Here is a 227,061-nt window from a genome sequence, read left to right on the forward strand (position 1 = left end):
GCGCTGCGGCGCGTTCGTGTCGACGGTGATTCCGTTGATCGTGATCTTCGGCATGGCTCGTCCTCGCGCTCTCGGTCACGGGACCGGGCCAAGGACGGGCGGCGATCCCGACGGCACCTGAAGTTCGGCGGCGCCACTCTAACGCCGCGGGGTGGGGGCGGCAATGCACGGGCGGGCGGATGCCGGCGGCCATTCGGGCACGTGTCGACGCCCGTCGGGGAGGCACGATCGTCAGGGGGTCGGCCTAGCCTCGACGCATGAGCATCCAGCGCATGGACAACGTCGCCATCGTCGTCGACGACCTCGATGCGGCGATCGCCTTCTACCGCGAACTGGGCATGGAGCTCGAGGGCCGGGCGGCCATCGAGGGAGACTTCGCCGACCAGGCGGTCGGCCTCGACGGCATCCGCAGCGAGATCGCGATGATGCGCACGCCCGACGGCCACGGCCGCCTCGAGCTCACGACGTACCTGCACCCCGAGGCATCCGCCCCGTCACCGGCGGCGCCGCCGCCCAACACGCTCGGGCTGCACCGCGTGATGTTCGCCGTCGACGACCTCGACGACACGATCGCGCGCCTGCGCGCGCACGGCGCCGAGCTACTGCGCGAGGTCGCGAACTACCAGGACGAGTATCGGCTCTGCTACCTGCGCGGCCCGGCGGGCATCATCGTCGCACTGGCCGAGCAGGTCGGCTGACGCGCGGCATCCGTCACCCGTCTCGCAGCGCCGCCGCGATCGCCCCGCCGAGCACCTCTGCGCGGCGAGCGCGACGACGGTGAGCCAGTGCGGGACTCGCGCGACCACACCGTGCTGCGCCGGCAGCGGACGCGATGCGCGCCCGGTTCGGGTGGCGTCGGGCGAGGTCATGTCCGCCATCCCATCACGATCGCCCGCGCGGTAGCGTGACAACATGGAATTCCTCCGCCACCTCGTCGTGCTCATCCACCTCGTCGGCTTCGCCGTGCTCTTCGGCGCCTGGGTCGTCGAGCTGTTCAACGGCAAGCGGGGCGTCACCCGCCTCATGAACTGGGGCCTCGCCATCGCGGCCGTCGCCGGGCTCGCGCTCGCGGCCCCGTGGGGCATCGAGTACGACCTGAACTACGCCAAGATCGGCACGAAGCTCGTGATCCTGATCGTCATCGGCGCGCTGCTCGGCATCGGCATGGGTCGCCAGCGGAAGACCGGCTCGGTGCCGCCGGCGATCTTCTGGTCGATCGGCATCCTGACGTTCGCGAACGCCGCGATCGCCGTGCTCTGGCGCTGATCGCACGCTGAGCCGACCCGGGCGCGGCGGGCGCGGCGCCCAGGAGCGGGCGCTACGCCCACCCGAGCTCGCGCAGCTTCGCGTCGTCGAGCCCGAAGTAGTGCCCGATCTCGTGCACGAGCGTGATCCGCACCCGCGCACGCAGCGCGTCGAGGTCGGCGCTGTGCTCCTCGAGGTTGTTCTTGTAGAGCGTGATGCGGTCGGGCAGTTCACCGAACCCGTAGACCCCTCGCGTGGTCAGCGGGTGGCCGCGGTACTGCCCGAAGAGACGCGGCCGTTGCGCGAGCGGCTGGTCCTCGAACGAGATCGCGACGTTCTCGATGCCGCGCACCATGTCGTCGGGGAGCGCGTCGAAGACCTCGTCGAGGAGGCGCTCGAAGTCGTCATCCGAGAGGTGCACCGTTCACCCATCCGTCACGCCCGCCGCGCGGGCTCGAAGCGCTCATCCTGCTGCTCCCCCGCCCTCGACCGCGACGATCCGGTGGTCCTCGGCGTGCGTGAGCTCGGTGCGCAGGAACAGCTCGTCCGTCGGCAGTCGCAGGTCGAAACGGGCGAAGGCCGCCACGCGCAACTCGCCCTCCGCGACGGCGAGGTCGAGCACGTGCCCGCCGAGGCTGCGGTCGTCGCTCAGGAAGTGCAGGTGCAGGCCCGCGACGGCGATCCCCTGGTAGATCGCGGGCGTCCAGAACCCCACGAGCGTGCCGCGGATGCCGCGAGCCACCGTCTCGACCTGGTGCTCGGTGACCTCGGCGAGCGGCGGGAGCGGATGGCGCTGGCGCGGCGTCACGCGCACGCGGACCTCTGCGAGCAGCCCGTCGAACCGGACGGCGTGGAACAGGTTCCGGCTCGTGAGCGCCGCGTCGGCGGATGCCGCGAAGCCGGCGAGGTCGCAATCGCCCACGTCGATCGCCGCGACGTCCGGGAACCGGCACACGATCGCGAACGGGAGGGTCTCGTCCATGCGCATGACCGCCGGCGGGCCGTCGAGCGTGCACTCGATCGCGGCCGCGTCGAGGATCACGACCTCGCCGCCGAGCTGCTCGACGCAGCCGAGCCCGAAGTCGCCGAGCGCGCACGCCTCGCCCACCCGGATGCCCGACTCGTACGCTCCGGCGAGCAGCGCGTCGAGGACCGCGAACTGCGTCACGGCCGCACCAGGCACGGGCGTCGGGGGCACGTTCGGAGCGTACCCCCGGAGACCGGCCGGACGCTCGCCGGAACGCTGCGGCGGGTCTATGCTGACGGCGTCGAAGGGGGTCGGCAATGGTCGACATCGAGGTCGTGCCGCTGGAGAAGCCCGATGACGTCAACGTCATCGTCGGTCAGTCGCATTTCATCAAGACCGTCGAAGACCTGCACGAGGCGCTCGTCGGCGTCGGCGGCACCCTGAGGTTCGGGGTTGCCTTCTGCGAGGCCTCGGGCGCGCGGCTCGTGCGGCACACCGGCAACGACGACGCCCTGGTCGGCCTCGCCGTCGCGGCGGCGAACGCGATCGGCGCCGGCCACTGCTTCGTCATCATGCTGCGCGACGGGTTCCCCGTGAACGTGCTCAACCAGGTGAAGGCCGTGCCGGAGGTGTGCTCGATCTTCTGCGCCACGGCGAACCCGCTCCAGGTGCTCGTGGCCGTCACCGCCGCGGGCCGCGGCGTGACCGGGGTGATCGACGGCGAGCCGCCCGTCGGCGTCGAGACCGAGCAGGACATCGCCGAACGCCGCGACCTCCTGCGCGCGATCGGCTACAAGCTGTGAAGGGGCGGACGGCCTTCATCGTCTCGGGCGCGGTCGTCAGCCTGATCGGGCTGATCTGGACCCTCCAGGGGTTCGGCGTCCTCGGCGGGTCGGTGATGAGCGGCTCGTCGCTGTGGGCGACGATCGGCCCCATCGTCATCGTCGTCGGGCTGGTGCTCATCGGCGTCGGCGTCGCGCGACGGCGACGGCGCTGAGCGCCGTCGCACGGGAATCCGCTCCAGTTCGTCCAGCAGTGGCGACGCCGCGACGTCCCGCATGATCGCGCGCCCGAGCCCGCCGGACGACTCGCGATAGCTCGCATCGCCGAGCACCTCGGCGACGGCCCGCGCGATGCGCACGCTCGACGCGGTGCGCGGAACGGCGACCCCGGCATGGCGTTCCGTCACGCGCACCGCGTTGTCGGCCTGGTCGCGGCCGTGGTGCAGGATCACGAGCGGCAGCCCGGCGGCGAGCGCCTTGACGACCGTGCCGTGTCCGCCGTGCGTGACCACGAGATCGGCGAGCGGCAGCACCTCGCGATGCGGCGCGGATGCCACGACCGCGACGTTCGCCGGCGCGCGGATCGCACCCGGCTCGACGGCGGGGCCGGTCGTCATGAGACCGCGCACGCGCAGTTCGCCGAGCGCGTCGGCGATGCGCTGCAGGCACCCGACGTGATCCTGGAACGTCGAGGACATCGCGACGAGCACGAGCGGCGCGTCGCCCTCGGGCGGCGTCCAGCGCGCGGCATCCGCCCAATCGGGATCGTCGAGGATCGGCCCGACGTACCGCGCGTTCGGCGGCAACGTCGCCGGGAAGTCGAAGGCCGCCGACGTGAGCACGAGTTGCATGCGGGCGTGCTGCATCTGCGCCCAGAGCGTGGGGATCGGATCGAGGTCGTGCCGCGCGCGCAGCCCGTTGAGCTCGCGCAGCGTGTAGCGGTCGATGAGCCGAGCGGATGCCGCCCGCATCGCGCGGTCGCGGGTGCGGCCGGCCAGCCCGCGCGCGGGCGCGAGGCCGGCACCGAACGGCGGCATGCCGTCGGCCGGGAGCACGTAGACGTTCGGCATGAGCAGGTCGAACGGAATGCCGCGCGACTCGGCCGCGATCATCGCGCCAAGCGCGAAGCCCGAGGTCACCACGAGGTCGGGGCGGATCTCATCGATCGCAGCTCCGGTGTCATCCGCCATCCCCGGTGCCGGGCCGATGAGCATGTGCTCGGCCATGCCGCGCGCCTGCGCCATCGGAGTCCGGAGCTCCCAGTCGCGGAACTCCGCGAAGGGTCGCCGCCAGATCCGCACCGCCGCTCCGGCGCGTTCGACCTTGGCCGCCATCGTCTCGTCGGCGAGCGCCGTCACTCGGTGCCCGCGGTCGACGACCCGCCGCACGACCCCGACCTCCGGCGGCACGGTGCCGCCCGCGTCGGTCAGCGCGAAGAGGTACGTGCGTGCATCGGGGTGCTGGGTCATCCGCGATCACCGTCCCGGTCGGCTCGAGGCTCGGATGCGGCGAGCGTACCGCCGGGGCGGGCACGGCGGTATCCGGAGTGGCCCTGTTCCCGGGAACCTGTCCCGGGCGCAGGCGTGAAGGACCCGCAGACCTCGCCGAATCGGCAGGGGCGCCAGACTCGACCCATGGCGTCCGACGGAGTCGTCTGCATCCCTGCGAACGAGGCACCGTGGGCCGACCTCGAGGCCGTGCTCGGCAGCGTGGGCGCGTCGCGCCGGTGCTGGTGCCAGCGATACAAGCTGCACCCCGGCGAGGCGTTCGCGAAGTTCCCCGCCGAGGAGCGTGCCGAGCGCCTGCGCGAGCGGACGCACGCCGGCGAACCCGATGCGCCCGAGACGTCCGGCCTGGTCGCCTACCTCGACGGCGAACCCGTCGGATGGTGCGCCGTCGAGCCGCGACCCGGCTACCACGGCATGGTGCGCAATCAGAAGGTGCCGTGGGAGGGGCGCGACGAGGACCCGACGGATCCCTCGGTGTGGGCGGTCACCTGCTTCGTGACGCGTCGCGGCCACCGGCGCCAGGGCATCGCGACCGCGCTCGCGCGGGCGGCCGTCGACTTCGCCCGCGATCGCGGGGCGCGGGCGCTCGAGGCGTACCCGATCGATCCGGCGAACACGATCTCCGATGAGCTGCACGTCGGCACGGCGGAGATGTTCCTCGGCGCGGGGCTCGTCGAGGTACTCCGGCCGACGACGCGACGCTCGGTCATGCGGATCGAGTTCGACGGGGCATGAGGCGCACCGCCGGGCGCGGATTCAGCTCGATGCCACGAGCGCCGCATACTCCGGGTTGTGCTCGATGAACTTCGAGACGACGGGGCATCGCACCACCAGGCGATCGCCCCGATCGCGGAGATCATCGAGCACGTCCGCGATCAGGTCGGTGGCGATCCCGCGGCCGCGGAACTCGGGCTCGACCGACGTGGAGACCAGCACCGTGCCTTCGTCGTCGACCCTGAACCGGACCCTCGCCAGTTCGACGCCCTCGAGGGTCGCGGCGTACACGCCCCGTTCGTCCAGGCGGTGGACCTCGATCTCGTCCTCTGAGTCCGCCGAAGGCCGATCGACCTGGCGCAGCGCGTCGGCCGTCACCTCCTCGACCAGCACCCGGTTGTCGTCGTCGGATGGGCCGGCAGCATCCGAGAACGCGCGGTAGTCGACCGCGGTTCCCGCGCCGCCGGTGCTCGCGCCGCCGTCGGCGCCGACCGCCCCGCCGCTGCCCTCGTCGAGGGTTCCGCCGCCGTCGGGGTACCCCGCGGCATCCGGGTACTCGAACTTCTCGTCATCGCCTGAGCGCATGCCGCCCTCCATCCCCTCCGCGGCCGCGCAGCCGCTCTCCGACGCGGGACGCCCGCGGGCATCCCGACGCTCACCAGGAGAGACCGGCTGCGCCCGACCGTTGTGACCGAGGGTACGACCGACGCCCGCCGGCCGCGACCGTCAGGCCGGTCGCACGCGATCGTGTGCTCGAGCGGACACCACCTCGCCGGAGGCGCCGCTCGCCGCGCCACGCACCTCGCGCGGCCGAAGCGACGAGCGGTTCGTCGTCGAGCAGCACGACGTCGCTCTCGGTCCTCTGTGAGCGACCGGGATCCGATTCGCGGAAGAAGCGCCGCCCGCGCCGCGTTGTCGCTTTGCATGAGAGCGATCGCGTACTCCGAGACCGGCCCATCGAACGTCCTGCACCTCGTCGAGCGCGACATCCCGCAACCGGGGCCTGGCGAGGTGCGCGTACGCATGGTCGTCTCGGGCGTGAACCCGACCGACTGGAAGGCGCGCGCCGGCGCCGCGCCCGGACGGGCCACGGCGTTCCCCGAGGTCGTGCCGAACCAGGACGGCGCGGGCGTCGTCGATGCGATCGGCGACGGCGTGACCGGGTTCGCGATCGGCGACCGGGTCTGGGTGTTCCTCGCCGCGCACGAGCGCCCGACCGGGACCGCGCAGGAGTTCGCGGTCCTGCCCGCGAGCCGGGTCGTGCACCTTCCCGATGGCGCGGGCTTCGACCCGGGGGCGTCGCTCGGCGTGCCCGCGATGACCGCGCATCGCGCGCTCGCCCTGCACGAGGGCGGGCCGGCCCGGCTCGGGCCGGGCGCACTCGAGGGCCGTACCGTGCTCGTCGCCGGCGGCGCCGGGGCGGTCGGGCACGCCGCGATCCAGCTCGCCCGGTGGGCGGGCGCCCGCGTCATCACGACGATCAGCTCACCCGAGAAGGGGGCGCTGGCGACCGCGGCGGGTGCACACCACGTCGTGGACTACCGGGCGGATGACGCGGCTCGCGCCATCCGTGCCATCGCCCCGGACGGCGTCGACCAGGTCGTCGAGGTCTCACCGGCTCGCAACGCCGCACTCAACGCGAGTGTCATCGCGAACCACGGCTCGATCTCGGTCTACGCGACGGACGGCGGACCGGAGATGACGCTCGACGTGCGGCACCACTTCTCGCTCAACGTGCGCTACCAGTTCATCCTGCTCTACACGGTCGGCGACGAGGCGCTCGCGGCCGCGGCCGCGGACCTCACCCGGGCGCTCGGGGACGGCGCGCTGCCCGTCGGCGAGGCGGCGGGGCTGCCGCTCACGCGATTCCCGCTCGAGCGCACCGCCGACGCGCACGACGCCGTCGAGGCGGGGACGGTCGGGAAGGTGCTGATCGACGTCACGGAGGCCTGACCGTCGCACCGACGGGGAAGACCCCGTCACGCCGACCGGACCGGCTGCCGCAGCACCGTCCGCAGCTTCTCCGGCGCCGTGCGCCGCGGGTCGCTCAGGTAGACCTCGTGGTGCGGCCCGTTGAACGTGAGCCCGTGCTCCGGCATCCACTCGTGATGCAGGCGGGCGAGCGTCGGCGCCTCGTCGGCGAAGGGGCCGAGATGCAGGATCTGCGCCGACTCGCCCTCGTCGAGGTGCACGAGCCGGAGCGCGTCGAGCGACGCCGATCCGCGACCCTTCGCCCTGGTCGCCTCGACACCGGCCGCGACGGCCGCCTCGTCGATCCAGTCGGGTTGGGCGATGAGCATCGTCCAGTTCCAGGCGGCGCGGTCGTTCGCCGTGAACGCGCCGGGGTCGTCCGCCCACCACAGGCCCTCGAGCGGTGCCACAGTGAAATCGCGACCGAGCCGCTTCTTGCTCGCGAACTTCACCGCGTACGCGACGCCGAACAGCGCCTCGACCGCCTCGGCGTAGGCGGGCGTCGTGTTCGGGTCGCCGTGCCCGTCGACCGCGAGGTACCGCATCGGCGGAACGTCGACGAGCGCGAAGTCAGTCGCCGACGGCGCGTACAGCTCGCGGTGCGCGCGCTTGACGTCGTACTTCTCGGGCGCGGTGCCATCCGGTGCCATGCGTGCAGGGTACGCCCGGCCGCGACGACGTGTCGCGGGGGCCTCAGGTCCCGGCGCGGCACAGCCGCTCGCGCACCCACCCCGCGGCATCGGCCTGCGCGAGTTCCCCGGTCCTGACGAGCCGCGCGAACTCGATCGCCTCGTCGCTCAGCCTCCCGTCGGGCGTCGTCGGCGGATCGCGCAGCACCACGGTGGTGAGCCACCGCGTGAGCGGGCCGCCGATGCGTGCCGCGACCGCGACCGTGCCGGCGAAGTGCCGCGCCTGCCCGTCGGTCCGGTCGTCGACGTGGCGGCGGAATCCGCGCCCGCGCAGGCGATTGCGACCACCGGATGCCGCGTCGAGCGCCCAGAACGGACCGCGACGCACCCCGGCCGCGCGTCCGAGCTCCCGCAGGAACCGCCGGTTCGCGTAGCCGCGCTCGGCGAGCCGGTCGATCGAGTCGGCGAGGGCGGTGCACGCATCCATCCGGACAGGGTACGGGCCGTGCGGGCCCTCGCGACCCCCGTCGCGTCGCGCCGGGCGCATGCGCTACGGTGGCGCAATGCAATGCCGGTGAGCCGCCTCCGCTCGTCCCCGATTCCTGCGCGCCGCGCGCCATCACGCGCCGGTGCCGTCGAAAGGCTCACCCATGCATGCATCCCTTCCCCTCGCCGGCCGCACCGCCCTCGTCACCGGCGTCTCCCGTCGACGCGGAATCGGCTTCGCCGTCGCGACCCGGCTCGCCGAGCTCGGCGCGAGCATCGTCGCCCACCACCACCGCCCGCACGACCTCGAGCAGCCGTGGGGCGGCGACGACCTCGACGCGGTGCGCCGCGGCATCCGCTCGGCCCTGACGCCCGGCGCCGAGCTGCGCGACCTCGGCGCCGACCTCGCCGACCCCGCGCAGGCCGAGTCGCTGATCGATGCCGCACGCGGCCTCACCGGCGAGCTCGACCTGCTCGTCTGCAACCACGCGAAGAGCGGCGACGACGGCGGCATCCTCGACATGACGCCCGAACGCTTCGACGCGTTCTGGAGCGTGAACACCCGCTCGACCCTGCTGCTGACGGCCGCGTTCGCGCGCACGAGGCGACCGCGGTCCGGGGCGGATGCCGCACCGCTCCGACCCGGCGAACGACTGCGTCGCGCCGAGCCCTTCACCGAACCGCAGGGTCGCGTGATCTGGATGACCTCCGGGCAGGTGCACGGCCCGATGCGCGGGGAGGTCGCCTACGCGACGAGCAAGGCCGCGCTCGCGGGCATCACCCCGACGGTCGCCGCCGAGCTGCTCGAACTCGGGATCCTCCTGAACACCGTCGATCCCGGCCCGGTGAACACCGGGTACCTCGACCCGGAGACGACCGACCGACCGCTCGACGAGCTCGAGGCGTACCTCGCGACGACGCCGTTCGGCCGGGTCGGCCGACCGGAGGATGTCGCGAACCTCATCGGATGGCTCGCGACCCCGGCCTCCGCCTGGGTCACCGGCCAGGTGCTGACGAGCGACGGCGGCTTCAGCCTGGGGTGACGCGCTGATCGGCCGGGCGTGCGGGCCGCACGCTACCCGACGAGGTGCGTCACCTGCTCGACGACCAGCACCCCCGCCAGCACGATCATCGCCGCGCCGGACACGCGCGACACGACTCGCATCGCCGACGGGCGGAGTCGCAGCACGCGTCGCGCCCCGTACCCGACGATCGAGTAGACGGCCGCGCACGCCCCCACGAAGATGAGGCCGAGCACCGCGAGCTGCACGGGGATCGGCCAGCTGCCGGCGGCATCCGTGAACTGGGGCAGCAGTACGACGAGCACCAGCAGGCCCTTCGGGTTCAGCCCCGAGACGCCGGCGCCCTGCAGCAGGCGAACCCAGGGGCGAGCGGATGCCGCCGCGGGTGCGCCCGCGCCGACGAGCGTGCCGTCGGCGGTCGCCGCACCGCCCCCGGCCACCGCCGCGACGACGGGCGGCTCGCGCAGCACGCGGACGCCGAGGTAGGTCAGGTACGCCGCCGCCGCGAGGGTCAGCACCACGATGAACCACGGCAGCGCGGCCACGGCGGCGCCGACGCCGACCGCCACCGCGGCGACGACGGCGAGGTAGCCGACGAGGATGCCCGCGAGCGACGGCAGGATGGTGCGCTCGCGTGTGCCGGCTGCGATGAGGTACGCCCAGTCGGGTCCGGGCAGGAGCACCATCAGGGTCATCATCACCGAGCACGCGATGAGCAGCTGGACGTCCACGGCGGTCCCCTTCGTTCGATACGACGACGGTACGGAACCCGTCGTGGAAGTCGCTGCCCGATTCCACCCCGCCGCACCGCTCGCGTGGAAGAATCCACCACATGGACGCCATCGACCGGAGAATCCTTGCCGAGCTGCAGCGCGACGGCCGACAGAGCCTCACCGAGCTCGCCGAGCGCGTGCAGCTCAGCATGTCGCCGACGCACCGCCGGCTGCGTGCGCTCGAGGCATCCGGCGCCATCAGCGGCTACCGCGCGATCATCGACCCGGAGGTCGTCGGCATGGGCTTCGGCGCCCTCGTGTTCGTCACCATGGAGCAGGCGAACCGCACGACGGTGCCGGCGTTCGACGAGGCGGTCGCCGAGATCCCCGAGGTGATCCAGGCGCTCCGGCTCTTCGGCGACCCCGACTACCTGCTCCGCGTCGCCGTGCCGGACCTGCCCGCCTACCAGCGCCTCTGGGACGAGAAGCTCTCGGCGCTGCCGGGCGTGCGCCGCGTCGAGTCGACGCTCGTGATGAAGACCATCGTCGACGACCGGCCGCTACCGCTCTGACCTGTGGCCGCGGGGCCCCATGATTGGGGCTGGACCCGCACCCTCCCGGTGTGGAAGCATCCGCTACGGAGAGCCGGCACGACGGCGTGACCGGCGGGAAGGCCGGCATGCAGCACAGGAACAGGCGGATCTGGGGCGTCGCCACCATCGCGGCGCTCGCGGCGGCGACGATCGCCGCGGCACCCGCGTACGCGGCACCGAACCCCAACTCGGTCAAGAAGCTCACGAACGCCGTGACGGCCGAGGCGGTGCTCGAGCACCTCGACGCACTGCAGGACGTCGCCGACGCGAACGGCGGTGACCGTGCGGCAGGGCGCAACGGCTATGCGGCATCCGTCGACTACGTCGTCGGCGAACTCGAGGCAGCCGGCTACACCCCGGAGGTGCAGGAGTTCGAATTCCAGTACGCCGAGGAGAACAGCGAGCTCGCCCGCATCTCCCCGCTGCCGACGACCTACGTGGAGGGCGACGACTTCCTCCGCAACGCCTTCGACACCGGCACGCCGAAGGGCACCGCGACCGGCGCACTCGTGCCCGTCGACGTCAACATCCCCGCCGGTGCGCTCCCGCCGAACAGCAACTCGAGCGGCTGCGAACCGGCCGACTTCGCCGGCTTCCCGGTCGGTGCGATCGCGCTCATGCAGCGCGGCACGTGCGGCTTCGCGGTCAAGGCGCTGAACGCACAGGCGGCAGGCGCGAGCGGCGCCGTGATCATGAACGAGGGCCAGCCCGGGCGCACCGGACTGCTCAACATGATCGGCGACGCGACGGGCCTCGCGATCCCGGTGGTGTTCGCGACCTCGGCCGTCGGCGAGGACCTGTACTCGACGACGCCCGGCACGATCGTCACGGTGACCGTCGACTACGAGGCCGAGACGCGCAGCGCCTACAACGTCATCGCGCAGACCTCAGTCGGCGACACGTCGAACGTCGTCATGGCGGGCGCCCACCTCGACAGCGTCCAGGACGGCGCGGGCATCAACGACAACGGCTCGGGCAGCGCGGCGCTGCTCGAGACCGCCATCCAGATGCAGAAGGCGAAGCCGAACAACGCGGTGCGCTTCGCCTGGTGGGGCGCCGAGGAGGAGGGCCTGCTCGGGTCGGAGTACTACGTCGAGCAGCTCACCGAGGAGGAGGCCGCGGACATCGCGCTCTACCTCAACTTCGACATGATCGCCTCGCCGAACTACATGTTCGGCGTGTACGACGGCGACAACTCCGGTGCGACGGCGCCGGACGGATTCATCCCCGAGGGATCCGCCGAGATCGAGGACGTCTTCGAGGCGTTCTACGACAGCCGCGGCCTGCCGTATCAGGACAGCGAGTTCTCCGGCCGCAGCGACTACGGCCCGTTCATCGCGATCGGCATCCCGGCGGGCGGCCTGTTCACCGGCGCCGAGGGCGTGAAGACCGCTGATGAGGCAGCCCTCTACGGTGGCGTCGCGGGCGCCTCGTACGACCCGTGCTACCACGAGCCGTGCGACAACCTGCGAGGTGACGGCCAGGATGCGGCGCTCTACGACGCGCTGCGCGCGGACTACGAGCTCGTCGGCAACGTCAACGTGTTCGCGCTCGACGTGAACGCCGACGCGGTCGCGGCCGCCGTCGCGACCTTCGCGTTCGACACGTCGACGGTCAACGACGTGCGGGTTCCCGGCAAGTCGCACGGAGCCGGCAAGAGCGCCGACGCATTCGCGAACCGCTTCGACGGCTGAGCGCACCGGCATCGCGGCGGGTGCCCACGCGGGCACCCGCCGCGATGTCGCCTGCGGTCAGCCGACCCGCACGACCACGCTCCCGCGCTTGCGGCCGGTGTCGACGTAGCGGTGCGCCTCGACGATGTCGTCGAGGTCGTAGGCGCGGTCGATCACGGGCCGCAGGTCGCCGACCTCGGCGAGCGCGGCGAGCCGCGCCATCCCCTCGCTGCCCATGGGGCCGCCGGCCTGGTTCACGAGGATGCCGCGGCGACGCGGCCGCAGTGCGGCGCCGACCATGCCGGCCAGGTCGGAGATGACGAGGAGCAGCGCTCCGCCCGGGCGGATCAGGTGCCCGACGCGGGCGAACGGTGCGTTGCCGACGCACTCGACGATCACGTCGTAGCGGGCCTCGGCGCCCGAAGCGCCTGACGCGGGCGCGGCGAAGTCCTCGCGCGTGTGGTCGATGACGTGGGCCGCGCCGAGCGAACGGACGAGTTCCGCGTTGCGCCCGCTCGTGACCGCCGTGACGCGCGCGCCGCGGCGCGCGGCGAGTTGGACGACGGCGGTGCCGACCGCGCCCGAGGCGCCGTTCACGAGCACCTCGCTGCCGGGGCCGATCTCGACGAGGTCGAGGTACCGCAGCGCGGTGTGGCCGCCGAAGACGACGGCCGCGGCCTCCTCGAACGAGAGGTTCGCGGGCTTGCGGGCGACCTCGCCGTCCTCCGGCACGGTCACGAGTTCGGCGTGGCAGCCGAAGCGCGCACCGCGCATGAGGATCACCTCGTCGCCGGGTGCGAAGCGCGTGACGGCCGGACCGACGGCCTCGACCACGCCCGCCGCCTCCATGCCGAGCACCGGGTGCTTCGGCCTGCGGAACCCGATCGCCGGGCCGACGATGAGCCCGAGCCCGCGCGGCACCTCGCGCGTGCGCAGGCGATGGTCGGCGATGCTCACGGTCGAGGCGTGCACGCGCACGAGCAACTCGCCGTCGGCGGGCTCGGGACGCGGGCGGTCCACGACGGCCACGACCTCGGGTCCGCCGAATCGATCGACGACGGCCGCGCGCATGGTCCTGGTGTCGGTGATGGTCATGATCGCTCCCTTACCTTGTAAGTCTTACGACGTAAGATACGCGCTCGGCCCCGTCCTGTCCATACCTCCGAGCACGAAACCTCACGTTGTAAGGTGAACAGATGGGACCCAGGGCAGCCGACGCGCGCACGCGCACACCGCTCACGCGCGAGCGCGTGCTGCAGGCCGCCTCCGATCTCGCCGACCGCGACGGGCTCGAGGCCCTCACCATGCGCGCTCTCGCCGACATGCTCGGCGTCGAGGCGATGTCGATCTACCACCACCTGCCCAACAAGGACGCGATCCTCGACGGCGTCGTCGAACTGACCTTCGCCCAGGTCGCGGCCGAGGCGGGGGGTGAGGGTACGGGCCCGGCGCAGACGGATGCCGCGGGCTGGGCCCCCGCGGTCCGCGACCGCATCCTCGGTGCGCGCCGCGTACTGCTGCGGCATCCGTGGGCCCCCGTCGTCATCGACCGGCGGAAGTCGTTCTCGCCCGCGATGGTCGCGCACGTCGACGGCATCGTGGGCATCATGCGCGCCGCCGGGATGTCGCACGACCTCATCCACCACTCGCTGCACGCGATCGGCAACCGCATCTACGGCTACGTGCAGGAGCTCTCGGACGACGGCCAGGCGCCGCCGCCCGGGCAGCTCGAGCAGATGCGGTCGTTCGCGCCGCACCTCGCGGCGATGCTCGCCGAGGTCGCCCACGTCGACCCCGAGTCGACGCTCGGCTGGTGCGACGACCAGACCGAATTCGAGTTCGGCCTCGACCTCCTCCTCGAGGGGATCGAGCGGCGGCGGCTCGCGGAGGCCGCCGGCGCGGCCTGAGCGACCCGACCGCCTCAGCGCGCGAGCGGCGCCTCCTCGTCGAGCCGCGCGAGCTTGTCGGGGTTCGCGACCGAGAAGATCCGGGTCACGAGGCCGTCCTCGATCGCCACGCTCACCGTGCCGGCGAGCTCGCCGTCGACCTCGAGCCGCAGCGCGGGCGCACCGTTGATCCAGACCATGGATGCCACGGGGTGCAGGTTCCACTTCTCCATCGCGCCCATGAGGAACGACACGATCCTCTGCGCACCGCGGATCGGTCGCCGCGCGGCCCCGCGCGCCTTGCCGCCGCCATCGCCGATCGCGACGACGTCGGGCGCGAGCACATCCATGAGCCCCTGCACGTCGCCGGTGTTGAACGTCACCATGAGCCGCTCGACGACCTGCTCCTGCTCGGTGCGCTCGACCTGCACGCGCGGGCGCCGCGCCGCGACGTGCTCCTTCGCCCGGTGCGCGATCTGCCGCACGGCCGCGGGCGACTTGCCGACGGCGTCGGCGATCTCGTCGTAGCCGAGGTCGAACACCTCGTGCAGCACGAAGACCGCCCGCTCCGCCGGGCCGAGCGTCTCGAGCACGGTGAGCGTCGCCATCGACAGCGACTCCGCGAGCTCGACGTCGTCGGCGACATCCGGACTGGTGAGCACCGGCTCGGGCAGCCACTCCCCCACGTAGTCCTCGCGGCGACGCGAGAGCGTGCGGAGGTGGTTCAGCGACTGCCGCGTCACGACCCGGACGAGGTAGGCGCGTGGATCGCGCACCTCGCTGCGGTCGACGGCCGCCCAGCGAAGCCACGACTCCTGGAGCACGTCCTCGGCGTCGGCGGCCGAACCGAGCAGCTCGTAGGCGACGGTGAACAGCAGCCCGCGGTGCACGACGAACGAGTCGGCGGCGCCACCGCCCGCGCCGGCGCCGGCCGCACGCTCGTCCTCGCCCATGCGCAGCACCCTACGCCGCCCCGCCGACCGGCGAGCAGCTCCGCGAGCGGCCATCGTCATGGTGTCCTCCCGAGTCCGGTTCCGGTCCGGATGCGTTCGACATGGAGACACCGGCGACGGCGCGGGTGTGACATCCGGCCCGGTGTCGCGACATCCGCTCTGCGAATGAGACCGGCCGGACCCGCCGGCGCAAGGGCTGGTCGACCCCGCACCCCCGGGCGTACGTTGAAGGCAGAACGAGGAGGTCCGCGTGAACGCCACCCGAGAGTCCGCCGTCGCCCCCGTTTCCCCCGCGCATGCCGCCGCATCCGCGCCGCCCGCCGCCGAGGTCGGCGAGCAGGAGTCCCGTGCCGTCGCCGAGGCCGCGCGCGAACAGGAGTGGCGGAAGCCGAGCTTCGCCAAGGGCCTGTACCTGGGGCGGTTCGACCTGTCGCTCATCAGCCCGCACCCGCGACCGGCCGCCGAACGCCGCGAGCGCGGCGAGGCGTTCCTCGCCGACCTCGAGGCGTTCCTCCGCACGGTCGACGTCGCGGCGATCGAGCGCGACGCCCGCATCCCCGACGACGTCTTCCAGGGCCTCGCCGAGCTCGGCGCGTTCGGGATGAAGATCCCCGTCGAGTACGGCGGGCTCGGCCTCGGCCAGTTCTTCTACAACCGCGCGCTCGTGATGGTCGGCTCCGTGAACGCGAGCATCGGCGCGCTGCTCTCCGCACACCAGTCGGTCGGCGTGCCCGAGCCGCTCATGCTCGCCGGGACCGAGGAGCAGAAGCGGCGATGGCTGCCGCGGTGCGCGGCCGGCGCGGTCAGCGCCTTCCTCCTCACCGAACCCGAGGTCGGCTCCGATCCGGCCCGACTGCAGGCCACGGCCGTCCCCAGTGAGGACGGCTCGGAGTACGTCCTCGACGGCACCAAGCTGTGGACGACCAACGGCGTCGTCGCCGAGCTCCTCGTGGTCATGGCCCGAGTGCCGAAGTCGGACGGGCATCGCGGCGGCATCAGCGCCTTCATCGTCGAAGCGGATGCCCCGGGCATCACCGTGCACCGGCGGAACGCGTTCATGGGCCTCCACGGCCTCGAGAACGGGCTCACCTCGCTGAAGGGGGTGCGTGTTCCGGCCGCGAACCTCGTCGGCCAGGAGGGCCAGGGGCTGAAGATCGCGCTGACGACCCTCAACGCGGGCCGGCTCGCCATCCCCGCGATCTGCGCAGGTGCCGGCAAGTGGAGCCTGAAGATCGCGCGCGAGTGGTCGAACGCGCGCGTGCAGTGGGGGCGCCCGGTCGGCGAGCACGCCGCGGTCGCCCACAAGGTCGCGTTCATCGCCGCGACGACCTTCGCTCTCGAGGCCGTCGTCGACCTCTCGGGCGTGCTCGCCGACGAGGACCGCAAGGACATCCGGATCGAGGCCGCGCTCGCGAAGCTGTGGGCGTCGGAGATGGGATGGCGCATCGCCGACGAGCTCGTGCAGATCCGCGGCGGCCGTGGCTTCGAGACGGCGGCGTCGCTGCAGGCGCGTGGGGAGCGCGCCGTCGGCGCCGAGCAGCTCCTCCGCGACCTGCGCATCAACCGGATCTTCGAGGGCTCGACCGAGATCATGCGCCTGCTCATCGCGCGCGAGGCCGTCGACGCGCACCTCACCGCGGCGGGCGACCTCATCGACCCGAAGCTCGAGCTCGCGGGCAAGCTGAAGGCCGCGGCCTCGGCCAGCGGGTTCTACGCACGGTGGCTGCCGAAGCTGGTCGCGGGCGCCGGCGACCTGCCCACCGCCTACGACGAGTTCGGCGCGCTCGCGCCGCACCTTCGGTACGTCGAGCGCACGAGTCGCAAGCTCGCCCGGGCCACCTTCTACGGCATGGCCCGATGGCAGGGCGGGCTCGAGCGCAAGCAGGGCTTCCTCGGACGGGTCGTCGACATCGGCGCCGAGCTGTTCGCCGTGTCGGCGTCGTGCGTGCGTGCGGCCGGGATCGCCGCGGACGACCCGGCGCACGCCAGGTCCGCGTTCCAGCTCGCCCACACCTTCGCCGAGCAGTCCCGTCACCGCACCGAGCGCCTCCTCGACGAGCTCTGGAAGAACACGGATGCCACGGACGAGCGCCTCGCCTCCCGCGTGCTCGGCGGTGACTACGCGTGGCTCGAGGACGGCATCCTCGACCCGAGCGAGGGCACGGGCCCGTGGATCGCCGAGCAGGTTCCGGCCGACGCCGCCGAGGACGTGCACCGATCGGTCGTTCGTCCGCCGACCGAGCCGTAACGCGTGTCGAGTCACGGCGCCTTCCGAGCCATCGTCGGTACGCTCGAACTCGTCACCCGAGTCCTGGAGGCGTCGAGCACCTGTGGCCCATCCCATCGACGGTCCGCACCGCGTCGCGTCGTGCTCGCCTGAGGTGCCCTCGTGATCGGGGCGCTGCTGCTGCTCCTCGTGGGGATCGTCCTGACCTCCGCGATCATCGCCGCCAACGGCTACTTCGTCGCGCAGGAGTTCGCGTACATGTCGGTCGACCGTGCGCGGCTGCGGGCCCGAGCCGAACAGGGAGACGCGGCGGCCGAACGCGCCCTGGCCGTCACCCGTCGCACCTCGTTCATGCTGTCCGGCGCGCAACTCGGGATCACCGTGACGGGCCTGCTGGCCGGGTACGTCGCCGAGCCGTTCATCGGCGAGTCGCTCGGCGCGCTGCTCGGCGGGGTCGGCGTACCGCAGTCCGTCGGCGTGGCCGTCGGAACCGTGCTCGCCCTCGCACTCGCGACCATCGCCCAGATGATCTTCGGGGAACTCTTCCCGAAGAACCTGGCGATCGCCGACCCGGAGCCGCTCGCCCGCAGGCTCGCGCGGTCGACGCAGGTGTACCTCGGCGCCTTCGGATGGCTCATCCGGGTGTTCGACGCGGCATCCAACGGGGTGCTCCGCCTCATCCGCGTCGAACCGGTGCACGACGTCGACTCGAGCGCCACCGCGGAGGACCTGGAGCACATCATCGACGACTCCCGCGCCAGCGGCGACCTCCCGGAGGAGCTGTCGATCCTGCTCGACCGGATCCTCGACTTCCCGGGCCGCGACGTCGAGCACGCGATGGTGCCGCGGGTGCGCGTCGACGTCGTCGAGCCCGAGACCACGATCGCGGAGCTGCGGACGATCATGGCGGAGGGTCACACGCGCTACCCCGTCATCGGCGAGCGCGAGGAACCCATCGGCGTAGTCCACCTGGCCGACGTCATGAGGGCCGAGCCCGACGACGCCCGACCGGTCCGCGAGATCATGCGGCCTCCGCTCGTGGTACCCACCCTGATGCCGCTGCCCGATGCACTCGAGCAGCTCACCGGCACGCGCAACGAGCTCGCGTGCGTCATCGACGAGTACGGCGGGTTCAGCGGCGTCGTCACGATCGAGGACCTCGCCGAGGAACTCGTCGGCGAGATCGCCGACGAGCACGATGCCGCGCCCGTCGCCGCCGCCGAGCTCGACGCCGACGGCGTGTGGGTGATGGACGGCGACGTGCACCTCGACGAGGTCGCGCGGATCATCGGCCGGGACCTGCCGCGCGGTGACTACGAGACCATCGCCGGCCTCGTGATCGCCGAGGTGCGCGGGCTGCCCCGTCCGGGCGAGTCCGTCGAGATCGAGCTGCCCGTCAGCGGCGCCGACCTCGCCGAGGGCGACGCCGAGGCCGCGCGGCTCCGCGTCGAGGTCGCCGAGATCGCCCGGCACGTGCCATCCGTCGTCAGGGTGGCCGTGATCGAGACGGAGGCCGACCGATGAACCCGTGGGTGGTCGTTCCCGTCACGATCGGGTTGATCGCGCTGAGCGCGTTCTTCGTCGTCATCGAGTTCGCGCTCATCGGCGCCCGCCGCCACCGCCTCGAGCAGGACGCCGCGGGCAGCGCGTCGGCGCGGGCGGCGCTGCGCGGCATGAACGAACTGACGATCATGCTCGCCGGCGCACAGCTCGGCATCACGGCGTCGACGTTCGCGCTCGGCGCGGTCACCAAGCCCGCGGTCGACGAATGGCTCGGCCCGGTGCTCGCCTCATGGGGCCTGCCCGACTGGCTCGCGGGCGGCACGGCGTTCGCGCTGGCGCTGCTGATCGTCACGTTCCTCCACCTCGTGATCGGCGAGATGGCGCCGAAGTCCTGGGCCATCGCGCACCCGGAGGCCGCGGCGAAGCTCATCGGCCTACCATCACGCGGGTTCGTCCGGATCTTCCGGCCGCTGCTGCTCTGGGTGAACCGGATCGCGAACGTGCTGGTCGCGAAGACCGGCGTGGATCCGGTCGACCGGGCGGCCGTCGGCGGCCGCGACGCCGACACCATCCGCAACCTCGTCGAGTACTCGACGCAGGTCGGGGTATTGGAACCCGAGTTGCGCACCCAGATCACCGAGGTCATCGCGCTGCAGGAGCTGACCGTCGAGGCGATCACGACCCCGAACGCGACGCCGACGTCGGTCGGGGCGGATGCCACGGTCGCCGACGTGCGCGCGGCCGCGCTCGAGTCCGGGCACCTCCGGATCCTGCTCGAGGAGCCGGACGGGCGCATGACGCGCGTCGTGCACGCCCGCGACACGCTGCTGGCCGGCGGTGCCGAGCGCGCCGATGCGTTCGCGCGGCCCGCGTTCCGCGTCGATGGCGCGACCCGCGCCTACGAGCTCCTCCGGCGCATGCGCGAGGAGCAGGTCCAACTCGCCGTCGTCGAGCACGACGACGAGCTGCTCGGCATCGTCACCCTCACCGACGTCGTGAAGCGCGTGCTCCCGGTCGCGGGCGAGCTGCCGGAGAACCGCTGACGCGAGCGAAGTGCTTCGACGCGCGTCACTTCACGTCGACCACGTCGCATCCGATGAACGCGACCGTACCGCCCGAGCCGTCGGCGGACCGTCCGAACACGCAGGCCTCGACATCACTCGGATCCAGCGCATCCCGCCGCGGAGCGAAGTGCAGCACCGCATCGATGTCGCCGTCGCCCTTCTTCGGCTCGGCGACATCCGACGGATGGACCTGGCCATGCGATTCGGCCACGCCGACGCCGCCGAGGAGCGATGTCTCGGAACCGAAGCGCACCGTGGTCGCATCGATCGTGGTCGCATCGAACGCGTAGGGCAGGCCGTATTCGCCGGCTGCGGTGGTGAGGACCGCCACCGGCACGTCGCCCCCGTTGAGCTTCACGGGGTTGCGAGACGATCCCGGCTGGACGTCGATCTTCACGGGGATCGCGCAATCGACGGAGAACGTCTCCTCCATCGCGTCGTTCGCCGTCTCGGCGTCGACCACGGTCGCGAGTTCGGGCGCGATCTCGGTTCGGAACGTCACGTCGTGCGTGCCCGGCTCGGTGCACTCGATCTCGTAGTCCGCGGCCAGTTCGCCCGGCGTCCCCACGGCGAGCGCGGCGACATCGGTCACCGTCGGGTCGGACGGCACGACGCTCAGCCCGGATCCGGCTGCCACCGAACGGGTCACCTCCGCGGCGACCGGCGAGTCGGGGCCGAGGTTCTCCACCGTGCTGATGACGGAGACCGACGCCGTCTCGCCGACGACGGTGAACAGCGGACCGGTCGGATCGACCGATGTGACCGCGAGGTCCGCCTCGAGGCAGTCGGGATCGTCGGGGTTGGCCACGCAGAAATCGTGGATGGCTCCGGTGAGGTCGACATCCAGGACCTCCTGATCCATCGCGACGTCGATGACGCGCATGCTCGCGAGTTCGGGCACGAACGGCACGATGAAGCTGCCCGACCCGCTCTCCTGCACCTCGAGACGCTCGGTGTCGCCGTAGGTGAATACCCAGAGCGGGCTCCACGCGTTCAGGGTGTCGATCACGCCGCCGTCGCCGTCCTCCAGCACGAGGTGCATGATCGGCGGATCACCGACATGGGAATGCGCGCGTTCGATCGACACCGCAGTATCCGTCGCGGTCGCATTCGTGCGCGACGCGAAGTCCGCACGGACCACGACCGACTTGGCCGGATCGGCCGCGCCGTCGACGAAGGTCGGGAGCGGCGCAGTCGCCGGGTCGTCGCCGGGCGCGGATTGGGCGGCGAACGGGATCGCCAACGCGGCCAGGACCACCGAGCCCACCGCGAGACCGGTCAGGGTGACGGTCATCGATCGCATCGTCATCGCCTCCTCAGCATCCGGCCGCTCGGCATTGGCCGAAGATGTAGTCGAACCTGCGGAGATCGGCGCCCTGGGCCGCCGCGTTGTCGACCATGATGTCGTTCGACACCGGATCGGAGATGGTCCAGTCGGTGTCGAAGAACCAGAACCCGTCCTCCTCGAACTCCTGGCAGGATGCCGCCGTGCGCCCGTCGGTGAACGCCCCGATGTCGTCGGTGCAGTCCTCCGGTTCCTCGTACACGTTGGGCGCAACGTCCTGCTGGAAGTACCCGCCGTCGCACGTGGAGCTCATCGAGCCCGGGCGCTGGTCGCAGTACTCGTCGGCGAGCCCGAAGGGCTGGTGCCCGGTCTCGTGGGTGACGACCTGGAAGGCATCGCCGCGGTAGGTGGTGTCGAGGGTGCTCGAGAAGATCCGATCGCCGCGCAGGGCGCAGTCGCGTTGCGACTTGCGATGCAGGATGGCACCGGAATCCACCCAGCCGAAGCTGTCGTCCCACCGTGCGGGAAGGCTGTGGTCGCAGTCGCCGTCGTTCGCGTCGTCGGCTTTCGCCTGGTTCAGGACGATCCAGAAGTTGAAGCCGTCCTGGTTCTCGAGGAACGGGTCGAAGCCGTAGTAGGAGGTCGCGATCACCGAGGCGACGTCCGCGATGAAGGCGGCATTCTCGGGCGCCGAGCCCGAGAACGGATAAGTGTCGCTGTCGGCGATGAACATGATGTCGAGCCGGCTCGAGCTCGGACCCGTGTAGACGACCGGGAAGTCGACGGTGCCCGGGTCGCCCTCAGTCGCGAGACGCCAGCCGCTGAAGATCTCCGTGCCGGTCTTCGTCAGCCCGCACCCGTAGCCGAACCGGTTGTCGTCCGACGCATCTCCCGTCGCGACGAAGGTGGTCGTGGCGGTCGTGACGCTCGACGTGTCGACGACGCGCGTGCGCGTTCCGACGTCGGTGGTGTCCTGCTGCACCCAGATCTCGAGGTCGTCGGCGAAGAGCGGAGCCAACGACCCGTCGAGCGCCTCGGCCCTGATGGTCACCGTGTCTCCCGGCTGCGGCCAGGCGGGTGTGTGCGTGCAGCGGATGCGGAGGCCCGGCGCACTGGGCGGAGGCTGGACTTCGACCTTCATGGTCAGTTCGACTCGGTCGGCGTCGGTTCCCGAGAACACGCCGCTCGCGCCGCACGCGATGGTCTGGCCGTCGAGCTGCGCCTCGCACGGCGCGATCGTGGCGAACCCGGCGACGGCCGCCCCCGGGGACTGCGACGCATCGAACAGGTCGTCGTCGAAGCAGAATCCGCCGTCCTCCTCCCAGACCTCGACGCTGATCGGGATCTGTCCCGCGGGCGAGAGCGTCGCAGCATCGACCGTCCGCGAGAACTCCCAGTCGGGTGTGATCTCAGCGTTGCCCTCCCAGTCGTCCTGCGACGGCGTGTCCTCGTTGTTGTACGCCTGCCCGGCGATGTCGAGCTTGACGTACCAGTCCGGATCACCGCATCCGTCGTCTCCGCCGAGCAGCTTGATCCGTTCGATCGTCACCGCCACTTGGACGTCCGGTGCGGCGTAGGCCGGTGCCGCCGAGGTGACGGCGAGCACCGGGGCGGCCAGGACGACCACTGCGACCGGCGCGATGAGTGCGCGTACTCCCTGCATGGTGCTCCCCCAAGGACGATGCCGATGCCGATCATCGGCGCGACCTCTTCCACCCACAGGCGTACTCCGGGACGGTTCGCGAGACGACCCCCGAACGGGTGGTTTTGGGTCGTCCGGGTACACACGCGCGACGCCGGCAGGACCGCGACGCAACAGTTCACCGTCAGGTGAACCGGGCGGGCGCGAGCGTCAGAGCAGCCGCCCGATCATCGCCGCCGCGCGCGCCGCGCCATCCGTCTCGACGTCGCGGTAGTCGACGACGCGGCCGAGTTCCTCGGCCATGGCCGCGGCGAGTGCCTCGGGCTCGAGGTCGTCGTACTCCATGAACCGGCCGGCGCGGTAGCGGTCGAGCCGGGCGCGCACGTGGAAGCGCTGCTCGAAGTGCTGCTGCAGCGGCACGTAGATGAAGGGCACCTTGGCGGCGGTGAGCTCCATCGTGGTCGTGAGCCCGCCCTGCACGATCGCGAGGTCGCAGGCGGCGAGGTGCTCGTGCAGGTTCGGCACGTACGCGCGGTACTCGACGCCCGGCACCCGCGGGAGGCTCGCCGGGTCGATGCGCGGGCCGGTCACCACGATCATCCGCAGGCCGGGGATGGCGCGGTGCGCCGCCTCGGCGGCCGCGACGACGCGGCGGAGCAGCGAGACTCCGACGCCGGACCCCCCGACTGCCGCGATGACGACGCGTTCCTCGGGGCGGTACCCGAGGCGCTCCCGCAGTTCCGCCTTCTCGCCGAGCGCGGCGGGGTCGAAACCGGTGATGTACCCGGAGAAGTCGAAGTGCTCCTCGGTCCAGTCGCGGATCCTCGGCAGGCCCGGGCCGAACGTGTCGGGCACGATGTCGTCGGCGGAGCCGACGAACACCGCGGCGTCGCGGATGCGGCCGAAGCGGTCGACGTGCTCGATCATCTCGAGGTTGTAGTCGGCGGCCACCGCCGCCTCGCGCGGGCCGCGCGACGGCATCGGCAGGTAGCCGACGAAGTCGGTCATCCAGGCGAACGCCCCGCGCTTGAGGTTGGGATTCTCGAACAGGTAGTGGTCGACGTCCCACGCCTCGTCGGCGATCACCAGGTCGTACTCACCCGACGCGACGACCTCTTCGAACACCATGAAGTTGTGCAGGAGGATCTCGTCCATGTCGCGGATGGACTGGAACACCGCGAGGTCGTGGTCGCCGCTGTCGTGCTCGATGTGGGTGGACTCGCTGGCGAGGGCGGCGGATGCCGGGTGGAGGCGCTCGTCCGCGACCGCGAGCACGCGCGTCACCGGGTCCTGCGCGAGCCAGTCGATGCGCGTGTTCGGGTGGAGCGCCCGGAGCTCCTGCGCGATCGCGAGGTCGCGCCGAGCGTGACCGAGCCCGATCGGCGACGACAGGTAGAGCACCGACTGCTCGCGGCCGGGACCCACCCACCAGGTCGCGTCGAGCCGAGTGGTGCCGAAGACGCGATCGCCGAAGGCGCGGATGGCGTGGTTCACGCGGACCGGGAACCGCACGTGGGGCGCGTGGCCGGCGTGCTCGATCTCGAGCAGCTCGGCGCCCGGGATGATCTGCTGCATGACACGCGAGGACTCGAAGGACGTGATGCGGTCGTCGGTGCCGTGGATGAGCAGCGTCGGGATCGTGAGTCCCTCCAGGCGACGTCGGAGTTCCTCGACCGTGAGCTCGTCGTAGTCGTCGGTGATCGACCAGGCCAGGACGTCGGGTCGCTGGTCGAGCCCCCACTCGACGAGGTCGTCCCACGCCTTCGTCGAGTGCGGGTCGGACGCGACCTGCGACATGAAGAACTCGACGAAGTCGGGCCAGTCGCGCTGCCAGTAGTCGAGGTCGAACTTCGCCCATCCCTCGGGCTCGGGGTTTGCCTCGGGGTCGTAGGGCACGTCGGGCGTTCGTTCGGAGAGCGGGACGACCCACGGATGGTGCCCCCCGATCGAGACGATCCCGTCGACCCGGTTCGGATGCATCGCGGCGAGGTTGATCGCGATCTCGCCGCCCATCGAGAACCCGACCGCGACCACGGCATTCGTGCCCGTCGCATCGAGCACGGCGATCGCGTCGGCCACGCGATGTCCGAAGCTGTAGCGGCCAGGCTCGAGGGGTCGCGACGAGCGCCCGGCGCCGACGGCGTCGTAGATCACGACGCGGAAGTGGCGAGCGAGGTAGGGCAGCTGCATCTTCCAGACGCGCTCGTGGACCAGTTCCCAGGTCGGCAGGAGGAGGATCGTCGGGCCGGTCGCGCCGTAGACCTCGTAGTGGATGGTCGCCCCGGCGCGCTCGACCTCGCCCTCGGCGGTGGGGGTGGCGACCTCCATCAGGCGACCTCCCGCTCCATCGCGCGCTCGCCGGCCTCGATGAGCGTGCCGATCGCCCGCAGCGACTCCCGCAACGGCAGTTCGTCCTCGTGCCGGGAGAGGATGAGGAGCTCGGCGCCGATGAATGCGGCGGAGGTGAGGGCGACGACCTGTTCGATGGTGAGCGGTCCGAACGAGAAGCCGCGCTCGGCGTGGCGACGTGCGGCGGTCGTGAGCACCTCGGACCAGCCGTGGATGATGTCGTGCACCCGCTCGCCGATGAGCTCGTTCGACAGGCCGGCGGCCATCATCTCGAGCAGCACGCGGACATAGCCCGAGGCGAGGTCGTCGTCGAGGTAGTCGCACGCGGTCGCCCACTGGGCCGAGAGCGGCTCGTCTTCGGCGTACATCGCGCCCTGCCGCTTGAGCAGCTGCGCGTTCTCAGCGTCGAGCATGCTCAGCACGAGCAGTTCCTTCGAGCCGAAGTGGTAGTGGATCTGCGAGAGCGGCACGCCCGCGAGGTCGGCGACCTTCCGGGTCGACAGTGCGGCGTAGCCCTGCTCGACGACCAGGCGACGTGTGGCGTCGAGGATGCGGGCGACGGTGGTGTTGGTCGGCATGATGCCTTCCTTCGATTCGTTCGGTCGATCGACCGATTTCGCGAGCGAGGCTACTCCGCGCCCAGCCGTGCGTCAAGGCGACCGGGCGAGGTCGCCTCCTCGGGTCAGCCCCTCGCGGTCAGCCGCGCGCGTCCTCCAGGTGCGGCGCGCCACGGCTCAGCACCTTCACGACGAGGTTGTGGCGGCGCAGGGTCCGGATGGTGCGGGCCACCTCCTCCGGCGAGCGTCCGAGCGCCTGCTCGTTGACGACGACGAGCACGTCGCCCGCCTGCAGGGTCGCGAAGAGCCGGCCGAGCCGCTGCTCCCAGGTCTCGGGCATGTCGGGCGTCGGGTACCGGAAGTCCAGGATCTGCACACCGAACCGCGTCAGTGCGGTGCGCTGCTCGAGGATCGGCGGCATGTCGTCGCGGGGCACGACGAGGCCGACGAGCCGGGAGCCCTCGGGCCGCGCCTTCCACCAGTCGTGATTCTGCTGCAGCTCGACGAAGCACTCCGGGCAGCCGATCGCGTGATGGCCGGGCACGTGGTGGCCGGCGGCGGCGGGGTCGCCCGCGGCATCCGTCGTCGTACCGGTCTGCTGTTCGTCCATGTCGGTCACCCTCGTCGCCGCCCTCCGCGTCCTCTCCATTCTCGCCGACCCCGGCCCATCGGCGTACGCTGACCCCGATCGCGCAGCGCGCGCACCCGGACGAGGAGGGACCAATGGCCGAGCTCACACCGATCCAGCCCTGCCTGTGGTTCGACGACCAAGCGCGCGAGGCGATGGCGTACTACACCGAGGTCTTCCCGAACTCCTCCATCGACCGCATCGACGAGTACCCCGACGAGTCGCTCGACGAGCACTTCCGGGGCATGGCGGGCAAGGTGCTGAACGGGCAGTTCCGGCTGAACGGCGTGCCGTTCACGTGCCTCGATGGCGGACCGCTCTTCACGTTCAACGAGTCGATCTCGTTCATCATCGCGTGCGCCGACCAGGCCGAGATCGACCACTACTGGGAGAAGCTCTCGCACGTGCCCGACGCCGAGGCGTGCGGCTGGTGCAAGGACCGATTCGGCGTGAGCTGGCAGGTCATCCCCGCGAACATGGGCGAGCTCACGCGCCGGCCCGAGCAGATCCGCGTGATGATGCAGCAGAAGAAGATCGTCATCGCCGAGCTCGAGAACGCGTGAACGGCGGATGGCGCGGAACTACCCCGACATCCCGCACGAGTTCGATGTCGTCACGCTCGTCGTGCTGCGGCGCCCCGCCCGTGCGCCCGAGCTGACCGAGGCGGAGCTCGACGACCTCCAGGCGCGGCACCTGGCATACCGGGCCGCGCTGCGGCGCGACGGCGTGATCGTCGCGAACGGCCCCTTCGACGCGCAGAGCGACCCGTCGTTCCGCGGCATGTCGATCTTCGCGTGCGACCCCGCCGAGGCGGCGCGCCTCACCGACGGCGACCCGTCCGTGATCGCCGGGCGGCTCACGTACGACGTGATGGAGTGGTGGGTTGCGGCCGGCACGCTCGGGTTCCCGCTCGCGACCGGACCGGTCGGCGAGCGACGGGTCATGCCGGACTGAGGGTCGAGCCCTCGTCCGCCACGACTACGCGCCGCACGTGGTTCGGCACCGCCTCGCCACAGACGATGGTTGATCCCGACGGCCGTGCCCGTCCGGGCCGATCCCGCCGTCCCCGAATCCGAGGAAGGTCCACCTTGCACGCCACGAACCCCCGCCGCCGGCGCCGTCCGGTCCGCGTCGCGATCGCCGCGGCAGCGGCCGCCGTCGCCGTCACCGCGGCCTCGGTCGCGATCCCGGCGGCCGCGGACGCCGCCCGCGCACCCTGCGAGCCGAAGCCCACGATCGTGCTCGTCCACGGCGCGTTCGCCGACTCGTCCGGCTGGAACGACGTCACCGAACGCCTGCAGAAGCGCGGGTACACCGTGCTCGCGGCATCCAACCCGCTGCGCGGCCTGCACACCGACGCGGCATACGTCCGCTCCATCCTCGAGACCATCGAGGGCCCGATCGTCCTCGTCGGTCACTCGTACGGCGGAGCGGTCATCACGAACGCTGCGACGGGTCTGGAGAACGTGCAGGCGCTCGTCTACGTGGCCGCCTACGCGCTCGACGAGGGCGAGAGCCTCGTCCAGGCGAACGCGCTCGGCGGCGGGCACACCGACCTCGCCGATCACCTCGTCATCCGCCCCTACCCCGGCGCACCCGAGGGCGACGCCGACGGCTACATCGACCCGGCGTACTTCCACGAGCTCTTCGCCGCCGACCTGCCGAAGAAGCAGACCGCGGTGATGGCCGCCTCGCAGCGGCCGGCCGCCGTGCAGGCGCTGTTCACCCCGTCGGGCGAGCCCGCCTGGGCGAGCATCCCCAGCTGGTACATCATCGCCGCGGAGGACCACACCATCCCGCCCGAGGCCGAGCGCGCCATGGCCGAGCGCGCCGGTTCGACGACGATCGAGCTCGACAGCTCGCACGTCGCCATGATGAGCCATCCGGGCGCGGTCGTCGACGTCATCCTCGACGCCGCCGGGTGAACGCGCAGCACCGCTGACACGCGCCGCGGCATCCGCTCCGCATCGGGGCGGATGCCGCGGCTCGTCACATCCCCTCCCGGAACCCGGTCCTCGTTGGTGACCCGACCACCACGCCAGGAAGGACCGGAACCATGACCGATCACGTGCTCGAACCCGCCGCCCAGGACGTCGCGGACGCGACATCCCACCCGCCGTTCCTCTACGAGCTCGGCACCGACGGCGCCCGAAAGGTGCTCGATGACATCCAGGCCGCGCCGATCGGGAAGGCCGACGTCGACGAGACGTGGATCACCGTGCCGGCCGAGGTCGGCGACGTGCGCGTGCGCATCGTGCGGCCCGTCGGCGCCGGGGGGTCGCTGCCCGTGGTGCTCTACATGCACGGCGGCGGCTGGGTGCTCGGCAACGCCGGCACGCACGACCGGCTCGTCCGCGAGCTCGCGACGGGCGCCGGCGCCGCGGTCGTGTTCGTCGAGTACGACCGTTCGCCCGAGGCCCGGTACCCGGTCGCGATCGAGCAGGGCTACGCGACCGCGCAGTGGATCACCGCGAGCGGCGCCGAGCACGGCCTCGACGCGTCGCGGCTCGTCGTCGCGGGCGACTCCGTCGGCGGCAACATGGCCGCCGCGCTCGCCATCATGGCCAAGCAACGCGGCGACGTCGCGTTCCGGCACCAGTCGCTCTACTACCCGGTGACGGATGCCGCGCAGGACACCGACAGCTACCGGGAGTTCGCCGACGGACCGTTCCTGCTCGCGAAGAGCATGGCCTGGTTCTGGGACGCGTACCTGCCCGACGCCGACCGCCGAGGCGAGATCACCGCATCGCCGCTGCGGGCGAGCCTCGACGACCTGGCGGGCCTCCCCGAGGCGTTCGTCGTCGTCGACGAGAACGACGTGCTGCGCGACGAGGGCGAGGCATACGCCCGCAAGCTCACGGCGGCGGGCGTCCGGACGACGAGCGTGCGGTACAACGCCGCCATCCACGACTTCATGATGCTGAACCCCGTGCGCGGCACCGCCGCGTCGACCGCCGCCGTCGAGCAGGCGATCCACGTGCTGCGCACGGCGCTCGGGACGGGCGAGTACGGGGCCCGGCCATGACCGCCCCGCTCCCCCGCCTCGAACCGCTGCGCCACGTGACGGCCGGAGTGCTGAACGTCACGTACCACGAGGCCGGCCCAGCGGACGGGACGCCCGTTCTCCTGCTGCACGGGTTCCCGTACGACATCCACAGCTACGTCGAGGTCGCACCGCGACTGGCGGAGGCGGGCTTCCGCGTGATCGTCCCGTATCTCCGCGGGCACGGCGGCACGCGCTTCCGCGAGCGCGTCACCCCGCGGAGCGGGCAGCAGGCCGCGCTCGGGCAGGACGTGATCGACCTGATGGATGCGCTCGGCATCGAGCGCGCCGTGCTCGCCGGGTACGACTGGGGCGGTCGCGCCGCGTGCGTCGCGGCCGCCCTGCATCCCGAACGCGTGATCGGACTCGTCTCGGTCAACGGGTACCTGATCCAGGACCTCCAAGCCGCGATGCATCCGCTGCCGCCGGAGCTCGAGGCCGGATTCTGGTACTTCTTCTACTTCCTCACCGAGCGCGGCCGACGGGGCCTCGCCGACGACCGGCGCGGCGTCGCCGAGGTCATCTGGCGACGCAACTCGCCCGAGTGGGCGTTCGGCGACGCCGAGCTCGATCGCACGGCGGCCGCGTTCGAGAACCCCGACTTCGTCGACGTCGTGATCCACTCGTACCGGCATCGATTGGACCACGTCGAGGGCGCGCCACAGTACCGGCAGGACGAGGCCCGCCTGGCGACCCAGCCGCCGATCACCGTGCCCGCGGTCACGCTCGACGGGCTGGCCGACGGCAACTTCCCGGCGACGGATGCCGCGGCATCCGCTCGGCACTTCACCGGGCGCCGGGTGCACCGGCACGTGCCGCACGCCGGGCACAACCTGCCGCGGGAGGCGCCGGAGGCGTTCGCGGCGGCCGTCGCCGAGGTGCTCGGGCTCGCCGAAGGGCGGCCGCCCGTCGGGGCGGCCGCCTGAGTCGGCAAGGCGTCGGCGGAGGCGTCGGCCCGCGATCACGCAGTCTCGGCCGCGACGCGCGGCCGGCGCCATCCGGTGACCAGCAGCCACGCGGTGAACGAGAGCTCGGCGACGACCGACGGGATCAGGACGACCATGAGCATGACGTCGGCGATCGCGGCGTAGTCGGCGACCAGGGTCACGGCCATCGTGTCGAGCCCGTAGGCGACACCGGCGACGATGAGCGTCCAGCCGAGCCAGACGGGCGCGATGCGCGAGGCGACGATCATCCGGCCGAGGAGCACGAGGTGCACGCCGAACGCGAAGAGGCCCACGAGCCACGCGTAGTCGAACGCCTCGAACATGAGCAGGCCCGCCTCGGGGCCCATCGTGCCGGTGCCGGGGCCCCCGGTGACCAGCTGCAGGCCGAGGAACATGAAGACCGCGGCGACGCCGAGCATCACGGTGTACACGAGACGGAACCAGGCCGCCAGCAGCGAGCGGTCGCGCCCAGCGGGCCGGAACAGCACGTACAGCGCCCACGCGATCGGCACGTCGATGAGGAACACGACGACGAACGCGGCGAGGCCGCCGCGGAAGAGCGACTCGGATGCCGCGACATCCGCCGCCGTCGCCGCGGCGTCGCCGGGATGGACGAGCGATTCGCGCACGACGAAGTTGGCGAAGATCGCGAGCACGAAGATGGCGACGTAGCCGAGGCCCGCGATGCGGGCGGCGCGCCGGCGAGCCTGTACGTCGTCGATCTCGGCCACGCCGGGCCGGGTGAGTTCGGTGGTGGGCATGGAGTCCTCCAGGTGGGATCGGATGGGTCGGATGGTCGGTCGGGTCGGCGGCTCGAGCACTCAGCGACCGACGCGGATGACGGCCTTGCCGGCGATGCTCCCGGCCACGAGGTCGCGCATCGCGCCGCGCACGTCGGCGAGCGGGTAGGTGCGGCCCACGGTCGCGGTGAGGTCGCCTTCGGCGAGCAGGTCGGCGAGCCGCCCGATGGCGTCCTGTTCGTGGCTCGAGATGAAGAAGGTGAGGCGCTTGCGGGTGAACAGCGAGCGCAGCGGGGCGCCGAGCTGACGCTGCAGGCCGCCCGTGAGTCGACCGCCGCCCTCGCCGCCGACGATGACGAGCGTGCCGGTCGGGGTGAGGATGCGCTGCAGGCGGCGAACGGGGAGCCGGCCGTTGATGTCGACGATGAGGTCGTAGCGCTCCGACCCCCTCGAGACGTCGGTCGTGCGGTAGTCGATGACGCGGACGGCGCCGAGCGAGCGGACGTGCTCGGCCTTGGCGGCGCTCGCGACGCCGGTCACCTCGGCACCCGCACGCGTCGCGAGCTGCACGGCGTACCCGCCGACACCGCCGGAGGCGCCGATCACGAGCACGCGCTGCCCGGCGGCGACCCGACCGCTGCCGTGGACCGCCTGGTGGGCCGTGAGCCCCGAGACCGGGACCACGGCGGCCTCGTCGAACGAGACCGACCGCGGCTTGCGGGCGAGGGTGGATGCCTCGGCGACCGCGTACTCGGCGAAGCTGCCGTCGGCGATGCCGAACACCTCGTCGCCGACCGCGAACCGGTCGACGCCCTCGCCGACGGCGACGACGACGCCCGCGACGTCGAACCCGGGCACGGGCTGCGTGGGCCGGCGAAGGCCGAACATGAGGCGCGTGAGGTAGGGCAGCCCGGTCATGAGGTGCCACGTGCCGCGGTCGAGACCCGCGGCGCGGACCTCGAGGAGCACCTGGCCGGCGGCGGGGCGCGGCACATCGATGCGATCGAGGTCGAGCACCTCGACGTCGCCGTACGCGCGCTGGACGACGGCGGTCATCGTCGCGGGTGCGACGTGGTCGGCCCCGGTGGCGTCGGTGCGCGTCGTCGTGGTCGTGGTCGCGGTCTGAGCCTGCATGTCCTTCTCCTCGATTGCTGATTCGTACTTAGTACGACAGGATGTGCGACACGGTACTCGTACTTAGTACGATGAGTCAATACCGAATGATGGAATGGATGCCATGACCGACCCCACGACGGCCGAACGAACCCACGTCCGCGGCTCGCTGAGCCGCGAGCGGGTGCTGCACGGCGCCCTCGAGTTCGCCGACCGCGAGGGCATCGAGCCGCTCACCATCCGACGGCTCGCCGACCACCTCGGCGTCAAGCCGATGACGATCTACCACTACGTCGCCAACAAGGAGGCGATCATCGACGGCATGATCGACCTGGTGTTCGACGAGATCGAACGGCCGTCGGCCGACGATCCCTGGCGCGAGGGCATCCGTCGACGCTCGGCGTCGCTGCGCACCGTCCTCCGGCGGCATCCGTGGGCGACGCCGCTCATGGAATCGCGGACGAGCCCCGGGGCGGGCACGCTCGGACACCACGACGCGGTGCTCGCGTGCTGGTACCGGTCCGGACTCCCGCCGGAGCTGATCGCCCACGGTCTCGCCGTCGTCGATGCGTTCGTCTACGGGTTCGCCCTCCAGGAGGCGGCGCTGCCGTTCGGCGACCATCAGGGCGACCTCACGGACGCCGCCGAGCAGATCATCGTCCCCATCCCGGCCGGCGACCACCCGCACCTCGTCCGCTTCACCCAGGAGTACGTGCTGCAGCCCGGCTACGACTTCGGCCGATCCTTCGACTTCGGTCTCGACCTCATCCTCGACGGGATCGAGACGACGGCGGAGCGGGCAGGGGACGCATCGACCGCGGGCGGGACTCCCGGCTGACCATCGCTGCGTCCGGCAGGGCGCCGTCCGCTCTGCGCCTCCGCATCAGGCGTTCGCGGGCAGCACTCCGCCGAGCTTGCCGGGATTCACCATCCAGAACAGGCGGTCGACGCCGTCGACGGTCGCGTCGACGGCGAACATCGCGAAGGGCGATCCGTTCGCCACGAGCAGCAGGGCGGGCTCGCCGTTGGCCTCGATGCGCCGGATGTCGATCCCGGTCCAGAACCACTCCGATACGGCGCGAACGAACTTCGCCACGCGTTCGCGCCCGACGAGCGGGAATCGCGCGGCCTGCGCGAGACCGCCCCCGTCGGAGTAGCTCACGATGTCGTCGGTGAACAGCGACTCGAGCCGCGACAGGTCCCCCGACTGGGCGGCATGCAGGAATTCGTCGAGCAGTCGTCGTCGATCGGGCGCTGCGACCGGCGCGTGGCGGCCGTCGACGAGGTGCTTGCGCGCGCGACTCACGAGCTGGCGCGCCGAGGCCTCGCTGGAATGGATGACCTCGGCGATCTGCCGGTACGGGTACGCGAACGCCTCGCGCAGCACGTACGCCGCCCGCTCGGTCGGCGTCAGCCGCTCGAGGAGCACGAGCACCGCGAAGCCGAGCGACTCGTCCTGCTCGACCACGAGCTCGGGGTTCGCGCCCGTGTCGATCGGCTCGGGCAGCCACGGGCCGACGTACGCCTCGCGGCGCACGCGCGCGGACTGCAGCGCGTTGATCGCGAGACGCGTGATCGTCGTCGCGAGGAATGCCGCCGGCTCGCGCACCGCGCCCCGGTCGGTCTGCTGCCACCGCAGCCAGGTCTCCTGCACGAGGTCCTCGGCGTCGGCGACCGAGCCCATCATGCGATAGGCGATGCCGAAGAGTCGCGGCCTCAGCTCGCCGAAGGTGGCGACCGCCTCGTCGAGGTCGGGCACAGCGCGCCACTCTCCCCTCGGCCGGCGGACTTCCGAGAGATCGACCTTCGTCGTCGCGTGTGTGCGCATGACTCCCCCATCATCACGCGCGCACGAGTCGTCGTCGAGTGCGAATCGCGACTCGAGCGCGTCGCCATCTGCGACCGGACGGCGCGCGCGGATGTGACGGGGATCGGGACATCCGGCTCGGTCGACGGCGACGCGTCACAGCCGACCGGTCCGCCCGGTCCGAGCTTGCGACACCCGGCGCCCTGCCGTGCGGGTGCCGTCGCATCCACCACCGAAGGGAACCCACCATGTCGAACCAGAAGCCGACCGTCGTGCTCGTGCACGGCGCCTTCGCCGAATCCGCCAGCTGGAACGGCGTCATCGAGCGCCTCCACGCCGAGGGCATCACCTCGGTCGCCGCCGCCAATCCGCTCCGCAGCCTCGCGGGCGACGCCGCGGCCGTGCGAGACGTCATCGCCTCGATCGACGGGCCCGTCGTGCTCGTCGGCCACTCCTACGGCGGGCTCGTGATCAGCGAGGCATCCGCGGCCAACGAGCAGGTCGCCGCGCTCGTCTACGTGTGCGCATTCGTCCCCGAGACCGGTGACAGCGCCTTCGCCCTCTCCACGAGCGAGCCGGGCAGCACCCTCGGCGAGGCGCTCGACGCCCACCCGATCTCGACGGGCGGGATCGAGTTCACGATCCGTCGCGACGTCTTCCGGGAGCAGTTCGCCGCCGACGTCGACCCGACGACCGCCGGGCTCATGGGCGCGACCCAGCGGCCCGTGACCCAGGCCGCCCTGCAGGAGCCGGTCGCCGCCGCCGTTCCCGGCTGGAAGGACCGACCCTCCTGGCACGTGTTCTCGAGCGAGGACCGCAACATCCCGGTCGCCGTGCACCGGGCGGGGGCCGAGCGCGCGGGCTCGCGCGGCACCCGCGAGATCGAAGGCGCGTCGCACGCGCTCAGCGTGTCGCAGCCCGGTGCCGTCGCGGAGATCGTGCTCGAGGCCGTGCGTGCGGTGAGCGACGCTCGCGCGGCAGCCTGACGGGCGGTCGCGGCATCCGCTCTACTTCGTGGGGGCGGATGCCGCGGCTCGCCGCGAGAGATCGGACGGGCCGTCGGTGTCACATCCCGGCGGCCCGTCCGGTCGTAGCTGGGAGGACCACCCGTCCCGGGCCCCGGTTCGGACCCGTCCGCCGCGCGAGAGGATCACCGTATGCACGACGACTCGATCGAGGGAGCGCTCACCGCGTTCGGCGCCGTGCGCGGACGCCTCTTCGGCATCGCGTACCGGATGCTCGGCAGCGCGTCGGAGGCGGAGGACATCGTGCAGGAGGCGTGGCTGCGATGGCAGGGCACCGACCGGTCGGTCGTCGACGACCCGCCCGCGTTCCTCGCGACGACGACGACGCGCCTCGCGATCAACGCGCTGCAGTCGGCGCGCGCGCGCCGCGAGACCTACGTCGGCCCGTGGCTGCCGGAACCCGTCGACACGAGCGCCGATCCGACGCTCGGCGCCGAGCGCGCCGAGGCACTCGGGTTCGCGGTGCTCGTCATGCTCGAACGCCTGACGCCGACCGAGCGCGCCGCGTACGTGCTGCGCGAGGCATTCGCCTACTCGTACCAGCAGATCTGCGCGATCGTCCAGGTCTCCGAGGCCGGCGCCCGCCAGCTCGTGAGCCGCGCGCGCAAGCACCTCGTCGGCGCGCGCCGGCGCGACGTGACGGCCGCCGAGCAGCGGCGCCTGCTGACCGCCTTCGTCAGTGCGGCACGGACGGGCGACCTCGACGGGCTGGAACGCCTGTTCGCCGAGGACGTCGTGTCGTACTCGGACGGCGGCGGGGTCGTGCGCGCCTCGAGGATCCCGGTGCGCAGCCGGGAGACGGTCGCGAAGTACGTGCGAGCGTTCCACACGCACTTCTGGGAGGGCGTCGAGACCATCCAGGCCGACGTGAACGGCGAGCCGTCGGTCCTGCTCCGGAGGGACGGCGAGACGTTCGCCGTGCTCACGGTCGTCGCCTCGGCGGGCGCGATCGACCAGATCCTCTGGATGATGAACCCGCACAAGCTCGGCGCAGTGACCTCCCGTGCAGCGTGACGAGATCTCCTCGGCCCTGGTCGCAGCGCTCCGCGCCGGGGACGATGTCGCACTCGCGCGCCTGCTCGACGTCGAGGCGAGGCTGACCGTCGACACCGGGGACCGTGGCGGCGGGTCCGTGCGGGGCCGCGCCCGAGTCATCCGCACCCTCGAACGACTGCTCGTCGATCGCGACGACGCCGCACTCGAGGCGGCGCAGGTGAACGGATGTCCCGGCCTCGCGCTGCGACGCGACGACGGCACCGTGATCAGCGTGCTCGCACTGGAGGTCGACGCCCTCGGAGCGGTCGCGGAGCTGTGGCTCCAGGCGGCGCCGACGAAGCTCGCGAACTGGAACCGGCGCTGCGGCCCCTAGTCCGCGTCGGCCACGTCGGCCGCGTCGGCCACGTCGGCCGCGTCGGCCGCGTCGGCCGCGTCGGCCGCGTCGGCCGCGCTCGCATCGCCATGTCACAGATCGCGTGCCCGCTCGGTCGGAGTTCATGACGGCAGCGGATCCCCCGCGGCCCCGACGGAAGGCACCCCACCCATGAAGATCGTCGTCATCGGAGGCACCGGCCTCATCGGATCCCGAGTCGTCTCGGCGCTCGCCGAGCACGGCCATGAGGCGGTCGCCGCCTCGCCGAACTCGGGCGTGAACACGCTCACCGGCGAGGGCGTCGCCGACGCACTCGCGGGTGCCGACGTCGTGGTCGACGTCTCGAACTCGCCGTCGTTCGCCGACGACGACGTGATGGCGTTCTTCACGACCTCGACCCGGACCCTGCTCGACACGGAGCGCGCCGCCGGCGTCGGCCACCACGTCGCCCTCTCGATCGTGGGCGCCGAGCTGCTGCCCGACAGCGGGTACCTGCGCGCGAAGGTCGCGCAGGAGCGGCTCATCGCCGACTCCGGGCAGCCGTACACGATCGTGCGTGCGACGCAGTTCTACGAGTTCGCCGTCCGGATCGCCGACGAGGCGACCGCCGACGGCGTCGCGCGGGTGTCGACGGGCTTCATGCAGCCGATCGCGGCAGCGGATGTCTCGGCCGCCGTCGCCCGCGCCGCCGCGTCCGCACCGCGGAACGGCACGCTCGAGATCGGCGGACCGGAGAAGCTGCCGATGGCCGAGTTCATCCGGCGCGGCCTGGCAGCCCACGGGGACTCGCGCGAGGTCGTCGCCTCGCCGGACTCCCCGTACTTCGGGACCCTGCTGCACGGCGACGAGCTCACGCCCGGGCCCGGCGCCGAGCTCTCGACGACGTCGTTCGACGAGTGGGCTGCGGCGCAGCCCGCCGTGCCGGCGAGGTAGGGGCCGACATGCGCGTCGCGGTCATCGGCGGGACCGGACTCATCGGCACCCGCCTCGTCGGCCGACTCGTCGACGCCGGCCACTCGGTCGTCGCCGCGTCGCGCGCGACCGGCGTCGACTCGTACACCGGCGAGGGCCTGGAGCGCGCCCTCGCCGGAGCGGACGCGCTCGTCGACGTCTCGAACTCCGGGTACGTCGACGAGCGCGGGGCGAACGAGTTCTTCTACGCCAGCACGCTGAACCTGCTGACGTACGGCGCCGCGGCGGGTGTGCGTCATCACGTCGCGCTGTCGGTCGTCGGCACCGATCGCCTCGCCCGCACGGAGGGCGGCTACTTCGCGGCGAAGGCCGCGCAGGAGCAGCTGATCCGTCGCTCGGGCAGGCCGTACACGATCGTGCACTCCACGCAGTTCTTCGAGTTCCTCGCGACCATCGCCGACTCCGCCACGCGCGGCGGCGCGGTCCGGCTCGCCGACGCGAGCGTGCAACCGATCGCGGCGGACGACGTGGCCGAGGTGCTGGCGGCGACCGCCACCGGGGCTCCGATGCTCGGGACGATCGAGGTCGCGGGGCCCGAGCGATTCCACCTCGGCGAGCTCGTGCGGCGTCACCTGATGCGACGGGGTGATCCCCGTCGTGTGGTCGACGACCCGCTCGCCCGGTACTTCGGTACCGAGCTCGACGAGGACGAGCTCCTTCCCGGGCCCGACGCGCAGATCGCCGGCACCCGGTACGAGGACTGGCTCGCTCGACCCGCCGTCCGCGTCGCCTGACGCCACCCCGCACGGCGGCCTCGGCGATCACAACCCCTCGGCGATCACAGCCCCTCGGCGATCTCCTTGATCGCGGCGAGCCGGCGGTCCCACTCGGCGCCGATGGCCTCGAGCCGGCGGGCGGTCTCGCCGAGTTGGGCGCCGAGCACCCGGAAGCGCACCTCGCGCCCGACGCGGATCGGCTCGACGAGGCCGACCTCCTGGAGCACCGAGAGGTGCTTGGCGATCGCCTGGCGGGTCACGGGCAGGCGCCCGGCGAGGGCCGACGCGGATGCGTCGTCCTCGCCGAGTGCCGCCAGGATGCTCCACCGGGTCTCGTCGCCGAGTGCGGCGAACACCGGGACCAGCGCCGTCGTCGTCACGCGGCGCCCTCGCGGGCGCTGCCGAGCGCGTCGCCGTCGAACAGCGCGACGAGCTTGTCGAGCTCGGACACCCAGCCCTCGCCGTGCGCCCGCAGGTTCGCGGCCGGGTCGGACGTCAACTCGAACCCGGTTTCGACGACGGTGAGCTCGGTGGCGCCCTCCGCCCCGTCGGCGACCGTGCCGGCGGCCACCGGCACCAGCGTGAAGGTGAACACCGTGGAGGTCGCCTCGTCGACCCGGTCGGGCAGGTGCCCGAGGGCGTCGTCGTTGCCCCAGCGGTACGTGATCGAGCGCGGGGCGTCCATCGCCTCGACGCGGATGGGCACGTCGCCGTACCCTTCGAACGTCATCGTGCCCTCGGCGCCGACGCCGGTGCCCTCGAGCACGGTGCGGCCGAACCAGCGGGAGATGTGCTCGGGTTCGGTGACGGCGGCCCACACCTTCTCGATGGATGCGGCGATGCGGATGGTGCGTCGAACGGTGAACGTGCCCTCGTCGACGACGGAGGGCGGGTTGTCGGTCATGTTCCCCATGATGGTTCCTTTCGAATCGACATGCAACTCTAGAGTTGCATACCCGTGGAGCTTGCGCAACCACACGGTTGCAATTCGGTCCGACTCTCGCACGAACTCAGTGCTGCGCACGGATGCCGCCGCGCCCTCGCCGGGCGTACCTTCGCGTCATGAACGCAACAGCACCGCACTCGGAAGCACCCGACGCTCTCCCGTCGAGCGCCGACGCACCACCGGCGCAGGCCGCCCCGCGAATCGGATGGTTCGGCAGGGCCCCGCTGTGGGCTCGGATCGCCGTGCCCACAGCGATCGTCGTCGGCGGCGCGGCGATCGTGGCCGGCGCCGTCGCCGCCGGCACATCGGGACCCGCCGACGCCGACGACCTGTGCCGAGACGCCGCGACGAGCCGACTCGAGCAGCGCGGTCACACCGACGTCGAGCTCGCGAGGTCGCTCCAGCAGGTCGAGGCGGATGGGGCGCAGCGCGTGTCGGGCACCGTGACGTTCGTCGACGGGGCCGGCGCGACGCACCACGCGGAGCTTCGCTGCGTCATCCGCGTCGACGGCGATCGGTCGACCGTCACGAGCGTGCGCTTCTTCGACTGACGCGCACTCCGGATCCGGACCCATCCGGAACCATGTCCGCTCCGAACCCCGTGCACCGGCGCCGACCCGACGCCCCACGGTACGAGGGAGTACGACATGAGGAACGCACCACGCATCATCGCGGCCACGGCGGCGAGCTTCGCCCTGGCGCTCGGCGGCGCGACCGCCGCCTGGGCCGGGCACGACGGCAACCCGTCCGACCGGGTCGCGAGCTACAGCTACCGCCTCGACTCGGTCCAACCTTCCGCCGTCCCGGCCAGCCGGGCGAGCGGCACCACCCGGGTGAAGGCCCTGCCGAACGGCAAGCTCCAGGTCACCGTCGAAGCCTGGGGGCTCTCGCCGAACCTGCCGCACGCCATGCACCTGCACGGCGTGCCGGGTGACGCAAGCGACATGGCCTGCCCCGGTCCCGCCGCAGCCGGAGCCGACGGCGTCGTCACGGTCCTCGACGGCGCCCCGTTCTACGGCGGCATCCTGACCTCGCTGACCTCGACGGGCGACGTCTCGCCCGCGAGCGCGCTCGCGCTCGACCGGTTCGCGATGGCCGACGCGAACGGCTACCTGTACTACCAGCGCACGTTCGCCGACGTGCCCGGGTACACCGACGCCGGGACCGTGCAGGTCGTCGTGCACGGCATCGACTTCGACGGCAACGGCATGTACGCCTTCAACGAGGCCGATCCCTTCTCGAGCCGCTCGTCGTCGCTCGGCGCGGGCATCCCGCTCGAGGCGACGGTGCCGGTGCTCTGCGGCGGCATCGCGAACTGAGTCGCGTCGCCGCACGCGCGGATTCAAGACCACGGATGCCGCGGGGAGGGGGATCCCCGCGGCATCCGTCTGCGCAACCCGGCCGCAGCCGGTCGTCGGTACGACCGGACCGTCGGATCGACCGCAAGGCCCTATCGGTCCGACGGCATCCTTGCCAGACTGCACGCGAGCCCACCAGGCAGGGAGGCCGCCGATGCCGCGACGCGTCACCACCCGGAACTTCACGCGGGCCGAGTCGGCTCACCGGTTCGCCGCGCAGGCGCGTCGGACGCCGGTGAACCGCTTCCACCACGAGCGCGAACCGCTCGGGAACCGGTCGGCGATCCGCCCGGACCCCGATGTGCTCCATTCGCACGCCGTCGTGGACGTGAGCGAACGCGCGACGGTGTCGCTCGCGCCCTCCGACGAGTACCAGGCCGACGTGCTCGTCGACGAGGCGCATCGCGTCCTCGCCGTCGTCGGACCCGGCGACTCCGTGACCGTCGCGAACCGCGATCTCACCCGCGGTACGCATCTGTACGTGCTGGGGCGCACGGGCGTCGAGGGCGGCCTCGACCGGGCCCGCGAGCTGCAGGACCTCAGGCGGATCAGCGCGTCCACGTCGCATCCGTACCGCGGGAGGGTGTACGACGAGTCGTCGCGCCGCTCGGTCGCCGCGAGCCTCGCCCGTCGGGTCGAGGACGTCGACCTGACGCGCGCGTTCGGCGCGAAGCGCGAGACGGACCGGGATGCCCACCTGGTCGGCACGGCGATCGGCTGGGGCAGCCTGCCGGCCGAGCACGGGGTCTACTTCGAGGCGTCGGCGACGAGCAGCGGGTGCGAGATCTGGACGTTCGAGCCTCCGCCAGTCGATCCCGCCGGCGGCTCCTATTCGGTGCTGAAGTTCGACGACGCGGGTCACCTCGATCCGATCGTCGGCGGATACCCCGGCAGCGAGCTGGTCCGGAACGGCGACGGCAGCATCAGCATCCGGTTCGGCGGTCCGTCGTGTGCGGCGCAGCCCAACGTGATCCCGGCCGCCCCGGGCGAGCGCTTCCGCTACGCCATGCGGATCCGGCGACCGCTGAGCGTCGACCGGGCCCGCGCCTACGTCGCGGCGCTGCGCGCGCAACGGCTGGAGACCGTGCCGGGCTGACGGCGGAATCAGTTCACGCGGCCGCCAGCGCGCCGTGCAGCCATGGCGGCTCGGCGTCGTCGTCGCCATCGGCGAGGCTGCACGGTGGTCCGGCGGACTCAGGCGGCGGTGCGGCACGTTCGGATCGGTCGCGCACCCCCGCGACGGGCAGCGCACCTGCCCGCGAACTTCGCGGGACCGGATCGAACGGCACTTCGGGATAGGTGCGAAGCACGTGCCCGCCGGGTGAGGTCCAGCAGATGACGCCTCGGGGCTCGTGGGCCATGCGCCATCCGCTCTCGTGCTTGAGGCGGTGGTGCCCCCGGCAGAGGTGGGCGAGGTTGTCGGCATCGGTGCCGCCGCCATGCGCCCACGCGGTCGTGTGGTCGATATCGGAACGGACGGCACGGCGCGAGCACCCGGGGAAGCGGCACCGTCCGTCGCGCACGCGCAGGTACCCGGCGAGATCGGCGCCGACGCGGTACGACGTGCGGCCGTACGACAACGCGGCGCGGGTCTCGGGATCGACCAGCAGGCGGCGCACACTCGGCGCGGGCGGCGACGATGCGCGCGGTGTCGGCGTCGATCGGCCCGTACCCGTCGAGCTCGGCCGGCTCGTCGGTCACGCCCAGCAGGCTGAGGACGGGCACGGTCACCGTCACGCGCTGCGCGATGCGGCGCGTCGCAGGTGCCGCATCGCCCTCGTCGAGGATGCCCGACATGAGCAGGTCGGCGGCGAGGTCGACGCAGCGTTGAGGGGGCGTGCGCGTGTCGTGACATGCACCCTCGCGCGGATCGGCCTGCGACGCGCGAGCGCGGGCGACGGATGCCGCCGCGAGCGAGTCGAGCCGGTCGACGATCGCGACCGCGCGTTCGGCCTCCATGAAGAGGCTGAGCCAGGCCATGCCGTCGGTCGCCGGATCGAGGTGGATGCGCCGCTCGTCGGCCGCGCGACGACGACGCGTCGCGAGCGACTCCGGATGCAGCCGCTCGCGCAGCCGGCGAACCCGCTGCCGGAAGGCACCGCTCGTCCGGTGCCCGGCGTCGTCGAGCGCACGCTGCTCGAGCTCATCAGCCGAGGCGACCGGCAGGTCGCTCGTCAGTTCGAGCATCGACCGCACATGCGGCACGCCGACCGACCCCGCGGCGAGCGCGGCGAGCGTGGCGGATCGGGGCCCGGCGAGCCGGCCGGCATCCGCCGCGAGTCGACCGGCGGTCGAACCGGGTGCCACGAGCACGGCCGCGAGCTCGGCGACGAACGACCGCGTCGCCATCTCGCGTTCGGCCGACCCGCTCGAGTCGGTCACGCCCTCGACCTCGGCGTGAAGCCGCCGGGCCACCTCGACCGCGCGATACTGCTGCGCCTGCGCCCACCGGATCATGCGCTCGAGCGCGGCGATGTCGGCGAGCGCGTCGGCGATCGGGTCGGCGACGAGTGCGCCATCGGCGGCCGCGATGCCCTCGAGCGCGGCGGTCGGATGCGGCGTCATGCGATCAGTCAACCAGCACCCACCGACATCCGAGTTCGTGGAGAATACCCGACCGGAGCCGATTTCCGAACAGTGTCACGAGTGGATTCGGTGACGCTCCGGCGAACCGTCGACGGATGCCGCGTGCACGGCACTCCCGGACTGAGGACGTAGTCTCATCTCACCGTCCCTTCCTCGAGAGGAGCCGCCCTGCCATGAGCAGCGCCACCGCCCTGGATGTCTTCGACCGTCACGAGTCCGAGGTGCGCGGCTACGTCCGCGCCTTCCCGACCGTGTTCGACCGGGCCGCGGGCTCGACGCTCGTCGACGCCGACGGCCGCGAGTACCTCGACTTCTTCGCCGGCGCGGGCGTCCTGAACTACGGGCACAACAACCCGGCGTTCACGAGCGCGCTCATCGAGTACCTCGAGCGCGGCGGCATCATCCACGGCCTCGACATGGCGACCTCGGCGAAGAAGGCGTTCATCGAGACGTTCGAGCGCCTCGTGCTCGCCCCCCGCAGTCTCGACCACAAGCTCCAGTTCACCGGACCGACCGGCGCCAACGCCGTCGAGGCGGCACTCAAGGTCGCCCGCCAGGCGACCGGCCGCTCGAACGTCGTCGCGTTCACGAACGCGTTCCACGGCCTGAGCCTCGGCGGGCTCGCGGTCACCGGCAACAGCCACTACCGCGCGGCCGCGGGCGTCGGCCTCGACGACGTCGCACGCCTGCCCTACGACGGGTACCTCGGCCCCGATGTCGACACGCTCGACCTGTTCGAGAAGATGCTCGACGACCCGGGCTCGGGCCTCGACCTGCCCGCGGCGGTCATCGTCGAAGCGGTCCAGGGCGAGGGCGGCATCAACGTCGCGAGCCCCGCCTGGCTGCAGCGGCTCCGCGCGATCACCGAGGCCCGCGGCATCCTGCTCATCCTCGACGAGATCCAGGCCGGTGTCGGCCGCACGGGCGCGTTCTTCGCGTTCGAGGAATCGGGCATCGTGCCCGACATCGTGACCGTGTCGAAGTCCATCTCCGGCTCGGGCCTGCCGATGTCACTCGTCCTGCTCCGACCCGAGGTCGACGTCTGGAAGCCCGGCCAGCACACCGGCACGTTCCGCGGCAACAACCTGGCCTTCATCTCGGCGCGTGTCGCCCTCGAGACCTACTGGGCCGACGGCGCGTTCATGGAGGGCGTCGCCGCGAAGTCGGCCCTCCTCCGCGCCGAGCTCGACGCGATCGCCGCCGAGCACCCGGAGCAGCGTTTCGTCGTGCGCGGCCGCGGCGTCTTCTACGGCATCGCGTGCGACACCGACCGCACGCTCGCCGGTCGCATCTCGAAGGCCGCGTTCGAGCGCGGCCTCGTGATCGAGACGTCGGGCGCCCACGACGAGGTGCTGAAGTTCCTCCCGGCGCTCACGATCACCGAGGACGAGCTGCGGCGCGGCCTCGCGATCGTGCGCGAGAGTCTCGCGGCAGTGCTCGCGCGCTGAGGCGGCGGCACGCTAGCTCGCGGTGACCGCCGACGATCGAGCGTGCGCGAGCGCCCACTCGAGTGCGTGATCGGCGACCTCCTCCCAGCCGGGCTCGGCGCAGATCCAGTGCGAGCGGCCGGGGAACTCGACGTACTCGGTGACGGCGGGCGACTTCGCGTAGTGCTTCGCGTTCGACCGGTTCACCGACGGCGGCATGATGTGATCCTGCTCGCCGCCGATGAAGAGCAGCGGCGCGCGGTCCTTCCCGTAGTCGACCCAGGTCTCCTGGTGGCCGGGCTTGTAGTTCGCGATGAGCCCGTACGCCCAGACCCAGCTCCCCGGCGCGGCGATGGCGTACTTCTCCCACACCACGTCGGAATCCTCCCGCGAGAGCGTGTTGGCGAACGCGTAGTGGAACTCCTCGGGCGTGAAGCCGACCGCCTTGTGCCGGTTCGCCGGGTTCTTCAGCGCCGGGAACAGCGACTTCGCCTGCGAGAGCGGCGTCACGCGCACGCCCTCCGTGGGCGCCGAGTCGACGACGACGGCGGCCGCCCCGAGCCCGCGGGCGAGCAGGAGCTGCGTGAGCGTGCCGCCGAACGAGTGACCGATGATGATCGGCGGCGTCGGCAGCGCCTCGATGACGCCGGCCAGGTGGTCGACGGTCTCGGGGACGGTGAGGTTCGCGATGACGTCGGGGTTCTCGCGCAGCGCCTCGACCTCGATCTCGAAGCCCGGGTAGGCGGGGGTGAGCACGGTGAAGCCCTTGGCCTCGAAGTGGGTCTTCCAGCCCTCCCAGCTGCGCGGCGTCATCCAGAGGCCGTGCACGAGCACGATGGTGTCGGGAGCGGCAGGTGCGGGGGCATTGCGGTCGGTCATGGTCGGTGTCCTTTCGATGCGGTCGTCGGGTCGTCGGGTCGTCGATGGCACGGATGCCGCGGCATCCGTGCTCAGGAATCGATGAATGCGAGCAGGTCGGCGTGCAGCCGATCGCGCTCGGTGTCGGGCAGGCCGTGCGCGCCCTCCTCGTAGACGAGGAGCGTCGCGCCGTCGACCATCGCGGCCGAGCGCTTCCCGCCGACCTCGAACGGCACGATCTGGTCGTCGTCGCCGTGGATCACGAGCGTGGGCACGTCGACCTTCGCGAGGTCGTCGCGGAAGTCGGTCGCCGAGAACGCTGCGATGCACTCGTACGCGGCGCGGTGGCCGCACGCCATCGACTGCAGCCAGAACGCATCGCGCGTGCCCTGCGAGACGTCGTTGTTGCGGTTGTGGCCGAAGAACGGCCCGTCTGCGAGGTCGCGGTAGAGCTGCGAGCGATCGGATGCCTCGCCCGCGCGGATGCCGTCGAACACGTCGATCGGGAGCCCCTCGGGGTTGTCGTCGGTCCGGAGCATGAGCGGCGGCACGGCCGAGACCAGCACGAGCTTCGCGACGCGCGCGCTTCCGTGCCGGCCGAGGTAGTGCACGATCTCGCCGCCGCCCGTGGAGTGGCCGACGAGCGTCAGCTCGGCCAGGTCGAGGTGGTCGATGAGGCACGCGAGGTCGTCGGCGTACGTGTCCATCTCGTTGCCGTGCCAGGTGCGGGTCGAGCGGCCGTGCCCGCGGCGATCGTGCGCGATGGCGCGGTGGCCGTGCTCGGCGAGGAATCGCGCGGCGGCGGCCCAGGCATCCGAGTTCAGCGGCCAGCCGTGGCTGAGCAGCACCGGCGTACCCTCCGAACCCCAGTCGGTGTAGAAGATCTCGGCGCCGTCGTCGGCGGTGACGTAGGGCATTGCGGCCTCCCGGTGGGTTCGAGACGAGCGGATGTCCCATGCTCGCGCCGCGACCGTCCCGGCCGAACCACGTGGAGCGCGTAGTCGTGACGCGGTGGCCCGCGCGCGGCGAGCCGCGCGGGCCGGCTCAGACCGTCGGCAGCCGCTCGGCGAGCTGCTTGCGCGAGGTCACCCCGAGCTTCCGGAACACCTTCCGCAGGTGGTAGTCGACCGTGTTCGCGCTGATGAACAGCGTGCCGCCGATCTCGGCGTTCGTGTGGCCCTGTGCGGCCATGCGCGCGACGGCGTCCTCCTGCGGGGTCAACGCGTCGACCTCCGGCGCCCCGACCTCGTGGCGGAGCACGTGCTCGCCCGTCGCCGCGAGCTCGCGGGCCGCCCTCGCGGCGAACGCCGGTGCCTCGATCTGCGTGAAGACGGCGATCGCCGCGCGGAGCTGCTCGCGCGCCTCGCTTCGGCGCTTCATCCGACGCAGCCATTCGCCGTAGAGGAGGTGGGCCCGTCCGAGGTCGGCTCGCACGGTCGCCAGCGTGAGGTGCTCGATCGATGCGACGTAGTGCGGCTCCGCGTCGGCGTCGTCGGAGAGCAGCGCGGTGCAGCGCTCGGCGACGCCCCGGATCCACGGGGTGCCGCTCTCCGCCGCGAAGAACCGCAGGCGCGCGGCCGCATCGTGCACCCGATCCGGGTGCCCGCTGCGCACACCGGCCTCGACGTACTCGGGCAACTGCTGGTACGTCACCTGCAGGAAGTCGCGGGCGATCATCGGCTCGAATCGGTGGAAGGCGTCGCGATACCGGCCGTCGGCGATCTCCCGGATTCCGAGCCCCGTCATCGCGAGCGTCCACACGCCTCCGAACCCCAACGCGAGCGACTGCTCGGCGATCGCCTCGACCACCTCGGCCGGGGCGCCGGACCAGGCGAGATAGGACGCGTTGACGACCTGTTCGGCGTCGTACCCCATGGCGTGCCTGAGCTCGCGCACCTGCGCGATGTACCTCCCGGACGCGAACGGGCCGCCGTGCAGCAGTTCGAGCAGGCTCAGCAGCCAGAGCGTCGTGTCGAGCACCCGGAGCGCGCCGGCCCGGCCCGCTGCGGCCGCGGTGCGCTCGAGGAGCTCGACGCAGGTGCGCTCGTCCCAGAGCCCCATCGTGAGCGCGACGCCGAAATTACCGAACTCGAGCAGGTCGGCGTCGTCCGCGGACACGAGCATGTCGACGGCCTCGCGCATGATCGGCACGGCCTCGTCGTACGGCAGCAGGATGTGCGCGCCCAGCGCGCGCAGCGCGACCGCCCGTGGCCCGTCCGCGACGAGCGCACCCTCGCTGAGTCGGCGCCCGAGTTCGGGCAGGGTCACGTCCCGCGCCGCCCACTCCGCGGTGAGCAGCACCTCGAACGCGCCGATGAGGGCGCGCTGCTCCAGCTCGGGAACGATGCCGTGGAACAGTTCGGCGGCTCGCAACGAGGTCGCAGAGGCGGTCAGGATCCCCTCGGCATCGGCGACGAAGAGCGCCAGCCCCACACCCAGCATGAGCGCACGGCCCCGGCCGACCGGATCCAGACGCGACGGGTCGGCGGAGGCGAGGAGTTCGCCGGCGAGCTGGACGGCGCCCGCTCCGGCCGCAGCCTCGGCCGCGGACAGCAGCCTCGCGTCGCGTGCGGCCCCCGGCGGCGTCAGTTCGGCCGCACGCGCGAGCAATCGCGCCCTGGAGACCATGCCGCCGCGCTCACCGGCGACATCGGCCGCGCGTTCCATGCGCTCGGCGACCGCGGGATCCGGGCCCGGGGTCGCCTCCGCGGCATGCCAGGCGGCGAGGTCGTGACGACCGCGTTCGAGCATGAGTTCGCCGAGCGCCTCATGGACGCGGCGCCGGTCCGCCGTCGGCATCCCGTGATAGGCGGCGATGCGCACGAGCGGATGCCGGAACGTGATCGTGTCGCGGACGGCGACGAGGCCGGCGCGCTCGGCGGGCGATGCGGCATCCGCCGGGAGCCCCATCCCGCGCGCGGCGGCGTCGATGACCCCGGCGTCCCCCGTCGACTCGGCGGCGGCGACGAGCAGCCAGGTCCGGGTCCGGCTCGGCAGTTCCCGGAGGCGGTCGAGGTAGTGCGCCTCGAGCCGGTGCCCGATCGGGGACGGCGACTCGGCGAGGGACGACGCGGTCAACTCGTCCGCGGTGAAGTCGTGCGCGAGATCGAGGAGGGCGAGCGGGTTTCCCCCCGTCTCCTCGGCGATGCGCATCGCGAGGTAGGGGTCGATCGGCTCGTCCGATGACCGGTTCAGCAGCCGGACGGCATCGATGGGCTCCAGTCCGCCGAGCTCGAGCGTGGCCACACCGGCGACGGCAGCGGGATCCAGCACGTCCGCGCGGGCGGCGAGGAGCAGCACGACGCGCTCGGCCTGGAGCCGGCGGGCGAGGAACGCGAGCACCTCGAGCGACTCGGCGTCCAGGTGATGGGCGTCGTCGACGACCAACGCGACCGGCTCGACCTCACCGGCGGCGGCGACCAGCGACAGCATGCCGAGCCCGACCAGGTACCGATCCGGCGGATCGCCGCGGTCGAGACCGGCCGCGATGCGCAGCGCCGCGGACTGGCGCGGCGGCAGGTCGCCCACATGCCGCGCGAACGGCGTCCCGAGCCGCTGGAGCGCGGCGTACGGCATCGCCGACTCCGCCTCGAAACCGTCGGCGCGCACGACGCGCAGGCCGTGGGCCGTCCGGACGGCCTCCTCGAGGATCGTGCTCTTGCCGATCCCCGGTTCGCCGCGGATGAGGAGGGCCCCACCCCGTCCGTTCCGGGCGCCGCCGAGCAGCGCACCGAGGCGTTCGAGCTCGGGAGCGCGTCCGAGGATGGGCGGGGAGTCGACGGCGATGGGGACACCGTATCCGTGCGCCGCGCCGCCGTCCATGGGAATCCGTGCGGCCGATCGCCGCGGACCGCCGCGGATCGCCGCGGGTCGCCGCGGGTCGCCGCGGGTCGCCGCGGGCGGCCGCTCAGATCGCCGCGCCGACGAGCGCCTCGCCGAGCGGGGTGCGCCGGTGGAGCATGCGCGAGCCGTCGCGAGTGCTCGCCACGAGGCCCGCGTCGCGGAGCACGCGCAGATGGTGCGACGCCGTCGAGATCGCGAGTCCCGAGTCCGCAGCGACCTGCGAGGTGGTGCGGGCGTCGTGCGCGGCGAGCAGGATGCCGGCCCTCGCGGAGCCGAGGAGCGCCGCGAGCGCCTCGGCGAGCGCCGCGGCATCCGTCGCCCAGTTCTCGGTCACGCCCTGGGCCGGGTAGAAGAGCGTCGGCTGCGCGGGCGGCTCGGTGAGCACGCTGCAGCGGCCGCCGCCGAGCACCGACGGCACGAGCACGATCCCCGAGCCGCGGCAGTCGAGCACCTCGGAGTGCTGCGTGAGCTCCACGCGGAGGGCTCCCTCGTGCCACTCGACCGTGTGATGCAGGCCCGTCGCCATCGAGGCGATGCCGTCGGTCGCGATGCGCCGAGCGCGCACCGCGATGTCGGCGCGCAGGATGCGCTCGAGCTGCGGCCACACCGGCTCGACGAGCGCCGCCCACAGCTCGAGCCAGGCGTCGGCGATCATCGCCCGCGCGCGCGGCAGGTCGTCGAGCATGCGCAGCACGGCCCGCTGCCGGGCACCCGTCGATCGGACGACGACCTTGCCGAGGTCGACCCGTATGAGCTCGTCGGGCACCTCGCGCAGCCGCGCGGCCTCGTCGGCGGGCTCGAGATCCCAGGTCGGGGTGGTCGTGAGGAAGTCGGGGAAGTACCCGGATTCGCGCACGAGCACCGCGAACAGCTCGAACGCCTCGCGCGGCACGCGGTCGCGCACGCCCCGCAGCCAGCCCCACTGCATCGGATGTTCCGCCGGACGCTGCAGCACCCGGACCGCGTGGCACACCTCGTGCCCCGGCGACACCCCGAAGCGGATCGCCGACACGTCGCCCGGCGCCAGCCGGAAGTCCACGTACCGGTGCTCCCCGTTCCCCACGCGACCAGCATTCCACGATCGACCGGGATGTTTCGATCCTGATCGAAACAGTTCCCGAGCGGGTGCCGCGGCGGGAGCCTTGCACCAGGCGATGCGGCACCCGCCCGACGGGCGCGAGCCGCAGCATCCGTCACCACCACCGACCACGAAACGAGGCGCCATGAACCCCGCAGAGATCACCCTCGCCCCGACCACGTCGGCGCCGACCGGCGATGTCGTCGTCACGGCCGAGTCGCTCCGAATCGGCACCGGTCGCACGCGCCGGTTCGTCGGCCTCGACCACGGCGCCGGCATCTCGTACTTCTTCGTCGACAACGAGCCCGGAGAGGGGCCCGGGCTGCACTGGCATCCGTACACCGAGACCTGGGTCGTGCTCGACGGTACGGCCGAGATCACGATGGGCGAGCGCCGGATCATCGCCACGGCCGGCGACACCGCCACGGTGCCCGCAGGCGTCTGGCACCGATTCGAGAACGTCGGCGAGGGCCGCCTGCAGGTGCTGTGCATCCACGCATCCGCCGTCATCGTGCAGACCTGGGCCGACGAGGATTGACGCCGCCACCGATCACCCACCACCCACCACCCAGCACCCCGCGAAGAAGGAGCACCGCCATGTCGTTCCAGGCCTACCTCGACAACATCGAGGCCAAGACCGGGCTCACGCCCCGCCAGTTCGTCGCCCTCGCCGAGGAGAAGGGCTTCGGCCCCGGCACGAAGGCGACACCCATCGTGCAGTGGCTGGCCGAGGACTACGACCTCGGCCGCGGCCACGCGATGGCACTCGTGCACGTCATCACGAAGGGGCCGCAGATCAGTGCGAAGCACGTCGACAGCGGCGGCACGCACAGCGACCCGACCGATGAGCTCTGGCTCGACGGGGCGGCGACGAACCCGCATCGCTGAGTCGTGCGCTGCGCGCGAGCCCGTATTCGGGTCGTCCCGCTACGCTGGCGACGCACCCGCACGGACCGTCCGGGCGGGCTCGCGCAGGAGTCGACCCTATGACCCAGACCGACCCGAACACGCAGACCGACCCGGACAACCGGGCCGACCCGAACACGCAGGCCGACGCGCCCACGCAGGCCGACGAGAACACGCGGGCCGACGAGGCCCGGGCCGCGGAGCAGCTCCCCCCGACCGCCGCCGCGCCCGGCGGCGAGCCGATCGAGTTCCCCACCTCGCTCGGCGCCTTCCCCGCACTGCGGGGCGACGGCGTGGTGCGCGTGCGCAACGTCCGGTACGCGACGGCGGGTCGGTTCGAGGCGCCGGTCCCGGCCGCGATCCGGCCCGACGAGGCATCCGCTCGCCGGACCCAGCGGATCGCGTGCCCGCAGCCGCCGAGCCCCAGCGACGAACTGCTCGGCCGGCCGCTCCGCGGCGTCGAGTCCGACGAGGACTGCCTGCGGCTCTCGATCACCCTCCCTGACGACGCGCCCGACGAGCCGATGCCGGTGCTCGTCTGGGTGCACGGCGGCTCCCACGTGTCGGGCGCCGGCGACCTCGCCGGGTACGACCCCGCGGCGATCGTCCGCGAGCAGGGCGTCGTCGTCGTCGCGGTGACCTCGCGCCTGGGGCTCCTGGGGTACCCGACGGACGACGCGCACCCGGCGAACCTGGGACTGCTCGATCTCATCGCCGCCTTCCGGTGGGTGGGCGAGCACATCGCCGCGTTCGGCGGCGACCCCGCGCGCATCACGGCCGTCGGGCAGTCCTCCGGCGGCGACGCACTCGCGCACCTCATCGCCGCCGACGGCGCGCGCGGACTCTTCCACCGGGTCATCCTGCAGAGCGCGCCGTTCGGCATCCGAACCGGGCGCGCCGAGATGCAGCGACGGATGGCCGAGGCCGCCGGTCCGCTCGACCCGGGCGCATCGCTCGACGACCTCTTCGAGGCCCAGGCGCGCGCGAAGGCCGCGGCGGCCGGATCGGGCCTGCGCTCGGCGATGCCGTTCGGTCCTCGCGCGGGTGCTGCGCCGTTGCCCGCAGAGGACCGCATCGAGGCCGCGTGGCGCGAGCACGCGGCCGATCTCGAGGTGCTCGTCACCTGGAACCGCGACGAGACCGCGTTCTTCTTCGAGATCGACCCGAAGCTCGCGGCGCTGGCCGCGAAGCCGGTCGTCGGCCCGATCCTCCGCCGGCTGCTCGTGACGCGCACGACGAACGCCGTCTACCGCACGGGCGCACGACGATTCGCCCGCATCGTCGCCGACGGCGGCGCCGAGGTGCGGACCGCCGAGTTCGACGGGCACCCCGACGGCAGCCGCATCGGATCGGCGCACGCGATCGAGGTCGCGCTGCTGTTCCCGGCCGTCGAGGCCTGGGAGGGCGCACCGCTCGTCGCGCCGGACGGCGCCCGGAACCTCGTCGCGGCGGGCGCCGCGCTGCGCGCGGCCTGGGCCGAGTTCGCGCGGACCGGGGCGTTCCCGGCCGGGTACGTCCCCACCGGTCACGGCTGGGCGGGCAGCCTGCTGGCGAGGCGAGTGTGAACGCCGAGAACGCCCCCGTCGACGAGGCCGCCGCGGCAGCGCTCTGGGACGAGTACCGAGCTGCTCGCCCCGATCGCGCGCTCGACACGGAACCCCCGAGCGTCGAGGTGTTCGGCGACCACCCGGCGCTCACCGACGAGTTGCTCGGGCTCGTGCTCGACGGCACGAAGCGGGCGACCGCCTCGCTCGTGGCGGAGTTCCGACACGAGCAGCAGCCGCTCCCCCGGGTCGGCAGCCACTGGATCGCCTGCGACTCGGCCGGCCGGCCGCGTGCGATCCTCCGCAGCACCGAGCTCCGGATCGGTCCGTTCTCGAGCGTCGACGCCGCGTTCGCGTACGACGAGGGCGAGGACGACCGCACGCGCGAATCGTGGGTCGACCACCATCGCCGGTACTGGCAGCGGGTCTGCCCCGGCATCGGCGTCGAGTGGCACGACGGCCTCGACGTGGTGTTCGAACGGTTCGAGGTCGCCTGGCCGCCGGAGGTCGCCGACCGCTGAAGCCCCGATGCCGGGCACTGCCGGTCGATGTCGGTGGCACGGGCGAGCATGGTCGCATGCGCGACGATGTCATCACCTGGCTCCTCGACGGCGACCCGAGCGTGCGGTGGCAGGTCCTGCGCGACCTGCAGGGGGCTCCCGACGACGCCGTCGCCACCGAACGCGCCCGCGTCGCGACCGAGGGGTGGGGCGCCGAGCTCCTGTCGGTCCAGGCCGACGACGGCTACTGGGGCGGCCACGTCTACGGCCCGGATCGCGAGCGCGACTCGGTCATGTGGACCCTGCAGGTCCTGCGCAACCTCGGAGTTCCGCCCGACGCGGCGCCCGTGCGCACGGCGGTCGACCGGGTCGTAGGGGGCGTGGTGTGGGCCGAGTTCGACGACCTGCCGTACTTCAGCGGCGAGGTCGAGGAGTGCGTGAACGGCGGCGTCCTGGCCAACGCCGCGTACTTCGGCGTGCTCGGCGATGGGAGCGACCGCATCGTCGCACGCCTGCTCGACGAGGTGCTTCCGGACGGCGGGTGGAACTGCGAGCCGGCCGACGAGTCGCAGCGCTCGTCGTTCGATTCGACGTTGTGCGTGATCGAGGGGCTGCTCGCCTACGAGCGGGCGACCGGGTCGGTCGATGCGGCGGTGACCGACGCCCGTCGCGGCGGCGAGGAGTACCTGCTCGAGCGCAGCCTCTTCCGCCGCAAGTCGACCGGAGAACTCGTCACGCCGCGATACACGAACTTCACGTTCCCGACGTACTGGTTCTACGACGTGCTGCGCGCGCTCGACCACTTCCGCGACGCGGGCGGCCCTGCCGACGCCCGGTTGCAGGCCGCGCTCGACCTCGTCCTCGAGCAGCGCGCCCCCGACGGCCGCTGGCCCGCCGGCACGCCCTGGCCGGGCAAGCACCGGTACGAGATCGATGCGCCGGAGGGCGAGCCGAGCCCGTGGAACACGCTGCGCGCGATGCGCGTGCTGCGCTGGGCCGACCCCGGTTCGCTCGACTGACCATGGGGATCGAGGTACGGGCGGCGTCCGTCTTCGACGACGTCGCCGCCGTCGTCGGGCCGAAGCGGCCCGACGCGAGCGTGTGCTGGTGCCTGAGCTACCGGCTGACGTCGTCGACGGAGAACCGGGCGCTCACCGGCCCGGAGCGAGGCGACCGCGTACGCGAGCTCTGCGCGGAGGTTCCCGCGCCGGGCGTGATCGCGTACGACGGCGACGAGCCGGTCGGCTGGGCGGCGGTGCACCCGCGCGCCGACACGAGCTTCGCCACGAACCGGCGCATCCCCCACGTCGACGACCTCGACGTGTGGTCGCTGTGGTGCGTCCGCGTCCGCCCAGGGCACCGCAAGCAGGGCATCTCGCACCACCTCATCGAGGGCGCCGTCGCGTTCGCGCGCGAGCACGGCGCTCCGATGGTCGAGGCGTACCCGGTCGACAACCGCGGCGAGAAGGTCGACCTCACGATGGCCTACGTCGGCACACGCGCCGCGTTCGAGCGCGCCGGCTTCGTGAAGGCCGCCGACACGACGAGCGTCCTGAACGGGTTCCCGCGCGTGCTCATGCGCCTCGATCTGCGCTGAGTGCGCACGCCCCTCGTTCCACGGCATGATCGATGCATGCCTCCCGCGTCGCCGGCGTCCGCCGTCGCCCTCGCCGTCGACATCGGCGGCACCAAGGTCGATGCGGCCCTCGTCGACGCCGGGGGCCGCATCGTGGAGGGCAGCCGCCACCGCGCGCCCACGGGGTCGGGGCAGACCCCGGAGACGTTCGCGGCCGCGATCGCCTCGGTCTGCGAACGGGCGACGGATGCAGCGGGGCCGGAGCACCGGCTCCTCGGCGTCGGCGTCGGCACGGCCGGCCCGCTGCTCGGCGACGGCACGCACGTCTCACCGCTGAACATGCCCGGCATCCGCGACCTGCCGCTCGTGCCCACGGTCGAGCGCTTCGCGGGCGGGGCTCCGGTGCGGGTCGCGCTCGACGGCACCTGCATCGCGCTCGCCGAAGTGCGGTTCGGCGCCCTCCGCGGGGTGCGGAACGGCATCGCGATGGTCGTGTCGACCGGGATCGGCGGCGGCATCGTGGTCGACGGGCGCGTGATCCGAGGTGACACGGGCAACGCCGGGCACGTCGGGCAGGCCTGGGTGCGTCGTCCCTCCCCTGACGACCCGGTGGCGGCGACCGTCGAAGCGGTCGCCTCGGGTCCGGCGACGGTCCGGTGGGCGAACGCGCACGGCTGGGAGGGCGCCGACGGGCTCGCGCTCGCCGCCGACCATCGCGCGGGGCACCCCGTCGCCGTGCAGGCGGTGCACCGGTCGGCGCGGGCCGTCGGCGAGGCGATCGCATCGTTCGGCGCGCTGCTCGACGTCACGACCGTCGCGATCGGCGGCGGCTTCTCCCGGGTCGCCGACGACTACCTCGCGCTCGTCGAGGCGGCGGCGCACCGGTGCGCCGTGCTGCCCGCCGCACGCGAGGTGCGGGTCGTGCCCGCCGAGCTCGGGGACGACGCACCGCTCGTCGGCGCCGCACTGCTCGCGTTCGCGGACTGAGCGCTCGCAGTTCGCAGGACGAGACGCGCCTCGGGGGCGCCCACGACGGTATCGGAGCGCTGGTCCTGCGAATTCGCGCGACCGGCCGCCACGAGGCATCCGTTCGTCGCACGTGGACCGCCGTTCGTCGCAGGGGGCTACCGCTCGACGAGCCGGGTGCGCTATGGTCGGTTTTCCAACCGAACGATCGGTCGGGAAACCCCGCACCGGCGCACCACCCCCGCGCCGACCCCCGTTCCAACCCTGCACAGAACAACGGAGTTCGCATGACTGCAACCGCCCAGGAAACGACGCGCACCGGGAGGATGTCCCGCGAGGAGCGCAAGGTCCTCGCCGGAACCCTCGTGGGTACGTCCATCGAGTGGTACGACTTCTTCATCTACGCCCAGGCGGCCGGCCTCGTGCTCGCGCCGCTCTTCCTCGCCCCGCTCGCCGAGTCGAACCCGACGCTCGCGCAGGTGCTCGCCTTCGCGACGATCGGCATCTCGTTCCTCTTCCGCCCGCTCGGCGCGGTCGTCGCCGGCTGGCTCGGCGACAAGCTCGGGCGCAAGAAGATGCTCGTCTTCACGCTCATCCTCATGGGCCTGTCGACCTCGCTCATCGGCTTCCTGCCGACCTACGCCGCCATCGGCATCGCGGCGCCGATCCTGCTGATCACGCTGCGCATCCTGCAGGGTTTCTCCGCGGGCGGCGAGTGGGGCGGCGCGGCGCTCATGTCGGTCGAGCACGCCCCCACGGGCAAGCGCGGCTTCTTCGGCGCCTTCCCGCAGATCGGCGTCCCCGTCGGCATGATCCTCGCGACCTTCACGCTCTGGATCATCACCTCGACCATGTCGCCCGAGGCGTTCATGGAGTGGGGCTGGCGCATCCCGTTCATGCTCTCGATCGTGCTCATCGTCGTCGGCTACCTGATCCGCCGCGCGGTCGAGGAGAGCCCGGTCTTCAAGGAGCTCCAGGAGCGCAAGCAGGAGTCCTCGGCCCCGCTCAAGGAGCTCTTCCGCAGCAACACGAAGAACGTGATCCTCACCGCCGTCATCTTCATCGCGAACAACGCGGCCGGCTACCTGCTCATCGCGTACTTCGCCACGTACGCCGTCACCGCGCTCGGCATGGACCGCCCGTCGGTGCTGCTCGCCACGACGTTCGCCTCGTTCGGCTGGCTGATCTTCACGCTGTGGGGCGGACGCCTCTCCGACCGGCTGGGCCGCATCCGCACCTTCCAGATCGGGTACGTGTTCCTCGCGCTCTGGGCGATCCCGATGTGGTTCCTCATCGACACCGGCAACATCGTCTGGTACTTCGTGGCGCTGTTCCTGATGACCTTCGGCCTCGGCCTCTCGTACGGCCCCCAGGCCGCGCTCTACGCCGAGATGTTCCCGGCGAAGGTGCGCTACTCGGGCGTCTCGATCGGCTACGCACTGGGTGCCATCCTCGGCGGCGCGTTCGCCCCGATGATCGCCGCGGCCCTGCTCGGCGAGACGGGTCAGTCGTGGACGATCGGCCTCTACATCGCTATCGCCGCGGTCATCTCGCTGATCGGCGTCTCGATGGTCAAGGAGACCAAGGACGTCGACCTGAGCGCGTGATCTCCTGAACGACGGCGAGAGGCGGATGCCGCGTGGCATCCGCCTCTCGTCGTGTCGCGCCCGGCACTCGCCGCCGGAGCGTCAGTGCCCGGCGCCGAGCCGTCCGGCGAGTCGGGCATGCATCGCGGAGCTCGCCTCGTTCAACCCCTCGATGTCGACCCGGGTGCCGTGGCGCTCGTACTTCGTGGTGATCGCGTCGAGCGCCGCGACCGTCGAGGCGTCCCAGATGTGCGACGCCGACAGGTCGATCACGACGCGTTCCGGGTCGTCGGCGTACTCGAACTGCGTGGTGAGGTCGTTCGACGACGCGAAGAAGAGCTCGCCGTCGACCCGGTAGTACGCGGTCGGCACGGCCTCGTCGAGCTCGAGCCGACGGGTCACGGTCGCGACGTGCGCGACGCGACGGGCGAAGGCGACCATCGCCACGAGCACGCCGACGATCACGCCGATCGCGAGGTTGTGCGTCGCGACCACCACGACGACGGTCGCGACCATGACGGTCGTCTCCGACTTCGGCATGCGCCGCAGGGTCGACCAGCGCACCGAGTGCCAGTCGAAGGTCGCGACCGAGACCATGACCATGACGGCGACGAGCGCGGCCATCGGGATGATCGCGACGAGGTCGCCGAGCCCGACGACGAGGATCAGCAGGAACACGCCGGCGAGGAACGTCGAGATGCGCGTCCGCGCTCCCGAGACCTTCACGTTGATCATCGTCTGGCCGATCATCGCGCACCCGCCCATGCCGCCGAAGAGGCCCGAGAGCATGTTGGCGACGCCCTGGCCGAGCGCCTCGCGCGTCTTGCCCGACCCCGTGTCGGTGAGATCGTCGACGAGCTTCGCCGTCATCAGCGACTCGAGGAGGCCGACGAGGGCCATCGCGAGCGCGAACGGCGCGATCGTCGCGAACGTGTCCCACGTGAGCGGGACGTCGGGGATGAACAGCTCGGGCAGGCTCTCGGGGAGCGCGCCCTCGTCGCCGACGGTCGGCACCTGCCACCCGGCGGCGACGACGACGACCGTGAGCACGACGATCGCGATGAGCGGCGCGGGCACGGCCTTCGTGAGGCGCGGGACCCCGACCATGATCACGAGCCCTGCGGCGACCAGCGGGTACACGAGCCACGGCACGCCGACCAGGTGCGGGAGTTGGGCGGCGAAGATGAGGATGGCGAGCGAGTTGACGAAGCCGACCATGACGCTGCGCGGGATGAAGCGCATGAGCTTCGCGACCCCGAGCGCACCGAGCACGAGCTGGAACACGCCGGCGAGGATCACCGTCGCGATGAAGTAGTCCATGCCGTGGTCGCGCGCGACGGGCGCGATGACGAGCGCCACGGCGCCCGTGGCCGCGCTGATCATCGCCGGGCGCCCGCCGAGGACCGCGATCGACACCGCCATCACGAACGACGAGAAGAGGCCGACGCGCGGGTCGACGCCCGCGATGATCGAGAACGAGATCGCCTCGGGGATCAGCGCGAGGGCGACGACCAGGCCGGCGAGCACTTCGCGCGTGAGCAGGCGGGGTGTGCGCAGCGCGGTCAGTACGGTCGGCTGGTCGCGGGTGCGGGTGCGGCCCGGTGCGGGCGTGGTGGTGTCGTCGGTGCGCACGGGCGCGGACATGGGGATCTCCGATCGGCGGGCTCGGCTGGAGCCGGTGGATGTCGAGTGGCGCCCCGTCGCGCGCGGCCCGTGCGGGCCCGGGCCGGCCCCGGGCGGATGCCGCAGGCCGACCTGCCACTGTACCCGCTCGTCGCGGGGCCGCCGACTCGAGCGCCGTCACAGGTCGTTGCGGACGGTCGGCGCGCGCCGATACGTTGAGGTTTCGTCAGAACTCCGCTTCGGGGGGAGTGTGAGACATGTCCTCGGCACTGCACGCGCTCGGGCGCTGGGCCTACCGTGCCCGGCTGCTCGTCGTGCTGCTCTGGGTCGGGATCCTCGCCGTGCTGTTCGGCCTCGCGGGCCTGCTCGGCACGGGCACGAACAACACGTACGCGTTCCCCGGCACCCAGTCGCAGGACGCGCTCGACTCGCTCGCGCGGACGTTCCCCCAGTTCTCGGGAACGTCGGCGCAGCTCATCGCGGTCGCACCGGACGACGGCGACGTCACGGATCCCGACTTCGAGTCCGCGGTCGAGGATGCGATCACGGCGCTCGGCGAGATCCCGCAGGTCTCAGGCGTCAGCTCGCCGTACGACGATTCGTCGTCGGCCGACATCTCCTCGGACTCCTCGGCCGTCCTGGTGACGATCCAGCTCACGGTGCAGACGGTCGACGTCCTCCCGGCGACCTCCGATGCCCTGCAGGCGGAAGGACGCACGCTGCAGGGGAACCTGCCCGACGGCTCGCAGGTGAGCGTCGGCGGCGCGCTGTACTCGCAGGTGAACCCGGGGATCGGGCTCAGCGAGCTGACCAGCGTGTTCATCGCCCTCGGCGTGCTGGTCATCACGTTCGGGTCGCTCGTCGCCGCCGGAATGCCGATCACGACCGCGCTCGTCGGCGTCGGCGCGGCGGTCGCCGTCGTGCTCACGGGGACGCGCTGGCTCACGGTGACCTCGACCGCACCGCTGCTGGCGGTCATGCTGGGCCTCGCCGTCGGCGTCGACTACTCGCTCTTCATCGTGTCGCGCCACCAGGACCAGGTGAAGCGCGGCATGCCGCCGGAGGAGTCCGCTCCGCGCGCCGTGGCCACGGCCGGGTCCGCCGTGATGTTCGCGGCCACGACCGTGATCATCGCGCTCCTCGGCCTGAGCGTCGCCCGCATCCCGTTCCTCACCATCACGGGCGTCAGCGCCGCGCTCGCCGTGGCGACCGCGGCACTCGTCGCGCTCACCCTCACGCCCGCGCTCCTCGCCTTCGCCCGCTGGCACGTCGTGCCGAAGCGCTTCCGTCCGGGGCACGAGGCGTCGGCAGAGCGGGCCGACGAGGACGGCGAACCCGAGGCAGCGGATGTCGGCGAGCCCACGGATGCGGTCGAGTCCACGGATGGCGCCGATGCCGCCGAGGTGGCCGACCCCGCCCGCGGCGACGAGCCGGCCGCCGCGAGGACCCCGCCCCGACCCGGCGGCGTCTTCGGCCACTGGGTGCGAGGCGCCATCCGCTGGCCCCCGGTCACCGTCGTGCTCATCACCGCGGTGCTCGCGCTCGCCGCCCTGCCGGCCGCGCACCTGCGACTCGCACTGCCCGACTCCGGGTCGCTGCCCGAAGGCGCGCCGGGCCGGGTCACGTACGACCTCATCGCCGAGCACTTCGGTGCGGGCGCCAACGGTCCGCTGATCCTCACGGGCTCGGTCATCCAGAGCACGGATCCGGTGACCCTCGTCGACGAGATCGCGGCCGACGTCGCCGACGTGCAGGGCGTCGCCGCGGTGCCGCTCGCGACGCCGAACGAGACCGGCGACACGGCGGTGATCCAGGTGATCCCCGACGGCGCGCCGGACTCCGAGGAGACGGAGCAACTCGTGCACCGGCTGCGCGCGATGCACGACGTCTTCCTCGAGGACTACGCCGTCGACCTCGCCGTGACCGGCTACACCGCGCTCGGCATCGACATCTCCGAACGGCTCGGCAGCGCGCTCCTGCCGTTCGGCCTGCTCGTCGTCGGACTCTCACTGGTGCTGCTGGCGATGGTGTTCCGCTCGATCGTGGTCCCGATCACCGCAGCGCTCGGCTACGTGCTCTCGATCGGCGCGGCCTTCGGCCTCACGAGCCTCGTGTTCGTCGACGGATTCCTCGCGGGTCCGCTGAACGTCGAGTCGGCCGGCGCGGTCACGAGCTTCATGCCGATCATCGTGATGGGCGTGCTGTTCGGGCTCGCGATGGACTACGAGGTGTTCCTCGTCAGCCGCATGCGCGAGGAGTACCTGAAGGGCGGCGAGCCGCGGCCGTCGATCGAGCGCGGATTCGTCGCCTCGGCTCGCGTGGTCACGGCCGCGGGCATCATCATGTTCACCGTCTTCGGCGGCTTCATCCTGAACGGCGAGGCCTCGATGCAGCCCATCGCGTTCGGCCTGGCGACCGGCGTCGCGATCGACGCGTTCATCGTGCGGATGACGCTGACGCCGGCGGTGCTCGCCTGGTTCGGGCGGCACGCCTGGTGGTTCCCGGCCGGGCTCGACCGAGTGCTCCCCCACTTCGACGTCGAGGGCGAGGGGCTCGCCCGCGAGGACGAGCTCGCCGACTGGCCGGAGCCGGGCGACGCGCACGCGATCGTCGGCGAGGGGGTCGCCGTGCGCCGCGAGCCGCGCCTCGTCGGCATCGACGTGCGCGTGCCGGCCGGCGGCGCGCTCGTGGTCGCGGGTGCGACGCCGGAGGAGCGCCGCGCGCTGCTGCTCGCCCTCACGGGCCGCCGCCCCGTCGTCGACGGCCGGCTCAAGTGCCTCGGGCTCGTGCTGCCGGTTCGGGCGCGCAGCGTCCGCGCCGACAGCGCGGTCGTCGAGATCGCGGGGCTCCGCGATCCAATCGCCGCCGTGGTGGATGCCGCGGCCGACGGCCCCCGGCTGCTCGCGATCGACGGGGTCGACCTCCTCGCCGACCCGACGGCCCGCGACGAGCTCCGCGAGGTGCTCACGGGCGCCGCAGGCGGCGCGGAACGTCGGACGGGACATCCGCTGACCCTGCTCGTCTCGTGCGAGCGCGCGGAAGCGGCGGAGGCCGTGCTGCCGACGGACATGGGCCGAACGGTGCTCGAGCCCGCGGCATCCGCCCGCACCGCGACGGAGGCCGCGGGAACGGGGGCGGTCACATGAGCGAGCCCACGTTCTCGTCGAACGAGGGTGCCGAACGACTCGGCGTCCTCGGGATCGTCGGCGTCCTGCTCCTGCCGCTCGCGATCGCGGGGCTGCTCGCATGGGGGCTCGCGGCGCCGGTCAGCGACTTCGACCGGGTCACGGCCGCGATCGTCAACGACGACGAGCCCGTGCAGCTGAACGGCCAGACCGTGCCCCTCGGCCGGGAGTTCGCGGCGGGCCTCATCGGCGGGATCGCCGGCGAGGGCGCGCCCGACGACCCCGGGCCCGACGCGACGGCGACGCCCGCACCGAGCGGACCCAACTTCACGTGGATCCTGACCAACGACGCCGACGCCGCGACCGGGCTGCGCGACGGGCGGTACGCGGCGGTGCTGACCATCCCGCCGTCGTTCTCGGCCGACGCGACCTCGATCTCCGGGCCGGCCGCGGATGCCGTGCACGCGACGCTGCACGTGCAGACGACACCCTCGTCGGCCTACCTCGACCCCGCGCTCACCGAGGTCATCACGCAGGCGGCCGTGGCGACCTTCAACGCCCAGCTCACCGAGCGCTACCTGGGGAACGTCTACCAGGGGTTCAACACGATCAACGAGCAGATCGGCCAGGCCGCCGACGGCGCCGCCGAACTCGCATCGGGCGCGTCGTCGCTCGCGAGCGGTGCGGGCTCGCTCGCGGCGGGCACGTCGCAGCTCGCGACCGGGCTCGACTCGCTCGACGCCGGAGCCGCCTCGCTCGCCGCCGGCCTCGCACAGCTCGACGCCTCGGTGCAGGCGCTGCCCTCGGACACCGCCCAGCTCGCGACGGGCTCGGCCCAGGTGGCCGGGGCGCTCGACGCGATCGCCGCAGCGCTGGACGGCGCGACCGCCGACGTCGCCCGGGTCGTCGACGACCTGTGCGCCGCCCGGCCCGGCGCGGTCTGCGATCGTGCGCGGACTGTGCTCGCACGCGTGCAGGCGGTCGACGGCGACATCGACGTGCTCGCCTCCGGGGCCGACCAGGTCGCCGCGGGCAACGCCGGGCTCGCCGCCGGGATGCCGGGTCTGGTGGCGGGCGCGGATGCGTCGGCGGCGGGCGCGAACGAGGTGGCGGCCGGTGCGGCGGAGAGCGCGGCGGGCGGCGGACAGGTGAACGCGGGCGCGCAGGAGGTGGCGTCGGGCGCCGACGAGACCGCGTCGGGCGCCGCGCAGCTCTCCGACGGGCTCGCCGAGGCGGTCGAGCAGATCCCCACGTACTCGGACTCCGACATCTCGACGCTCTCGTCGGTCGTCGCGCAACCGACCCGGACCGAAGTCGCGGTGCCCGCGAGCGGAACCCAGTCGGTACCGCTCTTCGCGACGTTCGCACTCTGGGTGGGCGCGATCGTGCTGGCGCTCGCCCGGCGCGCGGTGCCGCAGCGCCGGCTACTCACCTCCGCATCGACGGTCGCGATCACCGGGCGCTCGATCTGGCCCGGTGCGGCGCTCGGCGCGGGCCAGGGGCTCCTCGTCGGCCTCGCCCTGCAACCCGCCCTCGACGCCGATGTCGCCGCGCGAGTCGGCTTCGCCGCGGCCGCGGTCTTCATCGGCACGGTGTTCGCGCTCGTCAACCACGGACTCGCGGCGGGCTTCGGCGGCCCCGGCCGGACCGCGGCCGCGATCGCCGCGGTGATCGGCCTGGCCGCAGGGGTCTCCTCGACCGTGCCCGCCGTGATCGCGAGCACCGCCGACCTCGTCCCGACCGGTCCCGGCCACAGCCTCCTCCTCGCGGGCCTCGGCGTCGGATCGGGCTGGGGCGACCTCGTCGCGCTCGTCGTGTACGCCGCGATCGGCGCCGCGCTCGTGGTCCTGGGCGTCTCCCGGCACCGCACCGCTGCCGGCTGAGCCGGCGGTCGGCGTCCGGCGCCCGGCCGCGTCGCGCCGGCGGCCCGACGGCCCGGTCGGTCAGCGTTCGTCGGCGGTCTGGGGCGGCGGTGCCTCGACCGACGCCTCGAGCGAGCGGATGAGACTGCGCGAGTCCCACGGCCCGATGTGCCGTCGGCCGTTGACGAAGAACGTCGGCGTGGAGTGCAGGTCCATGAGCTCGGCGTCGATCTGGTCGTCCTCGACGCGACGCACGACCGCCGGCGATCGCAGGTCCTCGACGAACCTCGGGACGTCGAGGCCGAGCTCCTCCGCATACCGGCAGAGGTCGTCGGCCTCGAGCGCGTCCTGGTGCTGGAAGAGCGTGCGCGACATGTCGAGGAAGCGGCCCTGGAGCGCCGCGGCCTCGTAGGCCTGGGCGGCGAGCTTGGCATGCGGGTGCACGCCCTCGAGCGGCAGGTGCCGCCAGACCCAGCACACCTCGTCGCCGAACCGGCGGATCACCTGGTCGATGGAACCCGTCGCGCGGGAGCAGAACGGGCACTCGAAGTCACCGTATTCGACGATCTGGTACGGCGCGTCTGGGCGGCCTCGGTAGTGGTCGCGTTCGGGATCGAACGGCCTCGCGAGCACCTTGCCCACCGCCTGCGGGGGGCTCATCCGATCGGCGATCGCGAAGATCGCCCAGCCGAGCCCGAACGCGACGAGGGAGGCCGTGAGCACGCCCACCCGGCCGTGGTCCTGCGCCTCCCCGTCGGCGAGCGCGATGCCCACGATGAAGAGCGAGATCGTGAAGCCGATGCCCGAGAGCGCCGCGCCGCCCGCGACGCGCGGCATGCCCAGTCCGGGTGCGAGCTTGCCCAGCCCGGTGGCGCGGACGATCGCGGTCGCAGCGGTGATGCCCACGAACTTGCCCACGACGAGGCCGGCGATGATCGCCCACGTGAGCGGCGACGTGAACGCGGACGCGAGGGTCTCGGCGTCGAGGTGCACCCCGGCGTTCGCGAGCGCGAAGATCGGCAGCACGAGGAAGGCGATGTAGGGGCCCCACTCGGCCTGCAGCCGGTCGTTGATCGACAGCGATTCGCGGAGGCTGCGGTTCACGGCGGCCGCGTACTGGGCGCTGGGCGACTCTCGGAACGCGCGAGTGAGTTCCTCGGTGCGCTCGACCTCGCTGCGACGCGGCGGGAAGACGGGGATGAGGAGCGCCACCGCCACCCCGGCGAGCGTCGGATGGATGCCGGCCATGGCGATCGCGATCCAGAGCCCGACGCCGAGCACCCCGTAGGCGAGGCCGCGGCCCGCGCGAAGGTACCTGACGAGCGCGATGGCGACCATGAGCACGACGGCGACGGCGAGCGGCACGAGGTCGAGCCCCGTGTTGTAGAAGATGCCGATCGCGAGCAGCGCGCCGACGTCGTCGACGACGGCGAGCGTCAGGAGGAACGTTCGGAGCCGCGCCGGGAAGGGCGGACCGATGATGGCGAGGGCACCGAGCAGGAACGCCGTGTCGGTCGAGATCACGACGCCCCAAGCGCCGAGCTCGCCGGACGGGATCGCGATGACGACGAAGAGCAGCGCGGGGATCACGAGTCCGGCGATCGCTGCGACGATCGGGACGATGGCGCGCGATCGATCGGTGAGCTCGCCGATCGTGAACTCGCGCTTGACCTCGAGCCCCACGACGAAGAAGAACAGGGTCATGAGCCCGTCGTTCACCACGTCGTGCAGCGTTGCGTGCAGCTGCCACCCGCCGAGCCCGACCTCGAGCTCCGTCTCCCAGAACGCCTCGTAGGTCGAGCCCCACGGCGAGTTCGCCCAGAGGATGGCGAGCACCGTGCCCGTGAGCAGCAGTGCGGCCGCCGATCGGTCGCTCGATCCGCGGCGCAGGCGCACCTTCCGACGGGCGGCGCTCGTCGTGGTGTCGGGTGCGGAGGCTGGCGCACTCATGCGCCAATGCTAGGGGCGGATGGCCCGAACACGGGAGCACCCGGGGAACGCTCTCCGGACCCCGTTCGGGGGTGCCGGGTCCGCGACCGGTGGCGTCTCAGATGAAGAGCGTCGTCCCGGACTTCTCCGCCTCGCCGAGGAAGGTCGCGACGCCGCCGAACTCGATCCCGTCCATGAGGTCGGTCTCGGCGATGCCGAGGAGGTCCATCGTCATGGTGCAGGCGATGAGCCGGGCCCCGCCCGCGCGGGCTGCGGACATCAGCTCGGGCACCGACTGCACGTCGTGCTCCTTCATGACGTGCTTGATCATCGCGGGCCCGGCACCGGCCATGTTCATCTGCGAGAGCGGCAGCCGGTCGGGGCCGGAGGGCATCATCATGCCCATCATCCGCTCGAGTGCGCTGTGATCGCGCTTCGGCGCGTGGTCCCGCCGAAGCGCGTTGAGGCCCCAGAACGTGAAGAACATCGACACCTGCTGGCCCATCGCGAGGGCGCCGTTGGCGATGATGAACGCCGCGAGCATCTTGTCGAGATCGCCCGAGAACACGACGAACGAGGTCTGGTTCCTCCGCTCGGCGACGACGGTGGTTCCGGATGCCGCGGTGCCGCCCTTGCGGAAGGCCGCCACGAAGCCCGGTCCGTCGGGCGTCATCGACAGCACCTCGTGCCCGTGGCTCGCCGCCCAGGCGGGCCCGTCGCTGACGAAGCCCGGGTCGGAGACGCGCACGACGACCTCGTCGCCGGCGGCGAGCTCGCCCATGGTCGCCGAGAGGCGCATGATCGGGCCGGGACACGCGAGCCCCGTGCAGTCGAGGTCGACCGACCGCCCCGTGCCCTTGGTCGCGGCGATCAGGTCGACCGCCTCGGCGTAGGCGATCTCGGGCGGCGGGGCGACGGTCGACGCCGGCTCCACCTCGTGCCGGAAGCGGAACGTGTTCGACCCGCCCGACAGCGTCGCGACATCCGCGAAACCGCGCTGCACGAGCAGCCGGTGGGCGAGGTAGCTGCGGAACCCGACCGCGCAGTACAGGCGGACCGGGACCGACCGGTCCCAGTCCTCGCTCGCGGCGCGCAGCGTCGCGAGCGGCACGTTCTCGGCACCGGGGATGTGCCAGATGCCGAACTCCTCAGGTGTGCGCACGTCGACGAGCCGCGCGCCCTCGATCGCGGCCGGCCAGTCGCTCGCGTACCAGAGCACGAGGTCGCCCAGCAGCACGTTGCTCGCGACGAACCCCGCCATGTTGACGGGGTCCTTCGCCGAGCCGAACGGCGGTGCGTACGCGAGTTCGAGCTCCTCGAGATCGTGCACGGAGCCGCCGAGGCGGATGACCGTCGCCAGCACGTCGAGCCGCTTGTCGACGCCGTCGAATCCGGCGACCTGCGCGCCGAGGATCCGTCCGTCGCCCGGGGCGAACAGCAGCTTGAGGTGCATCTGCGCCGTGCCCGGGTAGTAGCCGGCGTGCCCGGAGGGGTGGATGTGGACCGCGCGGTACTCGATGCCCTCGGCCGCGAGCTGGCGTTCGGTGGCGCCGGTGCCGCCCGCGACCATGTCGAACACCTTCACGATCGAGGTGCCCTGGGTCGAGCGGTACTCGGTGTCGCGGCCGCAGATGTTCTCGGCGGCGACACGGGCCTCGCGGTTCGCGGGCCCGGCGAGCGGGGTGATCCACGACCCCGGGAGCACGGTGTGCGGGGTCTCGACGGCGTCGCCCGCCGCCCAGATCGACGGGTCCGACGTGCGCATGTGCGTGTCGACGCGGATGCCGCCGCGCGGGCCGAGCTCGAGTCCGGCATCCGCCGCGAGGCCCGCGTTCGGCCGGACGCCGGCTGACAGGATCACGAGGTCGGCGTCGACGAACCGGGTGTTCGTGAGCTCCACGGTGAGTCCGCCGCCGGTGCGTTCGGAGAACGCCGCCGCCCCGGTGGAGAGGAACAGTTCCACGCCGCGGCTGCGCAGGTGCTGCTCGACGGGCACCGAGACCTCCTTGTCGAGCGGCGGCAGGATCTGGTCGGCGAGCTCGACGATCGTCACCGACGCACCGCGGTGCCGGAGGTTCTCGGCCATCTCGACGCCGATGTACCCGGCGCCGATGACGACGGCCTTCACCGCCGCGCCCGTCCGGCCGGGGGCGGATGCCGCGGCCGCGAGCGCCTCGTCGAGCTGAGCCTTGATCTCGTCCATGTCGGTGACGTTCCGCAGCACGTGCACGCCGGGCAGGTCGATGCCGGGGAGCGGCGGCCGCAGCGGGTCGGCGCCCGGGCAGAGCGCGAGCCGGTCGTACGACTCGACGTACTCGCGTCCGGTCGCGGTCTCGCGAACGGTGACCGTCTTCGCGCCTCGATCGAGGGAGACGACCTCTGCGCCCACGCGCACGTCGATGGCGAGCGACTCGTGCAGGCTCTCGGGCGTCTGCAGCAGGAGGCGGCTGCGATCGGTGATGACCTCGCCGATGTGGTACGGCAGGCCGCAGTTCGCGAACGAGACGTAGTCGCCGCGCTCGAGCACCACGATCTCGGCGAACTCGTCGAGGCGGCGTGCACGTGCAGCGACCGAGGCTCCGCCCGCGACCCCTCCGACGACGACGATCTTCATGCTGGGCCCTTCCGTTCGTTCGGTGCCGGCGGCCCCGGTCGGCCGTCGCGCCCGATGCTAGGCGGCGTCGCGAGCGGGAGACGGGCCATCGGTCCCTCGACCCCGTTCGGGGGCCGCATGCGCGCGGCGCCCGGGCGTACCCTGCAACGGATGGACGCGCACGGAGTCGATGACGAACGCCGGGCCGCCGAAGCCGAGCGGGTCCGCCTGGCGGTGTACCGGGGCTTCGCGGCAGACGGCGGGGCGCCCTCGCGGGACGAGCTCGCGGCGATGGCGCAGACGGATGCCGCGGGCGTCGACCGTGCGCTCGCCACGCTCGCCGCGCAGCGCCACGTCGTGCTCGACGACCTCGGCCGGATCGTGATGGCGCACCCGTTCGCGAGCATCAACCTCGGGTTCTCGGTCATGGGCGACCGCACGCTCTGGTGGGGCGGCTGCGCGTGGGACTCGTTCGCGATCCCGAACCTCCTGCCCGACGTCGACGAGGTGCTCGTCGCGACCACGTGTCCGGCCTGCGGCACGGCGCACGCCTGGGTCGTCGACGCCGACGGCCCGCCGGCCGGCGACCAGGTCGCGCACTTCCTCGTGCCGACGGCGCACATCTGGGACGACGTGGTGCACACGTGCGGGCACCAGCGGATCTTCTGCGACGAGCGGTGCGTCGCCGAATGGCTCCGGGAGACCGGGAACGCGCGCGGATCCGTGTTCGACCTCGCCACCCTCTGGCGCCTGTCCGCGCACTGGTACGACGGCCGCCTCGGCTCCCCGTACGTGCGACGCGAGCCCTCCGAAGCGCGCGCGTACTTCGCGGAGGTCGGCCTCTCGGGCGCGTTCTGGGGACTCGGCGACGACGGGTCATCCGCCCGGCGCGTCACGGCGTGAGGACGCGCCCGCCGCGCCCTTCCGTGGGAGGCGCGCGCGGGAGTACCGTGACGATCGGGCGCAGCGGCGGGGGCCGGTCGTCCGGGGGGACGCGATCATGGCGCGGAATCTGGTGCTCTGCCTGGACGGGACGGCCGGCCAGGTGCGGGGCGACGCCGACTCGAACTGCGTGCGGCTCTACGAACTGCTCGATCTCACCGACGAGACGGTTCAGGTCGCGTACTACGACCCCGGCGTCGGCACGTTCGCCTCGCCGGGCGCGTGGACGCCCGTCGCCCGCGGGCTGTCGCGTCTCGGCGGGCTGATCTACGGGGCGGGCATGCGCGAGAACCTCGGCGAGGCGTACGCCTGGCTCATGCACAACTGGCGACCGAACGACCGGATCTTCGTGTTCGGGTTCAGCCGCGGCGCGTTCACGGCGCGCGCGCTGACCGGGATGCTCCGGCTCATCGGGCTCATGCGGCCGGGGTCGGAGAACCAGCTCCAGTACGCGGTCGCGAAGTACGCCCGCCGCGGCGGCGAGGCCAGGATCCCCTGGGACGAGATCCACCGCTTCTCGCGGCTGTTCGCCCAGCAGGTCGAGGGTCGCAGCACGATCCCGATCGAGTACCTCGGGCTGTGGGACACCGTGAAGGCCCTCGGCGTCGTCCGCGTCGCGCCCGACTGGCCCTACACGCGGCAGCTGCCGAACGCCCGGCACATCCGCCACGCGATCTCGATCGACGAGCGGCGGCGCCCGTTCCGGGAGTACGAGGTGCGCACGAAGGCTCCCGAGACGCTCGAGGAGGTCTGGTTCGCGGGCATCCACTCGGATGTCGGCGGCACCTTCGCCGACGACCCGAAGCTCTCGACCATCGCGCTGAAGTGGGTGCTCGAGGGGGCGATCGACCACGGCCTGAAGGTCGACGCGAAGCGCACGGCGACGGCCTTCGAGGGGTTCTCCCCCGCCCACGCCGCGGGAGCCGCGCACCGCAACGGGGCGGCCTGGAGCCTGCTCGTCCCGCGCCGCCGGCCGATCCCTCCCGGAGTCAGGGTGCACGCGAGCGTGCGCGACCGGATGTCGGCGACCGACTACCGACCGCGGCTGCCCGCCGATGCCACGTGGGTCGACCACGACTGGGCGACGCTCGGGCCGGGCCGGCTGCAGCCGGACGCGTAGTCGCAACGCCCTCCGCCCTCGCCTGCGGCTCAGGGGACGCGGAAGCGCACCTCGCTCCAGAGCCCGTCCGGACCGACCTCGACGTCGATTTCGCCGTCGGCCGCGGCGGCACCGGCCGCCGGGTCGTCCGCGCGGATCACGTGCGCGCCGCTCTCGTGCAGCGCCTCGAGGATCTCCGACTTCGGGATGCTGTCCTGCCAGGCCTTCACCGTGCCGACCGGCACCATCGCCACGCCGCCGGCGTGGACGAGCTCGTGCGCCACGGGCTTCGGCGTCGCGTTGTGGGAGCCGTGGTGGCCGACCTTGTAGAACGCCGCGCCGGTCACGAGCGCCCGCGACTCGGGATCGCCCAGCACGTGCTCCCACGCGCCCTGCTGGGAGTCGCCGACGAAGACGAACCGAGTCCCGCGGACGTCGAGCACGAAGAAGAGGCTCGTGTTGTTGACGGAGCGTTCGAGGACGGATGCCGCGCGCAGCAGGGCTTCCTCGTCGAGTGCGAGCCCGCCGAGGCGCATCGCGTCCCGCGCGCGCACGAGCTGGATCGGGATCCGAGCCGACACCTCATCGCGCGGCACCTCGTACATGCGGTCGAAGAGGTCGAACTCGTCGTCGCGCCCGCTCTCGGCGGCCGCCTCCTCCAGCCAGTGCACGGCCGCGGGCGGGTCCATGCGCTTCAGGTCCTCCGGATCGCGACTCGGACCGAGCACGTGCACGACCGCTCCCTCGACGGGGAGCGCGACGCGGTTCTCGGCCGCATCGCGCCGCGGAAGGAACCGCACGTCGTGGTGCTCGACGCCGCCCTTGAACCCGCCGTCGACGAGCCGCGTCGCCGCCGCGAGGTTCGGGCCGGAGTTCACGGCGAAGTCCATCGCGAGCGCCATCGACCGACCGAGCGATTCGACCGGGCGCCCGCCCGCCGCCTGCTCGACGAGCCCCTGCAGCGCGGTGGCGGCGGCCGTGAGCCCGTCGCGCAGGCCCATCGCGTCGGGATCGCGTTCGTCCTCGACGAAGGGCACCCACACCTGCCCCACCTCGACGGCGGCCCAGGCGTCGTCGGCGAACCCGGAGACGTGGTCGGAGTGCCGGTGGGTCGCGGCGACGACGTCGAGCCTCGGGACCCCGTCGGCGCTCTCGGCGGTCAGCTGCGCGATGACGGCGTCGACGACGTCGCCGATCTTCCGCGGCACGTCGTCGACCCGGGCCCGGCCGTGGCTGTGCACGCCGCAGTCGACGAGCATGCGCCAGGCCGCCCCGTCGTCGGCCACGGTGACCAGGAAGCAGTCGCCGAAGCCCGGGTTGTACATCCGGATCGTGACGGTCGCCTCGGACATGGCTCAGCCCTCCTCCGGTCCGTGCAGGCTCGCGAACGTCAGCCGCCCGACGGCGGGCTCGTCGAGCCAGATCGCGAGCGGGTCGCCGTCCTCGACCTCGCCGAACCACTCGCGGATCTCCGCGAACCGCGCGACGCCGGCCGCGTGCTGCTCGCGACCCTGCGTCCGGAGCGGCTCCGGCAGCTTCGCGATCGCCTCGGGTCGCGTGAACGGCAGCGGCTTCGGCACGAGCCACGCGACCCGTCCGTCGACGTTCGCGATCACGGTGCAGGCCGCGTGGATCCGCGTCCGCGTGTCGCGGTCGGGACCGGACTCGAGGTCTTCGCGGCGCTGCACGATCTGGATGAAGATCCTCGGGTGCGGCTGCCCGTCGGCCGCGATCTGGAATCCGACGTGCATGCCGAGCACCCGGATCCGCCCGGCGTCGGGGTCGAGGCCGAGTTCGACGGCGTGTGCCTTCGCCCAGTTCACGGTCTGCGCGTACACCGCCCGCGAGCGCTCACGCGCGGCGTTGCCGGCGGCGGTGACCGAGGAGGCAGAGGGGTCGAGCTTGATCGTCGAGTCGAGGATCAGCTGCCCGAGGTCGACCGTCGCCTCGCCGCTCGTGAGGCTGAGCGGCGCGGTCGGCGCCCGCCAGAGCAGCGCCTGGTCGGCGAGCGACACGACGCCGGGCGGGAAGATCCCGCGACGCCGCAGCGCCTCGACGAGGTGACCGCGGAGGTGGATGCTGTCGTCGGGGAAGAGGTCGCGGTCGGCGGTGATCACGGCCCGCACGACGTCGCCGAACGTCACGTCGACGGCGGGCAGGTAGTCGAAGCCGCGGACGACCATGCCGAGGATCCGGTCGGCGTTCTTGACGGCCTCCGCCGCGATGCGGTGCACGAGGTCGGGCGAGAGCTCGCCGTCGGCGAGGACGCCGGAGCCCCCGGTGGCGAGCCTGCGGAGGTCGGCGATCCGCGAGCGGTAGGTCGCGAGGTAGGCGTCGAACACCGCCGCCACGAAGATCGCCCCGCGCCGGTGCGGCTCGCGTGCGGCCCGGAAGTCGGCCGGGTCGGGCGCGGATCCGACCGCGGAGCGCAGGGGGCCGCCCCGCCCGGTCGAGCGCCCGAACTCGTCGGCGAGCGAGAGCAGCGCCGCGGCATCCGCCAGCTCGCTCCGCGAGCCGGCCACGAAGTCCTCGACGATGTCGGTGAACAGGAAGTGGTGGAACAGCGCGACCAGGTCGGCGAACGCCTCGTGGAACGCGAACACGTCGGAGTTCGTCGCGATCGTGAACATCGGGCGCATCCGGTGGACGATCGCGTGCGTGACCTCGTGGGCGATGATGTCGACCGACAGGCACGTGAACATGAGCTGGTGGGGCAGGCTCGCCTGCGTGTCGGAGTCGTCGGCCCGGTAGTACCCGAACAGCACCGCGCGACGCTCGGGGTCGAAGTACGCGTTGCGGCCGTAGAACGCGTGGGGCACGAGGCGGAGGCGGTCGTCGCCGCGCCAGCGGAAGCGCCGCCCGGTGAAGCGTTCGAAGCGCTCGATGACGCTCATGGTGATCGCGTAGACGATCTGCTGGTGCGATCGCGGATCGCTCTCCGACGGCCGCAGCCCGTCCTGCGCGAGGACGGGCGGATCGTCGAGGTCCACCGGGTGGTACCAGCGGCGCCGGGTGGCGTCGTAGTCGACGACCTGGACGAGTTCGCCGTCCGGGCCGGGCCGGAGGCCGGTCTCGAACGGGATGTCGACCGTGAGGAACTGGCCGCTGAGCCGTGAACTCATCGGATCGAACGCGAACGCGCGCAGGAGGCGGCGATCGGGTGCCTGGACGGCGGGCACGTTGTGGGTGGAGAGCATCGCGGGCCTCCTCGAGCGGCTGGAACGCATGCTGCTGCCGTGCAAGGCCGAAACTAGCGATCCGCGACCGCCCCGGCAACAGTGCGGACCCTGAGGTCTAGCATCGACCTGTCATGACGAATCCAGCACCGGCGTCCACGCCGCTGATGTCGCACAGGCAGATCCTCTTCGTGATCTTCGGCCTGATGGCGGGCATGTTCCTCTCGGCCCTCGACCAGACGGTCGTCGGCACCGCGATCCGCACCATCGGCGACGACCTCAACGGCCTCAGCCAGCAGGCGTGGGTGACCACGGCGTACCTGATCCTCTCGACGATCTCGACGCCGATCTACGGCAAGCTGTCCGACATCTTCGGGCGGCGTCCGCTCTTCATCGCCGCGATCGTGATCTTCATGGTCGGCTCGCTCCTCGCGACGTTCTCGACCTCGATGCTCGAACTGGCGGCGTTCCGCGCCATCCAGGGCCTCGGCGCGGGCGGGCTCATGTCGATGCCGCTCGCGATCATGGGCGACATGCTCGCCCCGCGCGAGCGCGCGCGATACCAGGGCTACTTCCTCGCCGTGTTCGGGATCTCGAGCCTCATCGGCCCGCTCGTCGGCGGCCTGTTCGCCGGTGCGGAGGAGATCCTGGGCATCGCCGGATGGCGCTGGGTGTTCCTCGTCAACGTGCCGATCGGCATCGTGGCGCTCGCCATCGTGCTGCGCTTCCTGCACCTGCCGACGCACGCACGCTCGGGCGTCCGGATCGACTGGTGGGGCGCGGCAACGATCATCGTCGGGCTGGTGCCGCTGCTCCTCGTCGCGGAGGAGGGCCGCGAGTGGGGCTGGACCAGCCCGCTCGCGCTCGCCTGCTACACCGTCGGCGTGGCCGGACTCGTCGCGTTCGTGTTCGTCGAGCGCGCCATGGGCGACGACGCGCTCATCCCGCTGAAGCTCTTCCGCTCGAGCACGTTCTCGATGGCCACCGTCATCGGCGTGTTCGTCGGCTTCGGCATGTTCGGTGCGATGCTCACGATCCCGCTCTACCTTCAGCTCGTGTTCGGCTCGACGCCGACCGAGAGCGGCTTCCAGATGCTCCCGATGATCCTCGGCCTCATGACCGCCTCGATCCTCAGCGGCCAGATCATCGCGCGCACCGGCCACTATCGGATCTTCCCGATCCTCGGCACGGCGATGCTCGCGGCCGGCTTCCTCGACCTCATGACGCTCGAGTACGACTCGTCGTACTGGGTCATGGCCGGCGCGATGGTGCTCATCGGCCTCGGCCTCGGCCAGCTCATGCAGACGCTCACCATCGCGAGCCAGAACTCGGTGGGCCTCCGCGACATGGGCGTCGCGACGAGCGCGTCGACGTTCTTCCGCCAGATCGGCGGCACCGCGGGCACGGCCGTGCTGCTCTCGCTGCTCTTCACCCTCATGCCATCGAACGTCACGGGCTCGTTCGCCGACGAGGGCACCCTCTCCGACGCGCTCGACGCCGCCCTCGATCCGACGGTCGCCGAGGCGCCCGCGAACGAGGAGATCATGGCGACGATCTACACGCCGATCGTGGAGCCGATCATCGCGAACCTGCCGCCGCAGGTCGACCTCACCGACGACGCGGCGCGCCAGCAGGTCGTCGAGCAGGCGCTCCCCGCCGTGCAGCAGGCCTTCGACGAGGCGCAGGCCGGCGAGGGCGAGGATGCCTCGGTCGGCGCGAGCGCCCTCGACGACACGTCGTTCCTCACCGGCGCCGACCCGCGGCTGACCAAGCCCTTCCTCGTGGCGTTCAACGAGTCCGCCGTGCAGGTGTACTCGGTCGCGCTGGTCGTCGTGCTCATCGCGTTCGTGCTGTCGCTGTTCTTCCGCACGCCGCCGCTCCGCGCGAAGTCGGCGCTCCAGGAGGCGGCGGACGAACGGGCGACGGCGGCGGCCTCGAGCGAGACCGACGAGCGCGCGGACACGGGCGTCATCGCCACGCTCGCAGCGCAGGAGGCGGGAGCGCTGGTCGAACCGGGTGGTGATCCGAGCCGCCACGAGCGGAGCACCTGACGGGTGGACCACCCGGCGGGTGGACCATCCGTCAGGTGCACCACGTGGCGTCGGCTACGCGGACGGCGCCGACTCGGCCGCGCCCGCGAGCCGTGCCAGGCGCGCCCGCGCGTTCTGCTCGCTCGGCGACATCCGACCGAACCTCCGCACCCCGATCGCGAGCACGATCCGCGTGAGCGTGATCGCCGGCCACCACGGTCGCCGCAGGCCGAGCAGGGCGCGCTCCCGCGGACCCAGCGACGCGACCGCACCGCCGAAGAGGATCGGGTAGATCCGGCCCACGACGCCCGGCAGGCCCGGCCGGCGGATGAAGCGCACCGCCTCGGCGACGCGTTCGTCGGGTCGGGCGTCGGCGAGGAAGCCGTCGAGTTCCGCGCGGAGCCCGGCGAGCGAGGTCGGCGGCTCGCGCACGCCCATGAGGCGCCCGACCTCGGCCCACTCGCGCACGTACGCGTCGGCGCCGCCCGGGATCGGTCCGCCCCAGCGCTCGTGTGCGCCGATGAACGCCTCGGTGAACGCGTCGTGCACCCAGCGCAGCAGGTCCTCGTCGTTGGCGGCGTACGGGCGCACCTCGCCACGGGCATCGACGTACGTCCCGGTCACGCGTTCGTGCAGGCGGGACACCGCGGCGCACGCACCCGCCGCGGCCGCCCGGTCGCCGAACGTCGTCGTCGCGACCCAGCGCACCGTGCCGTCGAGCCGGCCGAGCGGGTCCTCGCGGTAGCGGGAGTGGTCGTGCACGCCCGCCATGGCACCCGGATGGAGCGTCTGCAGCAGGAGCGCGCGGACGCCCGCCACGAGCGTCGGCAGGGCGCCGTTCACCGCCCACACGGCGCTGCCAGGGCCGAAGAGGCCCGCGTCGTCGCCCTCGGCGAGCGCGCGGGTCCACGCGGGCGGCTCATCGTCGCGACGCCGCAGCGGGCTCCACCGGGGACGGCCCGCGCCGTCCCCGGCGCCGTCGCGTCCTGCCCCGGCCATGCTTCCGACGGTAGGCGGTCGCGCCGCCCGCGCACCTGCGGATTCGCTGCGAATGGCCCTACTGTCGAACGACGGATCGACGACCGGCGCGGCGGAGGGAGCGGGATGTCCGGAGGCTGGCTGCTCGTCGTGGGCCTCGTCGCGCTCGTCGGCGGGGCAGAACTCCTCGTCCGCGGCGGCACGCGTCTCGCCGCCCGGCTCGGCGTCTCGCCGATGGTCATCGGCGTGACGATCGTCTCGCTCGGCACGAGCGCGCCGGAGCTCGCGATCGGCATCGACGCCGCGCTCCAGGGCACCGGCTCCCTCGCGCTCGGCAACATCGTCGGCACGAACACGTTGAACGTGCTGCTCATCCTCGGCATCGCCGCGCTCATCCGCCCCCTCACGCTGCGCTCGCACGCGATCCGGCTCGACCTTCCGGCGATGGTCGTCGCCGCGGTGACGCTGCTCCTGCTCTGCGCCGACGGCGTCGTCACGCGCTTCGACGGCGCGCTGCTCATCGTGCTCGGCGCCGCCTACACGGCCCTCATCGTCCGCGCCGCGCACCGCGAGGGCCTCGCGGCCCGTGCCGAGTTCGCGCGCGAGTTCGGCGAGCCGCGTGCCCGCGTCGCCGCGGCCCGCCGCCACGCCGCGCGCGATGCCGTGCAACTGGTGGCCGGCATCGGCATCGTGGTCGTCGGTGCCGACTGGCTCGTCGACGGCGCGGTCGCGCTCGCGGAGGGGTTCGGCATCCCGGTGTCGGTGATCGGTCTCACGATCGTCGCGATCGGCACGTCGTCGCCCGAGCTCGTCACGGCGATCGTCGCGACCATCCGCCGGGAGCGCGACATCGCCGTCGGAAACCTGCTCGGCAGCAGCGTCTTCAACATCCTGTTCATCTTCGGCATCACGAGCCTCATCCCCGCCGACGGCATCCCGGTCGACCAGGGCATCCTGACCGTGGACCTGCCGGTCATGGTCGCGGCGACGCTCGCGTGCATCCCGGTCTTCCTCACCGGACGGCGGATGCAGCGCGTCGAGGGCGCCGCGTTCGTCGTCGCCTACCTCGCGTACCTCACGAGCCTGCTCGTGCTGCGCGCGTGAGCGGGCGGGCCGCGCGCGGTGTACGCGCGGCGACGTCGGTCACGGTGCGGTCACGACCTCCTGCGAGTCAGCCGAGCGGATGACGCGGTCCCCGTGCTTCGCGTCTAGCGTGCGGTGCATGGCACGAGGCACGGGTCGGGCACCCGCACCGGGTGGGGTCGTCGCAGGTGCGCCCGGCCCGGGGGCGTCCGGCGACGGCGCCACTTGGGCCGGTGCGACGCCCCCCGATCCGCACGCCGCGGCGGCAGCTCCCGCCTCCCTCCGTGCGCCGCGGCACCCGTGGTTCTCGGCCGCGGGTCGGATCCTGCTCGTCGCCGCCATCGCGTTCGTGCTCGGCGGACTCACCTCGTGGGGCCAGCTGCTGCTCCCGCCCGAGACGGCGTCGCTGGCGAACTCGGCAGGCGGGTGGACGATCCCGACCGCCATCCTCGTGCTCCTGCTCGCGCGCGGGTATCCCGAGGCCGCGATCGCGGGCGGCGCGGGCTTCGTCGCGCTGACGCTCGGCTACGCCGTGGCATCCGGATGGCGCGGCATCGCGTTCGACCCGACGACCTGGGTGATCATCGGCGCGATCACCGGGCCGGTCATCGGATGCGCGGCGCACGCGCTCCGACGCCGGGGGATGCAGCTCGCGCTCGGCACCTCGGTGCTCGCCGGGGTGCTCATCGGAGAGGGCGTGTACGGGCTCACGGTCGTCGCCGACACGACGAGCGCCGTCTGGTGGTGGTTCCAGATCGCGGCGGGTTCGGTCCTGCTCGTCGTCGGGGCGCTGCGCGTGCGCCCGTGGGGCCTGGCACTCGTCGCGCTCACGGGCACGGTGCTCGTCGCCGGCCTGTTCTGGTCGGCGTTCGTGCTGCTGCCGATCCTGGTGTTCCGCGGCTGAGCCCGTGCCGTTCCGGCGATGCGCCGTCGGCGATGATGGAGGCATGACGCACGAGTCCCCGTCCGCACGGCCGCGCGTGCTCGGCGCGGTCGTCGACGACGAGACGCGCTGCGTGCACTACCGCACCGAGGTCGACATCGTCGCCATCCGCTTCGCCTGCTGCGGCGAGTACTACCCCTGCCACCGCTGCCACGAGGAGGCCGCCGGGCACCCGGCTCGGCAGTGGCCGATCGCCGAGCGCGACGCCCGCGCCGTCCTGTGCGGCGCCTGCGGTGCCGAGCTCCCGATCGCGACCTACGTCGACGTCGACGCGTGCCCCGAGTGCGGCGCCGCGTTCAACCCACGGTGCCGCCTGCACGCGCACCTGTATTTCGAGCCGGCCTGACGCCGGTCGACTCAGCCGGCCGACCGGGCTCGGTCCGAGAGGAACGTGATCGCCGTCGTCCGGAACTCCCGTGAACCCGGCGCGTTGAAGTGATGCCGGCCTGGGATCTCGGCGAACGACCCACTCGGCGTCGCCGCGGCGAGCGCGCGCGACTGCTCGATGATCGCGTCCTCGGTGCCGGTCGCGAACAGGATCGGCTGGGGCGGCGGGTTCGACGGGTCCGGGTCGGCGTCGCCCGCGCGCATCCCCTCGGCGAGCGCGACGAGCGCGAGCAGGTCGTTGCCGTCGACCCGCTCGGCGAGCGTCACGTAGTTGCGCGTGACCGGGTCGTCGACCGGTGTGCCGTGCTCGGCGTAGGCACGCGCCTGCTCGATCTGCATGCGGGCGAGGGGCCGCCCGTCGGGGATGCCGCCGAGCACCGCGCGCTCGATGCGCTGCGGCACCTGCACGGCGGCCTGCCAGCCGACCCGGGCGCCGAGCGAGTACCCGACGTAGCGCACGGTGTCGACGAGGTAGGTGTCGAGCACCGTCACGAGATCGTCGACGAACGCGTCCATGCCGTAGGCGGATGCCTCGTGCGGCGTGTCGCTCGCCCCGTGGCCGCGCTGGTCGAGGCCGAGCACCCGGTACCCGGCGCGCAGCAGGTCGCGCACCCATCCGGTGCTCACCCAGTTGTCGCGGCAGCTCGACGCGAAGCCGTGCACGCACAGCACGGTCGGCGCATCCTCCTCGCCCCACGAGTACGTCGCGATGCGGCGCCCCTCCCCCGACATGACGAACTGCGGCGCGGGCATGTCGGTCAGGGCGGGGAACGCGGCATCCATGTCGGCCATTCTGCCGCGCAGGGACGTCGTGCCGCGAAGGTTGGGATGTCAGCGCGTCAGCGCGTCATCGACGGTCGGCTGCTGGCGGTGCTGCCGCGCGTACTCGCGCAGGACCGCGACGGTGTCGTCGGCGGATCGCATGAATCGCTCACGGAGCACGCTCGCGAAATCGTCGATCGCCTCCTCGAGCATCTGGCCGCTGTTCCGGACGGTCCGGTCCGACGAGCGCCGGGCGAGCCTGGCCAGGTGCAGCGCAGAGGGCAGTTGCGCGGCGAGTGAGGCGGTCGGCTCCGCCTCGGTGAAGTAGTACGACTCCGAGTTCTGCCACACGTCGACGCGGCACTGCGCGAGATCGGCGGTCAGGGAGTCGAGCAGGCCGCTCGAGGTGGCCGACTCCATGTTCAGCAGGTGCCCCGCCGTGTCGGCTCGCTGGATGAGCGCGATGCGGAGCGCGAGGGTCCGGCGACGACCGAGGTCGGGGTACAGCTGCAGGAACCAGGCGACCGCGGCGGTGAGCAGGGCGAAGCCGATCAGTCCCTGCAGCGGCGCGAACACGCGAAGCCACGGGTCGGTCGGGTACACGTCGCCCAGGCCGACCGTCGACATGTTCACGACGGAGAAGTACAGCGCCTCGACGATGAGCGGGTACGACTCGGGGTCGATGCCCTCGTTGTAGGCGAAGCCGTCGGGCACGAACGGGAAGTAGACGAGCGCCCAACCGGCGATCTGCAGCACCGCCCAGACCGTGACGACCGCCACGGCGGCCACCGGGCCGGCGATCGTGCGCCCTCGTCGCCCGAACCGCGAGGTCAGGCCCCACGTGGAACTCGCCGCGAGGTGCGAGAGCCGCCCGCGCCCGGTCGGATGCAGCACCGTGTGGAAGACCTCGTCGAGGCCCATGACGATCAGGACGACCCCGGCGACGACCCACAGCACGCTCACCCGCCCATGCTACGAGGGCACCTCGACGCTGCGGCGTCAGTCGGCTCGCAGGTCGCGGCTCGATCCGGTCGAGGGCGCGTCGGCGGACGGCTCGCCCGCCACGTCGTCCGTCGCCGGCGCGGCCGCGCCATCCCCCGCCCTACCGCGGATCAGGAAGCCGAAGCCGAGCGCGACGAAGAACATGAGCACCCCGTACACGGCGGCCGGCAGGCTCATCTCGACGCTGCCGATGACGGTCTGCGCGATCACGATCGCGAGCGTGGCGTTGTGGATGCCGATCTCGAACGAGCTCGCGACGGACTGGCGGCGGTCGATTCTGAGCAGGCGCGGCACCAGGTAGCCGATGCCGAGGCTCAGCACGCAGAAGAGGACCGTGATCCCGGCGAGGCGACCGAAGTTGTCGACGAGCAGTTCGAGGTTCGAGGCGATCGCGCCGGCGATCACGACGACGAGGATCACGATCGAGGCGATCCGGACCGGCCGATCCATCCGGTCCGCGAACGCGGGCTTCCAGCGACGCACCAGCATGCCCGCGACCACCGGGAGCAGCACGATCGCGAACACCTCGATCGTCTTCGCGAGCTGGAGGCCGAGGCCGTCGTCACCGGGAAGGAAGTAGGCGATCGAGAGGTTCGCGATGAGCGGCAGCGTGAACACCGCGATCACGGAGTTGAGCGCCGTCAGCGAGATGTTCAGTGCGACGTCGCCGCGGAACAGGTGCGAGTACAGGTTCGCGGTCGTGCCGCCGGGCGAGGCGGCGAGCAGCATCATGCCGACCGCGAGCACCGGCGGCAGGTCGAAGAGGAGCACGAGCCCGAAGCAGACGGCCGGCAGGAGGAGCAGTTGGCACGCGAGGGCGACGATCACCGCCTTCGGCTGCGTCGCGACGCGCGCGAAGTCGCGCGGGGTGAGGCTCAGGCCGAGGCCGAACATGATGACGCCCAAGGCGACCGGCAAGCCGATCGTCGTCAGTGGACCCATTGATCACTCCTTCGTGAAGACGGTGCTCCACAGTCTGGAGTGCGACGGCCGTTCGTGTCACGCACGAGCGCGGGATCAGCCCTGGAAGTCCTCCGGGTCGACGTCCTCGAGGAACTTCTTGAACTCCTCGAGCTTCTCCTCGTCCTCGCTGTCGTGGTGCTCGACCATCTCGGCGGGGATGCCCGCGTCATCCATCACGGCCTCGGCGACGAACAACGGCGCATCCACGCGCACGGCCATGCCGATCGCATCCGACGGCCGCGAATCGATCACGAGCGGACCCGTCGGCGTGACGAGCGTCAGCTCGGCGTAGAACGTCCCCTCCTCGATGCGGGTCACGTCGATGCGCTCGATGTTGCCACCCACGGCCTCGATGAGGGTGACCATCAGGTCGTGCGTGAGCGGGCGCGGGGCGTGGTCACCGCCGAGCGCGATCAGGATGGACGTGGCCTCCTGCTCGCCGATCCAGATCGGCAGCACGCGCCCCTCGGCCGATTCCTCGCCCAGCGGCTTCAGCAGCACGATGTGCTGCCGGGCCGCGTCGAGCGCGATCCCGAGGACGCGGACCTGGACCATGGCGACTCCCGTCTGCGGGTCGGGGCGTGGTCCTGCCATGGTACGTCCGGTGGCGTCCGGCCACCGGCGGAAGGTCCCGTCAGGACGCTCGGCCGCCGAGGTCGCCGAACAGGAAGTCGCCGCCGTCCGCCTCGCTGCGGCGGGCGACCTCCATCGGGTCGGCCTCGGCTCCGCCCGTGCGGCGCACCTGGTCGGCGGCCGCGAGCTCCGCGGCATCCGGGTCGACACGCACGATCGGCGCCTCGGTCGCGAGGCGCTGGCGCGCCGCGCGCTCGACGAGCACGGGAACGAAGTCGCGGACCGGTCGACCGTCGAACCGGTGATGCTCCTCGTCGACGATCGCATGGATGTGATCTTCGGCGAGGGAGGGGAAGCGCTCCAGCAGGCGGGTCACGACGTGCTCGACGGCCTGCTGCTCATCGGCCTCAGTGGTCATGGTTGCAGTGTGCGCCGTCGCGTGTCCCTGTGCAAGCCTCGGCCGGCGGCGACGGGGGCGGACTACGCGATGAGGAACCGTGCGATGAGCCCGTCGCGCAGGTCGAACGTGAACGTGCCCGGGCCGTTGTAGCCCTCGCCTGACACGGTCACGTTGAGCAGGTACTGCTCCGGCATCCGCCCGGCCCTGATGCCGTGCACCTCGAAGTGGGCCTGCCGGCCGATGTTGTCGGTCTCGTTCCAGCTCGCGACGCCGTCGCGACCGTGGAACTCGCGCCCCCAGTCGTTGAGGTACGCGTCCTCGGTGAAGGCGGCGACGAACCCCTCGGAGTCACCGGCGTTGGTGGTGTCGACGAACGCCCGGATGGCGTCGGGCATGGCGGTGTCGGACATGGCGACACCCTACGCCGACGACCGCGGCCGCGGCATCCGTTCGGACGCCGCGGCCGCAGCCGGTTCGGGTCTGACAGGGCGGATCAGCTCGGCGCGTTCACCGTGGTCGTGCTGAAGTTCGTCCCGCTGCCGTCGGGCTTGTAGTTCTTCTCGACGTTGCCCGCCGAGTCGACCGAGAACCAGTTGATCCGCGTGCCCGCCGGCACCGTGATCGTCTCGGCGCCCTCCCGGATGCCGGCCGAGGCGTACAGCGTCGACGCGTAGGTCGGCTTCGAGCCGTCCACCGTGTAGAACACCGCCGCCGACTCCGAGGTGTCGAACATCACGTCGACCATGCCCGGCTCGGCGCTCGCCGAGACGACGACCTTGCTCGTCGGACGCTTCGAGTCGGTCTCGAAGTCGCGCGCGACGCGCATGAGCTCGACGAGGCCGTTCGCGAACTCCTGCGACTCGGCGTGCGCCGATGCGCCGTTCGGGTCCTCGTTCTCGAACGGGGGCTGGAACTGGGTTCCGACCTCGAAATTCCACGCGTAGATCCCGTGCTTGTACCAGAGCATGTCGCCGGAGTTCCCGGCCGCCGAGTACAGCACGTCCGAGATCGGGCCGGTGCGCGCGGGCGTCACCGACATCCCGCGGTACCGCTTGATCTCGGTGAGGATCCGTGACGAGGCGCCCCAGAAGTACGACTCCTCCTCGAGCGTCGGACGCGGCGCCGAGATGCGGCCGGGTGTGATGTACGCGCCCGGCGACCACATGAAGTAGTTGCCCGAGCTGTGCAGGTTCATCGCGAACCGGATGTTGTCGTTCTCCGACGCGATCCAGTCGATGTTGGCGCTCTCCGGCTCGCTGAGCTCGCTCGGACCGGCGTAGGTGCTGCTCGTGCACGAGGTCGAGGCACCGTTGTACCCGTCGAACAGGCTGTAGGTGTCGTAGTTCCGGTTGTTGTCGACACCCCAGCTGTTCCTGGCGTTGAAGTCGGCGCTGCCCGTCAGCTCGCAGTGGTTGAACATGTTCTTCCGCTGCGAGTTGAAGTCGTAGAACGAGTAGTGGCCGCCGTCGGGGTTGACCGACGGGACGATCCAGATGTCGAGCGCGTTCACGAGCTTCTTCGTCTCGGCGTCCTGCGCGTAGTTGCGCAGCAGCCGCTCGGCGGTCTCGACGGCGACGAGGGGCGGCACCCACTCGCGCGCATGCTCCTGGGCGTATGCGAGCACGCCCGGCTTCGACCCGTCACGGGTCTTGCCGATGCGGATCGCGTAGACCGGGTGCGGGTCGCGCGAGACGCTCTCGGGTGCCGAGAGCCCGTCGGTGAGGTCGGCCGAGCCTGCCGAGACGACGCCGCCACCGGCGTTGCCGCGGTAGGTGTAGGCGACGACGAGGGCGGATGCCGCGGGCGAGGCGTTGATCGCCGCGACGACCTCCGCCGCCGTGCTCGTGATCGCGCCGGACGACCCGGTCGCGAGCGACACCGTGATGTCGTCACCGGAGACGGATACGGACAGCGGCGAATGGGCGGCACCGGGATCGACGAACGCGACGCTCAGGTCGTTGCCGCCCTCGTGCCCCCAGGCGAGCGAGTCGATGCCGACCCGGTTGGAGCTCGTCGAGCCGAGGAGCGCCTGCGCGAGACGACGGTAGCCGTTCGTCTCGTAGGGCAGCTCGACGATCTCGGCGATCTGCGGGAACTCCGCGGCCAGGGTCTTCACCCGGTCGTAGAGCTCGGTCGGCGTGAGGTACGACGTGATGAAGTCCGTCTGGTAGTTCGGACCGTACGCGCCGTCGCCCTCGATCGGGAGCCAGTCGGTGACCGTCGCGGTCGCGACATCCCCGCTCGGGCTGGTGATGCGGACGGTGTCGGGGCGGCTCTCGACGTCGGCGGCGCCACGGTGGTACAGGTACACGCCGGCGTCGACGAACCGGTTGATGTTCTGCGTGCCGCCCGAGCCGACCTCGGTGCCCGGCCCGCTGTCGCGCTCGACGGTGAGCTGCGACGAACTGGTCTGACCGTCGGCCCACTTGGCCTCGACGGAGAGGTAGCCGACGCCGAACGACGTGTAGTAGTCGGCGCGGATGATCCTGACGTCGGAGACGTCGGCCGCCTCAGCGGCCTCGGCGAACTCCTCGTTCGCGGCCACCGCCTCGGCGATGGTCGCGTCGCGTTCGGCGAGCACGGCCTCGGTGTCGTCCTCGTCGTGCAAAGACTTCCCGACCGCGAACCCGCGGGCGCGGAGCGCCTCGGCCTCGCCGTCGCTCACGACCGCGTGCGCCGTGATGGTGCCGTCGGGGTTCGCGTGGGCGGCGTGGTCGAGGTCGACGCCGGTGTCGACCAGGCGGTCGAGCTCGCCGGCATCGGCGACGACGACCTCGACGACGGCGACCTCGTCGCCGGCGTCGCGGACGAGCTCCGGCAGCGGCTCGGTGCCGCTCGCCGGACTGATGGGCGTCATGCTGGTCAGGACGAGCCCGGCGAGCGCGGCGAACGCCGCCGACCCCCCGAGCACCCTGCGTCTCATCGTGGACACTGTCTTCCCCCTCGTTGCGGTGATCCTGAGATGGAGCCTGCGCGTTCGGGGATCCCGCGGAATGCCGTCGACCCCCGACTCCGGCCGTCCTCCCCGGCCTGCGGAACCGCTGGGTCGAACGTGGGCTCTGTCTATCGGTTCGACAACTTTCGCGTCAACGATGGCAAAAGCAGTCGGGACGAATTGCCCGCAGGGCGGATGCCGCGGCGGACGATCGGCGCGGCCACCGGAAGTCCGCTCGTCGGCCGAACTGAGCCGAACCCACGTCGGTGGTCCCTGCCAGACTCGGGGCATGACCGGCACGATCGGCACACCCGGGGGCACGCCCGAGCGGCCGGCGCTCTTCTTCTCGGGCCCCGAGGAGTTCCGCGCGTGGCTCGAGGCCAACCACGAGACCGAAACCGAACTCTGGATGGGCCTCTACAAGAAGGGCGCGCCCGAGCGCGGGCTCACGTGGGAGGAGGCGGTGCCCGAGGCCCTGTGCTTCGGCTGGATCGACTCGGTGTCGCAGCGGATCGACGACATCGCGAGGCGACAACGCTGGACCCCTCGGAAGCCGACGAGCAACTGGTCGGCCGTGAACATCGCGCACGTCGAGCGCCTGACGGCCGAGGGTCGCATGCGGCCGGCCGGCATCGCCGCATTCGAGCGACGTCGCGACGACCGCTCGGCGATCTACTCGTTCGAGAACCTCGAACAGACCCTCCCGCCCGAGTTCGGAGCCGTGCTCGAGGCGGATGCCGCGGCATCCGCCTTCTGGGAGGCGGCCACGCCGAGCTACCGCAAGCTCGTCGTGCACTGGGTGGTGTCGGCGAAGCAGGCCGCCACGCGCGAACGGCGGATGTCGCAGCTCGTCGAACACAGTGCGGCCGGGCAGCTCGTGCCCTTCCAGCGGTACGGCGACGTGCCGAAGTGGGTCGAGCGGGCCGCGGCGGCGGCACGTGCGGCGGGTGGGGATGGCGCGCCGGATTCGGGCCCCGGTTCGGCCTGAGGGCGGAACCGGAGCCTGACCCGCGCCTGCGTCAGTTCGTCGGACCCTGTCCGATGCTCAGCCAGCCGTTGCCGCCATCGTCGACGCGCCCGGCGCCGGCGCCGGCATCCGTCTCGCCCGCCGAGCCCTTCATCGACTGCAGCTGGCGGTCGATCTCGGCCTGCGCGGAGATCGCGGCGAGCTGCCGCTCGATGTCGGCATCAGGGGCGGCGGTGAGGTCCTTGAGCACCCCGCTCGAGAGCAGTTCGTCGGTCGCCGCCGCGCGGGCCTGCATCTGCGCGACCCGGTCGCGCGCTCGGTCGAGGCTCGTGCCGATGTCGTCGATGTTCCGGCTGAGCCCGGCGACCGCCTCGTTCGCCCGCACCTGCGCGGCCGACGCGGTGTAGGTCGCCTTGATGGTCTCCTTCTCGACGCGGAACGCGGCGATCTGGTCGGTGAGACGGCGCTCGCGCTCCTGGAGCTGCGTGGCCTGCTTCTCGAGCGACGTGTACTGCGTCTGGAGCTTCGACACCTCGCCCTCGAGCATGGCGCGGCGCTCGAGCGCGGCGCGCGCCAGGTCCTCGTGGCCCTGCGTCAGCGCATCGCGGGCCTGCGCGCCGAGACGCTGGTAGCGACCGCCCATCTCCTGCCCCTGCAGTTCGATGCGCTTCTTCGCGGTCGCCACCTCGGCGACCGCGCGGCGCACCTCGTGCAGCAGCTTCACCTGCTGGTCGTAGCTGTCGTCGAGGGTGTCGCGCGGGTCCTCGATCTTGTCGAGGGCCTTCGTGGTCTTGCTCCGGAAGATGGTCCGCATCCGGGAGGTGTTGTCGCTCATGGTCGGTTCCCCTTGTCTCGAACGGGTGAGCTGTCGTGCACGGTCGCGGGGTCGCGGACCGTGGTGGTGGGCCGCCCGATCGGCTCGGGCGCGACGTCGCGCAGGCTGAGCGCGTGGAGTTCCTCGACTCCGGCGTTCAGCGCGGCGACCTCTCGGTCGACGTCGGCGCGCAGCCCGGTGAGGCCGTCGTCGCTCGCCCCCGCGAGCGCGGATGCCACGACGGAGCGGATGCGACGGACGAGCGCCTCGACCTGGCCGACACGTTCCTCGGCGGCCGGGAGTTCGGCGGTGAGGACGGACCGGTCGATCTCGCTCTCCATCAGACGGAGTTGCGCGTCCAGTGATGCGCCCGCCTCGCGGATGCGCCGGAAGATGCCCGGAAGCTCGCCGCGCGGACCGCCGCCCTGCCCGGCGAGATCGATCGCGGCCTGTCCGCTCGCGAGCGCGTCGTCGAGCCGCACCCGCAGGTCGAGGATCGTCCGCTGCGGACCTCGACTCACCTTGGCCCGACCGCGCATGAGTGCGCCGTCGACGCGGCGGCTGTGACGGATGCGTCGGTAGACGTGCCGAACGACGAGCACGAGCGTGACGAAGCTCGCGATGCCGAGGAGCACGATGACGCCGAGCGCCGCGAGCACGACCTCGAGGCCGCTCATCTCCGACTCCCCCGTCGGCTCGCTCCCGACCTGCTGCGGTCATCCCGGTCCATGCGCCCGCCCCTCCCCGTCGCCTCGTCGCTGCGCACCCGCGTCGACGACGACGCGATATAGCGCGAGTCGACGCGATATATCGCAATCTACGCCACGTCGGCCGGAAACGTTAGTGGCGGACGGGAATTCGCAGGTTCCCGGGGGGACTCGCCCTCGGTGCGGCGAACGGGGCGTTCCGGCATGCCGGAACGCCCCGCCGAATCGATCGCGAGCGAGTCGGGCTAGCCGTTGTGACCCGGAACGACCACGCCGTCGCGGTTGGTCACGACGACCGACGTCTCGACGAAGTCGACCGTCTCGCCGCCCACCGTGATGCCGTTCACCGTGCCCACGCCGTAGGCACCGCTGCCCAGGCTGAAGCCCACGGCCTGGACGCGGGCGTCCGGGAAGGCGGACGTCCACTCCTCGAACGTGGCCCAGTCGACGCCGCCGCCGCCGACCGCCGAGACGGGGGCCTCGGCCAGGTCGATGTCGCCGCTCCAGTTCGCGCTGAGCCAGATGCCGCCGTCGTAGACGTCCTCGATGACGAGGTAGCCGGTCGGAGTGCCGTCGCCGTCGAGGTCGACGAGGAGCTGTCCGCCCGGCAGCGAGCCGGCCTCGGCGGTGTAGTCGAGGTCGAAGTCCGTGGCGCTCGCGAGGGCGAGGTCGACGAGCTGGTAGAGCGCGACCTTGTCGGTCGAGGTCGTGCCCTCGGTCCAGATGTCCAGTCCATCGGCCGTCGCCGCATAGTGCCCGGTGGCCCGCGACTCGTCGTAGTCGAACACGGGCGTGTGCTGCGTGGTGTAGGTGAGCCCGGGACGCTCCTCCGGGGGCGCGGCGATCGCGGGGGCGGCGACGCCGGCCAGGGTGAGTCCGAGGGCGCCCGCGGCCGCGGCGGCGCAGGCGAGGGTCTTCTTCAGGTGCATGTGGTGTCTCTCCTTCGGGTTGGCGAGCGACGAGTCGTCGTCCTCGACGACCGTCGCAATCGAGCCTGCCCGTTCTCGCTCGGATGGGCGAGGGAAAACGTTCCCCCAGAACTGGGGTTGCGCGCGACGCGCGGTCGCGTCCATCCCGCTGGCGGCTACGGCTCGCCGGTGCCACGATGGCCGTCATGGCCGCGCAGACCGTCGACGAGTACATCGCCGCATTCCCCGATGACGTCGCAGACCGCCTGCGGCGGGTACGGGCGGCGATCGTCGCCGAGGTGCCGGAGCCCGAGGAGAAGGTGCGCTACGGCATCGCCGCCGTCATGCTCGGCGGGCGCTATGCGCTGCACTTCGCGGGCTGGAAGCAGCACATCGGGATCTACCCGGTGCCCACCCTGCCCGAACCGCTCGAGTCGGAGGTCGCACCGTACCGATCGGGCGCGGACTCGGTGACGTTCAGGCACCGCGACGAGCTGCCGGTCGAGCTCATCGGGCGCATCGCGGCGGCCATCGTCGCGCAGCGCGCGGCGGCCGACGGCTGAGCGCGCCGGGAGGTGCGCGAGGCCGCCGGTCATCGCGCTCGTCAGCGCCGCGGCGTCCAGCCCGGCGGCAGCGGCCCGTCGACCGCCGCGCGCTCGGCGTCGGCCTGCGCGGACCAGCCCTGCGCGGCATCCGTCGCATCGAACCCGCCGCGGGCGACGCGGAACCCGACGTCCTCGTGGTGCATGCGCGGTGCTCCCCCGCGGCGCACCGAGGCGCGCACGCTCCACGCGTCGTCGGCGAACCCGCCGCCGCGGAAGACGCGGTAGTCGTCGTACCGTGCCGGGTCGAGCAGGTCCCAGCACCACTCCCAGACGTTGCCGAGGGTGTCGAAGAGGCCGTTGAGGTTCGGATGCTTCCCGCCGACGTCCTGCGGCGCCGTCACGCCGTCGGCGCTCGTCCACGCGATCTCGTCGAGCGGCCCGTAGTGCGGAGCGGTCGAGCCGGCGCGGCAGGCGAACTCCCACTCCGCCTCGGTCGGCAGGCGGAACCCGTCGGCGTCGACGTGCCAGGTGACCTGCTCGCCGTCGAAGCCGTAGGCCGGGTCGAGCCCCTCCCACTCCGACGCGGCGTTGCAGAACCGGATGGCGCGCAGCCAGCTCACGCGCGTGGCGGGCCGGCGGGGATGCGTCGCGGTCTCGCCGAGGAGCTCGCCGAGCTGCTCCTGCGTGACCGGGTAGACGCCGATCTCGAACGGCTCGAGATCGACGCTCCACCGGAGCTTCCGGCGCGCGTCGTGCAGCGCGACGGTGCCGGCGTCGATGCGTGCGAGCTCGATGTCGGCCGTCATCGCGGCAGTCTCTCACGGACCGCCCGGGTGGGGTCCCCGCGTGCTCAGCCGCGCGGCGCCATCGCGCTGATCAGCTCGTACGCGACGTGACTCGCCGCGACGGCCGTGAGCTGCGCGTGGTCGTACGCGGGCGCGACCTCGACGACGTCGGCGCCGACGATGCGCTTGTCGGCGAGCGCCCGCAGGATGCGCAGCAGCTCGCGACTCGTCAGGCCGCCGGCCTCGGGCGTGCCCGTGCCGGGCGCGTGCGCGGGGTCGAGCACGTCGATGTCGATCGAGATGTAGAGCGGCGCGTCGCCGATGCGCGCGCGGATGCGCTCGATCACGGCGGCGACGCCGTGCTCCTCGATGTCCTCGCTCGTCGCGATCGCGAAGCCGAGCCGCTCGTCGTCGGCGAGGTCCTCGACGCCGTAGAGCGGGCCGCGCGTGCCGACGTGCATGCTCGCGGTGAGGTCGATGAGCCCCTCCTCGGAGGCGCGACGGAACGGGGTGCCGTGCGTCACGGGGGCGCCGAAGTAGGTGTCCCACGTGTCGAGGTGCGCGTCGAAGTGGAGCACGGCGACCGGGCCGTGCTTCGCGTGCACCGCCCGCAGCAGCGGGAGCGCGATCGTGTGGTCGCCGCCGATGACGACCAATCGGTCGGCACGGTCGTCGAGCGCACGGGCGCCCGCCTCGACATCGGCGACGGCCTCGTCGATGTCGAACGGGTTGACGGCGAGGTCGCCGGCATCGGCGACCTGCTGGGTCGCGAACGGCGAGACGTCCTGCGCGGGGTTGTAGGGCCGCAGCAGGCGGGAGGCCTCGCGCACGTGCGCGGGGCCGAAGCGCGCGCCCGGGCGGTAGCTCACGCCGCTGTCGAAGGGCACGCCGACCACCGCGATGTCGGCCCGCGGCACGTCCTCCAGGCGCGGCAGGCGGGCGAAGGTGGCGATGCCCGCGAAGCGCGGGACGCGGCTGGCGTCGACGGGGCCGACCGGCGCAGCGACGGGTGACGCGGTCGGGGCGGATGCCGCGGCATCCGGGGGAACGGGGTTCGAGGTGTGCATCTCGAGTCCTTTCGGAGTGCGGGAGTCGTTGGACGGGCGAGCGCGCTCAGTCGCGCGGCTGCCGGATGTGCACGAGCCGGACGCCGCCCGCGTGGATCGCATCGCGGATCGCGTCGCCGAGATCCTCCGCGTCGTCGACGCGCACGCCGGTCGCTCCGAACGCGGTCGCGAGTGCGGGCCAATCGGGCTGCGCCAGGTCGACGCCGATCGGGCGGATGCCGCGGTCGAGCTCGTTCTGCTTGATCTCGGCGTAGCCGCCGTTGTCGACGCAGACGACTGTGAGGTCGAGTCGCTGCTCGACCGCGGTCATCAGCTCGTTGACGGCGAACATGAGCGCGCCGTCGCCGAGCACGGCGACCACCGGACGATGCGGCGAAGCGACGCGCGCGCCGATCGCGGCGGGCAGGCCGTAGCCGAGGGTGGCGTAGGTCGGCGTGTACAGCAGCGAGTGCGGGCGCGACCGGCGCAGCACGTTCGCGAGCGCGAGGTAGACGATCTGCGACGAGTCGCCCGCGACGATCGCGTCGTCGGGCAGCGCCTCGGCGATGCGCTCGGCGAGGGCGACGTCATCCGGCGCGGCGGCACGGATCTCGTCGGCGATCGCCGTCCGCGCAGGCGCCAGGTCGCGCGTGGGTCGTTCGCCGTCGGGCAGCGCCGCGAGCAGCTCGCCGACGACCGCGGCGCAATCGCCGACGATGCCCACGTTCGCCTCGAGGTTCCTGTGCACCTGGGCCGTCGAGCGGTCGACGCGGATGACGCGTCCGCGCGCCGCGAGTCGCGGCGCCCACAGCTCGGCCTCGCCGAGCTTGGAGCCGAGCACGACAAGGACGTCCGCCGACTCGGCGACCTCGCGCGCGGCCGCGAGCCGGAGGTTCGAGCCGAGGGAGAGCGGATGGCGCTCATCGAGCGTGCCCTTGCCGTTCAGCGTGGTCAGCACCGGGGCGCCGAGTCGTTCGGCGAGCGCGGCGACCTCGCGGACGGCGCGCGTGGCACCGCCGCCGGCGATGATGACGGGCGACTCGGCCGCGGCGAGCAGCTCGGCGGCGGCGCGGATCGCCGCGGCCTCGCCGCGCTCCGGCGCGGGCACCGGGCGGGCCGCCCGCGCGGCGGCGGGCACGTCAGCCGGAGCCTCGAGGACGTCGAGCGGGATCTCGATGTGCACCGGGCGCGGTCGACCGGTGCGGAACAGCTCGAACGCGTCGTGCACCGCGCCGACGGCCTCGGCGGCGCTCGTCACGCGGCGCGACCACTCGGCGATGGCGCCGACCATGGCCGACGCGTCCTTCGTCTCGTGGAGCGTGCCGACGTCGCGGAACTCGTCGCCGAGCGGCACGCCCGGCGAGAGCACGATGAGCGGGCGAGACTCGCAGAATGCGGTGCCGATGGCGCTCATCGCGTTCTGCAGGCCCGGCCCCGACGTCGTGATGACGACGCCGGGCAGCCCGGCCTGCTGCGCCCACCCGTCCGCGCCGTACCCCGAGCCCTGCTCGTGCCGGTTGGTGACGGCGTGGATGCCGAGCTCGGCGAGCGGGCGGTAGAACTCGAGGTTGTGCGTGCCCGGGATGCCGAAGATCGTCGTCACGCCGTACGCGCGGATGGTCTCGAGGACCGCGCGACCGGCGGTGTCGGCGTACCGCTCGGCCGTCTCGTCACGTGCATCGTCCATGATCACCATCGTCTCGTTCATGCCGGGACCGCCTCGGTCGGCGCCGTGGTCGGGACGTCGTCCAGCACGTACCGCGGTTCGCCACCCACCCAGGTCTGGAGCACGGCGATCCCGGCGATCCGCTCGGGCTCGACCGCGAGCGGATCCTCGGCGAGGACCGCGAAGTCCGCGTACTTGCCGACCTCCAGCGAGCCGAGGTCGTCCTCGCGCCCGAGCGAGACCGCTCCCTCGTACGTGTGCGCGCGCAGCGCGGCGAGCGCGGAGATCCGCAGGTCGCCGGGGCCGAGCGAGTTGCCGCGGCGGGTCACCCGCGTCACGGCGGCCTGCACCGCCTCGAGCGGGATCGGGTCGGCGACCGGCGCGTCCGACGAGATCGTCATCGGCACGCCCGCGCGCTCGAACTCGCCGAGCGGGTTGAACCGCTCGCCCGGGGTGCCGATCGCGTCCTCGACGCCCTCGCCCCAGTTGTAGTAATGCTGCGGCTGGTTCACCGGGCGGATGCCGGCAGCCGCCATCCGCTCGATCTGCTCGCCCGTCGGCAGGCCGCAGTGCTCGATGCGATGCCGCGCGTCGTCGTCGGGCCGCTCCGCGAGCGCGGCCTCGATCGCCGAGACGACCATCTCGATCGCGGTCGGCGACTGCGCGTGCGTCGCGGTCTGCAGGCCGGCGGCGTGTGCCTTCCGGATGAGCTCGGCGTAGGCGGCGGGCTCGTGGTACAGCTGGCCGGTGCGGCACGGGTCGCCGACGTAGCCGTCGGGGAAGTAGGCGGTCCAGCCGCCGAGCGTGCCGTCGGCGTAGAACTTGATGCCCGCGAAGCTGAGGTGCGCGTTGCCGAACTGGCCGACGAGCCCCATCTCGAGGGCGTCGTCGAGCAGGTGCGAGAGCAGGTACATCGACACGCGCAGCTCGAGCCGGCCGGCCTCGGCGAGCCGGAGGTACATGTCGAACTCGCGACGCGACACCTGGGCGTCGCCGATGGTCGTGACACCGCCCGCGAGGAAGCGCTGCGTGGCGACGTCGAGCTGGCGGAGGTGCTCCTCGGGCTCGTCGGCGAGGTGGAAGTTCGGCCCGTGGTGGCCGACATCCACGCCGTGCACGCCCGTGAGGATGTTGCATGCGGCATCCGACAGCTCGCCCGTGAGCTCGCCGTCGGCGTCGCGGAAGAACTCGCCGCCCGCCGGGTTCGGCGTCTCACGGTCGACGCCGTTGACCTCGAACGTGAACGAGTTCACGACGCCGCCGTGGCCGGAGGCGTTCATGAGGTACACCTCGCGGTCGGTCGCGACCTCGTCGAGCTCGAACCGGGTGGGGTGCCGCTGCTCGAGGAGGTTGCGGTGCTCGTAGCCGTAGCCGCGCACCGGGCGTCCGGCCGGCAGGCGGGAGGCGGCATCCTTCAGCAGTGCCACGATCTCGGGGATGCTCGCCGCCTTCGCCGGCCCGCAGTCGACCCAGGTCATCATCTGCCCGTACATGAGCGGATGCGCGTGGGCGTCGACGAACCCGGGGACCACGACCGCGTCGCCGAGGTCGACGCGCTCCGGCGCGAACCCCGCAGCGGCGGCGGCCGCCTCGCAGTCGGCCGTCGAGCCGATCGCGAGGATGCGTCCGCGGTCCAGCAGCATCGCGGTGGCCGTGGTCGTGGCCTCGTCGACGGTGTGGATGGCGCGGGCCGTGATGATCCGGGGTCCGGCCTGGTCGGGCCGGTCGAAGGCGGCGAGTTTCCTCATGGCTGGCGGATCCCCGTGGTGTCGGTGCGAGCGGTGAACGACGCCGTGGCGGGCGCCTCGTCGGAGTGCTGCGGCGCGAGCCTCGTGCAGATCGCGGCGAGCACGGCCATGCCGATGAACATCGCGATGACCGACCAGATGTTCCCCGTCCAGGCGATGAGCTGCGTCGCGAACCAGGGCGAGAAGCCGGCCCAGATCGCCGCGCCGACGCCGTACGAGAGCGCGATCGAGGTGTAGCGCGCCTGCGGCCGGAACATCTGGGCCAGGATCGCGGCGATCGGCGCGTAGGTGGCGCTCATCGCGATGCGCACGAGCGAGGCGAACAGGAAGATGAGCGGTTCGACCCGGCCGGGCAGGATCAGCATGAACGGCGCGAACGTGAGCACCGAGGTCAGGAGGCCGAGGTACATGACGTTCTTGCGGCCCCACTTGTCGCCGAGCCACGCGACGGGCAGCGTGACGACGAACTCGATGAACGAGGCGATCGTCATCGCGTCGAGGATCACCTGGGCGTTGATCGAGATCGGCTCACCCGTGGCGTAGGCCGTGGCGAACGTCGTGGCGAGGTAGTAGCCGCCGGTCGAGATGGGCAGCAGGCCGATGCCGAGGAGGATCGGCTTCCAGTTGTTCCGCAGGGCGAACGCGAGCGGCATGGACTGCTTCCGGCCCTCGATCTTCTGCTCGAAGACGGGCGACTCCTCGACCCGGTACCGGACCCAGAGCCCGACGCCGATGAGGACGATGGAGAGCAGGAACGGGATGCGCCATCCGCCGTTGATGATGAAGTCGTCGCCGAAGCGCGTCATGATCGCGAACACGCCGGAGGCGAGCAGCGCGCCGGCGGGGTTGCCGAGCTGGGTGAAGCCGCCGTAGAAGGTCTTGGACTTCTCGGGCGCGTGCTCGACGCTCATGAGCACCGCGCCGCCCCACTCGCCGCCGACGGCGAGGCCCTGGAGCGCGCGCAGCAGGATGAGCAGGATCGGCGCCATGATGCCGATCGTCTCGTAGGTCGGCAGGCAGCCGACGAGCACGGTCGCGACGCCCATGAGGAGGAGGGTGATCACGAGCGAGACGCGACGGCCGAGCTTGTCGCCGATGTGACCGAACAGGATGCCGCCGAACGGCCGGACGAGGAAGGCGATGGCGAACGTGGCGAACGCAGCGGCCGTCTCGGCGAGCGGATCCTCGCTCGGGAAGAACAGGGGGCCGAAGACGAGCGCCGCGGCGGTGGCGTAGACGTAGAAGTCGTACCACTCGATCGTGGTGCCGACGAATGCCGCGAGGCCGGCGCGCCTGGCCCTGCTGTGCGTTGTGGTCATGACCGCTCCTTTGCGGGTGGGTGGGATGCCGTTCGGGCGATGCCGATCCGGCGGGGCGACGCGTTGGATGCTACGAGCGGATGCCGAGCGCGGCAAGCGCGGAACTCCAGCGGACTGTTCCATCCGCTGGAGTTCTGTTCCTGAATGCGCGCAATCATGGCTTCGCGTCCTCTCATCGAGCGTCTACGCTGGCGATATGTCGAACTCTGAGAGCGTTCTGAGGAATCTCGGCGATTCGAGCGCGAGATGGTGAACTTCGACGCCGAGCTCGTGCGCGCCCTGCAGGATGACGGTCGCGCGAGCATCCACGACCTGGCCGGCGCGCTCGGGCAGTCGCGCGCCGCGGTCTCCGCGCGGCTGCGCGCGATGCTCGCCGACGGCACCGTGCGCGTCGTCGCCGCGGTCGATCCCGAGTTCCTCGGCCAGAACGTGCTCGCGCACGTGTCGATCCGAACCGACGGCACCACCGAACCCGTGGCCGAGCACCTGCGCGGCCTGGCCGAGACCGTGCTCGTCTCGGCGGTCGGCGGCGTGCACGACCTCGTCACCGAGATCCGCCTCGGCTCGATGCCCGCGCTCCACCACCTGCTCGCGCAGATCCGCGCACTGCCGGGCGTCGTCGACATCAACACCCTCATCTACTCGACCGTGATCAAGGGGTTCTTCGTCTCGGAGTACCGCGGCGGGGTCCGCATCGACGCCACCGACGCGGCACTCATCGAGCAACTCCAGCGCAACGGCCGCGCGAGCTTCCGCGCGCTCGGCGAGACCGTGCGGCTGTCGCCGTCGGCGGTGGCGACCCGGGTCGAACGGCTCATCTCGGCCGGCGTCATCAAGATCAGTGCGGTCGAGGCGCGCGGCCTCGTCCACCGCCAGCTCTCGCTCGGCGTGGGGCTCAACCTCTCGGGCGATGACGAGGCGATCATCGCGGCGATCCGCACCTGGCGGGGCGTCGACTTCGCCGCCCGCACGCTCGGCCGATTCGACCTCATCATGACCCTCGTCGAGCCGTCGGCGGGCGCCCTCTACGCGAGCCTCGAACGGATCCGCGCCCTTCCGGGGGTCAGCCACACCGAGGCGTGGTTCCACCTCGCGGTGCTGAAGGAGGACTACGCGCGGACCCTGCGAGCGGCCGACGTCGTCGCGGCCGGCGGGCGCTGAGTCGCGCGGCGCGGGGTCAGCCGAGCGCGTCCGCGTAGCCGTTCGCGATGCCCGCGACCTTGTCGACGTAGGACTCGAGGTGGTTGTACGAGAAGACGGCCCCGCGCCATCCCTCCGGACTGGTCATCGGGCCCGAGGCGCACAGGTACCGGGCGGCGGCGTAGGCGGCATCGTCGATCTGGCTCGGGTCGGCGACACCGTCGCCGTTGGCGTCGGCACCCCACTGCTCCCAGGTCGACGGGATGAACTGCATCGGCCCGACGGCGCGATCCCATGTGGCATCGCCGTCGAGCGCACCGCCGTCGGTGTCGTGGATGGCGGCCACGCCGTCGCCGTCGAGCGCCGGGCCGAGGATCTTCGGCCGGACCAGCCCGCTTGCCTCGAGCACCGAGTCGCCGTGGCTGCCGTGACCGGACTCGACGGCGCCGATGGCCGCGATCGTCGTCCAGTCGACGCCGCACTGCGGCTCCTCGGCGGCGATGGCCACGTGCGCGAGCGCGTACGCCGCGAGTGCCCGGGCGGGGATGCCGGTGGCGTCCGACACCGTCGAGAGCCAGTCGCCCTCGACCACGGGGGCGGACTCGGCCTCGGGTTCCGGCTCGACGAGGGGGGCGACCTCGGAGCCGGTCACGGCGTTCGGGTCGTCGGCCCCCTCGGCTCGGGCGGACGCCTCGGCGCCGTCGTCGGTCGATGACGCGCTCACGGGCGGAAGCGGCGCCCCACGACCGGAGGCGGACGGCGCCGCGAATCCGCCGGGCTTCGATGCGACGCCCCAGACGGTGACCGCGACGACGGCGCCGACGACGAGCACGACGACAGCGGTGACGAGCCCCAGGTACCCCGCGACCTGGAGGAGGATCTCGCGCCCGGACGGCCTCGACCTCGATCCGCGCCGGTCGTCGCCGGTCGCGTCGTCGTCCCAGGTCATCGGTCTGCAGCTCCGTTCGGGCGGTGGCTCGTGATTCGTGCCCGTCGGGTCGGCCTCGTCGTCGTGTGCCGGAGCATCGCGTCGCGACCCGCGCGTTCAGACTACTCGCGCACCGCGCGACCGCGCCTGAGAAGGTGCCGGACGTCCGGCCCCGCGGCATCCGTCGCCCGATTCGGTATTCAGTGTTGCTATCTACCGGTACTCATGCTTACTATGTACCAGTACTCAGCAACACTGATTAGTCGAGGAGCGGCGATGGGCAAGCAGGCGACCGAGATGCTGAAGGGCACGCTCGAGGGCATCGTCCTGGCGATCCTGTCCGGCAGGCCGGCGTACGGCTACGAGATCACCTCGTGGCTGCGCGAGCAGGGCTTCAGCGACATCGCCGAGGGCACCATCTACGCGCTGCTCGTCCGCATCGAGCAACGCGGACTCGTCGACATCGAGAAGGTGCCCTCCGAGAAGGGGCCGCCGCGCAAGGTGTACTCCCTCAACGCCCGGGGTCGCGCGCACCTCGACGAGTTCTGGAGCACCTGGAAGTTCCTCGCCGAACGAATCGAACGGCTTCACGCCGGCAATGACCACGACAACGAAAGGGAGCAGTGACGATGGCTGCCAAGTGGATCGAAGTGCTCACGGGCTCGCTCGAGAGCAAGAAGCAGTACCGGCAGTACAAGGCCCGCATCGAGGCGCTGCCGGAGCCGTACCGCACGGCCGCGAAGGCCTTCGAACGGTACTTCATGTACAACGGCGGCATCACCGACGGCGACACCACCGTGATGATGACGATGCTCGGCGACTTCGCCGACCTGTGGGAGCGCGCCGCCGCCGACGAGACGCCCGTGAGCGACATCGTCGGCGACGATCCGGTCGCCTTCGCCGAGGCCTTCACCGAGGCCTACGTCGGCAAGCGCTGGATCGACAAGGAGCGCAACCGACTGACCAGGACGATCGAGGACCTCGAGGGGAAGGACGAGCGATGACCCCCACCACCCGGCCCGCGCCGACCGCGCCGTCTGCGGTCCGCGTGAACGGCATCGAGAAGTCGTTCGGAGACGTCCACGTCCTTCGCGGAGTCGACCTCGACGTGGCCGCGGGCAGCATCTTCGCGCTGCTCGGCTCGAACGGCGCGGGCAAGACGACGCTCGTGAACATCCTGTCGACGCTGCTGCCGGCCGACGCCGGCACCGCGACGGTGCAGGGATTCGACGTGACCGGCTCCCCCGGCGACGTGCGCCGCTCGATCAGCCTCACCGGGCAGTTCGCGGCGGTCGACGAGGTGCTCACCGGCCGCGAGAACCTCAAGCTCGTCGCGAGACTCCGGCACCTGAAGGACCCGGGCCGGATCGCCGACGACCTGCTCGCCCGCTTCTCGCTCGCAGACGCCGGCGATCGCCGGGCGGCGACCTACTCGGGCGGCATGCGGCGCCGCCTCGACATCGCGATGAGCCTGATCGGCGACCCGCCCGTCGTCTTCCTCGACGAGCCGACCACGGGGCTCGACCCGCAGGCGCGCATCGAGGTCTGGGAGACCATCCGCGGCCTCGCGAACAGCGGCACGACCGTGCTGCTGACCACCCAGTACCTCGACGAGGCCGAGCAGCTCGCCGACCGGATCGCGATCCTCCATGAGGGCGTGATCATCCGGAACGGCACGCTCGCCGAGCTCAAGCGGCTGCTCCCGGCAGCGAAGGTCGAGTACGTCGAGAAGCAGCCGAGCCTCGAAGAGGTGTTCCTCGCACTCGTCGGCGCGCCGACCCGCAGCGAATCCACCCCGAAGGAGTCACGATGACCAGCCACGTCCTGAGCGACACCCGAGTCCTCACCGCTCGCTCGCTGACCCACATCGTCCGCAGCCCGGACACGATCATCACCACCGCGGTCACTCCGATCGCGCTGATGCTGCTGTTCGTCTACGTCTTCGGCGGGGCGATCGAGACCGGCAGCACGGAGTCGTACATCGACTACATGCTGCCCGGCATCCTGCTCATCACGATCGCCTCGGGCGTCGCCTACACGGCGTACCGCCTGTTCCTCGACCTGCAGGGCGGCATCTTCCAGCGCTTCCAGTCCATGCCGATCGCGAGGTCGAGCGTGCTCTGGGGCCACGTGCTCACCTCGCTCGTCGCCAACCTGGTGTCGATCGCGATCGTCGTGGGCGTCGCCTTCATCATGGGGTTCCGCACGGGGGCCTCCGTCGGCGCGTGGCTGGCCGTGATCGGCATCCTGGTCCTCTTCACGCTCGCGCTGACCTGGATCGCCGTGATCGCCGGGCTCTCGGCGAAGACCGTCGACGGCGCGAGCGCGTTCAGCTACCCGCTGATCTTCCTGCCGTTCATCAGCTCGGCCTTCGTGCCGACCGACTCGATGCCGGGCCCGGTCGCCTGGTTCGCCGAGAACCAGCCCGTCACTGCGATCGTCGACACGACGCGCGCGCTGTTCGCGGGCCAGCCCGTCGGCAGCGACATCTGGGTCGCGCTCGCCTGGCTCGTCGGCATCATGGCGGTCGCGTTCGCGTTCGCCATGCGCATCTACCGCCGCAAGGCCGCGTAGCACCGGTCGAGCTGGATTCGCATGAAGAGCCGGTCGGTGGGGCCCATCCGGGCACCATCGACCGGCTCGTCATGCGAATTCGATGCGAAGGGCCGTCGCGACCACCGGCAGCGGATGGCGAGCGGATGCCTCGGGGCGAGGGCTCCGAGGCATCCGCTCGCCTCTGCCCGGCGCCCGACGCGGCCCGTGGCTCAGTCGAACGCGGTCGCGGTGTCGCGCGGGTACGCGCCGCCGGCGAGCTTCACGAGCCGCGCGTGCGCGTACTCGCAGACGAGCGCGTGCCGGTAGACCATGCGCGGCACGTCGACGTTGGAGTCCATCCAGAGGCTCATGCCGGCGAGTTTCCAGTGGCGGAACGTGTCGTCGTCGGTGATGAGGGCGAGGATCTCGAGGAACGAGTCGTCGAAGCGGATGGAGTGCACCGCCCGGCGGTACTCCTCGACGGTGAGCGCCATCGAGAACGGGATGTTCATGAAGCAGAGCGCGGTCTGGATGTCGAGGCGCAGCAGTCGGCGACGCCCGCGCTCAGCGTCGAGCGGAGGGACGTCGAGCTGCGAGAAGTCGAGCGTGTCGGGCTTCGCCAGCGGCACGTCGTCGAGCGCGATGAGCACGTCGTAGACGTTCACGTCGTGCTCGACGACCGCCTGGTCGCCGAGGCCCGAGAGCTTCTCCGGGCGCAACGTCACGGGGTCCATGTCGACGGGCGTGTTGCGGATGATGAAGTTGACCAGGTTCGTCTCGACCACGAAGTGCCGGATCAGCAGATCGACGGCGTCGGGCGAGACGAACCGCCGCAGGAACCACACGCACAGGACGTCCATGGTGTGCAGCGGCATCCATCGGAACGGCAGCACGCGCTTGACGATCGAGATGAGCGCGACGAGCACGCGCGAGACGACCCGCGCGATCGGGTACAGCCAGCGCCGCGACAGGCGGCGCTGGTCGTTGATGATCTGGCGCACGAGCGCGCGGTCGAGCGGCACCGACGGATCGGCGTACACCGCCTGCCACATGCTGGGGTCGGAGCGGACGTACTCGGGGACCCTCGGCACCTGCACCTTCGGCATGGTCGGCACGTCAGCGGTCCAGCTCTTCGAGTTGCAGCGCGTAGAGTCGCGCGACGACCTGCGCGCACCGCACGATCTCGTCGGCGGCGGCGTCGTCGATGATCCCGGAGTCGAGGATCGCCTGCAGGTCGCCCGTGTGCGCGCCGTCCGCCTCCTGGTGGTACGTCATGAAATGCACCTGGTTGTCGGCGAGCCCGAGCACCTCCTGGAAGCGGGCCGCCCAACCGGCGGCCCGGTTCGCGCCGAGTCCCTCGATGATGAACATCGCGCCGAGCAGCCCGACCGGGTTCGGCCGGTCGGCGTACGTGAACATGTAGCCCGACAGCGCCTCGGAGCCGAGGTTCTTCCGGCCCGCGCGCAGCTCGTCGAGCGAGCCGCCGATGGCGACGTAGTCGCGCTCCAGCATGAGGTAGTCGCGGTGCTCCTCCTCGGCGTGCTTGATCGCGGCCGCGCGCAGCGTGAAGTGGTCGATGTCGAAGTTGGATGCCGCGCGGCTGATCCAGGGCGAGCCGTCGACGACCTGCTGGCGCAGGTTGAACAGCAACCGCCGGTAGTCGTCGATCGTCACGGTGCCCTCGGCGAGCGCGCGCAGGATCGGCACCCGGTCGAGGCGCTCCTCGAGCTCGATCCACACGTCGGCGAGACGGTCGGAGAGCGGTGCACGGCTTCCGGTGTCGGGCGCGGTCGAGGCGGCATCCGTCGTCGCGGGCGCAGTCGTCGTGTCGGTCATCAGGGTGCTCCTTGTCGATCGGGCGGGGCGACCACGGTCAGGTGGGCGAAGGCGAACGAGAACCGGCCCGACTCGGGCACGGCCAGCAGGATCGTCTCGCCCGGGGCGAAGCGACCGGTGCGCCACGCCTCCTCGAGGGCGATGAAGATGCTCGCCGCGCCCGTGTTGCCGCAGGTCTCGAGGTTCGAGAACCAGCGGTCGGTGTCGAGCGTCGGGATGCGCTTGCGGAGCCCGTCGAAGGCGCGGTCGCGGAACGCGTTGGTGCTGTAGTGGCAGATCACGTGGTCGAGGTGGCTCACGTCGACGAGGCCGATGTCGACGAGTTCCTCGAACTGCCGAAGCCCGGCGCCGGCGAGGTCGTCGAGCACGCTCACGTCCTGCCTGAGCACGAACATGCCGGATGCCTCGGCCTCGCCGATGCCCGCGTCCTGCCACGTGCGGCCGACCTCGGGTTCGGTCCCGTCCATCCCCGCACGCATGCAGACCTCGTGCTCGTGGGCGAGCGAGACGTGGCGCACCCAGTCGACGCGGAGCGAGGGCCGGTCGGGGTGCGGCTGGAACTCGACGACCACGGCGCCCGCGCCGTCGGAGAGCATCCAGCGGAGGAAGTGGGAGTCCATACCGGCGCGGATGCCGTCGAACCGACGCTGCCGGAGGCTGCGGCTCGCGAGCTCGGAGCCGACGACCGCGACGCGCGGGTGGTCGCCGAGCTTCACCTTGCTCACCGCGGCATCCAATGCCTGCAGGCTCGACGCGCACACTCCCGACGCCGAGAGCAGCTGCATCGGGCCGCCGCCGAGGCGGCCGTGGACCATCGAGGCGAAGCCGGGCACGAGGACGTCGCCGATGGTCGTCGCGGTCGCGAGCATGCGCAGGTCGTCGGGGCGGATGCCGCGGTCGTCGAGGGCGGCGGTGAGCGCCTTCACCGCGAGCTCCTCGTTCAGTTCGGTGGGCTCGCCGTGCTCGTCGAGCGCGTAGTGCCGCTGCCTGATGCCGTTCTGGTCGAGGATCATGCCCCGGATGCGTGCAGTGACCGCATCCTCTCCCCCGAGGCGCGCCACGATGCCGTCGTTGTCGACCGGATCCCCGGGGAGGTACCGGCCGAAACCGGTGAGGTACGCAGACGCCGTCGTGCCCATGGGATGACAGTAGGGCACGGGGGTGTCATGGTCGTGGCACCCGTCCACGGGACATCCGGCGCGGTGCACGACCGCGCTCGTGCCGACCGACGCCTCGGCGATCCGACCGCTGCGGCCGAGGGGGATCCGATCGGTGCTGCGGCATCGAGGGCACCGGAGTACCGTCGACCCCGATGGCGTGCGTCGAGGCTCGTCACGAGATCGGCGCCGCCTCCTGAGGAACGGGGAAGATGAGATGGCGAAGTACCTCGTGCTGTACCGGGCCGACGTCAGCGCGGAACAGCAGATGCAGCAGTCGCCCGAAGCGGGCCAGGCCGAGATGCAGGAGTGGATGGCCTGGTCCGGCAGGGTCGGCGATGCCCTCGCCGACTTCGGCTCGCCGGTCGGCAACGGCCGCGCGGTGAGTTCGGCGGGAGCGTCCGCCTCGTCATCGGATGTCGCGGGCTACTCGATCGTCGAGGCCGCCGACGCCGACGCGGCCGCCGCCCTCATGGACGGCCACCCGCACCTGAAGATCGGCACCATCGAGGTCCTGGAGGCACTCGAGATCCCCGGCATGTGATCGCGGTCGAGCGGTCACGGCCTACGCGACGCGCATCGTCTCCCCGGCCCGTGCCGCGAACGCCGACGCCTCGGCGGCGATCGTGCGGCGCATGACCTCCACCGCCGCCGGCGCTGCGACGTCCGCGGGCATCGCGAGGCTGATCGTGCGGTCGAGTGCGCGCTCGGCGAGCCGCACCGCGCGCAGCCCTGGCCGGTCGATGAGCACGAGCGCGGGCACGATCGCGACACCGAGGCCGCGTTCGACGAATCGCAGCACGGCGTCCATCTCAGCGCCCTCGAGCACGACCTCGGGCTCGAGCGACGCCGCGCGGAACGCGGCATCCGTCGCGGCCCGCAGGTCGTAGGTCGAACTGAAGACGATCTGCGGCAGTCGCGCGACCTCGGCGAGCGAGATCGTGTCGCGGTCGGTCACCGGCGGTGCGGCGGCGGATGACACGACGACGAGCTCCTCGACGAGCAGCGGCGTCACGGTGACGCGACCCGGTGCCGAGGCATCCGTCGTCGTGACGAGCGCGAGGTCGAGTTCGCCGCCGACGAGTTCGTCGAGGAGCCCGCGCGAGCCCTGCTCCGAGAGGTGCAGCTCGATGGCCGGATGCTCGGCGTGGAACGTACTGAGCACCTCGGCGACGAGGCTGATGCAGAGTGTCGGCGTTGCGCCGAGGCGCACGCGGCCCCGTTCGAGCCCGGCGAGTTCGGCGAGCTCGCGGCGCACCGATTCGGCGTCGGCGAGCATGCGACGGGCGAGCGGCAGCAGCGACTCCCCCGCGACCGTGAGCGTCGAGCCGCCGCGGGCGCGGTGGAACAGGTCGGCGCCGAGATCGTGTTCGAGCGCCGCGATCTGGCGGCTCAGCGAGGGCTGGGCGAGGTAGAGCTCTTCGGCCGCACGCGTGAAGTTGCCGAACCGCGCGACCTCGACGAACGAGCGAAGCTGTTCGAGGTTCATGTCGATAGCCTATGCGCATCATGCCGACGCTGAAGATGCATTGGACGGATGTAACCCCCGAACCTAGCGTGGATGCCATGCCTGCACTCACCCCAGCACCGGAGCGTCAGCTCTCCACCACGGTCCTCGTCATCGGCACCGGCGGATCGGGCCTCCGCGCCGCCATCGAACTCGCCGAGGCCGGCGTCGACGTGCTCGCCCTCGGCAAGCGCCCGAAGTCCGACGCGCACACCTCGCTCGCGGCCGGCGGCATCAACGCCGCCCTCTCGACCATGGACCCGGACGACTCCTGGCAGCAGCACGCCGCGGACACCCTGCAGGAGAGCTACCTGCTCGCCGACCCGCGCACCGTCGAGACGGTGACGAAGAACGCGGCACGCGGCATCGAGGACCTCGAACGCTACGGCATGCCCTTCGCACGCGAGGAGGACGGCCGCATCTCGCAGCGCTTCTTCGGCGCGCACACCTTCCGCCGCACCGCCTTCGCCGGCGACTACACGGGCCTCGAGATCCAGCGCACCCTCGTCAACCGGGCCGCGCAACTCGGCGTGCCGATCCTCGACACCGCCTACGTCACGCGCATCCTCGTGAACGACGACGGCGCGGTCTTCGGCGCCTACGGCTTCGACCTCGAGGACGGCACGCGCTACCTCATCCACGCCGACGCCGTGATCCTCGCCGCCGGCGGCCACAACCGCATCTGGCGCCGCACCTCGTCGCGGCGCGACGAGAACACCGGCGACTCGTGGCGGCTCGCCGTCGAGGCCGGCGGCCGCGTGCGCGACCCCGAGCTCGTGCAGTTCCACCCGTCGGGCATCCTCGAGCCCGAGAACGCCGCCGGCACCCTCATCAGCGAGGCGGCCCGCGGCGAGGGCGGTATCCTCACCAACGCCCTCGGCGAGCGCTTCATGGCGAAGTACGACCCCGAGCGCATGGAGCTCTCGACGCGCGACCGGGTCGCGCTCGCGGCGTACACCGAGATCAAGGAGGGCCGCGGCACCCCGAACGGCGGGGTCTGGCTGGATGTCTCGCACCTGCCGCGCGAGACGATCATGCGCCGCCTCCCCCGCGTCTACCAGACCATGCTCGAACTGCAGATGCTCGACATCACGACGGCCCCGATCGAGATCGCGCCCACCGCGCACTACTCGATGGGCGGCGTCTGGGTGCGTCCGGACGACCACGGCACGGATGTCCCCGGGCTCTACGCGATCGGCGAAGCCTCGTCGGGTCTGCACGGCGCGAACCGCCTCGGCGGCAACTCGCTCATCGAGCTGCTGGTGTTCGGCCGGATCGTCGGCCAGGCGGCGGCGGACTACTCGCGCGGCCTCGCCGCGCAGCGTCGTTCGGCGACCGCGGTCGAGGCGGCGCGCGCCGAGATCGCCGACCTGCTCGCCGCGGACGGCGCGGAGAACGTGCGCGCCCTGCAGCGCGCCATCCGGAACACCATGACCGAGCACGCGGGCGTCGTGCGCGACGAGCAGGGCCTCATCACCGGCCTCGCCGAACTCGACGCGATCGAGGCGCGCATGGCCGACATCGGCGTGCACCCCGACCTCGCCGGCTACCAGGACCTCGCCCACGCGTTCGACCTGAAGTCGGCGGCGCTCGCCGCCCGCGCGACCCTCGAGGCCGCGCTCGAGCGTCGCGAGACCCGCGGCTGCCACAACCGCTCCGACTACCCCGAGACGGATGCCGCGCTGCAGGTCAACCTCGTCTGGTCGCCCTCGACGGGCGTCACGCGCGAGGCCATCCCGCCGATCCCGGACGAGATCGCCGCGCTCATGCGCGACGTCTCGACGGTGGGCAAGCTCGTCGAGTAGCGATGGCCCGGGGCGCACCCGGGGCCGTCGTCACGTCACCGCGTCGACGCTGCCGGGCGCGTCGACGCACGCTCGTGATAGACGAGATCGAACGTCTCCACCCGGAGCTCGGGCGGCTCCGGCCGCTCCGCGGTTCCGTCGAGGATCGAGACGAGCAGTTGCCCGGCGCGCAGGCCGGCGTCGCGCGCACGCAGGTCGAGCGCGCTGATCGGCGGCTGCACGATGGGCAGGGTCGCACTGTCGACGTACGACACCATCTGGATGTCGTCGGGCACCGAGCGGCCGAGTTCCTGCAGGGTGGAGAGGATGCCGACGGCGAGCCCGTCGGGCACGCACAGGATGGCGTCGACATCGGGCCTGGTGGCGAGGAGACCGTCGACGATGTGCCGGAGCTCGGATGCGACCGGCACGCCGGCGAGGGGCTCGAGGGAGAGACCGACGCCGCGCTCGGCCGACCACGCGACCGCGGCATCGCGAACCCCCTGCACCCACATCTGGTCGATCTCCGGGATGAGCACGACGATCGACGTCGCGCCGCCGGCGGCGAGCCGGTCGAGGAGCCCGTGCGTCGCGGCGCCGTGGTCGGCCATGACCGCGGCGGTCGGCTGCGGCAGGCCGACCGGTACGAGTTCGGACGTGACCACGGGCTTGCCGCCGGCGAGGATGGCGCGGGCCAGTTCGTCGTGCCCGTCGACGTCGGCCATGACGAAGCCGTCGACGTGGAGGCCGCGAGCCTTCTCCGGCGGGTAGTCGCCGGGGATCAGCGAGACCGTGAGCTCCTGCTCGTTGGTCGCCTCGACCACGCCGAAGGTGAAGTTCATGTAGTAGTCCATGAATCGCAGGCCCTGGGGCAGCCAGAGACCGATCGAACCGGCCCGGGCACGGCGGAGGTTGCGTGCGCCGCTGTTGGTCGAGAAGTGCAGCTCGGCGGCCGCGGCGGCGACCCGCGCTCGCGTCTCGGCCGAGACGCGCCCACCACCCGAGAGGGCGCGCGAGGCGGTGCCGCGCGACACGCCGGAGCGGTCGGCGACATCCTGCAGCGTCGGGGGACGTGCGGCGGCCATCGGATGCCCTCCCCTCCCCGGTCCGGCCGGATCCGATCCGATCCGATCCGATCCTAACGATCGGGACGACTCGGTGGACGAATGTGCACAATCGATTGCGCATCCGCTCGAGATGATGCAGACTCACCTCTGTCACCCCCCGCGCCGCGTCCCCCGCGCACGGGTCCGCACACAACGAAGGAGTTGCTCGTGACCCTGGATTCGACCCTCCTCGACGACCGGCCCAAGACGGGAGCGCTGAAGACGGCGGCCCTCGGAACCTGGGGCGTCGTCTTCCTCGTCGTCTCGGCCGCGGCACCGCTCAGCGTGCTCGCCGGCATCGGGCCGCTCGCCGTCCTCATCGGCGGCGTCTCGGCACCGCTCGTCTACGCGATCGCGGGCGTGGTCCTCGCGGTGTTCTCGATCGGCTTCCTCTTCACCGCCCGCAACCTCAAGCCGATGGGCGGCTTCTACACGTACATCGCCGTCGGCCTCGGCAAGGTCGTCGGCCTCGGCGCCGGCTTCCTCGCCTGGGCGTCGTACAACCTCCTGCAGATCGGCCTCTGGGGCCTGTTCGGCGTGATGGCCGAGGGCATGATGGCGCAGGTGTTCGGCATCCAGCTGCCGTGGTGGGTGCTCGCCGTCGTCGGTGCGGGGCTCGTGTTCGCCCTCGCGGCGGCAGGGGTGGATGTCGGCGCCCGGGTGCTCGGCGTCCTGCTCGTGCTCGAGACGGCGCTGCTGCTCGTCCTCGCCGTCTCCATCCTGAGCCAGCGCGGCGGCGACCTCGGATTCGCGACCTTCGCACCCGAGAACATCTTCACGCCGAGCATGTTCGCGATCCTCGGCTTCGGCTTCGCCGCCTTCATGGGCTTCGAGTCGACCGTGCTGTACCGCAACGAGACGCGCGACCCCGCCCGCTCCATCCCGCGCGCCACCTACATCGCGGTGGCGTTCCTCGCCCTGTTCTACACCGGCACGCTGTGGCTCGTGATCCAGGCCTTCGGCGACGCCGCGGTGCAGGGCGTCATCGCGGAGGATCCCGCCGCATTCTTCTTCATCGCCATGGGGCAATACGTCGGCGACTGGGGCGTCGCGGTCATGTTCATCCTGATCGTGTCGAGCATCTTCGCCGGGCAGCTCGCGTTCCACAACGCGATCAACCGCTACAGCTTCGCGCTGTCGCGCGACGGCATCCTGCCCGCCTTCTTCAACCGCACCAACCGCACGGGCGCACCCTGGGTCGCAGGCCTGCTCCAGTCCGTCGTCGCGATCGCGGTCGTACTGGCCTTCGCGATCGCCGGCCTCGACCCGCTCACGCAGCTCGTGATCCTCGTCAACTCGCCCGGCGTGTACGGCATCATCACGCTCCAGCTGCTCGCGTCCATCGCCGTGCTGATCTTCATCCTCCGCAACCGCCACCTCGAACGGAAGTGGTACGTCCTCCCGGCGGCGATCTTCTCGATCGTGGCGATGACCGTGCTCCTGGCGATCCTCGTCACGACGATCGACTTCCTCACGGCGGCCGGGCCGGTGGTCAACGCGATCATCCTGACCGTGGTCCCGCTCGTCCTCGTGGCCGGCGCGGTGTACGCGGTGTACCTGCGGTCCGCCCATCCCGACCGGTACGCGCGCATCGGCGGCCAGGAGGCCGACGCGGTCGACGCCGCCGACGCGACCGACGCAGCGGAGACGGCGGTGGCGCGATGACGACGGAACGCATGGCCGAGACCGTGATCCTCGGCGGCCGCGTGATCACGATGGGCGAAGCGGATGTCGCGCCCGACGGCGCCACCGCCGTCGCCGTCGCCGACGGGCGGATCGTCGCGATCGGCGACCGCGCCGCCGTCGAGCGCCGCATCGGCCCGGACACCGTGGTGATCGACCTCCCCGGCGCCGCCATACTCCCCGGGTTCGTCGACAGCCACATCCACCCCGTGTTCGGGCTCGCGCTCACGCGCGGCGCCGACCTCAACGGCTGCCGCACGCTCGCCGAGGTCGAGCAGCGGCTCCGAGCCGAGCTCGAGACCCTCGGCGAGGACGACTGGCTCCTCGGGTGGGGCCTCGACCCGAGCGCGTTCGAGGGCACCGAGGTGACCAACCGGCTGCTCGACGAGGTCGCCCCGGGACGCCCGGCGTTCATCCGGCTGTTCGACGCGCACGCCGCGCTGGCGTCGACCCGCGCCCTCGAGATCGCCGGCTGCCGCGGCGACGAACGGTTCACCGACGGGTCGCGGGTCGTGACGGATGCGGACGGTCGCCCGACCGGCTACCTGCTCGAACTGCAGGCCATGGCGATCGTCGAGCCGTTCGTTCCCGAGCTCACCTTCGAGGACCGCGTGGAGGGACTGCACGAGGTCCTCACGCGCATGGCCCGCGCCGGCTTCACGGCCGGCCAGGTCCAGGACCTCGCACCCGGCACGCTCGAGCTCCTCCGCACCATCGAGGAGACCCGCGACCTTCCGATCCGCCTCCGGATGTCGCCGTGGTTCGAACCCGGCACGGCGGTCGAGGAGGTCGACCGGCTCGCACGTCTGCAGGGACTGCGCGGGCGCAGGTGGGTCGTCGAGGGTGTGAAGCTCATGATCGACGGGACGATCGACAACGGCACGGCCTGGCTGCACGAACCCGACTGCCTCGGCGAGTCGACGAAGTCCCTCTGGCTCGACCCCGAGCAGTACCGCGAGGCGCTCACCGAGCTCGACCGCCGCGGGATCCCGACGACGACGCACGCGATCGGCGATGCGGGCATCGACTTCGTCGTCCGGGCCATCGCGGGCCTCGCGCACCGCAACGCGACCCACCGCGTCGAGCACATCGAGACGATGACGGATGCCGCACTCGAGCTCTTCGCGTCATCCGGGATCACCGCCAGCATGCAGCCGACCCACTGCACCCTCTTCACGAGGGCGGACGGCACCGACAACTGGTCGACACGGCTCGGCGACGAGCGCGCCGCACGCGGGTTCCGGACGGGCGACCTCGTCCGCGCCGGCGTCCCGCTCGCGCTCGGCTCGGACTGGCCGATCGCGCCCAGCGACGCGGTCGGCATCCTCGCCGACGCCCGGCTGCGGCGCCCGCACGACGATCCCGACGCCGCCCCCATCACCCCCGAGCAGGCGCTCGACGCCGTCGACGCCGTCCGCGGGTTCACGACCCACCCGTACACGACCATCGGTCGGCGCGGCGGCGTGCTCGAGGTCGGCGCCGCCGCCGACCTCACGGTGCTCGACGCCGACCCGCTGACCGTCGATCCGGAGGAGCTCGGGCGGGCGCAGGTGCTGCTCACCCTGGTCGACGGCCGGGTCGTGGCCGACGCCACGGCGGTCGAGCACGCCGCACCCGAGCTCGCTCGCCGCTGATCCCCAGACCGATCGGGCCCGACGGCCCGCAATGAAGGAGTCTCCATGCGCATCGTCATCGCCGGCGCCGGCATCGGCGGCCTCGCGACCGCACTCAGCCTCGAGGCGGCGGGTTTCCGCGACATCCGCATCTTCGAACGGGCCGACCGGATCCGCGGCCTCGGCGTGGGCATCAACCTGCTGCCCCACGCCGTGCGCGAGCTGACCGAGCTCGGCCTCGCCGACCGCATCGCCGCGCTCGGGGTCGCACCGGCGACCCTCGCCTACGCGAACCGGTTCGGGCAACGCATCTGGAGCGAGCCGCGCGGCCTCGCGGCCGGCTACCGCTGGCCGCAGCTGTCGGTCCACCGCGGTCGCCTGCAGCTCGCCCTGCTCGACGCGGTCCGCGAGCGCTTGGGCGAGATCGTGCACCTCGGTCATCGTCTCGTCGGCGTCGACGATGGCGACGGGACCGCGACGGCACGGTTCGCGACCTCGTCGGGCGACGTCGACGTGGAGGCCGACGTGCTGGTCGGCGCCGACGGAATCCACTCGGCGCTGCGCGCCATCCGCTACCCGGACGACGGCGACCCGGTCTGGAGCGGCCTGACCCTGTGGCGCGGCACCGCGGTGATCGCCCCCTTCCTCGACGGGCGCACCATGGTCATGGCCGGCGACGGCGACCAGAAGTTCGTCGCCTATCCGCTCGAGGAACCGGGCGCCGACGGCCGCCAGCGGGTGAACTTCATCGCCGAGCGACGCGGCACGGGCAGTCCGGACGCCGACTGGAATCGAGCGGTCGACCCGGCGCCCATCGTCGAGCTGTTCCGCGACTGGCGCTACGACTGGCTCGACGTGCCCGGAACGATCGCCGCCGCGGAGGAGATCCTGGAATACCCGATGGTGGATCGCGACGCCCTGCCCCGGTGGAGCGTCGGGCGCACCACCCTGCTGGGCGACGCCGCGCACGCCATGTACCCGAACGGGTCGAACGGCGGTTCGCAGGCCATCCTCGACGCCCGCACCCTGGCGTACCACCTGGCGACCGCTCCCTCCGTCGACGCCGCGCTCGACGCGTACGACGAGGCGCGGCGACCCGCCACCGCGAGACTGCTCGAGATGACCCGGCAGACCGGGCCCGAGCAGGTCATGCTGCTCGCTCGCGAGCGCGCACCGCACGGCTTCGATCGCATCGACGACGTGATCCCGCAGGCCGAGCTCGAGCGGATCGCCGCCGACTACAAGGCCGCCGCCGGCTTCCATCCCGATGCCCTGAACGCCCGATCCTCGCTCACCGTGGCACTGGAGCCCCGATGACCCACGCACCGACCGTCCCGACCCTCGAGCCGGCCTTCGACGTGGTCGTCGACCTGGGTCCGCCAGCCGACCACGGGCGCACTCGCGCGGGCCACCGCCGAATCATCCCGATCGTGGGCGGGGCGGTCTCCGGGGGTCTCGATGCCGAGATCCTGGCGGGCGGCGCCGACTGGCAACTGGTCCGCGACGATGGTGCGATCGAGGTCGACGGCCGCTACAGCGCACGAACGCCGGAGGGCGAGCTGCTCTACCTCCAGGTCCGCGGCATCCGCACCGGCCCGGTCGACGTGCTGGCGGCGCTGCTCGCCGGCGACGACGTCGCGCCCGATCGCTACTACTTCCGCACGGTCATCACGATCGAGACGGATGCCGCGGCGCTCGCGCACTTCGAGCACGCCGTGTTCGTCGCCTCGTGCATCCGCGACGCCGACGCCGTGCGCTATTCCGCCTACCGCGTGACCTGATCCCGTGCGGCGCCGACCGGTTCGGTCGACGCGATCACCCGACCGAGTGCCCGGACGGCCGGCGCCCCGATCGGATGCGAGCGAGGATCAGCCGCGGAAGCGCCGCGATCTGCGTCGCCAACCCGTCGTGCGCCGCGGCGTGGCGCTCGCGGTAGCGGCCGATGCCGATGATCGCGACGCCGAGCAGCAGGAACGCGACCAGGATGCCGCCGATGTACATGAACGTCGAGTCGTAGCCGGCGACGTGCGGGTCGAGGAACCCGTACGGGTACCACCACTCCGCGCTGCCGTCGGGGTTCGGGACGAGTTCGCCGCGGATCATCGTGTACACCGTCCAGGCGAGCGGGTAGCTGACGATCACCGCGAGTGCCCGCCACGGGAGCCCGCGGCGGCGCGAGGCGAACAGCAGGTCGAGCACGAAGTAGAGCGGGAGCACCACGTGGAGCGTCTCGGTCGCCCACGAGTCCAGGTTCGCGACCCAGAGCGGGTCGGTCGCGGCGATCGCGGCCGGCTCCCCGCGCAGCAGCACGTTGAACACGACGCCGAGCAGGATCACCGGCCCCGTGACCGCGGCGATCGCGATCGCGATGCCGACCGGCTCGGGCGACGTGCCGCGATGCCGACGCATCCAGTGCGCGGCGACGCTCAGCACGACCACGCTGAGGATCGAGGACACGATCGTGAACATGCTGAAGTAGTTCGCCAGCACGAGGCCGAGATCCTGGCCGTCGCGCATCGCGCGATCGATGTTGACCAGCAGTCCGGCGAGGACGCCCGAACCCGCGACCATCGCGGCGGCAACCCTGAACCATACCCAACGCATGAGACCCCCCAGTACAGATGCGACGAGTTCGGGTTGGGTCAGGTGTACTCCTCGCTGCGACGCTGCGGTCGAAGTTTGGCGCCAAGACTGAGGAAATCTCGACGCAGGCGATCGATCGTTGGCGGATCTCGCCAAAATGGTGGGGTCTAGAGCGCGATCCCGCGCGAGCGGAGGTCGTCCGCGAACGCCTGCCGCAGCTCGTCGTCGACCTCGAGCTCGGCGGAAGCGATGGAGTCGAGCACCGACTCGACCCGAGTGGAGCCGATCACGGGCCAGGCACCCGGCATCGCGTCGCACATCGCGGCGAGCGCGGCGCGGTGCACCGAGACGCCTCGTACGCGGGCGACGCCGGCGACGTGCGGCACGTGCGTCGCGAGCGGGTCGGCCCTGGGGCCGCCGAACGGCGCGTAGGCGAGGAACGGGATGCCGGCATCGACGCAGGTGCGGTATTCGTCGGCGGCGTCGATCCCGAGGGCGAATCGGTTCTCCACGGCGTCGAGCGTCGTGATGGCTCGCGCTCGGTCGAGCTGTTCGACGGTCGCGTTCGACAGCCCGATCGCCTCGACGACGCCCTCGTCGCGCAGCGCGGCGAGTTCGCGGACCGACGCGTCGAGGTCGTCGACCCGATCGGTCCGGTGCAGCAGCAGGAGCGATGGCGGGGCGCCGAGCACCTCTCGGCTGCGGAGCGCGTCGGCGCGCACGCGCTCGGCGCTGGTGTCGGAGTCCCACGCCGCACGACCCAGCCTGAAGTGCCCGGCCTTGGTGATGATGGGCAGGTCGGGCCGCTGCTCGCGCGCGGCCTGCGCGATCCGCTCACCCGCGGCATCGTCATCGACCGTCGCGTAGGCGCGCGCGGTGTCGATCGCGAGCACGCCGGCGTCGACGGCGGCGCGCACGACCTCGAGCGCGTTCGCGATGGTCGCGCCCTCCTTCAGCACGAGTGAGGCGACGCCCAGGACGACTCCGCGGCCGTCGAGCACGAAGCCCATCAGCGTGCGCCCCGCGCGCACATCCTGCGCCGCCGCGTCCCGTCCATGGTCAGAGCGTAGAAGCCGTCGCTCCGTCGTGTCGAGGCCTCGCCGGCGACATCCGCTCATGCACCGACTGGCAGACTGGAGGGCGACCGTCGGACGGCTGCGAGGAGATCGAGAACCGTGATCACGGATGCCGCGCGGGCCCTCCTGGCCGAGCGCCACCTCGCGACGCTCTCGACCATCGACCGGCGCGGCCGCATCCACTCCGTGCCGGTCGGGATCACCTACCTCGACGGCATCGTCCGGGTGATCGGCAGTCGCGGGTCGCAGAAGTTCCTCAACGCCGAACGCAGCGGGCGGGCGAGCGTGAACACGGTCGACGGTGCGCGGTGGATCAGCTTCGAGGGCCCGGTCCGGATCCTGACGGACGAGGAGTCGGTCGCGTTCGCCGTCGGGCTGTACGCCGCGAGGTACCGGCAGCCGCGCCCCAACCCGCAGCGCGTCGTGCTCGAGCTGACGGTCGAGCGCGTGCTCGGGTCGGCGGGCATGCGGCCGGGTGCCGCGTCCGACCGCTGAGGCTCCCGCACCATCCGTCGAGCTCACTCGACCCGCGCCCCACGGTCCTCGAACTGGGGGCACCGGAGGCCCGTGCGACGATTCCATTCGCCGCCGCCCGCTGGCATCATCGTGACATGGCATCATGGCCGAGGCTGATGAGATGACCTCGCCGTTGCCGCTGGTCGGTCGAGACGAGGAACGCTCGCAACTCGACCGCCTGCTGCAACCGGGCGGCCCATTCGTGGTCAATGTCACCGGCCCGGAGGGTGTCGGCAAGTCGGCGCTGGTGGAGCGCGTGCTCGAGCGCACCGCAGGTCGCTTCGCCGACGTCCAGCACCTCGAACTGCGAACCGAGGGCATCGGTGACGTGATGCCGGCCGTCCGGAGCTTCACGGCCCGCATGCCGGTGTCGCTCCCGGTCGGGAACCGTGATCGGTCGTTGCTGGTGATCCATCGGGGCGATCCGCTCGCGTCGCAGGCCGAGTCGCTCGTGCGACTCGCCGCACAGGACGGCGCCCTCACCGTGCTCGTCGAATCGGTGCCGGAGCTCCGTGCACCCGGCTGCGCTCCCGTGCTCGTCGGTCCGCTCGATGCGGATGCCGCTGCGCAGCTGTTCCGGCAGGCCGCCACGAGCGTCGGGGTCGACGTCGGCGACGGACCGGAGGTCGACGACCGCATCCGTCGGATCTGCTCGTCGGTCGACGGCAACCCGCTCGCGATCGAGCTCGCCGCCTGCCGTCTGCCGTTCATCCCGCTGACCCACCTCGACCCGCTCCTGTCGGATCCCCGCCGTGCCCTCGACGTGCTCACCGCCCCGATCGGTGGGGGTGATCGCGCGCGCGGGGTGCGCGATGCGGTCATGGCGACCCACGAGATGTCGTCCGCCGCGGCGCGGCGGTTGCTGGAGCTGCTCTCGGTGTTCGCGGGTCCGTTCGCGATCGAGGCCGTCGAAGCGGTCTGCGAGGGCCTGGTCGCATCGTGCTACAACCCGCTCGGCGAACTCCTCGACCTGCGATTGGCCGAGCTGGATTCGGCGACGACGCTCGGCCGGTACCGGCTCAGTCGACTCGTCCAGGGTTTCGCACGCGAGCGGCTCGAGGCGTCCGGGCACGCCTCCGAAGCGCGCGATCGCCACGCCCGCCACTTCTCGGACCGGGCCCGTCGTGCGGCGGAGGCGGTCGAGGACGCCGACGAGGACGCCGCACTCGCGATCATGGGCGAGGACTTCCCGGAGTGCCTGCACGCGCTCCACTGGCTCATCGAGCACGACCCCGCGACGGCGCTCCGCCTCGCGGCCGACCTCGGCTGGGAGGCGCAGCGGCGCGGAACGGGCGATCGACTGCTGCACCTGCTGCGGCATCTCCTCGACGCGCCGGGCGCCGGCGATCCGAACGCGCGGCGCGACGCGCTCATCTGGTCGGCGCAGCTCGAGAGCCTGACGCCCGATGCCCAGGACAAGGCCGAGCTCATCGCGGCTCGGGTGGCCGAGGCGCTCGCCCTCGCCCGCGACTCGGGCGCGCCGTTCCCCCTCCTCATGGCGCTGCGCAGCCAGTTCCTGGCCGTCTCCGCCACCCGCGACGTGCCGGCGGCCTTCGCGGCATGCGCCGAGGGGATGCGCCTCGCCGGGGAGCTCGGGCATACGCGGTGGACCGGTCGATTCGAGGTCTCCGCGAGTTCGATGTACGGCAATCTCCGCCGCTACGACGAGGCGGCCGGGCTCGCGACCTCGGGACTCGCACGGGCCATCCGCTCCGACGACCGGCGCACCGTGGTCTTCGCAGCCCTGGTACTGCACTCCCTCCCGTCAGGCACCCTGCCCGATCAGGGCGACCGCCTTCGCCTCGAGGACGTGTTGGACATCGCCCGCGACCTCGAGGACACGCCGCGCGAGCTGCACGTGCTCGCCGCGCTCGCCCTCTCGGCGGTCGACCGCGGCGACGCCGCGGCGGCCGCGTCATGGCTCACCATGCGTCAGTCCGCCCTGCGCCGGGTCGACCTCCTGAACGGCCTGACGGTCTCGGTCATGCTCGCCGCGCTCATCGCCGACCTCCGCGGCGACCACCGCCGCGGAGCGCGGCTGCACGGCGCCATCGCCTCGCACGTCGACGCGATCCTGGCGCTCGCCGCACCGGAGCACGGCGAGCGGTACCGGCGAGCAGTCGATCGGTTCCGCGCGACGCTCGGCGCGGACGAGTTCGCCGCAGCCGTCGCGGGCGGGCAGGTGCTCGACCGTGAGCAGACGCTGGGAGAACTCGGGGCGTGCCTGCGGCGGATCGCGGACGTGCCGACGCCTGCCGAGGGCGCGGCCTCCCCGACCACGGCGACCGCGCCGCTGACGGCGCGCGAACTGCAGGTGCTCGAACTGCTGACGCGCGGTCTCCGGAACAAGGAGATCGCCACCGAGCTGCGCATCACCCCGAAGTCGGTCATGCACCACACGAGCGCCGTGTATCGCAAGCTCGGCGTCCGCACTCGTGCCGAGGCCGCCACGAAGGCGGCGACGAGCGGGCTGGTGCGGCTGGACTGAGCCCGCCCGATGGGCGACTGCTCGACGGGCCCCGGACGAGGCGGGCAAATGCCCGATGCCGACGCGGACGGCACCTCCTATCGTGACGGCGTTCGACACGCGCGTCGTCGACACGGCGACGCCTGGACCGGGAGGTTCACGATGAAAACGCTCGCAACCCACGTGGCCGCCGCAGCGGTCGCCGCCATGGCGCTGGCGGCCGGAGTGACGCCCGCGGTGGCGGCCGATGGGGTCCCGGAGACGATCCTCTTCGACGAGTGGTACTACTCGGCGCCCGTCGGCGAGGACATCGCCGAGCCGATCAGGGCCGTCGTCGAGGACGAAGCGGGGCAACCGGTGGCCGGGGCGGAGGTGACCCTCTCCGTCCAACCCGACCCGTGGAAGGGCGCGAGCGTCACGCTCGACTCGTACACCGCGGTCACCGACGCATACGGCGCGATGGTGGTGCATGCGACCGCCGGTGACGTCGGCGGGCGCGCCCTGCTCCGTGCCGAGGTCGCCGGGGGCGTCACGACCTCCGCGTGGATCGTCGCACGACCGCCGGGCTTCCGACCGGGCGAACAACTCGCCGATATCGATGCCGAGGGCGAGGACGGCGCTCGCCACAACCTCCGCGACACCGTGCAGAAGGGCACGTACACCATCGTCGACGTCTGCGCAGGATGGTGTCCTCCGTGCCGCGACTTCGCGCCCCTGTTGCGCGATGCGAGTGCGAAGCTCGCGGCCGAGTACAAGGTGGACCTCGCGATCGTGACGGTGCTCCAGCAGGGTGTGAATGCCAGCGCACCGAGCACGCGATCGGACGCCGTCGCATGGAAGGATTCCCTCGAACTGACGAACACCGTGCTGCACGCGGAGGGCGACGCCGACACCGATCTCGCCCGTGCCGCCGAGTTCTTCCTGCTGGACGACGACGCCGACGTGGGCCAGGCGGTTCCCACGAGCCTGCTCGTCGGACCCGACGGCACGATCCTCGACCGTGTGATCGGAGCCCAGGCGAGCGTCGAGGAGATCATCCAGCGCGTCCTCGACAACGGGGCGAAGGCGCACCTCCCGAAAGCGCCCAAGCCCGAGAAGCTGACGACCGGAGAGCGGGTCACCGCCACCCTCGACGGGGACTCCGCATCGGTCGTCTTCGCTCCCTCGGGCACCCAGCAGTACGAGCAGACGCCGCTCGGCATTCTCGGACTTCGGCCGGACGACGCCGATCCGTCGATCGCGGTCCGGAACTTCTCGTTCTTCGAACCGTCGGGTCTTCCTTCGTCGGGCGAACTGACACTCTCGCTCGAGCGCCTCGATCGCAAGGACGCGAAGCAGCGGCTCACGTCGAGCTCACTCTTCGTCTGGGTGATCGGACTGCTCGCCCCGGGGGACTTCGATCACTATGCCGGTGCGTGGGTCGAGCTCCCCGCGACATCCGTGAAGGGCGTCACCACGGTCGAGATCGATCTGGCCGCGGTGCGCGGACCATACGAGCAGGCGTTGCGCTCGGGCGAGTACGAAGACTACGGCACGCTCGGTGAACTGACCGACGCGGATATCGACGCGCTGGTGGCGAACATCGCCGGAGTGGAGGTGCAGGCCACGTTCGCCCGGAAGTGACGGCTCGTCCCGACGCGGGCTCCCCCTACGATGGCCGGATGTCCCTCTTCGACCACATCGGCATCTCCGTCGACGACCTGCCTCGCGCCATCGCCCAGTTCGACCCGGTGATGCAGGCGCTCGGGTGCACACGGCTCGACGGCGACAACGGAGCCTCCTGGCACAGGGGCGAGGAGGAACTCATCCTCATGCCCGCCCGCGAACCCGGCACCGGCCCCCACCGCCACGGCCGGGTCGGATGGCAGCACCTCGCGTTCGCCGTCGAGTCGCGCGAGGAGGTCGACCGGCTGCACGCGATCGCGATGGGGGCCGGCTGGACCGCCGTCCGCGAGCCGAAGCACTACCCGCGCTTCAACGACCGCTACTACGCGTCGTTCATCGAGGACGACAACGGCATCCGACTGGAGTTCATGTACAACCCGCCGCGAGAGCCCGCGGCCGGCTGACGCCGCGCTACCCCACCGGTCGGAGGAACCGCAGCACCGACCCGCGCGACTCGGCGATCAATGGCCCGAGCGCGGCGTTGAACACCGCCCCGTGGGGCTCGGCGAGATGCGATTCGAACGCGACCGCGTCACGGTACGACTCCACCACGACGAAGCGACGACCCTCGACGCGAGGGGCCGCGGCATCCTTCGCGACCACGGGCGGATCGATGACCGAGTACGAGTCGAAGACGAGGCACCCGGGCTCGGCGCGGACCGCGACCGCCAGGTCGGCGAGCAGCGCCTCGACCTCCTCCTCCCGTCCGGGAAGTGCCGTGAACTCGGCGACGAGATCGACCGGTCCACCGTCGTCGGCCGCCGTCATCCCTTGCTCGCCCCCGTCATGATCGCGACGGCGTCGGTCATCGTGTGCGACTGCGGCGTGATCGTCGCGGCGCGCTTGCCGAGCCGCTGCACGTGGATCCGGTCGGCCACCTCGAACACGTGCGGCATGTTGTGCGAGATGAGGATGACGGGGATCCCCCGGTCGCGGAGGCTCATGATGAGCTCGAGCACCTGGTTGGACTCCCGGACGCCGAGCGCCGCCGTCGGCTCGTCGAGCACGACGACCTTCGAACCGAAGGCCGCGGCGCGCGCGACCGCGACGGCCTGCCGCTGGCCGCCCGACAGGTTCTCGACGGGGACCGTGACGTCCTGGAGCGTCGAGATGCCGAGCGAGGTGAGCTCCGCTCGCGCGCTCTCGCGCATGCCCTTCTGGTCGACCAACCGGAAGACCGACCCGAGGATGCCCTTCCTCCGGATCTCGCGTCCGAGGTACAGGTTCGACGCGACATCCAGTGCCGGCGAGACGGCGAGGTTCTGGTAGACGGTCTCGATGCCCGCGGCGCGCGCATCCTGCGGGCGCTTGAAGTGCACCTCGCGACCGTCCAGCCAGATCTGCCCCTCGTCGGGGATCTCCGCGCCGGTCAGGCACTTGATCAGCGTGGACTTGCCGGCGCCGTTGTCGCCGATCACGGCGAGCACCTCACCGGGGTACAGCTCGAGGCTGACGCCGTCGAGACCGACGACGCGTCCGAAGGTCTTGACCAGCCGGCGCGCGCGGAGGATCGGCTGCCGGCCGTCCTCGGCGGCGTCGCCCTGCGCGGCGGTCTCGTTCACGGTGTCCTGGGCGCTCATGCGCGTACCTTCCTGATCCACTGGTCGACGGAGACGGCGACGACGATCAGCACGCCGACGGCGAAGGTCTGCCACAGCACGTCGAGCCCGGCGAGCGCGAGCCCGTTGCGGAACACACCGACGATGAGCGCACCGAGCAGCGTGCCCCACACCGTGCCGCGACCGCCGAAGAGGCTCGTGCCGCCGATGACGACGGCGGTGATCGAGTCGAGGTTGAGGTCGGCGCCCGCGTTCGGGGATGCGGCGTTGGAGCGGCCGATCTGGATCCATGCGCCGATCGCGATGATCGCACCGGCCGCGAGGTAGACGCCCATGAGCACCCGGTTGACGCTGATGCCGGCGAGCCTCGCGGACTCCCGGTCGTCGCCCACGGCGTACACGTGGCGGCCCCACGCGGTCTTGTGCAGCACGTACGCCACGACGACGTAGAGCAGCAGCATCATGAGCACGCCGACCGTGATGTTCACGCCGAACACGGGCAGGATCGCGCCGGTCCACGTCAACAGCTCCGGCATCTCGCCGCCGCGCACGGTCGCCCCGCCCGAGTAGAGCAGGGTGAGCGCGATGAAGATGTTCAGGGTGCCGAGCGTGACGATGAACGGCGGCAGCTTGAGCCGCGTCACGAGGGCGCCGTTGAGCGCACCGGCGGCCATGCCGACGACGAGGCCGAGGAACAGTCCGAGCACTGCGGGCAGGCCCATCTGCACGGTGGTCTGCGCGATCACCATCGAGCTGAGGACCATGACCGCACCGACCGAGAGGTCGATGCCGGCGGTCAGGATGATCAGCGTCTGCGCGACGGCGAGCGTGCCGACCACGGCGACCTGCTGGGTGATGAGCGAGAGGTTGGTGGGGTTGAGGAATCGCTCGTTCAGCAGTCCGAACACGATGACGGCGACGACCAGGACGATGGCCGGGCTGATCGCGGGGTACCGGTGCAGCGTGTTGCGGATGCGGCTGAGCGGGGTGGTGCGGTCGAGGAACTCCTCGGCCAGGTCGAGCGCCGATGTGGGCGGCTCGGTCGTGTGCTGAGTCACGTGGGCTCCGTTCGGATGGATCTGAAGAGGCGGAACGAGGGGTGGGCGGTGCGGGCCGGCGTCCGGCCGACGAGGGGGCGCGTCATCCGTGCCGGCCCGCACCGCTCACGCGGTCACCGGGTCAGCCCCAGCAGATCTCGCTCGCCTCGGCGGTGTCGATCGACTCGACGCCGTCCTGCGGGTCATCGGTGACGAGCGCGACGCCGGTGTTGTAGAAGTCGAGGCCCTCGCTGACCTCGGGGGTCTCGCCGGTGGTGACGAGGTCGTAGATCGCCTGCACGCCGAGCTCGGCCATCTTCAGCGGGTACTGCTGGCTGGTCGCGCCGATGATGCCCTCGGTGACGGCGTCGACGCCGGCGCATCCGCCGTCGACCGACACGACGATCAGGTCGTCGGTGCTGCCCGCCGCCTTGAACGCCTCGTAGGCGCCGTACGCCGCGGGCTCGTTGATCGTGTACACGACGTTGATGTCGGGGTTCTTCGAGAGCAGGGTCTCAGCCGCGGTGCGGCCGCCGTCCTCGGCGCCCTGAGATGCCTCGTTGCCAACGATCTCGTAGTCGCCGCCGGAGTAGGTGCCCGTCGACGCCTCGTCGCCGTTCGCGGTCTCGTCGGCGAGGTCGATGCCCATGCCGTCGAGGAAGCCCTGGTCGCGCGCCACGTCGACCGAGACGACCTTGTCGTCGAACAGGTCGATCATCGCGATGGTGGCCTTCTCGCCGTCGAGCTTCGCCGCGGCCCACTTCCCGATCTCCTGGCCGGCGAGGTAGTTGTCGGTCGCGAAGGTGATGTCGACGGACTCGGGGTCGCCGGGCGGCGTGTCGAGCGCGATCACGTAGAGGCCGGCGTCGCGGGCCTTGACGAGGGCGTCTTCGACAGCCGGGCCGTTCGGCGTGATCAGGATGCCGGCGTCGCCGCGCGAGATCGCGTTCTCGATGGCCTGGATCTGCGAGTCCTCATCGCCGTCCTCGGAGCCGGCGGCGAGGGTCAGCTCGACGCCGAGTTCGTCGGCGATCTCCTCGGCGCCCTGCTGCATGGCGACGAAGAAGGGGTTCGTGTCGGTCTTGGTGATGAGCGAGACGCTGATCGTCTCCTCGTCGCTCGCGCCGCCGGCGTCGCCCGACGAGGCGCATCCGGTGAACGCGAGGGCGGCGGTCGCGGTGATCGAGCCGGCGACGAGCAGTCGGCGGCGGAACGCGCCGGGGCGTGCGTGATTCATCGGTGAATCTCCTCCTGGTGTGGGGGCCATCGTCGCCCGTTTGACAACGATGTCAGAGCAGGTCTAGCGGAAGTCGATGTGTATAGTCAAGATCAACCCGCTCATTGGAGATCGAATCGTGACACCGTTGTCAACCGGTGGTCCGGCGCCCGACCCCGCCCGCGCCCGACCCACCATGCGGCACGTCGCCGCGCTCGCCGGCGTCGGCATCAAGACCGTTTCGCGGGTCATCAACGGCGAGCCGAACGTCGCGCCGGCGACGGCGGCCAAGGTGCTCGCGGCCGCCCGCAGCCTCGACTACGAGCCCGACCTGTCCGCCGGCAATCTGCGTCGTGCCGACGGCCGTACCCGCACCCTCGGGCTGCTCGTCAGCAGCGTCGACAACCCGTTCGCCGGCGCCATGCACCGCGCGATCGAAGACGCCGCGCTCGAGCGCGGCGTCGCCGTCTTCGCCTCCAGCCTCGACGACGACCCCGACCGCGAGCAGGAGGCGGTGTCGGCGTTCCTGCGCCGGCGCGTCGACGGGCTGATCCTCACCACCATCTCCGAGAGCCAGCACTATCTCGCGCCCGAACTGCGCCGCGGCACGCCCGTCGTCTTCGTCGACCGGGAGCCGGCGGGGGTGAGCTCCGACACCGTGGTCAGCGACAATCGCGAGGGCGCGGCGATCGCGACCCGTCACCTGCTCCGGCACGGTCACCGGCGGCTCGCCTTCCTCGGCGACCGCGCGGGCATCCAGACCGCGCAGGAACGCCGCCGGGGGTTCCTCGAAGAGCTCGGCGGATCGGGTATCGCGACCCGCGACATCCCGCTGGCCGACGGCCTGCACGACGAGGAGTCCGCGCGACGGGCGACGCTCGCGCTCTTCTCCTCCGACCACCCGCCCACGGCGATCTTCTCGAGCCAGAACCTCGTGACCATCGGCGCGATCCGCGCGCTGCGCGAGCTCGGCCGCCATCACGACGTCGCGCTCGTCGGATTCGACGACGTGCCGCTGGGCGACCTGCTCGAGCCCGGCGTGACGGTCGTCGCACAGTCGCCCCAGGAGATCGGCCGCATCGCGGCCGATCGGGTCTTCGCACGGCTCGACGGCGATGACTCCCCCGCCCGCCGCACGATCGTCCCCACCCACCTCATCGAACGCGGCTCGGGAGAGATCCCGCCCCGCCAGGAAGGCTGAGATGTCCCCCTCCGCACCCGACCGCACCCACGTCGTCGTCATCGGCGACGCCCTCATCGACGAACTCCGCGACCCGACCGGATCGCGCGAGTTCGTGGGCGGCGCGGCCCTCAACGTCGCGGTCGGGCTGTCGCTGCTCGGCGAACGGACCACGCTGGTCGCCATGCTCGGCGACGACGAGCCCGCCGCACGCATCCGCGCCTTCCTCGACGGCTTCGGAGTCGCCCTCGTCGCAAGCCCGTCGGCGCTCGGCACCTCGCGGGCGGTCTCCGATCGGTCCGACGGCGGCGAACCGCGATACGAGTTCAACGAGGCCGCGCAGCATCGGCAGCTCTCCTTCGACGAGCCGACCCGAGTCGCACTCGCCGACGCCGACCTGGTGGTGGTGAGCTGCTTCCCGTTCGACGACGACGAGCAGGTCCAGGCACTCCTCGACGCGATCGACGATCCGGAGCATCGGCTCGTCGTCGACGGCAATCCGCGTTCGGGCATGCTGCACGACCGCGAGCGATTCCTCGCCAACTTCGAGCGCGTGGCCGCCCGCTCGCTGCTCGTGAAGGCCGGTGACGAAGATGCGGCGCTCCTCGCCGGCGAGTCCCTGGCCGATTTCGTCGATCGGCTGCGGGCGACCGGCGGGGCGACGGATGGCGCGGGCGACGACGGCCGCGTCGGCCCCGCGGTGCTCGCGACCGCCGGGCGCGACGGCGCAGCGGTGCATCACGGCGCTCTCGACGTGCACGCCGACATCGTGAGCCTGCCCGGCCCGGTGATCGACACCATGGGAGCCGGCGACGCCACGCTCGCCGCGATCGTCCACCGGATCGCACAGGACGGGCTGCCCGAGACGGCCACCGCGTGGGGGGCGGCGCTCGGCGAGGCGATGACGATCGCGGCCGCGACCGTGCGGCACGAGGGCGCCCTGCTGCGCACCGCCGACGAGTCCGCACCGGTCGTCGGCTAGCGGGGACCGCGGCTCGCCGGATCGACGTCCACGACCGGACGCACGCCGCGCGCCGCCGCGCTCGCCCGGCGCGCGTGCGAGCCCGCGCGCGGGAGCGCGATCACTCCAGCGCGCCATCGAACGTCCCGTCGCGCGCCGCCGCCGCGCCGTCCGTCCGACCATCGCCGCGCCGTCCGTCGAGCCATCCGCCGCGCCGGCCCGAACACCGGGCTTGAATTGTCCGCCGGACACTGCGTAGCATCCCCCGCAGTTTCTGACAACGATGTCACTGCCGATGGCAGGACCGCGCAATGAAGGGCGAACCAGTCGATGACGACGGTATCAAGATGGAGAAGCTGGGCGGCCGTGGCGGCCGTCGTGGCGATGGCGACGGTCGGGAGCGTCTCCGCCGTGGCGGCCGAGACGACGGATCCGGCCGACGAGCAGTACCGGCCGTACCTGCACTTCTCCCCCGAGGAGAACTGGATGAACGACCCCAATGGCCTCGTCTACGACGACGGCACGTGGCACCTGTTCTTCCAGCACAACCCGTACGGCACCCGGTGGGGCAACATGAGCTGGGGCCACGCGACGAGCAGCGACCTCGTGCACTGGGAGGAGCAGCCGATCGCGATCCCGCAGACCTTCGACGAGAACGGCGCCGCGATCGAGGACATCTTCTCGGGCTCCGTCGTCGTCGACGAGGGGAACACGAGCGGCTTCGGCACCGCCGAGGACCCGGCGATGGTCGCGATCTACACGAGCGCCTACACGCCCGCCCACCCGACGCATGCGGGCATCCAGGCGCAGTCGCTCGCCTACAGCACCGACGACGGGCAGACCTGGACCAAGTACGAGGGCAACCCCGTGCTCGACCGCGACTCGGCGAACTTCCGCGACCCGAAGGTGATCCGATACACCGAACCCGAGTCGGGCGAGTCGTACTGGGTCATGGTCGCGGTCGAGGCGCTCGAGTACAGGGTCGTCATGTACCGCAGCGACGACCTGAAGCACTGGACCCACCTCAGCGACTTCGGGCCGGCCAACGCGACGGGCGGCATCTGGGAGTGCCCCGACCTGTTCCCCATGGCGGTCGACGGCGACCCGGAAAACGTCAAGTGGGTGCTCGTCGTGAACCTCAACCCGGGAAGCGTCGCGGGCGGCTCAGGCGGCCAGTACTTCGTCGGCGAGTTCGACGGCACGACGTTCACCTCCGAGAGCACGGTCACGGATGACGCGCTCCCGCCGGGCGACGTGTTCGCGTCGTTCGACGACGGCACCTGGGGCGACTGGACGGTCGGCAACGAGCCCGGCAACTGGAAGGACGGCCCCTGGGGCCTCGCCCCCGCGACCGGCACGCTGCCCGGCCAGAACCCGGTCTCGGGCTTCGTCGGCGCGGGCCTCGTCAACGGCTTCAACGACGGCGACTGGCCGGTCGGCACGCTCGAGTCGCCGACCTTCACGATCGAGCAGGACCACGTCAACCTGCTCGTCGGCGGCGGCAACCACCCGCACGTCGACGGCACCCAGCTCGGCAACGAGCCGCCCGCCGGTCGCCTGCTGTTCGACGGGTTCGAGTTCGCCGACGGCACGACCCTCGCCGACACCGGCTGGGAGATCACGGGCGACTTCGCGACCGAGCCGTGGCGGAATCCCTCGATCGCGGGCGGCGACTACTACCTCGGCCAGAAGCGCCTGAACACCTTCGAGGCCGGCCCGAAGGGCGACGACAACCTCGGCGACCTCACCTCGCCGGCGTTCGCGATCGAGCCGGGCGACGACCACCTCTCCTTCCTCGTCGGCGGCGGCAAGCGCCTCAACGGCACGCTCGAGGTGCGCCTCATCGTCGACGGCGAGGTCGTGCGCACCGCGACCGGCCCCGAGGCCGGCCAGCTCAACTGGCAGTCGTGGGACGTCTCGGAGTTCGCCGGAAGCGAGGCGCGGTTCCAGGTCCACGACGACGCGACGGGCGGCTGGGGTCACCTCACGGTCGACCACCTGGTGCTCGGCGCCACGCCTGCGACCCCGCGGTCGGACGAGACCTCCGTCAACCTCGTCGTCGACGGCGAGATCGTGCGCACGGCCACGGGCCGGAACAGCGAGAACCTCGACTGGGTGAGCTGGGATGTCGCCGAGTTCGCCGGCCACGAGGCATCCGTGCGGGTCATCGACAACAACCGGTTCGGCTGGGGCCACGTGCTCGTCGACCAGGTCATGTTCTCGGATGCCGCGGCCGCGCCGCGCATCGAGGGCTACGACTGGCTCGACTGGGGCCGCGACTACTACGCGACCGTGTCGTTCTCGAACGCACCCGACGACCGCCGGGTCATGCTCGGCTGGATGAACAACTGGGACTACGCGAACGACATCCCGACCGGGTCGTGGCGGAGCGCCATGGCACTCCCCCGCGACGTCGAGCTCGTGAGCACCGAGCGCGGCCCGCGGCTCGCGCAGCGCGTCGTGCCCGAGTTCGCCGAGCTCGAGCGGCCCGACGTCGCGTACACGGACGGCGCGCGGGCGATCGCCGACGGCGACGAGACGCTGCCGGTGGCCGGCGACGTCGTGCGCATCGACGCGGTCGTCGCACCGGGCGACGCCGACTTGGTGGGCCTCAACGTGCTGGGCGACGACGAGTCCGCGACCCGGATCGGCTGGGACGCGGCATCCGCCCGCCTCTTCGTCGACCGCCGCGACTCGGGGAACACGGGCTTCCACCCGGCGTTCGCGTCGTTCGACGACGCCCCCGTCGCGCTCGCGGACGGCAAGCTCGCGCTGACGGTGTACGTCGACCGCGCCTCGGTCGAGGTGTTCGCCGACGGCGGCCGCACGACGATCACCGACCAGGTGTTCCCGAACGCGGGCGCCGACGCCATCGGGCTCTGGGCCGAGGGCGGCGACGCGTGGCTCGAGTCCCTGACCGTCACGCCCATGCACGGGGCGATGTACCGCGAGGCCGGGGCGGATGGCGCGACCGCCGCTCCGCCCGCGGCCCAGGTCACGGCGCTCACCGGCCCGCGCAAGGGCCCGGACGCCGACGGCGACTTCGAGATCAAGGTGAAGGTCGGGTTCGGCGAGCCGACCACCGTGGTGAGACTGCTCGAGGACGGGCGCGTGATCGACCGCGAGTACCGCACCGCCGAGTCGCAGCGGACGTTCTCGTTCCTCGTCGAGGGCGCCTCGCCCGGCGAGCACCGCTACGCGATCGAGTTGGAGAACTCGGCCGGCGTCACCGACGGGGGCGAGCACGTCGTGACGGTCGCCGGCTGAGCCGGAGCGGGCGGGATGCGGTGGTGCTGAGCACCGCATCCCGCCCGCGTGGTTCGGCGCTACTGCACCTTGCCGCCGGGGTTCACGGCGATGTTCGCCGGAATGTCGGCCCAGCCGCCGAGCCCGCCGTCGCCGTAGGAGTAGTCCACGGCCGACGAGGCGCCGTCGAGGTCGATCTTCACGGTCGGGGCGAGCGTGCCGCCGCGCACGAAGTCATCGTGCGTGCCGATCGTGTCGATGAACGACTGCACCAGGCCGCCGGGCATCACGTAGTGCGAGTACGCCTGGAAGTGGCCCGGGTGCTGGTTGTAGTCGGGGGCGAACGGCTGGCCGCCGGCGAAGTTGAGGTTCGTCGGGTTGCCGAGCGCGAGACCCGAGCCGTTGTTCAGCGGCTGGAAGTCGCTGCGGATGCCGTCGCCGACGAACGCGTAGACGCCCTCGGGGCCGTCGATGCCGGCCGCGTAGGTGCCGCGGTGGCTGATCGTGAAGAGGTATGCCTTGCCGTCCTTGAACACGTACTGCGGGCGCTCGGTCTGGTCGGTGACGCAGTTCGCCGAGAGCACGGGCGGCAGGAACTCCCACTCGGTGAGTTCCGTGTTCTTCGCCTTCGCGAGGCCGACGTTCGCGATCTGGTAGGTCGCGCCCGAGGCGTTGACCTCCTCGACCGTCTCGGCGTAGGGGTCGCCCTCCTGGTAGCCGAGGTCCTCCTCCGTGCAGTAGGCCTCTTCGCGCGGCATGGCCGTGTTGCCCTCGAAGACCATGTAGGTCTCGCCGGGGTGGTCCGGGTCCTCGAAGGTGAACGGGTCGCGGAAGTTGAAGAACTCGTTCTGCTCACCGGTCTGGTAGTACGTGCCGTCGGCCTGCAGGAGGTCGTGGACCTTGTCGAAGCCGGTGAAGCTGACGCCCTGCTTGTTCGAGTGCAGCTTGCCGACGCTCAGCGCGATCCGCGGGTCGTACGGCTTGATGTTGCTGCCGTCGGGGTTGCGGTAGAACGCGACGTCCGTGAAGAACAGCTTGATCTCGCCGCCCTTGAAGATGCGGGCCGAACCCGACCACTGGGTCTGGTGCGTGAACGACTGGTCCTCGAAGATCTCGCCGGTCACGCCCTCGTCGAAGACGAGGCCGCCGTACGTCCATCCGCCGTTCTCCGGGCGCTCCTCGACGGGAACATCCGCCGGACGGTAGAAGTAGCCGATCTTGGCGTAGTGGTGGCGCTCGTCGAAGCCGAGGCTGCGGTCGGCCACGAGCGAGAAGATGACCTCCCAGCCGTTGACGCTGTACTGGTTGCCGTCCTCGTCGGTCAGCGGCCAGGTGTCCCACACCCAGACCTCGCCGTTCGACATGTCCGGGAAGTCCTGCGGCACGGTCGGCATCGTGAGCGCCGCCGGCATCGAGTTCTCGCGCGAACCCGCGTCGGGGTCGGAGAGCCGCTTGATCTGACGGGCGTCGGCCCGGGTCCACTTCGCGGTGAAGTCGGCCTCGGGGTCGTACGCCTCCTGGGTGTGGATCGTCGGCTCGGGGCCGGGCTGGAGCTCGGTCTCGGCGACGGCGGCGGGCGCGCCGGCGACGAGCGCGCCGGCGAGCACGCCGGCCGCGGTGAGGCCTCCGATGAGGGGGCGCGCGATGCGCCGCGTGGATGTTGCCATGTTCGTGCCTTTCGTAGGGTGAACGGTCGAACGCGACCCTCCGCGGGCATCGGCCCGGGGTCCCATGGGTGCGCGGTCGGGGTCACGGCGGACGGTCGTCCGCCGGGGTCGGGTGGGCGCCGCGACGGCACCCGGCCCGGTCCGAACGGTCGGCGTCAGCCGATCCTCCGGTGGTCGTGGTCCGGCGTCGGCGCGTCGATGCGGTCGCCGGGCGTGCGGATGTCGCCGACGTGAGGCGTGCGGATGTCTCCGCCTCGCGGCGCGGCGCGGAGGCCGAGTGGTGTCGTGCGTGTGGTCTTCACGTTCGTCGCTTCCGGTGCGGGTACCCGTGGGCCCCTGGCGGTCAGGATCGAGCGAATCCTCGAGAACGTGGCGTCTGTGCTCCCCCGGCACAGGAACCTATGCGGATACTGACAACGATGTCAACCCCGCAGTCCGCAGGCCGATGCGCCGTGCATGCGCATGCAAATCCCCAGATCAGCAGCAACGCACCGATGGTCGCGCTTCCACGAGATCGGATGGCGCGCTGACATTTGCAAATCGTTTTGCAGCACGCTACCGTTGCCGACGATTCCTCGAGTGGCGTGCTGCGCTCCTCCCCGAACACGACTCGCGACGGCGCACCGCCAGGTTCCACGGCCCGCCTCGCAGAGGCGGATCCGCGGCCGGCGGCGCCGACACCACGGAGGATCATGACTCGAACGACCCGACCCGACCTCGCCTCGCGCACGACCGCGCGTCGCCCCGGTCGAGCGACCATCGCGGCGATCTCGACGATCGCCGGCGTCGCCCTCGTCGCCGGAGCCCTGATCACGATCGCCGCGCTCGCCGGGACCGGTGGCTCGGACGAGCGGCCCGCGGCCGACGCGCCATCCGACCCTGCCGGCGACGGCACCGACCCGGCCTTCACGCGACCCGCCGACTGGTCGCCGTATCGCCCCGCGGCGCACCTCACCCCGGCCGAGCACTGGATGAACGACCCGCAGCGGCCGTTCTGGCTCGACGGCCGGTGGCACTACTACTACCTCTACAACGCCGACTACCCGGACGGGAACGGCACCGAGTGGTACCACGTCACCTCGACGGACCTCGTGCACTGGCGGGAGGAGGGGGTGGCCATCGAGAAGTACCGCAACGGCCTGGGCGACATCCTCACCGGCAGCGCCGTCGTCGACTCGGCGAACACCGCCGGCTTCGGCGAGGACGCGGTCATCGCGATGGTCACGCAGCAGCACGACGGCGTCCAGCGCCAGTCGCTGTTCGTCTCGACCGACGGCGGCTACACCTTCGCCTCGCACGACGCGAACCCCGTGATGGAGAACCCGGGGGCCGAGCACTGGCGCGACCCGAAGGTCGTGTGGGACGAGGACGCCGGCAGATGGCTCATGACCCTCGCCGAGGGACACAAGATCGGCTTCTACGCGTCGCCGAACCTCGTCGACTGGGAGTACCTCTCCGGCTTCGAGCGCGACGACCTCGGGATCCTCGAGTGCCCGGACCTCTTCCGCATGTCGGTCGACGGGGACCCGTCGCGCACGCGGTGGGTGCTCCTCGCCGGGGTGAACGGCGAGCGGTACGGCATGACGACCGGAACCGCGTACTGGACCGGCGACTGGGACGGGACGCGGTTCGTCGCCGATGATCCGGCACCCCGGTGGCTCGACCGCGGATCGGACTTCTACGCGACCGTCACGTGGGACGACCCCAGGCTGCCCGAGGACGAACGACTCGCGTCGCGCTCGGCGATCGGCTGGCTGAACAACTGGGCGTATGCGGGCGACCTCCCGACCGACGACTGGCACGGCGGAGCGGACTCGGTGGTGCGCGACCTTCGCCTCGTCGACGCAGGCGGGCGCCTCGAGCTGCGCTCCACCCCGACCGAGGCGCTCACCGAACTCCACGGTCCGACCCGCGCCGGGGTCGGGGCCGAGCGGACGATCCCTGCCGACGCTCCGGCGGCCCTCCCGCAGCCGACCTCCGACGCGTATCGGCTGCGCGTCGCCGCGGCGCCCGACCCCTCGGACCCGGCCCGCGAGGTGCGGTTCCGCATCAGGGAGGGCGACGGGGCGTACGCGACCGTCGGCGTCGACTTTGCGTCGTCGACGGTGTTCGTCGCCAGGGATTCGGATGCCGCGGCAGCGCGCATGCCCGAGGCGTACCGGGCCGTCCGCACCGCACCCGTGACGCCCGCCGCAGATGGTTCAGTGACGCTCGACGTGATCGTCGACGCCTCCTCGGTGGAGGTCTTCGCTGGCGACGGCCAGGCCGTGCTGTCGAGTCTCGTCTTCGGCGCGCCGGGCGCGAACGGGCTCTCGGTCGAGTCGGTCGAGGGCGCGACCCGGCTCGATGATCTCGAACTCGTGCCGCTCGCGGTCGCACCCGTCGAGCGGGCCGGCTCAGACCGGCGGTGACGCCACCGACCCGCGCTCGACGAGCTCGCACCTGAGGCGGGTCGTCACCGGCTCGCGCGGCGCCGCGCCCTCGATCATCGCGAGCAGGGTCTTCATCCCCGCGCGCCCCATCTCGCGGTGCGGCAGCGCGATCGTGGTCAGCCCCGGTTCGAGCGCGGCCGACACCAGCTCGAGGTCGTCGACGCCGATGACGGACACGTCGGTCGGTACCGCGAGCCCGAGCGCGTCGGCCGCCTGGTAGACGCCCATCGCCATCTGGTCGTTGAAGCAGAAGACCGCGGTCGGCCGAGCCACCGGCTCGCGATCGAGCAGGCTCCGCCCGGCCCGCCGGCCGCCGACCGCGTCCGACTGCGCCGACACGATCATCGACCGCGGCGCATCCAGCCCGGCCCGCTCGAGCGCCGACGCGAACCCGTCGGCCCGACCGCTGACGGCCGGCGCGTCCTCGTCGGCGTTGACGAACGCGATCCGCCGGTGGCCGGCCGCGACGAACCGCTCCACCGCGGTCGCGGCGATCCCCTCCTCGTCGGGGACGACGGCGTCGACCGCCCATCCCGCCTCGGGCGCGCCGTCGACGAGCACGACCCGCAGCTCGCCGAGTCCGCCAGGTCGGCCGACGACCTGATGCGACATCCGCGCCATCAGCACGCCGTCGACCTGCTGCGCCGCGAGCGCCCGGATCTGCCGCGACTCCAGTTCGCGGTCGCCCTCGGAGTCCACGAGCATCAGGAGCAGGTCGTGCTCGCGTGCGACCTCCTGCGCACCCTGCACGATCCGGCCCGCGAACGGGGTCGTCGCGATGCGGTCGCTCGCGAGGCCGATCACGCCGGTGCGTCGGCGACGGAGCCCCTGTGCGATGCGGTTCGGGGTGTACCCGAGCGTCGCGGCGGCGCGCAGCACCCGGTCCCTCGTCTCTGCCCGTACGCCCCGCGACCCCGAGAAGGTGTGCGAGACCGTCGTCGGCGAGACGCCCGCCGCGCGGGCGACGGCACGGATACCCGGTCGCACCACGCGATCGGCGCGGTCGGCGCGGTCGGACCCGCGCCCGTCGCCGCCGGAGCCCGTGCGGTGCCGAGAGTCCACCGGATCCCGCTCCTTCCCGGGCGCCGCGCTCACGATCCGCCCGAGTGGCCCACGCTACTCGGTGCGGTTCCCGACGACCGGTCCCCCCGACGACGAACGTGTCATCAGGGGGAAGACCTCGAGCGTTCCGGCCGATGCGCTGACGTGCAGGTCGTCTCCGGCCGGGTGGAGGGTCGCGGCGAACAGGCCCGCCGCAGTGGCGAGCTCGAGCACGGGCCCGTCGAGGATGACTCGCAGCGTGCCCGACGCGGGCACGGTCCACTCCTCGTCCCCGATCGTGACGGCGGCGGTGTCGCCGTTCCCGACGACGCGGAGCACGCGGTCGCCGCCGCTCGTCACCTCGAGCTCGCCGCCCCGCGCATCCCACTCGATGTCCGCGGCGAGACCCGCGACGCGACCGTCGGCGGCACGGTCACCGCGGTGGGCGGCGACATCCGGATGCGGCGCGGCCACGAGCGCGCCGTCCGCGACGGAGAGGAGGAACGGCACGCTGTGCGCTCCGGCCCAACCCGCCTGCTCGTCCGCGACGCCGCGGATCCAGAACGACAGGCACGGCCGCCCCTCCGCATCGAAGAAGAGGGATGGCGCGTAGTAGCCCTCGCCGTAGGTCAGGCGCCCCCACCCCGCGGCGTCGAAGCGCCCGCCTCGGTACGCCCCGGTCGCGTACCCGGCGTAGTGGAGCACGTCGGCGTCCCACACCGACGAGACCATCACGTCGACCCCGTCGACCTTGAGGAACTGCGGGCATTCCCAGAGCGCACCCATCCAGACAGGCTCGCGCTCGGCCGTCGAGCGCGAGAGCACCGCGCCGTCGTACGTCCATGCGCGCAGGTCCGGCGACGTCCATGACAGCGCCATCGCGGTGCCGTCGCGGTGCGCGGCGCCGACGAACATGCGCCAGCCGTCTCCCTCGCGGCACACGAAGGGATCGCGGAACGCGACGAGATCCAGCTCGCTCGGCGCCTCGACCACGACGTCGCCCTTCCGCCACTCGAGCCAGTCGGCGTCGACCGGGCGCGCCGCTCGGATGCGGCCGATCCCGAAGTCGGGAACCGACGTCGCGGTGTAGAAGATCACCGTCTCGTCGCCGTCGACCACGAGGCATCCGGTCCAGATGCCGTCATCGCCGTCGCCGGGCGCGATCGCGACGGACGTCTCGGTCAGCGACAGCAGGTCGGGGCCGGTGGCGTGACCCCAATGGCAGTTCGGCGCCCACGACGTGCGGTCGGGCACGTACTGGAAGAACGCGTGGTACTCGCCGTCGCGGTACGTGATGCCGTGCGGATCGTTGATCCACCCGGTCCGGGCGGTGAAGTGCAGCGAAGGTCTCATCGGAGGTCCTCAGTGGGGTGCGGCGGTTCGGAACGAAGGAACGAGGGGGTTCGGGCGAGGAGTCTGCGGGACCGCCCGAACCCCCTCGGGTCTCAGGCGACGGCTCGACGTCGCGGCGGCGCGACCGAGTCCCGCTCGACGAGCGGGCAGTCCAGCACCGTGGGTGGCACCGCAGCGGATGCCGCGTCGTGCGCGCCACGGATCGACTCGGCGAGCGCGGCGACCGCCCACGCGCCCATCTCGTAGTGCGGCAGGGCGACCGTGGTCAGGGCCGGGAACAGGCTCTCGGGCAGCGGCGCCTGGTCGTCGAATCCGACGACCGAGAGATCGTCCGGAATCCGCAGGCCGCGGTCGGCGGCCGCCCGATAGGCGCCCATCGCCATGCGGTCGTTGTAGCAGAACAGCGCCGTCGGTTCGCGGTCGAGGAGCTCGAGGGTCGCGTCGTAGCCGCCGCGCGCATCCGATCCCCCCGAGGCGATGAGGCCTTCGGTCGAGAGCCCGGCACGCGCCATCCCGTCGAGGTAGCCCTGCAGGCGACCGCGTGTCGCCGGCACGTCGTCGGCGCTCTCGGCGAATGCGATCCGCCGGTGTCCCCGTGCCACGAGCATGTCGACGACGGATGCCGCGCCCCCGCGCTCGTCGGGCAGGACCGCGGGGATCGTCCCGGCCGAATCCCGCGCGCCGATGAGTGCGGCCGGTCGCATCCGGAGGTTCTCCGGGGCGTCGATGACGTCGTGGAACACGGTCGCGTAGATGATCCCGTCGGCCTGGCGGTCGAGGAACGCCTGGACCTGCGAGGCGTCCACCTCGGGGTCGGGGTTCAGTTCGGAGTTGATGATCGCGAGCGTGAGGTTGCGGCGGCTCGCCTCCTCCTGGGCGCCGAGGATGATGCGGCCGGCGTGCGGCGTCGTCGCGATCTCCTCGGTCAGCAGTCCGATCATGTCGGAGGCCTGAGTGCGGAGGCCGCGAGCGAGTCGGTTCGGCCGGTACCCGAGCTCCTCGGCGGCCGCCCGGACTCGCGCCGCGGTCTCCTCGCTGACCCGCGTGTGCGGCGTCTCGTTGAGCACGTGCGACACCGTGGTCTGCGACACCCCGGCGTGCGCGGCCACCGCCTTGATCCCGATCGTCTTCTCGGACACCCGGCTCCCCGTCATCGTCGGCCCCTCACGTTCGTACCACGTCTCGGTCGGTCGCCCCGGGCGACGGCGCCGGAAGCGTCGGCAGCGGCCTGACGGCATTCGCCGCACGGTCGGCCCGGACCTGCTCGTCGGACCCCGAGTCGAGGATGGTGTTGCGAGCGGATGCCGCGTCGACCGCGACGGTCGTCACCTCGAGTTCGCGCACGGTGTCGGTGGTCAGGAGTGCGTCGACCTGGCCCTCGAAGCAGGAGTCGCTCGAGTTCGCGCTGACATCCTTCGCCACGATGTGGTTGGTCGCGACGAAGTTGCCGGTGCCGTCGGCCACCCTGATGATCACGGGCGGGACGCCCTCCGGACGGAGGCGCGCCGACTCGACGATCTCGGAGAAGTGGTTGCCGATCACCGAGTTGTCGCTGCCGCTGACGGCGAGCAGCCCGTAGTCGTCGTCGAGGCCGTTGTCGACGCCGAGGAACGGGGTCCACGGTTCATGATCGCGCAGGAAGTGGTTCGACCCCACGAGGTTCTCGGAGCTGTTCGCGGCGAGGATCACCATCCCCGGGTAGAACGAGTGGAGCCGGTTGCCGGTCACGCTCGACCGCGTGACGCCGTGCAGGTGGATGCTGCTCGAGCCGCGCGGGAACACGTTGTTCGCGGCGATCAGCAGCCCGCCGTGGTGCTCGGCGTAGATCGACCGGCCGGCGGGGCCGGCGCCGATGAGATTGTCGGTGATCTTCGACGCCTGTCCCCAGCCGCGCAGCTCGATGCAGCTGCCGCACTCGGCGATGAAGTTGTCGTGGATGGAGAGCGCGTCGGCGTTGTAGATCGTGACCGCGTTCTCCAGGTAGACGAAGCCCATCCCGGTGACGCGGAACGAGTCGTTCGCGTCCGCGACGTGGATGCCGGTCTTGCCGTTGGCATACGAGTTCTCGGGGTTGCAGCCGGGCCCGTCGCCGGTGAAGTGCAGGCCGTCGATGCAGAAACCGGAGAACTCGACCGAGCTGATGCGCGGGCTCCCGGTGCGGGCGACGAGGAACGCCGCGCCATCCGCTTCATCGCCCGCGTCGGCGCCGCCGCGGGGCGTCAGGTCCACCAGGATGCGGCTCCCGCCCGGCCACAGTTCGTGCAGGTCCGGCCACTCGTCCTCCGGGACGTTGAACCGGATGCTCGAGGACGTGAAGCCGTGCCCGGCCCCCTCGATCCGCAGGAAGCTGAGGTCGATCACGACCTGCGTGCGCAGGCGGTAGTCCCCCGGCGGGATCGTGATGACGGCTCCGGGCTTGCCGCCGTCCGCGACATCCGCCACCGCCTGACGTCGCTTCACGTCGGCGATGATGCTGTTGATCACCGCCCCGACGTCGTCGAAGGGGTCGCCGTCGGACCAGGTGGTGACGTCGTACCGATTGGTGCTGCGCATGGTCTTTCCGTTCGGGTCGCGGCTCAGCCCTTGACGGCGCCGAGGGTGAGGCCGGCGACGATGTGCCGCTGGAGGAACAGGGTGAGGAGGATCACGGGCACGGAGTAGACCGCGGCGAGCGCCGTCATCCCGCCCCAGTCCAGGCCGAACTGGCTCTGGAAGTTCGCGATGACGACCGGCGTGGTCTGCGCGCGCACCGACGTCAGCAGCAGCGCGAAGAGGAACTCGTTCCAGGAGGCGAGGAAGGCGAAGATCGCGGTCACCGCCAGACCCCCGGAAACCACCGGGAGCACCACGCGAACCATCGCCTGGATGCGGCTGCAGCCGTCGACCTCGGCGGCCTCGCTGAGCTCGTCGGGCACGGCCTCGAAGAAGCTCGCCATCAGCCAGATCGAGAGCGGCAGCGAGATCGTCGTGTGCGCGAGCGCGAGCCCGAACGACGTGTCGGTGAGGCCGAGGTTGCGCATGACCTCGATGAGCGGCGCACCGACCGCGATCGTCGGGACCATGCGGGTGACGAGGGCGGCCACGATGAAGACGCGCCCGCTCGGCGTGCGGAACCGCGTGATCGCGTAGGCCGCGGGCACCGCCAGCACGAGCGACAGCACGGTCGAGACGACCGCGGTCACGACGCTGTTCACGAGCGCCGCCGGGACGCCCTCACGGCTGAGCGCGGCGACGTAGTTGTCGAGCGTCCACGTCTCGGGCATCACCGAGGGCGGCACGGCGATCGCGTCGAGCGGCGTCTTGAACGATGTCAGCAGGAGGTAGACGAAGGGGAACGCGTAGAGGATGATGGCGGCGGCCAGCAGCGCCCAGAGCAGGATGCGGCTCTTCCCGCGGGTCTCGAGTGGATTCATCGTGCACTGCTCCCGGGTCGCCAGATGAGCATGATCGCCGCGATCGCGACGGCCAGCATGACGATGAGGTAGACCGTCCCCATGGCGCTCGCGAGTCCGGGGTCGCCGAACCGCGTCATGGTGCGGTAGATGAGGAGGCTGAGGGTGGTCGTGCTGCCCTGCGGACCGCCATCCGTCTGGATCAGGATGATGTCGAACGCCCGAGCGGCGTCGATGCCGCGGACGATCAGCGCGACGGCGATGACCGGGCGAAGCAGCGGGATGATGATGCTGAACAGGATGCGCGGGTACCGGGCGCCGTCGATGCGGGCCGCCTCGATGACATCCCCCGGGATGTTCTGGAGCCCGGCGAACAGCACCAGCGTGATGAACGACGTGGTGAGCCAGATGTCGGGGATCGCCACCGAGAACAGCGCGATGTTCGGGTCGCTCAGCCACTGGATCTGGTCGGGGCTGGAGAGGATGCCCGCCTCGAAGAGGAGCTGGTTGACGATGCCGAAGTTGTCGATCAGCAGGAACCGCCAGAGGAGGCCGGCGACGACCGGAGCGATCATCAGCGGGTACATGAACAGCGTGCGGAAGACCGTCGACCGCCGGCCGAGGGCCGTGAACAGCAGCGCGACCGCGAGGCCGAGCACGAACTCCGCCGTCACGACGATGATCGTGTACACGACCGTGCGCACCGAGGCCGACTGGAACGCCTCGGACGCGAAGGCCGTCGCGTAGTTCGCGACGCCGACGAACTCCCGCGGCGCCCCGGCGAAGGGCGAGATCTCGAAGAAGCTGTCGTACACGAACCGCACCAGCGGCCAGAGCACGAACGCCGCCAGGAACAGGGCCGCCGGCGCCAGGAGCAGCAGGGCGAAGCGGCGGTCGCCCTGGTCCTTGCTGCGCTGCCGGCGGGGTCGAGCCGAGCCCCGGGTCGGGGCTCCGGGGCCCCGGGCGGGGGCGGACTCTGCCGCCTCCACCCGGGCCCGGGGAGCGAGCGTCTCCACGATCACGTTCTCCTTCGGACCGTCTACTCGACGATCGCTTCGATCTGGGACTTGGCGTCGGTGAGGAGCTGCGCGGTGTCGGCTCCCGGCTCGACGGCCTTCTGCATCATCGGCACGAGCACCGAGTCGACGATCTCCTGCCATTCCGGCGTCGCCGGCCGGGGCAGCGACTGCGGTGCCTCGAGGGTCTCGACGAGCGCCGGGTAGTTCTCGAACCCGGCCTCACCGGCCTTGCTCTCGAACGCGCTCTTCCGGGCGACGAGTCCGAGCGACGTGTCGGCGGCGAGGTCGTTGTGCTCGTAGGCGAATGCGATGAACTCCTTCGCGGCATCCTGCTGGTCGCCCGATGCGGGAACCGACAGGTACCAGGCGCCCGGCACGCCGGCGACGCCGCCCGGCCCGCCGATCATCGGCGCGACGCCGATCGAGTCCTTCACGGTCGAGTCGTCGGGCGTCTGCCGGTAGGCGTGGCCCCAGAAGCGCATCATCGCGAGGTTGCCCTGGTAGAAGAGGTTCTGCGCGCCGGCCCAGTCGAGCTGTGCCGCACCGGATGGCGCGGAGGGCAGCAGGCTCACGTAGAAGTCGAGGGCCTCCTGGTGCGCGGCGCTGTCGATCGTGACCTCACCGGTCGCGGCATCCAGCACCATGGCCTCTTCACCGGCCTGCGAGACGGTCGCCAGCCACTCGGTCTCGACGGCGCCCTTCACGTCGGTGCCGTACAGGTCGACCGCGCCGTCGCCGTCGGTGTCGCGCGTGAAGAACTCGGCGACGTCGCGGTACTCCTCCCACGTGGTGGGCGGCGCGAGCGGGTAGCCGTACTCCGCCTCGAAGTCGGCCATGTTCGTCGAGTCCTCGAAGAGGTCGGTGCGGTAGAAGAGGATCTCGGAGTTGGTCCAGACCGGCATGCCGACGAACGTGTCGTCGACTTGCGCCTCGCTCACGAGTCCGCCGAAGAGGTCGTCCTCGACGTCGGCCGTGAACAGGTCGTCGAGCGGGGCGAGGCCGGGCGCGAACGCCGGGAGCCAGATCGCGTCGAGCGCGGCGATGTCGAACGACGGCTGTCCCGCCTGGAGCTCCGAGGAGACGCGGTCGTAGAGGCCGGCGTACGGGAGTTCGACGAGCGTCACCGTCGTGCCGGTCTCCTCCTTGTAGAGGTCGGCGATCGGCTGCAGCTCGGCCTTGCCCCCGCCTTCGACGACGACGGTCAGTTCGTCGGTGCCGGACGCGGCGTCGTCTCCACCGCCGCCGACGCCGCAACCGGTGAGGACGAGCGCGGCGGCGCTGACGGTGGCCGCGGCGGCGGTGACGAGCGAGCGGCGTCCGCGCCTCGTCGGCTGTGTGCGAAGCTTCATCACTTCGACTCCTTCGTTGGTGTGGGGAAACAGGACGCAGACCCTCTTGCGACGACCATGCCAATACGTTTTGCCAAATCGTCTTGGCATGACGGTAGCCGAGGCCTCGGGACGCGTCAAGACGAGGGCGGTGCCAAAGAATTTGGCGCGCGGCGACCGGTCTGAGCCCGCGAAATGATGGCGCGTCAGACCGACGCGCGGATCACCGGAGGGCAGGCGACCGCCAGCCGGCGGCCCTCGGGCTACGCGGACTCTCTCAGCGGCTCGAGAGCGGCGAGGACGAGGTCGAGGCCGAAGATGAACTCGTCCGCCGGGTCGAACCCGTCCGTGACGAGCGCCGCGGCCGATTCGTTGAGGTGGGGGAACTCGTCGGCGGGAAGCTGGGGCAGGTAGACGTCCTTCGCCATGCCCGCGATCTCATCGGCGGTGTCGAACGGGAGGCTGGCTTCCTGGAGGGCGAAGCCGTAGACGTAGCTGTCGAGCAACCAGTTCGCGTGCACCGCCATCGAGAGCGTGAAGCCGGCCGATCGCAGGCACGCGAGGACCGCCTCGTGGTGTCGGAGGTTCGCGGGCCCCGGCGAGGTCCGCGATTCCATGAGGCCGATCGCCCACGGGTGGCGAGCGAGAACGCGCCGGGCGGAGAGCGCCCGCTGTCGGATCGCCGACTGCCAGTCGGTCCCCTGGGGCGGGAACTCGATCTCGTCGAACACGACATCGACCATCGCGTCGAGCAACTCCTCCTTGTTCGCCACGTAGTGGTAGAGCGACATCGCGCCCACGCCGAGCGTGCGTGCGAGTCCGCGCATGCCCATCCCCTCGGCGCCCTCGCGGTCGGCGAGACGGATCGCCTCGAGCACCACTCGCTGTCTACTCAGCCCGGCGTCTGGTGTGGCCTGGCGTTGTTCCTCCGCTGACATGGTCTCCTCGCCGGCTCGGACGTCTTGACAATCGTACAGCGTACGAGCAATAGTACAGCGTACGACGTACGGTGTACGAACCTCCCGCCGACGCGGCGGAAGGACCGCCCCCCTCGAAGGAAGAACCGATGACCAACCGAACGAACACCTCGAACGCGCTCGACGACCGGCCCATCCCCGTGCAGGCGAAGCTCGCCGCGGCATGGACCGGCTTCATGTTCCTCTACGTCTACGTCGACGTCCTCAACTTCTACAAGCCCGGCGTCGTCGACGACATCCTGGCGGGCGTCGTGTTCGAGTTCGATGTCAGCCCGACGCTGCTGACCGTCTTCCTCGTGACCGTCTCGATCCCGGCTCTGATGGTGATCCTCTCCGTCGCGCTTCCCGCCCGGGTGAACCGCGTCACGAACCTCGTCGTGGCATCGCTGCTCATCCCGTACTCGATGTTCAACGCGGTCGGCGAGTCGTGGGACTGGGCCTTCTTCTACGGAATCTCCATCGGACTCGAGTTGCTGATCCTGGCGTTCATCCTGCGCTCCGCCTGGGCGTGGCCCCGACCGCCGGCCGTGGCCAGCGGTTCCGCGGTGACCGACGTGCGACAGGGCGTTCGCCGGTAGGCCTCCGTTCGACGGCCGGGGGCTACACGCGCGCGGTCTCCCGCGCGACGGCAGGCATTGCCCGTCGGCTCCGGCGAGCAACGGGCGGCAGCGTCGCGTCCGCAAGCCCGCACGCGGCGACGACCGCGCCGATCACCGCGATCCAGAGCGCCGTGTCCTGGGGGATGTCGAGGTACACGGTGATCCCGAGGATCCGCGAGAGCCCCCACGGGAGCAGTGCCATCTGGTCGTTCCAGACCGTGAGCGCCGCCTCGAGCCCGATGGCGGCGACGAGCCCGGCGACGGCCGCGACCGCGGCGCCCGAGGCGGCGACGACCACCCCGACGGCGCGTCGCACGCCGAGCGGGCCCGCGATCGACCATGCCGCAGCGACGAGCACCCAGCCGAACAGGGCGAACGAGACGACGACGTACGCGCTCCGCTGCACCTCGTCGGTCCAGAACCCGAACCAGTAACCCCCAGGACCGGATGGCACGAGCACCGCCGCGAGCAGGGCGACGCGCAGCAGTGCCGCTCCGCCGGCCGCGGCGACGACCGCCGGCCACGGCGCGCGCAGCGCGCGCACGATCACGACGAGGACGACGGCGAACACGAGCCAGGCGCCGAGCGTGGCGACGAGGTGGGCGGGTGCGGCGAACCAGGTGAGGATGCCGCGGCTGACCGCGAGCGCCACGGCGGGCACCACGACGAGCGCGACCCGCTCGCCGGGCCCGAGGTCGCGCACGACCTCCGGGGCGCGCCACGGACGGGTGCCGGCGACCCACGTCGCGCGGGCGACGGTCGCGAGCGGCAGCCGTCGCACGCGCTCGCTCCGGGCCGCGATGCCGTAGCCCAGCCATCCCGCGACGAGCACGAGGAGCGCGAGGGCCGACCAGCCCATCGCGGGGTCGCGCTCGGCGCGCTCGGCGCCGAGTCGGGCCGCCTCGAGGTTGAAGGCCGGATGGTACGGGTCGCCGCCGTAGACGGCCTCGTGCTCGGCGGCCGAGGCCCGGAACGCGGCGCGTGCCGCCTCCCAGTCGGCGCGGGCCTGCGTCGATCCCGTGTCGTGCCATTCGGCGTTGCGGAGGACCATCGTCCGGTAGTCGGCGAGCATGCCGAGCGTGTTCGCCTCGTAGTCGAGGGCGTCGAGGAACTCCTCGCGCATCGACGGATCGTGCCAGGTCGCGGCATCCGTCGCTTCGATCGAGGCGCGCATGCGCTCGACGGCCTCGAGCGCACGTTCGCCGCCGCCGATCGCCCCATCGAGTTCGTCGCGCGAGATCGCGTAGATCACGTCGAGCGACGCGCTGTCGCCGGTCGGGATGTCCCACTCGAAGATCCACATCATGGGCGGCGGCTCGAGCCCGATCGCGAACACCCTGCGGTCGGCGAACGGACCGATGTAGAGCCCGTCGGTGATCGCCTCGCGCGAATCGGCCATCGCCGCGCCGATGGCCTGCACGGTCGCCGGGTTGTCCGAGAACCACCGCCGTGCCCAGTCGGCGGTGATCGTCGCCGGGTCGAGCGACGGGTCGCGCGCGAGCCGCACGGCGAGTTCCGTGTTCAGCTCGGCGAGCTGCCAGAATCCCGCCTTCAGCTCGAGCGAGAGCGGGCCGGCGCGCCACGGACCGCCGTCCTGCGTCCACGTCCAGATGCCCTCGATGTTCGGGTTGGCGGCGAGGAGCCGGTCGAAGACCCCGGCGTAGAGCGGGCCGAGGTCGTTCGGGAAGGCGCCGAAGTTCTCGAACTCCCGGCGCGACTGGAACTCGATGATACGGCGCTGGTCCCCGACCTCGAGGGTGTCGTTGATCGGCAGGTGGCTGTAGAAGTCGCCGAGCGAATACTTCGTCGAGACGATGAGGCGGTCCGAGTCGATGCCGTCGAGCACGGCGTGGTACGAGTCGGCGTTCGTGTGCATGTCGCCGACGGCGCCGACGCCGACGCTCCAGGTGCGGAAGATGAGTTCGCGATCGGCGCGCTCGGCCTGCACGAGCAGCGTGGTGAGCATCGCCCGCACCGCGTCGACGGTGGTCACCGCGAGCGTGCTGCGGTAGTCCCACTCGGGGAGGTCGTAGACCTGGCCGGCCTCGCCGATGCGGATGAGCACGCCGTCGATGTACGGCATCTCGCGGTAGAGCTCGTCGAGCCCGGCCGCGTACACCTCCCAGAACTCGGGGTCGTCGGTGGCGAACCCGCCGAACCGGTCCTGCAGGTACTGCTCGAGCGGGGTCGTGACGACGAGCATGTCCGTGCGCAGGTACACCTGCAGCCCCGCCGCGCGGGCCGACGCCCACATCGAGCCGAAGGCATTCCGCATCGCGAGTGCGCGGGCGACGTGCTCGTCGTCGGGCGCGTAGACATCGGTGCCGTCGCCGACATCCGAGAAGGTGAGGTACTCGAGCAGGCCCGGCACGGTGATCGCGGTGTAGCCCTCCGCGAGCAGGTGCTCGACGTACGCGTCGAACTCGACCTGCGCCTCGGCGAGCGCGACGTCGTCGATGTACGGCGCGTCGGCGAGGATCACGTCCTCGAACGCGCGGGAGTTGTGCGAGTAGTCGGTGCCCGCCGAATGGGCCGCCTCGTCGACGGCGACGCCGACCGCGCCGAGATCGGCCATCCGGAACCCGAGGCGCGAGGTCACCGTCTCGCCCGCGCGCTCGTCGACCGGCCGACCGTCGCGCACCGCGGAGGCGAGGTCGTAGACCCCGCGGATGGCGCCCGCCTCGGTTCGCCCGATGACGGTGAGGGCCTCACGGGTGCCCTCGAGGCGGTACGTCTCGTCGCCGGCGGCAGTGGTCGCCGCCGCGTTGTCGTCCGTCGGCGCGTCGATCGAGGCGTCGACACGGACCGACAGGGTCGCCCGACCGTCGGTGCGCGGCGCCTGCGTCACCGCGTCGTCGAGTTCCTCGAGTGCGGCGAGCAGGCGCGGGCCGTCGGGCACCTCGGAGCGCACGAACACGGGCGGCGCCGCGAACTCCACCGGCTCCGCGACGGCGGCCGTCTCGGCCGGGACGTCGGCGGGCTCCGAGCGGATGCCGAGGGCATCGGTCAGCGCGACGGCGATCCCGGCGCCCAGGGCGAACAGGATCAGTGCGGCGATCCCGACGCGCAGGATCCGGCCGGGGTGCGTCATCACGCTGGGGAGCGTAACACCCACTGGGACGATCGTCCCAGTTCCTCGATCCGAGCCCCGAGCACCCGCATCAGGCCTCGACCCGCTGCCGATCGGCGGTGGTGAGGGGCGTGTCCCAATCGTGATCCCGACGGCGTCGACGGATCGCTACAGTGACTCGCGACCCGACCGTAGAGGGCTGTCCGGATCGCACACCCCTCCACGACCCCGACCCGAGGAAGCCCACCCATGACCACGACCCCTCCCCCGGCGACGACGCCGTCCGACGGCTCGCAGCCCGCCCCCAACGAAATCCCGGCACAGCCCGGGCAGGGCGAGCACGTCCCGGCGCCCCGCGCGCTCGGTACGCTCGCAACGGCGACCCAAGCGCTCCTGATCGTCTGCGGCGCCCTGTCCGCCGTGACCATCGCAACCGAGCTGTTCGGTATCGGAGCGGTGTCGGGCTACCTCGCCGGCGACGGCGCGGCCATCGGCGCGATCGAGGCCTACGACCAGACCACGGCGCTCGTCAGCATCCTCGCCAGTGGCGCCTTCATCACCACGGGGGTGCTCTGGGCCATCTGGCAGTACCGCGCCGCCAAGCAGGTCGTCGGCCGCACGCGACGTTCACCCGGCTGGCACGCGGGCTCCTGGTTCGTGCCCATCGTCAGTCTCTGGTTCCCCTACCAGAACATCTCCGATCTCTGGCGTGCCGTCGGTCTCTCGCGACCCTCGTGGCAAGCCGTCTGGTGGCTGCTCTTCCTGGGGAGCAACTTCGCCATCCAGATCTCCACCCGGGCCTACCTGGCCGCGGAGACGCTCGAACAGTTCCGCGTCGCGATGTGGATGAGCCTCATCGGCGAGGTCCTCCTCCTGGCGGCTGTGCCGCTCGCGTGGATGGTCGTCCGCGGGATCACACGCGGCATCCTCGATCGCGCCCGACCGGTCGTCGGAGCGGGCGGCGATGACGTCGCAGCTCCGCCCGCCTGACGGCTCGGCGTCGGAATGCCCGGCCGCGACAGGCGTTGAAGCCCTGTATGAAGCGCATCGGTTTCCTCTCGTTCGGCCACTGGTCGAACTCGCCCGGCTCGCAGACGCGATCGGCGTCCGACGTGCTGCTGCAGTCGATCGACCTCGCGGTCGCGGCCGAGGAGGTCGGCGCCGACGGCGCCTACTTCCGCGTGCACCACTACGCGAACCAGCTCGCGAGCCCGTTCCCGCTGCTCGCGGCGGCGGGTGCGAAGACGAGTCGCATCGAGCTCGGCACGGGCGTGATCGACATGCGCTACGAGAACCCGCTCTACATGGCCGAGGATGCCGGTGCCGCCGACCTCATCGCCGGCGGCCGCCTGCAGCTCGGCATCTCGCGCGGGTCACCCGAGCAGGTGATCGAGGGCTACCGGTACTTCGGCTACGAGGCGCCCGAGGGCTCGACCATGGCCGACGTCGCCCGGAACAACGCGACGGTCTTCCTGCAGGTCATCGACGGCGCGCGGTTCGCCGAACCGAACCCCCGCCCGATGTTCCCGAACCCGCACCCGGGCCCGCTCGGCATCCAGCCGCAGTCCCCCGGCTTGCGCGACCGCGTCTGGTGGGGCGCCGGTTCCGACTCGACCGCCGTGTGGGCGGCCGAGCAGGGCATGAACCTCATGAGCTCCACGCTGAAGGAGGATGAGTCGGGCGAGCCGTTCCACGTCCAGCAGCGCAAGCAGATCGAGGCGTACCGCGCCGCCTGGGCCGAGGCCGGCCACGAGCGGGAGCCGCGGGTCTCGGTGAGCCGTTCGATCTTCGCCATCGTCAACGACCTCGATCGCCGGTACTTCGTCGGCGGTGGCGACCGGTCCGACCAGTTCGGGGTGATCGACGACTACCGCGCGGTCTTCGGGCGCAGCTACGCCGCCGAACCCGATGCCCTCGTCGAGCAGCTGCGCGAAGACGAGGCGATCGCCGCCGCCGACACCCTGCTGCTCACCGTGCCGAACCAGCTCGGCGTCGACTACAACGCGCACGTTCTCGAGTCGATCATCACCCACGTCGCGCCGGCGCTCGGGTGGCGGTGAGCCCCGGCGCGGGCACGCCATGAGATGACGGTCAGATGCGCGAGGCCATGATCACGCTCGACGCGACCATGAAGACGATGAAGGAGACGACGGGTGCTGCGGCGGCCAGGACGATGGCCACGATGCCGAATGCACGTCGCGCTCCTCGTGGACTGGATCGAGCGTCGCACCACGGGTGCGCAGGTGCTCAGTGCGAGCGTCCACTCGCCGCAGGGTGGTGAGGTCCTGTTCGAGGACTCCCGAGGTGGATGCCGCAGGACGACTCCCTGACCACGACGCGGCCGGTCGGGCACGCCGCTACGAAGGCCGCCACGAGCGGACTGATCGCCCTCGACTGAGCGACCGCGCGGACGCGGCCGCTCAGGCGAGGGTGGCGATCCAGTCCTGGAGGGCGGAGCGAGTGATGCCGAACCGGGTGTGCCCGGAGCCGAGGCCGGCGGCCGCGATGATCTGCGCGGCCGAGCAGCCACCCGTCTCGGCGACGGTGAAGCCGGAGTCCGTGCCCTTGGCGTCGATGAAGATCCCGGCGGCATCCGCGAAGTACCGGTTCGCCTTCAACTGCGCCGGCCGATCGGCATCGCCGGCCAGCACCGTGCCGGGGCACACGTCGACACTGTCGGCGACACCGTCCCCGTCCCCGTCGATGCTCAGGCCGAACGGACCGGGCTGGTCAGCGGCTTGCCCATATTGGTCCAAGCCCCAGCAGTCCGCGGCACCGGCCGGGGTCAGCCCGCACGTGTGGCCAAACCCGGCGGCGAGCTGGGTGTACGGGCCGGGCTGGTCAGCGACCTGCGCGATTCCGTTGTCGCCCCAGCAGTCCGCGGCACCGTCCGCGGTCAGCCCGCACGTGTAGAACAACCCGGCGGCGAGCTGGGTGTACGGGCCGGGCTGGTCAGCGGCCTGCCCGGATTGGTTCGAACCCCAGCACTCCGCGGCACCGGCCGGGGTCAGCGCGCACGTGTGGTCAGGTCCCGCGGCGAGATGGGTGTACGGGCCGGGCTGGTCGGCGGCCTGCCCGTAGAAGTTGTCTCCCCAGCAGTCCGCGGCACCAGCGGGGGTCAGCCCGCACGTGTGGGAGCCCCCGGTAGCGAACTGGGTGTACGGGCCGGGCCGGTCGAGGGCCTGCAGGTAGGAGTTGCCGCCCCAGCAGTCCGCGGCACCAGCCGGGGTCAGCCCGCACGTGTTGCTCGCCAAGCTGGGCGCCGCGGGGCTCGCGGTCCGCGGCGAGCCGCGTTTCGCGCGGTTCAACCCGCCCATCACCCCGTGGTTCCTGCGCCACAACGAGGTGCAGGTGGAGGTGGAACCCGCCGCCTGATGTGGCGCCGTACATGCCGGTAGTCCGCACAACGACATCCGCCTCGAGTCATGCACAAGCCGCCGCGCGACTCCGGCACAATCGAGCGCGCGTTCGCAACTCGTCGCGGCTCACCCCCGCTCGACCGGCAGCCACAGCTCGGTCGTCGCCGTGCTGAAGTCATCCGCCCTTTCGAGCACCGCGACCATGGACGGCCCCGGCCGCAGGCGCCACGGGTTCGAGGGGAACCAGTCCGCGGCCGTCGCCGCCCACGTCGCCTGCAGCTCGTCCGGGTACGCCCCCGACGACCGGAACACCGCCCACGCGCCATCCGGCACCTCGATCACGTCGAGCTCCTCCGGCACGGCCGTCTCCGTCGCGACCGCGACCCCGTGCAGGTACGTCAGCTCACTGCCCTCGGCGTAATCGGGGTCCACGTCGGCGCTCACCTGCAACAGCCCCGCCGGTTCGGTGTCGCCGAGCGCCTTCAGGCGCTGGTGCTCCTCGGGCGGCAGCGCGGCGATATGCGCCTGGATGTGCGGGTTGGGCCCCTGGTGGATGAGCGGCACGCGCGCGGCGTGGCCGACGAGCAGGAAGGCCGGTCGTTCGGCGATACGGGTGTCCATCGTGGTGTTCCCTTCAACGGTCAGGCGGAACCTGAGCTGCGGTTGCGTCCGAAGGGGTCCACCGTCACGGCGCACATCACCCGGGCCGGCGCCGTGCACCGCCCGGAACGCGCGACCGAACGCCTCGGTCGAGCCGTACCCGAACCGCACCGCGATTCCCAGCAGCTCGCCGCCGCCCAGCACCTCGGCCGCCGCGACCGTCATGCGCCGCCGCCGGATGTACTCCGACACCGGCATGCCCGCGAGCGACGAGAACATTCGCCGCACGTGGTACTCCGTCGTGCCGAACTCGCTCGCCAGTCCGGCGACATCGATCTCCTCGTCAAGGTGCTCCTCGACCAACTCGACGAGCCGGTTCAGCGCTGCGATCACGGTGACTCCCTTCGCACTCCAGCCTGATCATCGGTCGTCGGCCGCACCCGACTATCCCGGTCCGATCCGATCGTCTCGCGAGAGCAGCGGATGTCGCATCCGCTCCATTCACGTCCTCGACTGGGGCCCGACTACGCCGTCCACCACGGCCGCAGCGGCAGGTCGCCGACCCCGCCGCGGTCGTCGGGCTTCACCGCGAGCACCTGGTGCAGCTGGATGCCGCCGCGCTCGAACTGGAGCCGCGAGCCGGCCATGTAGAGACCCCACACCTTCGCGGTCGGCAGGCCGACCTCGTCGACCGCCTGGTCCCAGTGCTCGACGAGGTTGGCGCACCAGTCGCGCAGGGTCAGCGCATAGTGCGGGCGCAGGTTCTCCTCGTGCAGCACCTCGAGGCCGACATCCTGCGCCTCGGTGATGATGCGCCCCGACCCGGTGAGCTCCCCGTCGGGGAAGACGTAGCGGTCGATGAACCCGTGCGTCGAGGGTTCGGACCGGTTGTCGGGGCGGGTAATGCAGTGGTTGAGCAGCAGCCCGCCGGTGCGCAGCCGCGACTGCAGGAAGCGGAAGTACTTCGCGTAGTTGCGCACCCCGATGTGCTCGAGCAGCCCGATCGACGACACCGCGTCGAACCCGGTGTCGGCGATGTCGCGGTAGTCGCCGTGCCGCACCTCGGCGAGCTCGCCCAGGCCCTCCTCGGCGATGGCGCGCTGCGCCCACGTGGCCTGCTCCTCCGACAGCGTGACGCCGACGACACGGATGCCGCGGCGCGCCGCATAGCGCACCATCCCGCCCCAGCCGCAGCCGACGTCGAGCAGCCGGTCGCCCGGCGCGAGCCGCAGCTTCTCGAAGACGAGCCGGTACTTGTTCTCCTGGGCTTCGTCGAGGGATGCGTCGGGGCGCGGGTAGCACGCGCAGGTGTAGGTCATCGACGGCCCGAGCACCCACTCGTAGAAGGTGTTCGACACGTCGTAGTGATGGTGGATGGCCTCGGCATCCCGGGCCTTGCTGTGCCGACGCCCCGTGGCGACCCGACGCCACCGCGGCGGCGCCTCCCCCGGCGGTGGCGCGATGGGCCGCAGGTGCTCGACGCCGATCGAACGGAGGATCTGCGCGATCGCCCGTGGCGGCGGCATCCGGAACACCAGCTCGTCGGCGAGCGCCCGCAGCAGTTCGTAGGGGTCGCCCGGGTGCACGCCGTGGATCTCGAGGTCGCCGGCGATGTAGGCGCGCGCGAGGCCGAGGTCGCCGCGACCGGTGGCGAGGTAGGTCGTGCCGCGCGGCGTCTTCAGCTCGATACCGAGCGGGGCGTCGGGCGGGCCCGCCGAACTGCCGTCGTAGGCGGTGAACCGCAGCGGCAACTGCCCGCCGGCGACGAGCTCCAGGATCTCGGCGAGGGTCAGCTTGCCCGAGGCATCCGCCGTCGTGGCATCCGCCGTCGTGGCATCGGCCTTCGTGGCATCCGTCGCCGACCCGGGCCCGCGCTCCTTGAACGTCGTCATCGTCGTTGCACCGCCTTCGCGTAGAGGTCGAGGAGCCGTGAGTCGGGGTCGTACCGCCGCTTCGCGGCGCGGTAGGCGTCGCCGCCGTAGAGCGCGTCGAACTCGTCGCGCGGGTAGAAGGCGTCGGAGTACAGCGACTTGTGCCCGTCGAGCGCGCTGACCTTGTGCTCGATCCGCCGGTTCGTCGCACCCTCGGTCGCGCGGACCGGCACGGTCGACCAGAAGCCGACGTTCACGTAGGTGCGGTGCGGCTCGAGCGGGTACAGCGGCCAGTCGGTGTCGTCGCGCGGTCGCAGCGGGCACAGCCAGATCGGTTCGATCGGCACCTCGGCGAGGAACCAGTCGAGGAACTCCGCGGTCCGCTCGATCGGGATCTCGACGTCCTGGATCACGCGCTCGCGCGGCGGCCGGCCGCGGAACCGTTCGATGCGGTTTCCGATGTCGTACCGGCGTTCGAGCTTCATGAGCTTCCAGTACGCGCTGCTGCGCCGGTAGCGCCGCGGCCAGAGCCGGCGAACGAGCGGATGCTGCGCGCCGAACGCCTGCGAGCACCAGAACCAGTCGGTGTCCCACCGCCACAGGTAGTCGTGGATCGTGAGCCGGTCGTGCGTCGCGCCATCCGCATGCTGGATGGAGCGGTAGAAGATGCGCTGGCCGGTGTAGTCGCTGGTCGGGCCGGATGCCGCGGTCCGCACACCCACGCAGAGGTAGCTCTCGTCAGCGCTGAAGACGACCCCGTCGAGGTAGTCGACGCGCGTGCCGTCGAGGGCGCCGGTCTCGACGATGCGGTCCATCGTGTCGATGAGGTCGGCAAGGGCGTGGAACCGCAGGTGCGTGAGCGCGACGAACGGCTGCACCGGCTCCAGCTCGATGCGCAGGCGCACCGCGTAGCCGAGCGTGCCGTACGAGTTCGGGAACGCGCGGAACAGGTCGGCGTGCTCCGTCGGCGACACGGTCACGACCTCGCCGACGCCGGTGAGGATGTCGAGCTCCAGCACCGACTCGTGCGGCAGCCCGCTGCGGAACGACGTCGACTCGATCCCGAGCCCCGTGACCGCGCCGCCGAGGGTGATGGTCTTCAACTGCGGCACCACCAGCGGCGCCAACCCGTGGGACAGTGTCGCCGCGACGAGATCCTCGTACGTGCACATGCCGGCCACGTCGGCCGTCCGCGCCTCCGCATCGACCGCGATGACCCGCGTCAGCCCCGACGTGTCCAGGCCCCGCGCTGCGACCCGCTCGCGCGACCGGAACAGGTTCGACGTCGGCTTCGCCAGCCGCACCGTCGCCGTCGACGGCACGGCCCGGTAGCTCTCCAACAGGCGCTCCACGCCGTCAGCGTGAGCGGCTCGTGCGTCAGTCGCAGGAGCGGACACACCCTCACGGTAGTCCCGAGAACCCGCCGGCCGCATGTGGTTGCGACGCCCCGGATGCTCGCACGCGCCGGCGCGGGAGCCGTCGACTCACGCGGAAGCGTCGTTCGTGCCGGTGAATCGGGCGAGCAACTGGCGCGTGCGTTCCTGCTGGGCCTGGTGAAGAACTGCTCGGCAGGTGCCTCCTCGACGATGGCGCCGTGGTCGAGCAGCACGACCCGGTCGGCGACCTGCCGCGCGAACGGCATCTCGTGGGTGGCCATTAAGAATGGTGGTCCCGTCGGCCGCGAGCGCTCGGACGGGGCCGAGCACCTCGTCGACGAGTTCCCGGTCGAGGGCGCTCGTCACCTCGTCGAGCAGGAGCAGGCTGGGCCGTGTGGCGATGGCCCGCACGATCGCGACCCGCTGGTGCTGGCCGCCGGAGAGCCGGTCGGGATAGGCATACGCGAACTCGAGCAGCCCGATCGACTCCAGCAACTCCCGCCCGCGACGTTCCGCGGCGGCGGGCGCTGTGGGATCGAATCCGATCCGTAAACAGTCGTTGCCGGCTTGCGGCGCCTCGCGTGCGATGCCTGCTCGCTCGCTTCGTGCCCCATACGAAAGATGCGAGGTGGCGGAGAGTCGCGTGCATGCCCAGGTGTACCGGGATCAGGACGCACTCACTCATGTTCCGTCGTCTGGGAACTCTATGGATCGCGACAGGTCTCGCAGCCACGCAGCAGCTTCCCTCAGCCGTTCCGGCGGAACGTCGCCGGCTTTGCCGTGAAAGACGCGATTGCGGAACTCGCGCATCATCCTCAGTTCCTCGTATTGCTGTGACGTGATGAGGTGCATGTCGGCGAGAGCTCTGAGGAGGACCGATAGCGGAGGCAACCTCGTGTCGTCGGCGGGCACAATTGCCTTCAACTGAGATTCGAACAACACCCAAGAGGCAACAAACTCGCCGAGCGCCAAAGTCTCGGGGGATTGGGTCTTCAGCTGTTCGACGGTGAGTCCCAGCTTCCCGGACTTGCCACGGGACGTCGACATGGCCCGCAAGTAGGCCTTGTAGCGCGCTTCGTCGCCTGAGAGCATCAGGTCCGCGAGCTGCGCCGCCACCGGTCGGTGCTCGAAATCCCGTTCCAACAGCTTCAGATACGGTTCCACCGCAGAGGCGGTGGCGGAGTCCTGGTCGGCAAGGTAGCTGAAAAGCACATCGACACGTCCCAGCGTCGCGTCCGTGAGGTCGGCTCCGAGCGCGGAGAGTCGAGTTCGGAGGAACTCGGCCAGCTCGTAGTGGTCTCTAAAGGGCGTCTGCGCGGCGGCAACCCTCTCATCGCCCGCTTTCTGAAGTTGCTCAAGGGCAATCTCGCCAGCAAGGATCAGCCCATTCAGCTGGTCAAGCAGCGCATACTCCGACGCTGACAGAGCTCCGTCCAACGGCTTGTACACCAGGTCATGTTCGACCTCCGACCACGCGTGCATGAGCACGGACGCCACCTGCACCTCGATGAGAGCCGACGCGTATCGCTCCTCCCCTGCGGTGAGACGCGCGTCTGGAATCAACACACGAAAGTGCCGCGCACCGTAGCCTGAGAACCGTCGCAGACGTGCGATGCGCTGTGTCGATGATGCTTCGTCGCGTTCTGACGCCCGAGGGCTAGGCGCAGGACTAGCAGAGTCGCCGTTATTGGGAAACGACTTTGCATGGCGCACATTGAAGATCCCTCTGATAACTCGCTCAACTTCGTCCATCTGACCCGGGAAGTACAGTGCCACGCGTACACCGGCAAGATCAGCGATGTTCTCACGGATAGCCGATTTCGAGCCGTAGGGTGTCATCTGATTGCGCACGTTGAGCTTATCGAGGAGCCGATCTACTGACTTGGCTCGGCTTGTAACGATCGCTCGTACCCCGGAACTGGCCAGTTCGGCTTCGAGCAGGCTGCGGGCCGTTCGGGCTGCCGCGTCCCAGTAGTCAACCTCGCGCTCGTACTCGCTCACGAAATCTTCAATGACACCCACGCGACCCCCAAGACCTGCTCCCAGCGAAGAGTGTAGGGGACCATCGCAGACCTCTCCCTCGAGTCGACGCTCGGGTCCTGGCAGTTCGGCTCCCGGACCTTCGCACCTGGTGGCCGCCTTCCGCTCATTCCATTAGTCGGTAGAAGTCACGCACTGCCAGGTGAAGGCGCACAACCTCGTCTTCAGCCAACGGAGCGCAATGAGCGATCGGTCCGCGCAATAGGTTCAGGCTACTCAGCACCTTCTCCATTCCGCGCTTACTGTTGAACGTCGCCCCGAAGATGTCCCAGTTGACTTTGAGGATCTCACCGAGTTCACCGAAGGTTGTGTAGTCGATCGGATGCGATGATCGCAGCGTTACGCCATTGTCTTGTTCACGCCTCTTGTTGTTCTCAACGGACGTTTTGACGTTTTCCGGACAATGCTCATCCCACCATGCCTCTCCGAACGCATCTTCGAGCTGGGACTCGATCATGTCTCTGATCTCGTTCTCGAGGCAGTAGAAGATCTGGTAGTAACCGGACATCTCCGCCGCCTGCTGACGCAGTTCCGCGGGGAACTGGAGGTAGTAGCCTTCCTGGGAGACCGCCTCCTCGTCCGCTTCGGTGATCACGATCGGATCGACGTTGTGTCGTGTCGCTATTTCCTCCAACTCAACCTGCACGAGTTGGCGACTCATGTGCATCAGCTGGAGTTGGTCGGCCGACCTAGTCACAGCAGGTGCTCCTTCAAGGATCTGAAAATCGCGTTGAAGACGGTGATGTCATTCGTGTTGGGCAAGTTGATGTTGATCGTGTAGCCGAACCTGACCCCGCCGCCCCCATCGCCAGCCGATGCACGAGTTACTTGCGGGACATCCTCTGCCACAGACTCCTGGCGTTCCTCGGGGGCCTGCAGAGGAGAATCGAGCAGCGGCCCGAAGGTCGCAAATTGCTTTAGTGCCTCGAACGTACCCGACGTTGCCTTCACTGTGCTCGAGCCGGCCTCTGAGCCCGTGATCTCCGTGATGAGCCCCTCAAGCTTTCGCCGATCGAGCTTGTCGGCGTACTCGTTCCGCTTGAATAGTGGCGCGTACCCCGTGCGGATTGCAGCGGCCATCGCGCCGCGGGATTCATCCTGGCTCCCCCGGAATCGCTTGTAGACCTCGGTCGGCGTTCCGTCCGAGTTTAAGAGTCCTAAACGCTTTGCGAGCGGAATGAAGGGCTTTGCATTGCCGCCGGCGAACCCAAGCACCGTCCCCAAGTAGTCCTGAGAGAACCGGTCAGGTGTCGCGGCTTCGCGGATCTTGTTGAGGATCTTCGGAATCACGCTGGTGGACATCATGTAAGGAAGCGTTTCGGCCACGCGCCCCCCTCGAGTCGGCGAGTTTTACTCATCCTATCGAGTTGTAACCGCGCGCTACGACGTAATGCGCCGCTACAAATATCTTCGGCGCAGTGTAGACCGTGCTAACCCCCGTTGATGCACGGGCGCAAGCTGTGCCCACGCGCCCCTCGGCGGGGCGTGAGCTTGTCGTCTCCCGCCTAGTGATCGGGCGGGAAGCAGTCCCTGTGACTACTCGGCACTATCTCTCATTGCGCAGCGTGATCACCTTCGCGTTCCAGAGCACGAAGTCCACCATCCAGTCGCGCGCCTGTGCGAGAAGGGCAACGATTACAGCGTCCGACTTCTTCCGCCGCCGCAACCCAGCCTCACCGACTACCGCCATGGCAGTTGCCGGGTAATTCTTGAGGAGTCTCGGAGTGGACAGCTTGTCCATCACGAACTTCTCTAGGCCCACCATTGCTTCTAGCGACTCAGTTGACTCCTGAAAGGACGGCCGATAGCCCGCGTGCACCACTCGGTGCCTGAGGTTGGCCGTTTTCGCAAACCATGTCGCAACTGGTCCGGTGCCCGTCTGGGTCCACTGGCCCCCGAGTCTGGGGTGATAGTCAGTCTTCACCCGCCCAGCGAGCCCGCGGCCATCGAAAAGAGCGGCGGCCTCCTCGGGGGCCATACCCTCTGACCAGACCAGGTGCAGGAGGAGTGTCTCCAGAAACACCTCCGAAGCAGTCGCGCAGAGGACGGCCGCTGTGCCGTATTCGCCGCGTCGTAGAGCCCCGTGCGCCTCTCGGCGGAGGTCAACGTAATTGAGAAACGGTGTGAGCTCGGCGCCTATGGCCCACTGGGTGCGGCGCCACTCCTCCGCCGTCAATGGCTTGGCAAGCTCCATCTCGGGAGGCGCGCTATGCATGATCATGACCCCGCTTTCAGACTTCCCGACCACGTCGCCAGCCGAACGCAGCCGCGCCCACGGCAGGACCGGCGGGAGCTTTTCCCGCTGGATGACGGTCACAGGGCGTTTGGTTGCGGCGTGATAGCCGCGTTGGACCATGGCGATGGCGTCCAGCGCCCGGTCAAAGCCGACCTCTACGCGCCGCGCGTCGGGAAGTTCGCCGGGGGGATAGGCAACAACCGCTTGCATGACGGTCACAGCAAGCTCAAGCGGCCTATCCGTCGCCGCCTCGTGGGCGATGCTGGCTAGAGCTGGGGGAAGCACCTCCTTCATCACGGCGAATGCAGCATCAGTGCCATCCGGGCTAGGCCAGGGGTAAAGCCGGTGGTGGGGAATAAGAAGGACGACCATCACGGGGTCGCCAGGAACCTCGCCCTCCTCGGGGAATGAAAAGGACAATGGATTCTCCGGCTCTTCCGGGATGGCGATCTGTTCGGGTAGGGGCAAGAACCAGTGCACTTCTACGTGCTCGTTCCACGCCGCGGGTGATTCGGCATCTGTGCCGCCATCGACGGAAGTCATGGCGCCGAGCGTACCCGCAGGACGCGACAGTGAATCGGCCGCAAACTTTTGGTGCTGCTGTCGGAGGCGCATCCCACGCTTTGCAGTGACGGGTCGGTCAGCGAGCACGGACCGTGCCGATGCTTGAGCACTCTGCCAGTGCCTCGTCACAGCTCAAGGCGTAGAGCTGATCCACTGCGCGTGATCTTCCAGCCAGCGGCCGAGTATGTGTTCACGGAGTTGAATACTTCGAGGTTGTCCTCAAACTTGCTGACTATGAGCACCGGGCCGCGGGCAAGTGCCGAATTCAAGGTGGGGCGCAGCTGGACGACGTCGCTGTAGGACACTCGACCTTCCACGTACAGAACCACTTCGGAGCAGTCGGCAGCGAACGTATGCGGAGCGCCGCCATTCGTCATCCTCTTGTAGGCGACAACTTCGCTGCACGGACCGGGTGCTCCGTCGCCAGAACGTACATCTGTGAGCGTCCAAGTCGTCCCGGAGACATCCGAGTGTGACGCGAGGCGGAACTGCGCATTCCAGGAGTCGGTCCATGACGCGACGCCGACATAGCCACCCTTTTCGCTCTTGGTGCCGAGAAGCTCGGAGACTCCGAAGTGACCCGACGGACTGCCGTGCGTCATCTGAACCTTGGCACCTCCGGTCTGCAGGATCGCTGAGGTAGCTGAGCCGTGGCGGCGCGCGTTGTCCAAGAGCTCGAACACGAGACGTTCCGCCGCGCCCTGAGCATCGCCACCCCATGCAGCTGACACCCCGGCCGCTTCCAGAAAAGAGTGGATCGATTCCACGGACAGGTCGCTGACGAGGTCGAACCGAATCTCGAAATCGAAGAGTTTCGGAAGGCTACCGTCCGGCCCCGCAGTCTGGTCTCGGCGAGCCTCTTCTGCGCGTGACTCTTTCCACTGGCGAAGGAGGTCGGCTGTGAAGATGGAATCGTTGCGATCGATTGCCGCCGCATCCTGCCGGCAGAGCCAGATTCCGTTGTCGAAGTGCTTCCTTTCTCTTTCAGACTGATTCTCGTCGTAACGAGCGCTCGTGGGCGTCCTACCAAGAATGTGTGCTGCTTCACCGAGGTTTGATACCCCGCTCTTCGTGGAGGAAGATCCGGCTATCGTCGTCTTGTCGCACCACGGTGCAGAGCACTTGTAGCCAGCCCAAGCGGCCAAGCGGTCCCGAGTGTTCTTGCTGAACTCACCGCCTTTGGTCCTCGACACGGGAGCAAGTCTGCCCGAGAAACTGTCAGGTGTTGTGAATGCGCGCGGTCAAGGCCCGACGAGGGCTTGCCCCGAGCGACGAGCGTTCGCGTCGTCCAGCGAGCGAGATGTCTCGCTCAACGCCGCAGACATTCCGGCACCGCCGCCTACGTGCTCGCCTCGTCCGGATAACATTTCGCAGTGCAAAACTGGCGCGGTGGATATTGACCTGCTGGAAGCCTTGCCGCTCGCTGATCAATGGACGTTCGTCCGTGGTCGAATCGTGGAGACGTCGGTTGAGCTCGATGCCGCACTGCGGGGACTCCATGCTCAGCTCAGAGGGCTGGACAGTGTCGAGGCGTTGCTGTCTGCGCCTGTGAACTGGACGCAGGCCGTCGACCAGTGCCGAACCATGACGGCATGCGCGGCGGTCGATGAGTCAGCCATTCGAGCTGCGATCGGCAAGGCACTCGATGAAGCGGCGATCGCCTACGAGAGACGCAACCGATATATGCATGACCTCCTCACCGCGGACCTCGCCGACGAGTTGCTCCCAGACCCAACGCTTATCGATAAGCGCAACGAGTACTACCTTCTGCGGCTTAGCTCGAAACAGAACTCCGCCACCGTCACACACGTCGTTCTGGACGACGCGATCGGCACGGTCAACGCGCTCGTGGCCGCGATGTGGAAGGTTCGAGCGGCGCGTGGCTACCTTGCCGGACAGACGACCTGGAGGACTGCACTCCTGGGTGAACTGGAGGGCGATTGGCACGGGACCGCGACCTGGACGTACGGCGGCTCAGACGACGACTGAACGCACGCCGGCGAGTCGCTAGACGACACGGGTCTCACGGTCGAAACCATCCTCGGTTGACACGTCGCGAGGACCCGCCCGCACAACTTGCACGCAGTGGAACCTTATCTGAAGCGCATTCTGGATCCAGCTCCGACACTAGGCGCCGACGGTCATCCCGGATACGGCCGCCGCTCCAGGTACGGCCTCGACCCTTGCGATGGTCCGCAGGTCCGGCCAGGACTCGCCCGCGAGGACGTGGTGCAGGGGCCCCTCGTCCACGCCCGCGTCTCGCGCAACCGATCTGTCGCTGCGCTCCCCCACCGCCGGACTGACGTTCAGCACGAAACTGACGGGCGAACTCGGCTGCCTTGTCCGCCGAGATCGCGCCCGGCCACGCCTTCCGATTTGCCCGGCTTCTCGCGAGGCTGCCGCCGCTGCTCAGGCCGCATCACAGTTGAAGCTGCATACATCCCAGTAGTCCGTTGGATTCACGAACCTCGATCAGGTCAAGAATTCTGAACAGGGTCAACTTCGATGAATCCGTGGGTCGACTACCGGGACGTTTCGCCGCATCAGAAGTCCCAGTCCTCGTCCTCCGTGTTGACGGCCTTGCCGATCACGTACGAGGAGCCCGACCCCGAGAAAAAGTCGTGGTTCTCGTCGGCGTTCGGCGAGAGCGAGGCGAGGATCGCCGGGTTCACGTCGGTGACCGAGGAGGGGAACATCGACTCGTAGCCGAGGTTCATGAGGGCCTTGTTGGCGTTGTAGTGCAGGAACTTCTTGACGTCCTCGGTGAGGCCGAGACCGTCGTAGAGGCTCTGCGTGTACTGCACCTCGTTGTCGTAGAGCTCGTAGAGCAGCGAGAACGTGTAGTCCTTGATCTCGTCGCGCTTGGCCTGGTCGACGAGCTCGAGTCCGCGCTGGAACTTGTAGCCGATGTAGTAGCCGTGCACGGCCTCGTCGCGGATGATGAGCCGGATCAGGTCGGCCGTGTTGGTGAGCTTCGCCCGCGACGACCAGTGCATCGGCAGGTAGAAGCCCGAGTAGAAGAGGAACGACTCGAGCAGCGTCGACGCGACCTTGCGCTTCAGGGGCTCGTCACCGCGGTAGTACTCCATCACGATGGAGGCCTTCTTCTGCAGGTGCTCGTTCTCGACCGACCAGCGGAAGGCGTCGTCGATGTCCTTCGTCGAGCACAGCGTCGAGAAGATCGACGAGTAGCTCTTCGCGTGCACCGACTCCATGAACGCGATGTTCGTGTACACCGCCTCCTCGTGCGGGGTCAGCGAGTCGGGGATGAGCGAGACCGCGCCGACCGTGCCCTGGATGGTGTCGAGCAGCGTAAGGCCGGTGAACACCCGCATCGTCGTGGTCTGCTCTTCGGGGGTCAGTTGGTTCCACGACTGCACGTCGTTCGACAGCGGCACCTTCTCGGGCAGCCAGAAGTTGTTCACCAGGCGGTTCCAGACCTCGAGGTCCTTGTCGTCCTGGATGCGGTTCCAGTTGATCGCGTTGACGTGGTCGACCAGCTTGACCGGCGCGACGTGGGCCGGGTCGTTGGTGGCCGAGTTCACCGGGTCGGTGAGAGTCATCCGTTCTGTCCTTATCTTCAGGAGTCGGTCTCGATATGGGGTCTCGATACGCTCCGGCTTCGCCGGTGCTACTCGACCACCGGAACGTGAGAAATGCTCACAGAGTGCAGCTGACGCACATTTCCAGCTCTGTGCCCTCGAGGGCCTGCTGACGCAGCCGGATGTAGTAGATCGTCTTGATGCCCTTGCGCCACGCGTAGATCTGGGCCTTGTTGATGTCGCGGGTCGTCGCGGTGTCCTTGAAGAACAGCGTGAGCGAGAGGCCCTGGTCGACGTGCTGCGTCGCCGCGGCGTAGGTGTCGATGACCTTCTCGTAGCCGATCTCGTACGCGTCCTCGTAGTACTCGAGGTTGTCGTTCGTCATGAACGGCGCCGGGTAGTAGACGCGGCCGAGCTTGCCTTCCTTGCGGATCTCGATCTTCGACGCGATCGGGTGGATCGACGACGTCGAGTTGTTGATGTACGAGATCGAGCCGGTCGGCGGCACCGCCTGGAGGTTCTGGTTGTAGATGCCGTGCTCCTGGATGGAGGCCTTCAGCTCCTGCCAGTCGTGCTGCGTCGGGATGTGCACGCCGGCGTCGGCGAACAGCTCGATGACCCGTGCGGTCTGCGGCACCCACGCGGCATCCGTGTACTTGTCGAAGAACTCGCCCGACGCGTACTTCGAGTCGGCGAAGCCGTCGAAGGCCTCACCGCGCTCGATCGCGATCTGGTTCGACGCGCGCAGCGCGTGGAAGAGCACCGTGTAGAAGTAGATGTTCGTGAAGTCGATGCCCTCCTCGCTGCCGTAGTGGATGCGCTCGCGGGCGAGGTAGCCGTGCAGGTTCATCTGGCCGAGGCCGATGGCGTGCGACTTGTCGTTGCCGTCTTCGACGGACCGCACCGACGAGATGTGCGACATGTTCGACACGGCGGTGAGGCCGCGGATGGCGGTCTCCACCGTCTTGCCGAGGTCGGGCGAGTCCATCGACAGCGCGATGTTCATCGACCCGAGGTTGCACGAGATGTCCTTGCCGATCTGGGCGTAGGAGAGGTCTTCGTTATAGGTCGTCGGCGTGTTGACCTGGAGGATCTCGGAGCACAGGTTCGACATGTTGATCCGGCCCTTGATCGGGTTGGCCTTGTTCACCGTGTCCTCGAACACGATGTAGGGGTAGCCCGACTCGAACTGGATCTCGGCGATCGTCTGGAAGAACTCGCGCGCGTTGATCTTCGTCTTCTTGATGCGCGGGTCGTCGACCATGGCGCGGTAGTTCTCGGTGATCGGCACGTCGCCGAACGGCTTGCCGTAGACGCGCTCGACGTCGTACGGCGAGAAGAGGTACATGTCCTCGTTGTTCTTCGCGAGCTCGAACGTGATGTCGGGCACGACGACGCCGAGGGAGAGCGTCTTGATGCGGATCTTCTCGTCGGCGTTCTCGCGCTTGGTGTCGAGGAACCGCATGATGTCGGGGTGGTGCGCCGACAGGTACACGGCGCCGGCACCCTGGCGCGCGCCGAGCTGGTTGGCGTACGAGAAGGAGTCCTCGAGGAGCTTCATCACGGGGATGATGCCCGACGACTGGTTCTCGATCTGCTTGATGGGCGCACCCGACTCGCGGATGTTCGAGAGCAGGAGCGCCACGCCGCCGCCGCGCTTCGACAGCTGCAGCGACGAGTTGATGCCGCGGGAGATCGACTCCATGTTGTCTTCGATGCGGAGCAGGAAGCACGAGACGAGCTCGCCGCGCTGCGCCTTGCCCGTGTTGAGGAAGGTCGGCGTCGCCGGCTGGAAGCGGCCGGAGATGATCTCCTCCACCAGCTCGGTCGCGAGCTGCTCGTCGCCCTGCGCGAGGCCGAGCGCGGTCATCACGACGCGGTCTTCGAAACGCTCGAGGTACCGCTTGCCGTCGAAGGTCTTCAGCGTGTAGCTCGTGTAGTACTTGAACGCGCCGAGGAAGGTCTCGAAGCGGAACTTCTTCGAGTACGCCAGGTCGTTGAGCTGCTGGATGAACTCGAACGAGTACATGCCGAGCGTCTCGGGCTCGTAGTACTCCTTCTCGACGAGGTAGTCGAGCCGCTCCTTCAGCGAGTGGAAGAAGACCGTGTTCTGGTTGACGTGCTGGAGGAAGTACTCCCGCGCCGCCTCCTTGTCCTTCTCGAACTGGATCTTCCCGTCGGCGCTGTAGAGGTTCAGCATCGCGTTCAGGGCGTGGTAGTCCATCCCCGAATTGCTCGAGCGCGGTGCGTCGATGACCGCTACGCCACTGTCGCCTGCGGCGCCTGCTGCTGCGTTGACCAAAATGCGTCCAATCCCTCGTCGACGGCGCGAACGTCGTCTGGTGTTCCGAATACTTCGAAGCGATACAGGTGCGGCACGTGGCACTTCGCGGCGACGATGTCGCCGGCGAGGCCGTAGCCGGCACCGAAGTTGGTGTTGCCCGCGGCGATCACGCCGCGGATGAGTGCCCGGTTGTGCGGGTCGTTCAGGAACCTGATGACCTGCTTGGGCACGGCGCCCTTGCCGTCCCCTCCCCCGTACGTGGGCACGACGAGCACGTAGGGTTCGTCGGCGACGAGCGCGGCATCCTTCGCGTGGAGCGGGATGCGCGTCGCCGGCCGTCCGAGCTTCTCGATGAAGCGCGCGGTGTTGCCCGACACGCTCGAGAAGTAGATGAGGTTCGTCATGTCAGCCCCATGGCCGGTGGTCGAGTAGCCGCGCGAAGCCGGCGTATCGAGACCCCGGTTACGCGAGCCGGCTCGCCAGCTCGTCGATCTTGTCGGGGCGGAAGCCCGACCAGTGACCTTCGTCGGTGATGACGACCGGGGCCTGCAGGTAGCCGAGCTCCTTGACCGCGGCGAGCGCGGTCTCGTCCTGCGACAGGTCGAGCACCTCGTACTCGATGCCCTTGCTGTCGAGGGCGCGGTACGTGGCGTTGCACTGGACGCAGGAAGGCTTGGTGTAGACCGTGACCGTCATCTCTGTGACCCCTCTTCTCTGGCTCCTCCAGGAGCCTTTCCCCCGGTGTTGCTTCGGTCCTTCAATACTACATCTAGTGCCTGACCAACGGAATGACCCCAAGATGATGTAGTTACATTCGTGTAGTTTTCCACCGCGTCATCCACAGTCCATCAACAGTCCGAAGCTGGGCTGATCGGCGGATTTCCGCGGGTCGCATTCGGGTTCTCCACAGGTCGGCTCATTCGAGCGGCGTCGGCCTGTGAATGGATGTCGGGCGTGTCGTCGGCGTGTCGCCCGCGCACCACGCCGGCACGAGGCATCCGCACCGCCCTGGCGACGGCGCGACGACCCCCGCCTGCGACGAGCTCACGCGACATACCGGCTCCCCCGACCCGACATCTGGCCCTCATCGGCCTGCCGACCACAAGATGTGGTGGCGTCCGCAGGTAATGCTGCCACCACCCACCGACATTGCGGCGACGGGTGCCACGGCGCGTCGCGGCATCCGCCCCCTACCGGCATCCGACCGCCCGGGTTAGCCTGACGACGGACCAGACCGACGCAGCCCAGACCCGATGCAGCAGCACCGACGCAGGCTCGGCCCTGCGAGGGAGGACCGCATGTCCCACACCGTCATCTCGCACGACGGCGCCTCGATCGCCTACGACCGCGAGGGCGAGGGCCCTGCCGTCATCCTCGTCGGCGGGGCGTTCCAGTTCCGGGCGTTCGACCCGGCCACCAAGCAGCTCGCGACCGCCCTTGCGAAGCGCGGCTACACCGTCGTCAACTACGACCGGCGCGGGCGCGGCGAGAGCGCCCACGACGTGCCCATGGGCCTGCACGAGACGCTCGCCGACCTGCGCGCGATCGTCGCCGAGCTGCAGCGCATCCACGAGCTCGGCGAGGGCGTGGCGCTCTTCGGCAACTCCTCCGGCGGCGCGATCGCGCTCGCGGCCGCGGCGCACGGGCTGCCCGTGACGGCGATCGTCGCGTTCGAGGTGCCGATCGGCGCAGAGCAGGGGGCGGATGGCGCGGAGTTCCTCACCGGCCTGCGCGAGCGCATCGCGGGCGACGACGCCGACGCGGTCGTCGAGTACTTCATGAAGGACATGCCGCCAGAGTGGCTCGAGCAGGCGAAGGGCACCCCAGCCTGGCCCCTTATGGTGCGCATCGGGCCGAGCCTCGAAGCGGATGCCGAGTCCCTCGCCTGGTCGCAGTCCGCGCCGCACGCCGAACTGCTCGGGTCGATCGAGGCGCCCACGCTCGTGCTCGTCGGCGAGGACGGCGCGCCCGCCGAGATGGCGCCGGCCGCCGACGCGATCGTCGCCGCGATGCCGAACGCCTCTCGTGGCACCGTGCCCGCGGTGCAGCACTCCTGGCAGCCGGAGACCATGGCCGCGCGCATCGCCGACTTCCTCGACGCGCACGTGCCGCGCTGACGCCCGCGCCGCCGCCCGGCCGCGTTCGTCGGCGACATCGCTCGACGAAATGCCACTTTCGCCGGGTACGGCACGATGATTCCTGGCGAAAGTGGCATCCCGATCGGGATCGAACGCGCGCACGGCAGCGCGCGTCAGGAGGAGACGGCGGTCCGGTCCCCCGCCGTCGACGCAGTGCCCGCCGCCGGCGACACCGCGCCCAGCGCAGCCGTGCTCGCACGCACGACGAGGTCGGGCACCCGCGGCGCCGGCATGCGATCGTCGTCGTTCAGCACGGCCAGCACGCCGGCCATGGCGTCGCGGCCGAGTTCGACGAAGTCCTGCCGGACGGTCGTGAGCGGCGGCGCGAAGAACTCGGCCTCGGGGATGTCGTCGAACCCGACGACGCTCACGTCGCCGGGCACCGAGCGCCCCGCCTCGGCGAGCGCGTGCATGACGCCGAGCGCCATCTGGTCGTTCGAGACGAACACGGCCGTCATCTCGCGATCCTCGGCGAGCGCGCGGCCGTGCACGTAGCCGCTGCCCGGCGACCAGTCGCCGACGAGCGGCTCGCGCGCCGGCAGGCCGTGCTCGCCCAGCACGGTCGCCCAGCCGCGCACGCGCTCCGCGGCATCCATCGCGTCGGTCGGGCCGGCGACGTGCCGGATGCTCCGGTGCCCGAGCCCGATGAGGTGCTCGACCGCGAGCCGGGCGCCCGCGTACTGGTCGAGCCAGACGCGGTGCATCGAACCCCGGTCCTCGGATGCCACGGCGACGACCGGCACGCCGAGCTCGATGCCGTCGAGGGCATCGAGGGCCGCGCGCTGCGCGGCGATGAGCACGATCGCCTCGACGTTCTGCCGCACGAGGAGTTCGGCCGTGGAGCGCATGCTCGCGGCATCCGTCTCGAGCATGCTCGCCGTGATGACCGAGTAGCGCGCGTCGCGCGCGGCCTCGTTGAAGTGCAGCGCGGTGCTCGAGGGGCCGTAGTCGGGGGCGCCCGTCACGATGAGGCCCACGGTGCGGGTGCGACGGGTGACGAGCGCGCGGGCGGCTGGCGACGGCACGTACCTGAGCTGCTTGATCGCCTGCTCCACCCGGGCGCGCGTGGCGGGACGCACGTTCGGCAGGTCGTTGAGCACGCGCGAGACGGTCTGGTGCGACACTCCGGCGAGCCGCGCCACGTCGAAGATCGTCGCGGCCCTGGCCTTCTCGTCGTCGCCCACTCGCCGTCCGGCTCCCTGCCTCGCGCCCGATGCGCGCTCGTTCCCCGCCATCATCCCATCGACCCGTTCCGGACCGGGGAGACTTCCGTCTCTCGACCGGGGCGCTGAGCCCAGGGCGGGTGCGACGGATGCCTCGCCCTCACCGTCGCCTGGCCGTCAGCACCTTCTGCAGGATGATGAAGACGAGCAGCAGCGCGCCGATGAAGATCTTCGTCCACCACGACGAGAGCGTGCCCTCGAAGGTGATGATCGTCTGGATCACGCCCAGCACGAGCACGCCGAGCACCGAGCCGAGCACGAAGCCGTAGCCGCCCGTCAGCAGCGTGCCGCCGATGACGACCGCGGCGATCGCGTCGAGCTCGGTCCCGATCGCGGTGAGCGGATAGCCGGACAGCGTGTAGAACGTGAACAGCACGCCCGCGAGGCCCGAGCAGAAGCCCGAGATGACGTAGACGAGCACCTTGGTGCGGGCGACCGGCAGGCCCATGAGCAGACCGGATGTCTCGCCGCCGCCGATCGCGTAGACCGTGCGACCGAAGCGAGTGCCGTGCAGCACCCACACCGCGATCGCGACGACGACCAGCGCGATGATCACGCTCGGGGTGATCGAGAGGCCCGGCCCCAGCGGGATGCGCGAGACCGCGAGCTGGATGAACGTCGGGTCGGTGATCGAGATCGACGACTGGCTGATGACATAGCAGAGGCCGCGGGCGAGGAACATGGCCGCAAGCGTCGCGATGAACGGCTGCACCTTGAACACGTGGATCATGAGCCCGACGAGCAGCCCGAGGATGCTCGTCAGCACCAGGATCAGCGGGATCACGACGCCCGGCGACCATCCGGTCTGCAGGAGGCTCGCGGCGATCATGCCCGACAGGGCGACGACTGCGCCGACCGACAGGTCGATGCCGCCCGTGAGGATCACGAACGTCATGCCGACCGCGAGCACGATGAGGTACGCGTTGTCGACGAAGAGGTTGAGGAAGACCTGGCCGGAGAAGAAGCCGCGGTAGCGGAAGCCGCCGATCACGAAGATCGCGACGAACAGCAGGCCGGTGACGGTGACGGGTCCGTACTTGGGGCTCGTGAGCACGCCGAGGGCGGCGGCGAGCGGCCCGCGTCGGCCGGGGCCGCCATCCGGACCGGTGCCGCGGCCGGTGCCGCGCCCCGCACCGCTGCCGCGACGGATGCCGCGCCCGGAGCGCGACGGTCGGTTCGTCGTGGGCGCCTCGAGGATCTCGGTCATGATGCGGCGACCCCCTTCCCGGATCGGACGGCGAGCCGTCGTCGGAACCCGCTCAGCGCCTCGGCGGTCGTGGGCGACTGGAGCAGGCACACGGCTGTGACCACCGCGGCCTTGAAGACCATCGTCGCGATCGGCGGGATGCCGACCGTGTAGACCGTGGTCACGAGCGTCTGGATGACGAGCGCCCCGACGAGCGTGCCGACGAGCGAATAGCGCCCGCCCGCGAGGGACGTGCCGCCGATGACGACGGCGAGGATCGCGTCGAGCTCGATGAAGAGGCCCGTGTTGTTCGCGTCGGCCGCGGCCGTGTTCGCAGTGAGGATGAGCCCCGCGATCGCCGCGCAGAACGCGCAGAACGTGTAGACCGCGAAGAGCAGCCCCCGCGCCCGCACACCGGCCTGGCGACTCGCCTCGGGGTTGATGCCGACCGACTCGATGAACATGCCGAGCGCGGTGCGCCGGGTGAGCAGCGCCGCGACGCCGAACACGACCGCCGCGATGATCACCGCCACCGGCACGCCGAGCCAGAACCCGGAGCCGAGGAACTTGAACGGCGGGCTGTTGACCGTGAGGATCTGGCCCTCGGTGATGAGCATCGCGACGCCGCGGCCGGCCGTCATCAGAATGAGCGTCGCGATGATCGGCTGGATGCCGAGCACGGCGACGAGGAACCCGTTCCACACGCCGAGCACCAGCGAGATGAGGAGCGCGACCGACACGGCGACCGCGACCGTCGCGAGGCTGCCCGGGTTCGGCGAGCCCAGGATGATCGAGCACGCGACCGCGCCCGAGATCGCCGCGACCGCGCCGACCGAGAGGTCGATGCCGCGCGTGGCGATGACGAGGGTCATGCCGACGGCGATGATGAGCGTCGGCGCGCCATTGCGCAGGATGTCGATGAGGCTGCCGAACAGCTGCCCGTCGCGCACCGTGATCTCGAAGAACCCGGGGAACGCGACCAGGTTGATCGCGAACAGGACGAGCAGCATGACGACCGGCCAGAACAGCCGGCTCGACGCCATCTTGGCGAGCATGCTCACGAGCGGCCTCCTTCGGGGGCGGGGGTGGTGGGGTCGGTCGGCTTGGCGCCGGGGTCGGATGCCGCGGCATCCGGTGCGCCGAGGTCGACGGCCGGGGCCGCCGAAGAAGCGGGGGCGGATGCCGCGTGGCCGGCGCCCGCGGCGACGGCCACGGCCGGTGTGCGCTCGTCGAGCGCCTCGTCGTCGGAGGCGACGCGCCCGTCGGCGATGAGCGCGAGCAGCGCGTCGACGGTGAGCCCGTCGTTCTCGAGGTCGGCCACGACCGTGCGGTCGCGGAGCACCGCGACCCGGTGGCTGAGCCGCAGCACCTCCTCGAGCTCGGCCGAGATGAACAGCACGCTCATGCCGTTCTCCGCGAGGTTGAACACGAGCTTCTGGATCTCGGCCTTCGCCCCGACGTCGATGCCGCGCGTCGGCTCGTCGAGGATCAGCAGGCGGGGTGCGATCGCGAGCCACCTCGCGAGCAGCACCTTCTGCTGGTTGCCGCCCGAGAGGTTGCGCACGAGCGCGTCGGGGTTGCCGGGCCGGATGTTCAGCGCCTGGATGTAGGACTGCGCGAGCTCGTCCTGCTTCTTCTTCGGGATCGGCCGCGCCCAGCCGCGATCGGCCTGCAGCGCGAGCACGATGTTGTCGCGCACGCTGAGGTCGCCGACGATGCCCTCGTCGCGGCGGTTCTCCGACGAGAACGCGATGCGCTTCGAGATCGCCTGACGCGGGGTGCGGAGGCGCACCTGCTCGCCGCCGATCGTGAGTTCGCCCGTGTCGGCGCGGTCGATGCCGCCGAGCAGGCGCGCGAACTCCGTGCGGCCCGAGCCGAGCAGGCCCGCGAGCCCCACGACCTCGCCCGCCGCGATCGGCAGGTCGGCCGGGGAGATCGCCCCGCGACGGCCGAGCTTCGACGCCGAGACGAAGGTCGCGGCATCCGTCTCGTCGACGACCGCCGCGCGCGCCCGGTGCTCGAGGTCGTCGAGCGCGGTGAGCTCCTTGCCGATCATCTTCTGCACGAGGTCGATGCGGAGCAGCTCGTCGGTCAGGTACTCGCCGACGAGCTTCCCGTTGCGGAGCACGGTGAGCCGGTCGCAGATCTCGTACACCTGGTCGAGGAAGTGCGAGACGAAGAGGATGGCGACGCCCTGCTCCTTGAGCGAGCGGATGACGCGGAACAGCTCGGCGACCTCGTCGGCGTCGAGGCTCGACGTCGGCTCGTCGAGGATCAGGACCTTCGCGTTCACGTCGATGGCGCGGGCGATCGCGATGAGCTGCTGCACGGCGAGCGAATGGTCGCCGAGGAGCGAACCCGGGTCGACGTCGAGGTGCAGGCCCGCGAGGAGCTCGGTGCTGCGCCGGCGCATCGCGCGCCAGTCGATGCCGCCGAAGCGTCGCGGTTCGCGGCCGAGCATGATGTTCTCGGCCACGGACAGGTTCGGGAGGAGGTTGACCTCCTGGTAGACCGTGGAGATGCCCGCGGCCTGCGCCTGCGCCGGCCCCGAGAACGAGACCTGCTTCCCCGCGAGGGTGATCGTGCCGGCGTCGATGCCGTAGACGCCGGTCAGCGCCTTGATGAGCGTCGACTTGCCCGCGCCGTTCTCGCCCATGAGCGAGTGCACCTCGCCGGGGAACATGCGGAAGTCGACGCCGTCGAGCGCCTTCACGCCCGGGAAGCCGATCGAGATGCCGCGCATCTCGACGACCGGGGCCGGTGCCGGCGGCGCAGTCGCCGCCGCGACGGATTCGGTCTGCTGGGTCACGGTGCTCTCCATCGAGTCCGCGAGCGGATGCGGCATCCGCTCGTCTGCGCCTGGCGGCGCCGGATCGCCGCGGCTCGGCGGCGGGTGGGACGAGGGTACCGGGTGCGCGGCATGGACGACCGCGCACCCGGCTGGGCCGGCGGGCGCCGCTCGGGCGCCCGCCGGTCCGGGTCAGTACTGGCGGGTGGGCAGGGCCTCGATCGCCTCTTCCTGCGTGAAGGTCGTCTCCTCGGTGATGATGCGCTTCTCGGGCGTCTCACCGTCGTTGATCTGCTTCACGATGTCGACGAGCTGCGCGCCGAGGAGCGGCGAGCACTCGACGATGAAGTTGATCTTCCCGTCGGCGAGCGCCTGCATGCCGTCCTTGACCGCGTCGACCGTGACGATCTTGATGTCCTCGCCCGGAACCAGGCCGGCCGCCTCGATCGCCTCGATCGCGCCGAGGCCCATGTCGTCGTTGTGCGCGTAGATGAGGTCGACGTCGGGGTTCGACTTCAGCAGCGCCTCGGTCACCTGCTTGCCGCCCGCACGCGTGAAGTCGCCGGTCTGGCTCGCGACGACCTCGAGGTTCGGGTTGGCGGCGATGACCTCGGCGAAGCCCTCGGCGCGGTCGATGGCGGGAGCGGCACCGGTCGTGCCCTCGAGCTGGATGATCTTCACCGGCTCGGTCGTGTCGGCGTACTCGTCGAGCACCCACTGGCCGGCCTTCTCACCCTCCTCGACGAAGTCGGAGCCGAGGAAGCTCACGTACAGCGAGTCGTCCTGCGAGTCGACAGCCCGGTCGGTGAGCACCACGGGGATGCCGGCGGCCTTCGCCTCGTTGAGCACCGCATCCCAGCCGGTCTCGACGACGGGCGAGAACGCGATGACGTCGACCTGCTGCTGGATGTACGAGCGGATCGCCTTGATCTGGTTCTCCTGCTTCTGCTGCGCGTCGGAGAACTTGAGCTCGATGCCCGCGTCCTCGAACGCGGCCTGGATGTCCTTGGTGTTGGCGGTGCGCCACCCGGACTCGGCGCCGACCTGCGCGAAGCCCACGACGAGCTCGTCGAGCGGCTTGGGACCCTCTGCTGCGGCATCGCCGCCGGCGGCGCATCCGGTGAGGGCGAGGAGCATCGCGCCGGTGGCGGCGGCGATGCCGATGAGCTTCTTCATCAGCTGGAACCTCCTTGTTCACTGCCGGCGTCTGGGGCTGCTGCGGAGTCTCGGTGCGCCGGGCGGCCAGTCCGTTCGGGCCGCGCTTGGAATGTTAGCGCTCACAAGTGAGCGCTCACAAGTGCGATTTCGAAAACGGATGCATCATGGCGACGGGGCGATCTTGGTGCTGGTGTTATTCCCAGATCAGAAGGCGAATCAGTCGCCCGTGCTCGTCGCCGAATCGTGCGCGTCATCCCGCCTCATGCACCGGTTGTGATCGCTCATTTCCCGCACGCATGACCTTGAGGTCGGGCGCCAGCCCGCACGGCGGCACCGCCTGCGCGACGCAGCCTGGGTGCCGGATGCTGCGTCGTCGCGTCGCCCGCCGGCCGCGCGCGTTCACCTGCACGACACAGCGCACGGGCAGGATGCTGCTCATGAGCGAACCCGAACACCTCATCGTCGGCGCCGGTCCGGTCGGCACCGCCCTCGCCCTCCGCGCCGCCGAGGCCGGCGAGCGCGTGCGCGTCGTCACGCGTTCGGGCCGAGGGCCGCGGCATCCGCTCGTCGAACTCGTCGACCTCGACGCCGCGGATCGCGACCGGCTCGCGGAGGCCGCCGCCGGCGCCCGAGTCGTCGTCAACTGCGCCAACCCCGGCGCCTACCCGCAGTGGGAACGCGTGTGGCCGCCGCTCGCCGCCTCGATCCTGCACGCGGCCGAGGCATCCGGCGCCGTGCTCGTCATCATGGGCAACCTGTACGGGTACGGGCCGGTCGACGGACCCATGCGGCAGGGCACGCCGCTTCGGCCCTCCGACCACAAGGGCGCGCTGCGCGCCCGGATGTGGGAGGAGGCGCTCGCCGCCCACCGCGCCGGCCGCGTGCGCGTCACCGAGGCGCGCGCGTCCGACTACCTCGGGCCGACGGCGCCGACCGCCAACGGGCTGCTGCCCCGTTATGCCGCCGCGACGCTCGCCGGCAGGTCGGCGACCGTGTTCGGCGACCCGGACGCCCCGCACTCCTGGACGGCGGTCGACGACATCACCGCGACGCTCGACGTGCTCGGCCGCGACGAGCGCGCCTGGGGTCGCCCCTGGATCGTGCCGTCGAACCCGCCCGCCAGCGTGCGCGAGGTGCTCACCGCGCTCGGCGAGCGCGCGGGCACCGGTGCGCCGACGCTGCGACGGATGCCGCGGTGGGCCCTCTCCGTGATGGGCCTCGTCGTGCCGGTCCTGCGCGAGGTGAACGGCGTGCTCTACCAGTTCGAGCAGCCGTTCGTCGTGGATGCCGCGGAGACGACCGACACGTTCGGCCTCGAGCCGACCGACTGGTCGGCCCTGCTCGACGCGACCGCGCGGGCGTGGCACCAGCGGGCGGTCGCGGGGCGCTGAGCCCGGCGGCGGGCCCGCGTCGTCCGGCCCCTACTGCTTGGCGGCCTTCGCCGCCGCCTTGGCGGCCTGCTTCGTGGCACGGACCTTCGCGAGCGACTCCGGGTCGACGATGTCGGCCACCGACGCGAACGACCCCTCGTCGCCGTAGTGGCCGGCGGCCTCGCGCCATCCGCTCGCCTCGAGCCCGCACTGCTTGCCGAGAAGCGCGAGGAAGATCCTCGCCTTCTGCTCTCCGAACCCCGGCAGCGCCTTCAGCCGCTTCAGGACCTCGGCGCCGTCGGGGTCGCCGTGCGTCCAGATGGCGGCGGCGTCGCCGCCCCACTCGTCGCGGACGGCCGCGGCAAGCGACTGCACCCGACCGGCCATCGATCCCGGGTACCGGTGGACGGCCGGCGGCTGCTTGAACGCGTCGACGAACCGCTCGGGGTCGACCGCCGCGATCTCGGCCGGCTCGATCGTGCCGACCCGGTCGCGGATCTTGGCCGGGCCCGCGAACGCCGTCTCCATCGCGACCTGCTGGTCGAGCAGCATGCCCGTGAGCAGTGCGAACGCGTCGCTGCCCAGCAGTTCGTCGGCAGCGGCATCCCCGGTGATGTTGAGCGTGGTCATGGGGTCCATCCTCCCACCGTGATCTCCGTGCTATTCCGGACAGGAACTGTCCGCATCGCGCGCGACACTGGAGGAGTCAGCCCAGCCGGGACATCCGTCGCCGGCCCGAACAGGAGGACCACCACCATGGACTGGAAGATCGAGCTCATCCACGTGCCCGTCACCGACGTCGACCGCGCGAAGGCCTTCTACGTCGAGAAGCTCGGCTTCACCGCCGACCACGACCAGCGCGTGAACGACGACCTGCGGTTCGTGCAGCTCACCCCGCCCGGCTCGGCGTGCTCGATCGCCTTCGGCGAAGGCCTCGGCGGCACGCTCGAGCCCGGAACGCTCGACGTGATCCAGGTCGTGATCCCCGACGCCGACGCCGTGCTCGCCGAACTGCGCGCGAAGGGCGTCGAGTGCGAAGGCGTCGACGAGCAGGCCTGGGGCCGGTTCATCACGCTCGCCGACCCCGACGGCAACCGCTGGACGCTGCAGCAGCTGCCCGACTACTCGGCCGCCTGAGGCGACGGATGCCGCCCGGCCGGGCCGGCGGCCGCGCGCGCCCGGCGACCGGTCCGGCCCGGCGACCGGGGCCCGGTCGAGGCAGCAGTCGCACGATTCGCAGGATGAGACGGCTCATGCCCTCCCATGCGACCCCATCGCGCGGCTCATCCTGCGAATTCACCCGACCGGGCGCGAACCTGAGCGGCACCGGGGCGGCTCGGGCCGCTCAGCCGCGCGGCGCCGCGGTGCTCGCGCGCACGACGAGCTCGGGCACGCGCGCAGTGCGATCGGGCGCTGCCGCCTCGTCGCGCAGCACGTCGGCGACCGTCGCCATGATGTCGCGGCCGAGCGAGTCGAAGTCCTGCCGCACGGTCGTGAGCGCAGGCGTGAAGTACCCCGCCTCGGGGATGTCGTCGAACCCGACGACGCTGAGGTCGCCCGGCACCGAGACGCCGGCCTCGTGGCACGCGTGCAGCAGGCCGAGGGACATCTGGTCGTTGCCGACGAAGACCGCGGTCGCCCAGCCGTCGGCGAGCAGGCGGCGGCCCGCCGCGTGACCGGATGCCGCGAGCCAGTCCCCCGCGAACGATTCGCGCACCTCGAGCCCGTGGGCCTCGAGCGCGGCGGCGAAGCCGCGGCGGCGTTCGGCGGCGTCCATGGAGTCGGCGGGGCCCGCGACGTGCACGATGCGCCGGTGCCCGACGCCGATGAGGTGCTCGGTCGCGAGCCGGGCCCCCGCGGCCTGGTCGAACGAGACGCGGTGCAGGCCCGGTTCGGGTTCGGATGCCACGGCCACGAGCGGCACGCCCGCGTCGATGCCGCGCAGCACGTCGATGCCCTCGCGCTCCCCCGAGATCAGGACGATCGCCTCGACGCGCTGCAGCACGAGCCGGTGCACGGCCTGCCGCAGCACGTCGGCGTCGAGCGTGCGCATGCTCGCCTGGCTGACCGCGTACCCCGCTTCGCGGGCCGCCTCGTTGAACCCGAGTGCGGCGCTCGACGGGCCGTAGTCGGGGCGTCCGGCCTGGATGAGCCCGATCGACCCCGACCGCCGCTGCGCCATGGCGCGGGCCGTCGGCGAGGGCGTGTAGTTCAGCGCGGCGATCGACTCGCGCACGCGCGTGCGCGTCGCGGCGGCGACGCCGGGCAGGTCGTTGAGCACGCGCGACACCGTCTGGTGCGAGACCCCGGCGTGCCGCGCGACGTCGAACATCGTCGGCACGCCGGCCGGGTCGGTCGACGGTGGGGCGGATGCCGCGGACTCGGCGGCCGACGCGCGCGGCGCGGCCGCGGCATCCGCTCGCGTCGCGTCACCGCCGGCGCCGGATGCCCCGACCGGACCGTCGCCGGCCCGCGCCGAGGCATCCGCGCCGCTCTCGGGCACGACCGGCGTGTCGGCCGGTTCGGACCCGGGCCCGGACGCGGCGCGGGCGCGGGCCTCCACCGCCCGACCCGCTGCGTCCGCACCTCTCACGGAGCCCTCCCTCAGAGGCCCTGCGCCAGTCGGTAGTAGGCCTGGTTCCACCGTACTTCGCGCTGGAACTCGCGCAGGTCGGTCGACTCGTCGATGACGAGCAGCTCGACCTGGGCCATCTCGGCGAAGTCGCGGAACACCTCGACGCCCACGGCGGTCGACATGACCGTGTGGTGCGCGGCGCCCGCGGTGAGCCACGCGGCGGCCGAGGTCTGGAAGTCGGGGGCGGGCTTCCAGATCGCGCGGCCGACGGGCAGCTTCGGCAGCGCCTCGCGCGGCGCGACGTTCTCGACGACGTTCGCGGTCAGGCGGAAGCGGTCGCGCATGTCCGACAGGGCGACGACGACCGCGGGGCCGGGGTCGGCGGTGAAGACCAGGCGCACCGGGTCCTCCTTGCCTCCGATGCCGAGCGGGTGGATCTCGAGCGAGGGCTTGGCGGTCGTGATCGACGGCGCGACCTCGAGCATGTGCGCGCCGAGGATCAACTCGTCGCCGGGCGTGAGGTCGTACGTGTAGTCCTCCATGAGGGTCGCGCCGCCGGGCAGGCCGGCGCCCATGACGTTCGCGACGCGCACCATGATGGCGGTCTTCCAATCGCCCTCGGCGCCGAAGCCGTAACCCTCGGCCTGCAGGCGCTGCACCGCGAGACCCGGCAGCTGGCGCAGCGCGCCGAGGTCCTCGAACGACGTGGTGAACGCGCCGAAGCCGCCCTCCTCGAGGAACGAGCGCAGCCCGATCTCGATGGCCGCGCCGTAGCGCAGCGACTCGTGCCGCTCGCCACCGCGCCGCAGCTCGGGCGCGACGTCGTACTCCGCTTCGTAGACCGCGACGAGCGCGTCGATGTCGGCATCGGATGCCGCGTGCACGGCGTCCGCGAGCTCGTTCACGCCCCACGTGTTGACCTGCACGCCGAACCGAAGTTCGGCTTCGGTCTTGTCGCCCTCGGTGACCGCGACGTAGCGCATGTTGTCGCCGAAGCGCGCGAGCTTCAGCGAACGGGATGCCGCGAGGCCGGCCGCCGCACGCTGCCAGGTGCCGAGCTCGCGCTGCACGCGCGGATCGGACGCGTGGCCGACGATCGTCTTCCGCGGCACGCCGAGGCGGGTCTGGATGTACCCGAACTCGCGGTCGCCGTGCGCCGCCTGGTTGAGGTTCATGAAGTCGAAGTCGATGTCGCCCCACGGCAGTTCGACGTTCGCCTGCGTGTGCAGGTGCGCGAGCGGCTTCTGCAATGCGTCGAGTCCGGCGATCCACATCTTCGCCGGGCTGAACGTGTGCATCCACGCCACGACGCCGATGACGTTCGCGGCGGCGTTCGCCTCGAGCGCGACCTGCTTGATCGCGGCCGAGTCGGTGAGCACGGGCTTCCAGACGACCGTCACGGGCACGTCGGATGCCGCGTCGAGCGTCTCCGCGATGGTGCGCGACTGGTCGGCGACCTGCGCGAGCGTCTCGGGGCCGTAGAGGTGCTGGCTGCCGGTGAGGAACCAGACCTCGACGCCGTCGAGCGAAGTGGTGAGCGGGGTGCGGGTCATGTGCGTGTCCTTCTGTTGCTGGGTTCGAGTGCGGTGAGCGGATGCCTCGTGGCGGATGCCTCGGACACCCGCCGGGTCAGATGGCCGCGACGGCGGCGGCCTCGGCGGCGAGGCCCGCGGCGTAGCGGTCGAGGTAGGCGGCGAAGCCGGCGACATCCGCCGGGTCGGGGTCGGCGACGTCGATCGCAGCGCCCGCGAACACCCGCTCCGAGAGGTACGTGCCGAGGTCGAGCTCGTCGGCGGCGCCGAGGTAGGCGGCGAGCACCGCGATGCCCCACGCGCCGCCCTCCGACGCCGTCTCGCCGACCGCGACGGGCGCGTCGAGCGCGCCCGCGAGGAAGCGCTGCGCGACCCCCGCGGTGCGGAAGATGCCGCCGTGCGCGAACATGCGGTCGAGCCCGACGCCCTCGCCGTGCAGCACGCGCATGCCGAGCGCGAGCGTGCCGTACACGCCGTAGATCTGCGCGCGCATGAGGTTCGCGAGCGTGAGCCGACTGTCGGGCGTGCGGACGACCATCGGCCGCCCCTCCTCGAGGCCCGCGATGGGCTCGCCCGCGAGCTGGTTGTACGCGATGAGGCCGCCGGCATCCGCCTCGCCCTCGAGCGCCTCGCGGAACAGCGCCTCGAACACCTCGTCGCCGGACAGCTCAGTGCCCGCGGCCGCGGCGAACCGCCCGAAGACGCCCGCCCACGCCGCGAGCTCGCTCGCGCCGTTGTTGCAGTGCACCATCGCGACGGGGTCGCCCGCGGGCGTCGTCACGAGGTCGAGCTCGTGGTGCGCATTCGCGAGCGGACGCTCGAGCACGACCATCGCGAAGATGCTCGTGCCGGCGCTGACGTTGCCGGTGCGCGGCGCGACCGCGTTCGTCGCGACCATGCCCGTGCCGGCGTCGCCCTCGGGCGGGCAGAACGGGATGCCGGCGCGAAGCGCGCCCGTCGGGTCGAGGAGCGCCGCGCCCGTCTCGGTGAGCTCGCCCGCGACACGGCCGGCGGGCAGCACCTCGGGCAGCAGATCGGCGACCTTCAGCCCGGGAGCGCGCGACGCGACGAGCTCGTCGTAGGCGCCGACGAGGCGGGCGTCGTACGAGCCGGTCGCCGAGTCGATCGGGAACATGCCGGATGCGTCGCCGACGCCGAGCACGTTCCGGCCGGTGAGCTTCCAGTGCACGTACCCGGCGAGGGTCGTGAACGAGCGGATGTCGCCGACGTGCGCCTCCTCGTCGAGCACCGCCTGGTGCAGGTGCGCGATGGACCAGCGCAGCGGGATGTTGAGCCCGAACCGCTCGCTGAGCTCGGCGGCGGCCGGGCCGGTCGAGGTGTTCCGCCAGGTGCGGAACGGCACGAGCAGCTCGCCATCGGCGTCGAACGGGAGGTAGCCGTGCATCATCGCCGAGACGCCGAGCGCGCCGAAGGTCTCGGGCACGATGTCGTGGCGGCGCCGCGCGTCGGCGACGAGGTCGGCGTACGCGGCCTGCAGGCCCGACCAGACCGACTCGAGCGAGTAGGTCCAGCGGCGGTCGAGGAACTCGTTCTCCCACTCGTGGCTGCCGACCGCGAGCACCTCGGTCGGATCGGGGCCGACCAGGCAGGCCTTGATGCGGGTGGAACCGAGCTCGATGCCGAGGGACGTGCGCCCCTCGAGAATCGCGCTGCGCGCGGCATCCGTGGTCATGGTCTCGCTCATCGTCGTGCGTCTCCACTGGGTTCGTTAGCGCTAACAGTGCCCAATGTTAGCGCTAACGGAGCCGCCGGCCAAGCCCCGGGAACACGACGAGGGGCGGATGCCACGTGGCATCCGCCCCTCGCCGTCTCAGGAGGAACTGCGGGTCAGTGCCCGCCCGACCGACGCTTGTTGTACACGTCGAACGCCACCGCGAGCAGCAGCACGAGACCCTTCACGGCCTGCTGCCACTCGATGCCGATGCCCATGATCGACATGCCGTTGTTCAGGACACCGATGATCAGACCACCGATGATCGCGCCGCCGATCGTGCCGACGCCGCCCTGCACCGCCGCGCCGCCGATGAAGGCCGCCGAGATCGCCTCGAGCTCGAAGCCGTCACCGGCCTTCGGCCCGGCGAGGTTCAGGCGGGCCGTGAAGATGAGGCCCGCGAGCGCCGCGAGGAAGCCCATGTTCACGAACAGCCAGAAGTCGACCCGGCGGGTCTTGATGCCCGAAAGCTCGGCCGCGTGGCGGTTGCCGCCGATGGCGTAGATGTGGCGACCGAACACGGTGCGGTTCATCACGACGCTGTACACGAGCACCAGCACGCCGAGGATGATGAGCGTGACCGGGATGCCCTTGTACGACGCGAGCGCGTAGGCGAAGAACCCGATCGCCGCCGAGATCAGCACGAGCTTGGTGATGAACCAGGCCAGCGGCTCGACGTCCTGCGAGTACTTGACCCGGCCGCGCCGGGTGCGCACCTGCTGCACGACGAGGATCACGATCGCGAGCGCGCCCACGCCGAGCGTCAGCGGGTCGAGCTCGAACTCGCCGAACACGTTCGAGAGGAAGCCGTTGCCGAGCGCACGGTACTCGGTCGGGAACGAGCCGATGTTCGCGTTGCCGAGGACGACGAGCGCGAGGCCGCGGAAGATGAGCATGCCCGCCAACGTCACGATGAACGCCGGGATGCCGACGTAGGCGATCCAGAAGCCCTGCCAGACGCCGACCAGGGCGCCGATGACGAGCGAGAGCAGCACCGCGAGCCACCACGGCAGGCCCCATTGGACCGCGAACACGCCCGAGCACGCGCCGACGAACGCCGCGACCGAACCGACCGACAGGTCGATGTGGCCGGCGATGATGACCATCACCATGCCGATCGCGAGGACGAGGATGTACCCGTTCTGCACGACCAGGTTCGAGATGTTCTGCGGCCGCAGCAGGATGCCGTCGGTGAGGAACGAGAACAGCACGACCACCGCGATGAGCGCGATGAAGATGCCGTTGCGGCCGAGGTCGCTGAGGACGTGGGTCAGCCGGTCCGTGAACTTGTTCTGGACGGGGTTGATGTTGCTGCCCGCCGCGTGGGTCTCCTCGACGGTGGGGGGATTCGGGTTCGACATGATGTCTCCTGAGGTGTTCCGTCAGCCGCGGGCTAGCGGGGCTTTTCCATGGTCATGAGCTTGAGCATCGACTCGGGCGTGGCCTCCTCGACGGGCAGCTCGCCGGTGATGCGTCCCTCGGAGAGGGCGTAGACGCGGTCGCAGATGCCGAGCAGTTCGGGCAGCTCGGACGAGATCACGATGATCCCCTTCCCTGCGGCAGCCAGCTTGTTGATGATCGTGTAGATCTCGTACTTGGCTCCGACGTCGATGCCGCGCGTGGGCTCGTCGAGGATCAGCACGTCGGGGTCGGAGTAGATCCACTTCGACAGCACGACCTTCTGCTGGTTGCCGCCCGAGAGCTTGCCGGTCTTCACCAGGACGCTCGGCGCCTTGATGTTCATCGACCTGCGGTACTCGTTCGCGACCGCGTACTCCTCGTTGTCGTGCACGAGGCCGTACTTCTCGAGCTTCTTCAGCGACGCCATCGAGATGTTCCGCTTGATGTCCTCGATGAGGTTCAGGCCGTACGTCTTGCGATCCTCGGTCGCGTACGCGATGCCGTTCTCGATCGCCTCGGCGACCGTGCGGGTCTTGATCTCCTTGCCGCGGAGGAACACCTTGCCGGAGATGCGCGACCCGTAGGTCTGGCCGAACAGGCTCATCGCGAACTCGGTACGGCCCGCGCCCATGAGGCCGGCGATGCCGACGATCTCACCGGCGCGCACCGTGAGGTTGACGTTGTCGACGACGACGCGCGAGGTGTCCTGCGGGTGGTGCGCCGTCCAGTCCTCGACCCGGAGCAGCTCCTCGCCGAGGTTCGGCGTGTGGTCGGGATAGCGGTGCTCGAGGTCGCGACCCACCATGTCCTTGATGATGCGGTCTTCCGTGACATCCTGCTTCGCGATCGTCTCGATCGTCTTGCCGTCGCGGATGACCGTGACGGTGTCGGCGACCTTCTTGATCTCGTTCAGCTTGTGGCTGATGATGATCGACGTGATGCCCTGCCCCTTGAGGTGCAGGATCAGGTCGAGCAGGTGGTCGGAGTCCTCGTCGTTGAGGGCCGCCGTCGGCTCGTCGAGGATCAGGAGCTTCACTCGCTTGGAGAGCGCCTTCGCGATCTCGACCAGCTGCTGCTTGCCGACGCCGATCTCGCGGATCTTCGTGGTGGGGTTCTCCTTCAGGCCCACCCGGGCGAGCAGCTTGGACGCCTCGAAGTTCGTCTTGTTCCAGTCGATGAGACCGCCGGCGCCCTTCTGCTCGTTGTTGAGGAAGATGTTCTCGGCGATCGAGAGGTAGGGGCTCAGGGCGAGCTCCTGGTGGATGATGACGATGCCCTTGGCCTCGGAGTCGGTGAGGTCCTTGAACTCGACCTCCTCGCCCTCGAAGACGATGGCGCCGTCGTAGGTGCCGTGCGGGTAGACGCCCGACAGCACCTTCATGAGCGTGGACTTGCCTGCGCCGTTCTCGCCGCAGATCGCGTGCACCTCGCCGCGTTCCACACCGAGGTTGACGTTCGCGAGCGCCTTGACGCCGGGGAAGGTCTTCGTGATGCCGCGCATCTCGAGAATGTGGTTGGTCATCCCTTGCTCCTGCTCCATTGCCGGTGTGGGGCCGGCCGGGTGGCGGATGCCGCGGCCGGGACCTGAGGCGAGAGTACTCCCGTCGCAGGTCCCGACACGCGGTGGTTCATCCGTTGGGGATCAGCGGCTGGTTCAGCCGTTGATCTCCTCTTCGGTCCAGTAGCCGGAGTCGACCAGGACCTCGGTGATGTTGTCCTTCACGACGATCTGCGACTCGAGGAGGTACGAGGGCACGACCTTCACGCCGTTGTCGTAGTCCTCGGTGTTGTTGACCTCGGGCTCCTCGCCGTTCAGCAGGGCGGTCGCCATGTCGACGGCCACGGCCGCGAGGTTGCGGGTGTCCTTGAAGATGGTCGAGTACTGCTCGCCCGCGTTGATCGCCTTCACCGAGTCGAGCTCGGCGTCCTGGCCCGAGATGACCGGCCACTCGTCGCCGACCGAGTACCCGGCGTCGGTGAGGGCCGAGATGATGCCGCGCGAGAGGCCGTCGTACGGCGAGAGCACCGCATTGACCTTCGAGCCGTCGGAGTACGTCGAGACGAGGATGTCCTCCATGCGGCTCTGCGCGACCTCGCCGTCCCAGCGGAGGATGGCGGCCTGCTCGAAGTCGGTCTGGCCCGACTTCACGACGAGCGTGCCCTCGTCGATGTAGGGCTGGAGGGTGTCGATCGCGCCGTTCCAGAAGAACGTGGCGTTGTTGTCGTCGGGCGAACCGGCGAACAGCTCGATGTTGAACGGACCCGCGGGCGCGTCGGCGGCCTCTGCACCTTCGAGGTCGGTGAGGCCCAGGCCCGCGAGGAGCGAGGTGGCCTGCTGCACGCCCACGACGTAGTTGTCGAACGACGCGTAGTAGTCGACGTTCTCCGAGTCGCGGATGAGGCGGTCGTAGGCGATGACGGGGATGTCCGAGTCGGCGGCGGTCTGGAGGACCTCCGACAGGGTCGTGCCGTCGATCGCGGCGATGATCAGGGCTTCCGCGCCCTTGGTGATCATGTTCTCGACCTGCGAGACCTGCGTGGGGATGTCGTCCTCGGCGTACTGCAGGTCGACCTTGAAGCCCTGCTCCTCGAGCTGCTCCTTGACGGCGTCGCCGTCCTGGATCCAGCGCTCCGAGCTCTTGGTGGGCATCGCGACGCCGATGAGGCCGCCGTCGCCCTCTCCGCCGCCGCCGCCGCCCGAGCACGCGGCGAGCGCGAGCATCGAACCGGCCGCCAGGGTGGCGAGGAGCACCTTCTTCGTGGTGTTCACGGTGTGTCCTTTCACTGTGTGGTCATGGACGTCGTCGTCTTGGTGACGTTTCGGAGTTCCGGCCTCGTCCATGACGACCGGCTCCCAGCGGCATCCCTCGTGACCACGGATGCCGCAAGCTCTTCAGTTGCGTTTCGCCTTCGCCTTCGGGGCGTCCCGTCGCGCATCGGAGGACTGCCCGTAGACGTTCTGGTACCGGTCGTACAGCCGGTCGATGGACTCCTGCGGGATCGGGATCAGCGGGCCCGCCTCACGGGCGAGGTGCACGGTGCGCGCGACATCCTCGACCATGACCGCGGCCTTGACCGCGTCCTTCGCGTTCGCGCCGATCGTGAACGGGCCGTGGTTCTGCATCAGCACTGCGCGGCTCCGGTGCCCGCGCAGCGTCTCGACGATGCCGCGGCCGATCGAGTCGTCGCCGATGATCGCGAACGGGCCGATCGGGATCGGCCCGCCGAACTCGTCGGCCATCGCCGTGATCACGCACGGGATCTCCTCGCCGCGCGCCGCCCACGCGACCGCGTAGGTGGAGTGCGTGTGCACCACGCCGCCGACCTCGGGCATGTTGCGGTACACGTACGCGTGCGCGGCGGTGTCGCTCGACGGGCTGCGCTCGGCGCCGGGCGTGCCCGGGATGACGTTGCCGTCGAGGTCGCAGAGGATCATGTTCTCGGGCGCCAGGTCGTCGTAGCTCACGCCGGACGGCTTGATCACGAAGAGGTCGGCACCGGGCACCCGGCCGGACACGTTGCCGCCGGTCCAGACGACGAGTCCGTAGCGGGTCAGCTCGCCGTGCAGGCGCGCGACCTCCGCACGGGTGCGGGCGATGGCGACCTCGATCTGCGGTCCGTAGGTCGTCATGCGGCGGCCGCCGATGCAGTCGAGGCGACGGATGCCGCGGTGCGGGCGGCGAACGATCCGGAGTCGATGCCCGGGGTCCGGGTGGAGACGGCGCCGCACCGGGGGGCGGCCGGGCTGGTGGGCCGGCCGGTGGCGGTCGTGTCGATCACGCGGGACTCCTTCGTCGTGTGCTGCGCTCGCCCCGGGAGGCGATGGTGGAACGTCCGGCGATGTGACGCTCCATGTGACCGTTCACATCGCGAGACTCATGTTAGCCACACGTTTCGCGATCCTGTCAACCGACGAAGGTCACGGAACGGTAACGGGCCTCCGGCCGCGAGTCGCCACCTCAGAACGCCGGCGCACCAACCGACTCGCGCACGATGAGCTCGGGCACGAGGGTCCCCCGGTACTCGGGTGCGGCATCGTCGAGGTCGCCGAGGAGCAACGCCACGCAGCGTCGTCCGAGCTCGGCGAAGTCCTGCCGGACCGTGGTGAGCGGCGGCCAGAAGTGCGCCGCCTCGGGGATGTCGTCGAAGCCGATGATCGACACGTCGCGCGGGATCTCGAGGCCCGCGTCGCGCACCGCGTGCATGACGCCGAGCGCCATCTGGTCGTTCGACGCGAAGATGGCCGTGAAGTCACGCACCGTGAGCAGTTCCCGGCCGGCGTAGTAGCCGAAGTCCGCGGTCCAGTCGCCCAGGATCGGCGCGGTCGTCGGCACGTCCTGGGCACCCATCTCGTCGAGGAACCCGCGCATGCGCGCCTCGGCCTCGATCCAGTCCTGGGGGCCGGCGAGGTGGTAGATCGACCGGTGCCCGCGCTCGATCAGGTGACGCGTGGCCAGCCTCGCGCCCGCGATCTGGTCGACCGAGAGCGTGTGCTCCGGATCGCGCCCGGTCGACTGGAGCGTCACATAGGGCACGTCGATCGAGAGCTGCGCGAGCGTGTCGAAGACGCGCATCTGCGGGGCGATCACCACGAGCCCCTCGATGCCCTGGGCCCGCAGATACGCCAGGCCGTCGGCGATCGACACGGCATCGGAGGACTCGATGTTCGCCGTGCTCACCCAGTACCCCGAGGCGCGCGCTGCCGCCTCGATCGCGGCGATGCTCGACGCCGGGCCGTAGTGCGTGCTCGACGCCGAGAGGATGCCGATCGTGCGCGACCGGCTGGTCACCAGGGCGCGTGCGGCGCGGTTCGGCGTGTACTGCAGCTCGGCCATGACGTCGAGCACGCGCTGCTTCGTCTCGGGCCGGATGCTCGGATGGTGGTTGAGCACGCGCGAAACCGTCTGGTGCGAGACCCCCGCGACCCGCGCGACATCGCGGATGCTCGGCGCGCGCCCCTTGGGCGGCTCCTGCGGCGGCTCTGGCACGGTGACCTCGATCGATCTCGGCATGTTCACGGTCACACATGCCGGCGACACCATTATGCACATTCCCGCGCGGAATGTGACCGTCACAATGTGACCGTCACATGAACGCCGGGCGGCGTCGGTGCAGGCGAACCGCAGTATGCCGCTCGCGGACCCTACTCCCCCGGCGTCGGCGCGGTGGCCGGCGCGCCCGCCGGTGCCGAACTGCCGGCGAGGGGACGTCGCCACCCCTCGGGCGGGCGGACGCGCGACGCGAGCAGCACCCCGACCACGGCGATCGCGGCGGTCACGGCGAACTCGGGCGCGAACGCGCCGGCGGATGCCACGCTCGCGACGAGCGCCGTGACCGCGAGCGCCACGGCGCCGCCGAGCGACTCCCCGATGGTGAGTGCCGCGCTGTTGAAGCCCTGCACCGACTGCGGCGACTGCTCGAGCACGGCCACCGAGAACCGCGGGTACATGAAGCCCATCGCAGCGCCCGCGACCGTCCACGCGATGAACGCCGTCGCAGGCGGCAGCGAGAACAATGCGATCACGAGCACGCCCGCGAGGGCGACGGCGAGCGTCACGGCCCCGATGCGCACGACCTCGGTGTTCGAGAGGCGGGCGTCGAGCCGCCCCTGCAGCCACGACGCCGCGGCCCACGAGAGCCCCGCACCCGTGAGCACCGCGCCGGCGAGGCCGGCGGGCAGGTCGTACCGCTCGATGAGCATCTTCGGGAGGTAGATCTCGGCGCCGAAGAACGCGCCGGCGACGATCGCCCGCATGAGGACGGTCGCCGGAATGCCGCGCACCGCGCGGAGCGTGCCGACGGGCAGCAGCGGCCGCACGGCGAGCACCGCCAGGGCGATCGAGCACACCGCGATGATCCACCGCCACGGCTCGTCGAACCCGGCCGCGAGGCTGATTCCGAGCGCGGAGACGGCGGCGAGCATCGACCAGCCGACGCGGCGGCCGCTCCACCGCACACTCGGATCGCCCTGCACGCGGTCGAGCACCCGCAGCAGCGGCGCGAGCATCATGAGCGCGGCGGGAAGCACGAGCGCGATCACGCCGAGGAAGACCCACCGCCAGCTCAGGTGCTCGGCGACGTACCCGGCGACGGTCGGTCCGACGATCGACGGGATGACCCAGGCCGCGGCGAAGCCCGCGAACACGCGGGATCGCACCGACTCGGGGTAGACGCGCGCCACGATCACGTAGAGCGGAACGATCACGGCCGCCCCGCCGATGCCGTGGATGAGGCGGCCGAGCACGAGCACCGTCATGTCCGGGGCGAGCCCGGCGACGACGAGGCCCACCACGAACAGCCCGCCCGCGGCGAGGAGCGGCGGCAGCGGCCCGGACCGGTCGCTCCAGTTGCCCGCGACGACCATGCCGACGACGCCGGCCGCGAGCGGCACCGAGAACGCCAGCGCGTACAGCCCCTCGCCGTCGAGGTCGGCCGCGATGATCGGCATCGCCGTCGTGACCGCGAGCACCTCGAACGCGGCGAGGAAGATCAGCGCGAACATACCGAGCGAGAGCCAGCGCCACGATTTCGCGAACACGCCACCGGCGGGGACGGCGTCGTCGGATGGCACTGGGGTGGAGCGGTCGGTCACCTGATCGAGCCTACGTCCGCCCACCGGCATCCGCTGCGCCCGACTCGGTCGCCCATCGGCGCGGAACCGCCATCGTCGGTTGCGACCGGGCGGCTGCGCCGCGCCCGGCTACATCTCTTCGTGCGTGTCGGGGTCGGCGCCCCAGATGCGGCCTCGCTCGAGCCCCGAGATCGCGTCGACCTCGCCCGTCTCGAGCTCGACGTCGAACACGTCGAGGTTCTCACGCCGCCGCGCGGCGTCGGCGGACTTCGGGATCGGCACGGCCCCGAGCGCGAGGTGCCAGGCCAGCACGACCTGCGCCGGCGTCGCCCCCCGGCGCTCGGCGATCTCCACGATGACCGGCTCGGCGAGCAGGTCGGTGCGCTTGGCGAGCGGGCTCCAGCTCTCGGTGCGGATCGAGTGCTCGGCGTGGTACGCGCGCAGGTCGCCCTGCGGGAAGTACGGGTGCAGCTCCACCTGGTTGACCACGGGCATCAGCCCGGTCTCGGCGAAGAGCCGGTCGAGCATGGGCGCGGTGAAGTTCGAGACGCCGATCGAGCGGACGACGCCGCGCTCCTTGAGCTTGATCATCGAGCGCCAGCTGTCGACGTACCGGTCGCGCTTCGGATTCGGCCAGTGGATCAGGTACAGGTCGACCCAGTCGAGGTCGAGGCGCTTGCGCGACTGCTCGAAGCTCGCGAGCGTCTCGTCGACACCGTGGTGGCGGCCGGGGAGCTTCGTCGTGATGAAGAGGTCGCTGCGGTCGACGTCGGCGCGGCGGATGGCCTCCGCCACGACCTCCTCGTTCCCGTAGTTGTAGGCCGTGTCGATGAGCCGGTAGCCGTCGTGGATCGCCGAGACGATCGCGTCGACGCCGGACTGGTCGTTCAACCCGTACGTACCCAAGCCGATCGCGGGGATCGTGTTGCCGTCGGCGAGTGCGTACGCGTGGGCGGTCATGCGCACCATCCTCCCCCGGGACGGGTCGCACATGCCAGCCGACCTGCGGCATCCACCCCGATTCGCATGCGGACGAATGCGCCGATCGACCGCCGAGCGCGCCGATCGACCCCCTGCCGCTACGGCACGAGCTCCGCATCGGCGGCGGCGACGGATGCCGCCGATGCCGCTCCGACCGACCGCGCGCGCCTCACCCGCATCCGCGCACGATCGTGACGACGACGGATGCCGCGGCCAGCACGATCGGCACGAGCAGGTTCTGCCATGCCAGCACCAGCAGCCCCGCGGTGAGCACCGTCGCAACGACCGCGAGCCACCAGCCGAGCGAGAAGCGGCGCAGCAGGAGCGTCGCGGCGAGCATGCCGGCGGCGTAGATCGCGACCATGTTGCTCGTGTGGATGAGGATGAAGCCCGACAGGTCGAGGCCGTTCCACAGCATCAGTCCGAAGTAGACGACGATGAGCGCCGCCGTCAGCGCCAACGCCCGACGGGGCACCTCGCCGTCCTCCGCGCCCTTGGCGAAGAAACGGGGCAGGTCGCGATCGCGGCCGAGCGCGGCGCCGAGCTTGCCGAACGCCGGCAGGTAGGCGTTCACGACGCCGACGGTGACGATCGCGGCGACGATCGCGACGAGCACCGACCCGATGCCGGGTGCCGTGGTCTCGACGAGGTCGAGCAGCGGTACCTGGCTCGTTCCCGCGCGGTCGCCGAGCACGGCGACGGTCACGAACTGGAGCGCGAGGTAGCCGACCCCGACGACGGCGATGGCGATGCCCGTCGCGAGCGGGATGGTGCGGCGCGGGTCGCGGAACTCGCCGGCGATGTGCGTGCCGACCTCCCAACCCGCGAACGCCCACACGAAGAGGCTGATCGCGACGCCGACCCCGGCCCATCCGTTCGGGAGGAACGGCGTGAAGTTCGCGGCGTCCGCCGCGGGGAAGGTCACCGCGACCACGCCGACGACGACCGTGAGGAGCAGCCCGGTGAGCACGAACTGCACCCAGCCGGCCACCCGAACGCCGAACCAGTTCGCGATGAACGGCGGGATGAAGACCGCGAGGCCGATGATCGGCACGGCCGCACGGTCGACCCCGAGCACCGCCACGACGTACTCGCCGCCGAGCACGGCCACGACGGGCGCCCCCACGCAGACGCCGAAGAAGAACCAGTAGCCCGTCATGCGGGCGGCGGTCGGCCCGAGCGCTCGCCTGACGTAGCTGGCGACGCCGCCGGGGTCGGGGAATCGCGACGCGAGCGCCGCGAACGTGCCGGCCAGCGGGATCGACAGCACGAGCACGGCGGCGACCGCGACGATCGAGGCCGGTCCGGCGGCCTGGGCGGCGAGCCCCGGCAGCACGAGGATGCCGGTGCCGAGCACGCTCGCGATGTAGAGGGCGGTGCCCTGGACGAGGCCGAGCCGGCCGTGGTGGGCGGATGCCTCGCCGACGGGCGGCGCGACATCCAGGGTTCTCGAACTCACCAGATCATCGTGCCGGAAGCCGGCGACGCGCGCACTGGCAGGGATGACACTCTTCGGACCATTCCTGCCACTCCTACCGCCGTCGTTTCACAGGAGTTCCGTCGATGTACCGGACGATTCCGCGGATCGCGTCCTGCAGATCGCGGAATCTCCTGTCAACCGCAGCGGACGGGCCCGGCCGGCGGTCGGGCCGGCGGTCGGGCCGGCGCCGGCGGGTGCGCGCGTCAGACCCGCCCGAGCGCCCCGTCGATGTCGGCGAGCAGGTCGTCCACATCCTCGATGCCGACCGACAGGCGCACGATCGACTCGGGGACCTCGGCCTCGGTGCCCTTCACCGACGCGTGCGTCATCTCCGACGGGTAGTTGACGAGCGACTCGACGCCGCCGAGCGACTCCGCGAGCGTGAACAGCTCGGTCGACTCCGCGAAGCGCCGCGCGGCGGCGCCGCCGCCCGCGAGGTCGATCGACACCATGCCGCCGAAGCCCGACATCTGGCTCGCGGCGAGCGCGTGGCCCGGGTGCGACTCGAGGCCCGGGTAGAGCACGCGCGCGACCGCGGGATGCTCGTCGAGCCGACGGGCGATCGCGAGCGCGTTCTGGCTGTGCCGCTGCATCCGCACGCCCAGGGTCTTGATGCCGCGCGTCGTGAGGAACGCGTCGAACGGGCCGGAGACCGCGCCGGCGGCGAACTGCGTGAAGCCGACGCGCTCGGCGAGCTCCTCCTGCCCCGGCGCGAACACGAGCGCGCCACCGACGACGTCGGAGTGCCCGCCGAGGTACTTCGTGGTCGAATGCACGACGACGTGCGCCCCGAGCCCGATCGGCTGCTGGAGCGCGGGGCTCGCGAACGTGTTGTCGACGACGACCGTGAGCCCCGCCTCGTCGCCGAGTTCGGCGAGCGCCGCGATGTCCGAGATCTTCATGAGCGGGTTCGACGGCGTCTCGACCCAGAGCACCTTCGTGGTGCCGAGCTCGATCGCGTCGCGGACGGCCGCGAGGTCGCTCGTGTCGACCGTCGAGTGCCGCACTCCCCAGTCGCCGAAGACACGGCGGATCAGCCGGTGCGTGCCGCCGTACACGTCGTTGCCGATGACCAGGTGGTCGCCGGGCCGCAGGATGGTGCGGAGCAGGGCGTCCTCCGCGGCCAGGCCGGAGGCGAACGACAGGCCGCGGATGCCGCCCTCGAGCGCCGCGAGCTGGGTCTCGAGGGCGGTGCGCGTCGGGTTGCCGCCGCGCGAGTACTCGTAGCCGCCGCGGAGGCCGCCGATGCCGTCCTGCGCGTACGTCGAGGTCACGTGGATGGGCGGGATCACCGCGCCCGTCGTGGGGTCGAACTCCTGGCCCGCGTGGATCGCGCGCGTGTCGAAGCCTGCGTCGTGGTGCATGGTTCCCGGCCCTTCAGGAGGAGAGGTACGAAAGGAGGTCGGTGCGCGTGATGACGCCGAGCGCCTTGCCGCCGTCGGTCACGAGCATCGCGGGCGCCTCGCCGAACGCCTGGCGCGCGGTCGCGACGGGCTCGTTCACGCCGATGAGCGGCAGTGCGTCGCCGACGACCGACGACACCTCGTCGGTGAGCTTCGCGCGGCCGGAGAAGACCTGCTCGAGCAGTTCCTCCTCATGCAGGGCGCCGACGACCTCGCCGAGCACGACGGGCGGCTCGGCCGAGAGCACGACGAGCTGCGAGACGCCGGCCTCGGTCATCCGGTCGATCGCCTCGCGCACTGTGTCGTTCGGGTGCACGTAGACGAGCGGGGCCGTGCGGTCGGCCTTCGCCGCGAGGATGTCGCGGATCGTGTGCCCCGCGGGCGCATTGCCGAAGCCGTACGCGCGCAGCCACTTGTCGTTGAAGATCTTGCCGAGGTACCCGCGACCCGAGTCGGGCAGCAGCACCACGAACACGTCGTCGGCGGTGACCTCGGGCCGCGCCGCAGCCTTCAGCGCCGCGACCACGGCCATGCCGCTCGACCCGCCGACGAGGATCCCCTCTTCGCGAGCGAGCCGCCGGGTCATGTCGATCGACTCGGCGTCGGTCACGGCGATGATCTCGTGCGGCACGCTCGGGTCGTACGCGGTCGGCCAGAAGTCCTCGCCGACGCCCTCGACGAAGTACGGACGGCCCGTGCCGCCCGAGTACACCGAGCCCTCGGGATCGGCGCCGATGATCCGCACCGTGTCGTCCGACACCTCGCGGAGGTACCGGCCGGTGCCCGTGATCGTGCCGCCCGTGCCGACGCCGGCCACGAAGTGCGTGACCGTCCCGTCGGTGTCGCGCCAGATCTCGGGACCCGTGGTCTCGTAGTGCGAGAGCGGACCGTTGGGGTTCGAGTACTGGTCGGGCTTGAACGCGCCGGGGATCTCGCGCGCGAGCCGGTCGGACACGCCGTAGTACGACTCGGGGCTGTCGGGCGCGACCGCGGTCGGCGTCACGACCACCTCGGCGCCGTACGCCTGCAGCACGTTCCGCTTGTCCTCCGACACCTTGTCGGGGCACACGAACACGCATCGGTAGCCGCGCTCCTGCGCGACGAGCGCGAGACCGACGCCCGTGTTGCCCGACGTCGGCTCGACGATCGTGCCGCCGGGCTTCAGCTTCCCGTCGCGCTCGGCCGCGTCGATGATGTTCCGCGCGATGCGGTCCTTCGACGAGCCGCCGGGGTTCAGGTACTCGAGCTTGACCAGCACCGTGGCATCCGTCACGCCCTCGGTCACGCGGTTCAGCCGGACGAGGGGGGTGTTGCCGACGAGGTCGGTGATGTGGGCTGCGTACTTCATCAGTGGAGTTCGTTCCTTGGTGTCGAGTGCGTCGAGGGGCGCCCGTTCGGCGCCCGACGCGAGGGAAGGGGTCGCGCGTTCAGCGACGACAACACCGGCACGAGAAGCTCACCCGGCCAGCCTAGCGAATGACGGATGCCGCGCGGCAGGCCCGCTCACGGGGCGGCGGGGTCGCGCACGCTCACCCGCCGGTCGAGCCGGCGCCGCTGCGTCGTTTCGCCGCCCCCTTCGGCGGCAGCAGCGTGTCGGACTCCTCGAGCGACATCCCGTTCGTCTCGGGGATCTTGGCCAGCACGAAGAAGAAGGAGAGCGCGGCGAACGTCGCGTAGATCCCGTACGTGAGCAGCAGCGACACGTCCGCGAGCAGCGGGAACGTGACCGTCACCACGAAGTTCGCGATCCACTGCGCGGCGGCGGCGAGCCCGAGCGCGCGGGCGCGGATGCGGTTCGGGAAGATCTCGCCGAGCAGCACCCACACGAGCGGACCCCACGAGAAGCCGAAGAAGACGACGAAGAGGTTCGCCGCGACGAGCGCCACAGGCCCCCAGGCTCCGGGGAGCGAGAGATCCTCGCCCGACCCGCTCGCGTTGGCGAACGCGAGCGCCATGGTCGCGAGCGAGACGGCCATGCCCGCCGAACCGATGAGCAGCAACGGCCGACGGCCGACCCGGTCGACGAGCGCGATCGCGACGAACGTGACGAGGATGTTCGTGATCGAGGTGAACACGCTGATCGCGAAGGCGTTGGACTCGTCGAAGCCGACCGCGCTCCACAGCGTCGTCGAGTAGTAGAAGATCACGTTGATGCCGACGAACTGCTGGAACACCGACAGCAGGATGCCGATCCAGACGATGCCGCGGAGCCCGAACACGGGTCCGCGCAACGCGCCCCTGGCCTGCTTCGCCTCGGCATCCGCCTTCATGGTGTTCCGGATGTCGCGGACCGCGCGCTCCACCTCGCCGGGCTGGATGCGCTCGAGCACGATCCGCGCCTCGTCCTCCTTCCCCACGCGGACGAGGTAACGCGGCGACTCCGGCAGCGAGAACGCGATGAGACCGTACGCGACGCTCGGCACGATGCCGGCGAGGAACATCCAGCGCCACGCGTCGAGGCCCAACCAGAACGGCTCGGCGGCCCCGCCCGCCGCCCACGCGAACACCGCGTCGGAGAGCAGGGCGGCGAAGATGCCGAACACGATCGCGAGCTGCTGCAGCGACGCCAGGCGGCCGCGGGCGCGCCGCGGCGAGATCTCGGCGATGTACGCGGGCGAGACGACCGAGGCGATGCCGATGCCGAGCCCGCCGATCACGCGCCACACGATGAGGTCCCACACGCCGAGCGCGAGACCCGAGCCGATCGCGGAGATGAGGAACAGGCTCGCCCCGATGATCATCACGGGGATGCGGCCGAACCGGTCCGCGAGCCGACCCGCGAGCTCGGCGCCGACCGCGCAGCCGAGGAGGGCGCTCGCGATCGCGAGCCCCGTGAGCCCGGCCGACAGGTCGAACTCCTGCTCGATCGCGTCGACCGCGCCGTTCACGACCGACGAGTCGAAGCCGAACAGGAAGCCGCCGACGGCGCCCGCGACGGCGAGCGCGATGACGCGCCGGTTCAGGCCGCTCCCCCGGCCGGCGTCGCTCTCGTCGGGCTCGCCCCCATCGGAGACCGCGACGTCCGGATGTTCGATGTCCCCGCTCACGCGCCGACCTCCCCCGCCGGCCTCCGACCCGGACCGGATCGACCGGTCCGCACGCGGTCGCCCCGCGCCGGCACGTCCGAATGCTAGTCCCGCGTCGCCGCGACGTCGTGGAGCCTCGCAGGTGACGGCATTCTCCCAGCCCGATACGTTCGTATTGAGTACCCCGTCCTGTACCTCCACCCCGCTCGAGGAAGGCCCCGCGTGAGCGCGACCCCGCCCGGAAAGAAGCCCACCGTCAAGCAGCAGCGCGCTGCGGAACGCGAGCGCAAGCTCGAGGAGTACCGCAAGCGAGAGGCGCGCATGAAGCGCAACCGCCTCATCGCGATCTGGAGCTCGGTGGGCGTCGGCCTCGCGATCGTCGCCCTCATCGTCACTTCGGTCGTCCTCGCCCCGCGCGCCGCGAACTACACCGCCGGCGGCGACGGTGCAGAGATCGAGGGCGTCGAGACCTTCGAGAACGAGTCGCAGCACGTCGAAGGCGTCGTCGACTACGAGCAGACCCCGCCGGCCGGCGGGCAGCACAATCCGGCCTGGCTGAACTGCGGTGTCTACGAGGAGGTCGTCCCGAACGAGAACGCGGTGCACTCGCTCGAGCACGGCGCGATCTGGGTCACCTACGACGCCGAGGCCCTCTCCGACGACGACATCGCGACGCTCCGTTCGAAGCTGCCGAGCACGTACGTGATCCTCTCGCCGTTCGAGGGCCTGGACTCGCCGGTCGTGCTCAGCGGCTGGAACGTGCAGCTCCAGGTCGACGGCGTCGACGACCCGCGCATCGAGGACTTCCTCGAGGAGTACTGGCAGAGCCAGAACGTCCCCGAGCCCGGCGCGCTCTGCACCGGCGCCATCGACGGCCCCGGCAAGGTCGCGTGAGCGACCGGCGCGACGACATGGCCGAGCCGCCGGGCGAGGTCGGCCCGGCCGGCGAGCGTCAGCGCTCGGGCATCGGGCGCTGGGCCGTCGTGCTCGCGGCATCCGTCGCCCTGATCGCCGTCGCCGGCGCCGCCTTCGCGATCGGGCGCCTCTCCACGCTCGGCGAGGAGACGCCGTCCGACACGAGCGCCGAGGCGGGCTTCGCCCGCGACATGCAGGTGCACCACCAGCAGGGCGTCGAACTCGCGATGATCGTGCGCGACGCCACCGACGATCCCGACGTGCGGCTCCTGGGCTACGACATCGCGACCACGCAGGCGCAGCAGTCGGGCCAGATGTACGGGTGGCTCGCCGAGTGGGGGCTCCCGCAGGCGGGCTCCGAGCCGTCGATGACGTGGATGACCCGACCCGCCGCCGACGGCAGCACCCACGCCGGGCACGACTCGGACGGATCGGGTGACGCCGCGCATGTGCCCGGCGAGCCGATGCCCGGGCTCGCGACCCCCGAGCAGGTCGCCGACCTCCGCGAGCTCGAGGGCGTCGAGGCCGAGCGGAGGTTCCTCGAGCTGATGATCGCCCATCACGAGGGCGCCGTCGTCATGGCCGAGGCGGTGCTCGAGCGTTCGACGTACCCCGTCGTGGTCTCGCTCGCCGAGTCGATCGTGGCCAGTCAGCAGGCCGAGATCGAGCTCATGGAGGACATGCTCGCCGAGCGCTCCTGACCTCCCGGCTCAGGCGGTCGGCACCTCGGGCCGCTCCGCCTGCTGCCGGTAGAGCGAGGCGTACACGCCGCCCTGCGCGATGAGCTCGGCGTGCGTTCCCCGTTCGGCGATGCGGCCCGCGACGACCACGAAGATCACGTCGGCCGCCACCACCGTCGACAGCCGGTGCGCGATCGCGATCGTCGTGCGCCCGCGCGAGGCGTCGTCGAGCGCGGACTGCACCACTCGCTCGCTGATCGTGTCGAGCGCGCTCGTCGCCTCGTCGAGCACGAGCACCGCCGGGTCCTTCAGGAGGACGCGCGCGATCGCGATGCGCTGCTTCTCGCCGCCGGAGAGGCGGTAGCCGCGCTCGCCCACGACGGTGTCGTAGCCCTCGGGGAACGACGCGATCGTGTCGTGGATGTTCGCGGCGCGCGCCGCGGCCTCGAGCTCGGCATCGGTGGCCTCGGGCTTCGCGTATCGAAGGTTGTCGGCGATCGACGCGTGGAACAGGTAGGTCTCCTGGCTCACGATGCCGATGTTCGACACGAGCGACTCGTGCTCGAGGTCGCGCACGTCGACCCCGGCGAAACGCACCGCACCGCCCGTCGCCTCGTACAGCCGCGGCACGAGGTACGAGACCGTCGTCTTGCCGGCGCCGCTCGGCCCGACGAACGCCGCGAACTGCCCGGGCTCGATCGTGAACGACACGTCGTCGAGCGTGGGCCGCCCGTCGTCGTCGGCGTCGGGGTACCGGAAGGAGACGTGGTCGAACTCGACCCGGCCGAGCAGCGGGCGGCCCGCGGCATCCGTCGTCGCCGCCGGAGGCACCGGCCGCGCATCGGGCGCATCGGTGATCGCGGGCGTCAGGTCGAGGTACTCGAAGATGCGCGCGAACAGCGCCCCGGAGGTCTGCAGGTCGAGCGCCACGCGCATGAGCGCCATGAGCGGGAACAGCAGGCGCGCCTGCACCGTGGTGAACGCGACGATCGTGCCGGCCGAGATGTCGGTCGTGCCGTTCGTGATGAGCCACCCCGAGGCGAGGTAGACGATCGCGGGGATCGCCGACATGAAGATCCCGACCATGGCGAAGAACCACTGGCCGGTCATCTGCTGCCGCACCTGCAGGGCGATCTGGTTGTCGTTCTCGTCGCTGTACCGACCGATCTCGCTGCGCTGCCTCGTGAAGCTCTTCGAGAGCAGGATGCCGGAGACCGACAGCGTCTCCTGGGTGATCGCGGTCATCTCGGAGAGCGACTCCTGCGTCTTCGCCGCGATGCGGGCGCGGACCTGGCCCACGCGCCGCTGTGCGATCACCATGACCGGCAGGAGCACGAGCGCGATGAGCGTCAACTGCCAGTTGAGCAGGAGCATGGCGACGAAGGCGGCGAGGACGGTCACGGTGTTGCCGAGCACGCTCGAGACGGTGTTGGTGAGCACGGATGCCACGCCGCCGACGTCGTTCTGCAGCCGCGACTGGATGACGCCCGTCTTCGTCCGCGTGAAGAAGCTGAGCTCCATGCGCTGGAGGTGCGTGAACATCCGCACGCGGAGTGCTCCCATGACCCGGTTCCCGACCGTCGCCGTGAGCCACGTCTGCCAGACGCCGAGGAGCGACGAGACGATGAACACGGCCAGCATCGCGACGACGATGGTCGTGAGCACCGGCAGGTTCGGGCTCATGACCTGCCCGTCCGGACCGACCGGGAACAACCCCTCGTCGAAGGCGCGCTCGGTGAGCAGGGGCGGGATCACGCTGAGCGCAGCACTCACCAGCACGAGCACGATCGTGACGGTGAGGGCGACCTTGTGCGGCGCGAACAGCTCGGCGATGCGGCGCATGAGGTGCGGGATCTTCGGCGCCTCCGCGTTCTCGGCGCGCTGCGCCGACTCGTCGGCCGCGCTGATCCGGGAGCGGGGCTTGCCCATCCGCCCCGACTGCCCGCCCGGGGCGCTCGAGTGCATGCTCATGCATCGAGCCTAGGCGCGCCTGCCGACGCCCCCGCCGGGCGGGCGATGCTCGGTCGTCCGCGTTCGCGGACGGCGTGACGACGGGGCGGATGCCGCCTCATCCGCCCCGTCGACGTGCAGCGGATGCCGCGGCATCCGCCCGACCGGATCAGCCCTTCGTCGCGCCTGCCAGGAGCCCCCTGACGAAGTACCGCTGGAGGCTGAAGAACACGATGAGCGGAATGACGATCGAAATGAAGGCGCCCGCCGTGAGGAGCTCCCACGCCTGGCCTCTGGTACCGGTCAACTCCGCCAATCGTTGGGTGAGTGGCGCGACGTCCTGTGTGCCGCCGGAGAAGATCAGCGCCACGAGCAGGTCGTTCCACACCCAGATGAACTGGAAGATCGCGAACGACGCGATGGCCGGGGTGGCCAGCGGCAGCACGATCCGGAAGAAGATCTGGCCGTGCGTGGCGCCGTCGACGCGCGCGGCCTCGATGACGTCGCCGGGGATCTCCGCGATGAAGTTGTGCAGCAGGAAGATCGCGAGCGGCATCGCGAACATCGCGTGCGCGAGCCAGACCGGCGCGTAGTTCTGCTCGGGGATGATCGGGACCACGTCGTGCAGCCATGCCTGCATGGGCCGCAGCCACGTCGAGAAGATCTGGAGCAGCGGCACGAGCGCCATCTGCAGCGGCACGATCTGCAGTGCGAACACGAAGATGAACAACGCGTTCGCGCCGCGGAACTTGATCCACGCGAACGCGTACGCGGCCATGGTCGCGAGCACGAGCGGGATCAGCGTGCCGAGCAGGGTGATGGCGATCGAGTTCACGATGTAGGCGCCGAGCTGCGGCGACGACGCCGACGGCGACAGCAGCACCTCGGCGTAGTTGTCGAACGTGAAGCCCGGGTTCTGGAAGATCGTCCACCAACCGGTCGTGCGGATCAGCTCCGCGGGCCGGAACGACGAGATGAACAGGCCGAAGGTGGGGATCGTCCACATGATCGCGATGATGAGCGACGCGATCGTCGCGGTCCGCGAGGTGAGGCGCTTCTTCACCCGGCCGGTCTTCGTCGGGGCGGCGTACTCGGCCTCCTCCGCGGCCTCGAGGGAACCCTTGTCTCGGCTGACCGGAAGGTCGGCGGGTGCGACGCTGCTCATCGGATCTCCCTCTGCTTGCGGAGGACGTTGACGTTGTAGACGACGATCGGCAGCACGAGGAGGAACAGGATCAGCGCCAGCGCCGACCCGCGCCCGATCTCGCTCGCGCGGAACGCCTGGGTGTACATCTCGTTGGCGATGACGCTGGTGTTGAAGTTTCCGGCGGTCATCGTGCGGACGATGTCGAAGACCTTCAGCGTCGCGATGGAGATCGTCGTGATCACGACGACCAGGGCGCCGCGGATGCCGGGCACCGTGACGTTGATGAACCGCTGCCATGCGTTCGTGCCGTCGAGCTGTGCGGCCTCGATCTGCTCGGTCGGGACGCCCTTGATCGCGGCGCTCAGCAGGACCATCGCGAAGCCCGTCTGGATCCAGATCATCACGACGATCAGGAGCAGGGTGTTGATCGGGTCGGTCTGGAGCCACTGCACGGGTTCGCCGCCGAAGGCCACGACGAGCGCGTTGAGGAGTCCGATCTGGTCGCGGTCGCCCGAGCGGTACTCGTAGACGAAGCGCCAGATGATGCCGGCGCCGACGAACGAGATCGCGATCGGCATGAACAGGATCACCTTGTAGTACTTCTCGCCGCGCGACTTGTCGATGAAGACCGCGTAGGCCAGGCCGATCGCGGTCGAGACCGTCGGCACGATGAGCACCCAGACGATGGTGTTGATCAGGGTGCGGATCGCCGCGGGCTGGGTGAACGTCCAGATGAAGTTGTCCATCGTCCAGTCACCGGAGTTGTCCTGGAACGCGAGGATCGAGGTGCGGATCGCCGGGTAGACGAGTCCCACCGCGAGGAAGATCAGCGCGGGGGTGAGGAACCCCGCGAGCTGCCAGTAGTCGCGGCCCCGCTTCGGGGCCTTGTCGATGAAGAAGATGAGGAGACCGATGATCGCGGCGAAGATCGCGAGCCCCATCACCACCTGAAGGATCTTTCCGAGCAGGTCGCCCGTGGTCATCATGCCTCCCGGTTCGTCGTTGAATCTGGGGGTCCCGAGGGGCGGGGTGTTCCACCCCGCCCCTCGGTCATACCGCGAACGACCCGACGGCCGCGCGCGGCGCGCGGGCGATCAGCTGCTGGGCCAGCTCGCCTCGATCGTGTCTAGCACCTGCTCGGTGCTGTCACCGCTCACCCACGCCACGATGCCCTTCCAGAAGGAGTCGGCGCCGACGGCACCGGGCATCAGGTCGGAACCGTCGAACCGGAACGTGGTCTCGGGGTCCTGCAGGATCTCGATGGACTGCACGAGCAGCTCGCTCGACGCGTTCTCGGGGTCGACGCCCTTGTTGGCGCTGATGACGCCGCCGAGGCTCACGCGGTTGTTGGCCCACGTGTCGCTCGAGAGGAACGTGCGCACCGCCTCGACCTCTTCGGCGTCGGTGAACGCGACCACGATCTCGCCACCGCCGGTCACCGACAGCGGATCGTCGGCGTTCTCCGGCGGGAGGAGGAACGCGAACACGGTGCCGTCGGAGGCCACGGTGTTCTCATCCCCGCCCTCGGGGTTCCAGAACGTCTCGTAGAACGACGCCTGGTGGTGCAGCGAGCACTCCCCGTCGAGGATCGGCAGGCCGGCCGTCTGGAACGCCTCGGTGATCTGCGTCGACACGTCTCCGATGCCGCCGTTGACCATCTCGTCGTTCTTCAGGTACTCGCCGACCGCGTCGAACGCCTCGGCGACCTGCGGGTCGTTGAACGGGATCTCGTGGGTCACCCACTGGTCGTAGACGTCTGCGCCGTGCAGGCGGAGCATGTAGTCCTCGACCCAGTCGGTGCCGGGCCAGCCGGTCGCCTCACCGGACTCGAGGCCCACGCACCAGGGCTTGTGGTCGCCTTCGTCGGCGATGGTCTGCGAGAGCTCGGTCAGCTCGTCGAGCGTCGCCGGGATCTCGTAGCCCTTCTCCTCGAACTCGGCCGGCGAGTACCAGACGTAGCCCTTGATGCTCGCCATGAGCGGAGCGCCGTAGAACGTGTCGTCGACGGTGCCGTAGCCCTTCCAGTCTTCCGACCACCATTCGTCGACGTTCGCCTCGACGCCCTCGGAGGCCGGGATCAGCCAGCCGCCGTCCGCAAGCCGCTGGACGAGTCCGGGCTGCGGGACGAAGCCGATGTCGGGTGCGTTGCCGCCCTCGGCGAGCACCGCGATCTGGGCCTCGAACTCGCTCGAGCCCTGGTAGTCGATCGAGATACCCGTGCAGGTGGCGAAGTCGGACCAGGACTCGACCAGGCGGTCGGCCTCGATGTCGAGGATCGTGCCGCCGATCGTGACCTCGGCGCCGTCGAACGTGCCGTACTCCTCGTAGTCGGCGCAGTCGACGTCGCCTGCGTCCTCGTTCGCGATGTCGCCGGTACAGGCGGTGAGCGCCAGGCCGGCCGCCGCGGCCACCGCGACGGGGGCCGCCCAACGGCGATGCCGTGTGAGTCTCATGTCATCTCCTCGTTGAGTGTGGTGCAGGGCGGAACCGGGAACCGGTTCCAGATCCCACGCTAGGCGACCCCGGCAAGCGACGGCAAGGGCGTTTCGGGTCACGATCGGGTGACGGATGTCTCGGATGTGGCACCGGTTCCACACCGCACGGGATTCGCGTACACTCCGATCGCAGGCCCGACGGAGGGAGCGTGATGACCGCGATCTCGGACGTCGCGCGCCTCGCGGGCGTCTCGAAGTCGACCGCTTCCAGAGCGCTGACCGGTCGCGGCTACGTCTCCGAGGAGACGCGCCGACGCGTCGTGGAGGCCGCGGCGGAGATCGGGTACATCGCCTCGCCGAACGCCGCGAGCCTCGTCACGGGTCGGACGAAGAACGTCGGAGTCGTCATCCCGTTCATCAACCGCTGGTTCTTCGGCGAGGTGCTCGAGGGCATCGAGCGCACGCTGCTCGCCGCGGGCTACGACCTGACCCTCTACAACCTCGCCATCTCGGGTCCCGATCGCGACCGGGTCTTCGACTTCTTCCTCGCCCGCAAGCGGGTCGACGCGGTCATCGCGGTCGGCGTCGACCTCACCGATCGGGAGGTCGAGCTCGTCGAGCGTCGGGGCAAGCCCATCATCGCCCTCGGCGGCACCGCCCCCGGCGCACCTCGCCTCGCCATCGACGACCGCGGCGCGGCCCGTCTCGCGACGGAACACCTGATCGACCTCGGGCACGAGCGCATCGCCCACCTCGCCGGAGCCGGCGCCGGTTCGGCGGCCCGGAGCGTGCAGGCGCTCCGCAGGGCGGGGTTCGGCGACGCCATGCGGGAGGCCGACCTGCGCCCGGCGGGCGAGTCGGACGGGATCGTCGAGGCCGAGATGACGCTTCCCGGCGGCTACGCGGCAGCCCTGCAGCTGCTCGGACATCCGGCGACCAGGCCGACGGCGATCTTCGCGGCATCCGACGAGATCGCCTTCGGGGCGATGCGCGCTGCCGAACGCCTCGGGATCTCGCTGCCCGGCTCCCTCTCGATCGTCGGCTTCGACGGTCACGAGCACGCCGAGCTGTTCGGCCTCACGACGATCGAGCAGTTCCCCCGCGTGCAGGGCCGGTTCGCGGTCGACGCGGTCATGCGGCTCCTCGGCGAACCGACCGGCGACGCCGACCCGGTCACGCCCGACGGGCTTCCCGACTTCGACCGACCGCTCGACACGCGGCTCGTGGTGCGCAGCAGCACGACGGCCCCTTCGGCGCGGCCGCTCGTCGCGCGCTGAGCGGGAGACGGGCGCCGCACTCAGGGACAGCCCGGGTGCGTCCCGCCCCGCCCGTCCCTAGCGTCCGCACCGGGCCGTCATCCGGCACCGAGCAGATGCCACCGGCCCGGCTCGGCCGAAGGAGGACACGATGAGCGCCGAAGGAATCACACTGCAGCGACTCGCCCGCGGAGGCGGGTACGACGGACCCAACGACGGCAGCCCCGGCCCGAACACGTGGCGGGCGCTGCAGCGACTCGTCACGGGCTACGGATACGCCGGCTCGATCGACGGCGCCCCGGGAACGAACACGTGGCGGGCGCTTCAGCGCTTCGCAGCGCTCGGCGGCTACGCCGGGCCGATCGACGGCGTGATGGGCGTGCAGTCCTGGAAGGGCGTCCAGCGGCTTCTCGCACCGTTCAGCTACGTCGCACCGGTCGACGGGATCCCGGACGCGGACACCTATCGCGCCCTTCAGACGATGGGCCGGATCGGCGGGTACTTCGGGCCCTACGACGGCGTCATGGGGCCGAACTCCTGGCGGGGCGTGCAGACCATCCTCGCCGGGGCCGGGTACACCGGTCCGGTCGACGGCGTCCCCGGACCGAACACGTGGCGGGGCATCCAGCGCATCGCACAGCGCGGGGGCTACACGGGACCCATCGACGGGGTGCCCGGCCCGAACACCTACGCCGGGATCGAGGCGCTGCTCGTCCGCAGCGAGCACGACTGAGGGCGGACGACGGATGCCCCGTGCCGAACGAATCGGCACGGGGCATCCGTGTGTTCAGGTGACGCAGGTCACCTCAAGCAGACGGCGCTCGAACGAGCGCGCGCGATTACTTGAGGGTGACGGTCGCACGCTCAGGTGTCGCTGCCCTCCTCGAGGGCCGCGATTACTTGAGGGTGACGGTCGCGCCGGCCTCCTCGAGCGAGGCCTTCGCCTTGTCGGCGGTCTCCTTGTTGGCGCCCTCGAGGACGGCCTTCGGAGCACCGTCGACGACGGCCTTCGCCTCGCCGAGGCCGAGCGAGGTGAGCTCGCGGACGACCTTGATGACCTGGATCTTCTTGTCGCCGGCAGCCTCGAGGATGACGTCGAACGAGTCCTTCTCCTCGACCTCCTCGGCAGCGGCGCCGCCGCCCGCGGCAGCGGGGCCGGCAACGGCGACGGGGGCGGCCGCGGTGACCTCGAAGGTCTCCTCGAACGCCTTGACGAACTCCGAGAGCTCGATGAGGGTCAGGCCCTTGAACTGCTCGAGCAGCTCCTCAGTGGACAGCTTCGCCATGATTCTTCTCCTTAGATTTCCTGGTAACTCACCGCTTGAGAGGCTCGCGCCTACGCAGCGGACTCCTGCTTCTCACGCAGCGCGTCGACCGTGCGAACGGCCTTCGAGAGCGGTGCGTTGAACAGATATGCGGCTCCGAACAGCGAGGCCTTGAAGGCGCCGGCGAGCTTCGCCAGGAGCACTTCGCGGGACTCGAGGTCGGCGAGCTTGCCTACCTCTTCGGCGGTCAGGGGCTTGCCATCGAAATAGCCGCCCTTGACCACGAGGAGGGGGTTCGCCTTGGCGAAGTCACGCAGCGACTTCGCGACGGCGACCGGGTCGCCGTGCACGAACGCGATCGCCGACGGCCCCTTGAGGTCGTCGTCGAACGCGGAGATCCCGGCGTTGTTGGCCGCGATCTTGGTCAGCGTGTTCTTCACCACGGCGTAGCTCGCGTCCCCACTGATGGACTTGCGCAGCGTCTTGAGCTGGGCAACAGTGAGGCCGCGGTATTCGGTCAGCAGAACGGCGGTCGAGCTCTCGAACAGGTTCGTGAGTTCGGCAACCGAGGCTTCCTTGTTCGCCATGGCCACTCCTTGTGTCTTCAACGCGCATCGCGGTGGCGATGCACGGCCTCGGAGCGCTGGCGCAGATCTGGGGAAAGAAAAGAGCTCCGGCGCAGTTGCGCGGAGCTCGGCTCGGGAAACCCGGGAAGTCTTCGTCACACCTGCGCGGGCACCTGTTCTCACAGGACTTCGGTCGGATTCGCACGCGAACCCGACAACCAGCGGTCTTCGGCTCCGACAAGGGTAGCGGATGGCGCGGCCGCGACCAAATCGCGGGCGGCGCTGCCCGATCGGGCAGCGTGCGCGGTCGGCGCTCGACGCGGACGCCCGAGCGGACGATCCTGAGATGCGGGGTGAGGCCATGCGCTCGAGGGCGGGCGATCGCGAGCCCGGCCGTGACGACGCCGTGACGGCGCGCCGCGGGGCGCCGCGCGACTCGGAGCCTCGCGAGCCCGCCGGCCGCCTGGCCGCCGGCTCCCGCGACGTGCCGGTGCGGATGGCGGGCGCGGGCGCAGCCACGTTGTCGGCGTTCGCGGGGAACCGGGCCGTCTCGTCGTTGCTCGGCGGCCTGCGGCTGCAGCGCGATGAGGGCGGGGCCGCCCAGCCCGCTGCCCCGCCGAAACCGCGCCACACCTGGGTGTTCATCATGGGCGCGGATCCGCCCGACGCGAAGAACCAGTTCTTCACGGAGGCGGAGGCGTTCTACCGTGCGAAGCACGGCAGCGTCGCGAACTCGCACCTGGAGCAGGCGAGGACCCTCGAGCAGGTGCTGAGCACCGTGAACGCGTCGGGCGATCCGGTCGGCCTGCTCATCATCGTGTCGCACGGACACCCCGACGGCCGGCTCATGTTCGACGTGGGCGTGACGCCCGACGCCCCGCCCCACGTCAGCCTTCCGGTGACGAAGTCCGGCGGGACCCCGACCCAGTTCGACACCGCGCAGGCCGCGGTGAAGCAGGGCAAGCTCACCACGGTCAGCCCCGACGTCATCGACGACGCGACGAAGATCGTGATCAAGGGGTGCAACATCGGTCGCAGCCAGAGGATGGTCGCGACCCTGCACTCGGCCTTCGGCGGGCGCGCCTCGCTGACCACGACGACGCACGCCCAGTTCTTCGGCGGCGGGGCCGAGCGGCTCGCGGAGTACTTCGTCGAGCGACCGGGCAGGAGCACGCTCTCGCGCAAGGCCCTCGCCGCCGAGTTCGCGACGAAGTACGGCACCCATGTGGCGAACAGCGATGCGAAGTTCTGGATGGGGGTCGCGTCGAAGACGGAGCGGAAGGTCGACGCGGTCGAGTTCGAGGCGTTCCGCGGCCCGGTGCCGGCACCGAACGACACGGCCTTCAAGGCCGGCTTCGCCGAGCAGCTGAAGCAGATCGCGGAGCAGGGCGGGACCTCGATCGCCTTCGTCAAGCGCGAGCGCGTCGGCGCGGACTTCGTGTACCACTTCGCCTTCAAGAAGCTGCAGGACGACGGATCCGCCGCCGTGATCCCGGCCACGATCTCGACGCCCGCGCCTCCCGACGACGCCGCCGCGATCGCGGAGGCGAAGGCGGCGTCGGGCCGCCCCGATGCCGCCGAGTTCACGGTGCGGCGGAGCGTCGAGGCCGGCGACACCGTCGTGACGGTCGACGCCGTCCGCACCGAGTGGAAGGTCGTCCACACCGTGATCCGGGACAAGAGCGGGGCGCCGATCCCTCCCCCGGCCGACACCGACGTGTTCTGGTTCACGACGCAGCCGGCCGTGCCGCCCACGCCCTGACGAGCTCCTGCCTGCGGCTCCGGGAATGGTTGACAGATATCTAAAGTTGACACAATGCAACTGTTTTCGTATGGTTGACCGCGATCAACTTTCTCGGAGGACCCCCACCAGTGTCAGCAGCAGCAGCTCCCGCCGCCTCGGTCGAGGCGCCCTCGCGCACGCCGCGCGAGGTGTTCGTCGCCCTCTCGGGCCTCATCGTCACGATGTTCGTCGCCGTGCTCTCCGGCACGGTCGTCTCGACCTCGATGCCTCGCATCATCGCCGACCTGGGCGGCGACCAGGCCGCCTACACCTGGGTGATCACCGCGAGCCTGCTCGCGACGGCCGTCTCGACGCCGATCTGGGGCAAGCTCGCCGACCTCGTGAACCGCAAGGTCCTGCTCCAGGTCGCCATCTCGCTGTTCGTCGTCGGCACCGCCATCGCCGGCTTCGCGCAGGACACCACGACCCTCATCGCGGTCCGAGTCATCCAGGGCCTCGGCGCCGGCGGCCTCATGTCGCTCGTCATGATCATCGTCGCGCTCATCATCTCGCCGCGCGAGCGCGGCAAGTACATGGGCGTCGTCGGCGGCATCATGGCCGTCGCCACGATCGGCGGCCCGCTCCTCGGCGGCGTCGTCACCGACGCGTGGGGATGGCGCGCCAACTTCTTCCTCCCGCTGCCGCTCGCCATCGTGGCGCTCATCCTGATCCAGATCACGCTGCACCTGCCGCAGATGCCCAAGCGCGCCGTGAAGATCGACTACGCCGGTGCCGCGCTCATGGCCGTCGGCGTCTCGCTCCTGCTCGTGTGGGTCACCCTCGGCGGAAGCGAGTTCGACTGGAGCTCGGTCACGAGCTTCGTCATGATCGGCATCGCCGCGACCTGCATCATCGCCTTCGTCGTCGTCGAGTTCTTCGTGGCCGAGCCCATCGTGCCCATGGCCCTCTTCAAGAACCGCACGTTCACGCTGGCGGTGGTCGCCTCCATCGCGATCGGCGTCGCGATGTTCGCGACGAGCGTCTTCCTCGCGCAGTACTTCCAGCTCGCCCGGGGCGCCACCCCCACCGAGTCCGGGCTCATGACCATCCCGATGATCGTCGGGCAGATGGGCGCCTCGATCCTCATCGGCGCGCTGATCAGCCGGTTCGGCAAGTGGAAGGGCTTCATGGTGCTGGGCGCATCGCTCACGATCGCGGGCACCTACCTGATGACCACCCTCCGCTACGACACCGACTACCTCTGGGTGAGCGCCGCGATGGTGGTGCTCGGGGCGGGGCTCGGCATGGTGATGCAGAACCTCACGCTCGTCGTGCAGAACGACACGCCGGCGACCCAGCTCGGCGCGGCCTCGTCGAACGTGAACTTCTTCCGCTCGATCGCGGGCACCATCGGTGTCACGGTCATGGGGTCGCTCCTCGCGACCCAGGTCCAGGACCGCATCACGAGCGGCTTCGCCGGGTTCGTACCCTCGACGCCCGAAGAGGTCGAGGCGATGCAGGGACTCGCCGGAGGCGCGGTGCCGAACGTGCACGAACTGCCCGACTCCATCCGCGTGATCATCGAGTCGGCGTACGGCCACGGCATCGCCGAAGTGTTCTGGATCGCCGTGCCCCTCGCGGTGCTCTCGCTCCTCGCGATCGCGTTCCTGCCGAACACGTCACTCTCCACGAAGACCGCGGCGGAGTCGCTCGCGGACGAGGCGGAGGATGCGGTGATCGACCTCGCCGAGGCCGAGATCGGCGCACCGGTCCCGTCGGCCGAGTCGTTCGACGCGGCGGCACGCCGGGAGCTCGTCTCGACGGCCACCGGCTCGGTGGCCTCGGTCGGCGGGTCGGATGGCTCGGGGGCGCGTCGCTAGCATGCCCGTCATGACCGCCGACCCCGAGCTCGACGCCGCAATCGCGGCCGTCGAGGACCAGTTCAGCGTGCTCTTCAGCCGGGCGCGTGCGGTGTGGTCGGAGTCGGCCAAGCAGGTCCACCCCGACCTGCAGCCGGCCGGCTACAAGTTGCTCGGCATGATCGCCCGCGCCGGCGAGACGAACGCGCACGTCGTCGCCGAACAGCTCGACATGGACAAGAGCGCGGTGAGCCGACAGGTCAGGCAACTCGAGGAGGCCGGGCTCGTGGAGAGTCGCGTCGACGAGCGCGATGCGCGAGCTCGGGTCCTGGTCGCCACACCCACCGCCCTCGAGCGACTCCGGGTGGTGCGCACGCGCAACCAGGAGCGGCTCCGATCGGCGCTGCAGGATCGCTCGGCCGAGGACCTGCGGGTCGTCGCCGAGGTCCTGCGACGCATCACCGACGGCTGAGCTGCCGAGCCGAGGCGAGGGCGGCCCGTCAGGCGGGCAGTTCGACCGTGAACTCGGTCCGGCCGGGCTCGCTCTCGACGTCGACCGTGCCGCGGTGCGCCTGCACGACGGCGCGCACGATCGCGAGGCCGAGGCCCGTGCTGCCGGCCCGACGCGAACGCGAGGCGTCACCGCGCGCGAACCGCTCGAACAGGCTCGCCCGCACGGCGGGGTCGATGCCGGGCCCGTCGTCGGTCACCGTCACCCGCACGCGGGCCGGCGACGACGCAGCGGTGGCCGCGGGCACGCGCGCCACGCGGACGACGACCTCCGTGCCCTCCGGGGTGTGCACGCGTGCGTTCGCGAGGAGGTTCGCGACGACCTGGTGCAGCCGGCTCGCGTCGCCGGTGACCGTTACCTCGTCGTCGGGCACCTCGACCCGCCACTCGTGGTCGGGCGCCGCCACCTGGGCGTCGCCGACGGCGTCGATCACGAGCCGCGTCAGCTCCACCGGCTCGCGCCGGACCTCGCGCCCCTCGTCGAGGCGGGCGAGCAGCAGCAGGTCCTCGACGAGCTCCGTCATCCGCAGCGACTCCGACTCGATGCGCCCGAGCGCGTGCACCACGTCGGGCGGCAGCTCGCCGCCGTGCAGGCGCGTGAGCTCGGAGTAGCCGCGGATCGAGGCGAGCGGCGTGCGCAGCTCGTGGCTGGCATCGGCGACGAATCGACGGACCTTGCGCTCGGACTGCTCGCGGGCGGACAGTGACGCGGCGACGTGGCCGAGCATGCGGTTGAACGAGGTCGCGAGTCGGCCGACCTCGGTGCGCTCGTCGTCGACGGGCACCTCGTCGGGCAGTTCGACGTCGCCGCGCGCGAGCGGGAGTTCGGAGACGAGCGTCGCGGTCTCGGTGACGCGGTCGAGCGGCCGCAGTGCGCGTCCGACGATGACCGCACCGAGGGCGAGTGCGGCGGCGGTCGCGGCGAGCGCGACGATCGCGATCGTCACGGCGAGCTGGGTGGTCGTGGCGTTCACGTCGGCGAGGGGGAAGGCGACGACGTACCCGTAGTCCTCGACGAACGGCACGCCGACGGCGCGGTAGTCGCCGAGCGCGTCGAGGTCGATCGTGACGGGTTCCCGATCGGTCGGCACCGAGGCGAGCGCCGCCTGCGCCTCGGTGGACAGCTGGACGATGTCGCCGTCCTCGTCGATCGACGCCGTCGCGGCGACCACGCGGCCCTGCTCGCTCGTCACGAGCGCCACGATCGTGCCGACGGGCTGGCCCGGCAGGCGCAGCAGCTCCTCGGCGTCGAGGTCGGGCCGCGGGAACTGCTCGTTCGGCTCGTCGCCGTCGACCGCGCGCGCGGCACGTTCCGTGGCCTGGTGGAGCTGGCCGTCGACGCGGGCGATGAGCTGGCCGTGCAGCACGGCGGTGCTGATGACGCCCACGATGACGCTCGCGAGCACGACGAGCCCGGCCATGACGATGACGAGCGTGCGTCGGAGGGTGCGGGGTGCGCGGCGCTGCGGTCCGTCGACGGCAGGGGTGAGGGATGCCTCGGGGCCGCCGAGGGCCGAGGGGACGCCGCCGCCCGCGGCATCCGTCGCCTGCGCGCGCTCGGACGCGGCGCGCCGGGCTGCGGCCGCGTACCCCGGAGCGCCCGGATGCGTCATCCGGCCGCCTTCAGCATGTAGCCCGCTCCGCGCACCGTGTGGATCATCGGATCGCGGCCGGCGTCGACCTTCTTCCGCAGATAGGAGATGTAGAGCTCGACGACCGACTCCTTGCCGCCGAAGTCGTAGTTCCAGACGCGGTCGAGGATCTGCGCCTTCGACAGCACGCGGCGGGGGTTGCGCATCAGGAACCGGAGGAGCTCGAACTCGGTCGCGGTCAGCTCGATCGAGGTGCCGTCGCGCTCGACCTCGTACGAGTCCTCGTCGAGCGAGAGGTCGCCCACTCGGAGCACCGGGTCCTTGGCCTGCGCGAGGGTCAGGGTCGACCGGCGGATGAGCCCGCGCAGGCGCGCCACGACCTCCTCGAGGCTGAACGGCTTGGTGACGTAGTCGTCGCCGCCTGCCGTGAGGCCCGCGATGCGATCGTCGAGCGAGTCTTTCGCGGTGAGGAAGAGCACGGGCGTCTCGGTGCCGTCTGCACGGACGCGCTGGAGGACCTCGAGCCCGTCGATGTCGGGGAGCATGATGTCGAGCACGATCGCGTCGGGGCGGAACTCGCGCGCGGTGCGGACCGCACCGAGGCCGTCGGAGGCCGTCCGCACCTCCCAGCCCTCGTAGCGGAGGGCCATCTTCAGGAGGTCGGTGAGGGAGCTCTCGTCGTCGACCACGAGGACGCGCACCGCGCTGCCGTCCGCCTTGGCGATCTGCGGTCGATGCGCGGTTCCGGTGCCGGTCGTGCTGCTCATGCCTTCGAGTATCCGCGTCTTCCTGTGCGGTTCCTATGACCCGAGCGGATGCCGCCTGTGACCCTGCCATGGAGACGGCGGGTCGCGGGACCGCCGACCGCGGATCAGATCAGCCCGGAGCGCATCGCCCAGGCGGCAGCCGCCGCACGCGAGGGCACCCCCAACCGCGCCCGGATGTTCGCGACATGCCGGTGCACGGTGTGGACCGAGAGCACGAGGTGCGCCGCGATCTCGGCGTCGGTCTCGCCGCGGGCGACGAGCCGCAGCACCTCGCGCTCGCGCTCGGTCAGGTGCGGCGCCCGACCCGGACCGGATGCCCGGGACTCGGGGTCCGGCATCGCCCCGACCCGATCACCCAGGAAGGCGCGGGTCTCGCGCACGATCGCGTCGGCATCGCCGCGCCACGGGAAGTGGTCCTCGCCCTGCAGTTCCACGAAGCGGGCGCGCGGGATCCGCTCGGCGACATCGCGGCCGAGCGCGAAGGCGATCGCGCGGTCGTCACGGCGATGCATGACGAGGGTCGGCGCGCGGACGGCGCCCAGGTGACCTGTCGAGTCCATCGCGTAGACCTCGGCCAGCGACGCGAATGCGGCCTCGGGGGTCGCGGCGCGACGCTGGAACTCGACGAACTCGTCGCGTTCGGACGCGGTCGCATCGGGCACGAAGAGGTCGGAGAGCACGCGCGAGCCGATGCCCCAGTGCTGCCGGACGACCGCGAGCAGGGCCTCGCGCGCGGCCGGCGGGGCGAGGTCGGCGCCGCGCGCGTACGTGCCGTAGAGCACGAGGCGGTCGACGGCGTCGGGATGCCGCGCCGCGAAGAGCGAGGCCACGCCGCCGCCCGACGAGGCGCCGAAGAGGGAGACCCGCTCGACCCCGGCGGCCGCGGTCACGGTCTCGAGCACGGCGAGCTCCTCGTCGAGCGTTCCGGGCGGCGGCCGGCTGCGATCGGACGCCCCGGTTCCCGGGCGGTCGTACCGGATGACGGTGTGCTCCGCCGCAAGCCCGCTCGCGAAGCGTCGGAACCGGGCCTGCCGCCAGTCGAGGTCGAGGTGGCTGCACCACCATCCGCCGATGACGAGCGGCGGACCGTGGCCGATCGCGGACCACGCGATCGAGGCGCCCTCGTGCTCCGCGTATCGGATGACCTGGTCCGCGGCGTCCACCATCCCAGTCTAGGAAGACGAGGGATGCTCGGACCAGCGACCCGGCACCGTCGTGGCGGTCAGCGCGCCGCAGCGAACATCCGCGCCCAGAGCCGAGCGATGCCACGGGAGAGGTGCTCGGCGGGATGCTCCGACTCGGTCCACAGCGTCCGCAGGACCTCCGGCAGGTCGTCGGCGCGCTGTGCGAGCATGCGACGTGCGGAATCGAGCTCTCCCGAGTGGCGGCCATCGATGAGGACGGGCGCGAACTCGCCGGGCAGGTAGACCTCGGCGGCCTCGCCGGATGTCGGGTCGACCAGCCGCAGCAGTCCCAGGCGGAGCTGCTCGGTCAGCCAGCGTCGCGACTCCGCGACGGTGATGCCGACGAATCCGGCGAACGCCGCGGCATCGACGGGACCCGATTCGAACAGCACGCGGTAGTAGCCGTGCATGGTGCCGCGTGCGATCGAGGCGTATCCGTCGGACGAAGCGATTTCGACGGTGGGCGAAGGTGCGATGGCGGTGGACATGGTGACTCCAGGTGCTCTGGCCCCGGACGGGGCGGATCGACACGTCGAGTCCACTCCGATCGAGCCGTTCGCACATCGCGAGTGCGGGCCATCCGCGCATGGCCGATCCGGGCCATCCGCCCCACAGGCCCCACCGGCCCGCGAGATGCCCGTCCCGCCGGGATCAGGCGGTGACCGGCCCGCCCAGCGCCCCGGGCGACGCGAGCCACGCCACCAGTCCGGCGGCGAGCAGGACGTTCACGACCACCGAGCCCCAGAACGCGCGCCGGAAGCTGCGCTTGCGCGTCTTGTGCCGGAACGTCTGCTGCGCCACGAGCGCCCCGGGCCATCCGCCTGCGAGGTCGATGAGGTGAAGCGTCTGCTCGGAGACGCGCGGCGCCGAGCGCTTCGCCGCGGCCTTGTCGATGCCGTACGCGACGACGGCGATGACGCTCGCCGCGCCGTACCAGGCGGCGAGCCACCACGGCACCGCACCGACGAGCACCGCGATCGCGACGACGATCGCGAACGCCGCGAGCATGCTCCAGCTGAGCGCCGCGGGCAGCGGCCGCGAGAGGTCGCGGTCGGGCTTCGCCCGGGACGGACGCACGGGTCGGGATGCCGCGTGCGGCCCGCGCCGCGCGGCCGTTCGTTCGGGTCGCACGGACTCGATCGTACGGGCGGCGCGGGCTCGCGGCATCCGTGGGCTACTGGTTCGAGAACGCCGCGTCGAACGACGCGGTCGGGCGCGGCCAGATGAGCGACCGGACGAACTCGAGCGCCTGCGGGCCGCCGTGCAGGCGGTCCATGCCGGCGTCCTCCCACTCGACCGAGATCGGGCCGGTGTAGCCGATCGCGTCGAGCGCGCGGAACGCGTCCTCCCACGGCACGTCGCCGTGCCCGGTCGAGACGAAGTCCCAGCCGCGACGCGGGTCGCCCCACGGCAGGTGCGAACCGAGGATGCCGCTGCGGCTGTTCGCCGTGCGGATGCGCGTGTCCTTGCAGTCGACGTGGTAGATCCGGTCCTGGAAGTCCCAGATGAAGCCGACCGGGTCGACGCCCTGCCACATCATGTGGCTCGGGTCCCAGTTGAACCCGAACGCGGGGCGGCGGTCGATCGCCTCGAGGGTGCGGACGCTCGTCCAGTGGTCGTACGCGATCTCGGACGGGTGCACCTCGTGCGCGAAGCGCACGCCCTCGTCGTCGAACACGTCGAGGATCGGGTTCCAGCGGTTCGCGAAGTCCTCGTAGCCGGCGTCGATGACCGACGCGGGCACCGGCGGGAACATCGCCACGTACTGCCAGATCTTCGAGCCCGTGAAGCCGACGACCGTGTCGACGCCGAGCTTGCGGGCGACGCGGGCCGTGCGCTTGAGGTCCTCCGCCGCGCGCTGACGGACGCCCTCGGCCTCGCCGTCGCCCCACGTGTACGGGCGGACGATCGCCTGGTGGCGGAAGTCGATCGGGTCGTCGCACACGGCCTGGCCGGTGAGGTGATTCGAGATCGCGTAGACCTTCAGGTCGTAGCGCTTCAGGAGCTCGAGCTTCTCCGTCAGATAGCCCGGCTCCTCGTCGGCGAGCTTGGTGTCGAGGTGGTCGCCGCCGACGCCGATCTCGAGGCCGTCGTAGCCCCACTCGGAGGCCAGCCGCGCGACCTCCTCGAACGGCAGGTCGGCCCACTGTCCGGTGAACAGGGTGACGGGGTGGGTGGTCGGGGTGTCGGTCATTGCAGGATCCTCTCTCGGGGTCGGGTGGTCATCCGGGCGACACGGTCGGGGTCGGGATCGTCGGGGCGCGGGCTGCCGGATTCAGTCCCCCGCGCGCTCGGCGACGCCCGTCCAGGCGCTCGACGCACCCGAGCTCAGCTCGACCGCGTCGAGCACCCGCTGCACGTGCAGTCCGTCGGCGAACGACGGGCTCGGATCCTCGCCGGCGGCGATCGCCTCGACGAAGTCGTGCGCCTGGTTGGCGAACCCGTGCTCGTAGCCGAGCATGTGTCCCGCCGGCCACCATGCCGAGACCCACGGGTGATCGGGCTCGGTGACGATGATCGACGTGAAGCCCTGCTCGGCCGCGGGGGCCGACGCGTCGTAGTACTCGATGCGGTTGAGGTGCTCGAGGTCGAACGCGATCGCGCCCTCCGAGCCCGACACCTCCACGCGCATCGCGTTCTTGCGGCCGGTCGCCATGCGCGTGGCCTCGAACGCACCGAGCGCGCCCGAGTCGAAGCGCCCGTGGAAGAACGCGACGTCGTCGACGGTGACCTCTCCGACGCCGGTCGCCGGCGCGGACGATCCGCCTGAGATGGCTCCCGAGGACGATCCGGCGATCGGCCGCTGACGGACGAACGTCTCGAGCAGGCCCGCGACCTCGGTGACCCGAAGCCCGGTGAGGTATTCCGCCATGTCGACGGCGTGCGCGCCGATGTCGCCGAGTGCACCCGATCCGGCGCGTGCCTTCTCGAGCCGCCAGGTCATCGGCGACTCGGGGTCGACGAGCCAGTCCTGCAGGTACGAGGCGCGCACATGGCGCACCTCGCCGATCCGCCCCTCGGCGATGAGGTGACGCGCGAAGGCGGTCGCCGGCAGTCGCCGGTAGGTGAATCCCACCATCGAGCGGATGCCTCGGGCGGCGGCGGCCTCGGCCGCGCGGGTCATCGCCTCGGCCTCGGCCGACGAGTTCGCGAGCGGCTTCTCGCAGAGCACGTGCTTGCCGGCCTCGAGCGCGGCGATCGCGATCTCCGCGTGCGAGTCGCCCGGGGTGACGATGTCGACGATGTCGATGTCGTCGCGGGTCACGACCGTCCGCCAGTCCGACGCGGACTCGCGCCAGCCCCACTTCTCGGCGGAGGCGGCGGCCCGGTCCGGATCTCGACCGACGAGGACGTCCATCGTCGGCTCGGCCGACAGGTCGAAGAACCTCGGGGCGACGCGCCATCCCTGCGAATGGGCGGCTCCCATGAATCCGTTGCCCACCATCGCGACGCGGAGTCGTTCACGCATGCCGATCGAGTGCCTTTCTGGGTAGGGGAGGCTGGGCGCCCCGAGGGGCGCCCAGCCTCGTGAGGGTTCGGGTCAGGACTCGAAGGCGAACTGGATGTACTCGTCCACGTTGTCCGCGGTCACGACCGGTGCGTCGAGGACGATCCGGTTCGGGACGCTGGGCGTGTACAGGTCGCTCATCGTCTTGCCCTGCGCGATCAGTCGGGCCAGCGCGATGCCGTCGGCCGCCTGGGTCGACGGGTAGATGACCGTCGCCTCGAGCACCGAGTCACCAGACTGGATCTCGCGCATCGCGTTCGCGCTGCCCGCGCCGCCGACCATGAAGAACTCGTCGCGACCCGCGGCGTCGATGGCCGCGAGCACGCCGACGCCCTGGTCGTCGTCGTGGTTCCAGATCGCGTCGATCTCGGGCGCGGCTGAGAGCAGCTGCGAGGTCACGGCCTCGCCGCCCTGGATCGTGAAGTCCGCGGCGACGCGGTTGGTCACCTCGAGACCGCAGTCGGCGAGCGCGTCGGCGAAACCGCGCGAGCGGTCCTGGGTGAGCGGCAGCGAGTCGATGCCGGCGATCTCGGCGACGACCGCGTCATCCTGGCCCTCGAGGCGCTCGCAGATGTACGTACCTGCGGACACGCCCATGCCGTAGTTGTCGCCGAGGATCGTCGCGCGAGCGGCGAACGGGCTCGAGAACTCGCGGTCGACGTTGATGACCGGGATGCCGGCCTCCATCGCCTTGGTCGCCGCCTCGGTCAGCGCCGCGCCGTCGGTCGGCAGCAGCACGATCGCGTCGACGCCGTCGTTGACGAACGTCTCGACCTGGCTGATCTGGAGGTTGGCGTCGTTGGTGCCCTCCGCGACGCGGAGCTCGACGTCGGGGTAGCTGTCGGCGGCCGCCTGGGCCGCCGAGTTGATGGCGCCGAGCCAACCGTGGTCGGCCGCCGGGCCGGAGAAGCCGATGACGACCGTGTCACCCTCCGCCGCGTTCTCCTCGGCGGAGTTCTGGTTCTCGGTGACGTTCGACTCGGAACCGCCCGCGGTGCAGCCGACCAGGAGGCCGGCGACCGCGAGGGATGCGCCCGCCATGACCAGCATGCGGGCTCGTGAGGTGCGGGTGACACTCATTCGTGTAGTCCTCTCATTGGATATGACGCAGCACAGTCAGATGGACCCTGGGTTCCATCCGGGTGCCACCACACCCGAGGGAGTCCACGCTGACGTTTCGTGAGCGTAGCAGAAGATAGTCGGATCTGCGCAACTTATGCTTGCTTCGCGTTATAAGTTCGTCCACCGGAAGATCCCCGCGCCCTCGGGCGGGAGAGCGCGTTCATACGAGAATCAGGCGAAACCACTTGCGACATCGCAGGATCCGGTTATGATTTCCAAGTGATCAAAGACGACCATCTTCCGGCATTACTCCGCATGAGCGGCATCTCGAAGAGCTTCTCCGGCGTGCAGGCGCTGAAGAACGTCGACCTCGAGATCGTCGCCGGCGAGGTGCACTGCATCCTCGGCCAGAACGGCGCGGGCAAGTCGACGCTGATCAAGACCCTCGCCGGGGCGCACCTTCCCGACGCGGGCACGATCGAGTGGAACGGCGAACAGGTGTCGCTGCACTCGCCCCAGGACGCGATCGAGCTCGGCATCGCCACGATGTACCAGGAACTCGACGTCGTCGACGGCCTGACCATCAGCGAGAACATCTTCCTCGGCCACGAACTCTCGGTCGGCGGCCTCCTCCGCAACGGCGAGGCGAACGCACGCACGAGGCGGCTGCTCGATCGCCTCGGCCACGGCGACCTCGCCCCGACCCGAGAGGTCGGCTCGCTGAGCGCGGCGAACAAGCAGATCGTCAGCATGGCCCGTGCACTCTCGCACGACACGCGCCTCATCATCATGGACGAGCCCTCCGCGGTGCTCGACAGCGAGGAGGTGAAGAACCTCTTCCGGGTCGTCCGCGAGCTCACGGCCGCGGGCATCGCCGTCGTGTACATCACGCACCGGCTCGAGGAGATCCGCGAGATCGGCGACCGGATCACCGTCCTGAAGGACGGCCGCAGCACCGCGAACGGCCTCGAGGTGTCCGAGACGCCGACCTCCGAGCTCATCCGCCGGATGACCGGTCGCGAGGTCGAGAACGTCTTCCCGCCGGCCACGCCGGTCCCGGCCGACGCAGCGCTCGCGCTCGAGGTCGACGGGCTCTCGCTCGACGGCGTCTTCCACGACGTGAGCTTCACGGTCCGCGCCGGCGAGGTCGTCGGGCTCGCGGGGCTCGTGGGCTCCGGCCGCTCGGAAATCCTCGAAACCGTGTACGGGGCCCGGCGGGCGACATCCGGCACGGTTCGCGTCAACGGTCGCGAGCTGCGCAACGGCTCCGTGCGCCACGCGGTCCGCGCGGGCATCGGCCTCTCGCCCGAGGAGCGCAAGAGCCAGGGACTGCTGCTCGACGAGCCGATCTTCCGGAACGTCACGCTGTCCTCCTTCGCCAGGTTCGCCAGGGGCGGGTTCGTCGACGAGCGCCGCGAGCGGCGCATCGCCGGCGAGCAGATCGACGCGCTCGAACTCCGCCCGGCCGATCCCGACCGGCCCGCCCGCACGCTCTCGGGCGGCAACCAGCAGAAGATCCTGCTGGCGCGCTGGCTCGTGAACCGCACGTCCGTCCTCCTCCTGGACGAGCCGACGCGCGGAGTGGATGTCGGCGCTCGCGCCGAGATCTACGCCCTGATCCGCGAACTCGCCGCGAACGGCGACGCCGTCGTCGTCGTCTCGAGCGAGATCGAGGAGGTGCTCGGCCTGGCCGACACCGTCCTCGTCGTCGGGGACGGACGCATCCTCACCACCGTGAAGTCAGACCAGATCGACGAGCACCAGGTGCTCGACCTCGTCATGAAAGGAACCGCCGCGTGAGCGAGTCCCAGTCCCCGACCATCGTCCCCACCGAGTCCGGCGACCCTGGGGCGCCGCAGTCCGAACCGCGTCGCCGGTTCACGGCGAAGGGCCTCCTCAGCGGGTCCGTCGGGCGCAACCTCGGCCTGATCCTGGCTCTCGCCGCGCTCTTCGTCGTCGGCGCGATCACCGCCGGTGATCGATTCACGAACATCGACAACATCCTCGTGATCGTCCGGCTGGCCTCGATCATCGGCGTGATCTCGGTCGGGATGACGTTCGTCATCATCGGCGGCGGCATCGACCTGTCGGTCGGCTCCGTGATGGGCCTCGCCTCGGTCGTCGCCACCCTGTCGGCCGTGCAGGCGGTCGCCGACAACTCGACCTGGCTCGTGATGGTCTTCACGGCGCTCGCGGTCGGCCTGGCGGCGGGCTTCCTCAACGGCTTCGTCATCGCCTACGGCAAGGTCGTCGCGTTCATGGCCACCCTCGCGATGCTGGTCGCCGCGCGCGGCCTCGCCGAGATCCTCGCGAACCGGCAGACCCAGGTCGTCCGGATCCCCGAGTTCATCGACTTCATGAACCTCGACCTGCTCGGCATCGACATGCTGATCTGGACCTTCGTGATCGTCGCCGTCGCCGGTTGGATCCTCCTGAACCGGACCACCTTCGGACGCCGTACGGTCGCAATCGGCGGCAACCGCGAGGCCGCACGCCTCGCCGGCATCGCGGTCCGCCGCCACACGATGTACCTCTACGCGCTCGCCGGACTCACCGCCGGCATCGCCGCCGTCATGATCCTCGGCCGGACCACGGCGGGGACGTCGACCCACGGCACCCTGTACGAGCTCGACGCCATCGCCGCGGTCGTGGTCGGCGGCACGCTCCTCGCCGGCGGCCGCGGCACGATCACCGGCACCGTGTTCGGTGTCCTGATCTTCGCGACGCTCACGAACGTCTTCACGCAGAACAACCTGTCGACCTCGGTCCAGGCGGTCGCGAAGGGCGTGATCATCGTGATCGCGGTGCTCCTGCAGCAGCGCTTCGCGGGGTCGAAGTCCCATTAGCGCTGGCGCGGGAGTCGCGCCGGGTGTATGCCGGTGGATGCATGTGCATGCGAGTTATGTCGGAACGTATGGGAGAATCAACGGATGGTTGACATAAGTGCGCACGGCGACACACGACCCCACGTGAACGCGCTGGGCTCGACCGCCATGAGCGATCTCTTCCAGATCCTCCGCGACGGCCAGCCGCGCACGCGCAGCGAACTCGCCTCCATCACCGGGCTCGCCCGCACGACGGTGGCGATGCGCATCGACGCCCTCACCGACCTCGGCCTCGTCGGCCCGGTCGGCGAGGCCGCCTCGACGGGCGGCCGACCCTCGTCCCTCTTCGCGATCACCGCGAGCGAGCGGTTCGTCGTGGGCGTCGACATCGGCGCCTCGCACATCCGGGTGGCGCTCGCCGACATCACCGGGCGCATCATCGAGGAGACGAACTCGGTCATCGCGGTCGCCGAAGGACCCCGAGTCGTGCTCGACGCGGTCATCGCCGCGACGCGCGAGCTCATCGAGCACACCGGTCGGCGCCTCGGCGACCTGCTCGCGATCGGCGTCGGCGTGCCCGGCCCGGTCGAGTTCAGCACCGGCCGACCGATCAACCCGCCGATCATGCCCGGTTGGGACCGGTTCGACATCGCCGGCTGGATCCGCCAGGAGATCGACGTCCCGGTGCTCGTCGACAACGACGTCAACATCATGGCGCTCGGCGAACGCGAGCGTGCGTGGCCCGACACCGACCACCTGCTGTTCGTGAAGATCGCCACGGGCATCGGCGCGGGCGTCATCTCGGGCGGCTTCCTCCAGCGCGGCGCGCAGGGCACCGCGGGCGACATCGGCCATGTCTACGTCTCGCGCGGCGCCGAGATCGCCTGCAACTGCGGCAACTTCGGATGCCTCGAGGCCCTCGCCTCGGGCAGCGCCATCGCGCGGGCCCTCACGGCGGCGGGCATCCCCGCCTCGAACTCGCGCGATGTCGTCGACCTCGTGAAGAACGGCAACGTCAACGCGATCCAGGCGGTCCGCCAGGCCGGCCGCGACATCGGCGAGGTGCTCACGACGTGCCTCAGCCTGATGAACCCGTCGGTCATCGTGCTCGGCGGCTCTATGGCCGAGGCGGGCGAGCACCTGATCGCGGGCGTCCGCGAGGTCGTCTACCGACGCTCGATGCCGCTCGCGACCGAGTCGCTGCACATCACGCTCTCGCAGACGGGGGCCGATGCCGCGGTGCTGGGCGCGAGCATGCTCGCCATCCATCACTCGCTCTCCCCCGCGAACATCGAGGCGATGATCGCGCAGTCGGCGGGCGGCGCGCTCCGCGCGGTGAAGTAGCGCCGCGCGTCCGCCGCGTCGCCCGATCGGGGTCGGCCGGGGGTAGCGTGGTCGGGTGACCGACACCCCCTTCGCGTTGTTCGACCTCGAGTCGGTCGCACCGCGGGTCGCGTCGGCGCTCCGGCAGCCACCGCTCCCCCACGAGACGCGCATCGTCGCCGACTCGGGCGACCGCGTGGCGTGGCTGCGGGCTCGCGCGCAGGGCGTCACGGCGACGGATGCCGCGAAGCTCGCGTCCGAGGCATCCGTCCGGGCCGCGGCGAGCGAGAAGGTCTACGGCGGCGCACCCCGTCGGGGGTTCGGCGGCAGCCGGTACACCGACCACGGTCGCGAGCGCGAGCCGGTCATCGCGCGGTGGGTCCGGAAGGAGCACGGCATCGCGCCGTCGAGCCTGCTCTTCCACGCCGAGACCGAGCGGCGCCATCTCGCGACCCCGGACGGGCTCGCGGTCCGCGCCGACGGTTCGCTCGAGCTGTGCGAGATCAAGACGACGTCGAAGCCGTGGCGCGGCATCCCTCGCGGCTACCTCCGCCAGGTGTGGTGGCAGCAGTACGTGCTCGGCGCCGAACGCACGCTCGTGGTGTGGGAACAGCACGACGCCTTCGTCCCGCTCGGCGACCCCCAGTGCCGATGGGTGGACCGCGACGAGGACCAGATCGCGCAGCTCGTGCGCCTCGCCGGCCTGCTCCTCGACGCCATCCGACCGCAGCCGGGCTCCGCCGAGCCAGCATGCGTCGGCAGCGGACCCGACCGTTCGTTCTACCGCCCGGGGCCGCTCGCGTGAGCTTCGTGCTGCTGCACGGGCTCGGTGCCGACCGCCGCCAGCCGCTCGAGCTGTTCGGGCCGGTGCTCGACGACGACGCGAACGTGGTCGCACCCGACGTTCGCGCCCACGGTGGCTCCTCGCTGATCGGCGACCCCGCCGACTTCGATCTCGACCGGTTGGCCGAGGAGGTCGTGAGCGGCGTCGGCGACGAGGGTCCCGTCACGCTCGTCGGCATCTCGATGGGAGCCGCGATCGCGCTTCGCATCGCCCTGCGCGGCCTGCTGCCCGTCCAGCGGGCGGTGTTCGTGCGACCCGCGTTCGGCGACCGCTCGCTGCCGCGGAACCTGCATGCGTTCCCCGTGATCGGCGAGCTCCTCCGCGAGTACGGTCCGGTCGTCGGGGCCGAGCGCTTCACGCGCACCGAACCGTACCTCCGCGTCGCGGAGGCGTCTCCGCTGGGTGCCCACGGTCTGCTCACCCAGTTCAGGGCAGCGGATGCCGCGACTCGCGCCGTCCGCCTCGTCGAGATCCCCCGCAACCGGGCGTTCGCGTCCGACGCCGAGCTCGGCGCACTCGCGAGCCGCGGCATCCGCTCGCTCGTCGTGGGTGCGCCACGCGACCCGGTGCACCCGTTCGAGCTCGCGGAACGCTGGGCGGCGGGCCTCGGTGCGGAGTTCGCGCGCGTTCCGGCGCGCGACGACGGCCAGGCGGCGCAGACCGCGGCGATGCGCGAGGTGGTCGGGCGCTTCGCCCGATGACCCGTCAGGCAGAAGCAGCGTCGATCGGGGTCACCGGCGCGAGCAGGGTCGGACTCCCACCCGCTTCGGCCTCGAGGCCGGCGATGATCGCGTCGATGATGCGCCGCTCGGGGTCCGGATGTGCGAACAACTCCCGGACGTTCTCCCTCTGCATCTCCACGAGCGGGTCGGCTCCGCCGAGGGCGAGCCGTCCGACCGCCTCGATCGCCGAATCGACGTCGCGGTGGACGTGCACGCCGCGGACCACGGCCCGACCGGTCGCGTTGAACGGCCGATGGTCGTCTCGCTCGACGAAGACGATCGGCTTCATCGCGATCTGGGGCTCGATGAGCATGCTGATGCCATCGGTGATGACCGCATCCGCCGCGCGGATCACGCCCGCGTAGTCGGAACCGACGTACGTCGTCGCGTTGGCCAGACCTGCCCATGCAGCCAGGAACGCGCCGAACTCGCCGCGCCCGATCGGGGAGTCCGCATGGCCGACGAAGCTCGGCAGCATCGGATGCGGCATGAAGACGAACTCGAGGTCGGGGCGCGAGCGCGCGAAGTCGAGCATCTCGTGCTGCATCCGAGGGAACATCCCGAAGCGGGTCCAGTGCCGGCCGATGCTGTGGTGCGCCGACCAGACGATTCGACCGCGGCGTCCGCCGTCCTGGGCCACCGGCCATCTCGGTGCCGCGGCACCGATCGACGCGGCCTTCGGGTGCCCGGTGACGATGAAGCGCTCCGCGCCCAAGGGACCGTTGGATGCGGCGGCCGCGTCCCTCACGGTCTCGTTCGCACAGAACACCCGCCACGCGGCGCGATGGAACGGCGCGTCGACGGCCGTGTCGGTCGGCGTCGCTTCGTCGCGGACGTTCTCGACGAGGTTCATCGTCTCGTACGGGACGAGGCAGAGCCGAGTGAAGCCCAAGGCCTTGGATGAGAACGCCGGCGGCACGTCCGCGTCCCATTGCGACTGCCGGAAGACCAGGTGCGGGCGGAGCGCACGAACCACGTCGAGCGACTCGAACGAATCCGAGAAGTTGAGGCGGATGTGAGGGACGCCGTTCGCCGTCAGGGCGTCGTGTGTGAGGTCCTCACCGGCGAAGCGATCGGCCCCGGGGAAGCGACGAGGAACCGACGCGACGGTCACCGCGAACCGGTCATCCTCCTCGAGCGCCCAGTAGACGCCCTCGAGCGAGGCCCAGGCCTCCGGGTAGTGGACGAGGAGCACCACGCGGACCTGTCCGCCGGTCCAGGAGTCGGGGACGTGGAGTTCGGCGGTTCGAGCGAGCGCGAGCTTGGTCAGGTCGCGCTGGCGCCGCAGTTCCCGCAGCATCAGGCCCTGCGTCTCGATCGTGATCTCGTGGAGTTCCTTGACCCGGCCCGGCATCAGCACGATGTTGCGGAGGTAGTTCCAGAGGCGCCAGGCCATGCTTCGCTTCGGCGTCTCGGGACCGTTCCACGGACCCGAGTAGTCGCTGGGCATCATGCCGCGGTCACCTCCGCATCGGGCCGTTGTCCGGGCTCGGGCGCATCTCCGAGTGGCTGGATCGCGTCGGCCTCGGGCAGCGTGCCCGGGCGCCCCTCGGGCGTTGGAACGAGGCCCTCGAATGCCCGCATCCCACCATCGACTCGGTGCTCCGGAACGGACCCGTCGAAGAGCGCCTGATCTCGCTCGTACCACGGCACGTCGAGCGCCGCGATGGCCCGATATGCCCGCTCGCTGTTGCCCGCGTCGCGGAATCGGAAGTCCGAATCCACCCGCTCGAGGTAGGTTCGCGCGAACCCGGGGTCGGAGAGCAGGCGGTCGGCCGCGCGGACGGCGGCATCCGGATCCTCCGCGACCGGCCCGTACCCGTCACGCTCGGCCGTGAAGTATCCCGGGCGATAGGCGTGCGCGCCCTTGAAGAACTCTGCGCGATCGAACTGGAAGTACACCAGGGGGACTCCGACCAGGGCGGCCTCGGTCCCGAGCGACGAGTAGTCCGTGATCGCGATCCTCGATCGAGCGATCATCGACTTGATGTCCGCGCTCGAGTAGGAGAAGTACTCGACGTGCGCCGGGAGGTGCTCGGCACGCACATGCGCCTGCAGGTTCGGGTGCGGAGCGAACACGATCCGCGATCCGGTCCGCGCGGCCAGCGCCGCCAGACGCGGGTCGGAGACGAGCGCGAGCCAGTTGGTGATGTACGACGAGCTCCAGAAGTCGTCCACGAGCTCACGAGCGGAGCCGATCCCCGTCTCGCGCTTGAGCAGGTAGTTCCGCCACGTCGGAACCACGAGGATCACGTCGCGCTCGTGCGCGGGCACCCGGTCGACGGCGCGTCGGAGCTCGTCGTGCCTCGGGAAGCCGGTGAGCGCGACCTCGCGCGTCGTGAGCGCGTAGGGCGACCCGTCGGCCACGAATGCCTCGTACTCCGGACGCGTGCATGCGAGGACGAGGTCGATCCGCTTGGGATTCAACCAGCGCGAGAGATCGTCCTTCGTGACCCCGTGCTGGAGGAAGGTGAACTTCCAGTTCCCGCGTTCGGCCTCGCGTGCGCCGTGCGGCGCGACGACGTACGCGTTCGCGTGCGAGGAGATCACGTTCGCCGCCATCCTCATGAGCGCACGGTGCGTGCGAGAGCCGAACGCCGCCAGACGGAATCCGTCCCGGCGCAGACGACGGAAGTCCGGCGAGTCCCGGCGGATGACGAACCACGCGTTCACCGTCGGCTGCTCGGTGCGGAGGTACCGGTAGAGCGCCTCCGCGTTGTCACGAGCGAGATCGTCCCGATCCATGAGCACCCACGCGTCGGCGTATCGGCGACGGATCCACGGACGTCGGAGTGCGCGATCGACCGCGGCCGCGTCGCGACGGGACCGGCCCGCGTTCCTCCAGCCGCGGAGCAGGTCGCGAGCCACCGCGCGGCGCCACGCGATGGCGAGTCCCAGTCGGCGCAGCGGTCTCGTCCACGGCACGATCTCCGGGCGGGGGGCGACCGCCGCCGCGGCCGCGAGCGCATGCCCGGACGGAAGTCCGGTCGTGCGACCGCGCCACATCCGCCCCACCGTCGCCTCGTAGAACGGCACGTCCCCCGCTCCGAATCGGATGCGCTCCGGACGCATGCCGTCTCGGGTGTGGAGTCGGATGTCGTGAAGCGCACTGACCCAGAGGATGCGCTCGTACAGCATCACGCGCCCGAAGTACTCGATGCTGCGGAGCTTCGCGTGGATCGGCGCCGCGTCGCGGCCGTCCAACTGGAGTCGTTCATCGGTCGCCGGATGGGCCTGGTACCAGCTCAACCGGATGACCTGCTCGCGGGCGTCGAACCTGGTGGCGTGCACGTCCAACTCGGCGGGAAGGCGGCCGGTCTTCAGGGCGTACCACGCGAGCCTGATCTGCAGCGGAATCCAGGTCGGGTTGAACTCGAGGATCGCGTCCTCGTCGATGTGCGCGAGGATCTCCTCGACGGCGTCGAGGTAGGCGGCCTTGACCTCCTTGGCGAGGCCTGCGGTGACCGACGCCATCCCGTGGTCCTCGCGGAACGGCCACTGGAGGTCGTACAGGACGAGGTACTGCAACCACCGCGGGACGGGCCCGGCACCGGCCGCCTCCTCGAGCAGGCTGAGGTAGCCGCGCCTCGGGAGTTCGAGGTACCTGGCGTCGTCGCCGACCGAGGACTGCACCAGGGAGGACCCGTCGCTGCGCTGGCGGTAGTAGTAGATCGCATCGGCGAGGAGGCCGACGGGCGGGGAACCCGCTCGCAGCCAGAGCTTCGCGATGAGGTGACCGTCTTCGAACGTCGGTCGCACCGCCGCGTCGAACCCCTCCCGGGCATGCGTCAGCAGGGCGTCCCGGCGCACGAACGCGCTGGAGATCTGCAGGTGGATCACCTTCGGGTCCTCGAGCGGAGCGGCGATCCGGGTCCCCCGCCGGAACCGGTATCCGAGGGCGTGATCGTCCCGCGCGAACTCGACGGATCCGGTGAACCGCAGTGCGCGCGCCGCGACGAAGTCGATCCCGTCGGCGCCGTCCGCGATGAACCGGCGGAAGGCGTCGAGGTAGCCGACGCCGAGCACGTCGTCGGGGTCGGGGAAGCCGATCCAGGTCCCTGCCGACGCCGCGATGCCCGCGTTGCGCGCCGCCCCGGGGCCCGCGTTCTCCTGCACGATGAGTCGAGCGGGGTGGCCGGTCGCGTCGATCCAGCGTCGGATCACCCCCTCCGAGTCGTCGGGCGAGCCGTCGACGACGAAGACGAGTTCGGTGTCCTCGAGTCCGCCCGACTGGGCGGCCAGGCTGTCGAGGAACTCCGGGAGGTACTCCTCCACGCCGTACACCGCGGAGACGAGGGAGATGAGGGGGACGCGTCGGGGCATGTCGGGTCTTTCTGCTCCGCCCGGTGGGGTCGGCGGGGGAGGGGATGACCGGAAGCGGAGGCGTTGCTCCGAGGGAGTCTAGCAACGAGGTGAACGGCGAACGAACAACAGGTGCCCGTCCCCGTAGGCCGGATCTGCCGCAGAATGGTCGGACGGGCGGCGAGCGGACGGGGGAACCATGCGGGCACTGGTGGTCGACGAGACGGGCGAGGGCGCGGTGTTCCGCATGGCGGAGGTCCCCGCGCCGCTGCGGGTGCAGGACGAGGTGCTCGTCCGGGTCGTG

Annotated in this window: 205 protein-coding genes and 1 pseudogene (2 of these 206 cut by a window edge); 85 read left to right on the forward strand and 121 right to left on the reverse strand. The window is 71.0% G+C overall.

All coding sequences use genetic code 11. The features are described from left to right. Positions 1-54 carry the 5' portion of a S8 family serine peptidase gene (locus ACIQH8_RS03680; protein WP_400994908.1) on the reverse strand. It extends 2,025 nt beyond the left edge of the window, so the window shows 54 of its 2,079 coding nt (coding positions 1-54); it begins with the start codon at positions 52-54; its stop codon lies beyond the left edge, outside the window. A 203-nt stretch (positions 55-257) separates the two neighbouring features. Between ACIQH8_RS03680 and ACIQH8_RS03685 the strand changes: the two genes are divergently transcribed. Further along, positions 258-698 carry a VOC family protein gene (locus ACIQH8_RS03685; RefSeq protein ID WP_400994910.1) on the forward strand — a complete coding sequence of 147 codons (441 nt, stop codon included), beginning with the start codon at positions 258-260 and terminating at the stop codon, positions 696-698. Positions 699-912: 214 nt separating this feature from the next. Next, the gene (locus tag ACIQH8_RS03690; RefSeq protein ID WP_400994912.1) at positions 913-1,266 is read left to right on the forward strand and encodes a Fe-S protein; all 354 of its coding nucleotides are present in this window, start codon (positions 913-915) and stop codon (positions 1,264-1,266) included. Between the two features lie 52 nt (positions 1,267-1,318). Here ACIQH8_RS03690 and ACIQH8_RS03695 read toward each other — a convergent pair whose 3' ends face one another. Together ACIQH8_RS03695 and ACIQH8_RS03700 are read right to left on the reverse strand one after the other, a co-directional pair. Further along, positions 1,319-1,666, reverse strand: a complete 348-nt coding sequence (locus ACIQH8_RS03695; protein ID WP_400994915.1) for a metallopeptidase family protein — start codon at positions 1,664-1,666, stop codon at positions 1,319-1,321. A gap of 42 nt (positions 1,667-1,708) precedes the next feature. Continuing rightward, the gene (locus tag ACIQH8_RS03700; RefSeq protein ID WP_400994918.1) at positions 1,709-2,443 is read right to left on the reverse strand and encodes an acetolactate decarboxylase; all 735 of its coding nucleotides are present in this window, start codon (positions 2,441-2,443) and stop codon (positions 1,709-1,711) included. An 86-nt stretch (positions 2,444-2,529) separates the two neighbouring features. On the opposite strand from ACIQH8_RS03700, the gene ACIQH8_RS03705 reads away from it, so the two are divergent. After that, on the forward strand, positions 2,530-3,015 hold the full coding sequence (locus tag ACIQH8_RS03705) for an adenosine-specific kinase (RefSeq protein WP_400994920.1): 486 nt from the start codon (positions 2,530-2,532) through the stop codon (positions 3,013-3,015). On the opposite strand, the gene ACIQH8_RS03710 is transcribed toward ACIQH8_RS03705, so the two are convergent. Then, the gene (locus ACIQH8_RS03710) at positions 3,003-4,463 is read right to left on the reverse strand and encodes a glycosyltransferase (RefSeq protein ID WP_400994923.1); all 1,461 of its coding nucleotides are present in this window, start codon (positions 4,461-4,463) and stop codon (positions 3,003-3,005) included. The genes ACIQH8_RS03705 and ACIQH8_RS03710 overlap by 13 nt on opposite strands. A gap of 165 nt (positions 4,464-4,628) precedes the next feature. On the opposite strand from ACIQH8_RS03710, the gene ACIQH8_RS03715 reads away from it, so the two are divergent. Further along, entirely contained in the window at positions 4,629-5,237 is a 609-nt protein-coding gene (locus ACIQH8_RS03715; RefSeq protein WP_400994926.1) for a GNAT family N-acetyltransferase, read from the forward strand. Between the two features lie 21 nt (positions 5,238-5,258). Here the strand turns inward: ACIQH8_RS03715 and ACIQH8_RS03720 are convergent, their stop codons facing one another. Beyond that, the gene (locus ACIQH8_RS03720) at positions 5,259-5,801 is read right to left on the reverse strand and encodes a GNAT family N-acetyltransferase (protein WP_400994928.1); all 543 of its coding nucleotides are present in this window, start codon (positions 5,799-5,801) and stop codon (positions 5,259-5,261) included. A 339-nt stretch (positions 5,802-6,140) separates the two neighbouring features. On the opposite strand from ACIQH8_RS03720, the gene ACIQH8_RS03725 reads away from it, so the two are divergent. Then, on the forward strand, positions 6,141-7,169 hold the full coding sequence (locus ACIQH8_RS03725) for an NADPH:quinone reductase (RefSeq protein ID WP_400994930.1): 1,029 nt from the start codon (positions 6,141-6,143) through the stop codon (positions 7,167-7,169). A 26-nt stretch (positions 7,170-7,195) separates the two neighbouring features. On the opposite strand, the gene ACIQH8_RS03730 is transcribed toward ACIQH8_RS03725, so the two are convergent. Further along, positions 7,196-7,837 (reverse strand): GyrI-like domain-containing protein, encoded by a 642-nt coding sequence (locus ACIQH8_RS03730; protein WP_400994932.1) that lies wholly within the window; start codon positions 7,835-7,837, stop codon positions 7,196-7,198. Between the two features lie 43 nt (positions 7,838-7,880). After that, a complete protein-coding gene (locus ACIQH8_RS03735) occupies positions 7,881-8,303 on the reverse strand; it encodes a hypothetical protein (RefSeq protein ID WP_400994935.1) in 423 nt (140 codons plus the stop codon). 163 nt (positions 8,304-8,466) lie between these two features. Between ACIQH8_RS03735 and ACIQH8_RS03740 the strand changes: the two genes are divergently transcribed. Continuing rightward, complete coding sequence (locus ACIQH8_RS03740; RefSeq protein WP_400994938.1) at positions 8,467-9,345, forward strand: SDR family oxidoreductase; 879 nt, start codon at positions 8,467-8,469, stop codon at positions 9,343-9,345. A 32-nt stretch (positions 9,346-9,377) separates the two neighbouring features. Here the strand turns inward: ACIQH8_RS03740 and ACIQH8_RS03745 are convergent, their stop codons facing one another. Continuing rightward, positions 9,378-10,055, reverse strand: a complete 678-nt coding sequence (locus ACIQH8_RS03745) for a LysE family translocator (RefSeq protein ID WP_400994941.1) — start codon at positions 10,053-10,055, stop codon at positions 9,378-9,380. A 101-nt stretch (positions 10,056-10,156) separates the two neighbouring features. On the opposite strand from ACIQH8_RS03745, the gene ACIQH8_RS03750 reads away from it, so the two are divergent. Next, complete coding sequence (locus tag ACIQH8_RS03750; RefSeq protein WP_400994944.1) at positions 10,157-10,609, forward strand: Lrp/AsnC family transcriptional regulator; 453 nt, start codon at positions 10,157-10,159, stop codon at positions 10,607-10,609. Between the two features lie 50 nt (positions 10,610-10,659). Next, complete coding sequence (locus ACIQH8_RS03755; protein ID WP_400994947.1) at positions 10,660-12,324, forward strand: M20/M25/M40 family metallo-hydrolase; 1,665 nt, start codon at positions 10,660-10,662, stop codon at positions 12,322-12,324. Between the two features lie 57 nt (positions 12,325-12,381). On the opposite strand, the gene ACIQH8_RS03760 is transcribed toward ACIQH8_RS03755, so the two are convergent. After that, positions 12,382-13,398, reverse strand: a complete 1,017-nt coding sequence (locus ACIQH8_RS03760) for an NAD(P)-dependent alcohol dehydrogenase (RefSeq protein WP_400994950.1) — start codon at positions 13,396-13,398, stop codon at positions 12,382-12,384. 101 nt (positions 13,399-13,499) lie between these two features. Here ACIQH8_RS03760 and ACIQH8_RS03765 point away from each other — a divergent pair, with 101 nt between their 5' ends. Continuing rightward, positions 13,500-14,210 carry a TetR/AcrR family transcriptional regulator gene (locus ACIQH8_RS03765; protein WP_400994953.1) on the forward strand — a complete coding sequence of 237 codons (711 nt, stop codon included), beginning with the start codon at positions 13,500-13,502 and terminating at the stop codon, positions 14,208-14,210. A gap of 14 nt (positions 14,211-14,224) precedes the next feature. Here the strand turns inward: ACIQH8_RS03765 and ACIQH8_RS03770 are convergent, their stop codons facing one another. Further along, on the reverse strand, positions 14,225-15,142 hold the full coding sequence (locus ACIQH8_RS03770; protein WP_400994956.1) for an RNA polymerase sigma-70 factor: 918 nt from the start codon (positions 15,140-15,142) through the stop codon (positions 14,225-14,227). Between the two features lie 250 nt (positions 15,143-15,392). Between ACIQH8_RS03770 and ACIQH8_RS03775 the strand changes: the two genes are divergently transcribed. The 3 genes from ACIQH8_RS03775 (at position 15,393) to ACIQH8_RS03785 (ending at position 19,915) form a co-directional block, all read left to right on the forward strand. Continuing rightward, on the forward strand, positions 15,393-17,390 hold the full coding sequence (locus ACIQH8_RS03775) for an acyl-CoA dehydrogenase family protein (protein WP_400994959.1): 1,998 nt from the start codon (positions 15,393-15,395) through the stop codon (positions 17,388-17,390). A 141-nt stretch (positions 17,391-17,531) separates the two neighbouring features. After that, the gene (locus tag ACIQH8_RS03780; protein WP_400994962.1) at positions 17,532-18,893 is read left to right on the forward strand and encodes a hemolysin family protein; all 1,362 of its coding nucleotides are present in this window, start codon (positions 17,532-17,534) and stop codon (positions 18,891-18,893) included. Continuing rightward, positions 18,890-19,915 (forward strand): CNNM domain-containing protein, encoded by a 1,026-nt coding sequence (locus ACIQH8_RS03785; protein WP_400994965.1) that lies wholly within the window; start codon positions 18,890-18,892, stop codon positions 19,913-19,915. Before ACIQH8_RS03780 ends, ACIQH8_RS03785 begins: the two co-directional genes overlap by 4 nt. Positions 19,916-19,940: 25 nt before the next feature. On the opposite strand, the gene ACIQH8_RS03790 is transcribed toward ACIQH8_RS03785, so the two are convergent. From ACIQH8_RS03790 to ACIQH8_RS03810, 5 genes are all read right to left on the reverse strand, one after another. Beyond that, positions 19,941-21,230, reverse strand: coding sequence for a hypothetical protein (locus tag ACIQH8_RS03790; protein ID WP_400994968.1), 1,290 nt, complete (start codon positions 21,228-21,230; stop codon positions 19,941-19,943). A 22-nt stretch (positions 21,231-21,252) separates the two neighbouring features. Continuing rightward, positions 21,253-22,884, reverse strand: a complete 1,632-nt coding sequence (locus ACIQH8_RS03795) for a hypothetical protein (protein ID WP_400994971.1) — start codon at positions 22,882-22,884, stop codon at positions 21,253-21,255. A gap of 189 nt (positions 22,885-23,073) precedes the next feature. Continuing rightward, complete coding sequence (locus ACIQH8_RS03800) at positions 23,074-25,191, reverse strand: alpha/beta fold hydrolase (RefSeq protein WP_400994973.1); 2,118 nt, start codon at positions 25,189-25,191, stop codon at positions 23,074-23,076. Further along, entirely contained in the window at positions 25,191-25,790 is a 600-nt protein-coding gene (locus tag ACIQH8_RS03805) for a TetR/AcrR family transcriptional regulator (RefSeq protein ID WP_400994976.1), read from the reverse strand. Before ACIQH8_RS03805 ends, ACIQH8_RS03800 begins: the two co-directional genes overlap by 1 nt. A gap of 118 nt (positions 25,791-25,908) precedes the next feature. Next, entirely contained in the window at positions 25,909-26,379 is a 471-nt protein-coding gene (locus ACIQH8_RS03810) for a dehydrogenase (protein ID WP_400994979.1), read from the reverse strand. Between the two features lie 113 nt (positions 26,380-26,492). Here ACIQH8_RS03810 and ACIQH8_RS03815 point away from each other — a divergent pair, with 113 nt between their 5' ends. The 5 genes from ACIQH8_RS03815 to ACIQH8_RS03835 all read left to right on the forward strand — a co-directional run bounded on the left by ACIQH8_RS03815 (position 26,493) and on the right by ACIQH8_RS03835 (position 30,366). Beyond that, entirely contained in the window at positions 26,493-26,960 is a 468-nt protein-coding gene (locus tag ACIQH8_RS03815) for a VOC family protein (protein ID WP_400994981.1), read from the forward strand. Between the two features lie 7 nt (positions 26,961-26,967). Then, positions 26,968-27,351 carry a YciI family protein gene (locus ACIQH8_RS03820; protein ID WP_400994983.1) on the forward strand — a complete coding sequence of 128 codons (384 nt, stop codon included), beginning with the start codon at positions 26,968-26,970 and terminating at the stop codon, positions 27,349-27,351. A gap of 134 nt (positions 27,352-27,485) precedes the next feature. Further along, entirely contained in the window at positions 27,486-28,322 is an 837-nt protein-coding gene (locus ACIQH8_RS03825; protein WP_400994986.1) for an alpha/beta fold hydrolase, read from the forward strand. Between the two features lie 131 nt (positions 28,323-28,453). Next, the gene (locus tag ACIQH8_RS03830; RefSeq protein ID WP_400994988.1) at positions 28,454-29,422 is read left to right on the forward strand and encodes an alpha/beta hydrolase; all 969 of its coding nucleotides are present in this window, start codon (positions 28,454-28,456) and stop codon (positions 29,420-29,422) included. After that, positions 29,419-30,366, forward strand: coding sequence for an alpha/beta fold hydrolase (locus tag ACIQH8_RS03835; protein ID WP_400994991.1), 948 nt, complete (start codon positions 29,419-29,421; stop codon positions 30,364-30,366). Before ACIQH8_RS03830 ends, ACIQH8_RS03835 begins: the two co-directional genes overlap by 4 nt. Positions 30,367-30,401: 35 nt before the next feature. On the opposite strand, the gene ACIQH8_RS03840 is transcribed toward ACIQH8_RS03835, so the two are convergent. Together ACIQH8_RS03840 and ACIQH8_RS03845 are read right to left on the reverse strand one after the other, a co-directional pair. Continuing rightward, on the reverse strand, positions 30,402-31,148 hold the full coding sequence (locus ACIQH8_RS03840) for a DUF4386 domain-containing protein (RefSeq protein ID WP_400994994.1): 747 nt from the start codon (positions 31,146-31,148) through the stop codon (positions 30,402-30,404). Positions 31,149-31,208: 60 nt separating this feature from the next. Further along, positions 31,209-32,261: an NAD(P)-dependent alcohol dehydrogenase gene (locus ACIQH8_RS03845; RefSeq protein WP_400994996.1), complete on the reverse strand. Its 1,053-nt coding sequence runs from the start codon at positions 32,259-32,261 to the stop codon at positions 31,209-31,211. Between the two features lie 103 nt (positions 32,262-32,364). Here ACIQH8_RS03845 and ACIQH8_RS03850 point away from each other — a divergent pair, with 103 nt between their 5' ends. Continuing rightward, positions 32,365-33,078: a TetR/AcrR family transcriptional regulator gene (locus ACIQH8_RS03850; protein WP_400994999.1), complete on the forward strand. Its 714-nt coding sequence runs from the start codon at positions 32,365-32,367 to the stop codon at positions 33,076-33,078. 45 nt (positions 33,079-33,123) lie between these two features. On the opposite strand, the gene ACIQH8_RS03855 is transcribed toward ACIQH8_RS03850, so the two are convergent. Further along, on the reverse strand, positions 33,124-33,999 hold the full coding sequence (locus ACIQH8_RS03855) for an RNA polymerase sigma-70 factor (RefSeq protein ID WP_400995002.1): 876 nt from the start codon (positions 33,997-33,999) through the stop codon (positions 33,124-33,126). 296 nt (positions 34,000-34,295) lie between these two features. Here ACIQH8_RS03855 and ACIQH8_RS03860 point away from each other — a divergent pair, with 296 nt between their 5' ends. The 5 genes from ACIQH8_RS03860 to ACIQH8_RS03880 all read left to right on the forward strand — a co-directional run bounded on the left by ACIQH8_RS03860 (position 34,296) and on the right by ACIQH8_RS03880 (position 38,147). Then, a complete protein-coding gene (locus ACIQH8_RS03860) occupies positions 34,296-35,033 on the forward strand; it encodes an alpha/beta fold hydrolase (protein WP_400995004.1) in 738 nt (245 codons plus the stop codon). A 171-nt stretch (positions 35,034-35,204) separates the two neighbouring features. Beyond that, entirely contained in the window at positions 35,205-36,086 is an 882-nt protein-coding gene (locus ACIQH8_RS03865) for an RNA polymerase sigma-70 factor (RefSeq protein WP_400995006.1), read from the forward strand. Continuing rightward, positions 36,076-36,441: a hypothetical protein gene (locus ACIQH8_RS03870; protein WP_400995008.1), complete on the forward strand. Its 366-nt coding sequence runs from the start codon at positions 36,076-36,078 to the stop codon at positions 36,439-36,441. The genes ACIQH8_RS03865 and ACIQH8_RS03870 overlap by 11 nt, the downstream gene beginning before the upstream one ends. A gap of 171 nt (positions 36,442-36,612) precedes the next feature. Next, positions 36,613-37,374 carry an SDR family oxidoreductase gene (locus tag ACIQH8_RS03875; protein WP_400995010.1) on the forward strand — a complete coding sequence of 254 codons (762 nt, stop codon included), beginning with the start codon at positions 36,613-36,615 and terminating at the stop codon, positions 37,372-37,374. A gap of 8 nt (positions 37,375-37,382) precedes the next feature. Next, positions 37,383-38,147, forward strand: coding sequence for an SDR family oxidoreductase (locus tag ACIQH8_RS03880; RefSeq protein ID WP_400995013.1), 765 nt, complete (start codon positions 37,383-37,385; stop codon positions 38,145-38,147). 44 nt (positions 38,148-38,191) lie between these two features. Here ACIQH8_RS03880 and ACIQH8_RS03885 read toward each other — a convergent pair whose 3' ends face one another. Both ACIQH8_RS03885 and ACIQH8_RS03890 read right to left on the reverse strand, forming a co-directional pair. Continuing rightward, positions 38,192-38,509, reverse strand: a complete 318-nt coding sequence (locus ACIQH8_RS03885; protein ID WP_400995015.1) for an ArsR/SmtB family transcription factor — start codon at positions 38,507-38,509, stop codon at positions 38,192-38,194. Then, positions 38,506-39,033, reverse strand: coding sequence for an SRPBCC domain-containing protein (locus ACIQH8_RS03890; RefSeq protein ID WP_400995018.1), 528 nt, complete (start codon positions 39,031-39,033; stop codon positions 38,506-38,508). Before ACIQH8_RS03890 ends, ACIQH8_RS03885 begins: the two co-directional genes overlap by 4 nt. Before the next feature lie 284 nt (positions 39,034-39,317). On the opposite strand from ACIQH8_RS03890, the gene ACIQH8_RS03895 reads away from it, so the two are divergent. The 3 genes from ACIQH8_RS03895 to ACIQH8_RS03905 all read left to right on the forward strand — a co-directional run bounded on the left by ACIQH8_RS03895 (position 39,318) and on the right by ACIQH8_RS03905 (position 41,529). Next, positions 39,318-39,626, forward strand: coding sequence for a hypothetical protein (locus ACIQH8_RS03895; protein ID WP_400995021.1), 309 nt, complete (start codon positions 39,318-39,320; stop codon positions 39,624-39,626). 96 nt (positions 39,627-39,722) lie between these two features. Further along, the gene (locus ACIQH8_RS03900; RefSeq protein ID WP_400995023.1) at positions 39,723-40,394 is read left to right on the forward strand and encodes a hypothetical protein; all 672 of its coding nucleotides are present in this window, start codon (positions 39,723-39,725) and stop codon (positions 40,392-40,394) included. A gap of 193 nt (positions 40,395-40,587) precedes the next feature. Continuing rightward, the gene (locus ACIQH8_RS03905) at positions 40,588-41,529 is read left to right on the forward strand and encodes a hypothetical protein (protein ID WP_400995025.1); all 942 of its coding nucleotides are present in this window, start codon (positions 40,588-40,590) and stop codon (positions 41,527-41,529) included. Positions 41,530-41,542: 13 nt separating this feature from the next. On the opposite strand, the gene ACIQH8_RS03910 is transcribed toward ACIQH8_RS03905, so the two are convergent. Together ACIQH8_RS03910 and ACIQH8_RS03915 are read right to left on the reverse strand one after the other, a co-directional pair. Next, the gene (locus ACIQH8_RS03910; RefSeq protein WP_400995704.1) at positions 41,543-42,052 is read right to left on the reverse strand and encodes an HNH endonuclease signature motif containing protein; all 510 of its coding nucleotides are present in this window, start codon (positions 42,050-42,052) and stop codon (positions 41,543-41,545) included. Then, positions 42,051-42,998 (reverse strand): annotated as a pseudogene (locus tag ACIQH8_RS03915) (DUF222 domain-containing protein); the annotation flags it as partial. The pseudogene ACIQH8_RS03915 and the gene ACIQH8_RS03910, both read right to left, overlap by 2 nt. A gap of 194 nt (positions 42,999-43,192) precedes the next feature. On the opposite strand from ACIQH8_RS03915, the gene ectB reads away from it, so the two are divergent. Continuing rightward, entirely contained in the window at positions 43,193-44,467 is a 1,275-nt protein-coding gene (ectB, locus tag ACIQH8_RS03920; protein WP_400995027.1) for a diaminobutyrate--2-oxoglutarate transaminase, read from the forward strand. A 12-nt stretch (positions 44,468-44,479) separates the two neighbouring features. Here the strand turns inward: ectB and ACIQH8_RS03925 are convergent, their stop codons facing one another. From ACIQH8_RS03925 to ACIQH8_RS03940, 4 genes are all read right to left on the reverse strand, one after another. Continuing rightward, positions 44,480-45,325 carry an alpha/beta hydrolase gene (locus ACIQH8_RS03925; RefSeq protein ID WP_400995030.1) on the reverse strand — a complete coding sequence of 282 codons (846 nt, stop codon included), beginning with the start codon at positions 45,323-45,325 and terminating at the stop codon, positions 44,480-44,482. A gap of 71 nt (positions 45,326-45,396) precedes the next feature. Then, entirely contained in the window at positions 45,397-46,221 is an 825-nt protein-coding gene (locus tag ACIQH8_RS03930; RefSeq protein WP_400995032.1) for an alpha/beta fold hydrolase, read from the reverse strand. A 127-nt stretch (positions 46,222-46,348) separates the two neighbouring features. Then, positions 46,349-49,126, reverse strand: coding sequence for an AAA family ATPase (locus ACIQH8_RS03935; protein WP_400995035.1), 2,778 nt, complete (start codon positions 49,124-49,126; stop codon positions 46,349-46,351). 85 nt (positions 49,127-49,211) lie between these two features. Beyond that, the gene (locus ACIQH8_RS03940) at positions 49,212-50,210 is read right to left on the reverse strand and encodes a DUF5937 family protein (RefSeq protein WP_400995037.1); all 999 of its coding nucleotides are present in this window, start codon (positions 50,208-50,210) and stop codon (positions 49,212-49,214) included. Positions 50,211-50,370: 160 nt separating this feature from the next. Here ACIQH8_RS03940 and ACIQH8_RS03945 point away from each other — a divergent pair, with 160 nt between their 5' ends. From ACIQH8_RS03945 to ACIQH8_RS03980, 8 genes are all read left to right on the forward strand, one after another. Further along, positions 50,371-50,763 carry a cupin domain-containing protein gene (locus ACIQH8_RS03945; RefSeq protein WP_400995039.1) on the forward strand — a complete coding sequence of 131 codons (393 nt, stop codon included), beginning with the start codon at positions 50,371-50,373 and terminating at the stop codon, positions 50,761-50,763. Between the two features lie 59 nt (positions 50,764-50,822). Next, a complete protein-coding gene (locus tag ACIQH8_RS03950; protein WP_400995041.1) occupies positions 50,823-51,113 on the forward strand; it encodes a DUF4287 domain-containing protein in 291 nt (96 codons plus the stop codon). A 98-nt stretch (positions 51,114-51,211) separates the two neighbouring features. Beyond that, positions 51,212-52,696 carry a carboxylesterase family protein gene (locus tag ACIQH8_RS03955; RefSeq protein ID WP_400995043.1) on the forward strand — a complete coding sequence of 495 codons (1,485 nt, stop codon included), beginning with the start codon at positions 51,212-51,214 and terminating at the stop codon, positions 52,694-52,696. Then, a complete protein-coding gene (locus ACIQH8_RS03960) occupies positions 52,693-53,196 on the forward strand; it encodes an ASCH domain-containing protein (protein ID WP_400995046.1) in 504 nt (167 codons plus the stop codon). Before ACIQH8_RS03955 ends, ACIQH8_RS03960 begins: the two co-directional genes overlap by 4 nt. A gap of 56 nt (positions 53,197-53,252) precedes the next feature. Further along, complete coding sequence (locus tag ACIQH8_RS03965; protein ID WP_400995048.1) at positions 53,253-54,194, forward strand: hypothetical protein; 942 nt, start codon at positions 53,253-53,255, stop codon at positions 54,192-54,194. Positions 54,195-54,196: 2 nt separating this feature from the next. Then, positions 54,197-54,772, forward strand: coding sequence for a GNAT family N-acetyltransferase (locus ACIQH8_RS03970; protein ID WP_400995050.1), 576 nt, complete (start codon positions 54,197-54,199; stop codon positions 54,770-54,772). Between the two features lie 36 nt (positions 54,773-54,808). After that, positions 54,809-55,738, forward strand: coding sequence for an ROK family protein (locus tag ACIQH8_RS03975; protein ID WP_400995052.1), 930 nt, complete (start codon positions 54,809-54,811; stop codon positions 55,736-55,738). Between the two features lie 266 nt (positions 55,739-56,004). Continuing rightward, positions 56,005-57,324 carry an MFS transporter gene (locus ACIQH8_RS03980; protein ID WP_400995055.1) on the forward strand — a complete coding sequence of 440 codons (1,320 nt, stop codon included), beginning with the start codon at positions 56,005-56,007 and terminating at the stop codon, positions 57,322-57,324. A gap of 81 nt (positions 57,325-57,405) precedes the next feature. Here the strand turns inward: ACIQH8_RS03980 and ACIQH8_RS03985 are convergent, their stop codons facing one another. Further along, on the reverse strand, positions 57,406-58,947 hold the full coding sequence (locus tag ACIQH8_RS03985; RefSeq protein WP_400995057.1) for a SulP family inorganic anion transporter: 1,542 nt from the start codon (positions 58,945-58,947) through the stop codon (positions 57,406-57,408). Between the two features lie 236 nt (positions 58,948-59,183). Here ACIQH8_RS03985 and ACIQH8_RS03990 point away from each other — a divergent pair, with 236 nt between their 5' ends. Both ACIQH8_RS03990 and ACIQH8_RS03995 read left to right on the forward strand, forming a co-directional pair. Continuing rightward, the gene (locus tag ACIQH8_RS03990) at positions 59,184-62,072 is read left to right on the forward strand and encodes an MMPL family transporter (RefSeq protein WP_400995059.1); all 2,889 of its coding nucleotides are present in this window, start codon (positions 59,184-59,186) and stop codon (positions 62,070-62,072) included. Next, complete coding sequence (locus tag ACIQH8_RS03995; RefSeq protein WP_400995061.1) at positions 62,069-63,934, forward strand: YhgE/Pip domain-containing protein; 1,866 nt, start codon at positions 62,069-62,071, stop codon at positions 63,932-63,934. The genes ACIQH8_RS03990 and ACIQH8_RS03995 overlap by 4 nt, the downstream gene beginning before the upstream one ends. 60 nt (positions 63,935-63,994) lie before the next feature. On the opposite strand, the gene nhaA is transcribed toward ACIQH8_RS03995, so the two are convergent. Together nhaA and ACIQH8_RS04005 are read right to left on the reverse strand one after the other, a co-directional pair. Next, positions 63,995-65,863, reverse strand: coding sequence for a Na+/H+ antiporter NhaA (gene nhaA, locus ACIQH8_RS04000; protein ID WP_400995063.1), 1,869 nt, complete (start codon positions 65,861-65,863; stop codon positions 63,995-63,997). Between the two features lie 97 nt (positions 65,864-65,960). Further along, positions 65,961-68,456, reverse strand: coding sequence for an FAD-dependent oxidoreductase (locus ACIQH8_RS04005; RefSeq protein WP_400995065.1), 2,496 nt, complete (start codon positions 68,454-68,456; stop codon positions 65,961-65,963). A gap of 150 nt (positions 68,457-68,606) precedes the next feature. On the opposite strand from ACIQH8_RS04005, the gene merB reads away from it, so the two are divergent. Both merB and ACIQH8_RS04015 read left to right on the forward strand, forming a co-directional pair. Continuing rightward, positions 68,607-69,338: an organomercurial lyase gene (gene merB / locus ACIQH8_RS04010; RefSeq protein ID WP_400995068.1), complete on the forward strand. Its 732-nt coding sequence runs from the start codon at positions 68,607-68,609 to the stop codon at positions 69,336-69,338. A 97-nt stretch (positions 69,339-69,435) separates the two neighbouring features. Beyond that, on the forward strand, positions 69,436-70,497 hold the full coding sequence (locus ACIQH8_RS04015) for a DUF2235 domain-containing protein (protein WP_400995071.1): 1,062 nt from the start codon (positions 69,436-69,438) through the stop codon (positions 70,495-70,497). Between the two features lie 29 nt (positions 70,498-70,526). Here the strand turns inward: ACIQH8_RS04015 and ACIQH8_RS04020 are convergent, their stop codons facing one another. Both ACIQH8_RS04020 and ACIQH8_RS04025 read right to left on the reverse strand, forming a co-directional pair. Beyond that, a complete protein-coding gene (locus ACIQH8_RS04020) occupies positions 70,527-71,828 on the reverse strand; it encodes a hypothetical protein (RefSeq protein ID WP_400995074.1) in 1,302 nt (433 codons plus the stop codon). Positions 71,829-71,831: 3 nt separating this feature from the next. Then, complete coding sequence (locus tag ACIQH8_RS04025) at positions 71,832-73,673, reverse strand: hypothetical protein (protein WP_400995077.1); 1,842 nt, start codon at positions 73,671-73,673, stop codon at positions 71,832-71,834. A 146-nt stretch (positions 73,674-73,819) separates the two neighbouring features. On the opposite strand from ACIQH8_RS04025, the gene ACIQH8_RS04030 reads away from it, so the two are divergent. After that, positions 73,820-75,703 carry an MDR family MFS transporter gene (locus ACIQH8_RS04030; RefSeq protein WP_400995707.1) on the forward strand — a complete coding sequence of 628 codons (1,884 nt, stop codon included), beginning with the start codon at positions 73,820-73,822 and terminating at the stop codon, positions 75,701-75,703. A gap of 54 nt (positions 75,704-75,757) precedes the next feature. Here ACIQH8_RS04030 and ACIQH8_RS04035 read toward each other — a convergent pair whose 3' ends face one another. Continuing rightward, complete coding sequence (locus tag ACIQH8_RS04035) at positions 75,758-76,681, reverse strand: oxygenase MpaB family protein (protein WP_400995078.1); 924 nt, start codon at positions 76,679-76,681, stop codon at positions 75,758-75,760. A gap of 105 nt (positions 76,682-76,786) precedes the next feature. Between ACIQH8_RS04035 and ACIQH8_RS04040 the strand changes: the two genes are divergently transcribed. From ACIQH8_RS04040 to ACIQH8_RS04050, 3 genes are all read left to right on the forward strand, one after another. After that, positions 76,787-77,764 carry a calcium/sodium antiporter gene (locus tag ACIQH8_RS04040; RefSeq protein ID WP_400995080.1) on the forward strand — a complete coding sequence of 326 codons (978 nt, stop codon included), beginning with the start codon at positions 76,787-76,789 and terminating at the stop codon, positions 77,762-77,764. Positions 77,765-77,882: 118 nt separating this feature from the next. Continuing rightward, complete coding sequence (locus ACIQH8_RS04045; RefSeq protein WP_400995082.1) at positions 77,883-78,647, forward strand: DUF6518 family protein; 765 nt, start codon at positions 77,883-77,885, stop codon at positions 78,645-78,647. A 43-nt stretch (positions 78,648-78,690) separates the two neighbouring features. Then, positions 78,691-79,032 carry a CHY zinc finger protein gene (locus ACIQH8_RS04050; RefSeq protein ID WP_400995085.1) on the forward strand — a complete coding sequence of 114 codons (342 nt, stop codon included), beginning with the start codon at positions 78,691-78,693 and terminating at the stop codon, positions 79,030-79,032. 11 nt (positions 79,033-79,043) lie between these two features. On the opposite strand, the gene ACIQH8_RS04055 is transcribed toward ACIQH8_RS04050, so the two are convergent. The 7 genes from ACIQH8_RS04055 to ACIQH8_RS04085 all read right to left on the reverse strand — a co-directional run bounded on the left by ACIQH8_RS04055 (position 79,044) and on the right by ACIQH8_RS04085 (position 85,696). After that, positions 79,044-79,856 (reverse strand): alpha/beta fold hydrolase, encoded by an 813-nt coding sequence (locus ACIQH8_RS04055; protein WP_400995088.1) that lies wholly within the window; start codon positions 79,854-79,856, stop codon positions 79,044-79,046. Between the two features lie 48 nt (positions 79,857-79,904). Then, entirely contained in the window at positions 79,905-80,798 is an 894-nt protein-coding gene (locus ACIQH8_RS04060; RefSeq protein WP_400995091.1) for a potassium channel family protein, read from the reverse strand. 36 nt (positions 80,799-80,834) lie between these two features. Beyond that, entirely contained in the window at positions 80,835-81,779 is a 945-nt protein-coding gene (locus ACIQH8_RS04065) for a bile acid:sodium symporter family protein (protein WP_400995093.1), read from the reverse strand. A 75-nt stretch (positions 81,780-81,854) separates the two neighbouring features. Next, a complete protein-coding gene (locus ACIQH8_RS04070) occupies positions 81,855-82,394 on the reverse strand; it encodes a bifunctional nuclease family protein (RefSeq protein ID WP_400995095.1) in 540 nt (179 codons plus the stop codon). 40 nt (positions 82,395-82,434) lie between these two features. Beyond that, positions 82,435-82,791, reverse strand: a complete 357-nt coding sequence (locus tag ACIQH8_RS04075; RefSeq protein ID WP_400995097.1) for a three-helix bundle dimerization domain-containing protein — start codon at positions 82,789-82,791, stop codon at positions 82,435-82,437. Between the two features lie 62 nt (positions 82,792-82,853). After that, complete coding sequence (locus tag ACIQH8_RS04080) at positions 82,854-83,183, reverse strand: nuclear transport factor 2 family protein (protein WP_400995100.1); 330 nt, start codon at positions 83,181-83,183, stop codon at positions 82,854-82,856. An 83-nt stretch (positions 83,184-83,266) separates the two neighbouring features. Beyond that, positions 83,267-85,696 carry a M14 family metallopeptidase gene (locus ACIQH8_RS04085; protein ID WP_400995103.1) on the reverse strand — a complete coding sequence of 810 codons (2,430 nt, stop codon included), beginning with the start codon at positions 85,694-85,696 and terminating at the stop codon, positions 83,267-83,269. Between the two features lie 301 nt (positions 85,697-85,997). Here ACIQH8_RS04085 and ACIQH8_RS04090 point away from each other — a divergent pair, with 301 nt between their 5' ends. After that, positions 85,998-86,696, forward strand: coding sequence for a YdeI family protein (locus ACIQH8_RS04090; protein ID WP_400995106.1), 699 nt, complete (start codon positions 85,998-86,000; stop codon positions 86,694-86,696). A 31-nt stretch (positions 86,697-86,727) separates the two neighbouring features. On the opposite strand, the gene ACIQH8_RS04095 is transcribed toward ACIQH8_RS04090, so the two are convergent. The 3 genes from ACIQH8_RS04095 to ACIQH8_RS04105 all read right to left on the reverse strand — a co-directional run bounded on the left by ACIQH8_RS04095 (position 86,728) and on the right by ACIQH8_RS04105 (position 89,125). Then, positions 86,728-87,510, reverse strand: a complete 783-nt coding sequence (locus ACIQH8_RS04095) for a PspA/IM30 family protein (RefSeq protein WP_400995108.1) — start codon at positions 87,508-87,510, stop codon at positions 86,728-86,730. Then, positions 87,507-88,166 carry a hypothetical protein gene (locus ACIQH8_RS04100; protein WP_400995111.1) on the reverse strand — a complete coding sequence of 220 codons (660 nt, stop codon included), beginning with the start codon at positions 88,164-88,166 and terminating at the stop codon, positions 87,507-87,509. The genes ACIQH8_RS04095 and ACIQH8_RS04100 overlap by 4 nt, the downstream gene beginning before the upstream one ends. Before the next feature lie 275 nt (positions 88,167-88,441). Next, entirely contained in the window at positions 88,442-89,125 is a 684-nt protein-coding gene (locus ACIQH8_RS04105) for a hypothetical protein (protein WP_400995113.1), read from the reverse strand. A 185-nt stretch (positions 89,126-89,310) separates the two neighbouring features. On the opposite strand from ACIQH8_RS04105, the gene ACIQH8_RS04110 reads away from it, so the two are divergent. Continuing rightward, positions 89,311-89,667: an iron chaperone gene (locus tag ACIQH8_RS04110; RefSeq protein ID WP_400995115.1), complete on the forward strand. Its 357-nt coding sequence runs from the start codon at positions 89,311-89,313 to the stop codon at positions 89,665-89,667. Between the two features lie 41 nt (positions 89,668-89,708). Here ACIQH8_RS04110 and ACIQH8_RS04115 read toward each other — a convergent pair whose 3' ends face one another. The 5 genes from ACIQH8_RS04115 to ACIQH8_RS04135 are packed head-to-tail and all read right to left on the reverse strand — an operon-like array spanning position 89,709 to position 96,213. After that, positions 89,709-90,455 carry a formylglycine-generating enzyme family protein gene (locus ACIQH8_RS04115; protein ID WP_400995117.1) on the reverse strand — a complete coding sequence of 249 codons (747 nt, stop codon included), beginning with the start codon at positions 90,453-90,455 and terminating at the stop codon, positions 89,709-89,711. 44 nt (positions 90,456-90,499) lie between these two features. Continuing rightward, positions 90,500-91,501, reverse strand: a complete 1,002-nt coding sequence (gene speB / locus ACIQH8_RS04120; protein ID WP_400995119.1) for an agmatinase — start codon at positions 91,499-91,501, stop codon at positions 90,500-90,502. Between the two features lie 46 nt (positions 91,502-91,547). Beyond that, positions 91,548-93,167 (reverse strand): thiamine pyrophosphate-binding protein, encoded by a 1,620-nt coding sequence (locus ACIQH8_RS04125; protein WP_400995121.1) that lies wholly within the window; start codon positions 93,165-93,167, stop codon positions 91,548-91,550. A 17-nt stretch (positions 93,168-93,184) separates the two neighbouring features. Further along, positions 93,185-94,894, reverse strand: coding sequence for an amidohydrolase (locus tag ACIQH8_RS04130; protein ID WP_400995123.1), 1,710 nt, complete (start codon positions 94,892-94,894; stop codon positions 93,185-93,187). Continuing rightward, positions 94,891-96,213 (reverse strand): MFS transporter, encoded by a 1,323-nt coding sequence (locus ACIQH8_RS04135; RefSeq protein WP_400995125.1) that lies wholly within the window; start codon positions 96,211-96,213, stop codon positions 94,891-94,893. Before ACIQH8_RS04135 ends, ACIQH8_RS04130 begins: the two co-directional genes overlap by 4 nt. A 246-nt stretch (positions 96,214-96,459) precedes the next feature. Here ACIQH8_RS04135 and ACIQH8_RS04140 point away from each other — a divergent pair, with 246 nt between their 5' ends. Beyond that, complete coding sequence (locus ACIQH8_RS04140) at positions 96,460-97,374, forward strand: Lrp/AsnC family transcriptional regulator (protein WP_400995128.1); 915 nt, start codon at positions 96,460-96,462, stop codon at positions 97,372-97,374. 16 nt (positions 97,375-97,390) lie between these two features. On the opposite strand, the gene ACIQH8_RS04145 is transcribed toward ACIQH8_RS04140, so the two are convergent. Then, positions 97,391-98,302, reverse strand: a complete 912-nt coding sequence (locus tag ACIQH8_RS04145) for a lytic transglycosylase domain-containing protein (protein WP_400995130.1) — start codon at positions 98,300-98,302, stop codon at positions 97,391-97,393. Between the two features lie 255 nt (positions 98,303-98,557). Between ACIQH8_RS04145 and ACIQH8_RS04150 the strand changes: the two genes are divergently transcribed. From ACIQH8_RS04150 to ACIQH8_RS04165, 4 genes are read left to right on the forward strand one after another with little or no spacing between them, the layout of a single operon-like run. After that, the gene (locus ACIQH8_RS04150; RefSeq protein ID WP_400995133.1) at positions 98,558-98,908 is read left to right on the forward strand and encodes a PadR family transcriptional regulator; all 351 of its coding nucleotides are present in this window, start codon (positions 98,558-98,560) and stop codon (positions 98,906-98,908) included. Between the two features lie 2 nt (positions 98,909-98,910). Then, positions 98,911-99,285 (forward strand): DUF1048 domain-containing protein, encoded by a 375-nt coding sequence (locus ACIQH8_RS04155; protein ID WP_400995136.1) that lies wholly within the window; start codon positions 98,911-98,913, stop codon positions 99,283-99,285. Next, positions 99,282-100,094 (forward strand): ABC transporter ATP-binding protein, encoded by an 813-nt coding sequence (locus tag ACIQH8_RS04160; RefSeq protein ID WP_400995138.1) that lies wholly within the window; start codon positions 99,282-99,284, stop codon positions 100,092-100,094. Before ACIQH8_RS04155 ends, ACIQH8_RS04160 begins: the two co-directional genes overlap by 4 nt. Beyond that, positions 100,091-100,855, forward strand: a complete 765-nt coding sequence (locus tag ACIQH8_RS04165) for an ABC transporter permease (protein WP_400995140.1) — start codon at positions 100,091-100,093, stop codon at positions 100,853-100,855. The genes ACIQH8_RS04160 and ACIQH8_RS04165 overlap by 4 nt, the downstream gene beginning before the upstream one ends. 191 nt (positions 100,856-101,046) lie before the next feature. Here the strand turns inward: ACIQH8_RS04165 and ACIQH8_RS04170 are convergent, their stop codons facing one another. From ACIQH8_RS04170 to ACIQH8_RS04180, 3 genes are read right to left on the reverse strand one after another with little or no spacing between them, the layout of a single operon-like run. Continuing rightward, positions 101,047-101,922, reverse strand: a complete 876-nt coding sequence (locus ACIQH8_RS04170) for a DUF6999 family protein (RefSeq protein ID WP_400995142.1) — start codon at positions 101,920-101,922, stop codon at positions 101,047-101,049. A 10-nt stretch (positions 101,923-101,932) separates the two neighbouring features. Beyond that, positions 101,933-102,652, reverse strand: coding sequence for an iron-containing redox enzyme family protein (locus tag ACIQH8_RS04175; RefSeq protein ID WP_400995145.1), 720 nt, complete (start codon positions 102,650-102,652; stop codon positions 101,933-101,935). Then, entirely contained in the window at positions 102,652-103,791 is a 1,140-nt protein-coding gene (locus ACIQH8_RS04180) for a 3-oxoacyl-[acyl-carrier-protein] synthase III C-terminal domain-containing protein (protein WP_400995147.1), read from the reverse strand. Before ACIQH8_RS04180 ends, ACIQH8_RS04175 begins: the two co-directional genes overlap by 1 nt. Positions 103,792-104,026: 235 nt before the next feature. On the opposite strand from ACIQH8_RS04180, the gene ACIQH8_RS04185 reads away from it, so the two are divergent. Continuing rightward, on the forward strand, positions 104,027-104,353 hold the full coding sequence (locus ACIQH8_RS04185; protein ID WP_400995149.1) for a YciI family protein: 327 nt from the start codon (positions 104,027-104,029) through the stop codon (positions 104,351-104,353). 21 nt (positions 104,354-104,374) lie between these two features. Here the strand turns inward: ACIQH8_RS04185 and ACIQH8_RS04190 are convergent, their stop codons facing one another. Next, positions 104,375-105,298, reverse strand: coding sequence for a LysR family transcriptional regulator (locus ACIQH8_RS04190; RefSeq protein ID WP_400995151.1), 924 nt, complete (start codon positions 105,296-105,298; stop codon positions 104,375-104,377). A gap of 77 nt (positions 105,299-105,375) precedes the next feature. Between ACIQH8_RS04190 and ACIQH8_RS04195 the strand changes: the two genes are divergently transcribed. Further along, the gene (locus tag ACIQH8_RS04195) at positions 105,376-107,121 is read left to right on the forward strand and encodes an L-aspartate oxidase (protein ID WP_400995153.1); all 1,746 of its coding nucleotides are present in this window, start codon (positions 105,376-105,378) and stop codon (positions 107,119-107,121) included. Between the two features lie 35 nt (positions 107,122-107,156). Here ACIQH8_RS04195 and ACIQH8_RS04200 read toward each other — a convergent pair whose 3' ends face one another. After that, a complete protein-coding gene (locus ACIQH8_RS04200; protein WP_400995155.1) occupies positions 107,157-108,185 on the reverse strand; it encodes a LacI family DNA-binding transcriptional regulator in 1,029 nt (342 codons plus the stop codon). 189 nt (positions 108,186-108,374) lie between these two features. On the opposite strand from ACIQH8_RS04200, the gene ACIQH8_RS04205 reads away from it, so the two are divergent. The 4 genes from ACIQH8_RS04205 to ACIQH8_RS04220 are packed head-to-tail and all read left to right on the forward strand — an operon-like array spanning position 108,375 to position 113,283. After that, on the forward strand, positions 108,375-109,871 hold the full coding sequence (locus ACIQH8_RS04205) for an APC family permease (RefSeq protein WP_400995157.1): 1,497 nt from the start codon (positions 108,375-108,377) through the stop codon (positions 109,869-109,871). Next, positions 109,868-111,523, forward strand: a complete 1,656-nt coding sequence (locus tag ACIQH8_RS04210; protein WP_400995159.1) for an amidohydrolase — start codon at positions 109,868-109,870, stop codon at positions 111,521-111,523. Before ACIQH8_RS04205 ends, ACIQH8_RS04210 begins: the two co-directional genes overlap by 4 nt. A gap of 45 nt (positions 111,524-111,568) precedes the next feature. Beyond that, on the forward strand, positions 111,569-112,819 hold the full coding sequence (locus ACIQH8_RS04215) for a flavin-dependent oxidoreductase (protein WP_400995161.1): 1,251 nt from the start codon (positions 111,569-111,571) through the stop codon (positions 112,817-112,819). Beyond that, positions 112,816-113,283, forward strand: coding sequence for a DUF3237 domain-containing protein (locus ACIQH8_RS04220; RefSeq protein WP_400995163.1), 468 nt, complete (start codon positions 112,816-112,818; stop codon positions 113,281-113,283). The genes ACIQH8_RS04215 and ACIQH8_RS04220 overlap by 4 nt, the downstream gene beginning before the upstream one ends. Positions 113,284-113,317: 34 nt before the next feature. Here the strand turns inward: ACIQH8_RS04220 and ACIQH8_RS04225 are convergent, their stop codons facing one another. After that, entirely contained in the window at positions 113,318-114,106 is a 789-nt protein-coding gene (locus ACIQH8_RS04225; RefSeq protein ID WP_400995166.1) for a Pr6Pr family membrane protein, read from the reverse strand. 146 nt (positions 114,107-114,252) lie between these two features. Then, a complete protein-coding gene (locus ACIQH8_RS04230; protein WP_400995169.1) occupies positions 114,253-115,095 on the reverse strand; it encodes an aldo/keto reductase in 843 nt (280 codons plus the stop codon). Between the two features lie 165 nt (positions 115,096-115,260). Between ACIQH8_RS04230 and ACIQH8_RS04235 the strand changes: the two genes are divergently transcribed. The 4 genes from ACIQH8_RS04235 (at position 115,261) to ACIQH8_RS04250 (ending at position 120,213) form a co-directional block, all read left to right on the forward strand. Further along, entirely contained in the window at positions 115,261-115,656 is a 396-nt protein-coding gene (locus tag ACIQH8_RS04235) for a pyridoxamine 5'-phosphate oxidase family protein (protein ID WP_400995172.1), read from the forward strand. Between the two features lie 124 nt (positions 115,657-115,780). Continuing rightward, on the forward strand, positions 115,781-118,165 hold the full coding sequence (locus tag ACIQH8_RS04240; protein ID WP_400995175.1) for a LuxR C-terminal-related transcriptional regulator: 2,385 nt from the start codon (positions 115,781-115,783) through the stop codon (positions 118,163-118,165). 141 nt (positions 118,166-118,306) lie between these two features. Next, complete coding sequence (locus ACIQH8_RS04245; RefSeq protein ID WP_400995177.1) at positions 118,307-119,767, forward strand: redoxin domain-containing protein; 1,461 nt, start codon at positions 118,307-118,309, stop codon at positions 119,765-119,767. A gap of 38 nt (positions 119,768-119,805) precedes the next feature. Then, positions 119,806-120,213: a VOC family protein gene (locus ACIQH8_RS04250; protein WP_400995180.1), complete on the forward strand. Its 408-nt coding sequence runs from the start codon at positions 119,806-119,808 to the stop codon at positions 120,211-120,213. Positions 120,214-120,220: 7 nt separating this feature from the next. On the opposite strand, the gene ACIQH8_RS04255 is transcribed toward ACIQH8_RS04250, so the two are convergent. From ACIQH8_RS04255 to ACIQH8_RS04270, 4 genes are all read right to left on the reverse strand, one after another. Further along, positions 120,221-120,577, reverse strand: coding sequence for a putative quinol monooxygenase (locus ACIQH8_RS04255; RefSeq protein ID WP_400995182.1), 357 nt, complete (start codon positions 120,575-120,577; stop codon positions 120,221-120,223). After that, positions 120,574-121,389, reverse strand: coding sequence for an ATP-binding cassette domain-containing protein (locus ACIQH8_RS04260; RefSeq protein ID WP_400995184.1), 816 nt, complete (start codon positions 121,387-121,389; stop codon positions 120,574-120,576). Before ACIQH8_RS04260 ends, ACIQH8_RS04255 begins: the two co-directional genes overlap by 4 nt. Further along, positions 121,386-122,426: an ABC transporter permease gene (locus tag ACIQH8_RS04265; RefSeq protein WP_400995187.1), complete on the reverse strand. Its 1,041-nt coding sequence runs from the start codon at positions 122,424-122,426 to the stop codon at positions 121,386-121,388. Before ACIQH8_RS04265 ends, ACIQH8_RS04260 begins: the two co-directional genes overlap by 4 nt. Before the next feature lie 121 nt (positions 122,427-122,547). Further along, positions 122,548-123,642 carry a substrate-binding domain-containing protein gene (locus tag ACIQH8_RS04270; RefSeq protein ID WP_400995189.1) on the reverse strand — a complete coding sequence of 365 codons (1,095 nt, stop codon included), beginning with the start codon at positions 123,640-123,642 and terminating at the stop codon, positions 122,548-122,550. A gap of 175 nt (positions 123,643-123,817) precedes the next feature. Here ACIQH8_RS04270 and ACIQH8_RS04275 point away from each other — a divergent pair, with 175 nt between their 5' ends. From ACIQH8_RS04275 to ACIQH8_RS04285, 3 genes are all read left to right on the forward strand, one after another. Then, the gene (locus ACIQH8_RS04275) at positions 123,818-124,822 is read left to right on the forward strand and encodes a LacI family DNA-binding transcriptional regulator (RefSeq protein WP_400995710.1); all 1,005 of its coding nucleotides are present in this window, start codon (positions 123,818-123,820) and stop codon (positions 124,820-124,822) included. Between the two features lies 1 nt (position 124,823). Then, positions 124,824-125,783, forward strand: a complete 960-nt coding sequence (locus tag ACIQH8_RS04280) for a carbohydrate kinase family protein (protein ID WP_400995191.1) — start codon at positions 124,824-124,826, stop codon at positions 125,781-125,783. A gap of 363 nt (positions 125,784-126,146) precedes the next feature. After that, positions 126,147-129,029: a GH32 C-terminal domain-containing protein gene (locus tag ACIQH8_RS04285; RefSeq protein ID WP_400995713.1), complete on the forward strand. Its 2,883-nt coding sequence runs from the start codon at positions 126,147-126,149 to the stop codon at positions 129,027-129,029. A 59-nt stretch (positions 129,030-129,088) separates the two neighbouring features. Here ACIQH8_RS04285 and ACIQH8_RS04290 read toward each other — a convergent pair whose 3' ends face one another. After that, complete coding sequence (locus tag ACIQH8_RS04290; RefSeq protein WP_400995193.1) at positions 129,089-130,675, reverse strand: glycoside hydrolase family 68 protein; 1,587 nt, start codon at positions 130,673-130,675, stop codon at positions 129,089-129,091. A 692-nt stretch (positions 130,676-131,367) separates the two neighbouring features. Here ACIQH8_RS04290 and ACIQH8_RS04295 point away from each other — a divergent pair. Next, positions 131,368-133,086, forward strand: coding sequence for a glycoside hydrolase family 32 protein (locus ACIQH8_RS04295; protein WP_400995195.1), 1,719 nt, complete (start codon positions 131,368-131,370; stop codon positions 133,084-133,086). Here the strand turns inward: ACIQH8_RS04295 and ACIQH8_RS04300 are convergent. From ACIQH8_RS04300 to ACIQH8_RS04335, 8 genes are all read right to left on the reverse strand, one after another. Continuing rightward, entirely contained in the window at positions 133,072-134,169 is a 1,098-nt protein-coding gene (locus ACIQH8_RS04300) for a LacI family DNA-binding transcriptional regulator (protein ID WP_400995198.1), read from the reverse strand. The genes ACIQH8_RS04295 and ACIQH8_RS04300 overlap by 15 nt on opposite strands. A gap of 54 nt (positions 134,170-134,223) precedes the next feature. Then, positions 134,224-135,501, reverse strand: a complete 1,278-nt coding sequence (locus ACIQH8_RS04305; protein WP_400995200.1) for a glycoside hydrolase family 32 protein — start codon at positions 135,499-135,501, stop codon at positions 134,224-134,226. Positions 135,502-135,593: 92 nt separating this feature from the next. Then, positions 135,594-136,655, reverse strand: coding sequence for a LacI family DNA-binding transcriptional regulator (locus ACIQH8_RS04310; protein WP_400995202.1), 1,062 nt, complete (start codon positions 136,653-136,655; stop codon positions 135,594-135,596). Between the two features lie 10 nt (positions 136,656-136,665). Beyond that, positions 136,666-138,054 carry a NosD domain-containing protein gene (locus tag ACIQH8_RS04315; protein ID WP_400995205.1) on the reverse strand — a complete coding sequence of 463 codons (1,389 nt, stop codon included), beginning with the start codon at positions 138,052-138,054 and terminating at the stop codon, positions 136,666-136,668. Between the two features lie 23 nt (positions 138,055-138,077). Further along, the gene (locus ACIQH8_RS04320) at positions 138,078-138,914 is read right to left on the reverse strand and encodes a carbohydrate ABC transporter permease (RefSeq protein ID WP_400995207.1); all 837 of its coding nucleotides are present in this window, start codon (positions 138,912-138,914) and stop codon (positions 138,078-138,080) included. Then, on the reverse strand, positions 138,911-139,774 hold the full coding sequence (locus tag ACIQH8_RS04325; protein ID WP_400995716.1) for a carbohydrate ABC transporter permease: 864 nt from the start codon (positions 139,772-139,774) through the stop codon (positions 138,911-138,913). Before ACIQH8_RS04325 ends, ACIQH8_RS04320 begins: the two co-directional genes overlap by 4 nt. Positions 139,775-139,932: 158 nt before the next feature. After that, positions 139,933-141,261, reverse strand: coding sequence for an extracellular solute-binding protein (locus ACIQH8_RS04330; protein WP_400995209.1), 1,329 nt, complete (start codon positions 141,259-141,261; stop codon positions 139,933-139,935). A 242-nt stretch (positions 141,262-141,503) separates the two neighbouring features. Continuing rightward, positions 141,504-142,178 carry a TetR/AcrR family transcriptional regulator gene (locus tag ACIQH8_RS04335; RefSeq protein ID WP_400995211.1) on the reverse strand — a complete coding sequence of 225 codons (675 nt, stop codon included), beginning with the start codon at positions 142,176-142,178 and terminating at the stop codon, positions 141,504-141,506. A 128-nt stretch (positions 142,179-142,306) separates the two neighbouring features. On the opposite strand from ACIQH8_RS04335, the gene ACIQH8_RS04340 reads away from it, so the two are divergent. Next, entirely contained in the window at positions 142,307-142,795 is a 489-nt protein-coding gene (locus ACIQH8_RS04340; RefSeq protein ID WP_400995214.1) for a DUF6326 family protein, read from the forward strand. Between the two features lie 22 nt (positions 142,796-142,817). On the opposite strand, the gene ACIQH8_RS04345 is transcribed toward ACIQH8_RS04340, so the two are convergent. Continuing rightward, positions 142,818-145,907 carry a hypothetical protein gene (locus ACIQH8_RS04345; protein WP_400995719.1) on the reverse strand — a complete coding sequence of 1,030 codons (3,090 nt, stop codon included), beginning with the start codon at positions 145,905-145,907 and terminating at the stop codon, positions 142,818-142,820. Between the two features lie 228 nt (positions 145,908-146,135). Here ACIQH8_RS04345 and ACIQH8_RS04350 point away from each other — a divergent pair, with 228 nt between their 5' ends. Then, positions 146,136-146,876 carry a DUF4328 domain-containing protein gene (locus ACIQH8_RS04350; RefSeq protein ID WP_400995217.1) on the forward strand — a complete coding sequence of 247 codons (741 nt, stop codon included), beginning with the start codon at positions 146,136-146,138 and terminating at the stop codon, positions 146,874-146,876. A 47-nt stretch (positions 146,877-146,923) separates the two neighbouring features. Continuing rightward, entirely contained in the window at positions 146,924-147,946 is a 1,023-nt protein-coding gene (locus ACIQH8_RS04355; protein WP_400995219.1) for an LLM class flavin-dependent oxidoreductase, read from the forward strand. A 360-nt stretch (positions 147,947-148,306) separates the two neighbouring features. Here ACIQH8_RS04355 and ACIQH8_RS04360 read toward each other — a convergent pair whose 3' ends face one another. After that, a complete protein-coding gene (locus ACIQH8_RS04360) occupies positions 148,307-149,140 on the reverse strand; it encodes an RCC1 domain-containing protein (protein WP_400995221.1) in 834 nt (277 codons plus the stop codon). Between ACIQH8_RS04360 and ACIQH8_RS04365 the strand changes: the two genes are divergently transcribed. After that, positions 149,130-149,261, forward strand: coding sequence for a hypothetical protein (locus ACIQH8_RS04365; RefSeq protein WP_400995223.1), 132 nt, complete (start codon positions 149,130-149,132; stop codon positions 149,259-149,261). The two genes, ACIQH8_RS04360 and ACIQH8_RS04365, sit on opposite strands and share 11 nt — an antisense overlap. A 110-nt stretch (positions 149,262-149,371) precedes the next feature. Here ACIQH8_RS04365 and ACIQH8_RS04370 read toward each other — a convergent pair whose 3' ends face one another. The 9 genes from ACIQH8_RS04370 to ACIQH8_RS04410 all read right to left on the reverse strand — a co-directional run bounded on the left by ACIQH8_RS04370 (position 149,372) and on the right by ACIQH8_RS04410 (position 159,125). Continuing rightward, the gene (locus ACIQH8_RS04370; protein WP_400995225.1) at positions 149,372-150,238 is read right to left on the reverse strand and encodes a GyrI-like domain-containing protein; all 867 of its coding nucleotides are present in this window, start codon (positions 150,236-150,238) and stop codon (positions 149,372-149,374) included. Between the two features lie 131 nt (positions 150,239-150,369). Next, positions 150,370-151,737: a class I SAM-dependent methyltransferase gene (locus ACIQH8_RS04375; protein ID WP_400995228.1), complete on the reverse strand. Its 1,368-nt coding sequence runs from the start codon at positions 151,735-151,737 to the stop codon at positions 150,370-150,372. Next, on the reverse strand, positions 151,734-153,068 hold the full coding sequence (locus ACIQH8_RS04380; protein WP_400995231.1) for an FAD-binding oxidoreductase: 1,335 nt from the start codon (positions 153,066-153,068) through the stop codon (positions 151,734-151,736). The genes ACIQH8_RS04375 and ACIQH8_RS04380 overlap by 4 nt, the downstream gene beginning before the upstream one ends. Before the next feature lie 132 nt (positions 153,069-153,200). After that, a complete protein-coding gene (locus ACIQH8_RS04385) occupies positions 153,201-153,587 on the reverse strand; it encodes an ATP-binding cassette domain-containing protein (RefSeq protein WP_400995234.1) in 387 nt (128 codons plus the stop codon). A 186-nt stretch (positions 153,588-153,773) separates the two neighbouring features. Continuing rightward, positions 153,774-155,093, reverse strand: coding sequence for a GTP pyrophosphokinase family protein (locus tag ACIQH8_RS04390; RefSeq protein WP_400995237.1), 1,320 nt, complete (start codon positions 155,091-155,093; stop codon positions 153,774-153,776). 145 nt (positions 155,094-155,238) lie between these two features. Continuing rightward, on the reverse strand, positions 155,239-155,829 hold the full coding sequence (locus ACIQH8_RS04395) for a Swt1 family HEPN domain-containing protein (protein ID WP_400995239.1): 591 nt from the start codon (positions 155,827-155,829) through the stop codon (positions 155,239-155,241). Then, positions 155,826-156,437 carry a DUF5343 domain-containing protein gene (locus ACIQH8_RS04400; protein WP_400995242.1) on the reverse strand — a complete coding sequence of 204 codons (612 nt, stop codon included), beginning with the start codon at positions 156,435-156,437 and terminating at the stop codon, positions 155,826-155,828. The genes ACIQH8_RS04395 and ACIQH8_RS04400 overlap by 4 nt, the downstream gene beginning before the upstream one ends. Positions 156,438-156,678: 241 nt before the next feature. Further along, the gene (locus tag ACIQH8_RS04405; protein ID WP_400995244.1) at positions 156,679-157,911 is read right to left on the reverse strand and encodes a hypothetical protein; all 1,233 of its coding nucleotides are present in this window, start codon (positions 157,909-157,911) and stop codon (positions 156,679-156,681) included. Between the two features lie 146 nt (positions 157,912-158,057). Next, positions 158,058-159,125 (reverse strand): hypothetical protein, encoded by a 1,068-nt coding sequence (locus tag ACIQH8_RS04410; RefSeq protein ID WP_400995245.1) that lies wholly within the window; start codon positions 159,123-159,125, stop codon positions 158,058-158,060. Between the two features lie 196 nt (positions 159,126-159,321). Here ACIQH8_RS04410 and ACIQH8_RS04415 point away from each other — a divergent pair, with 196 nt between their 5' ends. Beyond that, positions 159,322-159,921, forward strand: coding sequence for a hypothetical protein (locus tag ACIQH8_RS04415; RefSeq protein WP_400995246.1), 600 nt, complete (start codon positions 159,322-159,324; stop codon positions 159,919-159,921). A gap of 554 nt (positions 159,922-160,475) precedes the next feature. Here ACIQH8_RS04415 and nrdF read toward each other — a convergent pair. The 4 genes from nrdF to nrdH form a co-directional block, all read right to left on the reverse strand. Beyond that, positions 160,476-161,495, reverse strand: a complete 1,020-nt coding sequence (gene nrdF, locus ACIQH8_RS04420; RefSeq protein WP_400995248.1) for a class 1b ribonucleoside-diphosphate reductase subunit beta — start codon at positions 161,493-161,495, stop codon at positions 160,476-160,478. 97 nt (positions 161,496-161,592) lie between these two features. Then, entirely contained in the window at positions 161,593-163,698 is a 2,106-nt protein-coding gene (gene nrdE, locus ACIQH8_RS04425) for a class 1b ribonucleoside-diphosphate reductase subunit alpha (RefSeq protein WP_155840817.1), read from the reverse strand. 35 nt (positions 163,699-163,733) lie between these two features. After that, a complete protein-coding gene (gene nrdI / locus ACIQH8_RS04430) occupies positions 163,734-164,162 on the reverse strand; it encodes a class Ib ribonucleoside-diphosphate reductase assembly flavoprotein NrdI (RefSeq protein ID WP_400995252.1) in 429 nt (142 codons plus the stop codon). 58 nt (positions 164,163-164,220) lie between these two features. Further along, complete coding sequence (nrdH, locus tag ACIQH8_RS04435) at positions 164,221-164,454, reverse strand: glutaredoxin-like protein NrdH (protein WP_154347074.1); 234 nt, start codon at positions 164,452-164,454, stop codon at positions 164,221-164,223. Between the two features lie 602 nt (positions 164,455-165,056). Here nrdH and ACIQH8_RS04440 point away from each other — a divergent pair. Continuing rightward, the gene (locus tag ACIQH8_RS04440; protein WP_400995254.1) at positions 165,057-165,875 is read left to right on the forward strand and encodes an alpha/beta fold hydrolase; all 819 of its coding nucleotides are present in this window, start codon (positions 165,057-165,059) and stop codon (positions 165,873-165,875) included. 134 nt (positions 165,876-166,009) lie between these two features. On the opposite strand, the gene ACIQH8_RS04445 is transcribed toward ACIQH8_RS04440, so the two are convergent. The 6 genes from ACIQH8_RS04445 to ACIQH8_RS04470 all read right to left on the reverse strand — a co-directional run bounded on the left by ACIQH8_RS04445 (position 166,010) and on the right by ACIQH8_RS04470 (position 172,690). Continuing rightward, positions 166,010-167,080, reverse strand: coding sequence for a LacI family DNA-binding transcriptional regulator (locus ACIQH8_RS04445; protein ID WP_400995256.1), 1,071 nt, complete (start codon positions 167,078-167,080; stop codon positions 166,010-166,012). A 139-nt stretch (positions 167,081-167,219) separates the two neighbouring features. Continuing rightward, a complete protein-coding gene (gene yjfF, locus ACIQH8_RS04450) occupies positions 167,220-168,326 on the reverse strand; it encodes a galactofuranose ABC transporter, permease protein YjfF (RefSeq protein WP_400995259.1) in 1,107 nt (368 codons plus the stop codon). Then, positions 168,323-169,360, reverse strand: coding sequence for an ABC transporter permease (locus ACIQH8_RS04455; protein WP_400995721.1), 1,038 nt, complete (start codon positions 169,358-169,360; stop codon positions 168,323-168,325). Before ACIQH8_RS04455 ends, yjfF begins: the two co-directional genes overlap by 4 nt. 2 nt (positions 169,361-169,362) lie before the next feature. Then, positions 169,363-171,048 carry a sugar ABC transporter ATP-binding protein gene (locus ACIQH8_RS04460; protein ID WP_400995723.1) on the reverse strand — a complete coding sequence of 562 codons (1,686 nt, stop codon included), beginning with the start codon at positions 171,046-171,048 and terminating at the stop codon, positions 169,363-169,365. A gap of 237 nt (positions 171,049-171,285) precedes the next feature. Further along, positions 171,286-172,269, reverse strand: a complete 984-nt coding sequence (locus tag ACIQH8_RS04465; RefSeq protein WP_400995261.1) for an ABC transporter substrate-binding protein — start codon at positions 172,267-172,269, stop codon at positions 171,286-171,288. 232 nt (positions 172,270-172,501) lie between these two features. Next, positions 172,502-172,690, reverse strand: coding sequence for a hypothetical protein (locus ACIQH8_RS04470; protein ID WP_400995264.1), 189 nt, complete (start codon positions 172,688-172,690; stop codon positions 172,502-172,504). Between ACIQH8_RS04470 and ACIQH8_RS04475 the strand changes: the two genes are divergently transcribed. Further along, entirely contained in the window at positions 172,689-173,642 is a 954-nt protein-coding gene (locus tag ACIQH8_RS04475; RefSeq protein ID WP_400995266.1) for an NAD-dependent epimerase/dehydratase family protein, read from the forward strand. The genes ACIQH8_RS04470 and ACIQH8_RS04475 overlap by 2 nt on opposite strands. Before the next feature lie 30 nt (positions 173,643-173,672). Here the strand turns inward: ACIQH8_RS04475 and ACIQH8_RS04480 are convergent, their stop codons facing one another. Beyond that, positions 173,673-174,260 (reverse strand): HhH-GPD-type base excision DNA repair protein, encoded by a 588-nt coding sequence (locus tag ACIQH8_RS04480; protein ID WP_400995268.1) that lies wholly within the window; start codon positions 174,258-174,260, stop codon positions 173,673-173,675. A gap of 117 nt (positions 174,261-174,377) precedes the next feature. Here ACIQH8_RS04480 and ACIQH8_RS04485 point away from each other — a divergent pair, with 117 nt between their 5' ends. Further along, a complete protein-coding gene (locus ACIQH8_RS04485; protein WP_400995270.1) occupies positions 174,378-174,758 on the forward strand; it encodes a glyoxalase superfamily protein in 381 nt (126 codons plus the stop codon). 208 nt (positions 174,759-174,966) lie between these two features. On the opposite strand, the gene ACIQH8_RS04490 is transcribed toward ACIQH8_RS04485, so the two are convergent. From ACIQH8_RS04490 to ACIQH8_RS04560, 15 genes are all read right to left on the reverse strand, one after another. Then, a complete protein-coding gene (locus tag ACIQH8_RS04490) occupies positions 174,967-176,214 on the reverse strand; it encodes a LacI family DNA-binding transcriptional regulator (protein ID WP_400995272.1) in 1,248 nt (415 codons plus the stop codon). Between the two features lie 11 nt (positions 176,215-176,225). Next, on the reverse strand, positions 176,226-177,749 hold the full coding sequence (araA, locus tag ACIQH8_RS04495) for an L-arabinose isomerase (protein ID WP_400995274.1): 1,524 nt from the start codon (positions 177,747-177,749) through the stop codon (positions 176,226-176,228). 76 nt (positions 177,750-177,825) lie between these two features. After that, complete coding sequence (locus tag ACIQH8_RS04500) at positions 177,826-179,433, reverse strand: xylulokinase (protein ID WP_400995277.1); 1,608 nt, start codon at positions 179,431-179,433, stop codon at positions 177,826-177,828. A gap of 143 nt (positions 179,434-179,576) precedes the next feature. Next, complete coding sequence (gene mmsB / locus ACIQH8_RS04505; protein ID WP_400995280.1) at positions 179,577-180,821, reverse strand: multiple monosaccharide ABC transporter permease; 1,245 nt, start codon at positions 180,819-180,821, stop codon at positions 179,577-179,579. 32 nt (positions 180,822-180,853) lie between these two features. Further along, a complete protein-coding gene (gene mmsA, locus ACIQH8_RS04510; protein ID WP_400995282.1) occupies positions 180,854-182,383 on the reverse strand; it encodes a multiple monosaccharide ABC transporter ATP-binding protein in 1,530 nt (509 codons plus the stop codon). Positions 182,384-182,515: 132 nt separating this feature from the next. Then, positions 182,516-183,583 carry a multiple monosaccharide ABC transporter substrate-binding protein gene (chvE, locus tag ACIQH8_RS04515; RefSeq protein ID WP_400995725.1) on the reverse strand — a complete coding sequence of 356 codons (1,068 nt, stop codon included), beginning with the start codon at positions 183,581-183,583 and terminating at the stop codon, positions 182,516-182,518. 171 nt (positions 183,584-183,754) lie between these two features. Beyond that, positions 183,755-184,492 carry an L-ribulose-5-phosphate 4-epimerase gene (locus ACIQH8_RS04520; RefSeq protein ID WP_400995285.1) on the reverse strand — a complete coding sequence of 246 codons (738 nt, stop codon included), beginning with the start codon at positions 184,490-184,492 and terminating at the stop codon, positions 183,755-183,757. Then, complete coding sequence (locus ACIQH8_RS04525) at positions 184,489-184,641, reverse strand: hypothetical protein (RefSeq protein ID WP_400995287.1); 153 nt, start codon at positions 184,639-184,641, stop codon at positions 184,489-184,491. Before ACIQH8_RS04525 ends, ACIQH8_RS04520 begins: the two co-directional genes overlap by 4 nt. Positions 184,642-184,820: 179 nt before the next feature. Then, positions 184,821-185,873, reverse strand: a complete 1,053-nt coding sequence (locus ACIQH8_RS04530) for a LacI family DNA-binding transcriptional regulator (protein WP_400995290.1) — start codon at positions 185,871-185,873, stop codon at positions 184,821-184,823. A gap of 131 nt (positions 185,874-186,004) precedes the next feature. Beyond that, entirely contained in the window at positions 186,005-187,453 is a 1,449-nt protein-coding gene (locus tag ACIQH8_RS04535) for an MFS transporter (RefSeq protein ID WP_400995293.1), read from the reverse strand. Between the two features lie 108 nt (positions 187,454-187,561). Then, positions 187,562-188,392: an aldo/keto reductase gene (locus ACIQH8_RS04540; protein WP_400995295.1), complete on the reverse strand. Its 831-nt coding sequence runs from the start codon at positions 188,390-188,392 to the stop codon at positions 187,562-187,564. 190 nt (positions 188,393-188,582) lie between these two features. Next, on the reverse strand, positions 188,583-189,872 hold the full coding sequence (locus ACIQH8_RS04545) for an APC family permease (protein ID WP_400995297.1): 1,290 nt from the start codon (positions 189,870-189,872) through the stop codon (positions 188,583-188,585). Between the two features lie 224 nt (positions 189,873-190,096). Next, the gene (locus tag ACIQH8_RS04550; RefSeq protein WP_400995299.1) at positions 190,097-191,257 is read right to left on the reverse strand and encodes a cystathionine gamma-synthase; all 1,161 of its coding nucleotides are present in this window, start codon (positions 191,255-191,257) and stop codon (positions 190,097-190,099) included. 13 nt (positions 191,258-191,270) lie between these two features. After that, a complete protein-coding gene (locus ACIQH8_RS04555; protein ID WP_400995301.1) occupies positions 191,271-192,644 on the reverse strand; it encodes a cystathionine beta-synthase in 1,374 nt (457 codons plus the stop codon). Positions 192,645-192,825: 181 nt separating this feature from the next. Beyond that, positions 192,826-194,259 carry a sugar porter family MFS transporter gene (locus ACIQH8_RS04560; protein ID WP_400995727.1) on the reverse strand — a complete coding sequence of 478 codons (1,434 nt, stop codon included), beginning with the start codon at positions 194,257-194,259 and terminating at the stop codon, positions 192,826-192,828. Positions 194,260-194,544: 285 nt separating this feature from the next. Between ACIQH8_RS04560 and ACIQH8_RS04565 the strand changes: the two genes are divergently transcribed. Then, positions 194,545-195,216, forward strand: a complete 672-nt coding sequence (locus ACIQH8_RS04565; RefSeq protein ID WP_400995304.1) for a DUF3105 domain-containing protein — start codon at positions 194,545-194,547, stop codon at positions 195,214-195,216. After that, a complete protein-coding gene (locus ACIQH8_RS04570; RefSeq protein ID WP_400995307.1) occupies positions 195,213-195,938 on the forward strand; it encodes a DUF305 domain-containing protein in 726 nt (241 codons plus the stop codon). The genes ACIQH8_RS04565 and ACIQH8_RS04570 overlap by 4 nt, the downstream gene beginning before the upstream one ends. A 9-nt stretch (positions 195,939-195,947) precedes the next feature. On the opposite strand, the gene ACIQH8_RS04575 is transcribed toward ACIQH8_RS04570, so the two are convergent. The 4 genes from ACIQH8_RS04575 to ACIQH8_RS04590 form a co-directional block, all read right to left on the reverse strand. Continuing rightward, entirely contained in the window at positions 195,948-197,888 is a 1,941-nt protein-coding gene (locus ACIQH8_RS04575; RefSeq protein WP_400995310.1) for an ABC transporter ATP-binding protein, read from the reverse strand. Positions 197,889-198,036: 148 nt separating this feature from the next. Then, positions 198,037-199,032 carry a carbohydrate ABC transporter permease gene (locus tag ACIQH8_RS04580; RefSeq protein ID WP_400995313.1) on the reverse strand — a complete coding sequence of 332 codons (996 nt, stop codon included), beginning with the start codon at positions 199,030-199,032 and terminating at the stop codon, positions 198,037-198,039. Then, a complete protein-coding gene (locus ACIQH8_RS04585) occupies positions 199,029-199,997 on the reverse strand; it encodes a carbohydrate ABC transporter permease (protein ID WP_400995729.1) in 969 nt (322 codons plus the stop codon). Before ACIQH8_RS04585 ends, ACIQH8_RS04580 begins: the two co-directional genes overlap by 4 nt. A 111-nt stretch (positions 199,998-200,108) precedes the next feature. Next, positions 200,109-201,467, reverse strand: a complete 1,359-nt coding sequence (locus ACIQH8_RS04590) for an ABC transporter substrate-binding protein (protein ID WP_400995316.1) — start codon at positions 201,465-201,467, stop codon at positions 200,109-200,111. A 194-nt stretch (positions 201,468-201,661) separates the two neighbouring features. On the opposite strand from ACIQH8_RS04590, the gene ACIQH8_RS04595 reads away from it, so the two are divergent. Continuing rightward, a complete protein-coding gene (locus ACIQH8_RS04595) occupies positions 201,662-202,726 on the forward strand; it encodes a LacI family DNA-binding transcriptional regulator (protein ID WP_400995319.1) in 1,065 nt (354 codons plus the stop codon). A 130-nt stretch (positions 202,727-202,856) separates the two neighbouring features. Then, positions 202,857-203,438: a hypothetical protein gene (locus ACIQH8_RS04600; RefSeq protein ID WP_400995321.1), complete on the forward strand. Its 582-nt coding sequence runs from the start codon at positions 202,857-202,859 to the stop codon at positions 203,436-203,438. 163 nt (positions 203,439-203,601) lie between these two features. Here the strand turns inward: ACIQH8_RS04600 and rplL are convergent, their stop codons facing one another. Together rplL and rplJ are read right to left on the reverse strand one after the other, a co-directional pair. After that, a complete protein-coding gene (rplL, locus tag ACIQH8_RS04605; protein WP_067947898.1) occupies positions 203,602-203,991 on the reverse strand; it encodes a 50S ribosomal protein L7/L12 in 390 nt (129 codons plus the stop codon). A 50-nt stretch (positions 203,992-204,041) separates the two neighbouring features. Continuing rightward, the gene (gene rplJ, locus ACIQH8_RS04610) at positions 204,042-204,557 is read right to left on the reverse strand and encodes a 50S ribosomal protein L10 (RefSeq protein WP_400995325.1); all 516 of its coding nucleotides are present in this window, start codon (positions 204,555-204,557) and stop codon (positions 204,042-204,044) included. A 325-nt stretch (positions 204,558-204,882) separates the two neighbouring features. Here rplJ and ACIQH8_RS04615 point away from each other — a divergent pair, with 325 nt between their 5' ends. The 3 genes from ACIQH8_RS04615 to ACIQH8_RS04625 all read left to right on the forward strand — a co-directional run bounded on the left by ACIQH8_RS04615 (position 204,883) and on the right by ACIQH8_RS04625 (position 208,590). Then, positions 204,883-206,298 (forward strand): hypothetical protein, encoded by a 1,416-nt coding sequence (locus tag ACIQH8_RS04615; protein ID WP_400995328.1) that lies wholly within the window; start codon positions 204,883-204,885, stop codon positions 206,296-206,298. Between the two features lie 110 nt (positions 206,299-206,408). After that, entirely contained in the window at positions 206,409-208,139 is a 1,731-nt protein-coding gene (locus ACIQH8_RS04620) for an MDR family MFS transporter (RefSeq protein ID WP_400995330.1), read from the forward strand. A 10-nt stretch (positions 208,140-208,149) separates the two neighbouring features. Then, the gene (locus ACIQH8_RS04625) at positions 208,150-208,590 is read left to right on the forward strand and encodes a MarR family winged helix-turn-helix transcriptional regulator (RefSeq protein WP_400995333.1); all 441 of its coding nucleotides are present in this window, start codon (positions 208,150-208,152) and stop codon (positions 208,588-208,590) included. A gap of 28 nt (positions 208,591-208,618) precedes the next feature. Here the strand turns inward: ACIQH8_RS04625 and ACIQH8_RS04630 are convergent, their stop codons facing one another. From ACIQH8_RS04630 to ACIQH8_RS04665, 8 genes are all read right to left on the reverse strand, one after another. After that, positions 208,619-210,241: a sensor histidine kinase gene (locus ACIQH8_RS04630; RefSeq protein WP_400995335.1), complete on the reverse strand. Its 1,623-nt coding sequence runs from the start codon at positions 210,239-210,241 to the stop codon at positions 208,619-208,621. Further along, entirely contained in the window at positions 210,238-210,987 is a 750-nt protein-coding gene (locus ACIQH8_RS04635; RefSeq protein WP_400995337.1) for a response regulator transcription factor, read from the reverse strand. The genes ACIQH8_RS04630 and ACIQH8_RS04635 overlap by 4 nt, the downstream gene beginning before the upstream one ends. Before the next feature lie 104 nt (positions 210,988-211,091). Further along, complete coding sequence (locus ACIQH8_RS04640; RefSeq protein WP_400995340.1) at positions 211,092-212,150, reverse strand: alpha/beta fold hydrolase; 1,059 nt, start codon at positions 212,148-212,150, stop codon at positions 211,092-211,094. 59 nt (positions 212,151-212,209) lie between these two features. Beyond that, complete coding sequence (locus ACIQH8_RS04645) at positions 212,210-212,659, reverse strand: hypothetical protein (protein WP_400995736.1); 450 nt, start codon at positions 212,657-212,659, stop codon at positions 212,210-212,212. Between the two features lie 163 nt (positions 212,660-212,822). Beyond that, complete coding sequence (locus ACIQH8_RS04650; protein ID WP_400995343.1) at positions 212,823-213,302, reverse strand: DUF1294 domain-containing protein; 480 nt, start codon at positions 213,300-213,302, stop codon at positions 212,823-212,825. Between the two features lie 43 nt (positions 213,303-213,345). Further along, positions 213,346-214,365 carry a sugar phosphate isomerase/epimerase family protein gene (locus ACIQH8_RS04655; protein ID WP_400995346.1) on the reverse strand — a complete coding sequence of 340 codons (1,020 nt, stop codon included), beginning with the start codon at positions 214,363-214,365 and terminating at the stop codon, positions 213,346-213,348. A gap of 81 nt (positions 214,366-214,446) precedes the next feature. Beyond that, a complete protein-coding gene (locus tag ACIQH8_RS04660; protein ID WP_400995348.1) occupies positions 214,447-215,640 on the reverse strand; it encodes a Gfo/Idh/MocA family protein in 1,194 nt (397 codons plus the stop codon). 72 nt (positions 215,641-215,712) lie between these two features. Then, positions 215,713-216,759, reverse strand: coding sequence for a substrate-binding domain-containing protein (locus ACIQH8_RS04665; protein WP_400995350.1), 1,047 nt, complete (start codon positions 216,757-216,759; stop codon positions 215,713-215,715). A gap of 297 nt (positions 216,760-217,056) precedes the next feature. On the opposite strand from ACIQH8_RS04665, the gene ACIQH8_RS04670 reads away from it, so the two are divergent. The 5 genes from ACIQH8_RS04670 (at position 217,057) to ACIQH8_RS04690 (ending at position 222,434) form a co-directional block, all read left to right on the forward strand. Then, positions 217,057-218,541 carry a sugar ABC transporter ATP-binding protein gene (locus tag ACIQH8_RS04670; protein WP_400995353.1) on the forward strand — a complete coding sequence of 495 codons (1,485 nt, stop codon included), beginning with the start codon at positions 217,057-217,059 and terminating at the stop codon, positions 218,539-218,541. Then, complete coding sequence (locus tag ACIQH8_RS04675) at positions 218,538-219,587, forward strand: ABC transporter permease (RefSeq protein WP_400995355.1); 1,050 nt, start codon at positions 218,538-218,540, stop codon at positions 219,585-219,587. The genes ACIQH8_RS04670 and ACIQH8_RS04675 overlap by 4 nt, the downstream gene beginning before the upstream one ends. A gap of 147 nt (positions 219,588-219,734) precedes the next feature. Beyond that, a complete protein-coding gene (locus ACIQH8_RS04680; RefSeq protein ID WP_400995357.1) occupies positions 219,735-220,910 on the forward strand; it encodes an ROK family protein in 1,176 nt (391 codons plus the stop codon). Between the two features lie 55 nt (positions 220,911-220,965). Then, positions 220,966-221,694: a YqaJ viral recombinase family protein gene (locus ACIQH8_RS04685; RefSeq protein WP_400995359.1), complete on the forward strand. Its 729-nt coding sequence runs from the start codon at positions 220,966-220,968 to the stop codon at positions 221,692-221,694. Continuing rightward, a complete protein-coding gene (locus ACIQH8_RS04690; protein WP_400995362.1) occupies positions 221,691-222,434 on the forward strand; it encodes an alpha/beta fold hydrolase in 744 nt (247 codons plus the stop codon). The genes ACIQH8_RS04685 and ACIQH8_RS04690 overlap by 4 nt, the downstream gene beginning before the upstream one ends. Before the next feature lie 4 nt (positions 222,435-222,438). On the opposite strand, the gene ACIQH8_RS04695 is transcribed toward ACIQH8_RS04690, so the two are convergent. Continuing rightward, positions 222,439-223,908 carry a hypothetical protein gene (locus ACIQH8_RS04695; protein WP_400995363.1) on the reverse strand — a complete coding sequence of 490 codons (1,470 nt, stop codon included), beginning with the start codon at positions 223,906-223,908 and terminating at the stop codon, positions 222,439-222,441. Then, positions 223,905-226,778, reverse strand: coding sequence for a CDP-glycerol glycerophosphotransferase family protein (locus ACIQH8_RS04700; RefSeq protein WP_400995365.1), 2,874 nt, complete (start codon positions 226,776-226,778; stop codon positions 223,905-223,907). Before ACIQH8_RS04700 ends, ACIQH8_RS04695 begins: the two co-directional genes overlap by 4 nt. Positions 226,779-226,956: 178 nt before the next feature. Here ACIQH8_RS04700 and ACIQH8_RS04705 point away from each other — a divergent pair, with 178 nt between their 5' ends. After that, a protein-coding gene (locus ACIQH8_RS04705; protein WP_400995366.1) for an NADP-dependent oxidoreductase crosses the window boundary here: on the forward strand, positions 226,957-227,061 show its 5' portion. 858 nt of this gene lie beyond the right edge of the window; the window shows 105 of its 963 coding nt (coding positions 1-105); it begins with the start codon at positions 226,957-226,959; its stop codon lies beyond the right edge, outside the window.

Origin of the sequence: Agromyces sp. GXQ0307 (assembly GCF_044769845.1) — a bacterium.
GTDB lineage: Bacteria > Actinomycetota > Actinomycetes > Actinomycetales > Microbacteriaceae > Agromyces.

Excerpts from the sequence above, each read along its gene's own strand:
- ACIQH8_RS03685 (WP_400994910.1), top strand. The coding sequence starts at position 258 with ATGAGCATCCAGCGCATGGACAACGTCGCCATCGTCGTCGACGACCTC.
- ACIQH8_RS03690 (WP_400994912.1), top strand. The coding sequence starts at position 913 with ATGGAATTCCTCCGCCACCTCGTCGTGCTCATCCACCTCGTCGGCTTC.
- ACIQH8_RS03705 (WP_400994920.1), top strand. The coding sequence starts at position 2,530 with ATGGTCGACATCGAGGTCGTGCCGCTGGAGAAGCCCGATGACGTCAAC.
- ACIQH8_RS03710 (WP_400994923.1), bottom strand. The coding sequence starts at position 4,463 with ATGACCCAGCACCCCGATGCACGCACGTACCTCTTCGCGCTGACCGAC.
- ACIQH8_RS03715 (WP_400994926.1), top strand. The coding sequence starts at position 4,629 with ATGGCGTCCGACGGAGTCGTCTGCATCCCTGCGAACGAGGCACCGTGG.
- ACIQH8_RS03720 (WP_400994928.1), bottom strand. The coding sequence starts at position 5,801 with ATGCGCTCAGGCGATGACGAGAAGTTCGAGTACCCGGATGCCGCGGGG.
- ACIQH8_RS03725 (WP_400994930.1), top strand. The coding sequence starts at position 6,141 with ATGAGAGCGATCGCGTACTCCGAGACCGGCCCATCGAACGTCCTGCAC.
- ACIQH8_RS03730 (WP_400994932.1), bottom strand. The coding sequence starts at position 7,837 with ATGGCACCGGATGGCACCGCGCCCGAGAAGTACGACGTCAAGCGCGCG.
- ACIQH8_RS03735 (WP_400994935.1), bottom strand. The coding sequence starts at position 8,303 with ATGGATGCGTGCACCGCCCTCGCCGACTCGATCGACCGGCTCGCCGAG.
- ACIQH8_RS03740 (WP_400994938.1), top strand. The coding sequence starts at position 8,467 with ATGCATGCATCCCTTCCCCTCGCCGGCCGCACCGCCCTCGTCACCGGC.
- ACIQH8_RS03750 (WP_400994944.1), top strand. The coding sequence starts at position 10,157 with ATGGACGCCATCGACCGGAGAATCCTTGCCGAGCTGCAGCGCGACGGC.
- ACIQH8_RS03760 (WP_400994950.1), bottom strand. The coding sequence starts at position 13,398 with ATGACCATCACCGACACCAGGACCATGCGCGCGGCCGTCGTCGATCGA.
- ACIQH8_RS03765 (WP_400994953.1), top strand. The coding sequence starts at position 13,500 with ATGGGACCCAGGGCAGCCGACGCGCGCACGCGCACACCGCTCACGCGC.
- ACIQH8_RS03770 (WP_400994956.1), bottom strand. The coding sequence starts at position 15,142 with ATGGGCGAGGACGAGCGTGCGGCCGGCGCCGGCGCGGGCGGTGGCGCC.
- ACIQH8_RS03785 (WP_400994965.1), top strand. The coding sequence starts at position 18,890 with ATGAACCCGTGGGTGGTCGTTCCCGTCACGATCGGGTTGATCGCGCTG.
- ACIQH8_RS03790 (WP_400994968.1), bottom strand. The coding sequence starts at position 21,230 with ATGACCGTCACCCTGACCGGTCTCGCGGTGGGCTCGGTGGTCCTGGCC.
- ACIQH8_RS03795 (WP_400994971.1), bottom strand. The coding sequence starts at position 22,884 with ATGCAGGGAGTACGCGCACTCATCGCGCCGGTCGCAGTGGTCGTCCTG.
- ACIQH8_RS03800 (WP_400994973.1), bottom strand. The coding sequence starts at position 25,191 with ATGGAGGTCGCCACCCCCACCGCCGAGGGCGAGGTCGAGCGCGCCGGG.
- ACIQH8_RS03805 (WP_400994976.1), bottom strand. The coding sequence starts at position 25,790 with ATGCCGACCAACACCACCGTCGCCCGCATCCTCGACGCCACACGTCGC.
- ACIQH8_RS03810 (WP_400994979.1), bottom strand. The coding sequence starts at position 26,379 with ATGGACGAACAGCAGACCGGTACGACGACGGATGCCGCGGGCGACCCC.
- ACIQH8_RS03815 (WP_400994981.1), top strand. The coding sequence starts at position 26,493 with ATGGCCGAGCTCACACCGATCCAGCCCTGCCTGTGGTTCGACGACCAA.
- ACIQH8_RS03820 (WP_400994983.1), top strand. The coding sequence starts at position 26,968 with ATGGCGCGGAACTACCCCGACATCCCGCACGAGTTCGATGTCGTCACG.
- ACIQH8_RS03830 (WP_400994988.1), top strand. The coding sequence starts at position 28,454 with ATGACCGATCACGTGCTCGAACCCGCCGCCCAGGACGTCGCGGACGCG.
- ACIQH8_RS03835 (WP_400994991.1), top strand. The coding sequence starts at position 29,419 with ATGACCGCCCCGCTCCCCCGCCTCGAACCGCTGCGCCACGTGACGGCC.
- ACIQH8_RS03840 (WP_400994994.1), bottom strand. The coding sequence starts at position 31,148 with ATGCCCACCACCGAACTCACCCGGCCCGGCGTGGCCGAGATCGACGAC.
- ACIQH8_RS03845 (WP_400994996.1), bottom strand. The coding sequence starts at position 32,261 with ATGCAGGCTCAGACCGCGACCACGACCACGACGACGCGCACCGACGCC.
- ACIQH8_RS03850 (WP_400994999.1), top strand. The coding sequence starts at position 32,365 with ATGACCGACCCCACGACGGCCGAACGAACCCACGTCCGCGGCTCGCTG.
- ACIQH8_RS03860 (WP_400995004.1), top strand. The coding sequence starts at position 34,296 with ATGTCGAACCAGAAGCCGACCGTCGTGCTCGTGCACGGCGCCTTCGCC.
- ACIQH8_RS03865 (WP_400995006.1), top strand. The coding sequence starts at position 35,205 with ATGCACGACGACTCGATCGAGGGAGCGCTCACCGCGTTCGGCGCCGTG.
- ACIQH8_RS03875 (WP_400995010.1), top strand. The coding sequence starts at position 36,613 with ATGAAGATCGTCGTCATCGGAGGCACCGGCCTCATCGGATCCCGAGTC.
- ACIQH8_RS03880 (WP_400995013.1), top strand. The coding sequence starts at position 37,383 with ATGCGCGTCGCGGTCATCGGCGGGACCGGACTCATCGGCACCCGCCTC.
- ACIQH8_RS03890 (WP_400995018.1), bottom strand. The coding sequence starts at position 39,033 with ATGACCGACAACCCGCCCTCCGTCGTCGACGAGGGCACGTTCACCGTT.
- ACIQH8_RS03900 (WP_400995023.1), top strand. The coding sequence starts at position 39,723 with ATGAGGAACGCACCACGCATCATCGCGGCCACGGCGGCGAGCTTCGCC.
- ACIQH8_RS03905 (WP_400995025.1), top strand. The coding sequence starts at position 40,588 with ATGCCGCGACGCGTCACCACCCGGAACTTCACGCGGGCCGAGTCGGCT.
- ectB (WP_400995027.1), top strand. The coding sequence starts at position 43,193 with ATGAGCAGCGCCACCGCCCTGGATGTCTTCGACCGTCACGAGTCCGAG.
- ACIQH8_RS03925 (WP_400995030.1), bottom strand. The coding sequence starts at position 45,325 with ATGACCGACCGCAATGCCCCCGCACCTGCCGCTCCCGACACCATCGTG.
- ACIQH8_RS03930 (WP_400995032.1), bottom strand. The coding sequence starts at position 46,221 with ATGCCCTACGTCACCGCCGACGACGGCGCCGAGATCTTCTACACCGAC.
- ACIQH8_RS03935 (WP_400995035.1), bottom strand. The coding sequence starts at position 49,126 with ATGGACGGCGGCGCGGCGCACGGATACGGTGTCCCCATCGCCGTCGAC.
- ACIQH8_RS03945 (WP_400995039.1), top strand. The coding sequence starts at position 50,371 with ATGAACCCCGCAGAGATCACCCTCGCCCCGACCACGTCGGCGCCGACC.
- ACIQH8_RS03950 (WP_400995041.1), top strand. The coding sequence starts at position 50,823 with ATGTCGTTCCAGGCCTACCTCGACAACATCGAGGCCAAGACCGGGCTC.
- ACIQH8_RS03955 (WP_400995043.1), top strand. The coding sequence starts at position 51,212 with ATGACCCAGACCGACCCGAACACGCAGACCGACCCGGACAACCGGGCC.
- ACIQH8_RS03965 (WP_400995048.1), top strand. The coding sequence starts at position 53,253 with ATGCGCGACGATGTCATCACCTGGCTCCTCGACGGCGACCCGAGCGTG.
- ACIQH8_RS03970 (WP_400995050.1), top strand. The coding sequence starts at position 54,197 with ATGGGGATCGAGGTACGGGCGGCGTCCGTCTTCGACGACGTCGCCGCC.
- ACIQH8_RS03975 (WP_400995052.1), top strand. The coding sequence starts at position 54,809 with ATGCCTCCCGCGTCGCCGGCGTCCGCCGTCGCCCTCGCCGTCGACATC.
- ACIQH8_RS03980 (WP_400995055.1), top strand. The coding sequence starts at position 56,005 with ATGACTGCAACCGCCCAGGAAACGACGCGCACCGGGAGGATGTCCCGC.
- ACIQH8_RS03985 (WP_400995057.1), bottom strand. The coding sequence starts at position 58,947 with ATGTCCGCGCCCGTGCGCACCGACGACACCACCACGCCCGCACCGGGC.
- ACIQH8_RS03990 (WP_400995059.1), top strand. The coding sequence starts at position 59,184 with ATGTCCTCGGCACTGCACGCGCTCGGGCGCTGGGCCTACCGTGCCCGG.
- ACIQH8_RS03995 (WP_400995061.1), top strand. The coding sequence starts at position 62,069 with ATGAGCGAGCCCACGTTCTCGTCGAACGAGGGTGCCGAACGACTCGGC.
- nhaA (WP_400995063.1), bottom strand. The coding sequence starts at position 65,863 with ATGAGTGCGCCAGCCTCCGCACCCGACACCACGACGAGCGCCGCCCGT.
- ACIQH8_RS04005 (WP_400995065.1), bottom strand. The coding sequence starts at position 68,456 with ATGAAGATCGTCGTCGTCGGAGGGGTCGCGGGCGGAGCCTCGGTCGCT.
- merB (WP_400995068.1), top strand. The coding sequence starts at position 68,607 with ATGGACGCGCACGGAGTCGATGACGAACGCCGGGCCGCCGAAGCCGAG.
- ACIQH8_RS04015 (WP_400995071.1), top strand. The coding sequence starts at position 69,436 with ATGGCGCGGAATCTGGTGCTCTGCCTGGACGGGACGGCCGGCCAGGTG.
- ACIQH8_RS04020 (WP_400995074.1), bottom strand. The coding sequence starts at position 71,828 with ATGTCCGAGGCGACCGTCACGATCCGGATGTACAACCCGGGCTTCGGC.
- ACIQH8_RS04025 (WP_400995077.1), bottom strand. The coding sequence starts at position 73,673 with ATGCTCTCCACCCACAACGTGCCCGCCGTCCAGGCACCCGATCGCCGC.
- ACIQH8_RS04030 (WP_400995707.1), top strand. The coding sequence starts at position 73,820 with ATGTCGCACAGGCAGATCCTCTTCGTGATCTTCGGCCTGATGGCGGGC.
- ACIQH8_RS04035 (WP_400995078.1), bottom strand. The coding sequence starts at position 76,681 with ATGGCCGGGGCAGGACGCGACGGCGCCGGGGACGGCGCGGGCCGTCCC.
- ACIQH8_RS04040 (WP_400995080.1), top strand. The coding sequence starts at position 76,787 with ATGTCCGGAGGCTGGCTGCTCGTCGTGGGCCTCGTCGCGCTCGTCGGC.
- ACIQH8_RS04045 (WP_400995082.1), top strand. The coding sequence starts at position 77,883 with ATGGCACGAGGCACGGGTCGGGCACCCGCACCGGGTGGGGTCGTCGCA.
- ACIQH8_RS04050 (WP_400995085.1), top strand. The coding sequence starts at position 78,691 with ATGACGCACGAGTCCCCGTCCGCACGGCCGCGCGTGCTCGGCGCGGTC.
- ACIQH8_RS04055 (WP_400995088.1), bottom strand. The coding sequence starts at position 79,856 with ATGGATGCCGCGTTCCCCGCCCTGACCGACATGCCCGCGCCGCAGTTC.
- ACIQH8_RS04065 (WP_400995093.1), bottom strand. The coding sequence starts at position 81,779 with ATGGGTCCACTGACGACGATCGGCTTGCCGGTCGCCTTGGGCGTCATC.
- ACIQH8_RS04070 (WP_400995095.1), bottom strand. The coding sequence starts at position 82,394 with ATGGCAGGACCACGCCCCGACCCGCAGACGGGAGTCGCCATGGTCCAG.
- ACIQH8_RS04075 (WP_400995097.1), bottom strand. The coding sequence starts at position 82,791 with ATGACCACTGAGGCCGATGAGCAGCAGGCCGTCGAGCACGTCGTGACC.
- ACIQH8_RS04080 (WP_400995100.1), bottom strand. The coding sequence starts at position 83,183 with ATGTCCGACACCGCCATGCCCGACGCCATCCGGGCGTTCGTCGACACC.
- ACIQH8_RS04085 (WP_400995103.1), bottom strand. The coding sequence starts at position 85,696 with ATGAGACGCAGGGTGCTCGGGGGGTCGGCGGCGTTCGCCGCGCTCGCC.
- ACIQH8_RS04090 (WP_400995106.1), top strand. The coding sequence starts at position 85,998 with ATGACCGGCACGATCGGCACACCCGGGGGCACGCCCGAGCGGCCGGCG.
- ACIQH8_RS04095 (WP_400995108.1), bottom strand. The coding sequence starts at position 87,510 with ATGAGCGACAACACCTCCCGGATGCGGACCATCTTCCGGAGCAAGACC.
- ACIQH8_RS04100 (WP_400995111.1), bottom strand. The coding sequence starts at position 88,166 with ATGAGCGGCCTCGAGGTCGTGCTCGCGGCGCTCGGCGTCATCGTGCTC.
- ACIQH8_RS04105 (WP_400995113.1), bottom strand. The coding sequence starts at position 89,125 with ATGCACCTGAAGAAGACCCTCGCCTGCGCCGCCGCGGCCGCGGGCGCC.
- ACIQH8_RS04110 (WP_400995115.1), top strand. The coding sequence starts at position 89,311 with ATGGCCGCGCAGACCGTCGACGAGTACATCGCCGCATTCCCCGATGAC.
- ACIQH8_RS04115 (WP_400995117.1), bottom strand. The coding sequence starts at position 90,455 with ATGACGGCCGACATCGAGCTCGCACGCATCGACGCCGGCACCGTCGCG.
- speB (WP_400995119.1), bottom strand. The coding sequence starts at position 91,501 with ATGCACACCTCGAACCCCGTTCCCCCGGATGCCGCGGCATCCGCCCCG.
- ACIQH8_RS04125 (WP_400995121.1), bottom strand. The coding sequence starts at position 93,167 with ATGGACGATGCACGTGACGAGACGGCCGAGCGGTACGCCGACACCGCC.
- ACIQH8_RS04130 (WP_400995123.1), bottom strand. The coding sequence starts at position 94,894 with ATGAGGAAACTCGCCGCCTTCGACCGGCCCGACCAGGCCGGACCCCGG.
- ACIQH8_RS04135 (WP_400995125.1), bottom strand. The coding sequence starts at position 96,213 with ATGACCACAACGCACAGCAGGGCCAGGCGCGCCGGCCTCGCGGCATTC.
- ACIQH8_RS04140 (WP_400995128.1), top strand. The coding sequence starts at position 96,460 with ATGGTGAACTTCGACGCCGAGCTCGTGCGCGCCCTGCAGGATGACGGT.
- ACIQH8_RS04145 (WP_400995130.1), bottom strand. The coding sequence starts at position 98,302 with ATGACCTGGGACGACGACGCGACCGGCGACGACCGGCGCGGATCGAGG.
- ACIQH8_RS04150 (WP_400995133.1), top strand. The coding sequence starts at position 98,558 with ATGGGCAAGCAGGCGACCGAGATGCTGAAGGGCACGCTCGAGGGCATC.
- ACIQH8_RS04155 (WP_400995136.1), top strand. The coding sequence starts at position 98,911 with ATGGCTGCCAAGTGGATCGAAGTGCTCACGGGCTCGCTCGAGAGCAAG.
- ACIQH8_RS04160 (WP_400995138.1), top strand. The coding sequence starts at position 99,282 with ATGACCCCCACCACCCGGCCCGCGCCGACCGCGCCGTCTGCGGTCCGC.
- ACIQH8_RS04165 (WP_400995140.1), top strand. The coding sequence starts at position 100,091 with ATGACCAGCCACGTCCTGAGCGACACCCGAGTCCTCACCGCTCGCTCG.
- ACIQH8_RS04170 (WP_400995142.1), bottom strand. The coding sequence starts at position 101,922 with ATGCCGAAGGTGCAGGTGCCGAGGGTCCCCGAGTACGTCCGCTCCGAC.
- ACIQH8_RS04175 (WP_400995145.1), bottom strand. The coding sequence starts at position 102,652 with ATGACCGACACGACGACTGCGCCCGCGACGACGGATGCCGCCTCGACC.
- ACIQH8_RS04180 (WP_400995147.1), bottom strand. The coding sequence starts at position 103,791 with ATGGGCACGACGGCGTCTGCGTACCTCACCGGTTTCGGCCGGTACCTC.
- ACIQH8_RS04185 (WP_400995149.1), top strand. The coding sequence starts at position 104,027 with ATGGCGAAGTACCTCGTGCTGTACCGGGCCGACGTCAGCGCGGAACAG.
- ACIQH8_RS04190 (WP_400995151.1), bottom strand. The coding sequence starts at position 105,298 with ATGAACCTCGAACAGCTTCGCTCGTTCGTCGAGGTCGCGCGGTTCGGC.
- ACIQH8_RS04195 (WP_400995153.1), top strand. The coding sequence starts at position 105,376 with ATGCCTGCACTCACCCCAGCACCGGAGCGTCAGCTCTCCACCACGGTC.
- ACIQH8_RS04200 (WP_400995155.1), bottom strand. The coding sequence starts at position 108,185 with ATGGCCGCCGCACGTCCCCCGACGCTGCAGGATGTCGCCGACCGCTCC.
- ACIQH8_RS04210 (WP_400995159.1), top strand. The coding sequence starts at position 109,868 with ATGACGACGGAACGCATGGCCGAGACCGTGATCCTCGGCGGCCGCGTG.
- ACIQH8_RS04215 (WP_400995161.1), top strand. The coding sequence starts at position 111,569 with ATGCGCATCGTCATCGCCGGCGCCGGCATCGGCGGCCTCGCGACCGCA.
- ACIQH8_RS04220 (WP_400995163.1), top strand. The coding sequence starts at position 112,816 with ATGACCCACGCACCGACCGTCCCGACCCTCGAGCCGGCCTTCGACGTG.
- ACIQH8_RS04225 (WP_400995166.1), bottom strand. The coding sequence starts at position 114,106 with ATGCGTTGGGTATGGTTCAGGGTTGCCGCCGCGATGGTCGCGGGTTCG.
- ACIQH8_RS04230 (WP_400995169.1), bottom strand. The coding sequence starts at position 115,095 with ATGGGCTTCGTGCTCGACGGCCGCGGAGTCGTCCTGGGCGTCGCCTCA.
- ACIQH8_RS04240 (WP_400995175.1), top strand. The coding sequence starts at position 115,781 with ATGGCCGAGGCTGATGAGATGACCTCGCCGTTGCCGCTGGTCGGTCGA.
- ACIQH8_RS04245 (WP_400995177.1), top strand. The coding sequence starts at position 118,307 with ATGAAAACGCTCGCAACCCACGTGGCCGCCGCAGCGGTCGCCGCCATG.
- ACIQH8_RS04250 (WP_400995180.1), top strand. The coding sequence starts at position 119,806 with ATGTCCCTCTTCGACCACATCGGCATCTCCGTCGACGACCTGCCTCGC.
- ACIQH8_RS04255 (WP_400995182.1), bottom strand. The coding sequence starts at position 120,577 with ATGACGGCGGCCGACGACGGTGGACCGGTCGATCTCGTCGCCGAGTTC.
- ACIQH8_RS04260 (WP_400995184.1), bottom strand. The coding sequence starts at position 121,389 with ATGAGCGCCCAGGACACCGTGAACGAGACCGCCGCGCAGGGCGACGCC.
- ACIQH8_RS04270 (WP_400995189.1), bottom strand. The coding sequence starts at position 123,642 with ATGAATCACGCACGCCCCGGCGCGTTCCGCCGCCGACTGCTCGTCGCC.
- ACIQH8_RS04275 (WP_400995710.1), top strand. The coding sequence starts at position 123,818 with ATGCGGCACGTCGCCGCGCTCGCCGGCGTCGGCATCAAGACCGTTTCG.
- ACIQH8_RS04280 (WP_400995191.1), top strand. The coding sequence starts at position 124,824 with ATGTCCCCCTCCGCACCCGACCGCACCCACGTCGTCGTCATCGGCGAC.
- ACIQH8_RS04285 (WP_400995713.1), top strand. The coding sequence starts at position 126,147 with ATGGCGACGGTCGGGAGCGTCTCCGCCGTGGCGGCCGAGACGACGGAT.
- ACIQH8_RS04290 (WP_400995193.1), bottom strand. The coding sequence starts at position 130,675 with ATGGCAACATCCACGCGGCGCATCGCGCGCCCCCTCATCGGAGGCCTC.
- ACIQH8_RS04295 (WP_400995195.1), top strand. The coding sequence starts at position 131,368 with ATGACTCGAACGACCCGACCCGACCTCGCCTCGCGCACGACCGCGCGT.
- ACIQH8_RS04305 (WP_400995200.1), bottom strand. The coding sequence starts at position 135,501 with ATGAGACCTTCGCTGCACTTCACCGCCCGGACCGGGTGGATCAACGAT.
- ACIQH8_RS04310 (WP_400995202.1), bottom strand. The coding sequence starts at position 136,655 with ATGACGGGGAGCCGGGTGTCCGAGAAGACGATCGGGATCAAGGCGGTG.
- ACIQH8_RS04315 (WP_400995205.1), bottom strand. The coding sequence starts at position 138,054 with ATGCGCAGCACCAATCGGTACGACGTCACCACCTGGTCCGACGGCGAC.
- ACIQH8_RS04320 (WP_400995207.1), bottom strand. The coding sequence starts at position 138,914 with ATGAATCCACTCGAGACCCGCGGGAAGAGCCGCATCCTGCTCTGGGCG.
- ACIQH8_RS04330 (WP_400995209.1), bottom strand. The coding sequence starts at position 141,261 with ATGAAGCTTCGCACACAGCCGACGAGGCGCGGACGCCGCTCGCTCGTC.
- ACIQH8_RS04335 (WP_400995211.1), bottom strand. The coding sequence starts at position 142,178 with ATGTCAGCGGAGGAACAACGCCAGGCCACACCAGACGCCGGGCTGAGT.
- ACIQH8_RS04340 (WP_400995214.1), top strand. The coding sequence starts at position 142,307 with ATGACCAACCGAACGAACACCTCGAACGCGCTCGACGACCGGCCCATC.
- ACIQH8_RS04345 (WP_400995719.1), bottom strand. The coding sequence starts at position 145,907 with ATGACGCACCCCGGCCGGATCCTGCGCGTCGGGATCGCCGCACTGATC.
- ACIQH8_RS04350 (WP_400995217.1), top strand. The coding sequence starts at position 146,136 with ATGACCACGACCCCTCCCCCGGCGACGACGCCGTCCGACGGCTCGCAG.
- ACIQH8_RS04355 (WP_400995219.1), top strand. The coding sequence starts at position 146,924 with ATGAAGCGCATCGGTTTCCTCTCGTTCGGCCACTGGTCGAACTCGCCC.
- ACIQH8_RS04375 (WP_400995228.1), bottom strand. The coding sequence starts at position 151,737 with ATGACGACGTTCAAGGAGCGCGGGCCCGGGTCGGCGACGGATGCCACG.
- ACIQH8_RS04400 (WP_400995242.1), bottom strand. The coding sequence starts at position 156,437 with ATGATGTCCACCAGCGTGATTCCGAAGATCCTCAACAAGATCCGCGAA.
- ACIQH8_RS04405 (WP_400995244.1), bottom strand. The coding sequence starts at position 157,911 with ATGACTTCCGTCGATGGCGGCACAGATGCCGAATCACCCGCGGCGTGG.
- nrdF (WP_400995248.1), bottom strand. The coding sequence starts at position 161,495 with ATGACTCTCACCGACCCGGTGAACTCGGCCACCAACGACCCGGCCCAC.
- nrdE (WP_155840817.1), bottom strand. The coding sequence starts at position 163,698 with ATGGACTACCACGCCCTGAACGCGATGCTGAACCTCTACAGCGCCGAC.
- nrdI (WP_400995252.1), bottom strand. The coding sequence starts at position 164,162 with ATGACGAACCTCATCTACTTCTCGAGCGTGTCGGGCAACACCGCGCGC.
- nrdH (WP_154347074.1), bottom strand. The coding sequence starts at position 164,454 with ATGACGGTCACGGTCTACACCAAGCCTTCCTGCGTCCAGTGCAACGCC.
- ACIQH8_RS04440 (WP_400995254.1), top strand. The coding sequence starts at position 165,057 with ATGTCCCACACCGTCATCTCGCACGACGGCGCCTCGATCGCCTACGAC.
- yjfF (WP_400995259.1), bottom strand. The coding sequence starts at position 168,326 with ATGACCGAGATCCTCGAGGCGCCCACGACGAACCGACCGTCGCGCTCC.
- ACIQH8_RS04455 (WP_400995721.1), bottom strand. The coding sequence starts at position 169,360 with ATGCTCGCCAAGATGGCGTCGAGCCGGCTGTTCTGGCCGGTCGTCATG.
- ACIQH8_RS04460 (WP_400995723.1), bottom strand. The coding sequence starts at position 171,048 with ATGCGCGGCATCTCGATCGGCTTCCCGGGCGTGAAGGCGCTCGACGGC.
- ACIQH8_RS04465 (WP_400995261.1), bottom strand. The coding sequence starts at position 172,269 with ATGAAGAAGCTCATCGGCATCGCCGCCGCCACCGGCGCGATGCTCCTC.
- ACIQH8_RS04475 (WP_400995266.1), top strand. The coding sequence starts at position 172,689 with ATGAGCGAACCCGAACACCTCATCGTCGGCGCCGGTCCGGTCGGCACC.
- ACIQH8_RS04470 (WP_400995264.1), bottom strand. The coding sequence starts at position 172,690 with ATGAGCAGCATCCTGCCCGTGCGCTGTGTCGTGCAGGTGAACGCGCGC.
- ACIQH8_RS04480 (WP_400995268.1), bottom strand. The coding sequence starts at position 174,260 with ATGGACCCCATGACCACGCTCAACATCACCGGGGATGCCGCTGCCGAC.
- ACIQH8_RS04485 (WP_400995270.1), top strand. The coding sequence starts at position 174,378 with ATGGACTGGAAGATCGAGCTCATCCACGTGCCCGTCACCGACGTCGAC.
- araA (WP_400995274.1), bottom strand. The coding sequence starts at position 177,749 with ATGACCCGCACCCCGCTCACCACTTCGCTCGACGGCGTCGAGGTCTGG.
- ACIQH8_RS04500 (WP_400995277.1), bottom strand. The coding sequence starts at position 179,433 with ATGAGCGAGACCATGACCACGGATGCCGCGCGCAGCGCGATTCTCGAG.
- mmsB (WP_400995280.1), bottom strand. The coding sequence starts at position 180,821 with ATGTCGAACCCGAATCCCCCCACCGTCGAGGAGACCCACGCGGCGGGC.
- mmsA (WP_400995282.1), bottom strand. The coding sequence starts at position 182,383 with ATGACCAACCACATTCTCGAGATGCGCGGCATCACGAAGACCTTCCCC.
- chvE (WP_400995725.1), bottom strand. The coding sequence starts at position 183,583 with ATGCTCGCGCTCGCCGCGTGCTCGGGCGGCGGCGGCGGCGGAGAGGGC.
- ACIQH8_RS04520 (WP_400995285.1), bottom strand. The coding sequence starts at position 184,492 with ATGACGACCTACGGACCGCAGATCGAGGTCGCCATCGCCCGCACCCGT.
- ACIQH8_RS04530 (WP_400995290.1), bottom strand. The coding sequence starts at position 185,873 with ATGCCGAGATCGATCGAGGTCACCGTGCCAGAGCCGCCGCAGGAGCCG.
- ACIQH8_RS04540 (WP_400995295.1), bottom strand. The coding sequence starts at position 188,392 with ATGACCGCCCACGCGTACGCACTCGCCGACGGCAACACGATCCCCGCG.
- ACIQH8_RS04550 (WP_400995299.1), bottom strand. The coding sequence starts at position 191,257 with ATGCACCACGACGCAGGCTTCGACACGCGCGCGATCCACGCGGGCCAG.
- ACIQH8_RS04555 (WP_400995301.1), bottom strand. The coding sequence starts at position 192,644 with ATGAAGTACGCAGCCCACATCACCGACCTCGTCGGCAACACCCCCCTC.
- ACIQH8_RS04575 (WP_400995310.1), bottom strand. The coding sequence starts at position 197,888 with ATGAGCATGCACTCGAGCGCCCCGGGCGGGCAGTCGGGGCGGATGGGC.
- ACIQH8_RS04580 (WP_400995313.1), bottom strand. The coding sequence starts at position 199,032 with ATGAGCAGCGTCGCACCCGCCGACCTTCCGGTCAGCCGAGACAAGGGT.
- ACIQH8_RS04585 (WP_400995729.1), bottom strand. The coding sequence starts at position 199,997 with ATGACCACGGGCGACCTGCTCGGAAAGATCCTTCAGGTGGTGATGGGG.
- ACIQH8_RS04590 (WP_400995316.1), bottom strand. The coding sequence starts at position 201,467 with ATGAGACTCACACGGCATCGCCGTTGGGCGGCCCCCGTCGCGGTGGCC.
- ACIQH8_RS04595 (WP_400995319.1), top strand. The coding sequence starts at position 201,662 with ATGACCGCGATCTCGGACGTCGCGCGCCTCGCGGGCGTCTCGAAGTCG.
- ACIQH8_RS04600 (WP_400995321.1), top strand. The coding sequence starts at position 202,857 with ATGAGCGCCGAAGGAATCACACTGCAGCGACTCGCCCGCGGAGGCGGG.
- rplL (WP_067947898.1), bottom strand. The coding sequence starts at position 203,991 with ATGGCGAAGCTGTCCACTGAGGAGCTGCTCGAGCAGTTCAAGGGCCTG.
- rplJ (WP_400995325.1), bottom strand. The coding sequence starts at position 204,557 with ATGGCGAACAAGGAAGCCTCGGTTGCCGAACTCACGAACCTGTTCGAG.
- ACIQH8_RS04615 (WP_400995328.1), top strand. The coding sequence starts at position 204,883 with ATGCGGGGTGAGGCCATGCGCTCGAGGGCGGGCGATCGCGAGCCCGGC.
- ACIQH8_RS04625 (WP_400995333.1), top strand. The coding sequence starts at position 208,150 with ATGACCGCCGACCCCGAGCTCGACGCCGCAATCGCGGCCGTCGAGGAC.
- ACIQH8_RS04630 (WP_400995335.1), bottom strand. The coding sequence starts at position 210,241 with ATGACGCATCCGGGCGCTCCGGGGTACGCGGCCGCAGCCCGGCGCGCC.
- ACIQH8_RS04635 (WP_400995337.1), bottom strand. The coding sequence starts at position 210,987 with ATGAGCAGCACGACCGGCACCGGAACCGCGCATCGACCGCAGATCGCC.
- ACIQH8_RS04645 (WP_400995736.1), bottom strand. The coding sequence starts at position 212,659 with ATGTCCACCGCCATCGCACCTTCGCCCACCGTCGAAATCGCTTCGTCC.
- ACIQH8_RS04655 (WP_400995346.1), bottom strand. The coding sequence starts at position 214,365 with ATGACCGACACCCCGACCACCCACCCCGTCACCCTGTTCACCGGACAG.
- ACIQH8_RS04660 (WP_400995348.1), bottom strand. The coding sequence starts at position 215,640 with ATGCGTGAACGACTCCGCGTCGCGATGGTGGGCAACGGATTCATGGGA.
- ACIQH8_RS04665 (WP_400995350.1), bottom strand. The coding sequence starts at position 216,759 with ATGAGTGTCACCCGCACCTCACGAGCCCGCATGCTGGTCATGGCGGGC.
- ACIQH8_RS04670 (WP_400995353.1), top strand. The coding sequence starts at position 217,057 with ATGAGCGGCATCTCGAAGAGCTTCTCCGGCGTGCAGGCGCTGAAGAAC.
- ACIQH8_RS04680 (WP_400995357.1), top strand. The coding sequence starts at position 219,735 with ATGAGCGATCTCTTCCAGATCCTCCGCGACGGCCAGCCGCGCACGCGC.
- ACIQH8_RS04695 (WP_400995363.1), bottom strand. The coding sequence starts at position 223,908 with ATGATGCCCAGCGACTACTCGGGTCCGTGGAACGGTCCCGAGACGCCG.
- ACIQH8_RS04700 (WP_400995365.1), bottom strand. The coding sequence starts at position 226,778 with ATGCCCCGACGCGTCCCCCTCATCTCCCTCGTCTCCGCGGTGTACGGC.